Source organism: Streptomyces bambusae (genome assembly GCF_020532645.1).
GTDB lineage: Bacteria > Actinomycetota > Actinomycetes > Streptomycetales > Streptomycetaceae > Streptomyces > Streptomyces bambusae.
Map to the genome: position 1 here is coordinate 54,769 of NZ_JAJAUZ010000003.1, position 204,708 is coordinate 259,476.

General features: G+C 73.2%; 191 protein-coding genes and 5 pseudogenes (1 of these 196 only partly in view). 92 read left to right on the forward strand and 104 right to left on the reverse strand.

Translation table 11 applies throughout. From position 1 onward, the window contains the following. The 3 genes from LG634_RS02960 to LG634_RS02970 all read right to left on the reverse strand — a co-directional run. On the reverse strand, positions 1-129 hold the start of the coding sequence (locus tag LG634_RS02960; RefSeq protein ID WP_226731985.1) for a hypothetical protein. The gene continues 2,904 nt to the left of window position 1, outside the view; 129 of the gene's 3,033 nt are visible here — the first part of the coding sequence; its start codon is at positions 127-129; its stop codon lies off the left edge, out of view. Between the two features lie 2 nt (positions 130-131). After that, entirely contained in the window at positions 132-2,078 is a 1,947-nt protein-coding gene (locus LG634_RS02965; protein WP_226731986.1) for an HSP90 family protein, read from the reverse strand. A gap of 97 nt (positions 2,079-2,175) precedes the next feature. Continuing rightward, positions 2,176-3,150, reverse strand: a complete 975-nt coding sequence (locus LG634_RS02970; RefSeq protein ID WP_226731987.1) for a hypothetical protein — start codon at positions 3,148-3,150, stop codon at positions 2,176-2,178. 242 nt (positions 3,151-3,392) lie between these two features. On the opposite strand from LG634_RS02970, the gene LG634_RS02975 reads away from it, so the two are divergent. Beyond that, on the forward strand, positions 3,393-3,938 hold the full coding sequence (locus LG634_RS02975; protein ID WP_226731988.1) for a GNAT family N-acetyltransferase: 546 nt from the start codon (positions 3,393-3,395) through the stop codon (positions 3,936-3,938). A 144-nt stretch (positions 3,939-4,082) separates the two neighbouring features. After that, a complete protein-coding gene (locus tag LG634_RS02980) occupies positions 4,083-5,279 on the forward strand; it encodes a MalY/PatB family protein (RefSeq protein WP_226731989.1) in 1,197 nt (398 codons plus the stop codon). Between the two features lie 6 nt (positions 5,280-5,285). Here the strand turns inward: LG634_RS02980 and LG634_RS02985 are convergent, their stop codons facing one another. After that, positions 5,286-6,275, reverse strand: coding sequence for a helix-turn-helix transcriptional regulator (locus LG634_RS02985; protein WP_226731990.1), 990 nt, complete (start codon positions 6,273-6,275; stop codon positions 5,286-5,288). A 134-nt stretch (positions 6,276-6,409) separates the two neighbouring features. Here LG634_RS02985 and LG634_RS02990 point away from each other — a divergent pair, with 134 nt between their 5' ends. The 3 genes from LG634_RS02990 (at position 6,410) to LG634_RS03005 (ending at position 13,842) form a co-directional block, all read left to right on the forward strand. Further along, the gene (locus LG634_RS02990) at positions 6,410-6,811 is read left to right on the forward strand and encodes a RidA family protein (protein WP_226731991.1); all 402 of its coding nucleotides are present in this window, start codon (positions 6,410-6,412) and stop codon (positions 6,809-6,811) included. A gap of 323 nt (positions 6,812-7,134) precedes the next feature. Further along, a complete protein-coding gene (locus LG634_RS37710) occupies positions 7,135-13,323 on the forward strand; it encodes a DNRLRE domain-containing protein (protein ID WP_308072241.1) in 6,189 nt (2,062 codons plus the stop codon). Positions 13,324-13,500: 177 nt separating this feature from the next. Next, positions 13,501-13,842, forward strand: coding sequence for a hypothetical protein (locus tag LG634_RS03005; protein ID WP_226731992.1), 342 nt, complete (start codon positions 13,501-13,503; stop codon positions 13,840-13,842). A gap of 56 nt (positions 13,843-13,898) precedes the next feature. Here LG634_RS03005 and LG634_RS03010 read toward each other — a convergent pair whose 3' ends face one another. Further along, a complete protein-coding gene (locus LG634_RS03010; RefSeq protein ID WP_226731993.1) occupies positions 13,899-14,426 on the reverse strand; it encodes a MarR family winged helix-turn-helix transcriptional regulator in 528 nt (175 codons plus the stop codon). A gap of 643 nt (positions 14,427-15,069) precedes the next feature. Beyond that, on the reverse strand, positions 15,070-15,546 hold the full coding sequence (locus tag LG634_RS03020; protein ID WP_226731994.1) for a tRNA adenosine deaminase-associated protein: 477 nt from the start codon (positions 15,544-15,546) through the stop codon (positions 15,070-15,072). 454 nt (positions 15,547-16,000) lie between these two features. Between LG634_RS03020 and tsaD the strand changes: the two genes are divergently transcribed. Then, on the forward strand, positions 16,001-17,059 hold the full coding sequence (tsaD, locus tag LG634_RS03025; protein WP_226732156.1) for a tRNA (adenosine(37)-N6)-threonylcarbamoyltransferase complex transferase subunit TsaD: 1,059 nt from the start codon (positions 16,001-16,003) through the stop codon (positions 17,057-17,059). Positions 17,060-17,173: 114 nt separating this feature from the next. Beyond that, complete coding sequence (locus LG634_RS03030; RefSeq protein WP_226731995.1) at positions 17,174-17,509, forward strand: antibiotic biosynthesis monooxygenase family protein; 336 nt, start codon at positions 17,174-17,176, stop codon at positions 17,507-17,509. A 24-nt stretch (positions 17,510-17,533) separates the two neighbouring features. Here LG634_RS03030 and LG634_RS03035 read toward each other — a convergent pair whose 3' ends face one another. Together LG634_RS03035 and LG634_RS03040 are read right to left on the reverse strand one after the other, a co-directional pair. Then, positions 17,534-20,470, reverse strand: coding sequence for an ABC transporter permease (locus tag LG634_RS03035; RefSeq protein WP_226731996.1), 2,937 nt, complete (start codon positions 20,468-20,470; stop codon positions 17,534-17,536). A 4-nt stretch (positions 20,471-20,474) separates the two neighbouring features. Further along, positions 20,475-21,212: an ABC transporter ATP-binding protein gene (locus LG634_RS03040; protein WP_226731997.1), complete on the reverse strand. Its 738-nt coding sequence runs from the start codon at positions 21,210-21,212 to the stop codon at positions 20,475-20,477. A gap of 284 nt (positions 21,213-21,496) precedes the next feature. Here LG634_RS03040 and LG634_RS03045 point away from each other — a divergent pair, with 284 nt between their 5' ends. Further along, the gene (locus LG634_RS03045) at positions 21,497-21,790 is read left to right on the forward strand and encodes a hypothetical protein (RefSeq protein WP_226731998.1); all 294 of its coding nucleotides are present in this window, start codon (positions 21,497-21,499) and stop codon (positions 21,788-21,790) included. A 60-nt stretch (positions 21,791-21,850) separates the two neighbouring features. On the opposite strand, the pseudogene LG634_RS38395 reads toward LG634_RS03045, so the two are convergent. The 7 genes and pseudogenes from LG634_RS38395 to LG634_RS03075 form a co-directional block, all read right to left on the reverse strand. Beyond that, a pseudogene (locus LG634_RS38395) lies at positions 21,851-21,994 on the reverse strand (ATP-binding protein); the annotation flags it as partial. A 36-nt stretch (positions 21,995-22,030) separates the two neighbouring features. Further along, complete coding sequence (locus LG634_RS03050) at positions 22,031-22,717, reverse strand: response regulator (RefSeq protein ID WP_226731999.1); 687 nt, start codon at positions 22,715-22,717, stop codon at positions 22,031-22,033. A 133-nt stretch (positions 22,718-22,850) separates the two neighbouring features. Continuing rightward, complete coding sequence (locus LG634_RS03055) at positions 22,851-23,567, reverse strand: potassium-transporting ATPase subunit C (RefSeq protein ID WP_226732000.1); 717 nt, start codon at positions 23,565-23,567, stop codon at positions 22,851-22,853. A gap of 6 nt (positions 23,568-23,573) precedes the next feature. Next, positions 23,574-25,718, reverse strand: coding sequence for a potassium-transporting ATPase subunit KdpB (gene kdpB / locus LG634_RS03060; RefSeq protein WP_226732001.1), 2,145 nt, complete (start codon positions 25,716-25,718; stop codon positions 23,574-23,576). Next, a complete protein-coding gene (gene kdpA, locus LG634_RS03065; RefSeq protein WP_226732002.1) occupies positions 25,715-27,379 on the reverse strand; it encodes a potassium-transporting ATPase subunit KdpA in 1,665 nt (554 codons plus the stop codon). Before kdpA ends, kdpB (LG634_RS03060) begins: the two co-directional genes overlap by 4 nt. Before the next feature lie 8 nt (positions 27,380-27,387). Beyond that, positions 27,388-27,477, reverse strand: a complete 90-nt coding sequence (gene kdpF / locus LG634_RS03070; protein WP_226732003.1) for a K(+)-transporting ATPase subunit F — start codon at positions 27,475-27,477, stop codon at positions 27,388-27,390. Then, positions 27,474-27,617 carry a hypothetical protein gene (locus LG634_RS03075; protein ID WP_226732004.1) on the reverse strand — a complete coding sequence of 48 codons (144 nt, stop codon included), beginning with the start codon at positions 27,615-27,617 and terminating at the stop codon, positions 27,474-27,476. The genes kdpF and LG634_RS03075 overlap by 4 nt, the downstream gene beginning before the upstream one ends. A 223-nt stretch (positions 27,618-27,840) precedes the next feature. On the opposite strand from LG634_RS03075, the gene LG634_RS03080 reads away from it, so the two are divergent. From LG634_RS03080 to LG634_RS03095, 5 genes are all read left to right on the forward strand, one after another. Beyond that, the gene (locus LG634_RS03080) at positions 27,841-29,859 is read left to right on the forward strand and encodes an APC family permease (RefSeq protein ID WP_226732005.1); all 2,019 of its coding nucleotides are present in this window, start codon (positions 27,841-27,843) and stop codon (positions 29,857-29,859) included. 183 nt (positions 29,860-30,042) lie between these two features. After that, positions 30,043-32,193 (forward strand): potassium-transporting ATPase subunit KdpB, encoded by a 2,151-nt coding sequence (gene kdpB, locus LG634_RS03085; RefSeq protein ID WP_226732006.1) that lies wholly within the window; start codon positions 30,043-30,045, stop codon positions 32,191-32,193. 53 nt (positions 32,194-32,246) lie between these two features. Further along, positions 32,247-32,618 carry a hypothetical protein gene (locus LG634_RS38135; RefSeq protein WP_308072244.1) on the forward strand — a complete coding sequence of 124 codons (372 nt, stop codon included), beginning with the start codon at positions 32,247-32,249 and terminating at the stop codon, positions 32,616-32,618. Then, positions 32,549-33,034 carry a GNAT family N-acetyltransferase gene (locus tag LG634_RS38140; protein WP_308072246.1) on the forward strand — a complete coding sequence of 162 codons (486 nt, stop codon included), beginning with the start codon at positions 32,549-32,551 and terminating at the stop codon, positions 33,032-33,034. The genes LG634_RS38135 and LG634_RS38140 overlap by 70 nt, the downstream gene beginning before the upstream one ends. Before the next feature lie 87 nt (positions 33,035-33,121). Then, positions 33,122-35,056, forward strand: coding sequence for an APC family permease (locus tag LG634_RS03095; RefSeq protein ID WP_226732007.1), 1,935 nt, complete (start codon positions 33,122-33,124; stop codon positions 35,054-35,056). A gap of 42 nt (positions 35,057-35,098) precedes the next feature. Here the strand turns inward: LG634_RS03095 and LG634_RS03100 are convergent, their stop codons facing one another. Further along, a complete protein-coding gene (locus LG634_RS03100) occupies positions 35,099-35,854 on the reverse strand; it encodes a GbsR/MarR family transcriptional regulator (RefSeq protein WP_226732008.1) in 756 nt (251 codons plus the stop codon). A gap of 276 nt (positions 35,855-36,130) precedes the next feature. Between LG634_RS03100 and LG634_RS03105 the strand changes: the two genes are divergently transcribed. Both LG634_RS03105 and LG634_RS03110 read left to right on the forward strand, forming a co-directional pair. Further along, positions 36,131-37,360 (forward strand): serine hydrolase domain-containing protein, encoded by a 1,230-nt coding sequence (locus LG634_RS03105; protein ID WP_226732009.1) that lies wholly within the window; start codon positions 36,131-36,133, stop codon positions 37,358-37,360. Between the two features lie 145 nt (positions 37,361-37,505). Beyond that, positions 37,506-37,688 (forward strand): DUF397 domain-containing protein, encoded by a 183-nt coding sequence (locus LG634_RS03110; protein WP_226732010.1) that lies wholly within the window; start codon positions 37,506-37,508, stop codon positions 37,686-37,688. A 306-nt stretch (positions 37,689-37,994) separates the two neighbouring features. On the opposite strand, the gene lysA is transcribed toward LG634_RS03110, so the two are convergent. The 3 genes from lysA to LG634_RS03130 form a co-directional block, all read right to left on the reverse strand. Then, a complete protein-coding gene (lysA, locus tag LG634_RS03115; RefSeq protein WP_226732011.1) occupies positions 37,995-39,320 on the reverse strand; it encodes a diaminopimelate decarboxylase in 1,326 nt (441 codons plus the stop codon). 11 nt (positions 39,321-39,331) lie between these two features. After that, positions 39,332-39,688, reverse strand: coding sequence for an SAV_915 family protein (locus LG634_RS03120; protein ID WP_226732012.1), 357 nt, complete (start codon positions 39,686-39,688; stop codon positions 39,332-39,334). Positions 39,689-40,210: 522 nt separating this feature from the next. After that, a complete protein-coding gene (locus LG634_RS03130) occupies positions 40,211-41,287 on the reverse strand; it encodes an RNA ligase (ATP) (RefSeq protein ID WP_226732013.1) in 1,077 nt (358 codons plus the stop codon). A gap of 465 nt (positions 41,288-41,752) precedes the next feature. Here LG634_RS03130 and LG634_RS03135 point away from each other — a divergent pair, with 465 nt between their 5' ends. Continuing rightward, positions 41,753-42,352 (forward strand): Rv1733c family protein, encoded by a 600-nt coding sequence (locus tag LG634_RS03135; RefSeq protein WP_226732014.1) that lies wholly within the window; start codon positions 41,753-41,755, stop codon positions 42,350-42,352. Continuing rightward, positions 42,345-45,014, forward strand: a complete 2,670-nt coding sequence (locus LG634_RS03140) for a cation-translocating P-type ATPase (protein WP_226732015.1) — start codon at positions 42,345-42,347, stop codon at positions 45,012-45,014. The genes LG634_RS03135 and LG634_RS03140 overlap by 8 nt, the downstream gene beginning before the upstream one ends. Before the next feature lie 14 nt (positions 45,015-45,028). Here the strand turns inward: LG634_RS03140 and LG634_RS03145 are convergent, their stop codons facing one another. Then, positions 45,029-45,634 (reverse strand): CBS domain-containing protein, encoded by a 606-nt coding sequence (locus LG634_RS03145; protein ID WP_226732016.1) that lies wholly within the window; start codon positions 45,632-45,634, stop codon positions 45,029-45,031. Between the two features lie 13 nt (positions 45,635-45,647). Beyond that, positions 45,648-46,247, reverse strand: a complete 600-nt coding sequence (locus LG634_RS03150; protein WP_226732017.1) for a CBS domain-containing protein — start codon at positions 46,245-46,247, stop codon at positions 45,648-45,650. 310 nt (positions 46,248-46,557) lie between these two features. Here LG634_RS03150 and LG634_RS03155 point away from each other — a divergent pair, with 310 nt between their 5' ends. The 8 genes from LG634_RS03155 to LG634_RS03190 all read left to right on the forward strand — a co-directional run bounded on the left by LG634_RS03155 (position 46,558) and on the right by LG634_RS03190 (position 54,461). Further along, positions 46,558-47,466 carry a universal stress protein gene (locus tag LG634_RS03155; protein WP_226732018.1) on the forward strand — a complete coding sequence of 303 codons (909 nt, stop codon included), beginning with the start codon at positions 46,558-46,560 and terminating at the stop codon, positions 47,464-47,466. Continuing rightward, a complete protein-coding gene (locus LG634_RS03160) occupies positions 47,463-48,314 on the forward strand; it encodes a universal stress protein (RefSeq protein ID WP_226732019.1) in 852 nt (283 codons plus the stop codon). Before LG634_RS03155 ends, LG634_RS03160 begins: the two co-directional genes overlap by 4 nt. Positions 48,315-48,322: 8 nt before the next feature. Then, positions 48,323-50,929: a cation-translocating P-type ATPase gene (locus LG634_RS03165; protein WP_226732020.1), complete on the forward strand. Its 2,607-nt coding sequence runs from the start codon at positions 48,323-48,325 to the stop codon at positions 50,927-50,929. Between the two features lie 2 nt (positions 50,930-50,931). Further along, positions 50,932-51,198, forward strand: a complete 267-nt coding sequence (locus LG634_RS03170; RefSeq protein ID WP_308072249.1) for a DUF1918 domain-containing protein — start codon at positions 50,932-50,934, stop codon at positions 51,196-51,198. Positions 51,199-51,286: 88 nt separating this feature from the next. Beyond that, the gene (locus tag LG634_RS03175) at positions 51,287-53,026 is read left to right on the forward strand and encodes a sensor histidine kinase (RefSeq protein ID WP_226732021.1); all 1,740 of its coding nucleotides are present in this window, start codon (positions 51,287-51,289) and stop codon (positions 53,024-53,026) included. A 192-nt stretch (positions 53,027-53,218) separates the two neighbouring features. Next, complete coding sequence (locus LG634_RS03180; RefSeq protein ID WP_226732022.1) at positions 53,219-53,482, forward strand: SHOCT domain-containing protein; 264 nt, start codon at positions 53,219-53,221, stop codon at positions 53,480-53,482. Positions 53,483-53,505: 23 nt separating this feature from the next. Further along, positions 53,506-53,964: a pyridoxamine 5'-phosphate oxidase family protein gene (locus LG634_RS03185; protein WP_226732157.1), complete on the forward strand. Its 459-nt coding sequence runs from the start codon at positions 53,506-53,508 to the stop codon at positions 53,962-53,964. 50 nt (positions 53,965-54,014) lie between these two features. Beyond that, positions 54,015-54,461 (forward strand): pyridoxamine 5'-phosphate oxidase family protein, encoded by a 447-nt coding sequence (locus LG634_RS03190; RefSeq protein ID WP_226732023.1) that lies wholly within the window; start codon positions 54,015-54,017, stop codon positions 54,459-54,461. On the opposite strand, the gene LG634_RS03195 is transcribed toward LG634_RS03190, so the two are convergent. Continuing rightward, positions 54,430-55,410, reverse strand: coding sequence for a nicotinate phosphoribosyltransferase (locus LG634_RS03195; protein ID WP_264202650.1), 981 nt, complete (start codon positions 55,408-55,410; stop codon positions 54,430-54,432). The genes LG634_RS03190 and LG634_RS03195 overlap by 32 nt on opposite strands. Positions 55,411-55,668: 258 nt before the next feature. Between LG634_RS03195 and LG634_RS03200 the strand changes: the two genes are divergently transcribed. Continuing rightward, the gene (locus LG634_RS03200) at positions 55,669-56,172 is read left to right on the forward strand and encodes a flavodoxin domain-containing protein (protein WP_226732024.1); all 504 of its coding nucleotides are present in this window, start codon (positions 55,669-55,671) and stop codon (positions 56,170-56,172) included. A 117-nt stretch (positions 56,173-56,289) separates the two neighbouring features. Here the strand turns inward: LG634_RS03200 and fdhF are convergent, their stop codons facing one another. The 9 genes from fdhF to LG634_RS03245 all read right to left on the reverse strand — a co-directional run bounded on the left by fdhF (position 56,290) and on the right by LG634_RS03245 (position 66,524). Then, positions 56,290-59,070 carry a formate dehydrogenase subunit alpha gene (gene fdhF / locus LG634_RS03205; RefSeq protein WP_226732025.1) on the reverse strand — a complete coding sequence of 927 codons (2,781 nt, stop codon included), beginning with the start codon at positions 59,068-59,070 and terminating at the stop codon, positions 56,290-56,292. Beyond that, the gene (locus tag LG634_RS03210) at positions 59,067-60,761 is read right to left on the reverse strand and encodes an NAD(P)H-dependent oxidoreductase subunit E (protein ID WP_226732026.1); all 1,695 of its coding nucleotides are present in this window, start codon (positions 60,759-60,761) and stop codon (positions 59,067-59,069) included. Before LG634_RS03210 ends, fdhF begins: the two co-directional genes overlap by 4 nt. Positions 60,762-61,005: 244 nt before the next feature. Continuing rightward, the gene (locus LG634_RS03215) at positions 61,006-61,458 is read right to left on the reverse strand and encodes a CBS domain-containing protein (protein WP_226732027.1); all 453 of its coding nucleotides are present in this window, start codon (positions 61,456-61,458) and stop codon (positions 61,006-61,008) included. 78 nt (positions 61,459-61,536) lie between these two features. Next, positions 61,537-62,196 carry a CBS domain-containing protein gene (locus LG634_RS03220; RefSeq protein WP_226732028.1) on the reverse strand — a complete coding sequence of 220 codons (660 nt, stop codon included), beginning with the start codon at positions 62,194-62,196 and terminating at the stop codon, positions 61,537-61,539. 40 nt (positions 62,197-62,236) lie between these two features. Then, positions 62,237-62,839: a CBS domain-containing protein gene (locus LG634_RS03225; RefSeq protein WP_226732029.1), complete on the reverse strand. Its 603-nt coding sequence runs from the start codon at positions 62,837-62,839 to the stop codon at positions 62,237-62,239. A gap of 223 nt (positions 62,840-63,062) precedes the next feature. After that, positions 63,063-63,773 (reverse strand): response regulator, encoded by a 711-nt coding sequence (locus LG634_RS03230; protein ID WP_226732030.1) that lies wholly within the window; start codon positions 63,771-63,773, stop codon positions 63,063-63,065. Between the two features lie 121 nt (positions 63,774-63,894). Further along, entirely contained in the window at positions 63,895-64,539 is a 645-nt protein-coding gene (locus tag LG634_RS03235) for a CBS domain-containing protein (protein WP_226732031.1), read from the reverse strand. Between the two features lie 151 nt (positions 64,540-64,690). Beyond that, positions 64,691-65,563: an aldo/keto reductase gene (locus LG634_RS03240; protein WP_226732032.1), complete on the reverse strand. Its 873-nt coding sequence runs from the start codon at positions 65,561-65,563 to the stop codon at positions 64,691-64,693. Between the two features lie 28 nt (positions 65,564-65,591). Continuing rightward, positions 65,592-66,524: an NAD-dependent epimerase/dehydratase family protein gene (locus tag LG634_RS03245; RefSeq protein ID WP_226732033.1), complete on the reverse strand. Its 933-nt coding sequence runs from the start codon at positions 66,522-66,524 to the stop codon at positions 65,592-65,594. A gap of 70 nt (positions 66,525-66,594) precedes the next feature. Between LG634_RS03245 and LG634_RS03250 the strand changes: the two genes are divergently transcribed. Beyond that, on the forward strand, positions 66,595-67,503 hold the full coding sequence (locus LG634_RS03250) for a LysR family transcriptional regulator (RefSeq protein ID WP_226732034.1): 909 nt from the start codon (positions 66,595-66,597) through the stop codon (positions 67,501-67,503). Positions 67,504-67,510: 7 nt separating this feature from the next. Here LG634_RS03250 and LG634_RS03255 read toward each other — a convergent pair whose 3' ends face one another. Continuing rightward, complete coding sequence (locus LG634_RS03255) at positions 67,511-68,389, reverse strand: universal stress protein (RefSeq protein WP_226732035.1); 879 nt, start codon at positions 68,387-68,389, stop codon at positions 67,511-67,513. Between the two features lie 261 nt (positions 68,390-68,650). Between LG634_RS03255 and LG634_RS03260 the strand changes: the two genes are divergently transcribed. From LG634_RS03260 to LG634_RS03275, 4 genes are all read left to right on the forward strand, one after another. Then, a complete protein-coding gene (locus tag LG634_RS03260; RefSeq protein WP_226732036.1) occupies positions 68,651-70,057 on the forward strand; it encodes an MBL fold metallo-hydrolase in 1,407 nt (468 codons plus the stop codon). Positions 70,058-70,238: 181 nt separating this feature from the next. Further along, positions 70,239-70,823, forward strand: coding sequence for a rhodanese-like domain-containing protein (locus LG634_RS03265; RefSeq protein ID WP_226732037.1), 585 nt, complete (start codon positions 70,239-70,241; stop codon positions 70,821-70,823). Next, a complete protein-coding gene (locus LG634_RS03270) occupies positions 70,820-71,734 on the forward strand; it encodes a sulfite exporter TauE/SafE family protein (RefSeq protein ID WP_226732038.1) in 915 nt (304 codons plus the stop codon). The genes LG634_RS03265 and LG634_RS03270 overlap by 4 nt, the downstream gene beginning before the upstream one ends. A gap of 51 nt (positions 71,735-71,785) precedes the next feature. Next, positions 71,786-72,052, forward strand: coding sequence for a metal-sensitive transcriptional regulator (locus LG634_RS03275; protein WP_226732039.1), 267 nt, complete (start codon positions 71,786-71,788; stop codon positions 72,050-72,052). Between the two features lie 7 nt (positions 72,053-72,059). Here the strand turns inward: LG634_RS03275 and LG634_RS03280 are convergent, their stop codons facing one another. The 3 genes from LG634_RS03280 to LG634_RS03290 all read right to left on the reverse strand — a co-directional run bounded on the left by LG634_RS03280 (position 72,060) and on the right by LG634_RS03290 (position 74,712). After that, positions 72,060-72,713, reverse strand: coding sequence for a CBS domain-containing protein (locus tag LG634_RS03280; protein ID WP_226732040.1), 654 nt, complete (start codon positions 72,711-72,713; stop codon positions 72,060-72,062). Between the two features lie 9 nt (positions 72,714-72,722). Then, complete coding sequence (locus LG634_RS03285; RefSeq protein WP_226732041.1) at positions 72,723-73,193, reverse strand: cyclic nucleotide-binding domain-containing protein; 471 nt, start codon at positions 73,191-73,193, stop codon at positions 72,723-72,725. 94 nt (positions 73,194-73,287) lie between these two features. After that, positions 73,288-74,712: an MBL fold metallo-hydrolase RNA specificity domain-containing protein gene (locus LG634_RS03290; RefSeq protein ID WP_226732042.1), complete on the reverse strand. Its 1,425-nt coding sequence runs from the start codon at positions 74,710-74,712 to the stop codon at positions 73,288-73,290. 247 nt (positions 74,713-74,959) lie between these two features. On the opposite strand from LG634_RS03290, the gene LG634_RS03295 reads away from it, so the two are divergent. The 8 genes from LG634_RS03295 to LG634_RS03330 all read left to right on the forward strand — a co-directional run bounded on the left by LG634_RS03295 (position 74,960) and on the right by LG634_RS03330 (position 85,247). Next, the gene (locus tag LG634_RS03295; protein WP_226732043.1) at positions 74,960-76,036 is read left to right on the forward strand and encodes an alcohol dehydrogenase catalytic domain-containing protein; all 1,077 of its coding nucleotides are present in this window, start codon (positions 74,960-74,962) and stop codon (positions 76,034-76,036) included. 5 nt (positions 76,037-76,041) lie between these two features. Next, on the forward strand, positions 76,042-76,725 hold the full coding sequence (locus tag LG634_RS03300) for a helix-turn-helix domain-containing protein (protein WP_226732158.1): 684 nt from the start codon (positions 76,042-76,044) through the stop codon (positions 76,723-76,725). Between the two features lie 106 nt (positions 76,726-76,831). After that, positions 76,832-79,243 (forward strand): glycoside hydrolase family 65 protein, encoded by a 2,412-nt coding sequence (locus LG634_RS03305; RefSeq protein ID WP_226732159.1) that lies wholly within the window; start codon positions 76,832-76,834, stop codon positions 79,241-79,243. 80 nt (positions 79,244-79,323) lie between these two features. Beyond that, positions 79,324-79,776 (forward strand): universal stress protein, encoded by a 453-nt coding sequence (locus LG634_RS03310; protein WP_226732044.1) that lies wholly within the window; start codon positions 79,324-79,326, stop codon positions 79,774-79,776. Between the two features lie 736 nt (positions 79,777-80,512). Next, the gene (gene ppsA, locus LG634_RS03315) at positions 80,513-82,960 is read left to right on the forward strand and encodes a phosphoenolpyruvate synthase (protein ID WP_226732045.1); all 2,448 of its coding nucleotides are present in this window, start codon (positions 80,513-80,515) and stop codon (positions 82,958-82,960) included. A 40-nt stretch (positions 82,961-83,000) separates the two neighbouring features. Continuing rightward, complete coding sequence (locus LG634_RS03320) at positions 83,001-83,501, forward strand: flavodoxin domain-containing protein (protein ID WP_226732046.1); 501 nt, start codon at positions 83,001-83,003, stop codon at positions 83,499-83,501. 19 nt (positions 83,502-83,520) lie between these two features. Next, positions 83,521-84,429 (forward strand): ABC transporter ATP-binding protein, encoded by a 909-nt coding sequence (locus LG634_RS03325; RefSeq protein ID WP_226732047.1) that lies wholly within the window; start codon positions 83,521-83,523, stop codon positions 84,427-84,429. Then, positions 84,426-85,247 carry an ABC transporter permease subunit gene (locus LG634_RS03330; protein WP_226732048.1) on the forward strand — a complete coding sequence of 274 codons (822 nt, stop codon included), beginning with the start codon at positions 84,426-84,428 and terminating at the stop codon, positions 85,245-85,247. The genes LG634_RS03325 and LG634_RS03330 overlap by 4 nt, the downstream gene beginning before the upstream one ends. A gap of 63 nt (positions 85,248-85,310) precedes the next feature. Here LG634_RS03330 and LG634_RS03335 read toward each other — a convergent pair whose 3' ends face one another. The 5 genes from LG634_RS03335 to LG634_RS03355 form a co-directional block, all read right to left on the reverse strand. Then, a complete protein-coding gene (locus tag LG634_RS03335) occupies positions 85,311-86,186 on the reverse strand; it encodes a universal stress protein (protein WP_226732049.1) in 876 nt (291 codons plus the stop codon). A 59-nt stretch (positions 86,187-86,245) separates the two neighbouring features. Continuing rightward, complete coding sequence (locus LG634_RS03340; protein ID WP_226732050.1) at positions 86,246-86,890, reverse strand: CBS domain-containing protein; 645 nt, start codon at positions 86,888-86,890, stop codon at positions 86,246-86,248. Between the two features lie 148 nt (positions 86,891-87,038). Continuing rightward, the gene (locus tag LG634_RS03345; RefSeq protein ID WP_226732051.1) at positions 87,039-87,503 is read right to left on the reverse strand and encodes a cyclic nucleotide-binding domain-containing protein; all 465 of its coding nucleotides are present in this window, start codon (positions 87,501-87,503) and stop codon (positions 87,039-87,041) included. A gap of 137 nt (positions 87,504-87,640) precedes the next feature. Beyond that, positions 87,641-87,955, reverse strand: a complete 315-nt coding sequence (locus tag LG634_RS03350) for a 4a-hydroxytetrahydrobiopterin dehydratase (RefSeq protein WP_226732052.1) — start codon at positions 87,953-87,955, stop codon at positions 87,641-87,643. 1 nt (position 87,956) lies between these two features. Beyond that, positions 87,957-89,222 (reverse strand): NsdA family TPR-like regulatory protein, encoded by a 1,266-nt coding sequence (locus tag LG634_RS03355; RefSeq protein ID WP_226732053.1) that lies wholly within the window; start codon positions 89,220-89,222, stop codon positions 87,957-87,959. A 169-nt stretch (positions 89,223-89,391) separates the two neighbouring features. Here LG634_RS03355 and LG634_RS03360 point away from each other — a divergent pair, with 169 nt between their 5' ends. Then, the gene (locus LG634_RS03360; protein WP_226732054.1) at positions 89,392-89,766 is read left to right on the forward strand and encodes a DUF6415 family natural product biosynthesis protein; all 375 of its coding nucleotides are present in this window, start codon (positions 89,392-89,394) and stop codon (positions 89,764-89,766) included. Between the two features lie 89 nt (positions 89,767-89,855). On the opposite strand, the gene LG634_RS03365 is transcribed toward LG634_RS03360, so the two are convergent. Further along, positions 89,856-92,216, reverse strand: a complete 2,361-nt coding sequence (locus LG634_RS03365; protein ID WP_226732055.1) for a phosphoketolase family protein — start codon at positions 92,214-92,216, stop codon at positions 89,856-89,858. 206 nt (positions 92,217-92,422) lie between these two features. Between LG634_RS03365 and LG634_RS03370 the strand changes: the two genes are divergently transcribed. Together LG634_RS03370 and LG634_RS03375 are read left to right on the forward strand one after the other, a co-directional pair. Then, positions 92,423-93,310, forward strand: coding sequence for a universal stress protein (locus tag LG634_RS03370; RefSeq protein ID WP_264202651.1), 888 nt, complete (start codon positions 92,423-92,425; stop codon positions 93,308-93,310). Between the two features lie 104 nt (positions 93,311-93,414). Continuing rightward, on the forward strand, positions 93,415-95,067 hold the full coding sequence (locus tag LG634_RS03375; protein ID WP_226732057.1) for a SulP family inorganic anion transporter: 1,653 nt from the start codon (positions 93,415-93,417) through the stop codon (positions 95,065-95,067). A gap of 13 nt (positions 95,068-95,080) precedes the next feature. Here the strand turns inward: LG634_RS03375 and LG634_RS03380 are convergent, their stop codons facing one another. Both LG634_RS03380 and LG634_RS03385 read right to left on the reverse strand, forming a co-directional pair. Further along, positions 95,081-95,974: a universal stress protein gene (locus tag LG634_RS03380; RefSeq protein WP_372482362.1), complete on the reverse strand. Its 894-nt coding sequence runs from the start codon at positions 95,972-95,974 to the stop codon at positions 95,081-95,083. Positions 95,975-96,065: 91 nt separating this feature from the next. Beyond that, entirely contained in the window at positions 96,066-96,716 is a 651-nt protein-coding gene (locus tag LG634_RS03385; RefSeq protein ID WP_226732058.1) for a DUF4389 domain-containing protein, read from the reverse strand. A gap of 446 nt (positions 96,717-97,162) precedes the next feature. On the opposite strand from LG634_RS03385, the gene LG634_RS03390 reads away from it, so the two are divergent. From LG634_RS03390 to LG634_RS03400, 3 genes are read left to right on the forward strand one after another with little or no spacing between them, the layout of a single operon-like run. Then, the gene (locus LG634_RS03390; RefSeq protein ID WP_226732059.1) at positions 97,163-97,726 is read left to right on the forward strand and encodes a GNAT family N-acetyltransferase; all 564 of its coding nucleotides are present in this window, start codon (positions 97,163-97,165) and stop codon (positions 97,724-97,726) included. A gap of 29 nt (positions 97,727-97,755) precedes the next feature. Next, positions 97,756-98,553, forward strand: coding sequence for a hypothetical protein (locus LG634_RS03395; protein WP_226732060.1), 798 nt, complete (start codon positions 97,756-97,758; stop codon positions 98,551-98,553). Continuing rightward, on the forward strand, positions 98,538-99,089 hold the full coding sequence (locus tag LG634_RS03400) for a GNAT family N-acetyltransferase (RefSeq protein WP_226732061.1): 552 nt from the start codon (positions 98,538-98,540) through the stop codon (positions 99,087-99,089). Before LG634_RS03395 ends, LG634_RS03400 begins: the two co-directional genes overlap by 16 nt. Positions 99,090-99,150: 61 nt before the next feature. On the opposite strand, the gene LG634_RS03405 is transcribed toward LG634_RS03400, so the two are convergent. The 3 genes from LG634_RS03405 to LG634_RS03415 form a co-directional block, all read right to left on the reverse strand. Then, positions 99,151-100,086, reverse strand: a complete 936-nt coding sequence (locus tag LG634_RS03405; RefSeq protein WP_226732062.1) for a sigma-70 family RNA polymerase sigma factor — start codon at positions 100,084-100,086, stop codon at positions 99,151-99,153. 10 nt (positions 100,087-100,096) lie between these two features. Next, entirely contained in the window at positions 100,097-101,335 is a 1,239-nt protein-coding gene (locus LG634_RS03410; RefSeq protein WP_226732063.1) for an NAD(P)/FAD-dependent oxidoreductase, read from the reverse strand. A 114-nt stretch (positions 101,336-101,449) separates the two neighbouring features. Further along, entirely contained in the window at positions 101,450-101,809 is a 360-nt protein-coding gene (locus LG634_RS03415) for an ArsR/SmtB family transcription factor (protein ID WP_226732064.1), read from the reverse strand. A gap of 128 nt (positions 101,810-101,937) precedes the next feature. On the opposite strand from LG634_RS03415, the gene LG634_RS03420 reads away from it, so the two are divergent. Then, positions 101,938-103,293, forward strand: a complete 1,356-nt coding sequence (locus tag LG634_RS03420; RefSeq protein ID WP_226732065.1) for an MFS transporter — start codon at positions 101,938-101,940, stop codon at positions 103,291-103,293. Positions 103,294-103,382: 89 nt separating this feature from the next. On the opposite strand, the gene LG634_RS03425 is transcribed toward LG634_RS03420, so the two are convergent. The 5 genes and pseudogenes from LG634_RS03425 to LG634_RS38400 all read right to left on the reverse strand — a co-directional run. Continuing rightward, a complete protein-coding gene (locus tag LG634_RS03425; protein ID WP_226732066.1) occupies positions 103,383-104,822 on the reverse strand; it encodes a DUF1775 domain-containing protein in 1,440 nt (479 codons plus the stop codon). 44 nt (positions 104,823-104,866) lie between these two features. Continuing rightward, positions 104,867-105,145 (reverse strand): annotated as a pseudogene (locus LG634_RS03430) (DUF3093 family protein); the annotation flags it as partial. 16 nt (positions 105,146-105,161) lie between these two features. Next, complete coding sequence (locus tag LG634_RS03435) at positions 105,162-105,827, reverse strand: DsbA family protein (protein ID WP_226732161.1); 666 nt, start codon at positions 105,825-105,827, stop codon at positions 105,162-105,164. Continuing rightward, on the reverse strand, positions 105,824-106,141 hold the full coding sequence (locus LG634_RS03440) for a cytochrome c oxidase assembly protein (RefSeq protein ID WP_308072261.1): 318 nt from the start codon (positions 106,139-106,141) through the stop codon (positions 105,824-105,826). The genes LG634_RS03435 and LG634_RS03440 overlap by 4 nt, the downstream gene beginning before the upstream one ends. A gap of 136 nt (positions 106,142-106,277) precedes the next feature. After that, positions 106,278-106,463, reverse strand: a pseudogene (locus LG634_RS38400) (CopD family protein); the annotation flags it as partial. Here LG634_RS38400 and LG634_RS03450 point away from each other — a divergent pair. Next, entirely contained in the window at positions 106,402-106,884 is a 483-nt protein-coding gene (locus LG634_RS03450) for a hypothetical protein (RefSeq protein WP_226732171.1), read from the forward strand. The pseudogene LG634_RS38400 and the gene LG634_RS03450 sit on opposite strands and share 62 nt — an antisense overlap. Here LG634_RS03450 and LG634_RS03455 read toward each other — a convergent pair. The 3 genes and pseudogenes from LG634_RS03455 to LG634_RS03465 all read right to left on the reverse strand — a co-directional run bounded on the left by LG634_RS03455 (position 106,881) and on the right by LG634_RS03465 (position 108,583). After that, on the reverse strand, positions 106,881-107,141 hold the full coding sequence (locus LG634_RS03455) for a hypothetical protein (RefSeq protein ID WP_226732067.1): 261 nt from the start codon (positions 107,139-107,141) through the stop codon (positions 106,881-106,883). The two genes, LG634_RS03450 and LG634_RS03455, sit on opposite strands and share 4 nt — an antisense overlap. 337 nt (positions 107,142-107,478) lie before the next feature. Beyond that, a pseudogene (locus tag LG634_RS38405) lies at positions 107,479-107,802 on the reverse strand (copper resistance CopC family protein); the annotation flags it as partial. Between the two features lie 103 nt (positions 107,803-107,905). Then, the gene (locus LG634_RS03465; RefSeq protein ID WP_226732068.1) at positions 107,906-108,583 is read right to left on the reverse strand and encodes a hypothetical protein; all 678 of its coding nucleotides are present in this window, start codon (positions 108,581-108,583) and stop codon (positions 107,906-107,908) included. Positions 108,584-108,857: 274 nt separating this feature from the next. Here LG634_RS03465 and LG634_RS03470 point away from each other — a divergent pair, with 274 nt between their 5' ends. Next, positions 108,858-109,811 (forward strand): arsenic resistance protein, encoded by a 954-nt coding sequence (locus tag LG634_RS03470; RefSeq protein ID WP_226732163.1) that lies wholly within the window; start codon positions 108,858-108,860, stop codon positions 109,809-109,811. 40 nt (positions 109,812-109,851) lie between these two features. Here the strand turns inward: LG634_RS03470 and LG634_RS03475 are convergent, their stop codons facing one another. From LG634_RS03475 to LG634_RS03485, 3 genes are all read right to left on the reverse strand, one after another. Then, positions 109,852-111,090 (reverse strand): hypothetical protein, encoded by a 1,239-nt coding sequence (locus LG634_RS03475; protein ID WP_226732069.1) that lies wholly within the window; start codon positions 111,088-111,090, stop codon positions 109,852-109,854. Beyond that, a complete protein-coding gene (locus LG634_RS03480) occupies positions 111,087-113,318 on the reverse strand; it encodes a hypothetical protein (protein ID WP_226732070.1) in 2,232 nt (743 codons plus the stop codon). Before LG634_RS03480 ends, LG634_RS03475 begins: the two co-directional genes overlap by 4 nt. Before the next feature lie 113 nt (positions 113,319-113,431). Next, entirely contained in the window at positions 113,432-114,268 is an 837-nt protein-coding gene (locus LG634_RS03485) for an MBL fold metallo-hydrolase (protein WP_226732071.1), read from the reverse strand. Between the two features lie 58 nt (positions 114,269-114,326). On the opposite strand from LG634_RS03485, the gene LG634_RS03490 reads away from it, so the two are divergent. Next, complete coding sequence (locus LG634_RS03490) at positions 114,327-114,719, forward strand: winged helix-turn-helix transcriptional regulator (protein WP_226732072.1); 393 nt, start codon at positions 114,327-114,329, stop codon at positions 114,717-114,719. 681 nt (positions 114,720-115,400) lie between these two features. Here LG634_RS03490 and LG634_RS03495 read toward each other — a convergent pair. Both LG634_RS03495 and LG634_RS03500 read right to left on the reverse strand, forming a co-directional pair. Further along, positions 115,401-116,246: a CbtA family protein gene (locus LG634_RS03495; protein WP_226732073.1), complete on the reverse strand. Its 846-nt coding sequence runs from the start codon at positions 116,244-116,246 to the stop codon at positions 115,401-115,403. Positions 116,247-116,260: 14 nt separating this feature from the next. After that, positions 116,261-116,488, reverse strand: coding sequence for a CbtB domain-containing protein (locus tag LG634_RS03500; RefSeq protein ID WP_226732074.1), 228 nt, complete (start codon positions 116,486-116,488; stop codon positions 116,261-116,263). 298 nt (positions 116,489-116,786) lie between these two features. On the opposite strand from LG634_RS03500, the gene LG634_RS03505 reads away from it, so the two are divergent. Next, on the forward strand, positions 116,787-117,422 hold the full coding sequence (locus LG634_RS03505) for a GNAT family N-acetyltransferase (protein ID WP_372482363.1): 636 nt from the start codon (positions 116,787-116,789) through the stop codon (positions 117,420-117,422). A 58-nt stretch (positions 117,423-117,480) separates the two neighbouring features. Here the strand turns inward: LG634_RS03505 and LG634_RS03510 are convergent, their stop codons facing one another. The 3 genes from LG634_RS03510 to LG634_RS03520 all read right to left on the reverse strand — a co-directional run bounded on the left by LG634_RS03510 (position 117,481) and on the right by LG634_RS03520 (position 119,095). Continuing rightward, complete coding sequence (locus LG634_RS03510; protein ID WP_226732075.1) at positions 117,481-118,128, reverse strand: DUF305 domain-containing protein; 648 nt, start codon at positions 118,126-118,128, stop codon at positions 117,481-117,483. A gap of 129 nt (positions 118,129-118,257) precedes the next feature. Beyond that, positions 118,258-118,755 carry a DUF6153 family protein gene (locus LG634_RS03515; protein ID WP_226732076.1) on the reverse strand — a complete coding sequence of 166 codons (498 nt, stop codon included), beginning with the start codon at positions 118,753-118,755 and terminating at the stop codon, positions 118,258-118,260. Positions 118,756-118,858: 103 nt separating this feature from the next. Beyond that, positions 118,859-119,095: a hypothetical protein gene (locus LG634_RS03520; RefSeq protein WP_226732077.1), complete on the reverse strand. Its 237-nt coding sequence runs from the start codon at positions 119,093-119,095 to the stop codon at positions 118,859-118,861. Positions 119,096-119,153: 58 nt separating this feature from the next. On the opposite strand from LG634_RS03520, the gene LG634_RS03525 reads away from it, so the two are divergent. Further along, positions 119,154-119,789 (forward strand): SMI1/KNR4 family protein, encoded by a 636-nt coding sequence (locus LG634_RS03525; RefSeq protein ID WP_226732078.1) that lies wholly within the window; start codon positions 119,154-119,156, stop codon positions 119,787-119,789. Between the two features lie 19 nt (positions 119,790-119,808). Here LG634_RS03525 and LG634_RS03530 read toward each other — a convergent pair whose 3' ends face one another. The 5 genes from LG634_RS03530 to LG634_RS03550 all read right to left on the reverse strand — a co-directional run bounded on the left by LG634_RS03530 (position 119,809) and on the right by LG634_RS03550 (position 124,516). Beyond that, positions 119,809-120,453, reverse strand: a complete 645-nt coding sequence (locus LG634_RS03530) for a response regulator transcription factor (protein WP_226732079.1) — start codon at positions 120,451-120,453, stop codon at positions 119,809-119,811. Next, positions 120,405-121,640 carry a sensor histidine kinase gene (locus LG634_RS03535; RefSeq protein ID WP_226732080.1) on the reverse strand — a complete coding sequence of 412 codons (1,236 nt, stop codon included), beginning with the start codon at positions 121,638-121,640 and terminating at the stop codon, positions 120,405-120,407. Before LG634_RS03535 ends, LG634_RS03530 begins: the two co-directional genes overlap by 49 nt. 16 nt (positions 121,641-121,656) lie before the next feature. Further along, positions 121,657-122,211 (reverse strand): CPBP family glutamic-type intramembrane protease, encoded by a 555-nt coding sequence (locus LG634_RS03540; protein ID WP_226732081.1) that lies wholly within the window; start codon positions 122,209-122,211, stop codon positions 121,657-121,659. A gap of 560 nt (positions 122,212-122,771) precedes the next feature. Then, positions 122,772-124,040, reverse strand: coding sequence for a cation:proton antiporter (locus tag LG634_RS03545; RefSeq protein ID WP_226732082.1), 1,269 nt, complete (start codon positions 124,038-124,040; stop codon positions 122,772-122,774). 5 nt (positions 124,041-124,045) lie between these two features. Beyond that, entirely contained in the window at positions 124,046-124,516 is a 471-nt protein-coding gene (locus tag LG634_RS03550; RefSeq protein WP_226732083.1) for a cation:proton antiporter regulatory subunit, read from the reverse strand. Between the two features lie 335 nt (positions 124,517-124,851). On the opposite strand from LG634_RS03550, the gene LG634_RS03555 reads away from it, so the two are divergent. The 8 genes and pseudogenes from LG634_RS03555 (at position 124,852) to LG634_RS03580 (ending at position 129,805) form a co-directional block, all read left to right on the forward strand. Continuing rightward, the gene (locus tag LG634_RS03555) at positions 124,852-125,940 is read left to right on the forward strand and encodes a HAMP domain-containing sensor histidine kinase (RefSeq protein WP_226732084.1); all 1,089 of its coding nucleotides are present in this window, start codon (positions 124,852-124,854) and stop codon (positions 125,938-125,940) included. Then, positions 125,937-126,605, forward strand: a complete 669-nt coding sequence (locus LG634_RS03560; protein WP_226732085.1) for a response regulator transcription factor — start codon at positions 125,937-125,939, stop codon at positions 126,603-126,605. The genes LG634_RS03555 and LG634_RS03560 overlap by 4 nt, the downstream gene beginning before the upstream one ends. A gap of 25 nt (positions 126,606-126,630) precedes the next feature. Further along, entirely contained in the window at positions 126,631-126,759 is a 129-nt protein-coding gene (locus LG634_RS37715; RefSeq protein WP_264202653.1) for a hypothetical protein, read from the forward strand. Positions 126,760-127,345: 586 nt separating this feature from the next. After that, the gene (locus LG634_RS03565) at positions 127,346-127,549 is read left to right on the forward strand and encodes a hypothetical protein (RefSeq protein ID WP_226732086.1); all 204 of its coding nucleotides are present in this window, start codon (positions 127,346-127,348) and stop codon (positions 127,547-127,549) included. Between the two features lie 136 nt (positions 127,550-127,685). Further along, complete coding sequence (locus tag LG634_RS03570) at positions 127,686-128,318, forward strand: dihydrofolate reductase family protein (protein ID WP_226732087.1); 633 nt, start codon at positions 127,686-127,688, stop codon at positions 128,316-128,318. Positions 128,319-128,396: 78 nt separating this feature from the next. After that, a pseudogene (locus LG634_RS37720) lies at positions 128,397-128,732 on the forward strand (GOLPH3/VPS74 family protein); the annotation flags it as partial. Positions 128,733-128,757: 25 nt separating this feature from the next. Beyond that, complete coding sequence (locus LG634_RS38145) at positions 128,758-129,021, forward strand: GPP34 family phosphoprotein (protein WP_308072252.1); 264 nt, start codon at positions 128,758-128,760, stop codon at positions 129,019-129,021. A 145-nt stretch (positions 129,022-129,166) separates the two neighbouring features. Further along, the gene (locus tag LG634_RS03580) at positions 129,167-129,805 is read left to right on the forward strand and encodes a flavin reductase family protein (protein ID WP_226732088.1); all 639 of its coding nucleotides are present in this window, start codon (positions 129,167-129,169) and stop codon (positions 129,803-129,805) included. A gap of 27 nt (positions 129,806-129,832) precedes the next feature. Here LG634_RS03580 and LG634_RS03585 read toward each other — a convergent pair whose 3' ends face one another. From LG634_RS03585 to LG634_RS03605, 5 genes are all read right to left on the reverse strand, one after another. Further along, the gene (locus LG634_RS03585; RefSeq protein WP_226732089.1) at positions 129,833-130,225 is read right to left on the reverse strand and encodes a nuclear transport factor 2 family protein; all 393 of its coding nucleotides are present in this window, start codon (positions 130,223-130,225) and stop codon (positions 129,833-129,835) included. Between the two features lie 35 nt (positions 130,226-130,260). After that, positions 130,261-131,364 carry a right-handed parallel beta-helix repeat-containing protein gene (locus LG634_RS03590; protein WP_226732090.1) on the reverse strand — a complete coding sequence of 368 codons (1,104 nt, stop codon included), beginning with the start codon at positions 131,362-131,364 and terminating at the stop codon, positions 130,261-130,263. A 254-nt stretch (positions 131,365-131,618) separates the two neighbouring features. Beyond that, the gene (locus LG634_RS03595) at positions 131,619-132,434 is read right to left on the reverse strand and encodes a hypothetical protein (RefSeq protein WP_226732091.1); all 816 of its coding nucleotides are present in this window, start codon (positions 132,432-132,434) and stop codon (positions 131,619-131,621) included. A 134-nt stretch (positions 132,435-132,568) separates the two neighbouring features. Next, positions 132,569-133,807: an MFS transporter gene (locus LG634_RS03600; protein ID WP_264202684.1), complete on the reverse strand. Its 1,239-nt coding sequence runs from the start codon at positions 133,805-133,807 to the stop codon at positions 132,569-132,571. Between the two features lie 17 nt (positions 133,808-133,824). Beyond that, positions 133,825-134,364, reverse strand: a complete 540-nt coding sequence (locus tag LG634_RS03605; protein WP_226732093.1) for an ArsR/SmtB family transcription factor — start codon at positions 134,362-134,364, stop codon at positions 133,825-133,827. Between the two features lie 175 nt (positions 134,365-134,539). Here LG634_RS03605 and LG634_RS03610 point away from each other — a divergent pair, with 175 nt between their 5' ends. The 6 genes from LG634_RS03610 (at position 134,540) to LG634_RS03635 (ending at position 140,902) form a co-directional block, all read left to right on the forward strand. Next, positions 134,540-135,682, forward strand: a complete 1,143-nt coding sequence (locus tag LG634_RS03610) for a hypothetical protein (RefSeq protein WP_226732094.1) — start codon at positions 134,540-134,542, stop codon at positions 135,680-135,682. A gap of 71 nt (positions 135,683-135,753) precedes the next feature. After that, complete coding sequence (locus tag LG634_RS03615) at positions 135,754-137,550, forward strand: SMI1/KNR4 family protein (protein WP_226732095.1); 1,797 nt, start codon at positions 135,754-135,756, stop codon at positions 137,548-137,550. 136 nt (positions 137,551-137,686) lie between these two features. Continuing rightward, positions 137,687-139,453, forward strand: a complete 1,767-nt coding sequence (locus tag LG634_RS03620; protein ID WP_226732164.1) for a SulP family inorganic anion transporter — start codon at positions 137,687-137,689, stop codon at positions 139,451-139,453. Continuing rightward, positions 139,450-139,872 (forward strand): pyridoxamine 5'-phosphate oxidase family protein, encoded by a 423-nt coding sequence (locus LG634_RS03625; RefSeq protein ID WP_226732096.1) that lies wholly within the window; start codon positions 139,450-139,452, stop codon positions 139,870-139,872. The genes LG634_RS03620 and LG634_RS03625 overlap by 4 nt, the downstream gene beginning before the upstream one ends. A 112-nt stretch (positions 139,873-139,984) precedes the next feature. Next, the gene (locus tag LG634_RS03630) at positions 139,985-140,377 is read left to right on the forward strand and encodes an STAS domain-containing protein (protein WP_226732097.1); all 393 of its coding nucleotides are present in this window, start codon (positions 139,985-139,987) and stop codon (positions 140,375-140,377) included. A 192-nt stretch (positions 140,378-140,569) separates the two neighbouring features. Beyond that, positions 140,570-140,902, forward strand: coding sequence for an ArsR/SmtB family transcription factor (locus tag LG634_RS03635; RefSeq protein WP_226732165.1), 333 nt, complete (start codon positions 140,570-140,572; stop codon positions 140,900-140,902). Between the two features lie 16 nt (positions 140,903-140,918). Here LG634_RS03635 and LG634_RS03640 read toward each other — a convergent pair whose 3' ends face one another. After that, positions 140,919-141,062 (reverse strand): DUF6126 family protein, encoded by a 144-nt coding sequence (locus LG634_RS03640; RefSeq protein WP_226732098.1) that lies wholly within the window; start codon positions 141,060-141,062, stop codon positions 140,919-140,921. Positions 141,063-141,153: 91 nt separating this feature from the next. After that, positions 141,154-141,963, reverse strand: a complete 810-nt coding sequence (locus LG634_RS03645; RefSeq protein ID WP_226732099.1) for a hypothetical protein — start codon at positions 141,961-141,963, stop codon at positions 141,154-141,156. Between the two features lie 308 nt (positions 141,964-142,271). On the opposite strand from LG634_RS03645, the gene LG634_RS03650 reads away from it, so the two are divergent. The 3 genes from LG634_RS03650 (at position 142,272) to LG634_RS03660 (ending at position 144,662) form a co-directional block, all read left to right on the forward strand. Then, complete coding sequence (locus LG634_RS03650) at positions 142,272-142,883, forward strand: hypothetical protein (protein WP_226732100.1); 612 nt, start codon at positions 142,272-142,274, stop codon at positions 142,881-142,883. A gap of 47 nt (positions 142,884-142,930) precedes the next feature. Continuing rightward, complete coding sequence (locus LG634_RS03655; protein ID WP_226732101.1) at positions 142,931-143,608, forward strand: hypothetical protein; 678 nt, start codon at positions 142,931-142,933, stop codon at positions 143,606-143,608. 244 nt (positions 143,609-143,852) lie between these two features. Next, entirely contained in the window at positions 143,853-144,662 is an 810-nt protein-coding gene (locus LG634_RS03660) for an FAD-binding oxidoreductase (RefSeq protein WP_226732102.1), read from the forward strand. 14 nt (positions 144,663-144,676) lie between these two features. Here LG634_RS03660 and LG634_RS03665 read toward each other — a convergent pair whose 3' ends face one another. From LG634_RS03665 to LG634_RS03680, 4 genes are all read right to left on the reverse strand, one after another. Then, complete coding sequence (locus LG634_RS03665; RefSeq protein WP_443729001.1) at positions 144,677-145,198, reverse strand: bestrophin-like domain; 522 nt, start codon at positions 145,196-145,198, stop codon at positions 144,677-144,679. A 98-nt stretch (positions 145,199-145,296) separates the two neighbouring features. Next, positions 145,297-146,511 carry an oxygenase MpaB family protein gene (locus LG634_RS03670; protein WP_226732104.1) on the reverse strand — a complete coding sequence of 405 codons (1,215 nt, stop codon included), beginning with the start codon at positions 146,509-146,511 and terminating at the stop codon, positions 145,297-145,299. Between the two features lie 46 nt (positions 146,512-146,557). Beyond that, entirely contained in the window at positions 146,558-147,658 is a 1,101-nt protein-coding gene (locus tag LG634_RS03675) for a polyprenyl synthetase family protein (RefSeq protein ID WP_308072255.1), read from the reverse strand. Further along, positions 147,655-147,993: a hypothetical protein gene (locus LG634_RS03680; protein WP_226732105.1), complete on the reverse strand. Its 339-nt coding sequence runs from the start codon at positions 147,991-147,993 to the stop codon at positions 147,655-147,657. Before LG634_RS03680 ends, LG634_RS03675 begins: the two co-directional genes overlap by 4 nt. A gap of 274 nt (positions 147,994-148,267) precedes the next feature. Between LG634_RS03680 and LG634_RS03685 the strand changes: the two genes are divergently transcribed. Together LG634_RS03685 and LG634_RS03690 are read left to right on the forward strand one after the other, a co-directional pair. Then, positions 148,268-148,963, forward strand: a complete 696-nt coding sequence (locus LG634_RS03685; RefSeq protein ID WP_226732106.1) for a hypothetical protein — start codon at positions 148,268-148,270, stop codon at positions 148,961-148,963. Further along, positions 148,963-149,346 carry a peptidase inhibitor family I36 protein gene (locus LG634_RS03690; protein WP_226732107.1) on the forward strand — a complete coding sequence of 128 codons (384 nt, stop codon included), beginning with the start codon at positions 148,963-148,965 and terminating at the stop codon, positions 149,344-149,346. The genes LG634_RS03685 and LG634_RS03690 overlap by 1 nt, the downstream gene beginning before the upstream one ends. 78 nt (positions 149,347-149,424) lie before the next feature. Here LG634_RS03690 and LG634_RS03695 read toward each other — a convergent pair whose 3' ends face one another. The 3 genes from LG634_RS03695 to LG634_RS03705 form a co-directional block, all read right to left on the reverse strand. Then, entirely contained in the window at positions 149,425-150,471 is a 1,047-nt protein-coding gene (locus LG634_RS03695) for a terpene synthase family protein (RefSeq protein WP_226732108.1), read from the reverse strand. A gap of 114 nt (positions 150,472-150,585) precedes the next feature. Continuing rightward, entirely contained in the window at positions 150,586-151,329 is a 744-nt protein-coding gene (locus tag LG634_RS03700; RefSeq protein WP_226732109.1) for a hotdog family protein, read from the reverse strand. A 36-nt stretch (positions 151,330-151,365) separates the two neighbouring features. Further along, complete coding sequence (locus tag LG634_RS03705) at positions 151,366-152,325, reverse strand: SMP-30/gluconolactonase/LRE family protein (RefSeq protein WP_226732110.1); 960 nt, start codon at positions 152,323-152,325, stop codon at positions 151,366-151,368. Between the two features lie 107 nt (positions 152,326-152,432). Here LG634_RS03705 and LG634_RS03710 point away from each other — a divergent pair, with 107 nt between their 5' ends. Then, positions 152,433-152,894 (forward strand): Lrp/AsnC family transcriptional regulator, encoded by a 462-nt coding sequence (locus tag LG634_RS03710; protein WP_226732111.1) that lies wholly within the window; start codon positions 152,433-152,435, stop codon positions 152,892-152,894. Beyond that, positions 152,891-153,544, forward strand: coding sequence for an HAD family hydrolase (locus tag LG634_RS03715; RefSeq protein ID WP_226732112.1), 654 nt, complete (start codon positions 152,891-152,893; stop codon positions 153,542-153,544). The genes LG634_RS03710 and LG634_RS03715 overlap by 4 nt, the downstream gene beginning before the upstream one ends. Positions 153,545-153,559: 15 nt before the next feature. Here the strand turns inward: LG634_RS03715 and LG634_RS03720 are convergent, their stop codons facing one another. The 4 genes from LG634_RS03720 to LG634_RS03735 all read right to left on the reverse strand — a co-directional run bounded on the left by LG634_RS03720 (position 153,560) and on the right by LG634_RS03735 (position 158,118). Continuing rightward, the gene (locus LG634_RS03720) at positions 153,560-154,192 is read right to left on the reverse strand and encodes a Fic family protein (protein WP_226732113.1); all 633 of its coding nucleotides are present in this window, start codon (positions 154,190-154,192) and stop codon (positions 153,560-153,562) included. Further along, positions 154,179-154,901, reverse strand: coding sequence for a hypothetical protein (locus LG634_RS03725; protein ID WP_226732114.1), 723 nt, complete (start codon positions 154,899-154,901; stop codon positions 154,179-154,181). The genes LG634_RS03720 and LG634_RS03725 overlap by 14 nt, the downstream gene beginning before the upstream one ends. Positions 154,902-155,060: 159 nt before the next feature. Next, positions 155,061-155,906, reverse strand: a complete 846-nt coding sequence (locus LG634_RS03730; protein ID WP_226732115.1) for a tetratricopeptide repeat protein — start codon at positions 155,904-155,906, stop codon at positions 155,061-155,063. Positions 155,907-156,129: 223 nt separating this feature from the next. Next, positions 156,130-158,118 carry a DUF11 domain-containing protein gene (locus tag LG634_RS03735; protein ID WP_226732116.1) on the reverse strand — a complete coding sequence of 663 codons (1,989 nt, stop codon included), beginning with the start codon at positions 158,116-158,118 and terminating at the stop codon, positions 156,130-156,132. A 323-nt stretch (positions 158,119-158,441) separates the two neighbouring features. On the opposite strand from LG634_RS03735, the gene LG634_RS03745 reads away from it, so the two are divergent. Further along, the gene (locus tag LG634_RS03745) at positions 158,442-158,819 is read left to right on the forward strand and encodes a VOC family protein (protein WP_226732117.1); all 378 of its coding nucleotides are present in this window, start codon (positions 158,442-158,444) and stop codon (positions 158,817-158,819) included. 76 nt (positions 158,820-158,895) lie between these two features. On the opposite strand, the gene LG634_RS03750 is transcribed toward LG634_RS03745, so the two are convergent. After that, positions 158,896-159,591: a maleylpyruvate isomerase family mycothiol-dependent enzyme gene (locus tag LG634_RS03750; RefSeq protein WP_226732118.1), complete on the reverse strand. Its 696-nt coding sequence runs from the start codon at positions 159,589-159,591 to the stop codon at positions 158,896-158,898. Between the two features lie 80 nt (positions 159,592-159,671). Between LG634_RS03750 and LG634_RS03755 the strand changes: the two genes are divergently transcribed. The 3 genes from LG634_RS03755 to LG634_RS03765 are packed head-to-tail and all read left to right on the forward strand — an operon-like array spanning position 159,672 to position 161,430. Continuing rightward, positions 159,672-160,112 (forward strand): MarR family winged helix-turn-helix transcriptional regulator, encoded by a 441-nt coding sequence (locus LG634_RS03755; RefSeq protein ID WP_226732119.1) that lies wholly within the window; start codon positions 159,672-159,674, stop codon positions 160,110-160,112. A gap of 44 nt (positions 160,113-160,156) precedes the next feature. Next, complete coding sequence (locus LG634_RS03760; protein ID WP_226732120.1) at positions 160,157-160,660, forward strand: GNAT family N-acetyltransferase; 504 nt, start codon at positions 160,157-160,159, stop codon at positions 160,658-160,660. Further along, positions 160,657-161,430, forward strand: coding sequence for a hypothetical protein (locus LG634_RS03765; protein WP_226732121.1), 774 nt, complete (start codon positions 160,657-160,659; stop codon positions 161,428-161,430). Before LG634_RS03760 ends, LG634_RS03765 begins: the two co-directional genes overlap by 4 nt. A 63-nt stretch (positions 161,431-161,493) precedes the next feature. Here LG634_RS03765 and surE read toward each other — a convergent pair whose 3' ends face one another. After that, a complete protein-coding gene (gene surE / locus LG634_RS03770; RefSeq protein WP_226732167.1) occupies positions 161,494-162,288 on the reverse strand; it encodes a 5'/3'-nucleotidase SurE in 795 nt (264 codons plus the stop codon). Positions 162,289-162,333: 45 nt separating this feature from the next. Then, positions 162,334-163,587 carry an MFS transporter gene (locus LG634_RS03775; RefSeq protein ID WP_226732122.1) on the reverse strand — a complete coding sequence of 418 codons (1,254 nt, stop codon included), beginning with the start codon at positions 163,585-163,587 and terminating at the stop codon, positions 162,334-162,336. Between the two features lie 413 nt (positions 163,588-164,000). Between LG634_RS03775 and LG634_RS03780 the strand changes: the two genes are divergently transcribed. Further along, positions 164,001-165,008: a LacI family DNA-binding transcriptional regulator gene (locus LG634_RS03780; protein WP_226732123.1), complete on the forward strand. Its 1,008-nt coding sequence runs from the start codon at positions 164,001-164,003 to the stop codon at positions 165,006-165,008. 83 nt (positions 165,009-165,091) lie between these two features. Here the strand turns inward: LG634_RS03780 and LG634_RS03785 are convergent, their stop codons facing one another. From LG634_RS03785 to LG634_RS03795, 3 genes are all read right to left on the reverse strand, one after another. Then, a complete protein-coding gene (locus tag LG634_RS03785) occupies positions 165,092-166,051 on the reverse strand; it encodes an alpha/beta hydrolase (RefSeq protein ID WP_226732124.1) in 960 nt (319 codons plus the stop codon). Between the two features lie 132 nt (positions 166,052-166,183). Continuing rightward, positions 166,184-166,573 (reverse strand): alpha/beta fold hydrolase, encoded by a 390-nt coding sequence (locus tag LG634_RS03790; protein ID WP_226732125.1) that lies wholly within the window; start codon positions 166,571-166,573, stop codon positions 166,184-166,186. 234 nt (positions 166,574-166,807) lie between these two features. Beyond that, positions 166,808-168,046: an NAD(P)/FAD-dependent oxidoreductase gene (locus LG634_RS03795; RefSeq protein WP_226732126.1), complete on the reverse strand. Its 1,239-nt coding sequence runs from the start codon at positions 168,044-168,046 to the stop codon at positions 166,808-166,810. Between the two features lie 560 nt (positions 168,047-168,606). Here LG634_RS03795 and LG634_RS03800 point away from each other — a divergent pair. Together LG634_RS03800 and LG634_RS03805 are read left to right on the forward strand one after the other, a co-directional pair. Beyond that, positions 168,607-170,334, forward strand: coding sequence for a glycosyltransferase family 2 protein (locus LG634_RS03800; RefSeq protein ID WP_226732127.1), 1,728 nt, complete (start codon positions 168,607-168,609; stop codon positions 170,332-170,334). Positions 170,335-170,429: 95 nt separating this feature from the next. Next, on the forward strand, positions 170,430-173,459 hold the full coding sequence (locus tag LG634_RS03805) for an SGNH hydrolase domain-containing protein (protein WP_226732128.1): 3,030 nt from the start codon (positions 170,430-170,432) through the stop codon (positions 173,457-173,459). A 54-nt stretch (positions 173,460-173,513) separates the two neighbouring features. Here the strand turns inward: LG634_RS03805 and LG634_RS03810 are convergent, their stop codons facing one another. Further along, positions 173,514-174,071: a GNAT family N-acetyltransferase gene (locus LG634_RS03810; protein ID WP_226732129.1), complete on the reverse strand. Its 558-nt coding sequence runs from the start codon at positions 174,069-174,071 to the stop codon at positions 173,514-173,516. A gap of 47 nt (positions 174,072-174,118) precedes the next feature. Here LG634_RS03810 and LG634_RS03815 point away from each other — a divergent pair, with 47 nt between their 5' ends. Continuing rightward, complete coding sequence (locus LG634_RS03815; protein WP_226732130.1) at positions 174,119-174,706, forward strand: TetR/AcrR family transcriptional regulator; 588 nt, start codon at positions 174,119-174,121, stop codon at positions 174,704-174,706. A gap of 7 nt (positions 174,707-174,713) precedes the next feature. Here the strand turns inward: LG634_RS03815 and LG634_RS03820 are convergent, their stop codons facing one another. After that, the gene (locus LG634_RS03820; RefSeq protein WP_226732131.1) at positions 174,714-175,277 is read right to left on the reverse strand and encodes a DUF4291 domain-containing protein; all 564 of its coding nucleotides are present in this window, start codon (positions 175,275-175,277) and stop codon (positions 174,714-174,716) included. Positions 175,278-175,395: 118 nt separating this feature from the next. Further along, entirely contained in the window at positions 175,396-177,492 is a 2,097-nt protein-coding gene (locus tag LG634_RS03825) for a serine/threonine-protein kinase (RefSeq protein WP_226732132.1), read from the reverse strand. Between the two features lie 167 nt (positions 177,493-177,659). On the opposite strand from LG634_RS03825, the gene LG634_RS03830 reads away from it, so the two are divergent. Beyond that, positions 177,660-178,088, forward strand: coding sequence for an HflX-like GTP-binding protein (locus LG634_RS03830; RefSeq protein ID WP_226732133.1), 429 nt, complete (start codon positions 177,660-177,662; stop codon positions 178,086-178,088). Between the two features lie 197 nt (positions 178,089-178,285). Then, positions 178,286-179,476 (forward strand): serine hydrolase domain-containing protein, encoded by a 1,191-nt coding sequence (locus LG634_RS03835; RefSeq protein ID WP_226732134.1) that lies wholly within the window; start codon positions 178,286-178,288, stop codon positions 179,474-179,476. 22 nt (positions 179,477-179,498) lie between these two features. Here the strand turns inward: LG634_RS03835 and LG634_RS03840 are convergent, their stop codons facing one another. Continuing rightward, positions 179,499-180,524, reverse strand: coding sequence for a MerR family transcriptional regulator (locus LG634_RS03840; RefSeq protein ID WP_226732135.1), 1,026 nt, complete (start codon positions 180,522-180,524; stop codon positions 179,499-179,501). Between the two features lie 6 nt (positions 180,525-180,530). After that, positions 180,531-181,196 (reverse strand): HEAT repeat domain-containing protein, encoded by a 666-nt coding sequence (locus LG634_RS03845; protein WP_372482364.1) that lies wholly within the window; start codon positions 181,194-181,196, stop codon positions 180,531-180,533. 185 nt (positions 181,197-181,381) lie between these two features. Between LG634_RS03845 and LG634_RS38150 the strand changes: the two genes are divergently transcribed. After that, the gene (locus LG634_RS38150; RefSeq protein ID WP_308072258.1) at positions 181,382-183,886 is read left to right on the forward strand and encodes a bifunctional serine/threonine-protein kinase/ABC transporter substrate-binding protein; all 2,505 of its coding nucleotides are present in this window, start codon (positions 181,382-181,384) and stop codon (positions 183,884-183,886) included. Positions 183,887-184,042: 156 nt separating this feature from the next. Beyond that, positions 184,043-185,686, forward strand: coding sequence for an alpha/beta hydrolase (locus LG634_RS03865; RefSeq protein ID WP_226732136.1), 1,644 nt, complete (start codon positions 184,043-184,045; stop codon positions 185,684-185,686). A gap of 157 nt (positions 185,687-185,843) precedes the next feature. Here LG634_RS03865 and LG634_RS03870 read toward each other — a convergent pair whose 3' ends face one another. The 4 genes from LG634_RS03870 to LG634_RS03885 all read right to left on the reverse strand — a co-directional run bounded on the left by LG634_RS03870 (position 185,844) and on the right by LG634_RS03885 (position 192,860). Next, positions 185,844-188,237 (reverse strand): NPCBM/NEW2 domain-containing protein, encoded by a 2,394-nt coding sequence (locus LG634_RS03870; RefSeq protein WP_226732137.1) that lies wholly within the window; start codon positions 188,235-188,237, stop codon positions 185,844-185,846. Positions 188,238-188,642: 405 nt separating this feature from the next. Next, positions 188,643-189,647: a BtrH N-terminal domain-containing protein gene (locus LG634_RS03875; RefSeq protein WP_226732138.1), complete on the reverse strand. Its 1,005-nt coding sequence runs from the start codon at positions 189,645-189,647 to the stop codon at positions 188,643-188,645. 129 nt (positions 189,648-189,776) lie between these two features. Then, the gene (locus LG634_RS03880) at positions 189,777-190,112 is read right to left on the reverse strand and encodes a hypothetical protein (RefSeq protein ID WP_226732139.1); all 336 of its coding nucleotides are present in this window, start codon (positions 190,110-190,112) and stop codon (positions 189,777-189,779) included. A gap of 123 nt (positions 190,113-190,235) precedes the next feature. Next, on the reverse strand, positions 190,236-192,860 hold the full coding sequence (locus LG634_RS03885; protein ID WP_226732140.1) for an AMP-binding protein: 2,625 nt from the start codon (positions 192,858-192,860) through the stop codon (positions 190,236-190,238). A gap of 228 nt (positions 192,861-193,088) precedes the next feature. On the opposite strand from LG634_RS03885, the gene LG634_RS03890 reads away from it, so the two are divergent. From LG634_RS03890 to LG634_RS03900, 3 genes are read left to right on the forward strand one after another with little or no spacing between them, the layout of a single operon-like run. Continuing rightward, positions 193,089-194,108: an iron ABC transporter substrate-binding protein gene (locus LG634_RS03890; RefSeq protein ID WP_226732141.1), complete on the forward strand. Its 1,020-nt coding sequence runs from the start codon at positions 193,089-193,091 to the stop codon at positions 194,106-194,108. Positions 194,109-194,113: 5 nt separating this feature from the next. Continuing rightward, entirely contained in the window at positions 194,114-195,703 is a 1,590-nt protein-coding gene (locus LG634_RS03895; RefSeq protein ID WP_226732142.1) for an ABC transporter permease, read from the forward strand. Continuing rightward, positions 195,700-196,746, forward strand: coding sequence for an ABC transporter ATP-binding protein (locus tag LG634_RS03900; RefSeq protein ID WP_226732143.1), 1,047 nt, complete (start codon positions 195,700-195,702; stop codon positions 196,744-196,746). Before LG634_RS03895 ends, LG634_RS03900 begins: the two co-directional genes overlap by 4 nt. Positions 196,747-196,765: 19 nt before the next feature. Here the strand turns inward: LG634_RS03900 and LG634_RS03905 are convergent, their stop codons facing one another. Together LG634_RS03905 and LG634_RS03910 are read right to left on the reverse strand one after the other, a co-directional pair. Continuing rightward, positions 196,766-198,337, reverse strand: a complete 1,572-nt coding sequence (locus LG634_RS03905; RefSeq protein ID WP_226732144.1) for a glycerol-3-phosphate dehydrogenase/oxidase — start codon at positions 198,335-198,337, stop codon at positions 196,766-196,768. Positions 198,338-198,364: 27 nt separating this feature from the next. Continuing rightward, positions 198,365-198,970, reverse strand: coding sequence for a TetR/AcrR family transcriptional regulator (locus LG634_RS03910; protein ID WP_226732145.1), 606 nt, complete (start codon positions 198,968-198,970; stop codon positions 198,365-198,367). A gap of 53 nt (positions 198,971-199,023) precedes the next feature. On the opposite strand from LG634_RS03910, the gene LG634_RS03915 reads away from it, so the two are divergent. From LG634_RS03915 to LG634_RS03930, 4 genes are all read left to right on the forward strand, one after another. Further along, a complete protein-coding gene (locus tag LG634_RS03915; protein ID WP_226732146.1) occupies positions 199,024-200,652 on the forward strand; it encodes an FAD-binding oxidoreductase in 1,629 nt (542 codons plus the stop codon). Then, positions 200,649-201,602: a diacylglycerol kinase gene (locus LG634_RS03920; protein ID WP_226732147.1), complete on the forward strand. Its 954-nt coding sequence runs from the start codon at positions 200,649-200,651 to the stop codon at positions 201,600-201,602. Before LG634_RS03915 ends, LG634_RS03920 begins: the two co-directional genes overlap by 4 nt. 139 nt (positions 201,603-201,741) lie before the next feature. Beyond that, positions 201,742-202,104: a helix-turn-helix transcriptional regulator gene (locus LG634_RS03925; protein WP_226732148.1), complete on the forward strand. Its 363-nt coding sequence runs from the start codon at positions 201,742-201,744 to the stop codon at positions 202,102-202,104. Between the two features lie 90 nt (positions 202,105-202,194). Continuing rightward, complete coding sequence (locus tag LG634_RS03930) at positions 202,195-202,947, forward strand: STAS domain-containing protein (RefSeq protein ID WP_226732149.1); 753 nt, start codon at positions 202,195-202,197, stop codon at positions 202,945-202,947. A gap of 29 nt (positions 202,948-202,976) precedes the next feature. On the opposite strand, the gene LG634_RS03935 is transcribed toward LG634_RS03930, so the two are convergent. Continuing rightward, positions 202,977-203,354 carry a VOC family protein gene (locus LG634_RS03935; RefSeq protein ID WP_226732150.1) on the reverse strand — a complete coding sequence of 126 codons (378 nt, stop codon included), beginning with the start codon at positions 203,352-203,354 and terminating at the stop codon, positions 202,977-202,979. A gap of 91 nt (positions 203,355-203,445) precedes the next feature. After that, complete coding sequence (locus LG634_RS03940) at positions 203,446-203,901, reverse strand: MarR family winged helix-turn-helix transcriptional regulator (protein WP_226732151.1); 456 nt, start codon at positions 203,899-203,901, stop codon at positions 203,446-203,448. Positions 203,902-204,026: 125 nt separating this feature from the next. Between LG634_RS03940 and LG634_RS03945 the strand changes: the two genes are divergently transcribed. Continuing rightward, positions 204,027-204,476: a DUF1398 family protein gene (locus tag LG634_RS03945; RefSeq protein ID WP_226732170.1), complete on the forward strand. Its 450-nt coding sequence runs from the start codon at positions 204,027-204,029 to the stop codon at positions 204,474-204,476. Positions 204,477-204,708: the final 232 nt, after the last annotated feature.

Here is a 204,708-nt window from a genome sequence, read left to right on the forward strand (position 1 = left end):
GACGTCCGGCTGTTCGAACGGCTCGGCGGCCTCGGCGAGTTCTTCGGCGGTCACGGTGCGCGGCAGGCCGTGCGGCCGCTCGTTGTTCTCGCGGAGCGCCTCGAACACGGCCTCGGGGGTGTCCAGCATTTCTACAGTTCCTTCCGGGGCTCGGAGCCGGGGCCGGTGATGTCAGGGCCGGTGATGTCAGGGCCGGTGATGTCAGGGCCGGTGCCCCCGGGGCCCGAACCACCGCTCCCCGGCGTCCCGCTGTGGTGCATGGCGTGGGTGAGCAGACCCATGAAGGCCCGGTTGAGCAGCGCGCTCTCGCTCGCCCGCAGCGGGCGGCGGCTGAGCAGCAGGGCCTGCCCGTACAGCGCTTCGGCGGTGGTGACCGCCAGCCCGCGTTCGGTGACCGTGAGCGCCTGGCGGACCAGCGGGTTGAGGTGGTTGAGGACGAGCTGCGCCGGTGCGGTCTCCTGGCGCAGCGAGCCGAGGATGTCGGCCCACAGGCCGTCGCCGTCGGTGGCCAGCCCGGCCCGGGTCCGCTCGTGGCGGGCCTCGCGGTTGTCGAGCAGCAGCGCCGGGGCGGTGACGGGCTGGAAGTCACGCAGGACGACGTCGCAGTCGTGGGCGCCGATGGTCTCCCGGGCGACGGCGAGGAACGCGGCCGCGCGGAGTTCGGCGGTCGGGTCGACGGCGTCGAGGTGGGCGGTGACGGTCGCCGGGTCGAGATCGGTGACGGTGGTGCCCGGGCGGACCTCGGGCAGCCGGTGCACGAGGTCCCGGTCGTATGTGTACCCGCCGTTGACGACGCCCAGGCCGGCGGCCGACGCGATGGGGGAGACCTGCCGGAACTCCTCCACGCTGCGGGTGACCAGCACCGTGCGGTGCGTGCGGACGAACTCCTCCAGCGTGACGTTGCCGTCCGTGGTCTCGAACGGCAGCCACGGCAGCACGATCCGCAGCAGCTCGTCGTCGTACCGGGCGAGCGCCTTGACGGCCAGGTGGTGGATGCCGATGAACCGGTGCAGGAGCGCCGGGTCGCTGGCCGCCAGACCCGTCAGCCAGTCCCGGATCCGGTCGCCCAGCGCGTCGCGCACGGCCGACAGGGTGCCGTCCTCGTACAGCGCCTCGCGGGAGGCGGTGGGGCGCAGGCTGGTGGTGTCGACGACGCAGCGGACGAAGAACGCCCAGTCCGGCAGGAGTTCGGGCGCGCGGTCGGTGAGCAGCATGCCCTTGAGGTGGACGCGGTGACCGGCGCGCTGGGCGGGGCTGACCGCGGTCGGCAGCACGTACGCGACACCGCGCAGCCCGGCGGCCGGCAGGTCGAGCTCGATGGTGCCGAGCGGGGTGAAGTCGAACAGGTCCCGGCAGTACGCGGTGAGCGCCTCGCGGCGGGCCAGCGGCGAGCGGTGCTCCAGCTCCCACGGCGGCGCGGCGGTCACGAGTTCGCCGTCGCCGCGCGGGCCGACGACGGTGACCGGGTGGCGCAGCAGGCCGCCGTAGTGCCGGGCCAGCCCGGTGACGCGGTCGGGGGCGGTCCACTCGGCGTTGTCGGCGCGCGGGGTGAGCCGGACGGTGGTGCCGGGCTCGGGCACGGCGGACGCGGGCAGCGTATGGATGCTGTAGCGGCCGTCAGAGTGGCCGCGCCATTCGACGGCGGGCGCGGCCGGGTCTGCGGCGGACCGGCTGAGCACGGTGATCTCGTCGGCGACGACGAAGCAGGCGAGCAGGCCGATGCCGAACTGGCCGATGAAGTCGCCGCGGGCGGCGTCCAGCCCGGCGCCGTCCAGGGCGCCGTCCGCGGTCCGCTTGGAGCTGCGGCCGATGGTGGCGAGGAACTGGTGCACGTCGGCCTCGGTCAGGCCGATGCCGGTGTCCGTGACGGTCAGGGTCTCACCGGTGCGGACCGTGATCGCGCCGGGCGCACCCGGCTGGACGGCCTGGCGTGCGGTGATCGCGTCGACGGCGTTCTGCAGCAGCTCGCGCAGGTAGACGCGGGGGCTGGAGTACAGGTGGTGGGAGAGCAGGTCGACGAGTCCGCGGAGGTCGACCTGGAAGGTGTGCGTGCTCTCGGGGTTCTGGGGTGACGTCACCGGCGGCAGTCCTTCGGCGTGGCGAACGCCCGCGCCGGTCGGGCGGGGGCGGGGTGGGTGCGAGGGGGGCGGGTGCGAGGGCGCGGGTGCGCGCGGCTCAGCGGCCGGCGGCCGAGCGGTGCTTGCGGTAGGCGGCGACGGAGTCGTTGTCCAGGTAGTTCCACGGGGACTCCGTGACGCGGCCCTCCGTCGCCTCGAAGCACTCGCGGGCGGCGGCCCGGTCCCCGGCCAGGGAGAAGGCCATGGCGAAGGCGTTCAGCATCCCGATCCACGAGCGGCCGGGCACGCAGTCCGGGTGGCGGTACGAGTGGTCGGCCGCGGCGTGCAGCGACTCGCGTACCTCCGGGCGGCGCATGTACGCGGCGTCCTCACCCGAATCCAGCCGCAGCCACTGCTCGATGTGCGCGTCCGGGACCAGCCCGCCGAGCCGGGTGCCGGCCGGGGCGCCGAACACGGACGCGCGGGCGAAGGCGTGCATCTCCTCGTGGGAGCCGCCCCACTTCTCGCAGACCTGCTGGAGCTGCTGGTCGTGCGCGCCCACGTGCTGCGGGGAGCGGCGCACGGTCGCCTCGAAGCGGCGGCGGGCGATCTCCTGGCCGACCTGGAGGCCGCGACCGGTGGTCTGGAGGCCGTACCAGGGGTCCGACCATGTCGGTTCCAGCTCGGCGGCTTCGTACAGCCACTGCTCGCCGGTCCGGAGGCGTTCGTGGAACGTCTGGAACTGCTCGCGCGAGACGTGCTTGGCCAGGGCGCCGGTACGGGCCTCCCAGCCCCAGCAGATCTGCCGGAACCCGCCGATCAGGCGGAGCACGGCCGAGTCCGGCTCCGCCGCGATGGCCCCGGCGACCCACTGCTCGACGCCGGCGATGTCCGCGACCGCCCACAGCAGGGCCGTTCGGTTGCCGTCCTCGGTGCTCGCGTCGAGCATCGCGCGGACCGTCGCCCAGTCCGCCGCGGCGGCTGCGGCGCGGATGCGCGGGAGCTCCGCGTCGCCGGAATCCTTGTCCAAGTAGGCGACGGGTCGTCCCGTCAGCCGTCCCAGCGTGCGCCCCATGTCACGGAGCAACGCCATGTCCCCCACCCCTTGCCGTGTCCACACGGGGAAGCCGTCGGTCCGCCCCCCGTGGGGATAGTGAGTATCACGCGCGTCCGACATTCGCACACTCGTTTGTGCAGGCCAGGGGCGTTTCGGGATGCTTCCGGCATTACGTGTGGGCCCGGTCGTCCCGAACCGAGGTCCGGAAAACGGGATGCCCCGCTGCCCGCCCGCGGTTAGCCTGCCTCGTTGCGCACCCGCCATGGAGGTTCCCGAGTATGAGCAGCACCACCACGTCGTCGTTGCCCGAGCGGATCGAGCTCGAGGGCGAAGGGCTCGTCCTGCGTGACTGGCGGGAGGAGGACCTGGCCGGGATGCCGGCGATCTTCGACCATCCCGACATCGCATACTGGACGCCGATCGTCTCCCCCTTCGACGACGAGGCCGCCCGGACCCGCCTGGACACGGCCCGCCGGCTGCGGGCGGAGGGCAAGACGATCCTCCTCGCCGTCACGGTCGACGGCGGCGAGGCGCTCGGCGAGGTGATGCTGCGGCGTTCCCCCGAGGCCATCGAGATCGGGTACGCGATCGGGCCCGCGAACCGTGGACAGGGCCTGGCGGCGCGGGCGGTGAAGGTGATGGCGGCCTACGCGTTCGAGGAGTGGGGCGTGCAGCAGGTGGTGCTGGAAGTGGAGGCCGAGAACACCGCCAGCGTCTCGGTCGCGACCAGGGCGGGCTTCCGTCTGCTCGACGTACCGCCGATCCACGGCGCCGAGAAGGGCCGCCCCTTCGTCCTCCAGACCTGGGGCTTCGACCGCCCCTGACCCACCGGCCCCCCAGCCCCCCACCACGGCCGGCCCCGCAGCCGCCCACCACGGCGGGCCCCGCCGGCGCAGCCGCGGCCGGGGTGGGGCGGCTGCGCCCGAAATCCCGGGCCACCACGGCCGCTCCTGATTAGCCTGGGCCGCATGAGCGGCATGAGCAGCAGTTCTCCCGGCGTGACCAATCCCCTGGAGGGGCTTTCCCTCGGACGGCTCCGGCAGCGGACCAGCGAGAAGTGGCGCACCCACCCCGGCGACGTACTCCCGCTGTTCGTCGCGGAGATGGACGTCCTGCCGGCCGAGCCGGTGGTCCGTGCCGTCACGGAGGCGATGAGCCGCGGGGACACCGGATACCCGGCCGGCACCGCGTACGCCGAGGCGCTCGCGGAGTTCGCCGCCACGCGGTGGGGCTGGGACGGCGTGTGCGTGGAGCGCACCACGATGGTGCCCGACGTGATGCAGGGCATCGTCGAGGTCCTCCACGCGGTCTCCTCGCCTGCTGACGCCGTGGTCGTCAACTGCCCGGTCTATCCGCCCTTCTACGCCTTCGTGCGGCACACCGGGCGGACCGTCGTGGAGGCCCCGCTGGGCGCCGACCACCGGATCGACTTCGCCGCGCTGGAGGAGGCGTTCGGGCGGGCCGCCGCGCGGGGGCCGCGGCCGGTGTACCTGCTGTGCAGCCCGCACAACCCCACCGGGACGGTCCACACCGCCGCCGAACTCGCCGCCGTGGCCGCCCTCGCCGCCCGCCACGGGGTACGGGTCGTGGCCGACGAGATCCATGCGCCGCTGGTGATGCCGGAGGCGGTGTTCACGCCCTACCTGAGCGTGCCGGGTGCGGAGAACGGCTTCGCGGTGCTGTCGGCGTCGAAGGGCTGGAACCTCGCCGGGCTGAAGGCGGCCGTCGCCCTCGCCGGCCCCGCCGCGGCCGGCGACCTCGCGCGCATCCCCGCCTTCGTCCGGGAATCGCCCAGCCATGTCGGCGTACTCGCCCACACCGCGGCGCTGCGCGAGGGCACGCCCTGGCTGGACGCCCTGATCGAGGGCCTGGCCGCCAACCGGCGGCTCCTCGCCGACCTGCTGGCCGAGCACCTGCCCGCGGTCCGCTACCGCCCCGGCGAGGGCACGTACCTCGCCTGGCTGGACTGCCGGGCCCTGCCCCTGGGCGACGACCCGGCCGCCGTCTTCCTCGCGCACGGCCGGGTCGCCCTCAACTCCGGCCCCGCCTTCGGTACGGGTGGCACCGGCCACGCCCGCCTCAACCTGGCCACCACCCGCACCCTCCTCACCGAGGCCGTCCACCGCATGGCCACGGCGGTTTCGGCCGCTGCTGCCGCGGAGTAGCCCGCCTCACCCGGCGTCACCCCCGGCTTCCGCAGGTCCCCCGTAGCGGTCCGCCATCGTGGTGGCGCGGGTGTGCAGGGTGGTGCGCAGCCAGTCGGGGGAGAGGACTTCGGCGCTTGTGGACAGCTGCCAGAGGGACCATTCGGCGTGGCGGCGGTCCTGGAAGGTCGCTGTCAGGTGGCGGGGGAAGGCAGGGTCCTCGTGGAGGGTGAGGGCGGTTGCGGCGAGGTCGGGGCGGCGGCCGGGGTCCAGGAGGCGGAGGCGGACGGTGACCTGTTCGCCGCCGGTGCGGAAGCGGGCGCTGCGGTCCTGCCAGAGGCGGTCCAGGTCGACGCGGTCCGGCCGCTCGGCCGGTTCCGCCAGGGATTGCGCGGCCCGGATGCGGGACAGGCGGTACGTACGGTCCGTGCCGGCGCGGGTGGCCAGCAGGTAGCCCTGCTCCCGTACGGTGACGAGGCCGATCGGGTCGACCGTGCGCCACTGCGGGGCCTGGTCCACCGCCGCGTAGTGGATGCGCAGCTTCCGGCCGGCGAGCACCGCGCCGCGGACCTCCGTGAGCACTGCGTCGGGTACGTCGTCCGTGACCAGCCGGCGCGCGAGGAAGTCGGTCTCGGGGTCGACGAGCAGCCGCTCGGCCGCGTCGGCCGCGGTCGCCCGGTAGCTCTCGGGCAGTGCGTCGACCACCTTGAGCATGGCCGACGCGAGCGCCGAGCCGAGGCCGAACGCCTGCGCGCCGCGCCGCGATCCGGCGACCAGCAGGGCGAGCGCCTCGTCGTGGTTGAGTCCCGTCAGCTCGGTCTGGAACCCGGGCAGCAGGGCGAAACCGCCGTGCCGCCCGCGTTCCGCGTACACCGGGACCCCGGCCGCGGACAGCGCCTCGATGTCGCGCAGCACGGTGCGCGTGGACACCTCCAGCTCGCGCGCGAGCGCGGCGGCGGACAGCCGTCCGTGCTGCCGGAGCAGCAGCACCAGCGAGACCAGCCGGTCGGCGCGCATGGGAAGCCCCTCAGGAAGTTCGAGAAGTCGCGGAAATACACGACACAGGATGTCGTGATTCGTTGCGAGGCTTGACCTGCTCGGCCGAAAAGCCGCACACACACGACATTTCGCATGCATGAAAGGTGGCCGCCATGGCCCACGTCCTCGTCAACCCGGACGGCCTGCACGACCCGACCCCCTTCGGCTACAGCCACACCGCCGCCGTCCCCGCCGGTGCGGAACTGGTGCTGATCGCCGGTCAGTACGGTTCCGGCCCGGACGGCGCGGTCGTCTCGCCCGATTTCACCCAGCAGGTGAAGCAGGCGTTCCACAACGTCGGCGTCGCCCTCGCCGCCCACGGGCTCGACCTGAGCCACGTCGTCCGGCTGAGGACGTACGTGGTGGGGCACGAGCCGGCCAAGCTCGGTCCGCTCGCCGCCGCCCTGCAGGAGTGCTGGGGTGCGAAGCCGCCCACTCAGACCCTCGTCGGGGTCGCGAGCCTGGCCACCCCCGACATGCTGTTCGAGGTCGAAGCCGTCGCCGCCCGCCCCTGAACCGCACCGATGCCCGGGGCTCCGGCCGCCGTCCGCCGCGCGGACGGACCCCTCGTCCGCCGTGCGAACGGCGGCCGGAGCCCCGGGCGGTTCGCGGTGCCCGCCACCGCCTGACGCCGTTTCGGGCGTTTCGTGACGACCTGTCTGTGAGCTGCGCTACTCAGGGCGCTTTGTCGATTGTTGCCCTCGGCAAGAAATGAGAAGATCCGTTCCGTTTTTGCTCATACTTGAGAAAGCGCATAGTGAACCTTTTCTCCATACCGGTTGAAGGAGCGGGGAGTTCCGGTAGCCCGGGATCCCGCTCCCCCTGGCGGATCCGCACGGTGGCCGGCATCGCCGCCCTCGCGGTGGCCGCCAACACCGGCCTGATCGCCCAGGCCGCAGCCGCTTCGCCCCCTGTCGCCGCCGCCCCTTCCGCCAAGCCCGCCCAGGGCCCCGCCGAGGCGAAGGACGCCGCGACCGCGCACCTGCTGGCCCGGCTGCAGCAGCGCAGCATCGAGATCCTGGACGAGCGCACCGACTCGACCACCACCTACGCCCGTCCCGACGGCACCACGTCGGTGCAGACGTTCACCGGCCCGATCCGCGTCAAGGACGCCAAGGGCACCTGGCGTCCGGTCGACACCACCCTCGTCGACGCCGGCGACGCGATCCGCCCGAAGAACGCCGCCGCCGACGTCGAACTCTCCGACGGCGGCTCCGGCGAGGGCCTCGTGTCCGTCGGCCGCGGCAAGCACTCCCTCGGCATCGGCTGGCAGGGCAGGCTGCCCGCGCCGAAGCTCAAGGGCTCCACCGCGACGTACGAGAACGCCGTCGCGGGCGGCGGCGACCTGGTGGTCACCGCGCTCAAGGAGGGCTTCAGCCACTCCGTCGTCCTCCACGAGGCCCCCACCAAGCCCGTCGAGTACCGGATTCCGGTCGAGGCCACCGGCCTCAAGCTGACCGAGACCGCCGACAAGCGCCTCCGCTGGAACGATTCCGCAAACAAGGCGAAGGCCACCGCCCCCGCCCCCGTCATGTGGGACTCCTCCTACGACCGCGCCTCCGGCGACGCCGCGCACATCGCGCCCGTCGAGGTCGAGGTCGAGGCGGGCAAGGACGGCAAGGGCCAGGTCCTCGTCCTCAAGCCCAGCATGGCGTTCCTCGGCGACCCCAAGCTGACGTACCCGGTGACGATCGACCCCACCGACTCCCTCATGGGGCCGGTGACCGACACCTGGATCCAGTACGACGACTACCTCACGAGCCAGCGCGGCTCGACCGAACTGAAGGCCGGCACGTACAACGGAGCCGAGAAGGCCCGTTCCTTCCTCCAGTTCAACGTCGACAAGTACAAGGGCAAGCAGATCCTCGACACGGACCTGCGCCTGTACTCGTACTACTCCTCGACGTGCTCCACCACGAACTCCGGCAACCAGGTGCGCCGCATCACCGCCGCCTGGGACCCGTCCGCGATCACCTGGGCCAACCAGCCCGCCACGACCGCGACCGGCGCCGTCACCTCCACCGCGGCCAAGGGCTACAACTCCACCTGCCCCGCCGGCCACGTCTCGTGGGACGTCGACGCCATCGTCCAGGCCTGGGCCGACGGCCAGCCCAACCACGGCGTGCGCATCGCCGCCGTGGACGAGACCGACGTGCTCACCTGGCGCCGCTACCACTCGGCGAACCAGACCGACGGCTCCCACAACGCCACGTACGAGCCCTCGCTGACGGTCGACTACAACACCAAGCCCGGCCCGGCCACCCCGGTCTCGCCGCTGTCCGGAACCGCCGGCAACGACACGACGCCGACGCTCACCGGCAAGGCGACCGACCCGGACGGCAACACGGTCCAGCTCACCTACGAGATCTGGACCCCGACCGGGACCACCGCCCTGCAGACCGGCAAGTCCGCGTTCACCGCCTCCGGCGTGGCCGCCCCGTGGACCCCCACCACCGCGCTCGCCCCCGGCAGCTACAAGTGGCGGGCCGCCGTCCACGACGGCAAGACGTGGAACGGCACCTGGTCCGCCTGGCAGACCTTCACGGTCGACACCGCCAAGCCCGCCACCACCGCCGTCGGCTCGGGCGACTTCCCGGCCGGCCAGTGGTCCGGCACGGCCAACGCCAACGGCGACTTCTCCGGCTCGTTCACCTTCACCCCGCCCACCAGCGACGTGAAGGACATCCAGTACAAGCTGGACTCCGGCGCCTGGACGACCGTCGCCACCACCGGCGCCGCCGTCACGCGGACCCTCACCTTCAAGGCCGGCCCGCACACCGTCACCGCCCACACCCGCGACGCCGCCGGCAACGTGTCCGCCGACGTCACGTACGCGTTCTCCGCGGGCAAGGGCGCCGCCCTGGTCTCGCCCGCCGAGGGCGACCGGCCCGCGCGCCGCATGGTGCTGATGGCCGAGGGCATGAGCACCTACACCGGCGTGCGCTACCAGTACCGCCACGGTGAGGCCGACGCCTGGAAGGACGTGCCGGCCCCGGACGTCCGCCGCAGCTCCGACGGCTCCGCCCTGATGGCCTGGCCGGTCCCGGTCACCGGCGGCAAGCCCGCCTCGCTGTGGTGGAACGTCACCGACACGCTCGCCAACGACGGCGCCGTCGACGTCCGCGCCCTCTTCACCGACGGCACCCTCAGCGACGCCTCCCCCGAGGCCGCGGTCGTCGTCGACCGCAACGCGGGCGAGGCGCCCACCGCGCAGGTCGGCCCCGGTTCCCTGAACCTGCTGACCGGCGACTACAAGCTCGGCGCCAAGGACGTCCAGGCCTTCGAGGTCTCCGTCAACCGCACCGCGTCCTCGCGCGCCAACCCGGCCGACTCCGAGGGCCAGGCGGCCATCTTCGGCCCCGGCTGGGTCTCCTCCGTCAGCGCCGAGACCTCCGGCAGCGGCTACACCCAGCTGCGCCAGACCTCGCCGACCTCGGTGGAGATCCTCACCGCCGGCGGCGACTCGACCGCGTTCACGGCCACGGCCGGCGGCGGCTGGCAGCCCGAGGCGGGCGCCGGCACGCTGACCCTGACCGGTTCGCTCACCGGCAGCACCTTCACCCTGAAGGACACCGACGCCACCGTCACCGTCTTCGCGAAGGCCGGCGCCGGCGCCACCACCTGGACCATGGCCACCTCGGCCGCGGCCGCCGACGACTCGACGGTCACCGTCGTCTCCGAGACGGTCACCCAGGGCACCGAGACCGTCGCCCGGCCCAAGTACCTGATCTCGCCCACCGAGGCGGTCCCGGCAGCGACCTGCCAGGCCACCCCGGCCACCAAGGGCTGCCGGGTGGTGGAGTTCGTCTACGCGACCACCACCACCGCCACCGGCTGGTCCACCGCGGCCGACTTCGGCGACTTCGCCGGCCAGGTCAAGGAGATCAAGCTGTGGGCCACCGACCCCGGTGCGTCCGCCGCCCGTGACGAGGCCCTCTCGGTCTACCGCTACGACAAGGCGGGCCGGCTGCGCCAGCAGTGGAACCCCCACTACTCGCAGGGCACCCAGGTCCAGTACTCCTACGACGCCGGCAACCGGGTCTTCTGGCTGATGTCGGGCGCCGACCAGCCGATGAACTTCCACTACGGCAAGGCCGGCTCCTCCCTCACCGCCGGTGAGGGCATGCTCCTCAAGGTCACCCGCGCCGCCCTCAAGCAGGGCACGACGGACACCACCGAGGGCACCGCCACCACCAGCGTCGTCTACGACGTCCCGCTGACCGGCACCAAGGCCCCGCTCCAGATGGGCGCCACCGCGGTCGCCGGCTGGGCGCAGAACGAGGTCCCGGCCGACGCCACGGCGGTCTTCCCCGCCGACTCCGTGCCCGCCTCCGCCACCGGCGCCGACCTCGACGCCGCCGCGTACGCGCGGGCCACCGTCACGTACGTCGACGCCAACGGCCGCGAGACCAACACCGCCACCCCCGGCGGCGGTCTCACCACCACCGAGTTCGACGCGTACGGCAACACCGTCAGCACCCTCGGCGCCGCCAACCGCGAACTCGCCCTGGGCACCGGCCCGGACGCCGCGGGCAAGCTCGCCGCACTCGGCCTGACCGGCCTGAGCACCGCAGAGCGCGCCGAGCGCCTGGCCACCACCTCCGTCTACTCGGCGGACGGCCAGCGCATGACGCACGCCTACGGCCCGCTGCACCTGGTCACCCTGGGCAGCACGGTCGCCGCGTCCGGCGCCAACCCGGAGCTGCCCGCGGGCGCCCAGGTCGCCGCCCGGTCGCACACCGCCTACAAGCACGACGAGGGCCGGCCCGCCGGCGCCGCCGTGTCCGGCCAGGTCACCTCCTCCGCCACCGGCGCGGCGATCGAGGGCTACGCCCAGGACGCCGACGTCCGCACCACGGTCACCACGTACAACTGGGCGACCGGCGAGGAGATTGCGAACAAGGACCCGCAGGGCACCCAGCTCGGCGCGACCCGCTCCACCTACCGCGCGGACGGCAAGCTGGAGACCACCAGCCTCGCCGCCTCCAACGGCAGCGACGCGGGCACCCTGACGTACACGTACTACACCGCGGGCGGCACCGGCGCGTGCGCCGGACGTCCCGAGTGGGCCGGCAAGCTGTGCAGGACGGCCCCGGCCGGCGCCATCACCGGCGGCGGCTCCAACCCGGCCGAACTGCCGGTCACCGTGTACCAGTACAACCGCTGGGGCGGCGTCACCACCACCGCCAAGACCGTGGGCGGCGTCACCCGCACCAGCACCGTCACCTACGACGACGCCGGCCGCCGCGTGAAGTCCTCGGTCACCGGTGGCGTGGGCACCGCCACCCCCGACACCACGTTCACCTTCGACGGTGACACCGGCCGCACGCTCACCCAGTCCTCGGGCGGGCAGACGGTGACCTACGCGTACGACACGCTGGGCCGCCTGGTCTCGTACAAGGACGGCTCCGGCAACACCACGACGACCGAGTACGACCTGCTCGACCGTCCGGTGAAGACGTCCGACTCCACCTCGGCCACCACCACCTACGGCTACACCGCCGAAGGCGACCTGGGCTCGCTGACCGACTCGGTCGCGGGCACCTTCACCGCCGCGTACACCGCCGACGGCCGGCTCGCCTCGCAGACCCTGCCGGGCGGCCACAAGCTGAAGGTCACCACCGACCCGGTGGGCCGGGTGACCGCCCGCGAGTACACCGACGCGAGCGGCGCCACTGTCCTCGCGGACGTGGCCGAGTTCCGGATCAGCGGCCAGCAGGTCGGCCGGACCGAGACCGCCGGCACCACGGTGTCCAGCGACTACCGCTACGACGCCACCGACCGCCTGACGCAGGTCGTCGACACGACCGTCGCGGGCTGCACCGCCCGCGGCTACGGCTTCGACGCCAACCGCAACCGGACCTCGAAGTCGGTCACCACCGACGACTGCGACCCGGGCACCGCGGACGCGACCACGGCGAACACCTCGTACGCCTACGACAGCGCCGACCGCCTGGTCGACGCCGGCCGCACGTACGACGCCTTCGGCCGCACCACGGCCAACGGCACCGCGACGCTGGAGTACTTCACCGGCGACGTGCTGCGCACCGAGACGGTCGGCGACCGGCGCCGCACCTGGGACCTCGACGGCGTCGGCCGCATGGCCGTCGCCACCACCCAGTCCCGCGCGGCCGACGGCACCTGGTCGACGACCGGCACCGTCACCCAGCACTACGGCGACGAGTCGAACAGCCCCGACTGGGCCAAGCACAGCGACGGCACCGTCACCCGCTTCGTCAACGACATCGTCGGCTCGCTCGGCGCCGTCACCAACGGCACCGGCGTGGAGCTCCAGCTCTCCAACCTGCGCGGCGACGTCTCGGTCCGCCTCGACCTGGCGAACCCGGGCGCCTCCACCGTGCAGCGCTACGACGAGTACGGCGTGCCCGTCGACGGCACCGGGGCCACCCGCTACGGCTGGCAGGGCGGCGCCCAGGTCTCCAGCGAGAGCCTGAGCGGCCTGGTGCTGACCGGCGTCCGCGCCTACGAGCCGGGCACCGGCCGGTTCCTCCAGTCGGACCCGCAGTACGGCGGCGCCACCAACGCGTACGCGTACTGCAACGGCGACCCGGTGGGCTGCCGCGACATCAGCGGCACCGCCAGCTACTACGTGTACTACGACCTGGGCCGGACCGGCGCGTCCGACAAGCAGGTGTTCACGTACTGGAAGAACCACTTCAAGGCGGTCTTCCCGATCCCCGGACGCCCCAACAAGATCACGCACGAGGGCCAGAAGTTCACGCTGTGGCCGGTGATGTGGGGCATCGAGATGTACTTCCCGCTGAAGGTCAACAGCATCGGCAAGAGCTACCTCCAGCTCGGCGCCCGCTTCGGGCACCCGGACTGGCCGGGCGGCTGGATCGGCTTCGACCTCTACAAGTCGAAGGGCCGCATGAAGCTGGAGGTCCGCGGCAAGCTGGGCGGTCTCGCGGCCATCTGCAACCGGACCTGCAACGAGAAGGCCGGCCGGAAGTACTGGGACAAGCTGGGCGCGAACCTGAAGCGGGTGGTCCGCGACAAGTTCTAGGACCGGCTACAGCACCGGTTGCCGGAGCGGAATCTTCCGCTCCCCGGCATGGCGTTCTCCTTGAACATGTTCAATAATGTGTTCAACGAGGGCGTCCGGCGGCCCGTGACCCCGTTTCGCCGGGGCGCGGGCCGCCGTGCACCCGAGCCCCACCCGCTCCCAGAACGGCCCCGCCCCATGAGCGCCCCGCGCACCGCCCGCCCCGGCCGCAAGGCCACCGTCCTCGCCTGCTCCTACGTCGGGCTGATCACGGCGGTGTCCCTGGCCCGCGGCATCGCCGGAGCCCACGGTGACGCCACCCAGGCCGTGCTCTTCTTCCTCGCCTTCCCGGGCTCCCTCCTCGTCACCGCCTTCGTGGTCCTCCCGGTCGGCGCCCTCCTCGACGGCGGTGCTTCCGAGGCGGCCAACCCGTACGGCCCGATGGTCTACCTGGCCGGCGGCGCCGCCGTGAACGTCTTCCTCGTCCACACGGCCGCCAGGGTCCTCCGCCGCTTCCGCGCGGCCCGCCGCGCGGGCTGACCGGGTCGGGCCGGCCCGCCTCGTACACGAACACCGGGGCCTGGGCGAGCCCGGTCTCACACCAGCGCACTGCCGACGTTGCGCATCATGCGCCGCAGGACGCGGACGGTCGTGGCGTAGTCGGCGTCGTCGATGCCCGCATGGATCTCGGCGCGCCACTGCGGGGCATGGGACTTGAGCTCCGCGCGGGCCCGGTCGCCGGCCGCGGTGATCCGCAGCCGGCCGGCCGCATCCCGGGTGACCCACCCGCGCTCCAGCACGGCCTCGGCATCGCCCGCGATGTCGTCCTCGGGCCGCAGGTAACTCGTCATCGCCCCGGTCAGCTCGGGCACGGTCATCCCGCCGTCGTCCGCCGCGAGGTCCTCCGTCGAGAGGTGCCGCAGGATCCAGTACTGCGGCTGGGTGAAGCCGAGTTCGGCCTGCCGCTGCCGGATGAACCGGATGACGTCCTGGTAGGCGACCCCGGTCCAGTAGGCGACCGGCTCCGTGGCGAGCTCGGAGTCGGAGGGCTCGGAGTCGGTGGGCTCGGAGTCGGTGGGCCGGGTGGTGGCGAGCCGGGCGTCTGACTGCTGCGTGGTGTCCATCGGGTGCCTCCTCGTGGCGACGGGCCGTTGCCCGGACGCGCCCACCGTAGAACCTCAAGTCCACTTGAGATCAAGACGTCTGGCGGGCCGATCCGGACAGTCGATGGGCGAGCCGCGGCTGCGGTGGCACCGGGCGGTCGTCTCCCGGAGGGACGTCACCACCATCGCCCTCACCGCGGAGGTCGCCTGGGCCGCGGGCATCCCGACCGACCGGCTCGGCAGCGCGCAGCCGGGAGGCGATCACCGGTGGCGCCGCCCGTCACGGGTTCGTGGCCTACCTGGCGGTCACTATCGCCGACGTGCTCGCCAGCCCGGGGATTCTGCGCCCGCGCACCACTGTCCGCGCCACCGGGCGCCGGGCGTTCGCGATACCGGCCGCGTCCGGCATGCCCATCGGCGCCGCCGCCTCCCTCGGCGTCGGAGGGAGCGTCATGACCGTCCCGCTGCTGCGGCGTTCGGGACTCCCGATGGGCACCGCGGCTGCGCCGGCCAACCCGCTCACCGCCCTGCATCAGAGCCCCGGCCTGCGCGGTCTTCCTCGCCCACCGCTCTGGGCCGGACACCCGGGCGCTGGTGCTCGCCGCCATGCCGGTCCGCAGCCCGTGAGCCCGGCCTCTCGCACGGCTCCCGCTGCGCGGTCGCGTCACCGCTGCACGCGCAGGAACTCGTCGGCGAAGCCGCACTGCTCGGCGATCGTGCGCAGCTGGTCGTCGGGCAGGGCGCCCGGCCGGGCCAGGACGGCCGCCATCGCCTCGGCCGTGAGCCCGAGGTCGGCGGCGATGCCCAGGTCCCCGGCCGGGCGGGCGTCCGGGGCGTCCTCGCCTGGCGGTTGGGTGCCGAGGACGTCGAGGGCCTGGGCGGCGAGCGTGTGCCGGTGCGCGGCCCGTGCGTCCGACAGCAGCAGGCCGGTTCCCGCCGGTGTGGAACGCAGGATCAGGAAGAACGACTCGTCGGCGTTGAAGAACCCGAACACCGTGCCGTCCGGGGCCTCGACGTCGCGCACGGCGGCGATCGCCTCGTCCAGGCCCGTGAGTGCGGTGCGGTCCAGGCGGGTGCACTGCCTGCGGCCGTCCCGGCGGACCACGGCGACCGCGTACCGGTGGCTCTTGTGTTCTGTCACGGTCCCAGAGGTGCCCCGTCGGAGCACGGGGTAGCCGCCCGGAGACCGGGTGTGGCCCGCACGGAGCAAGAGTCCCTCCTGCCCGCGAGGAGTGCAGGCGTTAACAAAGCGTCAAAATCCGCTGCCCGAGCGCAAGAAGTCCGTCAAGAACGCGAACAAGCCAGTCCGTGGCAGTCACTCTGTTGCGGCGACGGAGGCGGGACCGCGGTCCTGCGGTGCTGCGGCTGCCGGGCACGGCCACTGGCCCTGTCTACGGCCTGCGCGATCCGGGCGGGAGTCCGGAGGCGGCGCGCAGCGGGCCGCACCCCCGTCGCACGCCACGTGAGTCGTCCGGCGGGCCGGTGGGGACCTCCCGGCGCCGGACGGCTCACGTGCGCACGCCGACCGGGTACCTTATTGCACATTACTTGCAAGAGCAGTTTCTGTGCGAAAGAAGGCGGGCGTGGGCGCTCCGGTGGTGCTGGGCATCGAGTCGTCGTGCGACGAGACGGGGGCCGGGATCGTCTCCGGCGGGCGGCTGCTCGCGCACGTCGTGGCGTCGAGCATGGACGAGCACGCCCGGTTCGGCGGCGTCGTGCCGGAAATCGCGGCCCGTGCGCACGTCCAGGCGTTCAGCCCCGTGGTCCGGGAGGCCTTGGACCAGGCGGGGCTGCGTCTGCGGGACCTCGACGCCGTCGCGGTCACCACCGGTCCGGGCCTGTCGGGCGCGCTCCAAGTCGGTCTGGCCGGGGCCAAGGCGCTGGCCTACGCGGCCGGGGTGCCGCTGTACGGCGTGCACCACCTCGCCGGGCACGTGGCGGCGGACACGCTGGAGCACGGGCCGCTGCCGAATCCGTGCATGGTGCTCATCGTCTCCGGCGGCCACACGTCGCTGCTGCTCGTGCGCGACCTCGTGCGCGACCCGATCCTGCACCTGGGAGACACCGTCGACGACGCGGCGGGGGAGTGCTTCGACAAGGTGGCCCGGGTGTTCGGTCTGCCGTACCCGGGCGGCCCGGCGATCGACCGTGCCGCGCGCGGCGGCAACCCGTGCGCGGTGGCCTTCCCGCGGCCGCTGACCGGCCCGCGCGACGATCCGTACGCCTTCTCCTTCTCCGGGCTGAAGACCGCCGCCGCCCGGTGGGCCGAGCGGCACCGGCAGTCCGGCGAGGAGATCCCGCTGGCCGACGGCGCCGCCTCCCTCCAGGAGGCCGTCGCCGACGTGCTGACCCGCAAGGCCCTCGCCGCGTGCCGCGCGTACGACGTGAAGACCCTGGTCGTGGTGGGCGGGGTCGCGGCCAACTCGCGGGTGCGGGCGCTGGCGGAGGAGCGCTGCGCAGCCGCGGGCGTCGAACTCCGGGTCCCGCCGCTGACCTTGTGCACCGACAACGGCGCGATGATCGCGGCCGTCGGAGACCTGCTGGTGCGCGCGGGATCCGACCCGGCGCAGCTCGACATGTCCATCGACCCCTCGGCTCCCCTCGAGTACGCCGCCCTGCACCCGGTCGCACGGCCGGCGGCAGCGGTCGCATGAGCGGAGCGGCCGGACGCCCGGCTCCGAGGTGTCCGGCCCGGCGGGGTGGTACCTGAACGGGTGAAAAATGCAGGATCCTGCATTATTTTTGCTGGTAATGGGAGAAATAGTGTCATGACCGTTACCGTGAATATCGACTCCAGCCGCCCGGTCGCGACGCTGATCAACGTCTTCACCGTCGCGCCCGAGCGCCAGCAGGAGCTGATCGCCCTGCTGGCGCACGCCACCGAGACGACGATGAAGCACCAGCCGGGCTTCATCTGCGCCAACTTCCACGCCAGTCAGGACGGCGAGCGCGTCATCAACTACGCGCAGTGGGAATCCGAGGAGCACTACTGGGCCATGCGCCGGGACCCCGGGGCGCAGGTCCACATGGACCAGGCGGCCATGATCGCCACCGACGTCCAGCCCCGCCTCTTCCGGGTCCGGTCCACTCACGCCAGGCCATGATCCCGGCGACGGACCCGTTCCGTTTCAGTCTGCGACGCGTACGGCCAGGGCAGGCCGGATGGCGGCTGCGTGGCGGGCCGGGCCGATCGTGGCCAGGAGCGAGGCGGCGAACGTGGCCGCGGCCAGCGCGCCGATGCTGGTCCATTCGACGGGGAAGCCGCCTTCGAGGCCCGTGAACGCGGCACTGTTGCTGTACATGAGCCAGGTGGTGAGCACGCCCAGCAGGGAGCCGAGCACGATGCCCTCCAGAGCGATGAAGCTGCTCTCCCACAGGAAGGAACGCCGCACGGTACGCGCGCGGAAGCCCAGTGCACGCAGTACGCCGATGGTGCGGCGGCGTTCTCGTACGGCCCGGACCATGACCACGCCGAGGCCGGTGATCCCCACCAGCAGCCCCAGGGCCAGGAAGCCTTGCATCAGGCGGAAGAAGGCGGTGCTGGCATCGAACTGGCGGCGGATGTCGGACTCGATCGGCGTGGCGACCAGGCTCGCGGACAGCTGCTCGCCCTGGAGTTGTGCCGCCAGGACGTCCGGAGACGTTCCGGGCCCTGTCCTCAGGAGCGCGGAGGCGTTCTGGGCCTGCGATCCGAACATCGCGCGGATGGCCCGATCGCCCATCACGACGGGGTACACCGTCGAACTCGCCCCCGTGCCCGGGTAGAAGACCATGCCGTTGCTGAGGACGGCGGCGATGGTCTTCTGCTCGCTGCGCCCACTGCGCGGATCTGTGAGAACCAGCGTGTCACCGGGCCCGAAGCGGTCCCCGGGGGGCCCGCCGGAGCTGCCGAAGAACGCGTCGATCACGACGTAGCGGGGATCGTCCGCGAGAGCCCTCCAGACAGCGGTGTCGTTCTCCAGGCCGGCCAGGCGCTCGCGGAAGGTGATCCCCGCGACCGCACCGTCCGGCACGCCCACGACGGCGGTGTCGAGGGGCTGCGTCGTGCGGTGGCCGGGGTCGCTGGACCGGCCGGGCGCGTTGAGCAAGGGCGTGACGGCCGTGATCTTGGCGGTGTGCGGGCCCTCGCGCAGTTCCCCGGGGAGCCGGCCCCCGGCCGCCTGTGGGTTGTAGTCGAGACGGAGGGTGTAACCGGCCGTCGCGTCCTTGACGACCCCGTCCACACCGGCGTTGAGGATGCCGGAGATCTCCGTCAGCAGGACGAGGACGAACACGATCAGCGTGTACATCACCAGCGTCGCGCCGGTGCGGAACGGCTTGGCCAGCGGGTACGCGACCGCCAGGCGCGCCGCCAGGCCCGACTCCGACGGACGGTCCAGGAACCGCCGCAGGGGCCGCACCAGGATCCTCTGGTTGTCGCTGACGAGCACCACCGCCGAGAAGGCGGCGAGCGCGCCCTGGATCACGTACACGGACATCGAGGGCGTGTCGAAGATCCGGGGACGCAGGACCGGCGCGAGCAGAGTCCAGGCAAGCACGCTCCCCGCGACCAGCGTGGTGACGGTGTGCCGCGGAAGAGCGCGCAGCAGCGCCGGGGTGGCGAAGGCCAGGGCGAGCGCAGGCATCAGGTACGTCGCATCGGGCTGGCTGCGCGCCACCGCGGGGACGGCCACGAGCGCACACGTGACCGCCAGCGCGGTGGATACGGCGAGCAGTGTGCGGCGCGGGCGCTGCCCGGGTGCCGGCGGAAGGTCCCGGATGGCGGCGATGATGTTGAACCGACTGATCCGCACGCTGGTCGCGAGGATCGCGGCGAACGCGACGAGCAGGCCCATGGCCGCCCCGTTGAGGATGCTGGTGGGCGTGACGTCGAAGGCGATGCGGAGGGTGCTGCCTCCGACGGACCAGCCCTCGAAGATCTCCGCGGCCACCACCGCGACGCCCCAGCCGACCCCGACCCCGATGGCCACCCCGGGCAGCACGGACAGCAGCGCGTACGCGGCCCCTTCCAGGGTGAACGACCCGACCAGGCGCGAGCGCTTCATTCCGACCGCTCGCACCATGCCCATCTGGGGTTTCCGCTCCTCGCCGAGCATCACGAATATGTTCACCAGCAGTAGGGCGCCGGCGATGATGCTGAAGCTTCCGATCATCAGGAACAGCGCGCCCAGTGAATCCCCGGCCTGCTTGGCGTCACGCAGGACGGCGTGCTTCGGTGTGTCGACCGAGGCCTGCTGTGCGTACGGTCCGAGCACCCGCCGGATGTCCGTGGAGACCTGGTCTGTGAGGGTTGCGCCGCCCTCCACACCACCCCGGTTCGAGACGAACACGACCGAACGCGGCTGTGCCCCGGCGGCCCGGGCGGCAGCGTCCAGGGTCCCTGGTGCGAGGAACACGTTGCGGTTCTGCCGGCCGCCCAGTCCCACGCCGGCGAGACCCTGCTCGGGCATCACGCGGTCCACCCGGTAGGTCCCCGGCTTCCCGAACAGGTACAGGGTGACCACGTCCCCGGTACCCAGGCGCAGGGACCGCGCCAGCGGCTCGTTGAGCACCACCTCGCCCGGCCGCGGGGCAGGTCCGCCCAGTCCGGGGTCCCCGCCCCGCACGCCGAAGCGCGCTGCCTCGGCGAAGTCCAGCTGCCAGGCCAGGACGCGCGGTTCGGCGACGGGCCGACCGCCGGGGCGGCCGATGGCCGAAGCCTGAGTCACCTCGGCGGCCAGTACGCCGTCCACGTCCGCATCGTCGGCCAGTGCGGACAGCCGCTCGGCCACGGCACGCCCGGCCGCGCCTGCCGGCGCGACGACGCGCTCGTCCACGGGGCCCAGGCTCCGGTACGCCTCCTGGCGCACCGAGAAGTTCAGCGTGTCGCCGACGACCAGGGCACCGATGATGATGGCCGTCCCGAGGACCGACCCTCCGATGACCAGCGCGGCTTCGGTGCGCCGCCGGGCCAGCTGGCGGAAGGCCAGCCGCCGGGAGACCGGCTGCCGGACGGCCACCACCACGAGGGCCGCGAGCGCCAGGGCGAGGACGGTGAGCAGGGGGGCCAGCATGTTCGGATACATGGTGTCAGCCCGAGGGAACGTCGGCGGGCGCACGGCGGGTGCGGGGGGTCCGGTGCAGGTCCTCGACCAGCCGGCCGTCACGCATGCGGATGAGCCGCGGCGCCCGGTCGCCGATCATGCTGTCGTGCGTGACGAGGACGATCGTCTGACCCTCGTCCCGGTTGAGCTCGCACAGCAGGTCCATGACCTGATCGGCCATGGCGCTGTCGAGGTTGCCCGTGGGTTCGTCCGCCCAGACGATCGCGGGCCGCCCCGCAAGGGCCCGGGCGATGGTCACCCGCTGCTGCTCACCGCCGGACATCTCGCTCGGCCGGTGTCCCACCCGGTGGCCGAGCCCGACCCGGTCGAGCATGTCGAGTGCCCGACGTCGCGCCTCGTGCGGCCGGACGCCCACGAGCAGCAGGGGGAGCTCGACGTTCTCCACCGCGGAGAAGACCGGGATGAGGTTGAAGGCCTGGAAGACGAAACCCATGGTGCGCGCCCGGTGCTCGGTGCGTGCGGCGTCCGTCATGGCGAAGAGGTCGTGCCCCGCGATCAGGACCCGGCCGCCGTCGATGTCGTCCAGTCCGGACAGACAGTTCAGCAGGGTCGTCTTGCCGGAGCCGGAGGGGCCCATCACCGCCACCAACTCCCCGTGGCGCACGACGAGGTCGATGTCGTGCAGAGCGGTGATCGCCACGGATCCGGTCCGGTATGTCTTGCGCACCCCGGCAGCGACCAGGAGCGGCTGATCGGTATCCATGGAGAGCACCCTCCCGCACCCGTGCGGGCTCCGGCAGTGCCGAACAGGCCCCGGACCGGGACTGATGGACCCCTTGTGGTGCCGTGGTGCGCAGCCACCCGGGCCGGGAGACGGTGCGACGGGGCGTGCCCCACGGGCGGTTCCGTCCCCCCGAGTGGGCCGGTCGGCCCCCCGCGAGGGGACCACCCGGCCCTGTCCCGGCCGGCCCGGTGCCGACACCATGGACGGCACCAGCCGGTGGACGTGCTGCCGCGATTCCTTCCGCACCGACGAGGCGAGCTGACATGGAACACACAGCGTGGACCACACCCGGGGTCTACACCGGCCCGGAAGGGGTGCTGACGGACCAGGGCGGGACGCTGTTCGGCGAGCTGACCGTGCACACCGTCTGGGAGGCCGGAGAGGCCCGTGTCGAGGTCCGTTACGAGGACGGCGGCGAGTGGTACGACCTGTCCGGGAGCCCCGTGGCCTGCCCGGATCCGCAGGCGGGCCGGTCCGTCCACCAGAGTGCCGTGGAGGCCGTGCGCGCGGGTGGCCCGGTGGGATTCACCCCGTGGGGGATCGTCAGGGCGGCCTGAAGCCCCCTGACGGCCCTCCGTACGGGGAGTGTCCCGTGCGTGACGGGGGCGTGGGCGGGGTCAGCGGTGGTGTGGGTCCGGTTCGGCGGCAGGGAACGAGACCACCATGGTCAGTCCGCCCCCGGGCGTGTCCTCGGGCGCGAGGGTGCCGCCCATGGCTTCGGTGAGTCCGCGGGCCAGGGCGAGGCCGAGCCCGAGTCCCGTGCGTGTGTGCGCGGGGCGGGCCGTGGCCGGCCCGGGTCAGGGTTCGAAGCGGTAGCCCATGCCCGGTTCCGTGATCAGGTAGCGGGGGTGGGAGGGGTCCGTTTCCAGTTTGCGCCGGAGCTGGGCCATGTAGACGCGCAGGTAGTTGCTGTTCTCGCGGTACGTCGGGCCCCAGACCTCCAGGAGGAGGTGGCTCTGCGAGACCAGGTGGCCGGGATGGGTCACCAGGATCTCCAGGAGGTGCCATTCGGTCGGGGTGAGGCGTACGGCGACACCGTCCCGGTGGACCTTCTTCGCGAGGAGGTCGATGGTGAACCCGTCGGTCGTGACGGAGGTCACGGCGTCGGTGCGGGCCGCCGGACCCGCCTGCCGGCGGAGGGCCGCGCGCAGCCGGGCCAGCAGCTCGTCCATGCTGAACGGTTTCGTCACGTAGTCGTCCGCGCCCGCGTCCAGCGCCCGGATCTTGTCCTCGGACGTGTGCCGGGCGGACAGGACGAGGATCGGCACCCGGCTCCAGCCGCGTACACCGTGGATCACCTCGACGCCGTCCATGTCGGGCAGCCCCAGGTCGAGGAGGACCAGGTCGGGTCTGCGGGCGGCCGCCAGGCGCAGTGCCGTACGGCCGTCGGACGCCTGCTCGACGTCGAACTTGCGCGCCTGGAGGTTGATCTTCAGCGCGCGGACGAGCTGGGGATCGTCCTCCACCACCAGCACCCGGGTCATCGGTGTGCAGCCTTCCATCGTCGTTGAGCGGTACGGAGCGGTACGGAGCGGTACGGAGCGGAGCAGTACGGCGCGGGCCGGCGGGGTACGAAGGTGCGCACCCCGCCGGCCCCGGTCCGTGCCGCGGGGAACATCAGGGGCCGGTCAGGGCCTTGAGCGCTGTGTTCAGCTCCAGCACGTTGACGCGCGGCTCGCCGATGAAGCCGAGGGTGCGGCCCTCGGTGTGGTCGGCGACCAGCTTCTCGACCGCCTTCACGTCGAGCCCGTTCTTCTCAGCCACGCGGTGGATCTGGAGCTTCGCGTACGCGGGGGAGATGTCGGGGTCGAGTCCGGAGCCGGAGGAGGTGACGGCGTCGGCGGGCACGTCGGCCGGCTTCACCGTGTACGTGGCCGTGGAGTTGTCGGCGATCACGGCCTCCTTGGCGGCGATCACCTGGGCGCACAGCGTGCCGTCCTCGGCGTTCTTGGTGCACTGGCCGCCGACGGCGCCGTTGTCGCCGGAGCGGTTGGTGGCACCGGACAGGATCAGCGAGTACTGCGTGTTGACGCTGTTGGTGCCGAGGCCGTTGGAGGGGCGGGGCTGGAACCACTTCAGGTCCGGGCGGGCCGCTTCCTCGGCGTCGTTCGGGTCCTTCTTCGGCAGGTGGTACGTCTGGCCGATGAGGGAGGAGCCGACGACCTGCCCGCTCTTGTCCTTGATCTCCGAGCCGTTGGCCTTGTCGTGGAAGAGGGCCTGGGCGATGCCCGTGACGGCGAGCGGGTAGAGGACGCCGCAGATCACGGTGAGGACGAGGAGCGCCCGCAGTCCGGCGCCGAGCAGGCGGGCGGTGGTGCTCACGGAAGTGTTCATGACGGGTCAGCCGATTCCGGGGATGAGGGAGATGAGGAGGTCGATGAGCTTGATGCCGATGAACGGGGCGATCAGGCCGCCGAGTCCGTAGAGGCCGAGGTTGCGGCGGAGCATCCTGTCGGCGCTGGTCGGCCGGTACTGCACGCCCTTGAGGGCGAGCGGCACGAGGGCCACGATGATCAGCGCATTGAAGATGACGGCGGACAGGATCGCGGACTCGGGGGAGGCCAGGCCCATGATGTTGAGCTTGTCGAGGCCCGGGTAGGCGACCGCGAACATCGCGGGGATGATCGCGAAGTACTTGGCGACGTCGTTGGCGATGGAGAAGGTCGTCAGCGCGCCCCGGGTGATGAGGAGCTGCTTGCCGATCTCGACGATCTCGATGAGCTTGGTCGGGTTGGAGTCGAGGTCGACCATGTTGCCGGCCTCCTTGGCGGCCGACGTGCCCGTGTTCATCGCCACGCCGACGTCCGCCTGGGCCAGCGCGGGCGCGTCGTTCGTGCCGTCACCGGTCATCGCGACCAGCTTCCCGCCCGCCTGCTCCCGCTTGATGAGGGCCATCTTGTCCTCGGGGGTGGCTTCGGCGAGGAAGTCGTCGACGCCCGCCTCCTCGGCGATGGCCTTCGCGGTGAGCGGGTTGTCACCGGTGATCATGACGGTCTTGATGCCCATGCGGCGCAGCTCGTCGAACCGCTCCCGCATGCCCTCCTTGACCACGTCCTTGAGGTGGATGACGCCCAGGACCCGGGCGCCGTCGGCGTCTTCGACGGCCACCAGCAGCGGGGTGCCACCGGCCTGCGAGATCGTGTCGGTGAGCGCCTGCGCGTCCTCGGCCACCCGGCCGCCCTGGCCTTCCACCCAGGCGACGACTGATCCGGTCGCGCCCTTGCGGACCTTGCGGCCGTCGACGTCGACTCCGGACATGCGGGTCTGGGCGGTGAACGCGATCCACTCGGCCTGGCCGAGTTCTCCCTGGTGGCGTTCGCGCAGCCCGTACTTCTCCTTCGCGAGGACCACGATCGAGCGGCCCTCGGGGGTCTCGTCGGCGAGGGAGGACAGCTGGGCGGCGTCGGCGAGTTCGGCGGCCGTGGTGCCCTTGACCGGGACGAACTCGGCGGCCTGCCGGTTGCCGAGGGTGATGGTTCCGGTCTTGTCGAGCAGCAGCGTGGACACGTCGCCGGCGGCCTCGACCGCCCGGCCCGACATCGCGAGTACGTTGCGCTGCACGAGCCGGTCCATGCCGGCGATGCCGATCGCGGACAGCAGCGCGCCGATGGTGGTCGGGATCAGGCAGACCAGGAGTGCGGTCAGCACGATCAGCGACTGCTTGGCTCCGGCGTAGACCGCGAAGGGCTGGAGGGTGACGACGGCGAGCAGGAAGACGATGGTGAGGGACGCCAGCAGGATGTTGAGGGCGATCTCGTTGGGGGTCTTCTGCCGGGCGGCGCCCTCGACCAGGTTGATCATCCGGTCGATGAACGTCTCGCCGGGCTTCGTCGTGATCTTGATGACGATCCGGTCGGAGAGGACCTTCGTACCGCCGGTCACGGCGCTGCGGTCGCCGCCGGACTCGCGGATGACGGGCGCGGACTCGCCGGTGATCGCGGACTCGTCCACGGAGGCGACACCTTCGACGACGTCCCCGTCGCCGGGGATGATGTCGCCGGCCTCGCAGACCACCAGGTCGCCGATGCGCAGCTCGGTGCCGGGTACGGACTCCTCGCTTTTGCCGTCCTGGGTGAGGCGGCGGGCGACGGTGTCGGTCTTGGCCTTGCGCAGGGTGTCGGCCTGGGCCTTGCCGCGGCCTTCCGCGACCGCCTCGGCGAGGTTGGCGAAGACGGTGGTCAGCCACAGCCAGACGGTGATCGCCCAGCCGAACCAGTCCGTCGGGTCCTTCAGCGCCAGCACCGTCGTGACGACGGAACCGACCAGGACCACGAACATGACCGGCGACTTCACCATCACGCGCGGGTCGAGCTTGCGGACCGCGTCCGGGAAGGACTTCAGCAGCTGCTTGGGGTCGAAGAGGCCGCCGCCCACGCGGCCCTCGGCCGGCTTGTGGCCGGTGGGCACGTCCTGGTGCGGAGCGCGGGTGGGCGCGGCTTCCTTGGTCGGGGGCATGGCGTCCTGCTTCTTTACGTCGGTGGTCATGACGCCAGCCCTTCGGCGAGCGGACCCAGCGCGAGTGCCGGGAAGTAGGTCAGACCGGTGATGATCATGATGGTGCCGACGAGCAGACCGGTGTAGAGCGGCTTGTCGGTGCGCAGGGTGCCGGCCGTCTCGGGGACGGGCTTCTGCTCGGCGAGCGAGCCGGCCAGCGCGAGGACGAACACCATCGGCAGGAAGCGGCCCAGCAGCATCGCGATGCCGATGGTCGAGTTGAACCACTGCGTGTCGGCGTTCAGGCCCGCGAACGCTGAGCCGTTGTTGTTGGCGCCGGAGGTGTAGGCGTACAGGATCTCGGAGAACCCGTGCGCGCCGGTGTTGGTCATCGAGTTCGCCGGGGTGGGCAGGGCCATCGCGGCGGCGGTGAAGCACAGGACGAGCGCGGGGGTGATGAGGATGTAGCAGGCCGCGAACTTGATCTCGCGGGTGCCGATCTTCTTGCCGAGGTACTCGGGCGTACGGCCGACCATCAGGCCGGCGATGAACACGGCGATGACCGCCATGATCAGCATGCCGTAGAGGCCGGAGCCGACGCCGCCGGGGGCGATCTCGCCGAGCTGCATGCCGAGCAGCTGGATGCCGCCGCCGAAGCCGGTGTACGAGGAGTGGAAGGAGTTCACCGCGCCGGTGGACGTCAGCGTCGTCGCGACGGAGAAGATGGCGGAGGCGCCGATGCCGAAACGCGTCTCCTTGCCCTCCATCGCACCGCCCGCGGCCTCGAACGCCGGCCCGTGGCCAGCGAATTCGGTCCACATCATGAGCGCGGTGAAACCGATCCAGATGACCGCCATCGTGGCGAGGATCGCGTAGCCCTGCCGCAGGTTTCCGACCATCCGGCCGAAGGTGCGGGTGAGGGAGAACGGGATGACGAGGATCAGGAAGATCTCGAAGAGGTTCGAGAAGGGCGTCGGGTTCTCGAAGGGGTGGGCCGAGTTGGCGTTGAAGTAGCCGCCGCCGTTCGTGCCCAGCTCCTTGATGACCTCCTGCGAGGCCACCGCGCCGCCGTTCCACTGCTGGCTGCCGCCCGTGAACTGGCCGACCTCGTGGATTCCGGCGAAGTTCTGGATCGCGCCGCACGCGACGAGCACGAGCGCGCCGATGACTGCCATGGGCAGCAGGATCCGTACGGTGCCTCGCACCAAGTCGGCCCAGAAGTTGCCGAGTTCACCGGTACGGGAACGGGCGAAGCCGCGTACGAGGGCGACGGCGACCGCCATGCCGACGGCCGCGGACACGAAGTTCTGCACCGCCAGGCCGCCGGTCTGCACGACGTGGCCCATGGCCTGCTCGCCGTAGTACGACTGCCAGTTGGTGTTGGCGACGAAGGACGCGGCGGTGTTGAAGGCCTGGTCCGGGTCGATGGACTGGAAGCCCAGCGAGCCGGGCAGCACACCCTGCAGCCGCTGCAGCGCGTAGAGGAACAGGACGCTCACGGCCGAGAAGGCCAGCACCCCGCGCAGGTACGCGGGCCAGCGCATCTCGGTGCCGGGGTTGGCGCCGATCGCCCGGTAGATCCACTTCTCCGGCTTGTAGTGCTTCTCGGAGGAGTAGACGCGGGCCATGTAATCGCCGAGCGGGCGGTAGGCCAGCGCGAGCGCGCCGATCAGGGCGAGCAGCTGGAGCACACCAGCGGTCTGGGGACTCATGTCGGAACTCAGAACCTCTCCGGCTTGACGAGGGCGAGGACGAGGTAACCGAGCAGGGCGACGGCCACGGCGAGGCCGACGATGTTCTCGACGTTCACAGCTTGGCCACCCCTCGGGCGATGAGGGCCACCAGCGCGAAGATCGCGACCGTGGTGACGACGAAGGCCAGATCGGCCATCGTGAGCTCCTGATGAAGTGATGAGACGGAAAATCGGCCGGACTGGCCGAGACCCAGCAAAGCGCGAGGTCACCGGCCGCATGCGGACCCTTGATGACCTCCATACGGGCGCAGCGGATCCCTTAACGCACCCCATACGCACGCCGCCGGTGCCCGCCGGGCCCGGCGTATGGAGGGCGTGAAGAGGGGCCGGAGCGGCGTATGGATCCCGGTAAGGCGGGTGGTGGGGAGGGGGCGGGGATTTGACGCTGTGCTCACTGCTCATCACGGAGGACACAGCGACATGGCCATTCACGCAGGACAAGCGACCGCCGCCGGTCAGGGGACGGGGCAGGAGGAGCCCCCTGATACCGGGGTCCGGAATGCCGCGGCGGGCACGGCGGGCACGGCGGGCGCGGCGGGCGCGGCGGGCGAGCCGGGCGAGCCCGGGGAGGCGGGAGAGGCGGGGGAGCGGCACAAGCTGACTGCGCTCCAAGGCCTGTCCGCGCTGTCGCTCGATGCGATGGCCTCCGTGGCGTACGGGCCCGAGTCGATCGTGCTCGTGCTCGCCGCGGCCGGGGCGTATGGGCTCGGGTTCACCCTGCCCGTGACGCTGGCCATCGCCGCACTGCTCGCCGTCCTGGTGGCCTCGTACCGGCAGGTCATCGCCGCCTTCCCGGACGGCGGCGGCTCCTACGCGGTGGCCAGGCGCCACCTCGGCCGCCGCACCGGGCTGGTCGCCGCGGCCTCCCTGATCCTCGACTACGTCCTGAACGTCGCCGTGTCGGTCACCGCCGGCGTCGCCGCGCTGACCTCGGCGTTCCCCGGGCTGTACGGGGACCGGGTGTGGCTCTGCCTGGGCGTGCTCGTGCTGGTCACGGCGGTGAACCTGCGCGGGGTCGTGGACTCCGCGAAGGCGTTCCTCGTCCCCACCGCCGTGTTCGTCGGCTCGATCCTCGCGATGATCGCGGTCGGGCTGTTCCGGGACGGGCCGGTGTCCACCGAGACCGCCGCCGGGCACGCGTCCGCCCTCGGCGACGGCGCCACCACCGTCGGCGCGCTGCTCCTGCTCAAGGCGTTCTCCGCCGGCTGCTCCGCCCTCACCGGCGTCGAGGCCGTCGCCAACGCCGTGCCGTCCTTCCGGGCGCCCGCCGCCCGCCGGGCGCAGCGGACCGAGGTCGCGCTCGGCGCGCTGCTCGGCGTGATGCTGATCGGGCTGTCGGTCCTCATCGGCCGCTTCCACCTCCAGCCGGTCGAGGGCGTCACCGTCCTCGCCCAGCTCGCGGACGCCTCGTTCGGCCACAACACGGCTTTCTACGTCGTCCAGTTCGCGACCGTCGTGCTGCTGGCACTCGCCGCCAACACCTCCTTCGGCGGACTGCCCGTCCTGATGGCCCTGCTCGCACGGGACAACCACCTGCCGCACGTGTTCGCGCTGAAGGCGGACCGGCAGGTCCACCGGCACGGCGTGGTCTGGCTGGCGCTCGTGTCCGCAGTCCTGCTGGTCTTCTCCGGCGGCGACGCCAACACCCTCGTGCCGCTGTTCGCGATCGGCGTGTTCGTCGGCTTCACCATCTGCCAGGTCGGCATGGTCCGCCACTGGGCGCTGGCCCGCCCCGCCGGCTGGCGGGCGAAGGCCGTCCTGAACGGCTTCGGTGCGCTGCTCACCGGGGTGTCCGCGGTCGTCGTGACCGCCACCAAGTTCACCGAGGGCGCCTGGCTGATCGTGGTGGCCCTGCCGCTGCTCGTCCTCGCCTTCGAGAAGGTGCACCGCGCGTACGGGCAGATCGGCGAACGCCTGGAGCTGGGCCGGGTCCCGCTGCCCCCGCAGCGCATCCGCTCGCTGGTCGTCGTACCCGTGTCCGGGCTGTCGCTGCTGACCTGCCGGGCACTGACCGCGGCCCGCTCCCTCGGCGACGAGGTCCTCGCCGTCACCGTCACCCACCCCGCCCCCGAGGACCGCCGGTCCGCCGACGCCCTGCGCCGCGACTGGGAACTGTGGAACCCGGGCGTCGGACTGGTCGAACTCGCCTCGCCCACCCGCGCGTTGGGACGCCCGGTCTCGGCGTACGTCCGGGAGCAGGCCCGGGAACACCCCGGTGCCCAGGTGACGGTCCTCATCCCGGAAACCGAACCCGAACACCTCTGGCAGCGCATCCTCCAGAACCAGCGCGGCGCGGTCCTCGCCCACGCGGTGCGCCGCGACACCGACGCGGCAATCTGCCGCCTGCGCTTCCGCATCACGGCGGACGCCGGCGGTGCCGCCGGTGCCGCCGGTGTCCGCACCGGGGGCGACGCGGACACCCGCCGGGACACCCTCTGACGTGCTCTTGACGGCTGTCTGATGCGTCCCGTACGCCGCCGTCAAGATGCCGCCAATTCCGGTCTCGGCAGGGCCGGATGGCTTTGAACGAGCCGTATTTTCCTGCCTGTTGCGCTGCCTCTGCCCGCCACCGCGCGGGCCGGGGGCGGCCCGGTCGAATCCGCTCCCTCAGAAGGTCAAGCAATGTCTTCCGCTGCCACGCGGCACGTTCCCCCGGGTCTCGGCTCGCCTCCCCGGTCACCGGTCACCCGGCCGCCCCGCCGGCGTCCGGGGCCGGCGGACCTGCTGGAGCCCGGCCGGCTGGCGGCCTCCACCCGCGAGGCCGTCGCCAAGCTGCACCCGCGCGAACTGGTGAGGAAACCCGTCCTGTTCGTCGTCGCGGCGGGCTCCGCGCTGACGACGCTCTCGGCACTGATCCACCCGTCCGTGTTCACCTGGGTCATCAGCGTCTGGCTGTGGCTGACCGTGCTCTTCGCGAACTTCGCGGAGGCGGTCGCCGAGGGCCGCGGCCGCGCCCAGGCGGCCTCGCTCCGCAAGGCCCACACCGACACGGTCGCGGTACGGCTCCGGCACTGGACGTACGGCGCGAACCTGCGCACCGCGGAGACCGAGGTGGTCACCCCTGTCGAACTCCAGCCGTTCGACTTCGTGCTCGTCGAGGCCGGCGAGCTGATCCCGGCCGACGGCGACGTCGTCGACGGCGCCGCGATGGTCGACGAGTCGGCCGTCACCGGCGAATCCGCCCCGGTCCTGAGGGAGTCGGGCGGCGACCGGTCGGGCGTCACCGGCGGCACGACCGTGCTGTCCGACGCGGTCGTCATCCGGGTGACCTCCCGGCCCGGCGAGAGCTTCATCGACCGGATGATCGCCCTGGTCGAAGGCGCCTCCCGGCAGAAGACCCCGAACGAGATCGCGCTGAACATCCTGCTGGCCGCGCTCACCTTCGTCTTCATCCTGATCGTCGTCAGCCTCGAACCGATGGCCGACTACGCGAACGCGGCCCAGTCCACCACCACGCTGGTGGCCCTGCTCGTCACCCTGATCCCCACCACCATCGGTACCCTGCTGTCCGCCATCGGCATCGCCGGCATGGACCGCCTGGTCCGGCGCAACGTGCTCGCCATGAGCGGCCGGGCGGTCGAGGCCGCGGGCGACGTGAACACCCTGCTCCTGGACAAGACCGGCACGATCACCCACGGCAACCGGGAGGCCGCCGCCTTCATCCCGCTGCCGGGCATCGACCACGCCGCCCTGGCGGACGCCGCGCAGCTGTCCTCCCTCGCCGACGACACCCCCGAGGGCCGGTCCGTGGTCGAGCTGGCCGCCCGCTACGGCTTCACCCCGCCGGCCGGGCACGAGCTGGCCAATCCGCGCTTCACCGAGTTCAGTGCCCGCACCCGCATGAGCGGGATCAACCTGAGCTGGGACAACGGCGCCGGACTCGCCATCCGCAAGGGGGCCTCCGCGCAGGTCATGGACTGGGTGACGATGCGCGGCGGCACCGTCCCGGCGGAGGCGGCCGCCTGGTCCGCCGAGGTGTCCGCATCGGGTGGCACCCCGCTGCTGGTCGCCGTCCACGACTGGGACGGACCGCGCGTCCTGGGCATCATCCACCTCAAGGACGTCGTCAAGGACGGCATCCGGGAGCGGTTCGCGGAACTGCGCCGCATGGGCATCCGCACGGTCATGGTGACCGGCGACAACGAGCTGACCGCCCGCGCCATCGCCGCCGAAGCGGGCGTCGACGAGTACCTCGCGGAGGCGACGCCCGAGGACAAGATGGCGTTGATCAAGCGGGAGCAGGCGGGCGGGAAGCTGGTCGCGATGACCGGTGACGGTACGAACGACGCGCCCGCGCTGGCCCAGGCGGACGTCGGCGTGGCGATGAACACGGGCACGTCGGCCGCCAAGGAGGCCGGCAACATGGTCGACCTCGACTCCAACCCGACCAAACTCATCGAGATCGTCGAGATCGGCAAGCAACTCCTCATCACCCGCGGCGCGTTGACGACGTTCTCCATCACGAACGACGTCGCCAAGTACTTCGCGATCATCCCGGCCATGTTCACCGCCGCCTACCCCGGCCTGGAAGCGCTGAACGTCATGGGCCTGCACAGCCCCCGCTCGGCCATCACGTCGGCGATCATCTTCAACGCGCTGATCATCATCGCGCTGATCCCCCTCGCCCTGCGCGGAGTCCGGTACAAGCCCGCCTCCGCGCACGACCTCCTGCGCCGCAACCTGACCGTCTACGGACTCGGCGGCCTCGTCCTGCCCTTCGCAGGCATCAAACTCATCGACTTCCTGGTCTCCCACATCCCCGGCATCGGCTGAGTCCTGCCGGCGCGCCCTGCCCCCACCCGTTCCTGCTCCCCGAAGTAGACCCCGTGATAGAGCTTCCCGCGGCGGCCGCCACCGCCTTCTCCCACTGGTTCCCCGCCGGAGCCCCCGGCATCGTCGGTCTCGCCGAACACGTCCGGGCCACCGGCAACGGCCGCTGGTGGGCCGACCGGCCCGTCGACGCCCGGACGCCGGCCGTCGAGTGCGGCGACCTCCTGCTGCTGCGCGGCGACCCGCGGGCCCTCGACCCCGAAGCCCTCGCGCCGTTCGCCCTCCACCGCGTCGAGGCCCCGGCCCGCTTCGTCCCCGTGCTGCGGGCCGCCTTCCCCTGCTCACCCCGTGGGAGCGCATGGTCTACGTCCACCATGCCCCCGCCCTGCCGGCCCGGCCGCCGCGCGGCACGACCGTCCGACGCCTGACCGCGGAAGACGCCGACGCCCTCGCGGACCTGGGGCCGCAGGCCGCCTGGATCCACGGCACCTGGGGAGGCCCGCACGCCCTGGCCGCCTCCGGGGCCGCGTGGGGGGCCTTCCACCGCGGCCGGCTTCGCGCCGTGGCCTGTACGTACGTCCTGGGCAGTCGCCACGAGGACCTCGCCGTGTTCGCCGACCCGGGCCACCGGCGGCAGCACCTGGCGCTGGCCTGCGTCAACGCCCTGTGTGCGGACATCGCGGCCCGCGGACGCACGCCCAGCTGGACCTGCTCCCGGGACAACAAGCCGAGCCGGCTGCTCGCCTGGCGCGCCGGCTTCCGGCTCCGGCACGAGTACGTCCACTACTGCACCGGCAGGAAGAGCGTTAAGACCGCGTCAGGGTTTCATCAGACGGGCGTATAGGCCGATTGGCGGAGGAATGGCTGCGTACGCTGACTCAGCCGTCGACGTCGATGGCCGAATCTGTGCCGTACGACAGGAGCCCGCACGATGGCCACCCCTGCCCGCGCCCCGCGTCTGCGGGCCTGGCTGCTGGAAGGTTTGACCGACCGCCGCCACAAACAGCAGCAGCACCCCGAGAGCGCGCACGAGGGCAAGCCCTGGTACCGCGTCATGTGCCTGACCGGTCTGGACTACTTCTCCACCCTCGGCTACCAGCCAGGCATCGCGGCCCTCGCGGCCGGGCTGCTGTCGCCCGTGGCGACCATCGTCCTGGTGCTGCTGACCCTGTTCGGGGCCCTGCCCGTCTACCGGCGGGTCGCCCAGGAGAGCCCGAACGGCGAAGGCTCGATCGCGATGCTGGAGCGGCTGCTGTCGTTCTGGAAGGGCAAGCTGTTCGTGCTGACCCTCCTCGGGTTCGCGGCGACCGACTTCCTCATCACGATCACGCTGTCGGCGGCGGACGCGACCGCGCACCTCGTGGAGAACCCGCACCTGACCAGCACCCTGCACGGCCACGAGGTGCTGATCACACTGATCCTGATCGCGCTGCTCGGCGCCGTGTTCCTCAAGGGGTTCAGCGAGGCCATCGGCCTGGCCGTGGCGCTGGTCGTGTCGTACCTGCTGCTCAACGCCGTGGTAGTCGCCGTCGGCCTGTGGCAGGTGGCCACCGAGCCGCACGTGGTCACGGACTGGAGCAGTGCTCTCACCACAGAGCACGGCAACCCTTTCATGATGATCGCCATAGCCCTCGTGGTCTTCCCCAAGCTGGCCCTCGGCCTCTCCGGATTCGAGACCGGCGTCGCCGTCATGCCGCACGTCCAGGGCGAGCCCGGCGAGGACCCGGACCGCCCCGCCGGCCGCATCAAGGGCACCAAGAAGCTCTTGACCACCGCCGCCGTGATCATGAGCGTCTTCCTGATCTGCTCCAGCTTCATCACCACCCTCCTCATCCCCGCCGACGAGTTCAAGCCGGGCGGCGAAGCGAACGGCCGCGCCCTCGCCTACCTCGCCCACGAGCACCTCGGCTCGGCCTTCGGCACCGTCTACGACATCTCCACCATCCTGATCCTCTGGTTCGCCGGCTCCTCCGCCATGGCCGGCCTGCTGAACCTGATGCCCCGCTACCTGCCCCGCTACGGCATGGCCCCGCACTGGGCCCGCGCCCTGCGCCCCATGGTCATCGTGTTCACCCTGATCGCGTTCCTCGTGACCTGGATCTTCAACGCCGACGTGGACGCGCAGGGCGGCGCGTACGCCACCGGTGTGCTCGTCCTCATCACCTCCGCGGCCGTCGCCGTGACCATCGCCGCCCGCCGGGCCCGCGAACGCGGCTGGACCATCGGCTTCGGCATCATCTCCGCCGTCTTCATCTACACGACCGCCGTCAACGTCGTCGAACGCCCCGACGGCGTGAAGATCGGTGCCTGCTTCATCGCCGGCATCATGGCCCTGTCGCTGCTCTCCCGCCTCGCCCGCGTCTTCGAACTCCGCGTCACGGACGTCGAGTTCGACGACATGGCGCAGCGGTTCATCCGCGACACCGCCACCCGCACGATCCGGTTCATCGCCAACGAGCCCGACAACCGCGACAAGGCCGAGTACCGCGAGAAGATCGACCAGATCCGCGCCGACAACGACACCCCGACCGGGGACGACTTCCTGTTCGTGGAGGTCACCGTCCTCGACCCGTCCGAGTTCGAGGCCGGGCTGAAGGTCCGCGGCGAGGTCATGCACGACCGCTACCGCGTCCTCACGCTGGAGTCCTCGTCCGTACCGAACGCACTCGCCGCGCTCCTGCTCCACGTACGCGACGAAACCGGCCAGCGACCGCACATCTACTTCGAGTGGACCGAGGGCAACCCGCTCGCCAACTTCCTGCGGTTCTTCCTCTTCGGACAGGGTGAAGTCGCCCCCGTCACCCGCGAGGTCATCCGCGAAGCGGAACCCGACCGGAACCGCCGCCCGCACGTCCACGCAGGGTAGGGAACCGGCCGGCCACGAGCCGCAGCGCGCGCGGCGGGACCGTCAGCGGGTCCCGCCGCGCCCCGCTGCCCCGCCGCGCTCCGCCCCCAACAGCCGCTCCCGCCAGTCCGCCATCCCCTGCCGCAGCGACGCGCTCACCACCCCGAGGAACTCCGCCGAGTCCCCGAACCGGGCACCGGCCGGGGTCTGCGCCCCCAGGATCTCGGCCCCGCGCTGCGCGGCCGCCATCAGCGCCTCGTTCATCTGCACCGCCGCGAGGGTGGAGCGGAACCAGATCTCGTCGTCCATGACGTACCGCTCGCGGCGCCCGCCGGGGGTCCGCTCCCGCTTGACCATCGCCTGCTGTTCGAGGAAACCGATGGCGTGGGACACCGACGCCGGACTGACCTGCAGCCGCTGGACCAGGTCGGAGGCGGTGAGCGTGCCGTCGTCCGTGACGTACAGGCACACCAGCACGCGGGCCGCCATCCGCGGCAGGCCCTGCCGTTCGAGCAGCGTGGTGAAGAACTCCGTGAACTCCTCGACTGCCCGCGGGTCCCGGCCGTGGCCGTCCGCCGCGGCCGGTGCCGGTGCCGCAGCCGCGGTCCGTGCCTGCCGGGGCCGGCGGGCGCGATCCCGCGTGGCCGCCTGCGCCCGGTCCGCCCGGTAGGCGTCCGGCCCGCCGTTCCGGGTCACCTCGCGCATCACGGTCGACGCCGGGCGCCCCATCCGCCGGCCGATCTCCGTGTACCCGAGCCCCTCGGCCAGCCCGACGGCGATCTCCCGGCGCTCCTCGGCGGTGAGCCTTCCTCCCGGCATCCGCGCTCCTCCCCTGTGACGTGTCCGTGGCATCTCCGTGCCACGTCCGTACAGTGTGCGTTCAATCAACAGTCATTGCAATTGATCCTCAGGGTTCCGATTGCGTTCGGTCTCAGGGTCATTGCAATTGCTCTGCCTAAAATCCGCCAAATGCCGTCAACTGACAGGGGTTGGTTGTTGATGGATCAGTAAACGCAATGTAGCTTCGAGAGTGTTCAGGAATTCCTGAACGTTCTCGGCGGCCGCTGGGCCGTCCTCGTACGCATGGAGGCCCCCATGGGACAGAACGCCAACGGCATCCCCGAGGCCGGTCTGCGCAGACTGCGCGGCGTCCTCACCCGGCACGTCGAATCCGGCAGGATCCCCGGCCTCGTCGCCCTCGTCAGCCGCGGCGACGAAACGCACGTCGAGGTGCACGGCACGATGCGCCACGACGGCGGCCCGCCGATGACCCGCGACACGATCTTCAGGATGGCGTCCACGTCCAAGCCGGTCTCCGTCTCGGCCGTCATGGTCCTGCTCGACGAGTGCCGGCTGCGGCTCGACGACCTGGTCGACCCCTGGCTCCCCGAACTCGCCGACCGCCAGGTCCTCAAGCGCGTCGACGGCCCCCTGGACGACACCGTCCCGGCCCGCCGGCCGATCACCGTACGGGACCTGCTGACCTCCACCTTCGGGCTCGGCATGGACTTCACCGCCATCGGCACCCCGATCATGAACGCGCTCTTCGAGAAAGGCCTCACGCCCAACCTCCCCGAGGAGATGCCCGAGCCCGACGAGTGGATGCGCCGCCTCGGCACCCTGCCCCTGATGCACCAGCCCGGCGAGCAGTGGCAGTACCACATCAGCCACGACGTGCTCAGCGTCCTGGTCGCCCGGGTCTCCGGCAAGCCGTACGAGGACTTCCTGCGCGAGCGGATCTTCGGGCCGCTCGGCATGAAGGACACCGGCTTCCACGTGCCCGCCGAGGACCTCCACCGGCTGCCCCCGCTGTACGCGCCCGACCCGCAGACCGGCGAGTTCCACGTCTGGGACGAGGCCGAGGGCGGCCGGCACAGCAAGCCGCCGGCGTTCCAGGGCGGCGGGGGCGGCCTGACCTCCACCGCCGACGACTACAACGCGTACTTCCGGATGCTGCTCAACGGCGGCATGCACGGCACCGAGCGGATCCTCTCCCGGGGCGCCGTCGAGCTGATGACCACCAACCGCCTCACCCCCGGACAGCTGGCCGCGCGCGACGCCCTCGCCCGCAACAACGTCCACATCTCCTTCGGCCAGGGCCAGCAGGGCGGCTGGGGCTTCGGCATGGCGGTGCGCACCTACCGCGGCGACTACGCGCCCATCGGTGAGTTCGGCTGGGACGGCGGCTGCGGCACCTCCACCTACGCCGACCCGCGCAGCGGCGTCACCGGCCTCGTCCTCACCCAGGTCGGCACCTCCGTCCCGGACCCGATGCGGCTCGCCCAGGACTTCTGGAGCACCCTCTACCAGGTCCTGGAGGACTGACCGCGCCCGCACGCCGGCCCGCCGGAATTGCCCGGCGGGCCGAAACCGGCTGACCGGGGTGCAGTAATGGACAAGTCCCCTGCGCGGGGGCGGTGTTCCGGGGCACGCTGGTCTCGTTGACGTCGAGCACGCCGAGGAGGCGCAGGTGGATCGGATCACGGGTTGGCACAAGAGCTCGTACAGCCTCAACCATGACGATTTCTGCGTGGAGACGGCCCGGTTCGACGGCGACCGGGTCGGGGTCAGGGACTCCAAGGTGACCGGCGGCCCGGTCGTGACCGTCCCGGCCGCGGGCTGGGCCGCGTTCATCGACCACGTCAAGCACTGACCGCCCACCACCCTGCCGGCCCCTGTCCGCTCCGCGGCGGGCCTGACTGCCCGTATGGAAAACGCAAGGAATCCCGCCGGGCCCTCGTCAAGGCGGGGGCGCGGCGGGATTCTGCTCTTGTGAGCAGCGAGTGGGGGCCCGACCGTGGGGTCCGGCGGGGTGTGGTGGCGGTGGGAGCGGCAGGGGTGGTGCTCATTGCCGCCGGGGCCGTCGTCGACGTGTTCTGGGTGGTCGGGATCGGGGTGTGGGCGATGATCGGGGCGATCGTGACGGAGCTCGTCTACCGGCCCGAGTAGGCGTGGCCGGCTACCCGCCGATGTCGCGGTGGCGCAGGTCCGCCAGGGTTTCGCGGCGCAGCAGGAGCCGGGCCGCGCCCTCGTGCACGGCGACCAGCGGCGGGCGGCCCACCAGGTTGTAGGCGGAGGCCATCGACAGGTGGTACGCACCCGCCACCGGCACGGCGATCAGGTCGCCGGGCCGGACGTCACCCGGGAGTTCCACCTCCGCGGCCAGCACGTCGCCCGCCTCGCAGTGCCGGCCGACGACCGTGGCCGTACGGGGCGCTGCCGTCGAGGACCGGCCGACCAGGCGCGGCGCGTACCGTACGCCGTACAGCGCGGGCCGGGGGTTGTCGCTCATGCCGCCGTCCACGGCGACGAACACCGCGCCTCCGGTGTGCTTCACGGCCAGCACCCGGTAGACGGCCACCCCCGCCGGCCCCACGACGGCCCGGCCCGGTTCGATCGCCAGCCGCGGCACCGGCAGCCCGGCGACCGCGCAGCTCGCCGCCAGCTCACCGCGCAGCGTCCGGGCGAGTGCCGGGACGTCGAGGGCGGGTTCACCGGGCCGGTACGCGATGCCGTGGCCGCCGCCGAGGTCCAGCTCGGGCAGGACGACGCCGTGCACGTCACGGATGCGGGCCATCAGGCCGACCATGCGGCGCAGCGCGGTGACGTACGGCTCCACATCGGTGATCTGGGAGCCGATGTGGCAGTGCAGCCCGGCCGGCACCAGCCGGGGCTGGCCCAGCACGGCGGCCACCGCCCGCAGGGCGGACCCGTCGGTGAGGGACAGGCCGAACTTCTGCCCGTCCGTGCCCGTGCGGACCTTGTCGTGCCCGCCGGCCGCCACCCCCGGCACCACCCGGACGAGCACCTTCTGCTGCCCGTCCGGGCCGACCGCGGCGGCGATCCGGGCGATCTCCGACGGGCTGTCGATGACGATCCGTCCGACCCCGAGCCGCAGCGCGGTGCCGAGGTCGTACGGAGACTTCGCGTTGCCGTGCAGCACGATCCGCGCGGGCGGGAAGCCGGCCAGCACGGCGAGTTCCAGCTCGCCCGCCGAGCAGACGTCCAGGCCCAGCCCTTCCTCCCGTACCCAGCGCACCATCGCGCGGGACAGGAACGCCTTCGCCGCGTACAGCACGTCCGCCTCCGGGAACGCGTCCCGGTACGCCCGGCACCGCTGCCGGACCTCGCCCTCGTCGAGGACGTACACCGGGGTGCCGAACCGTTCCGCGACCTCTGCGAGGTCCACCCCGCCGACGGCGAGACCGTTGTGCGGCAGCGGGGCCGCCGACGCGGGCCAGACGGCGAGGTCGTCGATGCGGGGGCCGGTCATCAGGTCCGTCATCGTGCCGCCCCTCAACTTGCCGAAGCCGGCGAGACGCGGCGGTCCGCCTGAGCCGGGACCGTGCCGGTGGTGCTGCCGGCGACCGGGGGAGCGGTGAGCGTCGGGTCGACGGTCAGCTGCCTGGCGCCGAGGGGCGCGGTCATCGTGCGCAGCGCGGCTTCGGAGAGCCGGATCCACGGGTGGCCGGCGCCGAGGGTGGCGGCCAGCAGCTCGGGGCGGGTGAAACCGACGGCGGTGCGGGTGCCGAGCGGGGTGCGGAACATGCGCACGACCGTGCGGAGGGTTCCCGGCCGGACCGGGACGTACAGCAGTCCGGCCGGGACGGGTTCCTCGGGCTCGGGGTCGTCGTCGTACTGGAACAGGCACATCAGGGCCTCCTGCGGAGCGTCTGCGCCCCTCCTGCGGGGCGACTCCCGCAAGCTTTCCCCGCCGGGCCGCACCTGCGACCACCCCCTGACGCCGCCTTGACGCCGACGGGTCGTCTCCATACGCGGTACTGACGACCGGTCCCGCCGCGGCCCGGTCCCGCCGCGCCCCGGCCTCCCCGCGGGGGCACATCCAGCCTCGCCTGCAACTCCCAACCCCTCCGGCGCTTGAGGAGCGGGTCCGGGCGGAGCCCGGTGCCCGGCGCCAGCCGGGTTGCCCGTGGGGGGGGGGCCCCCCCCCCCCCCCCGCCCCGCCGCCCGGGGGGGGGGGGGGCGGGCGCCGGGGGGGGGGGCGGGGCCCCCCCGGGGGGGGGGGGGCGGCCCCGGGGGCCCGGCCCCGGGCGGGTTGCCCGTGGGGGGGCCCCCCCCCGGCCCCCCGCCCCACACACGCCGGAGGGGCTGGATTTTCCCCCGCCGGGTGGGCAGCCGGCCCGAGCCGGGAGGGGCGGGTTCCGGCCGCCCGGGTCACTCGTACTCGGTGCCGTTCTTGCGGGTCAGGTACGCCGGGCTGACGGACTTGGCGATCGCGCGGCCGCCGGTGACCGGGCTGTAGCGCCCGGTCGACGCGCGGACGACGACGCCCTCGCGCAGGTGCAGGTCCCGCCCGGACACCGTCTCGCGCCCCTCGGCGAGCGCCACGACCGCGGCCTGGTCGTACGGCCCCTCGTACAGCGTCGGTACGAGCGGCAGGTCACCTCCCAGCACCTCGGCGACCTCGGCCGGCTCCAGCCACCGCACCTGCCCCCCGACCTCCGCGGACACGTCGAACACGGCGAACCCCGGCCCGGTGGTACGGGCGTCCGCCCCGTACGCCAGGTCCTGGACCCCCGCCCCGTACACCTCGCCGAAGACCCCGACGCGCGTGGCGCCGAGCCGGGCCGCGACCCGGGCGGCCACCTCGGGGACACCGTGGCCGCGGACCGCGCGCCAGTAGACGTTGTGCTCGGCCTCCACCAGCGCGAGCCCCTTGGCCCCGAAGCCCTTGGACGACACCAGGACACGGTCCTCGTCGGCGAGATACGTGACCAGGCAGGCGGTCCCGTGCAGCTTCTCGGTGAGGACGACCGGCTCGCCGGGCTCGAAGATGTCCGGGTGCCGGTGCAGGTTCTCGATGTCGGTCCACGGCAGCAGCCGCGGCGCGGCCTCGACGTCACCGCTCATGTGCGTGGGCACCTGAGGCACCCACTTGGTGATGCCGAGGCGCTCCGCGAAGTCGGTGCCCTCCTTGGCGGCGAGCTCCAGGTCGACGCCGTCCAGCGCGCGCGGATTGCACACCAGCCCCTGGGAGAGCTCGCCCCGCAGCCGGACCGCCTTGACCCGGTCGGCGGAGCTGCCCGCCAGCCGTCCGGTGAGCCCCAGCTCCTCGATCAAGCCGGCGGGCAGCACGGCCTGTTCGGGTATGTAGACGGCGAAGTCCCCGGTGCGGTAGCGGCCCTTGGCCACGACGGCGCGGTACAGGCCCACTTGGGCGAGTTCGAGCGCATCGGCGTCGGGATGCTCGTGGACGGTCAGGACTTCGGCGGTGACACGCAGTGTCGACATGGGGGCGGCTCCTCGGATCGCAGCAGCTCAGACGGGTTTCATCGCCGCCCACTCTCGCCCGGGCTAAATCGCTGGGCCAGCGATTTCCGCACTGGTAGAGGCGCCTGATCACGGCTGGTCCCGTCGGAGCGGTGCCCCGTGGGGCGTGCCCGGCGATCCGGGCCCCTGACGGTGCCTTGACGGCCATCGGTGCAGTCCATACGCCGTGCTGACGTCGCGGGGTTCCGGCCGGCCTCGGGCGGAGTGCCCGGCCTTGCCGACGCGACGCCCCGCATCCCGCTGCGCGGGAGGGCCGGACGGCCCCCACCGGGACCCGTCCGACCCACGCGGTGGCGCCCCGGGGCGCGTGACAGTGGCACGAGAACACCGGGCGGGTCGGCATCACACGCCCGCCGCTCACCGCCCGGGACCGACCGGGCGGCCGAGTGGCCCGGCCGGCAGGCAGTGCGGAGGCGGAGGCACGTCATGGACGATCAGACGACCGGACCGGCAGGCAACCCGTCGCGGCGGGACGGGCCCGGCCGCACGCGCGCCCGGCCCCTCGGTGCCCTCGTCGCAGCCTGCCTGCTCGCGGCCGTCGGCGGCATCACGGCGGGGCAGGCCACCTGGAACGGCGGCAGTCGCGCAGCAGAGGCCATGGCCCGGCACCGGCACACGGTCCTGGCCACCACGGTCGGCGGGACGGCCTACGTGGCCGGTGACCGGCCAGCCGCCAAGGCCTTCACCGCAGCCCGCGCCACCTGGGAGCACCCTCCCGGCCGTGTCCGCACCGAGACCGTCCCCGTCCCCCTCGGCACCCGCACCGGCGACACGGTCCGGGTATGGGTCGACGACCAGGGCAAGGCCGCCGCCGCGCCGCCCGGGAAGGCCGAGGCCTTCCTGAAGGCCCTCGGGGCGGGCACTGCCGCACTGGCGGGAGTCCTGCTGGTGGCGGGAGCCCTCGTCCGCGTCGCCTTCCGCATCGCCCAGGCACGCACGGCCCGGGCCTGGGAAGCGGAATGGGAGGCCGTCGAACCCCTCTGGAGCGGACGGCTGCGCCCCGACCAGGGAGCGAACGATGGCTGACCGCTCCCCGGGCCCCGAGCCGGCGACGGATGCCCCGCCCGATCCCCTGGAGCCCCTTTCCGCGCTCCGCCGGGAACTGCACACCGGCCCGCGCGGTCTGTCGGGCCGGGAAGCCGCACGCCGACTGGCGGTCCACGGACCGAACGAGGTGCGCCGCACCGCGCAGTCCGGCATCCTGCGGGAACTCCTGCGGCAGTTGGTCCACCCGCTGGCCCTGCTGCTGTGGGCGGCTGCCGGCCTCGCCTTCGTCGCCGCGATCGGCGTCCTCGGCTGGGCGATCATCGCCGTCGTCCTCGTCAACGCCGGCTTCGCCCTCGTCCAGGAACGGCAGGCCGAGAAGGCCGTCGAAACCCTCGCCCGGTACCTTCCTGCACAGGCCCAGGTGATCCGGGACGGGCAGCCGCAGCACGTTCCCGCCCGGGACCTCGTCCCCGGAGACCTCATCGTCCTGGAGGAGGGCGACCGCATCCCCGCAGATGCGCGCCTGACCGAGGGAGGCATCGAAGCCGACCTGTCCATGCTGACGGGCGAGTCGACGCCCGTCGAACGCCTGGCCGGCCCCGGGGTGCCGACCGTGCCCCTCCTCCAGGAGCCGAACCTCGTCTTCAGCGGTACCAGCGCCACCGAGGGGCGGGCCCAGGCGATCGTCTACGCCACCGGCGACCGCACAGAACTCGGCCGGATCGCCGCCCTCAGCCAGCGCACCCGACGCGAGCCGAGCCCGCTGGAGAAGCAGGTCAAGAAGGTGGCCTGGCTCATCGCCGGGGTCGCCGTCGCCATGGGCGCGGTCTTCCTGGTGACCGGCGTGGCCGTGGGGCTCCCCGTGACGGACTCGCTGATGTTCGCCATCGGCCTGCTCGTCGCCAACGTCCCCGAAGGGCTCCTTCCCACCATCACCCTCGCCCTCGCCGTGGGTGTACGGTCCCTGGCCCGGCAGGGAGCCGTCATCAAACGCCTCAGCGCCGTGGAGACCCTCGGCTCCACCAGCGTGATCTGCACCGACAAGACCGGCACGCTGACGCAGAACGAGATGCGGGTACACGGCTTGTGGACACCGGGACACGCCGCGCAGGCCGGACCCTGGAGCATCGACCTCGTCGGGGCTGCGGCCCTGTGCACCACCGTCACGCGGGAGACCGACGGGCGGCTGCACGGCGACCCGACCGAGATCGCGCTCGTGGAGGGAGCCGCCGAACGGGGCGTGCCCGCGGACCCGGCCGGCCGGGACGCAGCACGACTGGTCTGCTTCCGGTTCGACCCGCGGCTGCGCCTGATGTCGGTGGTCCGGGCCGCGGGCACCGCCCGGACGCAGGTCGTCGTCAAAGGCGCCCCGGAGGCCGTGCTGGCCCGGCTCGCCGCAGGGGAGCCGGCCCGGCAGGCGCAGGACGCCGCCGACGTGTTCGCCGCCGACGGGATGAGGGTGCTGGCCGTCGCCGTACGGGACCTGCCGGCCGGTGCCGCCGCCCCGGCCCACCGTCAGCAGGCCGAACGCGACCTGCACCTGCTCGGGCTGGTCGGCCTGTACGACCCGCCGCGCCCCGAGGTGGCCGCTGCGGTACGGCGCTGTCACGAGGCCGGCCTCACCGTGCACATCGTCACCGGCGACAGCGGCGCCACGGCCGCGTCGATCGCCCGCGCAGTCGGCATAGGCGTGCCGAGACTCCACGTGATCGACCAGTCCGAGGCGGTCGACGACCACCAGCTCGACCACCTCCTCCGGCAGAGCGGCACCGAGATCGTCTTCGCGCGCTCGTCACCCGAGACGAAGCTGAAGGTGGCCGACGCCCTGCGGATGCACGGGCAGATCGTCGCCATGACAGGCGACGGCGTGAACGACGCACCTGCCCTGCACCGCGCCCACATCGGCGTGGCCATGGGACGGTCGGGCACGGACGTGGCACGTGAGGCCTCGACCATGGTCCTGACCGACGACAACTTCGCCACCATCGTCACCGCGATCGAGTCCGGCCGCCGGGTCTACGACAACGTGCGCAAGTTCATCGTCTACATCTTCGCCCACCTCACGCCCGAGGTCGTCCCCTTCCTCGTGTTCGCCCTCTCCGGCGGGGCGGTCCCCCTGCCGCTGACCGTCCTCCAGATCCTCGCCATCGACCTCGGCACCGAGACCCTCCCTGCCCTCGCCCTCGGCCGTGAGCGCGCCGAGCCGGGCGTCATGAGCAGGCCGCCCCGCCCCGGCAGTCAGGGCGTGATCAACAAGGAGATGCTGATCCGCAGTTGGGGATGGCTCGGCACGATCTCCGCAGTCCTGGTGATGACCGGGTTCTTCTACGTCCTGTGGCGTGCGGGATGGCATCCGGGTGACCCGACCGGCCCCGGCACACCACTGCACCAGGCGTACCTCACCGCGACCACCGCCACGTTCGCCGGCATCGTCACCTGCCAGGTCGGCACCGCGGTCGCGGCGCGTACCGACCACGCAGCCCTGCGCGACATCGGCTTCTTCACCAACCCGTTGCTGCTGGCGGGCATCGCCTTCGAGCTGGCCTTCACTGCGGCCCTCGTGTATGCGCCCCCGCTCCAGCACATGTTCGGCACCGCGGCCCTGCCCCTCGACGTCGTCCTCCTCGTCGCGGCCTTCCCGCCCCTGGTCTGGGGCACCGACGAACTCCGCCGCAGCCTCCGCCGCCGCCACCGTCCGTGAGGACCCGAATTTCGTCAGTTCCCGCCGTCGCGGAGGGGCAGCGGAGCCGACAGCCTGCTGTCGACGCCCACGACCCCGTCGACGCTCCGGCAGAGCCGGACGACGACGCCGAGACCCTCGGGCCGGGACACCGTGCCGCTGAGCGTCACCAGCCCGTCTTCGACCGCGACGGTCACCGAGGAGGGCGGGATGTGCAGGGTCCGGGTGAGGACGTCCTCCACGATCTCCTCCTGGATGGCGTGGTCGCTGCGGAGGAACAGCCGGATCAGGTCGCTGCGGCTGAGCACCCCCGTCACCCGCCCGGCCGCGTCGACGACCGGCAGGCGCTTCACCCCGTGACGCTGCATCACCCGGGCCGCGCGGACCACGCTCCACTCGGGACGGGCCGTGACGGCAGGGCGTGTCATCAGACCCTCGGCGGTCGGTGCGGCTCCGGTGCCCTGCCCACGGATCAGGTCGGCTTCTGACACCACGCCGACCGGACGGTCCGCGCCGTCCACGACGGGCACGGCGGTGATGTCGAACTCGTGCAACAGCCGGGCGATCTCCTTGAACGCCGTTGCCGGGCGGACCGTGACGGCCGTCGGGCTCATGAGCTCCGCGACGCTGCGGTGACGCATGCCGGGACCTCCCTCAGGCGGATGCCGCAGTCGTGAAGTCCGCCGTGACGTCCACGACTCCCGGAACGGTTCCGGCGCTGCGCACCACCACGTCTTCCATGACCGGATCCGGCAGCGATCCGTACAGGTGGGCGATGCCGTCGGCCACGTGGACGTGGACCCCGGAGGAGCCGTACGGCAGGAGCCGGGACGAGATCATTTCGCGGATCTCGGCGCCGATGTCGGCATCCCGGCGCAGGTACACCTTCAGCAGGTCGCCGCGGCTGACGACGCCGGCCAGGCGGCCGTCGGCGTCGGTCACGGGCAGGCGCTTGAGGTGGCGGTGCGCCATCAGGCGTGCCGCGGTCTGGAGCGTGGCGTCCTGCGCCACGGTGACGGCCGGGCGCGTCATCAGCTGCTCCGCGGTGGTCCCGGCGGGCCGGGAGCCGTCCGGATCGGGAAGCAGGTCGGCCTCGGAGACGACGCCGGCCACCGTCCCGTCCCCGGCCAGGACGGGAAGGGCGCTGACGTGCCACATCCGCATCCTTTCGACGATCTCCTTGAAGGCGGTCCCGCAGTCGACGGAGACCGCGTCGTGTGTCATCACGTCGGCGACGGTGCGCAGGTGCTGCATGACATCCCTCCGTCCACGCGGCCGGTGCGGTTGCCGCCCCTCCGGGCCGCGTCAGGCGGTGTCCCTCCGGAAAGCGGCCCGTGGGGCGTCTCCACACGATCCAACGGGGGCCACCCGGGGTCGAGGGCCGATCGGTCCCGTCTCCGGACCGGACAGGGCACCGGGTCCGCCGGTCCCCCAGGCGGACCCCGCCGCTCCGGCCGCCGGGACCTTTGGCCCCGCCGGTGGTCCCGGGCGGCCCTCGTGCCGCGGCCCCGCAGGCAGCAGCGTGGGTGGTGTCCCCTCATCGGCTCCTCTCCAGGGAGTAACCGTGGAAAGCACCATCCGTACCCCGGACACCAGCTCGGTCACCGTCGGTGTGGACGGCTCGAAGCCGGCCCGCGAGGCAGCCCTGTGGGCCGCCGGGGAGGCCGTGCGCCGCGGCAGGCCCCTGCACATCGTCTACGGTGCCGACACCGACGGCCGGGCCCTCTACCTGTCGGCGGAGACCATCGAGAAGGTCCGCCACGCCGGCCGGGAGATCCTCGACGAGACGGCCGAGGCTGTGACCGCCGAGTACCCGGCGCTGCACGTGACCACCGAGTTCAGCCGCGCGGGCGCCGTCCCCACGCTGCACCGCGCGGGCGGCCTGCACGGCACCATCGTCGTGGGCAACCGCGGCGCGGGAGGCTTCAACTCCCTCATGCTCGGCTCGGTCGGCCTCGACACCGCGGCCGGCGCCCGGACCCCCGTCATCGTCGTCCGCGGCACCGACCACACCGAGCAGCGCGGCACGGTGCTGGCCGCCGTCCGCGACGGGAAGGACATCGCGTGCGCCCGCTACGCCGCCCGGGAAGCCGAACTGCGCAAGGCGTCCCTGCGACTGATCCACGTGTGGAACGTCTACCAGTCCGTCGGCCAGATGGTGAGCATGCTCGACGACGTCGGCGCCATCGCCCGTGAGCACGCCGCTCTCCTGGCGGCGGTTGCGGAAGTGGTCCACGACGAGTTCCCCGGGCTGACCGTGGAGAGCGAAGCGGAGAAGAGCATGTCCGTGGCCGGGGTTCTCGTCGAGGCCTCCCGCCACGCCGACCTCCTGGTGATGGGCGGCCGCCGGGCCCCCACCCCCCTCGGACTCGGCCGCAACCTCGGCCGCGCCACCCACAGCGTGCTGCACCACGCACACTGCCCGGTCCTCCTCATCCCCCGTGCGGGAACCGACCAGGGGAGCACGTCATGACCGGCACCGGCACCTGGGAAACGGCCCGTGACATCGTCGTGGGCATCGACCCCGTCCGGGAGTGGCACCTGCCGCTGGCCTGGGCCGCAGACGAGGCCCACCGACGGCACCTCCCACTGCACGTACTGCTCGCCGTACCGCCCTGGCACGGCGAACACCACGCGGCAGAGCCTGCCGAGACGCCGGCCGAACGGCTCGCGGCAGCCGTGGCCTGGGCCCGGGACCGGCATCCCGAGCTGGCCGTGACCGGAGACCTGCGCAGCGGCCCGCCGGCTCCCACCTTCGCCGGGGCCGCCCGGCACGCCCGCATGGCAGTGCTCGGCTCCCGGCACCTCGGCCGGACCGCGGAGGTGCTCAGCGCCGGCTCGGTCGTGGTCCCGGTGGCCGCACAGGCATCGTGCCCGGTGGTCGTCGTGGGCGACGCCGAACACCTCACCCAGCAGCCGCCGTACATCGTCGTCGGCATCGACGGCAGCCACGGCGCGGACGCCGCCCTGCGGTTCGCCCTCGACGACGCCGACCTGCGCGGCGCGACCGTACGAGCCGTCTCGGTCTGGCAGCCGCCGGTCTTCCTCCTGCACGACGAGGAGGTCGCGCTGCAGGCCCAGCGGGCGCTGCTGGCCGAGGCCACCGCGGGCCTGTCGGAGAAGTACCCCGACGTACGCCTCACCCACGAGGTGCTGATCGGCCACCCCGTCGAGGAACTGGCCGACGCCGCCGAGCACGCCCTGGCCGTCGTCGTGGGCCGCCGCGGCCGCGGCGGCTACACCGGAATGCGTCTGGGTTCCGTCGTCCACGGCCTGCTGCACCGGGCGCACTGCCCGGTGATCACGGTTCCGAGCGGGTGAAGGCCGACATGACCGGCCGCGCCGTCGACGAACTGCCGGGCCCCACGGCCACTCGGCCCGGGCTGACCCGGGCCGAGGCGGAACGCCGACTGGCCGCGAACGGTCCGAACGAGGTGGCGCCGCCGCGACCGGCACCGCTCCACCGCAGGATCGCCGCCCAGCTGCGCGATCCGCTGATCATGGTGCTGATCGGTGCCGCGGTCCTGACCATCGCCATCGGCGACCACGCCGACGCCGTCGTCATCGGCCTGGTGATCCTCGTCAACACCACGGTGGGCGTCACCCAGGAAGTGCGGGCGGACCGTGCGGTCGCCGCGCTCTCCGCCCTCTCCGCGCCCCGGGCCCGCGTGCTGCGCGGCGGCACGCCCTGCGAGGTCGCGGCGGCGTCCGTGGTTCCCGGCGACGTCCTGCTGCTCGGCGAAGGCGACATCGTCGCCGCCGACGCCGACCTCACCGAGGCGTCGGCGCTCCTGCTGGACGAATCCATGCTGACCGGCGAGTCGGAACCCGTAGACCGGGCGGCGGGCGAGCCGGTGAGCGCCGGCACCGTGGTCGTACGGGGCCGGGGCACCGCCACGGTCACCGCCACCGGCCCGGCAAGTGCCCTCGGCCGCATCGCCGCACTGCTGGAGGGGGGCCACGAACCCACCCCGCTGCAGCGGCGGCTCGCCTCCCTCGGCCGCGTCCTGGCAGTTGTCACCCTCACCCTGTGCCTCCTCGTCTTCGTGCTGGGCCTGCTGCGGGGCCTGGCGCCGAGCACCATGGCCGTCACCGCCATCAGCCTCGCGGTCGCCGCGGTGCCCGAATCCCTGCCCGCCGTGGTCACCCTCGCGCTCGCCCTCGGAGCCCGCCGCATGGCCGCGCGCGGAGCGCTCGTACGCCGCCTGCCGGCCGTCGAGACGCTCGGCTCGGTGAGCGTGCTCGCCACGGACAAGACCGGCACCCTCACCGAGGGCCGCATGGTCGTCCAGCGCCTGTGGACCCCGTCCGGAGCCGCGGACGTGTCCGGCAGCGGCTACGAGCCGCGCGGCGAGCTGACCCGTGCGGATTCCGGCCCGATGCCCGGATCCGGGGCGGGAGCCGCCCTGACCCCCCGGGAGCTGCGCCCGTTGCAGCAGCTGCTCACCACCGCCGCCCTGTGCAACGACGCGAGCCTCAACCCGCCCGGGCCCGGACGGGAAGCCTGGAGCGCGGTCGGCGACCCCATGGAGGCCGCGCTGCTGGCCGCCGCCGCCAAGGCCGGCTGCCCCGACCGGACCGAGCTGCAAGGGGCCTGCCCCCGGATCGCGGAGGCGCCGTTCGACAGCCTGCGCAAGCGGATGACCACGCTGCACCACCTGCCCGACGGCAACGTGCTGGTCTGCCTCAAGGGGGCTCCCGAAGCCGTTCTCACCCCTGGGGTGCTCGACGAGCCGCCCGAGCTGCTGCACCGCGCGCGAGAGCAGGCCGCCATGCTGGCGGCCGAAGGATTCCGCGTCCTCGCCGTGGCCGGCGCGGAGCGGCTGTGGCAGCCCCTGCCGGCCGCGGATGCGGAACGGGACCTGCGGCTCCTCGGCCTCGTCGCGATCAGCGACCCCCCGAAGGCGGCGGCGGCCGCCACCCTGGCGGCCTGCCGGGCAGCCGGCATCACCCCCGTCATGATCACCGGTGACCACCCGTCGACGGCGCACGCCATCGCCGTCCGCACCGGGCTGGTGGACGACGGTCCCGCCGGGGCGGTCCGCACCGGCCCCGAGCTGGCCGCGGCGCCGGACGCAGACCTGACCGGCGTGCGGGTCTTCGCCCGGACCGACCCGCAGCAGAAGCTGGACATCGTCCGCGCCTGGCGGGCCCGCGGCGCCGTCACCGCCATGACGGGCGACGGGGTCAACGACGGCCCCGCCCTGCACCAGGCGGACATCGGCGTCGCGATGGGCGCCCGGGGCACGGAGGTGGCCCGGCAGGCGGCCGACCTCGTCCTCACCGACGACGAGCTGGGCACCGTCGTGACCGCCGTCGAGGAGGGTCGCAGGGTCTACGACAACATCCGGCGCTTCCTCGTCTACGGCATGGCCGGAGGCGCAGCCGAGATCCTCGTCATGCTGGTCGGCCCGCTGCTCGGCCTGGCCCTGCCGCTGCGCGCCGGCCAGATCCTGTGGATCAACCTGCTCACGCACGGCCTGACCGGCGTGGCCATGGGCGCCGAACCCGGCTCGCCCGAGGCCATGCGGCGCCCGCCCCGCCCTCCGGGACAGCACATTCTCGCCGCGGGCGTGTGGCAGCGCCTCCTCGTCCTCGCATCGGCCGTGACGGCGGCCGCCCTGATCGCGGGCCTCACCGCCCGGGCCTGGGAGCTGCCCTGGCAGAGCGTCCTCTTCCTGGCCCTCCTCGCAGCTCAGCTGGGCGTGGCCCTCGGCCTGCGGGCCCGGCTGCTGACCCGGGAGAACCCCTTCCTGCCGGCTTCCGTCGCCGGCTCCGCACTGCTGGCCGTGGCGGCCCTGTACGTCCCGGCACTGCAATCACTGCTGGACACCGAACCGGTGGGATGGACCGGTGTCCTGATCGCTTCGGCCGCCGCCCTGGTGGCCTTCGTCGCCGCCCGGCTGCTGCGGGGCGCGTTCCGCAGGAAGGCATGACCATGAACACGCACGCACCGCACCGCGGACCCGGCGTCCACGCCGAGGTCGGTGACCAGATCGTCGTGGGCGGCCCCACCGTCGGGTCCCCCGGACGGGACGGGGAAGTCGTCGCCCTGCACCACCCCGACGGCACCCCACCGTACGACGTGCGCTGGTCCGACACCGGTCGCACGACCGTGTACTTCCCCGGCCCGGACGCCCACGTCCGGCACCTGCACGAACAGCCGCCGCAGCCGGCCGGCGGAAGGCGCCGTACGGAGCAGTAGCCCGGCGTGACGAGCGGCGGATCCTCTCCGGCCGGGACTACGGTGGAGACGTGCTTCACTCACCGTGGCCGTCGGCCGGAGGCGGGACATGAGCGAGGGTGGTCGGCCCGCCGTGGGCGGAGTCCCACGCCTGCGTCTCGACGAGCTGCTCGACGAGCTCCAGGCCCGGATCGACGAGGTCCGCGGGACCCGCGACCGGCTGAACGGCCTCCTGGAGGCCGTCATGTCGGTGGGCCGGGAGCTCGACCTTCCGCAGGTGCTGCACGGCATCGTCGAGGCCGCCGTGGTGCTCGTGGACGCCGAGTACGGTGCGCTCGGCGTCATCGGCGACGACCGGCGGCTCGCCGAGTTCCTCCCGGTCGGCATCAGCGACGAACTCCGCGGGCGGATTGGCGACCTGCCCTCCGGACACGGCCTCCTCGGCGAGCTGATCCGCAACCCGCAGCCGCTGCGCCTGTCCGAACTCTCCGAGCACCCCGCCTCGTACGGCTTCCCGGCACACCACCCGCCGATGCATTCGTTCCTCGGCGTGCCCGTCCGGGTCCGCGAGGAGGTCTTCGGCAACCTCTACCTCACCGAGAAGCGCGGCGGCGCCGAATTCGACGCCGAGGACGAGGCGGTGCTGTCCACCCTCGCCGTCGCGGCCGGCATCGCCATCGAGAACGCCCGGCTCTTCGAGGAGGTACGGCTGCGCGAGCGCTGGCTGGCGGCGAACTCCGACATCACCAGCGCCCTGCTCTCCGGCACCCCGCAGGAAGAGGTTCTCGAAGGCATGCTGGAGCGGACCAAGGACCTCACCGACGCCGACCTCGGCGTCTTCTACCTCCTCGGGCCGGCCGGCGAACTGCGCGGCTCCCTCGCCGTCGGCGAGGGCACCGGGGCGCACCGGGGCATCGTCCTGCCCAGTGTCCGCGGGACGCTGGCCGAAGCCGCGCTGGCCGAAGACGGACTGATCACCGTGCGGGACGTGGCGACCGACGGCCGCGTCACCACGCAGCCCGAACGCTGGGAGGGGTTCGGGCCGGCTGTCGCCGTCACGATCGGTACGAAGGAGAAGCTCAGCGGTGTGCTGATCCTCGCCCGGCGGAGCGGCAGGGCGGCGTTCGCCGCGGCGGACGTCACCGCGCTGCCCGGCTTCGCCGGACAGGCGGCCCTCGCCCTGGAACTCGCCGACCGCCGCCGCGACGCCGAGCAGATGAGCCTGCTGGAGGACCGCGACCGGATCGCCCGGGACCTCCACGACCTGGCCATCCAACGCCTCTTCGCCACCGGCATGACCCTCCAGAGCGCCCAGCGGTTCGTCGACCACCCGGAGGCGTCCGAGCGGCTCGCCCGCGCGGTCGACGACCTGGACGCCACCATCAAGATCATCCGCTCGACCATCTTCGGGCTCCGGGAGCACGACGCACCGGCCACGGGCTCGAAGCTGCGCTCCCGCGCGGCCCGGACCCTCGACGAGGCCGCCTCGGCCCTCGGCTTCACCCCCGTCCTGAGCATCGAGGGCCTGGTCGACACCGAGGTGCCCGCCGACGTGGCCGACGCGGCGCTCGCCGTACTCGTCGAGGCGCTCAGCAATGTCGCACGGCACGCCCGGGCTACGCGGGCGGAGGTGGCCGTCGTCGTGGCGGACGGCGCCCTGACCCTCACGGTCACCGACGACGGCGTCGGGTTCGCCGAGGGCGGCCGTTACAGCGGACTGCGCAACCTGGCCGAGCGGGCCGAGAGGCTCGGCGGCCGGATGGAGGTCGCAGCACTGGGGGAAGGGCGGCACGGCACCCGTCTGGAGTGGACCGTGCCCCTGGACCGGCCGGTCGGGACGGCCGTGTGACGGGATGCTCCTTGTACTGATCGGTGAGGTGCGACCGGCTTCGCCCGACACGGGGACCAGTGGTCCCTTCCCAGGCCCGAACGGCCCATGCCGCAGCCGCCCCCGCCGGGGATCCTGGAAGGCGGACGGCCTGCCCAAGGCCGCCGGAACCGTCGACCCGGCAGGTGTGAGATGTACTGGAACGGCCATGGCATGAACGGCTGGGGATGGTTCGCCGCGTCCCTCACCATGCTGATCGTCTCGGCGCTGATCGTCGCCGTCACCGTCCTCGTGGTCCGCGCCGTCCAGCGCGACGGTACGGACGGACGGCGCGTCGCCGTCCCGGACGCCCGCCGTGCCCCGGCGGCGGAGGGCCTGCTCGCCGAACGGTTCGCCCGCGGCGAGATCGACGACGACGAATACGAGCGCCGCCTTGCGGTGCTGCGCCGCCACGTCCACGGACCCGCGCTCTCGTGACCTCGGACCGCGGCGGCACGGCGATGAACGGCCGGGCGCACGGCGGCCCTCCGGCCCCGTCCACCCCTGCGGGGCCCGGACGCACGGTGGAGGAACTGACCTCCGGAGAAGCGCTGGCACTGCTCGGCAGCGTCGGGTTGGGACGGGTCGTCTTCACCCGGCACGCGCTGCCCGCCGTACGGCCGGTCAACCACCTGCTCGACGCGGGCGACATCATCATCCGCCCCCACGACGGCTCGACCCTCACGGCCCTGCTGGAAAGCCCGGAGGGCGCGGGCGTGGTCGTCGCGTACGAAGCCGACACGATCGACCCCGCCACGCGCCTCGGCTGGAGCGTGGTGGTCACCGGCTACGCCACCTCCGTCACCGACCCCGCCGAACTGGAGCGCTTCACGAGGCTCCTGCGTCCCTGGGTCGACGGCACCTTCACCGGTGCCATCCGCATCACGCCCGCCCTCGTCACCGGCTTCCGGCTGAACTGAGGGCCTGTTCCGCTCTGCCGCTGCCCGCTGCTGCCGAGGAGGGCCGACACGTGGCCACCATCAGGGGAACCGGACCGTCCGCCACCCACCGGCCGCTCGCCCGGTCCGTCGCTCTGGACGAGGCGGAGTGCCGTCGGCTGCTCGGCGTCCGGGGGATCGGCCGGGTGGCCGTCTTCACCGCCGACGGCCCCGCCGTCCACCCCGTGAACTATCTCGTCGTGGACGGAGCCTTCACGTTCCGTACGGGGGCCGGGACCGTGCTGTCGCGGGCCGCGGGAACCGAGGCGGCGTTCGAGGCGGACCGGATCGACAGCACCGCAGCCCGGGCCTGGAGCGTGCTGGCCGTCGGCGTGCTGGAGCCGGCGGCGAACCGCGCCGAACTCGACCGCAGGGCCGCCGCGGCGCACACCGAGCCGTGGGCGGGCGGCGCGCGCCCGCACTGGATGAAGCTCACCCCGGTCCGGGTCACCGGCCGGCGCGTGGTCTACCGCCCGTGACGCCACCGGACCGAGGGGTATCCGGCCGGGGGTCCCCGGTGTCCGTGTCCTCCGCGCCGCCCGCGATGCCGGCGAGGAGGCGTTCGCGGACCTCGTCCGTGAGCCGGGACAGCCGTTCCGAGGGATCGGGGTGCGGCGGGCGGGGGCCGCGGATCCGGAGGGCCTCGTGCGGCAGCATGCCGAGGTCGGCCTCGAAGCGCGTGCGCGCGGCCGCCAGGGTGTCGGCGGGTCCGGTCCTGCGGCCGCCCCGCATGACCGTGCACAGCAGCGGGTCCGCGTCCGGTGGCGGGGTCTCGTCACGGAGGGCGATCACGTCCGGCCGCCCGGCCCACCGGTACACCTGCTTGGGTGCCGGGGAGGTGACCTTTGCGGAGGAGAGTTTCATCACCGGCCGCCCGTCGTAGGCGACCAGCTTGTAAGCGGCGTCCAGGTACGGTGCGTCCGCGGCGACGCCCACCCGGGTGCCGACTGCGAACACGTCGATCGGTGCCCCACCGCTGAGCAGAGTGTCGATCGCGTACTCGTCCAGGCCGCCGCTGGCCACGATCTTCACGTCGGGGAGGCCGGCGGCGTCCAGCCGGGCGCGGGCGCGGTGCGCGAGCCGTCCGAGGTCGCCGCTGTCGAGGCGGACCGCACAGCCCGGACCTCTCCGCAGCCCGGCCAGGACGCGGGCGGCGGTGGCCACGCCGGCGTCCGTGTCGTACGTGTCGACGAGCAGCGTGACCGGTCCGGGGTGCGCGCGTGCGAACGCCCGGAAGGCTGCCTCCTCGGAGGCGAACGACTGGACGTACGAGTGCGCCATGGTGCCGGAGGCCGGAAGGCCCAGCCGGGCCGCGGCGTCGACGTTGCTGGTTCCCGAGAACCCGACGACCCCGCCGAGGCGGGCGGCCTGGAAACCGGCCTGCGGGCCGTGGTCGCGGCGCAGTGAGAAATCGACCACCGGCCGCATCGGCGCGCATGCCCTCCCGCAGGTACGACATCGCCATCGTGACCTCGTACAGGTCTGTTGTGGTCACCTCGGACATGCTCCCAGCGTGCGGCGTGAAGACGTCGTGCGGGCGGGACCACACGGGTCCTCGGTAGGGGCCGAACGGCCCGGTCGCCGACCCGACAGGCCCATGCGGAACGGCCTGCGGCGGACCCACAGTGGTGGCACAACCGCACATGGCAGCGCCCGAACGCGGCGCCGGAGAGTCTGGAGCACCTCATGTCAGCCAAGCGGGTACTGGTCGCCTACGGAAGCCGGCACGGCGCGACCGCCGGGATCGCCGCAGAGATCGGCAGGACCCTTCGGGAGGACGGCCTCGATGCTGTGGTCCTTCCCGCAGACGACGTGGACGACGTCAGGGCCTTCGACGCCGTCGTCCTGGGCGGGTCCCTGTACGCAGGCCACTGGAGCGGCAAGGCCCGGCACTGCGCGGAGCGCAACGAGCACTACCTCAGGCACCGTCCGGTCTGGCTGTTCAGCAGCGGCCCGGTGGACAGCTCCGCCGAGCAGCGCGAGATCGCGCCGGTGCCGGCCGTGGCCCGCCAGATGGAACGTCTCGGCGCCCGCGAGCACATCACCTTCGGAGGGAGCATCACGGCGAGCACGCCCGGATTCATCGCGAAGGCGCTGGTCCGGCACGGAAAGGGCGGCGACTTCCGCAACCCCGAGCGGATCCAGACCTGGGCCCACCACATCAGCAGCGAACTCGCCGAGGCCGCCTGAACGTGCGGCCCCGAGGACCGACGTCCGTTCCCAGCCCTGAGCCGACCCGCCGACCCGCCGACCCGCCGATCCGCCGACCGGCGGGTCGGCGCACGCCCGGGGACGGTCGTACGGCCGTCAGGTGCCGTCACCCCGCTGCGGCTGCCTCCCGCCGGTCAGCACACGGACGGCGGTGACCTTGTACTCCGGGCAGGACGTGACCGGGTCGGCGTGGCCGGAGGTGAGCCGGTTCACGCCGCTCGCGGGGAAGTGGAAGGCGCAGAACACCTGGCCGGGGGCGGTCTCCGTGGTGACCCGGGCGGTCAGGCGGGCCCGGCCGTGGCGGCTTTCCACCGTCACCCGCTCGCCGTTGCGGACCCCGTGCCGCGCCGCGTCGTCCGGGTGGACGTCCAGGCGGTCCACCGGGTCCAGGGCGCGGTTGCCGCTGCGCCGGGTCATGCTCCCGGAGTTGTAGTGGGCCCAGCGCCGGCCGGTGACCAGGATCAGCGGATAGGCGTCGTCCGGAGATTCCCCGGGCGGCAGGTACGGCACGACCGCCAGGTGGGCGAGCCCGTCCGCCGTGGCGAACCGTTCCTCGTACAGCTTCGGAGTGCCGGGACCGGCAGGGTCCGGACAGGGCCAGGCCACGGCCCCCTCGCGGTCGAGGCGTTCGTGTGTCAGACCCGCGAACACCGGTGCGGTGCGGGCGCACTCGGCGAGCGCTGCCGCGGGCGTCGGGCATCCGAGGTCACGCCCCATCGCCGCTGCGACCGCATGGAGGGCGTCGAAATCGGTGCGGGCCCGGCCGGGCGGCCGGATCGCGGGCCGGACCCGCTGGAAGCGCCGGTCGAAGTTGACGAAGGTGCCGTCCTTCTCCAGCCAGGACGCCGCCGGCAGGACGAGGTCGGCTCGACGGGTGGTCCGTGACGGGAACAGTTCGCTGCAGACGACGAACGGGCAGGCATCCAGAGCCCGTTCCACGCTTCCGGTGTCGGGGTCGGTGGCACAGACGTCCTCGCCGAGGATCCACAGCGCCCGCAGCGTGCCGGCGCGTGCGGCGGCGAACATCTCCGGGATCCGCAGGCCGGGCCGCGCCGGGACGGGCACGCCCCAGACCGCCTCGGCCCGGGCCCGGGCCGCCGCATCGGTCACCTTGCCGTATCCGGGCAGGACGTCGGGGAGGGCCCCCATGTCGGACGCCCCCTGGACGTTGTTCTGGCCGCGCAGCGGGTTCACGCCGTGGCCCCGGGCGGTGCCCACGGCTCCGCGCAGGACGGCGAGGTTGGCCAGCGTCCGCACCCCGTCGGTGCCGTGCAGGTGCTCGGTGACGCCGAGACCGTAGACGATGGCGGGACGTTCGGCCCGCCCGTACAGCCGGGCGGCGGCGACCAGATCCGCCGCCGGTACGCCCGTGAGGTCCGCGACGCGCTCGGGGGTGTAGGCGGAGACCAACTCGGCGAGTTCGGTCACGCCGCTCGCACGCTCCCGCAGGAACGCGTGGTCCACCAGGTCCTCGGCGAGCAGGACGTGCGCCAGCCCGTGGAAGAGCGCGACGTTGCTCCCGGGCCGCGGGCGCAGGTGGACGTCCGCGTGCCGGGCCAGGCCCACCTCGCGGGGGTCGGCGACCACGAGCCGGGCTCCGCGCAGTGCACTGTTCAACAGCCGTGCCCCGACGACCGGGTGGGCTTCGACGGGGTTGGCGCCTACCACCAGCAGGCAGTCGGACCGGACCACGTCGTCGAAGGGGTCGGTACCGCCGGAGAGGCCGAAGGAGGCCACCAGCCCGGCGGCCGAGGGTGCGTGGCACAGCCGCGAGCAGTTGTCGATGTTGTTGGTGCCGATCACGGTCCGCGTGAACTTCTGGAAGAGGTAGTTCTCCTCGTTGGTGGCACGGGCGGAGGAGATGGCCGCCACCGAGTCCGGACCGCCCGCGGCGACGGCCTCCGTCAGGCGTCTGGCGAGGTGGGCGACGGCGGTGTCCCAGTCGACGGGCACGAGCCGCCCGTCCTGACGCAGCAGCGGAGTGGTGAGACGCTCCGGCGAGACGGCGAACCCGTGCGCGAAGCGGCCCTTCGCGCAGGCGTGCCCGTGGTTGACGGGCCCGTCCGGCGCGGGCAGCACGGCCGCGACCGCTCCGTTGCGGACGGCCACGTCGAGTGTGCAGCCGACCCCGCAGAAGCCGCAGGTCGTACGGATGACGTCGGGCGCGGCAGGGTCGCCGGGACCCGGCCGCAGGAGTTCCCCGGACGTGAGGCCGCCGTCGGTTCCGGGACCGGTGATGGCTCCCGTGGGGCAGGTGTCGACGCAGCCTCCGCACGACACGCAGTCCGACTCCGCCCACGGCCCGCCCGTTCCGGGTGCGACCACGGTGTCCGGGCCGCGTCCGGTCAGGGTGATCGCGAAGGTTCCCTGGACCTCGGCGCACATGCGGACGCACCGTCCGCAGGCGATGCACAGGTCCCGGTCGAGCCGCACGTACGGGTGCGAGTCGTCCCGGCCCCGGCCGCCGGCTCCGCGCGCCTCGTCCGGTCCGAGCCCCAAGGTCCGGCAGACCCGGGCCAGTTCGGAGGGTGATCCGGGGCCGAGGGCGTGCGGAGGAAGGGCCGAGACGATCGTCCGTACGGCGTCCCGGCGCAGCTCCGCGAGTCCGGCGGCGTCGGTCGACACCCGCGCCCCGGCTGTGGCCGGTGTGACGCATGCGGCGACCAGCCGCCCGTTCTCCCGCACCAGGCAGGTGCGGCACGAACCGGCCGGGGTCAGACGGGAGTCGGAGCAGAGGGCGGGAAGGTCCACGCCGGCAGCGGTGGCGGCGTCGAGGAGTGATGCTCCCTCGGAGACCTCGACGGTCAGGTCGTCGACGTCGAGAGCCACCGGGCGCCCGGCCCCGGTCACTGCCCCCGCCCGGCTGGGTCCGGTCATGACAGCCAGCCTTCCGGGAACCGGGGGCCGTAGGCCCGGGCGAGGCTCCGCACGGCTGCCGGCAGCCGCTTCCCGAACGCACACAGGCTCGCCTCTTCCAGCACGTGCGCGAGCCGGGTCCAGTCCTCGCCGGGGTCGCCCCCCGCTGCCGCCAGCTCCAGCCCCGCGCGGGTGCCGACGCGGCAGGGCGAGCAGGCGCCGCAGCTCTCCGCGGCTGCGAACTGCCAGATGTGGCACAGGACATCGGCCGGATCGAGGGAGTCGTCGAAGGCGACGAGCCCGCCGTGACCGAGGGCGGCTCCCCGGCCGGACAGGTCCGCGTCGGTCAGCGCCACGTCCAGGCGGTCCCCGGGCAGGAACCCGCCCAGCGGGCCGCCGATCTGCACGACGGCCGGCCGTGCGCCGTCCTTCAGCCCGCCGCCCAGACCCGACACGATGTGCTCGACGCGGGTGCCGAGTTCGACCTCGTACACGCCCGGCCGGGCGAAGCGCTCCGAGAGGCTGACGAGCTTGGTGCCGGGTTCGGAGGGCGTCCCGCGCCGGGCGTACGCGGCACCGCCCCGGCTGACGATCCAGGGCAGTGCGGCCAGCGTCTCCACGTTGCCCACCACCGTCGGGGCGTTCCACAGTCCCTGCTCGGTCGGGTACGGAGGCCGCGGGCGGGCGCATCCCCGACCGCCTTCGAGGCTTGCGATCAGTGCTGTCTCCTCGCCGGCGACGTAGGACCCGTGGCCGGCGCACACCACGATGTCCAGAGCACGGCCCGTGCCGTGCACGTCGGACCCGAAATGCCCCTGCAAGTAAGCCTCTTCACAGGCACTGCGCAGCGCGGAGAGCGCCGCCGGGTACTCGGAGCGGACCAGGACCCGGCCGCTGGCGGCCCCGCAGGCGAAGCAGGCCAGTGCCAGGCCGGCGAGGACGCGTTGCGGGTGCTGCTCCATCAGGAGCCGGTCGGCGTACGAACCGGGGTCCCCCTCGTCGCCGTTGGCCACGACCACGGGGGCGGCCGACCGGGGGACCGCCCGCCATTTCGAGGCCACGCGGTATCCGGCACCGCCGCGGCCCCGCAGGCCGGACGCGTCCACCTGGGTGTGGACCTCGGCCGGCGACGAAGCCGTGACGGTGCGCCGCCAGACCTCCCACGGGTCTTCCGTCTCCGGGCCGCTCCCCAGGAGCACCGGGTCGCCGGTGGTGTCGGCACCGGGAATCGGCGGCGCCGCGGGCGGCACCCGCCCCGCAAACTGGCCGGTCAGCGTGGGGCCCGTGCAGGCCGTGTCCCCGTCGAGCGCTGCGGGGGCCGCATAGCAGTGCCCCAGGCAGCGCACGGCCTGGACCGAGACCGCCCCGTCGGGGGAGACTTCGCCGACGCGGACGCCCAGCTGCCGTTCCACGGCGTCGAGCGGTCGCCCGCCGGTCGCCGCGAAGCATGCCGCGCCGGTGCAGGCACGGACGTGGCGCCGGCCGTGCGGGGCTGCCAGGTCGGCGTAGAACGTGGCGGGTCCGAGCGCCGAGGCGGCGGGCAGGCCCAGCCGGTCCGCGACGGGCCGGGACCACTGCGTGCCGTCGCTCGGGTTCCCGAGCCGGGCCCGCGCCAGGTCGTCCAGCAGCCGGTCGCCCGGCCGCCCCCTGCGTGCCGCGAGCGCGCGGAGCGCGTCGAACCGGGCCCCGTCGGACCCCTGCCGCTCGTCCATGCCTCCTCCACCGAGAGAAGAGCCTGCTCACCACCACCCTGACCCGTCCCGCCGCGGAGCGCGAGTGCCGTCCGGGGTCCTGAGGGGACCGTTCGGCCCTGGCGGACCGCAGCGACCCGTGGTGTCATGAAAGTGACGGAAGGAGCCCCTGAGAGGATGCGGAGGAGCGGCTGACGGCCGTGCACCGCACGATCAGGATCCGCGAGAAGCGGGTGGGCTCCTTCCGCCGACGCGTCCGCGCACGTCAGGTGCGTGGACCGATTTCGTCCTGCGGGCCGGGAGGCTCGTCGAGGATGCTCCAGGCGACCGGACCGAGCAGGTCCGCGAGCCGGCGGAAGACATCCATCAGGAGGTCGTCCAGGGACAGCATCCCCACGACGTGCTCCCCGTCGAGGACGGGGAGGCGCCGGACGCCGCTGCGGCGGAACGTCCGGTAGGCGCTCTCGACGTCGTCGGCAGCGCCCACGGTCACGGCCGGACTGCTCATGATCTTCCCGACCGGCTCGCCGTGGCCGAGCGCGACCGTCACGGCACGCAGCGCGACGTCACGATCGGTGACGACACCGCGCGGCTCTCCATCTTCCACGACGACCAGGCATCCGACGCCGTGGACCTCCATCAGCCTGGCCGCCTCACGGATGGTCGTCGTGGGAGTGACGGAGACAGCGGGCACGGACATCGCGGCGGACACTTTCATGTCGGACTCCTTTCCGCGGACGCGGGTCTTCGGGGGCCATGGAAGGTCCGGCCGCCGGGGGAGGGGCCGGCCCCTGGGTCAGCCGCCCGTACCGGTGTCGTCCGTCTCCCAGGCGAGCTTCTCCGTCACGCGGACGACGCCGTCGACGGTGCGGCACAGCCGTTCGATCACGGGGATGAGGCTCCGGAAGCCCACCGCCCCGCGCAGGGTCACCTGTCCGTCCACCACGTCGACCGACACGGCGGCGGGATCGAGGTGCAGGGTGCGGTCGAGCACGTCCCCGGTGATCTCGTGGCGGATGGCGTCGTCGTCGCGGAGGAAGACGCGCAGCAGGTCCCCCCGGGTGACGATGCCGACGAGGACGTCGCCCTCGTCGACGACGAGCAGCCGCTTGACGCGCTGGCTCTCCATGAGCCGGGCGGCTTCCGCGACGGTCCAGTCCGGCCGCGCGCAGACCGCCGGTCCCGACATCAGCTCCTCGGCCCGAGTGCCGGCGGCCTTGCCGCTCTCCCACGGCTCGGGCTTCGGCAACGACCGGAACCAGTCGCCCTGGTCGGCGGGTTTCGGGAGCAGGTCGCCCTCGGAGATCACCCCGAGCGGATGCCCGGCGGGGTCGGTGACCGCCACGGCCGACACGTCGTGCTCGGCGAGCGTGCGGACGACGTCCTTGAACGTCGCGTGCCGGGGGACGGTGACGACCTCGCGGGTCATCAGTTCGCGCACTTCTCGGTGCCTCACGGTGTCTTCCTTCCCGTCGTGTCAGTGGCCTGGTGCTCCGTCAGGCCGGTACGCGCGCGTGCAGCCGGGCCGTGACGTCGACGACGCCGGGGACGGCTCGCGCGATGTGGACGAGCACGTCCGTCAGCGCCGGGTCGGGGACCTCGCCCTCCAGCCGTACGACTCCGTGGTCGACGTGGATGTGCAGGAGGGCCGATCCGGCGGGGACCAGCCGTGCCGTGAGCAGTTCCCGCAGTTCCTCGGCGACGTCCGCGTCGGGGCGGAGGTAGATCTTCAGCAGGTCGCCGCGGCTGACGACGCCGACGAGCCGGTCCTCGTCGTCGACGACCGGCAGCCGCTTGAAGGGGCCCTTCGCCATCAGCCGCGCGGCGCCGGCGATCGTGGTGCCCACCGGTACGGTGACCGGTGGTGCCGTCATCAGCTGCTCGGCCGTGGCGTGGTGCGACTCGTCCGTGCCCGCCGCCATGGCCAGGAGGTCGGCCTCGGAGACGACGCCGATGAGCCGGCCTCCGGCCGACACGACGGGCAGGGAGCCGAAGCCCCACCGCTGCATGGTCGAGACGACGTCGTGGACCGGTGCTCCGGGGCCCACGGAGACGACGGCGTGCGTCATGACGTCGTCCACGGTGCGCAAGTGCTTCATGGTTCCTCCAGGGGCTGAGGTCCGTGCCCTCCCAGCGTGGAGTCGGCCGTGCGGCGGGAGTAGGGCCGACCGGACCCCGCTCCTGGGCTGACCGGTCCGGATTCCGCACGAGCTGCCGCTGTCCCTCCGGCGGGCGTCCGGGTCGCCGTGCGCGACGGCGCCCCTCCCCGGCGGCAGTGCGGCGGGTACGAGGCGTTCCGAGCCCAAGAGCGCGCGCGGCCCGTCAGTGCCCGGGGTGCCGGTCCGGGCCCTCGTGCCGCTGACTGTGGACCTGGGCCGCGATGACCGCGGCCTGGACGCGGCGCTCGACTCCCAGCTTGCCGAGCAGCCGGGAGATGTGGTTCTTGACGGTCTTCTCGGAGAGGTAGAGCCGCTTGGCGATCTGCTGGTTGGTGAGTCCTTCGCCGATCAGGTCCAGGACGGACCGCTCCCGTTCCGAGAGGTCGGCCAGCCGGGTGCCTTCGGGCTCCTGCACCGGCTCGGGGTCCCGCAGGGAGTGCATCAGGCGGGCGGTGGTGGCCGGGTCGAGCATGGACTGGCCGGTGGCGACCGTCCGCACGGCGGAGACCAGGTCGGAGCCCTTGATCTGCTTCAGCACGTATCCGGCGGCCCCGGCCATGATCGCGTCCAGCAGGGCGTCCTCGTCGTCGAACGAGGTCAGCATCAGGCAGGCCACGTCCGGCATCCGGGAGCGCAGCTCACGGCAGACGGCGATGCCGTTGCCGTCCGGCAGCCGGACGTCGAGCACGGCGACGTCCGGCCGCAGCGCCGGTCCGCGGGCCAGCGCCTGTTCCGCGGTGGCCGCTTCGCCCACGACGGTGATGTCCGGTTCGGCATCGAGGAGGTCGTGCAGCCCGCGCCGCACCACTTCGTGGTCGTCCACGAGGAACACCCTGATCGGCACCCCTGGTGAGGTGCCCTCTGCGTCGGCCATGGTCGCCGCCTCTTCGGGACTGCGCTGCGCGGGTCGTCTACCGCATTGTCTCAGCCCCGGGGCCATCCGCATCCGAGAACCGGCTCTCCGCGGCGCGGCCCGCGCGGGGCCGCTGGCGACCCTACGCGGCCGAGGCGACCACCCCGTCGAGCTCCATCCGGACGTCCACGACACCCTCGACGGCGCGGACGGCGCGTGCGAGCAGGGGGACCAGCGCCCGGTCGCGAAGCGGGCCCCGGAGGGTGACGACGCCGTCCCGCACCGAGAAGTCCAGGGAGACGCCGGGTGCGAGTTCGGCCAGGACGACCTGGCGGATCTCCTCCTCCAGCTCCTCGTCCGGACGGAGGAACACCTTCAGGAGGTCGCTGCGGCTGACGACGCCCTCCAGCATGCCGAGGGCGTTCACCACCGGCAGGCGTTTGACCTGCTTGCGCGCCATGATCCGGGCGGCTTCGGCGACGGTGGCGTCCGGGTGGACGGTGACGGCCGGGCTCGACATCAGCTCCTCGGCGAGGACGGCTCCGGCCTTGGACGCCTCGTCCAACTGCTCCGGCAGCCGGGGGTGCTCGCGGCGGAACTCCTCCTTCGGCAGGAGGTCGGCCTCGGAGACGACTCCCACGACGCGGCCCTCTCCTTCGAGCACGGGGACCGCGCTCACCTTCCACTCGTGCATGAGCTCGACGATCTCCTTGTACGACGCCTCGCGGCCGATGGCGACGGCGGTGTGCGTCATCACGTCACTGACGGTGTAGCGAGCTGCGGGCATGACCTGCTCCTTCGCCGTGTTTGCCGGTGGGCCCGGCCGCCGGTCCCTGGGCGCGGGCAGTGCCGGGCGGAACCCTCGTTCCATTCGAGCACCCGGGCGGCCGGGAGAGCAGGGGCCTTGTGGGCCGGGGCGGGGGCCGACCGGCCCATGGTTACCCGTCCAGCTGAGCCAGTTCCGCCGCGTCCAGCTCGATGTCCGCGGCCCGGGCCGAGTCCTCGATCGATGCCGGGCGGCTGGCTCCCGGTACCGGGATGACCGCGGGGGAGCAGGCGAGGAGCCAGGCCAGGGCGATCTGCTGCGGGCTGGTTCCCCGTTCGGCCGCGATGCGGTGGAAGGCGGTGGCCTCGGAGGTCGGGCCGGACGGGCCGTCCAGGGAGCTGCGGGAGATGCCGCCCAGCGGGCTCCACGGCAGGAAGGCGAGGCCGAGGCGGGTGCTCAGCTCCAGTTCGGGCCGGGCGTCGCGGACCGCGGGGGAGTAGCGGTTCTGCACGGAGACGAGCGCGTCGCCGAGGATCGCGCGGGCTTCCAGGATCTGGCCGGTGGTGACGTTGGAGATCCCGGCGGCACGGATGGTGCCGGCGTCGACCAGGTCGCGCAGGGCGCCGACCGATTCGGCCCAGGGGACCGCCGGGTCGGGCTTGTGCAGCTGGTAGAGGCCGATGGCGTCCACGCCCAGCCGCCTGAGGGAGGCTTCGGCGGCGCGCTTGAGGTGGCCGGGCGTGCCCGTGACGGTCCAGCTGCCGTCGCCGGGTCGGCCCCGGCCGCCCTTGGTGGCGACGAGGACGCCGGAGGTGTCGCCGCCGTAGGAGGCGAGGGCGCGGGCGACGAGGAGTTCGTTGTGGCCGCGCTCGCCGGCGTGCCAGTGGTAGCTGTCGGCCGTGTCGATGAGGGTGACCCCGGCGTCGAGGGCGGCGTGGACGGTCGCGACGGCCCGCCGCTCGTCCGGCCGGCCCTCGATGGACAGCGGCATGGCGCCCAGACCGATCGCGCTGACGGTGGTGCGGCCCAGGGGGCGGTACTTCATCGTGATTCCTTTTCCGGTCCGGAGAGGGTCAGTGCGCGGACGCGACGAGGGTTTCGGCCACCGCGCCCGGCAGCCAGTCGGCCGTACGGGAGAACACGAAACCCAGGCGCTTCGCGCGGGCGTTGCTCATCGCGTAGTGCCGGTCGACGGAGAACGGTGACGCTTCCTCGCCCGCGGCGACGACCCGGTACGCCGGTTCCCGCCCGGTCCCGGCCGCGACCACCGCGCCCAGGTCGCGTACGTCGAGCAGCCCGTCCGAGCAGGCGTTGACGCCGCCGGTGAAGTCCGTGCCGGTGGCCGCCCACAGCAGCACGGCGGCCAGCTCCTCCCAGTGGACGAACACGGTCGGCAGCACGGCGGGGTGCACGGCGACCGGCTCGCCGCGGCCGATGCGGTCGGCGTAGTGCGCCAGCCGGCCGGTGAACTCCTGTGCCCCGCCGCCGAGTACGTGCGCACTGCGGACGGCGGCGAACGCGAAGTCCCCGTGACGCGTGAGCACGGCCTCCGCCTGGCGCTTCCCCTCCGCGTAGTGCGCGTCCCGGTAGGAGTCGTCGTGCCAGGGCAGGCCCTCGTCCACCGGCCACGCGGCCGCGTCCACCGCCTCCTCCGGCACGGGCGTGCCCGGCGGTACGGCGTGCCGGGCGCCGGTCGCCGGGTCGTACACCTCGATGGTGGAGGTCATGACGTACCGCCGGGTGCGGCCCCGGAACGCGCGGGCGGCGATGGCGGCCTGCACCGGCGTGTAGCAGACCTGGTCGACGACCACGTCGAAGGTGCGGGAGGCGAGGGCGGCGGTGAGGGCGGTCTCGTCGTCGCGGTCGGCGACGAGGTGTTCGACCCCGGCCGGCGGGGCGGCCGAGCCGCGGTTGATCACGGTGACGTGGTGTCCGGCGGCCTGGAGCCGCTGTACGAGGAGCGTGCCGAAGTAGCGGTTCCCGCCGATGACGCAGATCTTTTGCATGGCCCCATCCTGGGCGCCTACCGTCACCAGCAGAAGTGCCCACCTACTGGATGCGTATAAAGGAAAACTGTTGATCGACGTACAGCGGCTCCGGGTCCTGCGGGCGGTCGCGGAGCACCACAGCTTCAACCGGGCGGCCGCCGCCCTGCACCTGACCCCGTCGGCCGTCTCCCAGCAGGTCGCGGCCCTGGAACGCAGCCTCGGCGCGCAGGTCGTCGTACGCAGCACCCGCGGCGTGACGCTCACCCGGGCCGGCCGGATCATGGTCGGGGCTGCGGAGTCGGTCGCCGCCGAACTCGCCCACGCGCAACGGCAGGTGGACCGGCTGGGCAGCGGCCGCAGCCAGTTCACCCTGGCCACGTTCACCAGCGGCGGCCGCCTCCTGCTGCCGGGCGCGCTGCCGCGTCTGACGGCCGCCCATCCAGGCACCGTCGTCCACGTGAAGGAGGCCGAGCCGGAGGACAGCCTGCCGCTGGTCCGGCGGGGTGCCGCGGATGCCGCCCTCGCCTATCACTTCGACGGCCCGCTCCCCGGCGGTCCGGGCGGGGCCGCGGGCGTGGAGTGGATCCCGCTGATGGCGGACCCGCTGCACGCCGTCCTGCCCGACGGCCACCCGCTGGCCGGCCGCGCGGCCCTGGACATCGCCGAACTGGCCGACGAGCCCTGGGTGTTCGGCTGCCTCAAGACGGAGGCGTACCTGCACCGGTACGCCGAACGGGCCGGCTTCACCGCGGAAGTGCGCGGCACGACGACGGACTACTTCTTCGCGTGCTCGCTGGTCGCGTCCGGTGTCGGGGTCTCGCTGATCCCCTCCATCGCCCTGCCGCCCGCCCTGCCGGGGCTGTGCGTCGTGCCGGTCGGCCCGCCGGCCCCCGCCCGCCACCTCGGCATCGCCGTGCCGCGGCGGGGCGGTCATCCTGCGACGGAGACGCTGGTCGAGGCGCTGCGAGAGCAGGCGGCGGCGGTCGCGGACGGCTGACCCGGATTCAGGCGTGTGCCACCACGGCCACCGGCGCGTCGGCGTGGTGCATCACCGCGTGGGTGATGGCGCCGATGTGGGTGCCGACTCCCGAGTGGCGGATGCGGCGGCCGACCACGACCAGGGCCGCATCCGAGGCCGCGTCCAGGATCTGGATGGCCGGTTGGCCGATGGCGGTGCGCGCGTCGACGGTGAGCTGCGGGTACTTCTGCCGCCAGGGGGCCAGCAGCTCCCGCAGGGTGGTCTCCAGCCCGTGCCCCATCTCCGCCTGGACGCCGGGGTCGAGGGCCGGTGCGTACGACAGGATGGGCGGCGGGGACCAGCCGTGGACCACGACGAGCGGGCAGGCGTGCCGGTCCGCTTCCTCGCAGGCGAAGCCGAGCAGCCGCTCGCAGTCGCTGTGCAGGTCCACGCCGAGCACGACGGGCCCGCCCTGCCGGGACCGGCCGGAGCCGGAGGTCCGGGCGCCGGCCGCGCGGACGAGCACGACGGGGGTCTCGGTCAGCGGGATGGTGTCCGACCCGGTGGAACCGACGAAGAAGCCGGCGACCGGACCGAGACCGCGCGAGCCGAGCACCAGCAGATCCGCGTCCTCCGCAGCCGACGCGAGGGCGGTGGCAGCCGCGAGGCCGTCGATCCGCCGGATGCGGACGTCCAGGCCGGGATGCCCGGCCGACACTCGGTCCCAGGCCTGCGCCAGGAGGTCGTCGGCCCAGCGGTGGCGTGACACGGGGAGCGGCGCCGCGAACGGCGCGTTCTGCGGCCAGTCGTCGGCGTGGACGAGTTCCAGCACGGCGCCGCGCAGCTCGGCTTCGCGGGCGGCCCAGTCGGCGGCGGCGAGGCCGGCCTTCGACCCGTCCAGACCTGCCGTGATCCGGTTCGACATGGTGTGCCTCCTGTGCGGGTGAGTGGGTGGTTCCAGGTTCCGCCGCTCGCGATCGCCGCCGGGAGGGCCGAGCGGTCCCATCGGGGACCGTTCGGCCCGGTGGCGACGCACCAATACCCCTGGGGGTATTTGACAGGCCGGGTGATGTGCTCCTACCTTCTAGTAATACCCCAGGGGGTATCGGACGATCCTCGGCGCATCGCCGATGCTGCCCCGTTCCATACCTCCGGGGGTATATCGGCTTCGGATCTGGAGGGTTCCGTGTTCTTCGCCCAGTACTACCTCGACTGCCTCTCCCAGGCGTCGTACATGATCGCCGACGAGACCACCGGGAAGGCCGTGGTCGTCGACCCCCGCCGGGACGTCTCGGAGTACCTGGCGGAGGCCGAGGCCCGCGGGTTCGCCATCGTCGGCGTCATCAACACCCACTTCCACGCCGACTTCGTGGCCGGACACCTTGAGGTGGCCGCCCGTACCGGCGCGTGGATCGGCTACGGCCGGCAGGCCGAGACCGAGTACCCGATCCGCAGGCTGGCCGACGGCGAGAGGATCAGCCTCGGCGAGGTCACCCTGGAGATCATGGAGACGCCGGGCCACACCCCGGAGTCGATCAGCGTGCTGTTCCACGAGCGCGGCGGGGACGGCCTCCCGTACGGCGTGCTGACCGGGGACGCCCTGTTCGTCGGGGATGTGGGCCGCCCCGACCTGCTTGCTTCCGTCGGTGTGACCGCGGAGGAACTCGGCGCCATGCTCTACGACAGCGTCCACCGCAAGCTGATGGGCCTGCCGGACGACGTCCGGGTGTTCCCCGCGCACGGTGCCGGTTCCGCCTGCGGGAAGAACCTGTCCACCGAGAAGCAGTCCACCATCGGCGAGCAGCGCGCCACGAACTACGCGTGCGCGCCGATGACCGAGGGTGAGTTCGTGGCCCTCGTCACCGCCGGACAGCCCGCCGCCCCCGGCTACTTCGCCTACGACGCCGAACTCAACCGCAGGGACCGCCCCCTGTTCGACCCGGCCGCTGCACCGGGCCCGCTCGCCGCCCGGGAGTTCGCCACCCGCCGTGCCGCCGGTGCCGTGGTCGTCGACGCGCGGGATCCGCAGGAGTTCGCCGCCGGGCACCTGCGCGGCTCGGTGAACGTCCCGGCCGACGGCCGGTTCGCCGAGCAGGCCGGAACCGTCCTGCCCGCCGACGCGGAACTGCTGGTGATCGCGCCGCAGGACCGCGAGGAGGAGATCGTCACGCGCCTGGCCCGGATCGGCTTCGACCGCGTGGCCGGCCACCTCCGCTCGCCGGGCGACGACCTGACCGACCTGACCGCCATGACCGCCCTGGCCGACGAGGTCACTCCGGCCGCCCGCCTCACCCCCGCCCAGGTCCGTGCCGCCCTGGCGGGCGACAACCCGCCGGTCGTCATCGATGTCCGCAACTGCGGTGAGCGGAGCGAGCACGGCTCCATCGGAGGAGCGCTGCACATCGCCCTCGGCGAGCTGCCGCGACGCCTGGACGAGATCCCGCGCGACCGGCCCCTGGTCCTGCACTGCGCGGGCGGCCACCGCTCCTCGATCGCCGCGAGCCTGCTGCGCCACCACGGCTTCACCGACGTCTCCGACATCCTCGGCGGGTACGCCGCCTGGGCCCTGGCGAACGCTGCCGCCGCAGTCTGAGCTGCTGCCCCGGACGCGGGGGAGAGCCCCCGTGGTCCCGTTCCGCCACTGCCGGCGCCCCGCGCGGGTCCCGTACGCCCTGACCCTCCGCGCGCGGGAGCGCCGGCCGCCTTCCCCTGCCCCCGCATATACCCCACCCCGTATTTTCGTGCGGGGTCACCCCACCACGACGGAGATTCCCATGACGACCGACGCCTCCCGTATCGCCGGCCTCACCCCCACCGCACTCCGGCAGCTGATCAAGGACGGTCGCGCCCCGCGTCTGCTGGACGTGCGCACCCCGGGCGAGTTCCGGACGGTCCACATCCCCGGTGCCTACAACGTCCCGCTGGACACCCTGCGCGAGCACCGCGGCGAACTCCTGGCCCACCTCGACGAGGACGTCGTCCTCGTATGTCGCTCGGGCGCCCGCGCCTCCCAGGCCGAGCAGGCGCTCGCCGAGGCCGGTCTGCCGAACCTGCGTGTCCTGGACGGCGGCATGATGGCCTGGGAGGCTGTCGGTGCTCCCGTCAACCGGGGCGAGGCGCGCTGGGAGCTGGAGCGCCAGGTGCGCCTGATCGCCGGCTCGATCGTGCTCGTCACCGGCGTCGTGGGCGTGTTCGTGCCCGGAGTGCACCTGATCGGCGCCGCGATCGGCGCCGGGCTGACGTTCGCCGCGCTCAGCAACACCTGTGCCATGGGCATGATGCTGTCCAAGCTGCCCTACAACCGTGGCCCGCGCACCGACATCCGCACCGTCATCGCCTCCCTGCGGGACCCCTCGTGATCGCGCTCGTCCTCGCGGCATCCGTACTGATCGGCATCAGCCTGGGCGTCCTGGGCGGCGGCGGTTCCATCCTCACCGTGCCGATCCTCGTCTACCTGGCCGGGATGGACACCAAGGAGGCCATCGCCACCTCCCTGTTCGTCGTCGGTGCCACCAGCCTGGTCGGGCTCGTCCCGCACGCCCGGGCCGGCCGGGTGCGCTGGCGCACGGGTCTGGTCTTCGGCGCGGTCAGCATGGTCGGCGCCTACGGCGGCGGACGCCTCGCCGAGTACGTCCCCGGAACCGTCCTGCTCGTCGTGTTCGCCCTGATGATGCTCGCGACCGCCGTCGCCATGCTCCGCAAGTCCCGCAAGGCGAAGCGGGCCAAGCCCGCACATGCGGAACTGCCCGTCAAGCACGTGATCGTGGAGGGCCTCGTCGTCGGCGCGGTCACCGGTCTGGTCGGCTCCGGCGGCGGATTCCTCGTCGTTCCCGCCCTCGCCCTGCTCGGCGGACTGCCCATGAGTGTCGCGGTCGGCACCTCGCTCCTGGTCATCGCGATGAAGTCGTTCTCCGGGCTGGCCGGCCACCTCTCGGGCGTCACGATCGACTGGAACCTCGCCCTGATGGTCACCGCCGCGGCCGTCGTCGGCAGCCTGATCGGCAGCCGCTTCGCCGGACGCATACCCCAGGACGTCCTGCGCAAGGCGTTCGGATGGTTCGTCGTCGTCATGGGCGTCTTCGTCCTGGGGCAGCAGCTGCCCGCCGTGGTGTGGACGGGCCCCCTGCCGTGGGCCGCCACCGGCCTCGCCGCGACGGCCTGGGCGGCGTGGCGTGCCGTACGGATCCGGCGTACGGCACGGTCACGGCGGCGGCCGACTGTCGTGCCCATGCCTCCGGTAGGCTCGCCCGGGTCGAACCCGTCCCCGTAGCGGATACCCCTCGGGGTATCCTGGCGGGAGGGTCGACGACGGGAGGAACCGATGAAGGTGGAAGAAGAGGCCGCGACCGCGATCCTCAATCGGCTGCGGCGCGCCCAGGGCCAGCTGGCGGGCGTCATCGCCATGATCGAGGCCGGCCGCGACTGCAAGGACGTCGTCACCCAGCTCGCCGCCGTCTCCCGCGCCCTCGACCGGGCCGGATTCAAGATCGTGGCCAGCGGCATGCGCCAGTGCCTCGCCGAGAGCGAGGAAGGCGCGCCCCCGATGAGCGAACAGGAACTGGAGAAGCTGTTCCTCACCCTCGCCTGACGCGCGCTCACGCCACAGCCGGCGCCTCCAGCCGGCAGCGGACGTCGACGACGCCCTCGACGGCCCGGGCCAGGCGCTCGGCCAGGGGAATCAGGCCACCGTCCTGCACCGTGCCGGTCAACGTGGCGACGCCGTGGGACACGGCCACCCGGACGGACGCGTGGGAGAGCGGGAACAGGTGCTCGACGACGTGGCGGCGGATGTCGGCGGCCAGTTCCTCGTCGCTGCGCAGGAAGACCTTGAGCAGGTCGCTGCGGCTGACGATGCCCCGGAGGGTGCCGTTCCCGTCGACCACGGGAAGGCGCTTGACGTGGCGTTCGGCCATGAGCCGGGCGGCCTGGGGGAGCGTGGCGTCGGGCCGGATGGTGAGGGCGGGGGCACTCATGAGGTCCTCGGCGCGGGTGGAACCGGCCTTGGCGGTCTCGTCGAGGCGGCGCATCTGCTCGATGAGTCCCGGGCGGTGCTCGTGGAACTCCTCCTTGGGCAGGAGGTCGGCCTCGGAGACCACCCCCACCACCCGGCCTTCGCCTTCGACGACGGGGAGGGCGGTCACCTTCCACCGCCGCATCGCCGCGGCGATGTCCTTGAAGCCGGTGGTCGGGGTGACGGCGATGACCTTGGCGCTCATCACGTCGGACACGGTGTACGGGGTGGAGGTCATGTCGGGTCCTCAGCGTGCGTGGGCGAGCGGGACTCCGCTGCCGTGGGGTGCGAACAGGTCAAGGAGCCGGGTACGGGTCGAGTCCAGCCGGTCGGCGATGACGGCGGCCACGGCGAGGGACACGGCCCGCCCCACGGCCGAGTCCTCGTGGCACAGCTCGCGCACGGCGGCGGCGTCGAACTCCAGCGCGCGCACCTCACGGGAGGCGGTCGCGCCCAGGTGCCAGCAGTACGGGCGGAACATCCATGACCAGCCGAGCAGCTCGCCGTAGCCGAGGGTGTCTATGACGGCGTCCTTGTGGCCGGCCACGTGGGTGTGCAGATCGACGGTGCCACACTGGATGACCCAGAACCTGTCCGCCCGGCGGCCCTCGTTGAAGATCCGGGCACCGGCCGGGAAGGTGACCGGGCGGGAGTGGGCCAGCAGGGCCACGCGGGCCTCCGGGGCCATCTCTTCGAGGATGCCGTGCATGGTGCTCATGGTGTGCCTCCAACCCTTCCCCCTCACCCTGCGCCCGGCGCCGCCGTGGCCGGGAGGGCCGCGCGGTGCATTCCGCGGGGCCTTCCGGCCCACCTCAGCGGACCAGGACGGCCTCCCCGGACCTGGGCACAACGGCCGTCCAGCCGAGCTCGTGCTCGATCCGGTCCCGCAGGGTCGCGGCGGCGGTCTCTTCACCGTGGACGAGGTAGGTCGTGTGCGGGGCCGGAGCGCCGCGCAGCCAGTCGAGGATCTGGTCGGCGTCGGCGTGCGCCGAGAAGTGCGGCACGTCCGCGATCTCGGCGCGCACGGGAACGTACTCGCCGAACATCTTCAGCACCCGCGCCCCGTCCACCAGGTCGCGGGCGCGAGTGCCCTCGGCGGCGAAACCGACGATCACGACGGCATTGCGGGGGTCCGGCAGGATCCGGTGCAGGTGGTGCAGGACGCGGCCGCCCGTGGCCATGCCGGCGGAGGAGACGATGACGGCCGGCCCGGTGGTGTTGTTGATGTCGATCGACTCCTGGACGGTACGGGCGGCCAGGAACGGCTCCGGGCTCATGGCACTCTCCCCGGCGGCGATGATCTCGGGCCGCAGCTCGGGCGACCGCGACCGTACGGCGGCGCGGTACACGTCGAGGGCTGCCAGGGCCATCGGGCTGTCCACGTAGACGGGCACGTGCCGGGGCAGCGTGCCGTCCCGGCGCAGCGCGGCCAGCTCGTGCAGGACCACCTCGGTCCGGTCGATCGCGAACGCGGGGATGACGACCGTGCCGCCCCGGGACAGAGCGCGCTTGATCACGGAGGCGAACTCGCGCTGCGCGGTCTCCTGGTCGTGGCGCCGGTTGCCGTACGTGGACTCCATGAGCAGGACGTCGGCGCCGGTGAACGGTTCGGGCGGCAGCAGCAGCGGGTGGCCCGGACGGCCGAGGTCGCCGCTGACCGCGAGGGTGTGGCCGTCCTCCAGGGTCAGGTGCGCCCACGCGGAGCCCAGGATGTGGCCGCCGTGGTGCAGCCTGAGCTTCGTGCCCGCCGTGATCTCCACCTCGCTGCCCACAGTCACCGGGTCGAAGAACTTCACCGTCTGCTCGACATCGGCGTCGTCGTAGAGAGGCTTCGCGGGTCGGTGCTTGGACCAGCCGTGCCGGTTGGCGTGCTCGGCGGCCTCCATCTGGAGACGGGCGCTGTCGCGGAGCACGATCTCGGCGAGCCGGGCGGTGGCCGCGCTGGTCAGGATCGGGCCGCGGAACCCGTGCCGGACCAGGCGCGGCAGGTAGCCGCAGTGGTCCAGGTGGGCGTGGGTGACGACGACGGCCCGGATGTCGGCCGCGTCGCACGGCAGCTTGTCCCAGTTGCGGCGCCGCAGGTCCGCGACACCCTGGAAGAGGCCGCAGTCGACGAGGATCCGGCCGAGGTCGGTCTCGACCAGGAACTTGCTGCCGGTGACCGTCCGCACACCGCCCAGGAAGCTCAGCAGGGCGGGGCGAGCGGCGGGTGCGGGGGACGGAGCTGGCTGTGACATGACAGCGCCCTTTCGTTCCGGCTCGGAATCGGATGCCGGATATCACCGTCACACCGGCAGCGGCCCGCCGGGAGGGGGCCGACCGGTCCTACTCCGGGGCCGTCCGGCCCAAGCGGCGCCCGGGTCCCGGGGCACAGCCTGGCGGTGACCGCCCGAAGCCCGCGCGGAGAAGCGGTACCGAGAGCCCGTACGGAGGGCTCGCGCGCGGAGCCCGTTCGGGGAGCCCGCTCAGAGAGAAGGCCCCGCCATGAAGGCACTCGTCTTCCACGGACCCGGACAGACCTCCTGGCAGGACGTTCCCGACCCCTCGGTCAAGGACGCCGCCGACGCGATCGTCCGGGTCGACGCCGTCACCATCTGCGGCACCGACCTGCACATCGTCAAGGGCGACGTGCCCGAGGTGGCCCCTGGCCGGATCCTGGGCCACGAAGCCGTCGGCACCGTGGTCGAGACCGGCGGCGACGTCCGCACCGTCCGCCCCGGCGACCGCGTCCTGATCTCCTGCATCTCCGCCTGCGGCCGCTGCCGGTTCTGCCGCGAGGCCCGCTACGGCCAGTGCCGCGGGGGCGGCGGCTGGGTCCTGGGACACACCATCGACGGCACGCAGGCCGAGTACGTGCGCGTCCCGTTCGCCGACCTCTCCGTCCACCCGCTGCCCGCCGCGCTGCCCGACCACGAGGCCGTCCTGCTCGCGGACATCTTCCCGACCTCCTACGAGGTGGGCGTCCTCAACGGCGGCGTCCGCCCCGGCGACACCGTGGTCGTGGTCGGCGCCGGCCCCATCGGCCTGGCCGCCATCGCCACCGCGCAGCTCTACAGCCCGTTCCGGATCATCGCCGTCGACCTCGCCGCCTCGCGTCTGGCGGCGGCCCGCGAGCTCGGTGCCGACGCCACGGCCGGGGCGCGGGAGGAACCCGAGCGGCTGGTGCAGGACCTCACCGACGGCCTCGGCGCCGACGTGGTCATCGAGGCGGTGGGCGTACCCGAGGCGTTCGAGATGTGCACCCGCATGGTCCGGCCGGGCGGGCGGGTCGCCAACATAGGCGTCCACGGCAAGCCCGCCGTCCTCCACCTGGAAGACCTGTGGATCAAGGACGTCACCCTCACCACCGGCCTCGTCGACACCCACTCCACCCCCCTGCTGCTGCGCATGATGGCGGCGGGACGGCTGCCCGGCGCCGACATGGTCACCCACCGCTTCGCGCTCGACCAGATGGCGGAGGCGTACGACGTCTTCACCCGCGCCGCCGACACCGGCGCCCTCAAGGTCGTCCTCGGCGGGGCGCAGCACGACGCTGTCGCCGTCCCCGCCGGAAGGGCGTGACTGCCATGACGGGCACCCCGCGCATCCCGTCGCGGCTCCCCTCCGGGGCGAGCGGACGCACCGACCTGGGCCGCCGTCTGGCCGCCCGCCGCGAGGCACTCGGCCTCACCCCGGAGGAACTGGGACGGCGGTGCGCCATGGACGCCCACTACGTGACCTACCTGGAAGAGCACGAAGCCGCGCCGTCCGCCGGCACGCTCGTCCGGATCGCCGACGCCCTCGGCACCACCGTGGGGGCGCTCACCGGAGCGAGCGCGGACCGGGCACCCGGACGGGCGACCGCCCGCCGCGACCCGGAGCTCGTCGCACTGGACGAGCCCGAATGCCGGAGGCTGCTCGGCACGCACGGCGTGGGGCGGCTCGCCGTCTTCACCTCGGAGGGCCCGTCCGTGGTGCCCGTCAACTACCTCGTCGTGGGGGCCGCCATCGCCTTCCGCACCGCCGAGGAGACGGTGGCCGCCCGGGCACGGGGAACGGAGGCCGCCTTCGAGATCGACCACATCGACGAAGTGACCGCCGAGGGCTGGAGCGTGCTCGCGGTGGGCGCCCTCGAAGCCGTCACGGACGGGGACGAACAACGGCACCTCGCCGCCACGGCCCGCTCGCGGCCGTGGCCCGGAGGCTCCCACGTCCACTGGATGAAGCTGACCCCGGTCCGGCTCACCGGCCGCCGGGTGGTGCACGACTGATGGCGGCGACGGGACCGGCCGCCTCCGCCGCACGCGCCGCCGTACCGGCGGAGGGAACCCGGGGACAGCCGGGACCGCCGGGAGGGTGCCGGCCGTGAACACGCCGATGCGGTGGGAGTACCACCACTACGACCCCAAGACCGAGCGCCTGGTCGAGGCCCTGTGCACGCTCGGCAACGGCCGGTTCGCCACCCGGGCGGCGGCCCCCGAGTGCACGGCCGACGCCGTCCACTACCCCGCCACCTACCTGGCCGGCTGCCACAACCGCCTGGCCTCCGCCGTCGGCGCACGTACCGTCGACAACGAGGACCTGGTCCGGCTGCCCGACTGGACGGCCCTGAGGTACCGCTGCCTGCCCGACGGGGCACCGCCAGGCGACTGGCTCACCCCGGACCACCCGACGCTGCGCCACTACCTGGTCTCCCTCGACCTGCGCGCCGGCACGCTCACCCGGCGCATGCTCTTCCACGACGCCGACGGCCGCCGGCTGGCCGTGACCCACACCCGCCTCGTCCACATGGGCGACCCGCACCTGGCCGCCCAGCGAACCGTATTCCGCGCCTACGGCTGGACGGGGAGGATCGATGTCGCGGCAGTGCTCGACGGGGACGTCACGAACCTCGGGGTGGACCGCTACCGCGCCCTCGCCGGAAACCACCTCGTAGGGCACCGGGCAGGGGTGGAAGGGGAGGGCACCGCCTGGCTCGCCTGCACCACCTCGGACTCCCGCATACGCATCGGGCTCGCGGTCCGGACCTCCGCCCGCCCTCTCGCGACGGTCGACGGATCGTGCACCGAGGCCACCGCCACCCAGCGGTCCGCCCTGCCGATCGGGCCGGCGCGGCCGGCCGTGGTCGTGAAGACGGCCGCCCTGTTCAGCTCGCTCGACCGCCCCCTCGCCGACCCCGCACACAGCAGCACCGCGTACGCCGGCCGCGCCCCGGACTTCCCTACCCTGCTGGCGTCGCACCGGGCCGCCTGGCAACGCATCTGGTCCGAAGGGGAGTTGCAGGTACCCGGCGAGACCGGACGGATCCTGCGCCTGCACGCCTTCCACGTCCTGCAGACCCTCTCCCCGCACACCGCGGAACTCGACGTCGGGGTGCCCGCCCGCGGGCTCCACGGCGAGGCCTACCGCGGCCACGTCTTCTGGGACGAGCTGTTCGTCCTGCCCTACCTCACCCTCCACTTCCCCGAGACCGCACGCGCCCTGCTGATGTACCGCCACCGGCGGCTGCCCGCAGCCCGGCGGGCGGCCCGCCGCGCCGGGGCCAGGGGGGCGATGTTCCCCTGGCAGAGCGGGAGTTCGGGCGAGGAGGAGACCCAGCTCCTGCACCTCAACCCGCGCTCCGGCCGCTGGCTGCCCGACCACTCCCACCTCCAGCGGCACGTGAACTCGGCCGTGGCCTGGAACGTCTGGCAGTACGGCCTCGCCACCGGGGACACCGGCTTCATGCACGGTCCCGGAGCCGAACTGCTCCTGAACACAGCCCACTTCTGGGCCACGACGGCCACCTGGGACACCGGCCTGGGCCATTACCGGATCCGGGGCGTCGTAGGCCCCGACGAATACCACGACGCCTACCCGGACGCCGCCGGGCCGGGCATCGACGACAACGCGTACACCAACATCACCGCGGCCTGGACGCTCACCCGCGCTCTGGAACTCCACGCGGCGCTGCCGGCGGCCCGCCGCGCCGAACTCCGCGCCCGGCTCGGTCTCGGGGCGGATGACCTCGGCGGCTGGGAGGACGTCTCGCGCCTGATGCACGTCCCCTTCCACCGGGGAGTGATCAGCCAGTTCCACGGCTACGGCGATCTCGCCGAACTCGACTGGGACGCCTACCGGTCCCGCTACCACGACATCCGCCGCCTGGACCGCATCCTGGAGGCCGAAGGCGACACGCCCAACCGCTACCAGGCGTCCAAGCAGGCCGACACCCTCATGCTCGGCCACCTCTTCCGTCCCGCGGAACTCGCCGGACTGTTCGCCCGGCTCGGCTACGCCTTCGACGACGCGCTCTGGGAGCGGACAGTCGCGTACTACCTGCGCCGGACCTGCCACGGCTCCACGCTCAGCAGCGTCGTCCACGGCCGCGTGCTCGCCCTCCGGCAGGGCCCGGACGCCTGGCGCTACTGCCGTGAGGCGCTGCTCGGCGACGTCACCGATGTCCAGGGCGGCACCACCGGCGAAGGGATCCACCTCGGAGCCATGGCCGGCACGCTCGACCTCGTCGAGCGCGGAGTCGTCGGGCTTCAGCCGGGTACCGACGGCCTCCACGTCGATCCGGTGCCGCTCTCGGAGGTCCCCGGCTCCGCGCTGTCCCTGTGCTACCTCGGCCACCGAGGCATCCGGATCCTGTTCCGGCCCGGCCGGCTCGGGGTCCGCGTCCCGCCGTCGCTCCTCGGCCCCGTACCGCTGATCCTCCCTGGTGACCGGCGGGAGCAGGTGCCCGCCGGGGGCGAGCGCTGGTTCCGCCTGCCGGGCCCGGGCCTGGGCCCGTCCGCAGCCGCGTGACCGCCGCACGGTCGCCCCGCCTGGCGGCGCGTACGTGCCTCGCACACGCTGGACGTAGAGAGTCGAAAGAGGTGAGGGTCATGGACACGATGAGTGAGGCGCCGCGGATCGTGGTGGGCGTAGACGGCTCCCCCTCCTCGCAGGCCGCCCTCCGGTGGGCCGTACGCTACGCGGGCCTCGTCGGCGGGAGGGTGGAGGCCGTCACCGCGTGGGAGGTCCCCGGCGCGGCATCGTGGTCGGCCCCCGCGGTGGACGCCACGTTCGACGCCGAGGAGGCCGAGCGGAAGCTGGTGGAGGAGGTGCGGTCCGTTCTCGGCGAGGACGGCGCCTCCCGGGTGCACGAACGTCTGGTCCAAGGCCATCCGGCCGAGGTCCTGGCCGACGCGGCCGAGGGCGCGGAGCTGCTGGTCGTGGGCAGCCGCGGCCGCGGCGGCTTCCGGCGTGCCCTGCTCGGCTCGGTGAGCCAGCAGGTGGCCCTGCACGCCCCCTGCCCGGTGACCATCGTCCGCCCGGACGCGACCGACGACCGGTAGCGGTCTCGCGCCGGGCGGCTCCGAGGGCAGTACCCCGCGGGTGCGGCCCCGCACGCCCGCATCCCGTACCCGCGGATCCCTGTGTCCGCGGTTCCGTGCGTCGGCGTTGTGTGCCTGTGGTTCCGTGCGTTCGCATGGTGTGCCCGCGGTTTCCCGAGCCCGCATTGTGCGCCCGCGGATCCCTGTCCCTGCGGATGCCCGTTCCGGTGGACGCCCGTCCCTGCGGATCCCCGCAGGCCCCGCGGTGGTACGCGCCACCGCGTACCGCCGGCGCGCCGCGCCACCGCGCACCACCACGGCGCGCCGGAGGGCCGCCCGCCCGCCTGTCGACAGCTCCGCAGAGCCCCCTGCCCGCGCCCGCGCCCCCTGCCCGCGCCCGCCCTGCGAGCCGCGAACGGCGTCCCCTGCCCACCCCTCCGCCGTGCCCGCCGTCCCCGACGCGGCGGAGGCCCCCGAGGGCACTCCTGCGGGCCGACCGGCCCAGATCCGGACCGGCCCACTCGGCCCCGCGCGAAGGACCCGCTCAGCCCTGCCGGCACCGCAGGCCGCGGCGTGATCGTGGAATCCGGACGCCGCTCCAGGCGCCGCTTCCCCGAGAGGGTGACAGACGATGCAGCGCATACGGATCCAGACCCGGCCGAAGCAGCCCCACAAGCCCGCCCCGCTGGACCTGCGCACGCCGTCCGGCCGCCCCCTCCCGTACTGAGCCCTGCTCCGCGCAGGCCCGGAGGACGTCATGGCATCCACCCCGCGCGTCATTCCGTTCACCCTCCTCGGCCGCGGCGACGTCGGCCGCGTGGGCGGGAAGAACGCCTCCCTGGGCGAGCTGACCGTACACCTGGCGGCGTCCGGCGTACCCGTACCGCCCGGCTTCGCCACCACCGCGGACGCCTACGAGGAACTTCTCGGCGGACACGGTCTCCGCAACCGCATCCAGGAGCAGCTCGACCGCTACCACGAAGGCGCCCCGCTGGAGGAGGTGGGAGCCGGCATCCGCTCGCTGATCACGGCTGAGCCCCTGCCGGACGCCCTGCGGGACGCGATCGCCTCGGCGTACGAGGCCCTCGGCCGCGAACTGGGCCGCTCCGACCCGGACGTCGCGGTGCGCAGCAGTGCGACCGCCGAGGACCTGCCCGAGGCCAGCTTCGCGGGCCAGCAGGACACCTACCTCAACGTCCGCGGCACCGGCCGGCTGCTGACGGCCGTCCACCGCTGCTTCGCCTCGCTCTACACCGACCGGGCCATCGACTACCGCGAGCGGATGGGCTTCGACCACCTGCGCGTCGCCCTGTCCGTCGGCGTCCAGGCCATGGTCCGCTCGGACCTGGCGGGCGCCGGGGTGATCTTCACCCTGGATCCGGAGACCGGCTTCCCGGAGGCCGTCGTGGTCAGCGCCGCCTGGGGCCTCGGCGAGACCGTGGTCAGTGGCACGACCGACCCCGACGAGTACACCGTCTTCAAGCCGTCCCTGAAGGACCCGGCCCTGAACCCCGTCATCGACGTGCGGGTCGGGGCCAAGCGCCGCAAGGCCGTCTACGCGGACGACGGGTTCACCGAGACGGTCGACACCTCCGCCGGAGAACGTGCCCGGCGCGTGCTGACGGACGCCGAAGTGCGCCGGCTCGCCGCATGGGCGGTTGCCGTCGAGGAGCACTACGGCTGCCCGATGGACCTGGAATGGGCCAAGGACGGGAACACGGGCGAGCTGGCGATCGTCCAGGCCCGGCCCGAGACCGTGCAGTCCCGCCGCCACTCCACCACGCTGCGCCGCTGCCGTCTCACCGGCATGCCCGGCCGGGTGCTGACCGAAGGGACCGCGGTCGGCGAGGCGATCGGAGCCGGACCCGTGTGCCGCCTGGACACACCCGTCGAACTCGACCGCTTCCCCGCCGGTGCCGTCCTCGTCACGTCCCTCACGGACCCCGACTGGGAGCCGATCATGAAGCGGGCCGCGGCGATCGTCACCGACCACGGCGGCCGGACCTCCCATGCGGCGATCGTGAGCCGGGAACTCGGCGTCCCCGCGGTCGTCGGCACCGGGAACGCCACCGACGTCCTGCACGACCGGGACCCCGTCACCGTCTCGTGCACGGAAGGCATCCGGGGCAGGGTGTACGCGGGCCTGGTGCCGTACGAGGAGACCGAAACGGACCTCGCCGCCCTCCCCGCCACCCGGACCCGGGTGATGCTCAACCTCGCCGATCCGGCGGCCGCGTTCCGCTGGTGGCGGCTGCCCGCCGACGGCGTGGGACTCGCCCGCCTGGAGTTCATCGTCGCCCACCAGGTGAAGGTCCACCCGATGGCCCTGCTGCACCCCGAGCGCCTGGACCCGGCCGACCGGAGCGCGATCGCGCAGCTCACCGAAGGCCACCTCGACCGCACCGGCTACTTCACGGACCGTCTCGCGTACGGAATCGCCCGGATCGCGGCCTCCCGCTGGCCGGACCCGGTCATCGTGCGCACCAGCGACTTCAAGACCAACGAGTACGCCAAGCTCCTGGGCGGCCGGCCCTTCGAACCGGTCGAGGCCAACCCGATGATCGGCTGGCGGGGTGCCAGCCGCTACTACGGCGACGGCTACCGCGAGGGCTTCGCCCTCGAATGCCGGGCCCTGCGACGGGTCCGCGACGAGATGGGCCTGACCAACGTCATCGTCATGATCCCCTTCTGCCGCACGCTCCGGGAAGCCGACAAGGTCCTCGACGTCATGGCCGCCGAGGGGTTGCGCCGCGGTGAGAACGGGCTCAAGGTCTACGTGATGGCCGAGATCCCCGCCAACATCCTCCTCGCCCAGGACTTCGCCGAACGCTTCGACGGCTTCTCCATCGGCAGCAACGACCTCACCCAGCTCACCCTCGGCGTCGACCGCGACTCCGAAGCACTCGCCGACGTCTTCGACGAGAACGACCCCGCGGTCACCCGGCTGATCCGCATCCTCGTCCCCCGGGCCCACGCGGCCGGACGCCCCGTCGGCCTGTGCGGCCAGCGGCCGAGCGACGACCCCGCCTTCGCCGCCTTCCTGGTCGGCGCCGGCATCGACTCGCTCTCCGTCGCGCCCGACAGCTTCCCGGCCGTCAAGCAGCACGTGGCAGCCGCAGAGGAACGCCGGTCCGAGGAGGGCCGAACGGCCCCGGCCGGTACCCGCCCGACCTCTGCCCACGGCCGGCCGGTCGCGCCACAGTGAGGACGTTCCCTTCCCGCGGCACCGGACAAGGAGACCCGCCATGACCACCAAGCGCATCCTCGTCGCGTACGGCACCAAGCACGGCGCCACCGCCGGCATCGCCGAACAGATCGGCGAGACCCTCCGCGAGGACGGCCTCGACGCCGTCGTCCTGCCAGCCGCCGACGTCGACGACGTCCGCCCGTACGACGGGGTCGTCCTCGGCGGATCCCTCTACGCCGGCCACTGGAGCGGTGAGGCCAAGCGCTGCGCCGAGCGCAACGCCGACTCCCTGCGCCGCCGCCCCGTCTGGTTCTTCAGCAGCGGCCCCCTCGACAGCTCCGCCGAGGAACACGACATCCCGCCGGTGCCCGCCGTCGCCCGGCAGATGCAGATCGTCGGCGCCCGCGAGCACATGACCTTCGGCGGCAGCATCACGGCCCGCACGCCGGGGTTCCTCGCCAAGGCCCTCCTCCACGAGGGCAAGGGCGGCGACTACCGCAACCCCGAGCGGATCCGCACCTGGGCCCACCACATCGGCGCCGAACTCACCGCGGCCTGAGCGGCACGGGGACACCGGCATGGAGGCGATCGAGCTGACCGCCCTGACGAAGACGTACGGGGCGGTCACCGGGATCGACGCGCTGGACCTGACGGTGCGGCCGGGCGAGGTGTTCGGCTTCCTCGGACCCAACGGCGCCGGGAAGACGACCACGTTGCGGTGCCTCGTCGGGCTCGTCCGGCCGACCGCGGGCCGGGCAAGGGTCTTCGGGATGGACCCCGTCGCGGACCACCGCCGCCTCGCACCGCTCCTCGGGTACCTGCCCGGGGAACTGCGCCTGTACCCCGAACTCACCGGGGCGCAGACGCTCGACCTGCTGTCCGCCCTCCAGGGCGCCCCCGTCCCGCGCCGCAGCGAACTCTGCGACCGGCTGGGGCTGACGGCCGGAATCCTGGCACGCCCGGTGGGCACGTACTCGCGCGGCATGAAACAGAAACTGGGCCTGGTGCAGGCGCTCCAGCACGATCCGCAGCTGGTGGTGCTCGACGAACCGACCGAAGGGCTGGACCCGCTGGTGCAGGAGACGTTCTACGGGCTCCTCCGGGAGGCGGCGGACGCCGGACGGACCGTGCTGCTGTCCAGCCACGTACTGCCCGAAATGCAGCGTACCTGCGGCCGGGTGGCGATCGTCCGGGACGGGCGGCTGGTGACGGTCGAGAGCGTGGCGGGCCTGCGCGAGGCGCGGGCCCGGCGGATCCGGCTGTCCTACGCGGACGGGCGCGGTGCCCGCACGCTGGGCGCCGCGGACCGCTGGGAACCCCGCTGGCAGGGGGACGACGTCGAGCTGCTCGTGCCGCCGGCCGAGGTCGTGGACGCCCTGCGCGGGCTGCTCGGACCGGGAGTCGCGGACGTCACGGTCGAGGAGGCCGGCTTGGACGAGGCGTTCCTGGACCTCTACCGCAACGGCGGCCCGGAGGAGGCGCGATGAGGCAGCGATGGCCCCTGCTGTGGCTCGCCCTCTACCGTCGGCGCAGGATGCTGATCGCGCTGACGGTCGGGATGATCGCCTTCGAGGCACTCATCGTGGTGGTCGCCCACACGCTCAGCCCGGACGAACTGTTCTCGGCAGGCGGCAAGGGACCCCCCTCGGCCTACCGGGCGTTCAGCGGGTCCAGCGGCGAGGTGTCCATCGCCAGCTACCCGGGACTCCTGGGCGCCGGCCTCGTCCACCCGTTCTGGATCGCCCTGCAGCTGACGGCGATCGGCTCGCTCGCGGCCGCAGCCGTGGCCGCCGACGTGGAGGCGGGCACGGTGGAGCTGGTGATGGTACGGCCGGTCAGCCGGACCCGGCTGCTGGCGGAACGGACGGCCGCGCTGCTCGCCGCGGCACTCGCCCTGAACGCGGCGGCGACGCTCACGGTCCTGGTCGGCGTGGCGCTCACCCCCGACATCCACCGGGCGGTCCCCCTGACCGGCGTACTCGCCGCAGGCGTCCTGGGCTTCGGTTTCGCGCTGTGCATGATCGGGCCGGCGCTGGCCGTCTCGGCGGCGGGGCGGCGGCGCGCCCAGGTGATCGGGGCGACCATCGCGATCGGCGCCGTGGGCTTCGCGGTCAACTTCATCGCCCTGGCCTGGGCACCGGCGGAGCCGCTGAAGTACGCGAGCCCGTTCCACTACTACACCCCCGGCGACGCCCTGGCCGAAGGCACGGTGCCCTGGCCCGGCTTCCTCGTCCTGACGGGCGCGGGCCTGGCCGGAATCCTCGCGGCCCACGCCCTGCTCCGCCGCCGGGACCTCGCGCCCTGAGACCCGCCTGCCGCCCTTTGCGGGCGGGCCGGCGGGCACGTCGACGGGCACCCCGAGGTGCTGTCAGTCGTGGGTGATCACGGCGACCGGCGCGGCGGAGTGGTGCAGGACGGCGTGGGCGGCCGGGCCGATGTGCGTGCCGAGGGGCGAGTGGTGCCGGTGCCGTCCCACGACGACGAGCCGGGCGGCGCGGGAGGCCTCGACGAGGTGCTCGCCCGCCGAGCCGCGGAAGACGGTGCGGCGGACCTCCACCCCGGGGAACTTCCGCTGCCACGGCAGCAGCGCGTCGTCCACCAGATGGGTCACGCTCCGCGTGATGTCCCGTTCGTTCTCCGGGTCGAAGAACGGCACGTACCCGTAGGCGGCCGGCATCTTCCAGCCGTGCAGGGCGTGCAGCGGGCATCCGTGCCGTTCGGCCTCCTCGAAGGCGAAGGCGAGGACCCGGTCGCACGCCTCGTGGACGTCCAGACCGACCAGGATCTCCCCGGACGGGGCGGCGGTGTCCGGACCGTCCGGGTCGTCGCCGGGGCGTACCAGGACGACGGGCGTGTCGGTGGCCGCCACCGTGGACAGGGCGACGGAGCCGATGAGGAAGCCCAGCAGGCCGCCCAGGCCGCGCGAGCCGAGCACGAGCAGTGCGGCGTCGGCCGCTTCGGCCGCGAGTGCGGCCGTCGGGCGGGCGGACAGGCAGCGGGTGTCGATGTCGAGGTCCGGATGGTGCTGTGCGAGCTCCTGCGCCGCCTCGGTCAGTGCCTGGTCGGCCCAGCGGTCGACGTCCTGCCGGCCGATTCCGGGCAGTACGGGGTCCAGGGGCCAGTCGACGGCGTGCACCAGCCGCAGCGGAACGTGCCGCAGGGCGGCCTCTCGCGCGGCCCAGCGGGCTGCCGCCCGGCTCTCGGCGGAACCGTCCACTCCGACGGTCACGTGGGTCTTCAACACCGGGGTCCCCTTTCACGGGCTCGGGTGGGTGGCTGCCGCGGTCATGACCATCGGCCCGGTCACCACGGCATGGCGTGGCGGGCGTGGCCGACGGCGGTGTCGTCGGTGTCGGCCGTGACGTGGCAGAGCACGGCGACGACGCCGTCGATCCGTTCGACGAGGCCGACGAGCACCGGCAGCCGGCTCCGGCGGTCGACCCGGCCGGTCAGCGTCACCACGCCGTCCACCACGTGGAAGTCGATGTTGCCGGCCGGCCCGCGGAGCACGTCGCCCAGGACCTCGTCCGCGATCCGCCGGCGGATCTCGGCGTCCGGGCGCAGGAACACCCGGAGCAGGTCCCGCCGGGTCACGATGCCGACCAGCCGGTCCTCCTCGTCCACCACGGGCAGCCGTTCCACGCCGCGGCGGGTCATGAGCCGGGCGGCGTCGGCGGCCGAGTCCTCGGGGTGCGAGGTGACGGCCGGCGCGGACATGACGTCGGCCGCCGTCGGCGGCGCCCCGTCCGACCGGTCGGCCGCCGCCACCCTCCGCGCGAGCAGGTCGGTCTGGGAGACGACGCCCACCACCCGGTCCTCCGGGTCCAGCACGGGCACGCCGGTGATGTCGTGCTGCGTCAGGAGCTTGGCGATGTCCTTGAAGGGCGCCGCGGGGGTCACCGACACGACCTCGTCGGTCATCAGATCCGCCACCCGTGTGTGCCTCATGAGGGTCTCCCGTGTCGAAGCGCGGCGCACGGCGCCGGGCTGCTGTGGTCCGTGCCCTCCCACTGTCCCGCCCCGGCCCGCCGGTGATCGAGGGCCGTACGGCCCCGTGCCGGGACCGTACGGCCCCGGCACGGCGAGAGCACCGCTCTCAGACGCGACTGCCGCTCCCGTGCGGTGCGTACAGGTCGAGCAGTCGTACGCGCGCGGCCTGCAGCCGGTGCACGAGGACCTGCCCGACCCAGTGCCCGAGCGCCGACCCGAACGCCGTGTCGGCGTCCATGGCCATCCGCACCGCCGCCGCGTCGAACTCGTACGCCCGAACCGGCGTCATCGCCTCCGCGGTCAGCCGCCAGGTGTACGGCTTGAACAGCCACGAGCAACCGACCAGCTCGCCGGGGCCGAGACTCTCGATCACCGCGGCCTGCCGCCCGGGCACGTGCACGTCGAGCGTCACGGTCCCGGACCGGACGATCCAGAACCTGTCGGCGTGCCCGCCTTCCCGGAAGATCCGGGTGCCCTCGGCGAAGTTGACCTCACGGGCCATCGCCATCAGCCGGTCCCGGCAGTCGGCGGGCAGCGCGGCGGTCAACCGGGTGGGAGAAGGAATGCTCATCGTGGCCTCCTCGAACGTATCCGCCTCCAGTCTGTGCCCCCGCCCCGCCCGGGTCGTGGGCCGAGCGGCCCCAACACGGTCCCGACCGGCCCCCTCGTCCCCATTCGGCCCCACCTTCCGGGGCTGTGTGAACGGGCTCAGTCGAGCGGGATGGCCTGGTGGGCGGCGACGATTTCGTCGATCCGCCGGGCGAGGTCGAAGTCTGCGTCGGTCAGACGGTGGCCGGCGTCGTGGGTCGTGATGGCTGCGCGCAGGTGGTCCATGCGGAGGTCGAGGTCGGCGTGGTGCTGGATCCGGCGCGAGCGGTCCGCGATCGTCACGATGGCCGCCACCGCGGCGTGGTAGCGGATCGGATAGGTCCGGGTGATCTCGTGCCCATCCCGGCTCCAACCCGACAGCCCCGCCAGCCGGACCTCGATCTCCTCGTCGGACAACGGTACGGGCACACCCATGTCAGCTCCCCTCGGTCACGGGTGCCAGGAGCCCTGCGAGCTCCTGGCCTACGGGCGCATCGTGCCACGGCTGCATGGCCCGCTCCAGCGCAACCAGTTCCCGGCACATGCGCGCAGAGCGGGTCTCTGCCGCGATCGTCACAGCCTCGCGCGCGATCTCCACCGCATGATCGGGCTCACGAGCAGCTGCGGCCGCGGTGGCGTGCCGGGCCAGATAGACGCCGCGGTCCCGTCGTGCGGTCGAAGGCACTGCTGCAAGCACCTGCTCCCACAGCACGACGGTTTCACGGCCGAGCCTCAAGCGCCCGTAACAGGTGGCACGCTGGACTTCGAGATACCCCGGAGTCCTCCGGCAAGCGTTGCCCCAGGGCAGGTCGTCATCGACGCGGCCCAGCAGCCCGTCGGCCGTATCAATGAGTCTGTCGACGGCGCTCCGGTCGCCTGTGAGACTGGCACCGTGTGCTTGCTGCTGCAAGGCCATGATCCTGACCTTGGGGACGAGCCGGTCCGCGTCATCCAGCGCGGCTTCGCACAAGTCGATGACTCCGTGGCCGTCGCCGAGATCCGTCCGCACCTGAGCCGTGTTGACGAGGGCGTACCCGATGAGGTGCGCATCGCGGGACCTTGTGGCGATTTCTTGAGTGATACCGCGCCAGAAGCAAGCCGCGCCCAGGTCACCGGCATCCTGGTAGAGCCAGCCGACGAGAGCGGCGTACGCGGCGCCCACGCGGAGCAGGCCGCGACGGGTGTCACCTCGGGCTGATCGAACCAGCTTGTCGATCAGCTGGTACTGGGCCGAGACTGTGCCGATCAGATCGTGCGGGCCAAGGAACATGTCGGCCCGGTAGTGCCCCTCCAACTGCTCCTGGAAATAGCCGATCAAGGCGGGGTCTACATGCTGCGGGGCGGTGGGACCGGGTACCAGTGCAGCAGTCGTGACCGACGCGAACTCCCTTTTCCCATAGTCCTCTTGATGGTGCTCGGGGCGGATCCACCCGGGTGGCACGCTGAACCCCAGGTCCTCCGGCCATAGGCCTAGAGCGTCGTGCAGAACGATCGACGTTTCTTGCGAAGGCCAGCCGGGGCGGGACCCTTCCCAGCGGCGCCAGGTTCGCGCCGAGACCGTGAAGTGCGGGTCGGCGAGCAGCCGTACCCCGTGGCGGGTGAGGTGGTCTGCGGCGGCGTCTGCGGAACGCCAGCCGACGCGAAGTCGGGCGGCCCTTAGTGCATCGTTGCGGTGGCTCACGGGCTCAGTTTGAGGGGTCATCGCGTCTACCTCTTGCCGTGGCCGGGACGTGGCCACGAGTGGCCGCGCGATGGCCTGTCTGCCGGTCTGCGTGCCCGGCCATCATCCTCCCATGGCAGCAGCGACCGCACCGAGTCGGTTGTGCTCATCGCTGCCCAGCCACAGACGACTATGACGACAGGGAGTACCCATGTGCACGCAGAACGACCCGCACTCCGCGGAGGAGTTGATCGAGCGGGCGCTCGTTTCCTACGAGTTGATGCCCTCGGCGGAGGTGATTGCCGGGATCACGGACGGGCTGATCACGCAGGGGCGGGGGCTGGTCCCGGTGGTGGAGGGGATGCGGAAGGAGGACCGGCGGATCGAAGGGGCGGTGCGGGACTGGGAGCGGCTGGTCGTGGGCGGGCCGGCGGACCATCCGCTGGGGAACTGGAGCCACTGCCGCGGGCTGGCCCGGGTCGTACGGACGATGCTGCGGGCCACACGCGGCGAGCTGCCGCCGTACGTGCCGACAGCGGTGTCGGACCTGCCGATGATGTCGTTCAGCCGCTGGCCCACCCCATGAGCCCCTGGCCCCGCGAAGCCGTCTACTGCGTCACCCTCCTCGCCGCCACCGGGACCCTCGTACTCGCCCTCGCCATCGGCCGGTGACCCTCAGAACGGCCACGACCAGTCCGCCACCTCCGGCAGGTCCGTCCCGTGCTCCCGGATCCACGTCTGGTGCCGCTCCCTTTGCAGGGTCATCAGGCGCCGCAGGTCCGCAGCGGCGTCACCCAGGGCGGTCCCCGCCACCCGGTCCAGCACGTCCAGGACCAGCCGGTACCGGTCCATGTCGTTGCGGACGACCATGTCGAACGGGGTCGTCGTGCTGCCCGACTCCTTGTAGCCACGCACGTGCAGCCGGTCGTGGTTCGGGCGGCGGTAGGCGAGGCGGTGGATGAGCCACGGGTAGCCGTGGTACGCGAAGACCACCGGCCGGTCCCTGGTGAACAGCTCCTCGTACGCCGCGTCCGTCATCCCGTGCGGGTGCTCCTCGCGGGGCATGAGCCGGGTCAGGTCGACGACGTTCACGACCCGGACCGACAGCGCGGGCAGGTGCTCGCGCAGCAGCGCCGCCGCGGCCATCACCTCCAGCGTCGGCACGTCCCCGGCACAGGCGAGGACCACGTCCGGCTCCCGCCCGGCGGTCTCCGTACCGGCCCACGGCCAGACTCCCGCCCCCCGCGCGCAGTGGGCGCGCGCCTCCGCCACCGGCAGCCAGTCGAAGCACGGCTGCTTGCCCGCCACGACCACGTTGACCCGGTCCCGGCTGCGCAGTACGTGCCCGGCGACCGCGAGCAGCGTGTTCGCGTCCGGCGGGAAGTACACGCGGACGACCTCCGGGCTCTTGTTGAGCACGTGGTCGACGAACCCGGGGTCCTGGTGGGAGAACCCGTTGTGGTCCTGCCGCCACACGTGCGAGGTCAGCAGGTAGTTGAGCGAGGCGACCGGCTCCCGCCAGGGCAGGGTGCGGGCGGTGCGCAGCCACTTGACGTGCTGGCCGACCATCGAGTCGACGATGTGGGCGAACGCCTCGTACGTGGAGAACAACCCGTGCCGGCCGGTGAGGAGGTACCCCTCCAGCCAGCCCTGGCAGGTGTGCTCGGACAGGATCTCCAGCACCCGGCCGTCCCGTGCCAGGTGTTCGTCGGTGGGTTCCACGGCTGCCTGCCACGCCTTGCCGGTGACCTCGTACAGGTCGTCGAGGCGGTTGGAGGCGGTCTCGTCGGGGCCGACGACCCGGAAGTTCCGCCGTTCGGCGGTGTCCGCCATGACCTGGGCGAGGTAGCGGCCGAGCACCCGGGTCGGCTCGTGCGTCTCGGCGCCGGGCTTCGCGACGGGTACGCCGTACGCGTCCAGGGGCGGCAGCGGGAGCGGGCGCAGCAGGCGGCCGCCGTTGGCGTGCGGGTTCGCGCCGAGCCGGCGGTCGCCTTCCGGTACGCAGGCCAGGACGTGGGGGAGCGGGCGTCCGTCGGCGTCGAACAGCTCCTGCGGGCGGTACGAGCGCATCCATGCCTCCAGCGCCGCGAGCCGTGCGGGGTTCTCCCGTACGCCGGACAGCGGGACCTGGTGGGCGCGCCAGGTGCCCTCGACGGGCCGGCCGTCCACCTCGCGCGGTCCGGTCCAGCCCTTCGGGGTGCGCAGCACGATCACCGGCCAGGCGGGCAGGCCGCGCCGGGGCGCACCCGCACGGGCGGCGCGCTGGATGTCCTCGATGCGGTCCACGGCGGTGTCCAGGGCGGCGGCGAGGGCGCGGTGGACGTGGTACGGGTCGCTGCCGGACACGAACAGCGGTGCGTGGCCGTATCCGCGCAGCAACGCGTCGAGCCGTGACTCCGGGAGCCGGGCGAGCACCGACGGATTGGCGATCTTGTAGCCGTTGAGGTGCAGGACCGGCAGCACAGCGCCGTCGTGGACCGGGTCGAGGAACGTGTTCGAGTGCCAGGACGCCGCCAGCGGCCCCGTTTCCGCTTCCCCGTCGCCGATCACGCAGGCCACGACGAGCCCCGGGTTGTCGAAGGCCGCCCCGTAGGCGTGGGAGAGCGAGTAGCCCAGCTCGCCGCCCTCGTGGATCGACCCGGGCGTCTCGGGCGCCACGTGGCTGGGCACCCCGCCGGGGAAGGAGAACTGCCGGAACAGCGTCCGCATGCCATCGGCGTCCCGCGGGACGCCCGGATACGTCTGGCTGTACGTGCCGTCCAGCCATGCGTTGGCGAGGACGGCCGGGGCGCCGTGTCCCGGCCCCCATACGCACAGCAGGTCGAGGGCGCGGTCCCGGACCAGCCGGTTGAGGTGGGTGTGGACGAGGTTGAGGCCGGGGGAGGTGCCCCAGTGGCCGAGCGGGCGCGGTTTGACGTGCTCCGGCCGGAGGGGTTCGCGGAGCAGGGGGTTGTCCATCAGGTACAGCTGGCCGGCGGCGAGGTAGTCGGCCGCGCGCCAGTGGGCGTCGAGTTCGGGGATGGGGTACGTCGCCATGTCCGCTCGCTCCTCGGGTCCGTTCCCGCCGACTCGTCGGGTACCCCGGCGGGGTGTCGTACCAGGACTCTCCCCCCACGCGCGGCTACTGCATCAGGGGCAGCTGGTCCCGGCGTGAGGGCCGGTCGGCCCTGTCGGGGCGCCGGTTCGCCGACGATGGTGGAAGGCGGAAGGCGGCAACACGACCGCATTGCCGTACGGGCTGTATGGAGGGAAGAGCCGTGACACCTGTCATCGCTGTCGGACTGGACGGTTCCGCCGAGAGCCGGGCCGCGGCCCGGTGGGCGGCGAACGAGGCGGTCCGCCGCGGGCTCGGCGTCCACCTCGTCCACGCCTGGCTCTGGCAGCCGCTCGACGTGCCGATCGTCCAGAACCGCGACACCGAGGCCCAGCGCGCCGAGGACGTCCTCCGCGAGGCCGCGGACGAGCTGACCGCGCTCCACCCCGACCTGACCGTGACCTCCGAGGTCGTCCCGGACGCGACCCTTCCGGCGCTGCTGCACGCCGCCGAACGGGCGGAACTGCTGGCGCTCGGCACGAAGGGCTACGGCGCCGTGCTCGGCTTCCTGCTCGGCTCGTACGGCCAGCAGGTGATTGCCGAGGCGACCCGCCCCGTGGTGTCGGTACGGGCCGCCGCCGGGCAGGAGGCGGGCAACGAGTCCGGCCCGGTCGTCGTCGGTCAGCAGGGCGGAGCGGAGGACAGCCACGACGTCCTCGGGTTCGCGTTCGCGGCGGCGTCGGCGCGCGGCGTCGGCGTACGGGCCGTCCGCGCCTGGTCGCTGCCGCCGCTGTACGCGTACAGCCCCGGCTCGCTCTACCTCGCGGACCAGGCGGGCGGTCTGGAACCGTTCGAGAAGGCGGCGCTGCACGAGGCGCTGGAGCCGTGGATCGCCAAGTACCCGGACGTCCCCGTGGAGGAGCACGTCGAGATGGGGACCGGCGGCCAGGTCCTCCTCTCCACCGCCTCGGACGCCGGCCTGGTCGTGGTCGGCCGGCGCGCCCGCAAGTCCGCGATCGGCACCCGCATCGGCTCGGTCGCCCACGCGGTCCTCCACCACGCGCCGTGCCCGGTGGCGGTGGTCCCGCACGCGTGACCCGAACGCCGGACGGGCTGGAACTGCCGGCCCGTCCGGCGTGTGAGGACCGGGGCCCGGGGCGGAGCCCCGCGTCCTTGAAAACCCACGGCCCCGGAGGCGGCATGGCACGGCATCGCCCCACCACCCTCCGCGCCGACGCCCTCGCCGGCATCACCGTCGCCGCCTACCTGGTCCCCCAGGTCATGGCCTACGCGGTGGTGGCCGGCCTGCCGCCGGTCGCCGGACTGTGGGCCGTCCTCCCCGCCATGGTCCTGTACACGGCGGCCGGCACCTCCCGCCTCCTGTCCGTGGGCCCGGAATCCACCACGGCCCTGATGACCGCCGCGGCCGTCGCCCCCCTCGCCGCCGGTGCTCCCGCCCGGTACGCGGCGCTCGCCGCCGCCCTGGCCGTCGTGGTCGGCCTGCTCTGCCTCGCCGCCTGGGCCGTGCGGCTCGGGTTCCTGGCCGACCTCCTGTCCCGCCCGGTACTCGTCGGCTACCTCGCCGGCATCGCCCTGATCATGATCGTGGACCAGCTGCCCCGCCTGACCGGCGTCCCCGCCGACGGCTCCGGCTTCTTCCCGCAGCTCGCCGCGTTCGTCCGGCATCTCGACGAGGTCCACTGGCCGACCGCCGCCCTTGCCGCCGGCTGCCTCCTGATCCTCTTCACGCTGCCGCTGCTGTGGCGCCCGCTGCCCGCCCCCCTCGTCGTCCTCGTGCTCGGCACGGCCGCCGTGGCCGCCTTCGCGCTCGACGAGGGCCCCGGCATCGACGTCAGCGGGCCGGTGCCCACCGGTCTGCCCGGCTTCGACCTGCCCGCCCCGGCGGACCTGCCCGACCTGGTCCTCCCCGCCGTCGGCGTCCTCCTCGTCGGCTACTCGGACGTCATCCTGACCGCCCGCGCCTTCGCCCGCCGCGACGACCCGCAGCCCCTCGACGCCAACCGGGAACTGCTCGCCCTCGGCACGGCCAACCTCGGCGCCGGCGTCCTGCACGGCTTCCCCGTCAGCAGCAGCGCCAGCCGGACCGCCCTCGCGGACTCCGCAGGCGCTCGCAGCCAGGTGTACTCCCTCGCGGCCGCCGCCTGCGTGGCCGCCGTCCTGCTGTTCCTCGGACCGCTGCTCACCCACACGCCGCGGGCCGCGCTCGGCGCGATCGTGGTCTACGCGGCGGTACGCCTGGTGGAGGCGGGCGAGTTCAGGCGGCTCGCCGCGTTCCGGCGCCGCGAACTGCTCCTCGCCCTCGGCTGCACCCTCGGTGTCCTCACCCTCGGCATCCTGTACGGCGTACTCGTCGCCATCGCCCTGTCCGTCGCCGAACTCCTGGCCAGGGTCGCCCGCCCGCACGACGCCGTACTCGGCATGGTGCCGGGGCTCGCCGGCATGCACGACATCGACGACTACCCGGCCGCCCACACCATCCCGGGCCTGCTGCTCTACCGCTACGACTCGCCGCTGTTCTTCGCCAACGCCGAGGACTTCCACCGGCGCGCCCTGGCCGCCGTCCGCGCCCAGCCCGACCCGGTGCACTGGTTCGTCCTGAACACCGAGGCCAACGTCGAGGTCGACATCACCGCCCTGGACGCCGTCGAAGCCCTCCGCGCCGAACTCACGGAGCAGGGCGTCGTGTTCGCCCTCGCCCGCGTCAAACAGGACCTCCGCACGGCCCTCGACGCGTACGGCCTGACGGCGTCGGTCGGCGAAGACCGCATCTTCCCGACCCTCCCCACCGCCATCGCCGCCTACCGGAACCGGCCGCCGGAAGGCAGACCCTAGGCCCCGGGCGTCGTCAGTGGCGGCCACGGACCAGGGCGACGGGGCAGGGGGCGTGGTGGAGGAGGGCCTGGCTGACCGAGCCCAGGAGGAGGCCGGTGAACCCGCCGCGGCCCCGGGCTCCGGTCACCAGGAGCTGGGCGGACCGGCCGGCGTCGATCAGGGCCGGGCGGATGCGGCTGTGCACCAGGCGCAGTTCGACGGCCACCTGCGCAAACGCCTCCCGGTGCGGGGCCACCGTCTCCTCCAGCAGGTGCTGCTCCGCCGCACGCAGGTGCTCCCGGTCCGCCACCACCGCGTTCAGCGGGTCGCCCGGGCCTTCGTACGCGCGCTCGCTCCAGGTGTTCCACACGTGCAGCGCCACCAGGGGTGCCCGGCGCAGCGCGGCTTCGGCGAAGGCGAAGTCCACGGCCGCCGCGCCGGCCTCGGAGCCGTCCACGGCCAGCACCACCGCCCCCGCCGGATCGGACCGGCCGCGCACCACGATCAGGGGGCAGGGGCCGTGGGCCGCCAGTCCCACCGCCGTGGAACCGAGCAGCAGCCCGGAGAAGCCGGAATGGCCACGGCTCCCCACCACGGCCAGCGCCGCCTCGCGCAACTCGATCTCCAGCACTTCGAGGGCGTTGCCGACCACCACGGAACGGGTGACGTCCACACCCGGCGCCGCGGCGTGCGCGCGTTCCTCGGCGAGTGCCAGCACTCCGTGCGCCATCGGCTCCAGACCGTGGTCGCCCGGGCTCCACGGGGACGCGGCCGACGGCCGGTGGTGCCCACCCGGCCGGCCGAACGCGTGCACCATGCGCAGGGGTACCCCGCGCAGCCGCGCTTCACGGGCCGCGACCTCGACCGCGTCGAGGCTGGAGGCCGAGCCGTCCACGCCGACGACCACCGGACCGGTCTCGGTTGCCACGTTGCCTCCCGATGCGAGCACCGCACCCCCTCCCAGCTTGGTCCCGTCCACCGGGCTCCGCCACGGGACCCCCGCCCCGCGGCGGGACCGGTCAGGCCGGGCCCTCGCTCGGGTCCGGGCCGCCGAGGTCGAGGCGGAAGGGCGGGTAGTCGTCCGTCATCAGCGCCGCGTACGCGCTGACCCGCAGGACCCACCGGTTGAGGCCCATGACCAGGGCGAACAGGTCGCGCGGGTAGGCGGCGGTGAAGGCCAGCGCGACGGCGGCGAAGAGCACCAGCAGGCCGATGAGCCCGGCGCACGCAGCGCCTGCGTTCCCGCCGCCGGCCAGGATGGCGACGACCAGGTAGTGCGGGATGGCGAGCAGCCACCACTTCACCAGGACCAGACCCCGGGAGAGCCGCTCGGGGTAGGCGATGTCGAGCCGGGCGGGATACGCGGGTTCCTCGCCCAGGCTGAACGGCGGATAGCGGTCGGTCCCCAGGGCGCCGTACGCGTAGTACGACACGCGCCAGCTCCAGCGGAGCACCCCCAGGTTGAAGTCGAACAGGGGGCGCGGATAGCGCTCGGTGAACAGGATCGCGAAGAACGCGACCACGCTCACCACGAGGAACCCGAGCCACAGGAAGGCCAGCACGATGAGGTGGGGGATCACCAGCAGCCACTTCACCAGCCAGAGCCAGCGCGACAGCGGCTCGTCCAGGCTGCCCGACACCCGTACCGGGCGGTAGACCGGAGTAGTCACGGCCCCTCCTTCCACGCCGAGCCGGCAGCGCACCCGGGACCCGCCGGGGCACGGGGCACGCTACGCACACGTACGTCCAGCGTCCCGCTGTACGGCCGGGGCGGCGAGTCCAGGCTGTCACGGCGGGCCGCGGGGACTGCCGTGCAGTACGACTGCCGGGGTCGCGGGGCGACGGGCCGCGCGATCGCCGTGCCGGCCGCCGGCCGCGATGTGGTGACTACCGGCTACCGGCTACCGGCTACCGGCGATCGCAAGGGCGAGCGTCCCGGCCGCGGCCAGGAGCGTCACGCAGTAGACGGCCTCGCGCGACCAGGGGCTCACGGGGTGGGCCATTGGCTGAACGACATCATCGGCAGGTCCGAGACGGGCCCCGGGTGACTCGTTGGCTGCGGCTGTGTGCCGAAATACGGGTGTCTGGCGTGGGAGAGGCACCGTACCGTCGGGGCATGACCACCACGCGCGAACCGGACTACACCGTCCGTCCCGCCCGCCCCGAGGACGCCGACGGGATCGATGCGCTCGACACCTCGTTCAGCACCGGCACCGTCTTCGAAGTCGCCGCGTCCGGCATCGGGTTCACGCTCCGGGAGGTCCCGGTGGACCCGCCGCTGGTCAAGGTGTTCCCCGACGACGACGATGACGACGACGGGGACGACTCCGGTGGGCCGTACGACCGTACCCTCGTCGCCATCGCGCCCGGCGGCGAACTGGCGGGCTACGTCACCGTCTCCCACGCGCCGTGGAACCGCCGCCTCACCATCGAGGACATCGGCATCGCCCCCGCGCACCGGCGCCGCGGCATCGGCCGCCTGCTCGTCGAACGGGCCGCGGACCTGGCCCGTTCGTACGGCGCCGCGCACCTCTGGCTGGAGGTCACGAACGTCAACGCACCCGCGATCCACGCCTACCTGCGGCTGGGCTTCACCTTCTGCGGCCTGGACACCACCCTCTACGACGGCACGGCCTCCGCCGGCGAGCAGGCCCTCTTCATGAGCCGGCCCTGCACCTGACCCCCGGCCCTTTTCGCCATACTCCGTACATGGACACACAAGACGCCGAAGCGGCCCGCCGCTGGCTCGCGGACCAGGGCGTCCGCCCGGTTCCCGGCGGATGGGCCGACGACCGCAGGCCCGGTGTGCTGCTCACCGCCAACGACGTGGCCCACGCGTGGACCGGCGACGTGTTCGCGGAGGACACGGACGCCGCCGCACAGGTACGACTGGCCTTCGGGCTGCTCGACCTGCTCGACGAGTACTGGGTCGCCTGCGAGATCCGCCTCGCGCACGGCGGCCCGGACGGCCCCCTGCCCGCCGATGCCCTCTGGGACGGCTATCGGCGGCGGCTGGAGGCGGACGAGGAGGCCGAGGCCGTGACGTACTCGCTGTGGGTGGACTGGTTCGAGGACCGCGCCACGTCCGCCACGGCGTTCGCCGAAGTCCTCGGCAACGACATCGGACGCATCGTCGCCGAACCGTCCGAACCCCGGCTGCGCCGCGCCCGCCTGGTCCTCGAATCCTCCGGCCCGGTTCCCTGGCCGGCCAAGGCGCCGGCCTACCGCACCGCCGCCCGCCTCCCCGCCCTGCACCCGTCGCTCTTCCACGCCCTCCGCGCGGGCTACCACGACGCCTACGGCGACCTGGACCCCGCCGCCGCCCTCACCCTCCTCACCACCCTCTCCCTCCCCCCGGACACCCGCCACCTGGCACAACTGCGCCACGTACTCACGACGGGCCACCGCAACCACCGCGACAGCCCGCAGGCGTGGGACGCGGCGGGGGATATTCGGTTGCCCGGGGACAGGGGCGCGGATAGGAAAGGGGGATGCTCAAAGGGGTGAAGGTCGGGCTTCGGGCTCGGCACGAGAGTGACATCGACGTGCTGCGGACCGAGCTTTTCGACGACGTCGTCAACGCGTCGCGGGCCGAAGGCGCGCCGTGGCGGCCGGTGGTGCCGGGGTCGCAGGATCCGCGGCTCGTGGTGGACCACACGAACGAAAAGGTCGTGCACTTCTCGGTGGTCGAGCTGGAGGGCAACTCCCTGGTCGGCGCCGCAACACTGTGGGGCATCGACACCCACAACCGGACCGCGCACATCGGCCTGGGCCTGTTCCCGTCGTCCCGCGGCAAGGGCTACGGCACGGACGTGGTCGCCGTGCTCTGCCACTACGGCTTCGTCGTCCGCAGCCTGCAGCGGCTCCAGATCGAAACCCTCGCGGACAACACCGCGATGCTGCGCTCCGCCGAACGCAACGGCTTCGTCCGCGAGGGCGTCCTGCGTTCGTCGGCATGGGTGATGGGCGAGTTCCTGGACCAGGTACTCCTCGGCCTGCTGCTCGAGGAGTGGAAGGAGGGGAAGGAGCGGAAGGAGGGGTAGCCGGCGCCCGGGCCGGCCTGACCGGGCTCTGCCGACCCCACCCGTACGACCACCGCCCCGCTCACCACCCGCTGACGACCGGCTCCCCGTCCGTACGCCCGCCCCACGCCGCGTCCAGCCGCGCCAGCCGGGCCGTCGCGGCGATGCCGACCAGCGAGGAGACCCGGCCGTCGCGCACCTCGAACGCGACGGTGCCCACGACCCGTCCGTCGACGACGGCGACGAGTGCCGGAGTGCCGTTCACCGACGCGACGTACATCGACAGCGGGCCGCCCGCCAGCCGCCGCTTCGCCTCCGTCGGCCGGAATCCGGCCCGTACGAACGACGCGACGCGGTCGCGCGTCGTGTACCGCAGGAGCCGGCGTGCCAGGCCCGCGCCGTCCGACAGGGCGGCCACGTCGTCGGTGAGCAGCGCCACCAGCCGCTCGGTGCGCCCCGACACGGCGGCGGCGAGGAACTCCTCCACGACCCGGCGGGCCGACGCGGGATCCACCTCGCCGACCCGGCGCTCGGCGACGATCCGGCGCCGCGCCCGGTGCACGTGCTGCTGGCTCGCGGCCTCCGAGATGTCGAGGATTGCGGCGATCTCCGCGTGCGGGTACGCGAAGACCTCCCGCAGGACGTACGCGGCCCGCTCGACGGGCGACAGACGCTCCATCAGGGTCAGTACGGCCAAGGACACCGACTCGCGCTGCTCGAAGGTGTCCGCGGGGCCGAGCATCGGATCGCCGTCGAGCAGCGGCTCGGGCAGCCAGGCGCCGGCCGTCCGCTCGTGGCGGGCCTGCGCCGAACGGAGCCGGTCGAGACAGAGGTTGGTGACGACCTTGGTCAGCCACGCCTCCGGCACCTCGATCCGGTCCCGGTCCGCCGCCTGCCAGCGCAGGAACGCGTCCTGTACGGCGTCCTCGGCATCGGCGGCCGAGCCGAGCAGGCGGTACGCCAGCGAGGCCAGCCGGCCGCGGCCGGCCTCGAAGCGGTCGACGGCTGCGAGGTCCATGCGGTGCAGCCTATGCGGTGGCCTGCACGCGGTCCCCACCGCCGTCCGCCGCAACAACACCGGCCGGCTTCGCTCCGGCCGCCGCCGCGCCGGCCGGAGCCACCCGCCGCCGGGCCGTCGGCATGCCGAACGTCGGATGGGCGATGCTCCACCCGGCCACCTGCAGCACGCCCGACTTGAGCCGGGCGGCCGTCCGTCCGCCCAGGTACCAGGACTTCGGGCGGGCCTGGCCGTCCACCATCTGGAAGACGGCGTCCCGCTGCCCGAGGCTGATGTGGTTGCCGTGGTACGCCAGCGCGGTGGTCGGGACCTCGCCGCCGGTGAGGCGCGCGATGATCGCGGCGGTGGCCTGCTGGGCGGTGGCGCCGGCCGAGGCGCACGACATCGGCAGCGGCCGGCCGTTGTCGCCGATCGCGTGCGCGCAGTCCCCGACGGCGTAGACGTCGGGATGCGAGACCGACCGCATGCTGCGGTCGACGAGGATCCGGCCGGTCTCGGCGACCGCCAGCCCGCTCGTCCGTGCGAGCGTCGGGACGGCGAACCCGGCGGCCCAGACCGTGACCTGGGCCGGAATCTGCGTCCCGTCGGCGGCGATCACCCGGTCCGCCTCGACCGCGGCGACGGCGGTGTGCTCGTGCACGGTGATGCCGAGCCGGTCGAACGCCCGCCGCAGGTGGCGGCGGGACTTCGGGGCCAGCCAGGCGCCCGGCTCGCCGCGGGCGGCGAGGGCGACCGACAGGTCGGGCCTGCGCTCGGCGATCTCGGTGGCCGTCTCGATGCCGGTCAGTCCCTCGCCGACGACCAGCACGCTGCCGCCCCGGCCCAGCCCGGCCAGCCGCTCGCGGAGCCGCCGTGCCGAGTCGAGCCCGGCCACGTCGAAGGCGTGCTCCGCGACCCCGGGGACGCCGTGGCCGGCCGCGGAGCTGCCGAGCGCGTAGAGGAGGGTGTCGTACGCGAGCTCGCCCTCGCCGTCCGAGCCGGTCACGGAGACCCGCCGCCGCACGGGGTCGATGCCGGTGACGCGCGCCACCCGCACCCGTACGCCGGTGCCCGCGAACACCTCGGCCAGCGGACGGAACCGCAGGTCGCGGCCGGTCGCCAGCTGGTGCAGCCGCATCCGCTCGGTGAATTCCGGCGCGGCGTTGACCACGGTGATCTCGGTGTCGGCGGGGGAGAGCCGGCGGGCCAGGTTCCCGGCGGCGAAGGCTCCGGCGTATCCGGCGCCCAGTACGAGGATGCGGTGCTCCATGACGTGACTCCTGCTCTCGTTCGGTTGCACCCTGAACGAGACGGCGCCCCGATCCCTGACAGGCGCACGATGTGACGTGGGTCACGCCCGGGAGGGCGCTCGCCGCCGCCGGTGTCAGTCGTGCGGGGCCTCGCCGGTCACCCGGTGGTCCGCGTGGCTGAGGGCTTCGGTGACCAGGCGGCGGAGGTGGCCGTCGCCCAGGCGGTAGAAGACGTGGCGGCCCTCGCGGCGGGTCTCGACCAGGCCCGCCAGCCGCAGCTTGGCGAGGTGCTGGCTGACCGCGGTGCGGGAGGCCGAGCACTGTTCGGCGAGCGAGCCGACGTCCGACTCGTCCCGGGACAGCAGCCACAGCAGGTGGAGCCGCGTGGGGTCGGCGAGCAGCGCGAAGACCGCGGCCGCCTCGGCGAGCCGGGCGTCGTCCGGCGCACGCAGGTGCGGAGTGGTGGCAGCGGGGAGTGGATCGCTCGCGGGCATGCGACCAGGGTATGTCGGCCGTTTCTCGCTGCTTGCCGTGGTGGCGCGACTTGCGCAGACGTCATGTGCGCATCTGCGCACATGACGCTATGGTGGAGGAGTCCGTTCCCCCTGCGAAGGACATCCGCATGCTCACCGTGCTGCGCAACCGCACCTACCGGCACCTGTTCGCCGCCCAGGTGATCGCCCTGGTCGGCACCGGACTGGCCACCGTCGCCCTGGGCCTGCTCGCCTACGACATCGCCGGCGCCCGCGCCGGATCCGTCCTCGGCACCGCCCTCGCGATCAAGATGGCGGCGTACGTGGCCATCGCCCCGGCGATCGCCGCCGTCGCCCACCGCATCCCGCGCCGGGCCCTCATGGTCGGCTCCGACCTGACCCGGGCGGCGGTCGCCCTGACGCTGCCGTTCGTGGACCAGGTCTGGCAGGTCTACGTCCTGATCTTCGCCCTGCAGGCCGCATCGGCCGCGTTCACCCCGACCTTCCAGGCCGTGATCCCCGACGTGCTGCCCGAGGAGCGCGACTACACCCGGGCGCTGTCCCTGTCCCGGCTCGCCTACGACCTGGAGAGCCTCTTCAGCCCCGCCCTGGCCGCCGCGCTGCTCGCCTTCACGACGTACAACTGGCTGTTCCTCGGCACTGTCGGGGGCTTCCTCGCCTCCGCGGCCCTGGTCGTCTCCGCCGTCCTGCCCAAGCCCGCCCCGGTCCGCGAGCAGCCGGGCGGCGCGTACGCACGGGCCACCGCGGGCAGCCGGCTGTTCTTCCGGGTCCCGCGGCTGCGCGCCCTGCTGTTCCTGAACCTGGCCGTGGCCGCCGCGAGCGCCCTGGTCACCGTCAACACCGTCGTCTACGTACGCGACCACTTCGGCCGGTCCACCGGCGACGTCGCGCTCGCCCTCGGCGCGTACGGTGCCGGCTCGATGCTCGTCGCGCTGCTGCTGCCACGGATCCTCGACCGGGTCGCCGACCGCACCGTCATGCTCGCCGGCGCCACCCTCCTGACCTGCGTGTTCGTCGCCGTCGCCGTGATCACCGGAGCCTCGGCCGGCGGCTGGCGCTGGCCCGCGCTGCTCGGCGGCTGGGCGGCCTTCGGCGCCGCCGCCTCGATGATCCTCACCCCGACCGGCCGCCTCATCCGGCGCTCGGCCCCGCCCGAGGAGCGCACACCCGCCTTCGCCGCCCAGTTCTCGCTCTCGCACGCCGCATGGCTGATCACGTACCCGGTGGCCGGGTGGGTCGGGGCCTCGGCCGGGCTGCTCGCCGCCGTCCTCGTGCTCGGCGCGATCGGGCTGGCCGCGGGCGCGGCCGCGACGTGGCTGTGGCCGGCACGGGACACCGACGAGGCCGCGCACGTACACGCCGGCCTGGCGCCGGGGCACCCGCACCTCGAAGACGCCGTCGAGGTGCCGGGCGGCTGGCGGCACAGCCACACGCGGGTGTCCGACGGGCTGCACCTGTGCGCGGCGGGGGCCGGGACGCGGTGAAGTGACGGGCGGTGGCGGGGGCGGGGGCGGGGGCGGGTGCGGTGGCGGGGCGGGCCGGGGCCGGTGGACGGTCCCGGCCCGCCGCCGGCTCAGCCCCGGCTGCGCCGCCACCAGACGGCGCCGCCGACACCCAGCAGCGCGACGACGGCGACGACGCCGATGACCACGCCGGTGTTCGAGTCCCCCTCGCCGGCGCTGTCAGGACTCGCGGACGGGGCAGGGGCGGCCGTCGGCGGCTGTGTGGTCGCGGCGGCGGTCGGAGCCTCCGGGGTCGGGGTCGGGCTCGGGCTCGGGGCGATCGGCTTCGCGCCCGGCGCCGCAGGCTTCAACTCCAGTACCGGGGCCGGGTTTTCGACCTTCTCCCCGTTGGTGGGAACCTCGATCCAGCGCGAGACCTTGCCGTCGCCGTAGGTCTCGATCGTCTTGAACACCAGCGACTTCGCCTCGGGCAACTGGCGCACCACGATGCTGAATTCGGCATCGGTGCCTGTGGCCAGCGCGGTGCCGCCGATGGTGAACCCGTCCGCGGTGGACTTCAGTTGCCACGCCTTGGGTGCCGCCTTCAGCGTCACGGCGTCCGGCGCGATGCCCTCCGGGAGCACGACGCGCAGCTGCGCGATGCCGGACGTGTCGGACTCGGCCTCGGAGGTGAAGGAGAGCGTCACGTTCTCGGCGAGCGCCCGCGGGTCGGACGCGGTGACCTCGGCATGGGCGGCGGCCGGCCCGGCGGCCAGCCCCAGCAGCACGAGCGAGGCGGCCGCGGCCAGTCCCAGGCGGCGGCGGGAGCGGGAGTGATGTGCGTTCACGGTGGGAGAGCCCTTCGGCAGCGGGGCGGGCCGCACCGCACAGGTGCCGGGCCCGCCGGGATCGGGGAACACGTCTTTGGCCCGGCCCCCGGGCGGCCCCCGCCGCGCCACCGCGTACCCGAGCAGCACCGTCGCCCGTACGGCGGCCACCCCGGCGGCGCGCGGCATCCGCACGGCCCGCGGGCGCGGTGCGGGCCGGGACCGGCGCCGCAGGCCGAAGGCCCGCGCGGCACCGGCCGCAGCCGCCTGCGCCCACCGGCCGACCGTCTCCGGCAGGAGGCTGAGCGCCCGGTCCGCGCGGTGCATCAGCAGCGCCAGCGCGGCCGCCGCCACGGCATGGGCCAGGACCATCACCCCGGTGCTGTGGTGCGCGGTCCGTACGACCGCCTCCGACACCGCGCCATGACCCCCGCCCGGCGCCCCGTGCCCGTGCGCGGCACGACCGCCCGACAGGGCCCGGTGCACGACGAGTTGGGCGACACCCGTGGCCGCGGCCACCTGCCACCAGGGCCGGGACACCCGTGCCACCGGCCACGACAGGGCGAACACGACGGCCGCCCCGCGCCAGAACACCCCTGCACCCGAGGCCACATGATGACCCACCACGGCGAGCACCGACCCGGCCAGCGTGAACACGGCAGCCCGCAGCGCCCGCCCGCCCCGCCCCTGCGGCTGCGGACACGGGCGGGCACAGCGCAGGGGTGCAAGGGCTCCGGTCGTCATGTCGGGTTCATCATGCATGGATCCAGGTCGTCATCAGGCCCCAACTACCCATCCCGCAACACCTTTTCCACCCTCGGCTGACCCCGAACCAGCCACCCGCGCGCGCCGGCGATGGCACCGGCCGGCGCCTGCGGCGTCCGCGTCGACAGGTACACGTGCGGAGTCGGGTCGTCCGGATCAGTGTTCTCGATGCGGACCGCCGATCCGATACAGCTCCGCATCAGGCAGGGGGCCCGCAGATCGGCCTTGTACGTCCGCCAGGCCCGCGCCTCCTCCCCGTCCAGTACGTCGACCCTGCCGAGCGCACCCAACGGGATCCGCGCCCGTTCTCCATGGCCGTCATCGCGCCAGCCGCTCCTCGATCAGGGCCTTGAACGCCTCGTACGTACGCGGAGTCCCGATGCGCTCGCCGTCGACGAAGAACGTCGGCGTCCCCGGCACGTTCAGCCCCATCCCGTCGCGCTGGTCCGCAGCCACCCGCTCCTCGGTGGCCGGGTCCGCGACCGCCGCGTCGAACCTCTTCATGTCGAGGCCGAGCTGTTCGGCGTACGAACGGAACGTCCCTGCCTGCGAGTTGCGCAGCTCACCCCATTCCTTCTGGGTGGCGAACATCTTGCGGTACATGTCCTCGAACCGTCCCTGCCGCGCCGCCGCCTCCACCGCCACTGCGGCGGTACGGCTGTTGCGGTGCCCGGGCATGGGGAAGTAGCGGACGACGAACGTGACGCGGTCGCCGTACTCCTCGCGCAGCTTCTCCACCGCCGGGTGCACCGCATGGCAGGCCTCGCACTCGAAGTCGAGGAACTCGACGAGCGTCAGCTCGCTCCGCTGCGGGCTGGTCAGCCGGCGGCTGTCCGGGCGCACCGCCTGCGCCTCGCCCGCGGCGGGTATCGCCGCCGCCCCGGTGTCCTCGTCCGGCTTCACCAGCAGGAAGGTGCCGAAGGCGGCCGCGAACGCCATCAGGATGACGGCGACGACCAGCAGGCTCTTCTTCAGTTTCGTCATGATTCCTCCGTGTGGGTCTTCTGAAGGCGGCGGTCCCGGGCGTGCAGACCCGCCAGGTACGCGTTGTAGGCGGCGAGCGGGTCGCCCGCGTCGCCCCGGTCGATCTGCCGGTCGATCCGGCGGGCTTCCCGGCGGTCTGTGCGGATCCACTGCGCGGCCAGGATGACCGTCGTGATGAGGACGGGGACGTCGCCGGTGGCCCAGGCGATCGCCCCGCCGCTGTACTGGTCCTGCGCGAGATCGGGCCCCCACGTCCGGCCGACCGCCTGCCACCAGCCCGCGCCGATGATGTCGGTCGAGCTCATCACGGAGATGCTGAACCAGGAACCCGAGCAACTCCTCGGCGGGCGAGGGCGGACCGCTCCCGGCGGCGGGCGGCGCGGTCCGCGACAGCGCGACGGCCAGTCCCGCCGCGGCGGCCATCACCAGCGCCTCACCCGCCGCGAAACGCAGGAACGGCCGGCGGGTGCCGGCGGCCAGGGCCGGCAGCGTCCGCCGCCGATGCCACCACCCGACGCCTCCCAGGACCAGCAGGGCGCCCGCCTTCAGCAGCACCATCCGCCCGTAGGCGGACGTGACCCACACCGCCGGCACCGGTAGCCGGACCAGGGCGCCGACCAGCCCGCTCGCGGCCACCGCCAGGAACGCACCGCCGGCGAGCGGGCTGAACCGGCGGGCGGCGACCGCAGCCCCCTCGGTGCGGCGCCACACGGCGACGAGCACGAACACCAGCCCGCCCACCCAGACGGCGGCGCCCGCCACGTGCAGCGCAAGGCTCGTGACGGCCGCGTCGTGGTTCGCGGCGGCCGCCGCATGCCCCGTGAACGCAGGCGGCAGCACGGCCGCGACGGCGAGGACCAGCGCGGCCCGCGTCCACCGGACGGTGGTGACGCCCGCGCAGACCGTGGCCAGCACCAGCCCGGCCACCGCCGCCGCCGCGTACGACCGGCCCTGCGGCGCGGTCAGCGCGAAGTCCACGACCATCGCCGGGTCCAGGACCGCGGACACCGGCCGGGCGAACAGGTCCGACAGGCCGAAGACCAGCACGGCCACCTAGGACACCGACCACACCCCGGCGGCCGCCGCGGCCCCCGAGACGTACGGCAGCCGGGCCGGGCCGAGGCCCCGGCCGCCGGGCAGCAGCACCCCGGCGAGCAGCAGCGCGCCGACCGTCGCCACCGCCGACACGTCGGCGGCCAGACGCGCCACCGGCAGGCCCCAGGCGGTCAGCGGGCCGGGGCCCTCGATGCCGGGAACCCGCCGGGCGACGGGACCGGCCGCCCGGAGCCCGGCCGCGGCGGCGCCGAGGGCCACGGCGGCGGCCGCGAGGAGGAGGAGGGGGAGGCGCGGCCGGCCCGGACGAAGTCAGCCGGCACGGCGGGACCTCCGGCGGCGGGCGACGAAGACGGCGGCTCCGGCTCCCGCGGCCCCCGCCGCTCCCGCGAGGGCGAATCCGGCGGGCCCGGCGGTGCCGGACCCGCCGGAAGCGGCTGCGCCTTCGGGACCCGGCCCGGGCGGGCGGGGGGCTCGTAAAAGAAGGGCTGCGCGTGCTGCTCGGCGGCGCCTTCGAGGCCTTCGAGGCCGGCGTACGCACCCTGAACGTCAGGGCCCCGCTCATCGGCTGCCCGTCGGCCGACACCACCCGGTAGCCGACCGTGTACGTGCCCGGTGGCAGGCCCGGCCGGACCGCCAGTGACGCGGTCCGGCCGCCGACCGCCGGCGCGCCGGCACCCGCCGGACTGCCGTCCGGCGCCGTCAGCGCGACCTTCGCGTACTGCTGCGCCATCGCGTCGCCGAACGTCAGACGGATCGCAGGGGGCAACGCGTCCAGGGTCGCGCCGTCGGCCGGCGAACTGGACGTCAGACCGGTGTGCGCGGAAGCCGTGGGCGACCCCGCCCACAGCAGGGCGCAGCCAAGAGGTACGACGAGGAGGCGGGCCGCCACGCGGACGGCACGCCGGGAAGGGCGAGGCATGAAAAGAGGGGGTCTCTCTGTGCGCTCCGGACCAGCCGGAGGGTGCCCCGGACCAGCCGGGGCAGGGGGCGCCGACGTCCGCGGACGCGCCCCCACCCCGTCGTCAGGACGGGCAGAGGCCGCCGCCGGGCGCCGGCCCGGTCAGCAGGAGACGGGCGGCCCACCACGGGGCCCGCCCGGACCGGGGCGGCGCCCGGCCCTCGTTCGACCTCGCCACCAGCGCGGACGGCGGCAGCGCCACGCTCTCCCGCGCCCGCAGGTCCACCTGCGGGCCGGTGCCGGCGGCGGGCCGCGGCCACACGAACAGCAGCAGCGCGCCCAGCGCCTCCAGGACCGGCCGACCGCGCCACAACAGCCGCTCGGTCAACCCGAACAGCCGGGCCGCGACGACCAGCATCACCAGGTGCCCGGCGAGGAACACCTCGGGCGGAACACCGGCGGCGGAAGCGTGCTCCACCAGACCGGCGGGCCCGGTACCCGCCGCGGCCGCGGCCGCGCACGCACCCGGCAGCGCGTACGCCGCGTGGTACGCGAGCTGCGCGCCCACGAGCGCCGCGACGACCTGCGTGTCGGACAGTCTGGCCCGCGTCAGCAGCACCGCACCCGGCACCGCGACCGCCGCCATCCCCGACAGCACCGCCCACCGGGGCGTGTGCCCCTGCGCGAGCAGGTGCCCCGCGAACGGCAGCAGCACGCACAGGCCGGCCAGTACGCCGGCCCGCAGCGCCCGCACCACACCGCGCGCCGGCGCGGCCGGCCGGGACGGGGCGATGGCGGACATGGCGGCTGCTGCTCTCTCGGGGAGGGACCGGCCCATGGCCGGTGCGGCCGGAGCTTTCGGGCAGGACCGGCGCATCTCGCAGCGTATCCCGCCGCCTCCCAGGCCCTCACGGCAGGACCCTCCGCCGCCACGACGTCCGCCCGATGCCGGTTGCGGAGCCGTGACCTGTGAGGATGGGCGGACGGCGGCCGCCCCGGAGCGAGCCGCAGGTACGACGGGCACGTGAGGAGCAGCCGCGGTGGCGGAGCAGGGACCGCAGGGCCTGGCCGAGCGCATGGAGCACCACCAGGTCGCGATCTACCTCGCGGCCCTGGCCGTCGGCGGCCTGGCCGGCGCCCTGGCCCCGTCGCTCGGCCCGGGTCTGGAACACGCCATCAACCCGGTCCTCGGCGCGCTGCTGTTCGTCACCTTCCTCCAGGTGCCGGCCGCGGACCTGGGCCGCGCACTGCGCGACGGCCGGTTCCTCACCGCCGCGCTCGTCGTCAACTTCGCCGTGGTCCCGCTCGTGGTGGCCGCGATGTTCGCGTTCCTGCCCGCGGACCAGGCGGTCCGGGCCGGCGCCCTGCTGGTGCTGCTGTGCCCCTGCGTGGACTACGTCATCGTCTTCTCCGGCCTCGCCGGCGGGTCCGGCCGCCGCCTGCTGGCCGCCACCCCGCTGCTGCTGCTCGCGCAGATGCTGCTGCTCCCCGCCTTCCTCCACCTCTTCCTGGGCGCCGGCCTGGCCGACGTGGTGGAGCCGGGACCGTTCGTGGCCGCGTTCCTCGTCCTGATCGTCATCCCGCTGGCGCTGGCCTGGCTCCTCCAGGCCTGGGCGGCCCGCCGCCCCGCCGGCCGGCAGGTGGCCGACGCCGCCACCACGACGATGGTGCCGCTGATGGCCGCGACCCTGCTGACCGTGGTCGCCTCCCAGATCCCGCGACTCGGCGACGCCCGCACCGACGTGGCCGCGCTGATCCCGTTCTACGCCGCTTTCCTCGTCGTCATGGCCTTCGCCGGCAAGGCCGTGGCCCGCCTCTTCCGTCTCGACACCGGAGCCGCCCGGGCCATCGTCTTCACCGGCGCCACCCGCAACTCCCTGGTCGTCCTCCCGCTCGCCCTCTCGCTCCCCGAAGCCCTCGCCCCGGCCGCCGCCGCGGTCGTCACCCAGACCCTCGTCGAAGTCCTCGGCATGCCGGCGTACGTCCGCCTCGTCCCCCGCCTGGTCCCCGACCGCACGGCAGCCGGGTGAGCCGACGCCCGGAACCCGGCGCGCCCGGGCCCGGACGCGGTCACCAGCCTGCGTCCGCCGCGTGGGAGCGGAGGGTCCGGGCGAGTTCGGCGGAGCGGGACGGCGTCGTGATGCCTGCGTACGAGATGGACTCCGAGGTGCGCCAGTAGACGACGCCCTGGCCCTCGGGGTCCCCGGCGGCCTCCACCAGCAGCCGGGGGATGTCGGGGTGGCTGATCGTGCAGCTCCCGGAGGCCGACGCGCCGGGGGCGGTGACCGGCAGGGACACGGTGCACTCGCCCGTCTCCGCTTCGCGGCCGAGCAGGGTCAGCCGCCCGAACATGCCGATGGTGAACCGCGCCGAGGCGCTGAGCCGTTCGGACACGTTGCGGACCGCCACCCGGACCACGACCGAGTCGGGGCAGTTTGCCGAGCAGCGGTGCGGGGGTTTGCCCTCCATGTCGTAGAGGAGGATCTCCGAGTCGGAATGGAGGACCCGCAGCCGGGCCGGCAGGCCCTCGGCCGTGGCGACCATCGTCGCGTACGTGTCCGACGCCGTCTGCGGATCCTCGGCGGCGCGGACCGTCAGCTCGATGTGGGAGGCCCGGCTGTCGGGGTCGCCGGGCGCCCCGGTGCCGGTGAAGCCGAGCAGCCGGTGCGGGGGCTCGGGGTCGACCCAGAAGTTGCCGAACCCGCGGCCGGGCGGGATCGCGTACCGCACCGCGTCCCGGTCGACACCCTCCGGCGGACGCGCGTACGACTCGCCGGTCGCGGCGGTCCACGGCTGCACCGCCGGCGCGCTGCTCACGCCGCCGTCCGGTTCCCCGCCCGGAAACGCGTCCTGCAGGCGCGGCCCGAGGACGCCGGGTGCGAGGTCGTCCAGGTTCACGCCCCAGAAGTGCTCGTCCTCGTACTCGGTCCAGTGCCCCGCGTACGCCGGCACGTCCGGATCGGGGCTCGCCGGGTCGAGGGACAGGGCGGCCTGCCAGTAGTCCTTGCCGCCCTTCAGCAGGGTCGCGCCGCCCGCGACGTGCAGGACCTGCGCGCCGTGCCCGTCGATGGCGACCGTCCCGAAGGTGTCCCCGGTGCCGAGCGTGTGGAGGTCCACCGTCACTTCGCGGTGCGTCGTCCACGAGCCGCGCCAGTGCAGGAGCCCCGCGGAGGCGATCCTGCCGCCGATCGTCGCCATGGGCGGTGGCGGCTTCGCGTCGTCGGCGCCGCCGGGGAGGGCCGAGCAGCCGGCGAGCGCAGCGAGTACGAGGGCGGCGGTGACGGTACGGGCGAGGCGGCCGGACTTCACGGAGCTCCTTGGGGGCTGCTGCTGCTCGGGGCGGGGTCATCGGGCTCGCGCCGACGCCGTCTGCGGCGGACGGCGACGGCGTACCCGGCCGCGGCGGCGACGCCCGACAGCGCCGCGGCGTACCCGAGGACGGTCAGCACCGCCCCGACGACGCCCCGGCCCGCGGCCCGCTCCCCGGCGGCGCTCTGCAGCGGCGTCGGGGAGCCCAGCCAGAGGGAGCCGGTCGCCTCGGACTTGGCGGGAGCGGCGAGCGATCGCCCTACTCCGGCCGCCAGTTCGGGGTGCTCGGAGGCGAACGCGTCGGCGCTCAGGCGGCGGAACGGGACCCGGCTCAGGTCCACCCCGCCGTACACGATCGCCATCGCCATGCCGCCCGGCAGACGGCGGTCGGCGTGGTACTCGCCGTCGCGGTACGAGCGCACGAACGCGCGGAAGGTGTCCCGGGGCTGCCAGCCCGTCACGGTCAGCCGGTCGTCGACCGCGCCACTGCCGATGAGCGCTCCGTATGCGGTTCTCTGACGGATGCTCAGGTCCCGGTACCACTCTGCAGCCACCCGCGCGAAGTGGATCCGGCGCAGATCGGCGTACGCACGGGCGTTGTTGACGAGGTGCTCCAGGCGGGGCAGGACGATCCGGCGGCCCAGGAGCTCGTCGTGCGCACGCTCGGCGGCGTCGCCCTGACGGCAGCCGGCCGCACCGGCGGCGGGCACCTGGTCCCGCGAACTCCCCGCGGATTCCCTGGCGTCGACGGATTCCAGCTCGACCTTCAGTGGCGCGTCGAGGATGTGCAGCTCGTCTCCGTCCGCGTACACCTCGGCGGGCGCCGGCGTGATCCACACGCGGACGGAGGCGCACTTCCCCTCCAGCCCGTCCCAGTAGGCCCGGCCCGAGACGGTGTCCGGGTGGATGATCGCGCCGACGTCCTTCTTCAACCGCAGGTCCGCTTCGAGCATGATGCGGCCCGCGTCGGTCCGCCCCAGCCGCTCGTCGATGATCACGTCCGGCTGGTCGGGGTGGAGGTTGACCCAGAAATCGGCTGGATCGAGGGCCAGCCAGACGAAGAACGCGTCGGACGACTGCCGGGCGGCCGTCAGGGCGGTGGCCCGGTGCGGGTCCCCGGAGCGCGGCGCCCGGTCCGCCGCGAAGGAGTACCGTACGCCGCTGCCGTCGCCGGGGTCGGACAGGTAGCGCAGCTCCAGGCTGGTGAAGTCGATGCCGCCGGGGAGGAGAGCCGGCTCGGAGACGGCCCGGGAGAAACCGGTGGGTGCCCTGCCCGGCTCGCAGCCGGGGGACCGTGCCGCCCGGCGCCGGGGCAGGAAGGCCTGGCGGGCGGCGCCGCCCGGCCGAGGGGGCAGGCACTTCTGCAGCGGGGTGCTCAGCTTCGCGTGGGCCGCCCGGAGGAGGCCGTCGGGGTCCTTGGCGACAATGGGGAGGACCTGGGCGTAGATCGCCATGAGCTGCTTGTGGGCGATGGCGTTGCGTTCCCTGGCGACCGCCCGCCACCGCTTGTCCACCTTGTTGTACGCAGCGGACCGCTTCGTCTTGCTCCCGATGCCCTTCACGGCCGCCTCGCGCTCGCGCTCCAGCCGGACGACCTCGTCGGGGGTGAGGTCGTAGTCCACGCCGTGGAAGAGCGGGACCCCGGGCAGGTACAGCCCCGAGCACGTCCAGCACTGCCGCCGGTCGGACGACCCCAGCAGTACGGGACGCCCCAGTGGTTTGACGAAATTGCGCAGCCGGACCTCGGAGTGCGCCTTCTCCGGCTGGTTGAACGCACTCACCGCGAGCAGCGTCTGGACGCGCTCTGCCCGCAGCCCGGCCAGAGCCTCGTCTTCCAGGTACGCCGCAAGGAAGTCGAGCGGAACCTCCCGCACCCGTGCCAGACGTTTCCGCACCGATCCGGGCTGGACCAGTGCACTCTCGTACTCGGCCTTCAGCCGCTCGATGTGCCCCTGCTCCTTGGCCCCCAACCGGTTGTGGTCGACGAACACGGTCGCCGCATTCCACCCGGCCTGCGGCACCCGCCCGTCAACTTCCCACCGCAGCAAGGCGTTCAACAGCATCGGCACGTGCTCGTACCCCAGCCGCACCCCCTCCGCTGCCCCCGGCGGCCGCTCCTCCGCCTCCGCCACCCCCGCCGGGCAGGCCGACGTGGACAGCAGAGCCACCACCAGCAGCAGTACCGAGCGGACCAACCCCCGTCGTGCCGCCCCACCCGTCGCCCTCACGCGCCCCAGTCAACCGCAGCACGCACCCCCGGCCGCCGCCCCGCCGCCGCATCCCCCTGAAAGGGTGACCACGTCACTCCCGACCCGCCACCGCTGCCGGGCCCGGCCGCCCCTCAGCCGGCCAGGGCGGCGAACTCCCACGGATCGTGCGCGCTGAACACGCTCACCTCGTCCGCGTGGTCGCGGCGCAGGGTCCGTAGCCGGTCGAGGGCCGTGGTGGCGGCCTCGCCATCGGTCTGGGCGCCCTGCTGGACCGGGACGAAGGCGGGGTGCGGCACGGGCGGGGTGGCGTCGATTTCGCCGTGGTACATGTACGCGTCGCCCGCGTGCAGCAGCCAGCGGCCGCTGCCTCCGTCCCGTACGGCCACTCCGGCGTGCCCCGCCGAATGACCCGGCAGCGGCACCAACAGCACCTCGGACGCCAGCCCTCGAGGCCGCGCCACCCCGCCGAAGCCGAACCACTGCGCGCCGCCGTCCCCGCACACGGCCGGTGTCAGCAGCGGCTGGTGGGCCCGGTGCGCGTGCATGAAGCCGCCGAGGGTGTGCCGGTGGTGCGGAGCGGTCCTGTCGGTGGCGGCGCGCAGCTCGTCGGGGTGTACGTGAACCCGGGCGTGCGGGAAGTCCGGCAGGCCACCGGTGTGGTCGCGGTGCAGGTGGGTGAGGACGATGTGCCGCACGTCCTGGGGCGCGTACCCGAGCCGGACGATCTGGTGCAGCGCGCTCTCCCCGGGGTCGAGCGCGGGCCTGGCGTACGCAACCCAGTCCGGGCCGAGGGACCGTTCGGCGTCCCGTACGTCGGCGGTGCCGAGCCCGGTGTCGACGAGGATCAGCCCGTCGGTGTCGGTCTCGACGAGCAGGCAGTGGCAGACGGCCGCCAGTTCGCCCTGCGCGCCGGAGCCGAGCAGCGGAATCCGCCGGAGTGAGCCGCAGTTGAGATGATGGATGCGCACGAGTCCCCCTGGAGCGTACGGGTGGGCTGTTTCGCAACGGACGCTAGGAGGGCTCCTCGTGACTCACCAAACGGTTGGCCACGGCCCACTCGCCGACTGCCCGGACACCGCGCTCGTCCCACCGGGGCGCGATGCACCGCAGTGCCCCGTCGACATCACCCTCGCCGCCTTGAGCGGCCGGTGGACACCGCTGGTCCTGCGCGAGTTCCTGCGCCGCGGCGAAGCCACGTACTCCGAGCTGTCGGCCGCCCTGCCCACCCTCTCCGACAAGGTCCTCTCGGACCGGCTCGCCCACCTGACGGCCGCGGGCGTCGTCGAACGCCACCGCACCCCCGGCTGGCCCCCACGGGTCCGCTACGCACTGACCGCCACCGGACGCCGGCTGGAGCCGGTGATCCACACCATGTGGGAGTGGGGCACGGCCCACCAGCCGGAATCCGGGCGCGGCTAGGACCTGTCCGTGCATAACCTCAAACACGAGATCACCGAGTCGCCGTCGATACACCACTCCAGCGGACATGACCCGGCGGACAAGGGTTGACGAATCCGTGGGAGACACGGGTGCGGTCAGCATCTGCGATGCCACCACGCCAACTCCGGGTCCGCCGCCGGCTCGTGATGAGTTCGCCCGAGGAGCACCAGGTCCAGGCGCTCCACTTGCAACCGCAGTTCACGGGCGGCCCTTGGCGGAAGCATGTACAGAGCGTCTCGCAGTTTGTCCCGGGCCCACCCCGAACCGCAGCACGGGCAGGTGAACTCAGCCTCCCACGGACGCCACCGGCGCTTGGTGCCGTGGACGCGCACGGACCACACGCTCAGCGCCACTGACACGAGGCCCGGAGACAATCGCTCCCGTTCGAGCACACGCACGGCGGCATTCGCCGCTCCCGACAGACCTGGGACGTCGCGATACCGCACCCAGGCTCTTCCCCAGCCGCGTTCCCGCGACCGAAGCGACGCTGGTGTTCTACGCGGCACGGCCCCTTCGGATGCAAGTCATGGACGGCATCCTCCCATACTCCAAGATCGGCCGGACGGAGCCGGGAACGCCGAACGGCCCTGCCGCCTCGGGAAGACGGGGAGGCAGGGCCGTTCGATGTGGTGTGGCGTGGTGTGGCGTGGTGCCCGCCGGTCAGCCGACGGCCGAAGCCGGACGCGGAGTGACCGCCTCCGCCCCCGCCGGATCCGTCCGCTGCACCAGCAGCCGCTGCGCGAGCGCGCCGAACGCGACGGCGAACACGGTCCACAGCACCAGCTGGACCGCCAGCGACGCGACCCGGAACTCCCACAGCAGCGCGGCCGGGAAGTCCGGCTTCACGGCGTCCGTGTTGTCCGGGAGGACCAGGAAGGCCAGCCCGGTGGCGACGACGAAGCCCGCACCGGCGGCGAGCGTCGCGTTCCAGTTGCCCAGACGCGGCGCCAGCCGACGTCCCAGGATGATCGCGCCGACGCCCAGCAGGACGCTGAGCAGGATCATCAGGAAGAACAGCGTGGTGCGCTGCCCGATGGTGTCCGGGTTGCCGACCGCCGGCGGGGTGGCCGGGTACTTGAGGAACGGCACCAGGTAGACGGTGGTGAAGGCACCCGCCGCGGTCAGCGCCGCAGTCGCCCGCGGGCTGAAACCGCCGACCCGGCCCAGCACGAAGGAGAACGCCAGGGAGGCGATGCCGCCGAGCGCCACCCCGTAGACCAGCACACCGGTGGCGAGACCCACGGTGGACTGTACGGGCCGGGAGACGAGCTCCTCCTCTTCCTCGGCGGAAGCGGAGGCGGAGTCGGGGGCACCGGCACCGGCACCGTGTCCGGCATGACCGCCCGCGGCTCCGGCATCCTTGGCGGCCGCGGCCTCCTCGACGGCGATGGAGCTCCGGACCGGCGGCTCACCGACCACATAGGCGACGGCGAAAGCGAACAGACCGGCGATCAGGCCCGCGAGCATGCCGCGGACCAGCAGACCTCTGACAGTGGAGGCGTACATGGTGTGCGCGCCCCTCAGTGGCAGGGGAAGCCGAGCAGGTGACGGCCGTCGTGCACCCACTCGTGCACGCCCTCGCCGGCGAACAGGGCGGTCGCACCCTGCTCGGCGCCGACGAAGTACAGGGCCACGAGCATCAGCAGGCCGACGAACAGCGCCCAGGGCAGAACGGCCTTGACGGGCAGCGGCGCCGACGGCGCGACGGCGGGGGTGGGAATGGCAGCGGAAGCGACAGCCTCGGCCATGGTGGAACCTCCTCGGGGAACAACGCGTCCCATGCGGTGGTGCGGTACGACGGTCCTCGGGTCTGACTCGCCGCGCCGCCACCCGTGGTGGATGCCGTCGCAGCACACAGTGGCGCGACCATGCCGGATTCACACCGGACTTCCGTCTCGCCGTCGTCGCTATGTCTTTATGTCGCCGCGACGCTACAGCCCTGCACTGCCCCTGTCCAAGCGGATGAGTCTCTGATCACATAGTGGTCAGGCGCGCTCCGGCGATATTCCTTCGACACCCCAGTCCTGTTCGCGTTGCATGCCTCACATGACCGAGCTGCGAACCGACCGTCTGCTGCTGCGCCGGTGGCGCGCATCCGACAGTGAGCCCTGGGCGGCCATGAACGCCGATCCCGAAGTCCGCGAACACCTGGGCGCGCTCCTCACCCGGGAGCAGAGCGACGCGGACATGGCCCGTATGCAAGCCGAGTTCGACGCCCGCGGCTTCGGCTGGTGGGCGCTCGAGTCGCGGGACACGGGCGCGTTCCTGGGGCGGGCCGGACTGGACGAGGTGGACGGGGAGCTGCCGTTCGCGGGGGTGGACGTCGGCTGGCGCCTCACACGTTCGGCATGGGGTCACGGATACGCCACCGAAGCCGCCCGGGCCTGCCTCGCCTTCGGCTTCGGGACCCTGGGCCTGACGGAGGTGGTGGCGTCGACGACCGCAACCAATCTCCGCTCCCGGGCCGTGATGCGCCGCCTCGGCATGACCCGCGACCCGGCCGACGACTTCGAGGACCCGACCGTACCGGACGGCCCGCTCCGCCGGTGCGTGCTGTACCGGACTGCCGCTGCGACGGTGCCCCACGCTGCGCCCGTTCCCCACGCTGCGCCCGTGTCCGACGCTGCGCCCGTGTCCGACGGCGCGACCGTGCCCGCCGCCGGGGCGACGCCCGCCGGCTGAACGCGCCGGGCCCGGGGCGGCGTACCGGTGTGCCGCCCCGGGCCCGACGATCAAGGGGTCAGCCCCGGCCGAGGAGCGCGTTCATCCGGGCGATCTCGGCGGACTGGGAGGTGATGATCGCGTCGGCCATGGTCTTCGCCTCCGGGAAGGAGCCCTGGGCCTTCTCCGTCTTGGCCATGGCGACCGCACCCTCGTGGTGCTTGATCATCAGCTCCATGAACGCGGTGTCGAACGCCTTGCCCGAGGCCGCCTTCAGCTGGTCCATCTCCGCCTTGGACATCATCCCGGCCAGGCCGTGCGCCGAGTGGTCCATGGCGCCCTCGGCCGGAACCTGCTCGCCCCAGGAGGTGAGCCAGCCCGAGAGGGTCCTGATCTCCGGGTCCTGCGCCTTCTTGATCTCCGCGGCGAGCGCCTTCACCTCGGCGGACGCGGCCCGCGACGGCGCGAGGTCGGCCATCTCGACGGCCTGCCGGTGGTGCGGGATCATGCCCTTCGCGAAGGCGACGTCGGCCGCGTTGTGCTGCCCCTGCCCCTGCCCCTGCTTGGCGGGCGCGGAGGTCGTCGCGGACGGCGAGGTGCTGCCGTGGCCGTTGTGACCGGCCGAGGAGTCGTCGTCGCTGCTGCCGCATGCGGCGAGGAGGACGGCGGCCGCCCCGGCGGCGGCGACGGCGGCGGTACGGCGTACGAGGGAACGCTTGATCATCATGTTGGTGCAACTCCTTGTTGCGCATGCCGGCAGTGCCCGGGCATGCGAGTGGAACGGATGAGAGAGGCCGTGGCCGCGGGCTCTTCCAGACGCGGATGCGTGTATGGAGAGGGGCCCGGGGCGGGCGCTCTAAATCCGAAGGAGTTGCAGTTCGGCCAGATCAGGCGGTGCGCGGCTGCCGGCGGCACCTTGCGGCACGGCCGAGGCGAGCGAGGTCCCGGCCTCCGGTACGACGAGTGCCGGCAGCAGTGCCGGCGGCACGTATGTGGTCGACACCCCGGCGGCGGCGCAGGTCGCATCGGCATGGTCGACGTGGCCCGACCCGCCGGCGGTGTGTGAGCAGTCCTCGACGGCTCGGCCGGCCGCCCGGCCCGTGCCTGAGTCGTGTCCGTCGGCCGCCGACCCGTGGCCCGCGGCCGCGCCGGCCCGGTGGTCGTCGGTCGCCGCGTGCCCGCCAGTGGTGGCCGCCGCCTGCGCCGCCGCCTGCGCCGCCGCCACGGCCGGCGGGGCGGCCGCAGGCCCGGGCGTCAGGGCGTGCATGCCCAGGATCCCGGCGAGTACGACGAGCACGAGCAGCACGAACCGGCGCCCCGCGGGGCGCGTCCTCGGCTGCTCGGCAATGACCACGGCCTCATCGTACGAGGCCACCGGAGGTGGCGTGCACGCGGCCGCCCCGGCGGGCTGGTGGGCTGGCGACGAGCGAGAACGCTTCCGACCGGCAGGCCGTCGGTCAGCGGGAGTGGTCGATGACGTTGCCGTTGCTGCAGTTGTTGGCGTGGTCGGCGACGTAATCGCCCAGGACCGGGACGAGAGCGACCTCCTGCAGGCAGACGGCGGCGGCCGTGAAGTTCCAGTTGTTCGCGGCGTTGACGCCCCCACCGAAGTTGCTGTCGTTGTCGGCATGCGCCGGCCCGGCCAGGGCGGCAACGGTCAGGGCGAGGACGGCAGTCGTGATGATCTTTCGCATGCCCGGCCCAACGACGGGCCCGACCACAGGTCACGTGGGCGGGTGGGAGAATCCGGCCATGTCCGAAGAACTGTCGCGCTGGTACCGGGGACGTCTGGTCATCGGCCCGTTCATGCCGTTCGACGGCGGCGAGGTCGACCGGCTCGAACGGGAGATCGGGCTGCCCCTGCCCACTTCCTACCGGGCCTTCCTCGAGGCCGCGGCCGGGGAGAGCCTGCCGTACGCCGTGCGGCTGCCGGCGTGCGAGCCCGAGCCGTGGCAGAGCTTCGACGCCCTCTACCAGCCGGGGCGCAACGCGGACGGTGAGTACGGCTGGGGCACGCTGCTCGGCGAGTACCGTCGCAGCCGGACCTGGCAGCTCCCGGACGAGGTCCCGCTCGCGGGCCTGCTCCCGGTCGCCCGCAACGGGGGCGGCGACACCCTGTTCCTCGACCTGAACCCCGCCACCCCCGGCCGGCTCCACGCCTTCGTGCACGGCATCCCGCACGCCGGATACCTCCCGACGGGCGTCTTCACCCACGTCGCCGACGACTTCGACGCCTACCTCGACAGCCTCACCGTCGACCCGGACCTCGCGGAGGACACCTGGGTCGACGTCGCGGACAGCGCCCCCGACGACACATGGCGTCAGACCGTCGCGGCATGGCTCGACAAGGAACTACCGGGCTGGCGCACCGAGCCCTGGGCGGGTTGAGAACTGGCGGCCGGGCTCGTCAACGGCGCAGGTAGGCCAGGACGGCCAGTACGCGGCGGTTGGCGTCGGGGGACGGGTCGATGCGGAGCTTCGCGAAGATGCTCGCCGTGTGCTTCGCGACCGCGCTTTCGCTGATGTGCAGGGCCTGGGTGATCGCCGCGTTCGAGCGGCCCTCCGCCATCAGCTTCAGCACGTCATGTTCGCGCGGAGTCAGCGCGGACGTGGTCCCCCGGGCGTCGCTACGGGCCAGCAGACGGGCCACGACCTGGGGATCGAGCACCGTGCCGCCCCCGGCGACCGTCCGGACCGCATCCACGAATTGGGCCGTGTGCGTCACCCGGTCCTTCAACAGATAGCCCACGGCACCCTCCCCGCCGGCCAGCAACTCCTGCGCGTACAACTGCTCCACGTACTGGGACAGGATCAGCACCGGCAGGCCCGGTTGCTCCCGCCGCGCCTGGAGCGCGGCCCGCAGGCCCTCGTCGGTGAAGTCCGGCGGGAGCCGGATGTCGACGACGGCGACGTCCGGCCGCTCTTCGTGCAGGGCCCGCAGCAGCTCCGGGGCGTTGTCGACGGCCGCGACGACGTCGAATCCGTGCTCCTCCAGAGTCCGGGTCAGACCGTCCCGGAGGAGGAAGAGGTCTTCGGCGAGGACGACGCGCACGGTATCTCCAAGGTCGCGAGGGTGGGTCCGCCCGGCGGGCTGTCCAGGGCGAGGGTTCCGTCGAAGGTGCCGAGCCTGCGCCGCACGCCGAGCAGCCCGCCGCCGCCCCGGGAGGGGTCCGCCCCGCCGCGGCCGTCGTCGGCGACGCGCACCCGGAGCACAGCACCGTCGTGGTCCAGCGCGATGCGCACCTCGCCGGCCCCGGAGTGCTTGGCAGCGTTGGCCAGCAGCTCCGCCACCGCGAAGTAGGCAGCCGACTCCACCCCGGCCGGAAACCGCCCGGCCGGCAACCGCACCTCCACCTCGACGTCGAGAAAGCTGTCGAGCGCCAGCGACCGTACGGCGTCACCGAGCCCCCGGTCCGCGAGGACCGGCGGCAGCACCCCGTGCACCAGCTCCCGCAGGTCCTGGAGCGCCCGCTCCGAGACGGCCCGCACCTCGGAGAGCAGCGCCCGGGCCGCCTCCGGATCACTGTCCAGGAGCAGGGTGGCCTTCTCCAGCGTCATCCCGAGCGCGACCAGGCGGGCCTGCGCCCCATCGTGCAGGTCACGCTCGATCCGCCGCAGTTCGGCCGCCTGTATGTCGTGCGCATCGGCCCGGGTCCCAGTCAGCCGCTCGATCCTGAGATTGAGCTCCTGCTCGTACGGAACCGACAGCGCCCGCCGACTCCACCGCGCGTGCCCGGCCAGCACCCGCGGCGCCAGCGCCAGCCCGCCGGCCATGAACCCCAGCCCGAGCAGAGCCGCGTCCAGAGCGCTCCCGATGGACTCGACGAGCACGAAGCCGTACCAGTTGCCGTCCCCCAACTCCCGCCAGACGAAGGGCTGCACCAGCGCGCCGAACACCCCGTACCAGAACAGGCACAGCGGCACCCCTACGAGCAGCCCGCCCGTCAGCGGCTCCAGCCACGCCCAGCGCAGGTCGCGCCAGAACCCCTCGTCGCCGAGGACCTCACGGGCCCGCCGCGGGAGCGGCCCGGGCGGGCTGACGGTGCCCCCGGACCAGCCGACCGCCCGTGTCCGCCCGCGGTCCGAGCGTCGGCGCAGCGCCGCTGCTGCGCGCGGCAGGAGCAGGGAACCGAGCCCTACCGGCAGCAGGAGCAGCGCACCCACCACCAGCGCACCCGTCAGCGGCAGTACCAGTGCGGCCAGCGAGAGCAGCTGGCACCGCCACAGTGCCTTGACCAACCGCCGTTCCCCCATGTCAGCACGTACCTCGCCGTGTTGCCCCGATCGTAACGGCAGCCACGGGACGCACCGCCGACACCAGCCACGGCACCGCGGCGAGCACGCACGCGACCCCGAACAGGACCATCGGGGCCACCGCGCCGGACTCCTCGTCCATGCACAGGAGCATCCCGAGGTTGACCAGAGCGTGGAAACTACCCGTGAACAGCAGCTGGCTGGAGCGGATCCGCTCGACCCCCAGCCCGAGGACCACCGACATCGCGACCGTCGCCACCAGGAACCCCGCCGCGTACGCCGGGTCCTGTGCGAACACCGACACGTGCCATACGCCCCACACCACGCCCACCAGGACGGACGCGGCGAGCGCACCGAACCGGTCCCGCAGCAGCGGCTGAAGCCAGCACCGCCACCCGACCTCCTCCGCACAGGCCCCCGCCAGCTGAGCCACCACGACCAGCACGAACGGATGGGCGAGCTCACGCGGATCGGTGACGACGGGGTCCCCGTGCAGGGCCGCATACCCACCGACCGAGATCAGCATGATCAACGGTGCGGTGAGCAGCAGCCACATCCCCGGCAACCCACTGCCCGACGCCCAAGCCCCCGCCCTCACGAGGCCAGACATCCCGGGACCCCGCCCCGCGAGGCCCGACATCCCCGCGCTCATGCCCGAGCCCGTGCTCGTTCCTGTACCCGCTCCCGCGCCCCAGCCAGTCCCCGTCCCCGTCGTCCCCGCGCCCCTCGACCTCCCGACCCCAACACCCCACCCCGGCAGAGCCCCCGCCAGCCGCGCCCGTATCCGTGTCGGCCACAGCAGCGCCACTGTCAGCACGCCCGCCGCCGGCCCGAGCTGGGTCAGCTGCACGACCTCGGTGGGTATGCCCGTCCTGGGTTGTGCAGCTCCCAACATCCCTGCCGCCACGAACGCGACGCACAGGAACACTCCCGTCTCTGCCTTCCACCCGCTCATGCCGCCCGCCTCCCAGTCGTAGGTTCCGGTGCCGATCACCGTTTCCCTCGACTGTGCCGTGCGGCGACGAGCGAGCCATTGAGCCCAGCTGCCCGATCAAGGTGTACCCAGGTGCACCTTGACGCGGCGACGGGATCTGCCTCACGCTCGGACGTGCCGGGTCAGGCCCGCCCAGCCGGATCCTGCGCCTGTTCCTTCACGTCCTCCGGCAGTTCCTCCGTAACATCCCCCGCCGCGGAGGAAACACCGTCGTCCCCGACCCGACGCGTCTTACTGAGGCGCCCCGTGGCCCACCCGGCCAGCGGCTCGGTGTAACGCGCCGTCAGCGGTCCGATCACCACCAGGATCAGCACGTACGCAGTCGCCAGCGGACCCATCGCCGGCTCGATCCCGGCCGTGACGGCGAGGCCGGCGATGACGATGGAGAACTCGCCGCGCGCCACGAGCGTGCCGCCGGCCCGCCAGCGGCCCTTGACCCCGACACCGGCGCGCTTCGCCGCCCAGTACCCGGTCGCGATCTTCGTGCCGGCCGTGACCAGGGCGAGGGCGAGTGCGGGCAGCAGCACCGGCGGAATGCTCGCCGGATCCGTGTGCAGACCGAAGAACACGAAGAACACGGCGGCGAAAAGGTCCCGCAGAGGACTCAGCAGGCTGTGCGTTCCCTCGGCGACTTCGCCGGAGAGCGCAATGCCGACGAGGAAAGCGCCGACGGCAGCGGACACCTGGAGCTGCTGGGCGATACCCGCCACCAACAGCGTCAGACCGAGCACCACGAGGAGGAGCTTCTCCGGATCGTCGCTGGAGACGAACCGGGATATGTGACGACCGAACCGGACCGCGACGAACAGCACCGCCCCCGCCACACCCAGGGCGATGGCCAGCGTCGCGCTCCCCGCGGCCAGGCTCACGCCGGCCAGCAGGGCGGTGATGATCGGCAGGTAGACCGCCATCGCCAGGTCTTCGAGCACCAGGATGCTGAGGATCACCGGGGTCTCGCGGTTGCCGACCCGGCCCAGGTCACCCATCACCTTGGCAATCACACCAGAGGAGGAAATCCATGTCACTCCGGCCAGCACGACCGCAGCCACCGGGCTCCAGCCCATCAGCAGGGCGGCGGCCGCCCCCGGCACTGCGTTCAGGGCGAAGTCGACGATCCCGGCCGGGTACTGCGTCTTCAGGTTGGAGACGAGATCCGAGGCCGTGTACTCCAGCCCCAGCATCAGCAGCAGCAGGATCACGCCGATCTCGGCACCGATCGCCACGAACTCCTCGCTCGCCCCCATGGGCAGTAGCCCGCCCGTGCCGAACGCGAGCCCGGCCAGGAGATACAGCGGAATGGGGGAGAACTTCAGGCGGCCGGCGACCCGGCCGAGCAGACCCAGGCCGAGCAGGATCGCACCGAACTCGATGAGGAAGAGAGCGGAGTGCACAGGCGTCACTCCCGTCCGAGTATCGCCGCGGCGGCGTCGACGCCCTCGCGGGTGCCGATGACGATGAGTGTGTCCCCGCCGGCCAGCCGGAAGTCCGGCGCGGGAGACGGGCGGGCCTCGGCGCGGCGCAGGACGGCCACGATCGACACACCGGTGTCGGTCCGCATCCGGGTCTCGCCGAGCAACCGGCCGTTCCAGTGGGAGTGCGCGGACAGTTCGATGCGCTCGGCCACCAGGCCCAGATCGGTGGTGTGCAGCAGGTTCGGGCTGTGGTGCGCGGGCATCAGCGCGTCGATCAGGGAGGTGGTCTCCGAGCCCGTCAGGTGCAACGACTGGGCGCAGGCGTCGGGGTCGTCGGCTCGGTACACGTTTACGGTCCGCGTACCGTCGCGGTGCGCGATCACGGACAGATGCCGGCGTTCGCGGGTGGTGAGGTCGTACTGGACCCCGATTCCGGGCAGTGGTGTGGTGCTCATCCGTGGAGCAGGCACAGCTGTCCCCCCTCGTGTTCGTTCGTACGTGATGCCGTGGCAGCCGACGCGGCACCGCCGTGCGTGCCGCCTCGCGGTACGTGCTCGGTCTCGGGCAGGAGACGGTCGCTCGGCGTGGCCATCGTGCCACTTTCCGCGTGACCGGAATATGGGTGTCGGCACGGATGGACAGAGCCTTCCGCGCCAACCAGGATGGGGGTGGGGAACTAGGCTTCACCGCAGGTCAGCACGGGTTGATGGACTGTCTTCCACTGCGGTCGCCGCGGTGGAAAACGGGCCCGGTAGGACGCCGGGGGACCGGCCGGAAAGGGTATGTGGGCGTGTCGTTGTACTGGCGGATCTTCCTTCTCAACGCGGGAGTTCTGGCCGTTGCCACGGCCCTGCTGCTCGGTCCGGTCACCGTCTCCACGCCCGTCCGCTTCGGCGAGGCGGTCATCGTGCTCGGCGGGCTCGCCGCCATGCTCGTCATCAACGCCGTACTCCTCAAGGTCGGACTCGCGCCGCTCGCCCGGCTCAACCGGGCCATGGACGCCGCGGACCTGCTCAAGCCCGGAGCGCGCCCCGCCGCGGACGGAAACGGTGAGATCGCCGCTCTCACCCGGACCTTCAACGCGATGCTCGACCGCCTCGAAGCCGAACGGGCCACCAGCAGCGGCCGTGTCCTCACCGCGCTGGAAGCGGAACGCAAACGCATCGCCCAGGAACTCCACGACGAGATCGGCCAGACCCTCACCGCCGTCCTCCTCCAGCTCAAACACGTTGCCGACCACGCCCCCGAACCCGTCCGCACCGACCTCCACCAGGTGCAGGAGACCACCCGCGCCAGCCTGGACGAGATCCGCCGCATCGCCCGCCGGCTGCGCCCCGGCGTGCTGGAGGAACTCGGCCTGCACAGCGCACTGCGTTCCCTGGCCACCGAGTTCACCACCCGGCGCCTGGGTGTCACCGCGCACCTCACGTCCGGCCTGCCGCAGCTGGACCCGGCCACCGAACTCGTCCTCTACCGCGTCGCCCAGGAAGGCCTCACCAACGCCGCCCGCCACTCCGGCGCCACGCGCGTCGAAGTCCACCTCCGGCCCCGCCCCGGCCACGGCGTCGTCCTTTTGGTGACCGACAACGGCCGCGGCCCCGGCGACGCACCCGAGGGCGCCGGCATCCGCGGCATGCGCGAACGCGCCCTGCTGATCGGCGCGGAACTCGTCGTCGGCGCAGGCCGGCACGGCGGGACACAGGTCCGACTCACCGTTACCGACACCGCAGGCACCGCGGCCGCCAACATCACCGACACCATGGGCACATCCCTCACCGAGGCCAAGGGCAGTGTCAATGCCGAGGTCAGGGCCGACACCGGCAGTGGCACCGACACCAAAACCGAACCCGACACCGACCCCCCGGGACCCCCACGATGACCCAGTCGGCCCCCCGGCCGCCCGCCCGCATCCTGCTTGCCGACGACCACACCCTCGTGCGCCGCGGCGTACGCCTGATCCTCGACGCCGAGCCCGACCTCACCGTGGTCGCCGAGGCCGCCGACGGCGCCGAAGCCGTCGCACAGGCCCGCGCCACCGACATCGACCTCGCCGTCCTCGACATCGCCATGCCCCGCAGCACCGGCCTCCAGGCCGCCCGCGAACTCGCCCGCATCCGCCCCGGCCTGCCGATCCTCATGCTCACGATGTACGACAACGAGCAGTACTTCTTCGAAGCGCTGCGCGCCGGCGCCTCCGGATACGTCCTCAAGTCCGTCGCCGACCGCGACCTCGTCGAAGCCTGCCGGGCCGCGCTCCGCGACGAACCGTTCATCTACCCCGGTGCCGAAACCACGCTCATCCGCACCTACCTCGACCACGCCCGCACCGGCGGCCCGCTCCCCGAGCGGCCCATCACCGAACGCGAGGAGGAAATCCTCAAACTCGTCGCCGAAGGCCACAGCTCCAGGGAGATCGGCGACCTCCTCGTCATCAGCCCGAAGACGGTGGAACGCCACCGCGCCAACCTGCTCCAGAAACTCGGCCTCCGCGACCGCCTCGAACTCACCCGCTACGCGATCCGCACCGGACTCATCGAACCCTGATCCGCCCACCCGGCGTTCCCTGCGGGTGTCCGGGACCGCGTTCGGCGTGGTCCTCGCCCGCGTCCTGCAGACCGGCGACCCCGGCGGTCACGCCCGGCGCGCCCTGGCAGCCTTCCCACAGCCCGAAGTCGTGCAGGCCGCACTGGACCGCTGATACGTCCCCGGTGGCGTCGGCGACGACACGCCGATGCGCACCACGCCGAGGCTGCGCGTCACCGAGGGCCCCGCGGCCGGGACACTCACCGTGCTCGGCAACTTCGTCGAGGTCTGGATCGCCAAGGAGGGACACGATGGTCTCGTCGGCATCAACCACCTGGAGAAAGTCCGACTGGCCACCGCACCCGCGATGTTCGGCGCGGTCCTGGCAGGTGTCGACCACGTCCTGGTCCGCGCCGGCTTACCCGGCCGGATCCCTGCCCTCGCCGACCGGCTGGCGTGCTGCGAACCCGTCGTCACGCAGATCGACGTAGCCTGCGGCGGCGGGGAACCCCTCGCCCACCGCTTCGATCCCGCGGCGCTGCCGACCGGGCACCGGCCCGGCCCGCTGCGCCGCCCGGACGTCCTCGCCATCGTCTCGCTCCCGGTCCTCGCCGCGTGCCTGGCACGGGACGGGGCCAACCGCCCCGACGGGTTCGTCGTCGAGACCAGCGCGGCGGGCGGCCACAGCGCGCCGCCGCGCGGGCGGCTGACCCTCGAAGAGCGGCGAGCCGGTCGCGGCGTACGTGCGCGAGGGCGGAGCGGTGGCCGACACCGAGGGCAAGCGCTGCCTGTGCAACGGTCTGCCGGCCACGATCGGCCTGGCCCGGCGCCGCCCGGACGGCCGCGTAGAACCGCCGCCGGCCACGATCGGCAAGGACCTCTCCTTCCTGCCCCGGCTGTCCCCGGACGCCGGCCCGTACACGGCGGCGGACGTGGGGGCATGGCCGGCGAGGGGCGTGGCGTGACCCCGGTACGTCGGGAGCGGCTGTACGCGGCGTCGCATGCCGCGGCGCGGCGCGGCGGGGGTCCTGGGAGGCGGCTGCCGGTCTATCTCTTGACGGAGAGCACGAGAGCTGAGCCGGCCGACGTTACGGAGCACCCATGGGCCTCGTCCACATCGCGATGTTCGCGACCCTCGACCTCGTCGGGCAGGCGCCCGGCGGCCCCGACGAGGATCCGGAGGGGTTCCCTTTCGGCGGCTGGCAGGCGCCGCTGCTGGACGAGGTCGCGGGGGCGCAGATCGGGGCCGCGTACGAGGGCACCGACGCGCTGCTGCTCGGGCGGCGTACGTACGACATCTTCGCCGGGTACTGGCCGCACCAGGAGGGCGGCCAGGACGACGAGTTCGCCGCGCTCTTCAACCGCATCCCGAAGTACGTCGCCTCCCGCGGCAATCCGGACCTGTCGTGGGCCGGTTCCACGCAGCTCGGTCCGGACCTGCCGGCCGCGGTGCGGGAGATCCGGGACCGGCACGAGCACGTGAAGGTGGTCGGCAGCCTGAACCTCGTCCAGACGCTCCTGCGGGAGAAGCTCTTCGACCGCCTCGACCTCTGGGTCCACCCGATCGTCCTCGGCGTCGGCAAGAAGGTCTTCGACGACGGCGCCGTCCCCACGAACCTCACCCTCCGGACCCCGCCGGCCGCCACCCCCGCCGGCACCGTCCACCTCCACTACGCCCTCGCCCCCGGCACCCCGGCCACGGGCGACATGAGCGCCCCGGACCGCGGGGTGTGATGAGAGACTCGTACTTTCATCAGGCAAAAGGGGAACCGGATGGCCGTCACGCTGGCCGAGGAAGTCGTACTGCTCGCAATGGACGACGAATCCGGAACAGGGAGGCAGCAGGAGGCCGTCCGCTGGGCAGCGGCCTGCGGCATCCTGGTCGAACTGGCCTTGGCCGGGCGCATCTCCGTCCCCCGCAGCCACCTTCACCTGACGGACCCCACCCTGACCGGTGATCCTCTCCTCGACGGCCGGCTCGTGCTCATCGGGCAGTGGCTGCGGGGGCGGAGCGTCGGCCGGGTGTCGGAGTGGCTGGTCAAGGACGAGCCCAGGGCTGCAGAGGCGGCCGTCGACCGTCTCTGCGAGCGGGGCGTGCTCGTGGCGGAGAAGCGCCGGGCGTTGGGGGTGTTCCCGGTGCGCCGCTACCCGCAGGCGGACGGTGCCGCCGAGCGTGACGTACGGGACCGCCTTCGCGCCGCCGCCCCTGGGCGGTGCCCGGCCCGACGCGCGGACGGCGGCCCTGATCGCCCTGATCCACGCCGTGAAGCTGCACGCCCTGGCCTTCCCCGACGATCTGTCCCCGCAGCTCAAGATCCGTACCGCGTCGATAGCCTCCGGCCAGTGGGCCTCCGACGCCGTCCGCACCGCCGTCCACGAGGTGCTGTTGGCGGTGCTGGGCATGAAGACCACGCCCCGCATCACGACGGCGAGCTAGGAGCGTACGCGCCGTTCCGCTGTCCGGTCGGAACGCGAGGTCGGATTTTCGCCAGCAGGGTGGGGCGGTTCGGGAGAGGGTCGGGGGCGGGGCGCGGTCGTGGCCGCGGCCCGTCACTCCGGTACTTCGCGAAAAGGGGCAGCGCATGCATGTCGTTCCCGGACTCAAGGTCCTGTACTTCGGGACTCCGGTGGTGCTGATCGGCACACGGAACGAGGACGGTACGGCGAACCTCGCGCCGATGTCCTCGGCGTGGTGGCTGGGTCAGTCGTGCATGCTCGGGCTCGGCAACAACGCGCAGACCACCGTGAACCTGCTGCGGGAGGGCGAGTGCGTGCTCAACCTGCCCTCGTCGGCGATGGTCGATGCCGTCGACCGGATCGCGCTGACCACCGGGAAGCCGGCCGTACCCGACTACAAGAGGAAGCAGGGCTACCGGCACGAGCCCGACAAGTTCTCCACCGCGGGTCTGACGGAGCAGGCGTCGGACCTGGTCCGGGCGCCCAGGGTGGCGGAGTGTCCGGTCCAGCTGGAGTGCCGGGTCGTCTCGGCGCATCCGTTCGGCGGTCCCGAACGGCACGCCACCGCCTTCGAAGTCGAGGTCCTCCGCGCCCACGTCGAGGAAAACCTGGTCATCCCGGGGACGCACTACGTCGACCCGCTCGGCTGGGACCCGTTGATCATGAAGTTCTGCGAGTTCTTCGGCGGCGGACACAACGTCCACCCGTCGAGACTCGCCGAGGGCTGGAACATGCCGCACGCGCTGCCGGTTCCGACCGCCTGAGCAGGCGGACCGGCAGCCCCGCCGGCATCAGGCCGCCTGGACCGCCATCGGCTCGACCAGCCCCGCCCGCCACTCCGGGCGGGGATCGGCGCAGAGGCCCGTCCAGTACTCCGTGCCGCGGACGATGCGTCCGTCGCGGACGGTCCAGAAGGAGGCCGCGCGGAACACTCCGGCGCCTTCGTGCGGAACCTCGACCTCGGAGACGACCTCGTCGCCGTCGGCGACGATGCGCAGGACGCGGATCGACCAGCCCTCCGGGTACTCGCGGTTCACGGCGACGTAGTTGTCGCGGCCCACGATGCGTTCCCCGCTGACCGGCCACTCGACGACGGCGTCCGCCGCGACCAGCGCGGCGACACCGTCCCAGTCCCGCGCCTCGATCCGCTCCCACAGCGCCGCTACGACCTTCGAAGACTCCATGGGTCACACCCTGCCAGACGTGCCCCCGAATGGCTCTACTTCCGGTCGGTCACCGTCGCCGTGAAGCCGCAGCACTCGAACGTACGGGTCCGGTCGCCGGAGAGTCCGGTGGTCTTCAAACGGTCCAGCCGGGCGGTGGTGTCGACGGAGGAGGCGATGACCGCGACACCGCCGGCGCCGCCGCGGATCGTGTCCTTGACCGAGGTGAACGTGCCGTCCTGGAAGGCGATGCCGTAGTACGTGCTGTCGACGAAGGTGTTGTGGCTGGTCTCCACATTGCCGAAGGCGTAGACGCCGAGCTGGTTGCCGACGAGGCGGTTCCGGGTGACCGTCACCCCCGTGTTGGCGAGGACGCCGGCGTGCTGGATGTCGGAGAAGAAGTCGGTGCCGCAGCCCGGGTCGGGCTCGCGGCAGGCGTTGTCGCTCACCCGGTTCCGCTCGACCCGTCCCGTCGCCTCGACGAACTCGATCCCGTCGGTCGAGATGCTCTTCTGGCCGGTGACGACGTTGCGCAGCACCGTGGCCTTCGAGTCCGCGCTGAGCACGACGATGCCGGCGCCCTGGTAGTCCGTGATCTTCGAATCCCGGATGGACGCCGACCCCGCGCCGGCGGGGAAGTCGCCGATGAGCACGGCGTTGGCACTCCGGAAGCACGGTGCCATCGGGGTGTCCTTGATGTGGGACACCGCCGCGTGGCTCAGGTCCAGGTGCGCTCCGCCCAGCACCCGGATGCCGGCTCCGAGGGCGCCCGCGTCGCACGTACCGGAACCCGGTCCGCTCACTGCCAGCCGGGACATCTTCACGGACGCCGCGCTGTCGATCGTGACGATCGAGTTGAGGCCGTCCGAGCCCGTCACCAGCGTCTCGGGGGCGAGGATGGTGCTCTTCCCGGCGCCCGCCCCGGTGAGGGTGAGGTCCTTGCGGATGGTCACCTGCTCGCGGTACACGCCGGGGCGCAGGACGATACGGCTGCCGGGCTGGGCGGCGTCGACCGCGGACTGGACGGTCGGGTAGGCCGTCGAGGGAACCTTCAGGTCACGCGGCTGCGATGCGGCGGACGGGGATGCGAGGGGGCCGAGAGCCGCGGAGGCGAGCAGCGTGCCGAGCGCGGCGGCGCAGCGGGTGCGGAGGGGGGTCATGTGCGTTTCCTCCCGGAGGAAGGGCCGGCTGCGCGGGGCCGCTCGGCGCCGTGGGACACGGGGCGGCCCGGCGGAACGGCCGGTTCGCCCGTGTCACCCGAGCACAGCGCGAGCGGATCCGGCCGGGACCGTGCCGAGGGGTGGGCCGTCCGGACCAGAGGTTCCACACGGCAAGACGGGCGCGCGCCCGGCGCGGGGGAGGCCGTGCCATGCCCGGCACGTGCACCCTGACGGGACTCCGGGAGACCCCGGTGTCAGATCGTGGTGGGCATGTGGGGCGCTGCTGCGACCCGGGCCATCGTCCGCAGTTTCGTGAAGTAGGAGGTGCAGTACTCCTCGTTGATCAGAGGAATGATCTTGTCGAGGTCGGCTATGCAGCTCCAGAGGCAGGCGATGCCGCTGTCGTCGAGTCCGCCCTTCAGCTCCTTCTGCACGAGGCCGGCGACGTCGGCGTCCAGGAGCACGAGGTCGACGCCGTCGAAGCCCACGCCGCGGAAGCCGTCGGGGAACAGCGCGCGCAGGTGGTCCTCCCACAGCCGGGCGAGTCCGCGTCCGGGCTGTGCTCCGTCCACATCGGCGGCCGTCGCCTCTGCCGTCGCAGGCGGGTGAAGGAGCAGGGAGACGGCATCGAAGACGGCCCGCAGCATGGTGACGGCACGGATCGGGCGGAGGGCGGCGCTTGACTCGCAGCCCTGCGTGAGTTTGTCGCGCAGCAGTCGGCTGCGGTCGAGTTCGGCGGCGAGCCCGGCCGTGATGAGCCCTGCGTCGCAGGCCCGCTCGATGAGGAGGTGGAGCGGTTCGGTCGTGGCCAGACGCTCGGCGAGGACGTGCTCCAGGGCGAACAGGGAATGCGCAACGGCGACGGTGGCGAACTCGTAGCGGTAGTAGGAGTGCCGGATGAGCTCGCGAGAGGTCTCCATCGCGCTCATGACGTACATCGACGCGTCGGCGGGCAGAACCAGGTCGGCAACCAGGGCGTGCATGCCCGCGTAGTCGAGGACGACGTCGCCGGCGCGCGGGTCCCGTACGGGCAGGAGGGACCGGCCGGGCGGCGGTGTTGGGGTGTTCACCAGCGCAGTTTCGTTGCCGGAACCCGTCGGTGCCATCGGATTTGCTCGGAGCGGTGGGCGTTCCGCTGCTGCCTGTGCCTGTGCCTGTGCCTGTGCCTGTGCCTGCCGCCTGCTGCCACCGGTGCGGTCCGACCTCAGAGAACGGCCTTCGGCTCCGCCCGGAGCTCGTCCGCGGTGCGCAGGGCCGCTTCGACGCGGCGGTTGCTCGTCATGGTCGAGGTGACGGCGGTCATGGTCAGGAGGAGGCCGGCGGCGGTGTAGAGCGGGGTGCGCACGTCGTACGCGGTGGCCAGCCAGCCGCCGAGGAAGGCTCCGAACGGGGCGGCGCACATGGCGAGCATGCGGGAGGTGGCGGCGACCCGGCCCATCAGGTGGGCGGGGACGATCGTCTGGCGGAGGGAGGGGGCGAGCACCATCGTGGCGCCGATGCCCGCTCCGCAGACGGCGAGCGCGAGGCCGGCGACGTACGGGTCCGGGGCGGCGGCGAGGCCCAGGACGGCGACCCCCTCGACGGCGGCCGTGCAGGTGAGCGCGGTGCCGGTGCCGAGTCGCCGGCCGAGGAAGGAGGCGATGCCCGCGCCGAGCAGACCGCCGGTGGCCTCCGCCGTGAGGAGCAGGCCGAAGCCGAAGGCGCCGATGCCGAGGCGTTCGTGAGCGAAGAGGGCGAGTACGGTCTCCACGGCGACGAACGCCACGTTCCCCACCGCCGGACGCAGCGCGAGCCCGAGCAGCAACCGGTCCCGGAAGACGTACGAGGCGCCGGCCCGGGCCTGCCGCAGCAGCGACTCGCGGGCCTCCGGTACGGGCCGGGGCGCGGCGGGCAGCGACCGTACGAGGATCGCGGAGAGCGCGAACGACAGCGCGTCGGCGAGCAGCGGGACCGACCGCCCGAGTGCGAGCAGGGCACTGCCGGCAGGCGGACCCGCGAAGCCGGACATGGCGGTCTGGGCGCCGCGCAGACGGGAGTTGGCGCGTTCCAGCAGTGCGGGACCGCGGCCGAGGAGATCCGGCAGGTAGGCCGTGGCGGCCGTGTCGAAGAAGAGCCCGCCGAGGCCGAGCAGGAAGGCGGTGGCCGCCAGGAGCGGAATGCTCAACAGGTCGAGCGCGGCCGCTGCCGCCGGTACCGCGAGCAGGGCTGCGCGCAGTGCATCCGTGATCCACATCGTGCGCCGGCGGTCCCAGCGGTCCACCAGGGCGCCGCCGAGCACCCCGAAGAGCAGCCACGGCAGGGTTCCGGCGGCGGTGACGACGGCGAGCGCCAGCGGGTCCCGCGTCAGCGTCAACGCGAGCAGCGGCAGCGCGGCATGGATCACCCCGTCGCCGAACGAGGACACCGTCTGCGCGGTCCACAGCCGACCGAATCCGGCCGGCAGTTTCTTTGCCTCCTGGGTCACTTGGCCTCCGCTTCGGTCTGCTTGCCGGTGGCCGGGTGGAAGAGGGCGAAGACGAGCGAGGTGTCCGGCAGGGACGGATCGGACAGCTTGCGGTACTCGTCCGCCAGGGCGTCGAGCCGTGCTCCGAGCTCTGCGAACTGCTCGTCGGTGAGCCGCAGATGCGCCATCCGCACGTGGCGCTCGGCGTCCGCCGGTGCGGCCTCCAGGTCCGCCACCGCGTGCCGCATCAGCATGTCCGGCCCGCCCTCGCCCGGATCCGGCAGCACGATCGACCGTGCGGCCATCGCGTAGTACCGCTCGTGGACTCCCCGCACCTTCCGCGTGCGGACGACCTTCACCAGGCCGGCCCGCTCCAGGAGCCGTACGTGGTAGCTGGAACTCCCCTTCGCGAGGCCCACCCGTTCGGCGATCTGCGTGATCGTCGCGGGCTCGAAGCGGAGCACGGCCATGATCCGGTGGCGCGTGAGGTTGGAGACGGCTCTGAGCTGCTCGTCCGTGGTGACGTGGAAGGTCTCGGGAAGATCATCGGTAGGCATGTGCACAATGGTCAACGCTTCTTGACCATTACGCAAGGGGGTGCATGCGGACTCCAGGAATCCGCGAGTGGCGGCTATGTGTCCCGGCCGCCGGGGTGTGAGAGGAGGCGGAAAACCGTTGGGCCGCCGCCGCGGCGCCGTGGGAGCATGCCTGCCGTTTCCGGGTGGAGGGCGTTTGTTCGTTTTCGTGTGTACGGGGTGTGGCGCCGAGCTGACGGCGCCGCTGGACCGGGTGGAGCTGCCGGTCCACGCGCGGCAGAAGTACGGGAACGGGCTCCAGCTCCCGGTGCTCATGGCACCGGGCACGTTCGCCGTGGAGCCGGAGGGCTGGGGCGCGCCCTGGCGGGGATGGCACGAGGTCGGGCCGGACGAGGCGGCGGAGCGCGGTGTTTTCGCGCCGGTGCCCCGCCTTTCCGACGCCCCGCCCGGCGCGGTCGTCATCGCGCCGGGCGAGGCCCACGGCACCGTGCTGGTGCCGGAGAACCGGGGGAGCGGCTACTGCTGCGGGCTCGACGGGGCCGGCGGACCCAACATGGCCTGCGCGGCGTGCGGCGTACCGGTGGCGACCCGCATCGACGACTGCTCGCTCTGGCAGGCGGTGTGGCTCGAACCGACCGCCGTACGGGGCCTGCCCGTCGAGGGGGCGGAGGCCGCCCCGCTGACCTGGGCCGAGGTGCTGGCGGCGGGCGAGCGCGTGCCGCCGTACGGGCCGGTCGTCAGCTGGGGGGACCGGCCGAGACCGGCGACCTGGTGGTCGGCGTGGAGCCCGCAGTGGGAGGCGGCCGCGGGCCGGGCGCTCGCGCACCTCCTCGTCGCTTCGGGCGGGCAGCCGGTGGCCGTCCCGGACGGACTGGCCGCCGAAGTGTTCCAACCCGCCCTCGACGCCCTGCTGCCCACGGGTCCGGCCACCCGGCACGCCGTCCTGGCGGGCCCCGACCTGCCCGTGCCCGGGGCCGGCGCGGACGTCCTGCTCGTACCGACCCACCCGCAGACCGGGGAGACGTGGGCGCCGGCAGCCGCGCACACCTGCGCGTACCGGGTCCCGCTGCCGTTCGGCGTGTGGTTCGCGCTGGCCTTCCCCCAGGCCGACCTGCCCGACCTGCCCGCGGGGCGGCTGCCGGCCGGGGTCAGCCGCGACGAGGACCAACCGCTCGCGCCGCCACGGCCCCACCACCCCTTCCAGGTCGACTTCGGCATCCTCCAGCAGACCCTCGTCCGCCTGCCCGCCGTCCGCCGCCCCTGGCTCCGCGACATCCTCGACGACACGCGGCGGCACACGTCGGCCGGCATGATCCAGCGGGGAACGGTCCTTCGGTGAACGGCTCCTCGGGGAACGGACCTGTGGACAACCGCGGGGGTTCTGTCAGTGCCGCCGCCTACCGTGCACACATGACCACGCTCACTGTCGAACAGTCATGGAACCGTATCGAGACGTGGCTTGAGCGGCATGCTGCCGTCAGCCACGGGCTGCTGCGACCGCCCGCGCTCCCGCAGGACATCGCGGCGGCCGAACGACGCCTCGGGCTGACGTTCCCCGCCGACCTGAAGGAGTCGCTGCTGCGACACGACGGCGTACAACTCCAGGACGGGACCTTGACGCTCGGCTACTACGGGCCGCTGTCCGGCATAGAGGACCTGGTCCGGAGCACCGAGTTCCTGCGGGACGTCGCCGAGGACCTCACCGATGACGAGGCCGAATTCGACGAGGAGGAGCGCGACCAGCACGCCTACTGGCCGCACGAACGCCTCCTGATCACCCTCGGCATCGGCTGGCAGTCCTCCGACGGACTCTTCCTCGCCACCCGACCCGGCCCGCACCGAGGCCGGGTCGGCCGGTACTTCGACGAGGACGCACCGTCCTTCACCCCGTGGCGGGAACTGCGCGAAGTCCTCGCCGACTTCGCCACTGCCCTGGAGAACGGCACGCCCTTCGACGGGCGTACACCCCTCGCGTACGAAGGCCGGCTGATCTGGGATGACGGGACGACGGTCATATCCGACCCCGTCTCGCCGCTCGGGCTGGCCGCCGAGGCCGCCGAGCCGGTGGTCGCGCCGGTCCCCGCGCCGGCATCCGGAGCGGCTCCGACCGTCGAGTTTGCCGACGGACAGTACGCCGTCCTCTCCTTCGGTGCGTTCGGAACGTTCGGAGCCCCGGCCGCCGCTGAGGAACCGCCCCCGCAGCCGGACGTGGTGTTCGTGGCGGGCCTCACGCCCGGGGAACTGCTCGACCGGCTGGGCGCGGTGCCCGCGACCGCCGGACTGCGCAGCAGGGAGCAGGCCCGGCTGGCCGCCGCCGCGCCCTGGGCGGCGTACCGGCCGCTGGTCCGGGCCGGGGTGTGCGGTGACGGGTGGTCGTACGCCATTCAGGAGGGCGGTGACGCCCAGTTCGGCCGCCCGGAGGTGCTGCGCAGGCTGTCCCGGGGGACCCGGGCGGTGCGGCTGACGAAGGAGGGGCCCGAGGTGCACGTCACCGTCGTCGACGACGGTGTGGCGCGGCCCGAGGCGGCCCGCCGGGTCGAGTCGCCCCGCGAGGACTACGTGACCGGACCCGACGGACAGGAGTGGCAGCAGGTGGGCGCCGATCCCTGGCCCGGTTCGACCGCGGCCTACGCCCGGCTGCTGGCGGCTCTGGCGGAGGAGTACGGAATCCACTGGGACCCGGCCGGCGACGGTGACGAGCCGCTGGCGAGCGCGCTGCTGCTGCCGGTCCTCGACGACATACGGCCGACGGGACACCCGGTCTCCGAGGTGCGCGAGGTGGACCTCGCCGGGCTCGTCGACCGCACACCGCCGGAGCGGCTGCGGTCCGCGATGGCGGCGCAGCTCGCCCGGCTGGCCGCCGAGACCGGCATCGGCACCTACCCGGAGATGGCGCACGCGCTCGAGCGGACGGCCCGGAACGAACCCGTGGACCTCGGCGCCGACGGCGCGCTCGACCTCCGGATACGCAGGCTCTCGGCGGAGGCCCGGGCGGCACGGGGGCTGCTGTACGAAGCCCGGCACGATGCGGAGCCGGCGCCCGTGACCGCGGCCGACGTGTCCGCGTGGGGGATACGGGACTCGGCGGCGGGGGCGCTGCGCGCGTTCGCGCTGCTGCCCCTCCCGGAGGCGGCGGAGCTGATCCTCAGCCGGCGCCTGTCCCTGCGCTGGCGCGACGAGCTCGCGGCGGACCTGGCGGGGCGGTAGGCCGGCCAGGACGTTCATTCGCCCTTCGAACTCACCCATCACCTTATGTCGCTGAGTTTCCGTGACAGGAGAGTGGAGGAGCGTGGTGCTGAAGCTGCTGCGGTCGGTGCTGCCCGTCCGCGCCGATTTCGCGGTGATGGCCCGCGCCCCGCGCCGGGACCTGCTGGCCGGGCTGACCGTGGCGATCGTCGCGCTGCCGCTCGCGCTCGGCTTCGGGGTCTCCTCCGGACTGGGTGCGGAGGCCGGGCTCGCGACCGCGGTGGTGGCCGGCGCGCTCGCCGCGCTGCTGGGCGGGTCGAACCTCCAGGTGTCGGGCCCCACCGGCGCGATGACCGTCGTCCTGGTCCCCATCGTCGCCCGGTACGGACCCGGCGGCGTGCTCACCGTCGGGCTGCTCGCCGGTGTGCTGCTCATCGCGCTCGCCCTGCTGAAGGCCGGCCGGTACATGGCCTACGTGCCCGCTCCGGTCGTCGAGGGCTTCACCCTCGGCATCGCGTGCGTGATCGGCCTCCAGCAGGTCCCGAACGCCCTCGGCGTGGACAGACCGGAAGGCGAGAAGGTCCTGACGGTGGCCTGGCGGGCGACCGCCGACTTCGTCGCCGCGCCGAACTGGACCGCGCTCGGCCTCTCCGCCGGCGTGGCGGCGGTGATGCTCGCCGGCGCGCGCCGACTGCCGACCGTGCCGTTCTCGATCGTCGCCGTGATCGCCGCGACGCTCGTGGTCCAGCTCTTCCCCCTCCACGGCGCCGCGCTCATCGGCACGTTGCCGGCCGGGCTTCCGGCCCCCTCGCTGGCCTTCCTCGACCTGTCGACGGTGGGCTCGCTGCTGGCCCCCGCGGTCGCGGTGGCCGCCCTCGCCGCCCTGGAGTCGCTGCTGTCGGCGACCGTCGCCGACGGCATGACGGTCGGGCAGAAGCACGACCCGGACCGGGAGCTGTTCGGGCAGGGCGTGGCGAACCTGGCCGCCCCGCTGTTCGGCGGGGTCCCCGCGACCGCGGCGATAGCCCGTACCGCCGTGAACGTGCGCACCGGCGCGACCTCCCGGCTCGCGGCGCTCACCCATGCGGTGGTGCTGGGCGTGATCGTGTTCGCCGCCGCGCCGCTGGTCTCCCGGATCCCGCTGGCGGCGCTGGCCGGAGTCCTCCTGGCGACCGCGGTCCGGATGGTGGAAGTCGGCTCCCTCAGGGCCATGGCCCGGGCGACCCGCGCCGACGCACTGGTCCTCGTCCTGACCGCCGCCGCGACCCTCGTCCTGGACCTCGTCTACGCGGTGATCATCGGCCTGGCGGTGGCCGGGGCACTCGCGCTGCGCGCGGTCGCCCGGCAGGCCCGCCTCGACCAGGTCGACTTCCGCCCCGACCTGCCAGGGGAGCACAGCGCCGAGGAGCACGCCCTGCTCGCCGAGCACATCGTCGCCTACCGCATCGACGGCCCGGTGTTCTTCGCCGGCGCCCACCGCTTCCTGCTGGAACTCGCCGAGGTGGCCGACGTACGGGTGGTGATCCTGCGGATGTCGAGGATCACGACCATGGACGCCACCGGGGCCCTCGTCCTCAAGGACGTCGTGGAGAAGCTGCACAGGCGGGGCATCACCGTACTGGCCTCGGGGATCCGACCCGGCCAGCGTCAGGTCCTCACTTCGGTCGGAGCACTGCAGCCGCTGCCCGTGGGGGAGGGGCCCGCCGGGCAGCCGGCACACCGCGGACACCCGGACCGCCAGGATGTCCACGAGGTCCACGCGTTCCGTGAGCCTCACGAGTTCCAGGCCTACGCCACCACCCCCGAGGCGATCGAGGCCGCGCGCAGCCTCCTGGAGCAGGACGGACTCGTTCCGGCCCGCCGCGCGCTGCACCACCCGCACCACTCGCACCACCCGCACCATTCCCGGAAGGCCGGCCGATGACTGTTCCCGCCGAGCGGATGATGCTGGAGATGTCCGGCACCGAAGCGCTGTGGCTCCTCGAAGGGGCCGGCGCCGGCCACCTCGTGTACGTCCAGCGCGAGCAGGCCGTGGTACGGCCGGCCTGCCACGTCCTGGAACACGGCCGGCTGATCGTCCGCGCGCCCGTGCAGCCGCTGGTCGTGCTCTCCCGCACCGTCCTGACGTACCACTGCGAGGACGTCCGGCACCCGGACGGCATCGGCTGGACGGTCACCGCGCACGGCCCCGCCGACCCCGTCACCGACCGCGACGAGGCCGCCCACTACCGGCGCACGCTGCCCGGCTGGGCCCACGGCCCGCACGACACCCTGCTGCGCATGACCCCGCAGTCCGTCACCGGGTTCCGGCTGGCCCGGCCCCGCGTCCCGGAGGGCCGGTGACGGCCGTCGCACCGACGCAGGACGCGGACGGCCCGCCCCGGGACCGCCGTATCGCCCTGTCACTGCCCTTGCCCTTGGCCCTGCCCCTGTCGCGACCAGGAAGACGAAGACGTTGACGATCGAGTGGAAGTACACCGACCACGGACACGTGGGCGTGCTCACGCTGACCGGCCACCTCGGCATGGAGGCCATCGACCGGTTCGTCGGCGCGGTCGGCTGGACCCTGGCCCGCGGCTCCGGCCCGGTCATCGTGGACCTGACCGGCCTGCTGGGCTGGTCACCCGGCGGGCAGCTCGCCGTCGCGGACGCGGCCCGCCGGCTGGCGGGCGCGGGACGGCGCCTGGAACTCGCGGCGATCCCCGCCGACGGCTCCCTCGTCCCCAGCGGCACCGGACCCGAGATCCCCGTCCACCCGGACCTGGCCGCCGCGCTGGCCGCTCACGGCCCGGCGGTCCTCCCCGGCCCGCGGCAGGACGGTCCGGTGGCGCGCCGACCCGTCGGCTGAACCCGGCGCCGGCGGCGAGAAGCGGCCCGATCGGGACCGCGGGTGTCCACCACTTGCAGGAATCTGCAATTGTGGAGGTCAACGACAGGTGGAACGGGCGTCGCGAGCCGCTCTTCGAAGAGGAAGCCACGGGTGGATCAGGTGCCGAGGACGCGTGCAGACAAGACGGCCAAGGCGTCCGGTACCGCCCCGCTGGATCCGCCGCTGTACCAGCTGAAGGCGGAGTTCTTCAAAACCCTCGGCCACCCCGTGCGCATCCGCGTGCTCGAACTGCTCAGCATCCGCGAGCACGCGGTCGCCGAGATGCTCCCTGAGGTCGGCGTCGAGCCGGCGGCCCTGTCCCAGCAGCTCGCCGTCCTGCGCAAGGCGAACCTGGTGGTCACCCGCCGCGAGGGATCCACCGTCTACTACCGGCTGACCAGCGACGACATCGCCGAACTCATGCGCGTCGCCCGCGGCATCCTCACCGGCGTCCTCCAGGGCCAGGCGGAACTCCTGGCGGGGCTGCGCGCGGCCTCCCGGTAGGGAGCCGCCGGGCCGGCTACTTGTGAGCGTGCTCGCCGATGTAGAACAGCAGCCAGATGAAGCCGGCGAACAGGTGCGTGCCGAAGATGTAGAAGAACGCGCGCAGCGCGACGCCCTTCTCCTTCCAGCCCTCGTCCGCGTCCCGGTTGCTGCCGCTCACGAAGCCTCCCTCTGCCGCCCGACCCGACCTTACGAATTGCATAACTCTGCAAGTCTAGCCGGGTCGCTTCCTCCGCTCCTGCGCCCCCGGGTCACGGGCCGCCGGCGATCTTGTTCAGTGCCTTGCTGTACTCCTTCAGCTCGGGGGCGACGAGCCTGGCACTCCCGGCCAGCTCACGGGCCTTGCGCGCTTGCTCCCGCACGCACTTCGGCGTGGTGGGGCCCGTGCCGTGCTGCACGGCGTTCGCCGCGGCTTCGAGGACCGCCTCCGTGTGCTGCGGGTTCATGAAGACCACGCGGTCGGTGGTCAGGCGGGACCCGTCGTCCCCGGCGAGGGTGACCGTGAAGGTGTAGACCGTCGGCAGGGCTCCCGCCGGCTGGACCTCGGGGCCGATGGTGAAGCCGATGCGCTCGGTGCCGTGCGCCGGTACCTCGTGCGGTACGCGGCGGGTGAGGGTGTCCGGCGGCGTGAAGCCGGGCGGAACCTTGATGTCGTACCGGGCCGTGACGATCGATGCGCCCGCCCCGTAGGGGCAGCCGAGCTGCGTGACCGACTCGATCGCGAAATCCGCGTCCGTCAGCATCACCTCGTCGTCGGAGCGGTTGCGCAGGGCGATCGACAGCACCGACGACGACCAGTCCTTCATGGCCGGCTGCGGCTCGTCGTCCACGGTCCAGTCGGCGACGATGTCCTTCTCCCGGGCGACGTCCACGACGGAAAGCTCGAGCTTCGGCTGCGGCGGCCGGGGCTCGCACCCCGGGAACAGGTCGAAGACCATGGCCAGGACCGCGGCCACGATCGCGACCACCCCTCCGACGACGGAAACCACACCCTGCGGCTTCTGCAGGAACGGCCTCTCCCGCCCGCCCGGCACCCCCTCACCCTCCCGGCGCGGCATCATGCCTCCTCCTCCGGCCCTCGACCGGACCGGCACGGACAGCGGGTCGCGGCGCGCAGACCCCTCGGCGTCCGGGTCTCCGCCGACCCCGTCGGGCCCCGGCGGCCGGCCCGGCAGCGCCACCGCGCATCGCGGCCTTCACCCTGCCACCCGGCCGGACGACGCGCACTCGACGCCACGCCGGACGCCGCTCGGCAGAGCCTGGCCCGGCTACCCCGAACGGGTCGTCTCGCGTGAAGGTTCCCCGGCTGAGCGGCGCCCGCCTGGTTGGCTCTGCGTACTCGTATCGTCCTCACCGAAGGGCCGGCCCCATGCGCCTGACGACGTTGTCGCTCGCATTGCTCCCCGCCGCCGCCGCCGCTGCCGTCGCCGTACTCGGTACGGGAGGCGGTGTGCAGGCGGTCGAGGCCCGTGCCGGCGGAGGGGGGATTCCGGCGGACGTCGAGGTCATGTCCAACGACGCGTACGTGGCGCGCTACGGCACCGAGCAGGCGATCGCCCAGCAGGTACCGCTTCCGTCCGGTGGCGGCACCACCGCCGCCAGGCGCTCCGCCTCGGACCCCAGCATCCCCTGGCACCACATCTACTGGTCCGCCCTGGACTGGGACCACAACGACATCCCCACGCGCCGGGGCACCGACGACTTCGGTTTCGCGCACACGTGCACGAAGCACAACATGTGCACGCAGAAAGCGATCAACGCGCCGTACAACGGCAATGCCGACCGCGTGACGGGAGACCGGGCCGAGTACGACGGCGTCATCACGAGCGGCGGGTCCGTCCGCATGACCATCACGAGTGTCGCCGAGCGCGGCGGCCGCGGTCCGAACGGCCGGAACACGCCGGACGGGCGGCCCATCGGGACCGTCACCGCATTCTGCCGCGGGCAGACCCTCTGCCCCGACTGGGTCAACCAGCTCTGATCCATACGGCACCCACGACACCCGGCCGGGAAAGGAAGCACGACGCAATGGAACGAAAGGCGGTGGAGGTCCTGCTGGCGTTGCGACGGTTCGTCGGCGTGCCGCTTCCCGGGACGGGGTGGCGGGTTCGCGGATTTCTGCCGGGGGCGGGCGTCGTGCGGGTGCGGCTGGGGGACGGTGCGGGCCGGAAGGTGGAGGTCGAGCTGCCGTACCGGCCGGGGGTCGCACCGGCCTCGCTGGGGAGCTGGTGGTACGTGGGGGCGCTGCGGGGGGCGGCGCAGTGGGTGGCCGAAGGCGGCGCGGCGGGAGTGGTGGGGGCCGACGAGCTGGCGGCCGCCGGGGTGCTGCCCGAAGCGGTGGAGGTGACCGCGGACGACGGGCTGGACTACGTCGTGGCCGACCTCGTCGGGGACCCGTACTGGCACGCTCCCGCCGGCACCGTGGCCCCGGACCTCTACCGGCTCACCGGCTTCGACCTGCGCGAGCGCGGTGTGGTCCGGCTGTACCTCGACCTGCCGGACCGGGGAACCGTGGGGATCGACGTGGCGACGGCCGAGCCGGCCGGCGCGGACGGTGCCGAGCCGGGGGCCTTGCGCCCGGTGGGCTGGTGGGCCTCCACCAAGATCATTGCGCTGCTGAACGCACCCGAGAGCCTTGAGGCGCTCCGGGTGGCGGCGACCGATCCGCACTGCGACGCGGTGTACGACGCGACCGCGTGGGCGTAGCGTTCCTGGGCGCTGGGCGCTGGGCGCTGGGCGCTGGGCGCTGGGCGCTGGGCGCTGCGCTCACCCGGCGTGCCGGTCAAGTCGTCGGGAGAGTGCGGGACATCGGCGTGACATGGGCGAAGTCGAAGCGGATCACCACCCGCCGGTCCGGCAGTCGGTCCTTGCGCAGCACGTTGCACATCGACCACAGCGCCACTAACGGGACCTGTTCTGGGCGCTCCGGGGCGGCGGCGGCAACTTCGGCGTGGTCACCCTGTTCCGGTTCGCGCTGCACCCGGTCGGTCCGACCGTCCTGGCCGGCCCCGTCTTCTGGCCGGCCGAGGACACCGCCGACGTGCTCCGCTTCTACCGGGAGTTCGCCGCCGCGGCCCCCGACGAGCTGGGCACCGTGGTCCGGCTCGGTACCGTCCCACCGCTTCCGGTCGTGCCTGCGGAACTGCACTGGCGGCCCGCCGTCGCGATCGCCTGCTGCCACGCGGGTCCCGTCGCGGACGGCGAGCGCGCGGTACGCGCCCTGCGCCGGTTCCGGGCGCCGCTGCTGGATCTGCTCGGCCCCACCCCGTACGCCGCCTTCCAGGCCGGTCTCGACGACACCACCCCGCACGGCTGGCACTACTACTGGAAGGCCACCGACCTGACCGGCCTCTCCGACGACGCGATCGCCGTCATCGCCGACCACGCGTACCGGGCCCGCTCGCCCCGCTCGTACGTGGCCATGTTCCACCTCGGCGGCGCCGTGGCCCGGGTCCCGCACGACGCCACCGCCTTCGCCGGCCGGGCCACCGTGCACAACATCGTCATCGACGCCGCGTGGCTCCCCGGCGAGTCCGCTGCCCGGGCCGCGCCCGAGACGGCGTGGGCACGCCGCTTCCTCCAGTCCCTCCGGCCGCACCGGGCGCCCGGCGTCTACGTCAACTTCCTCGACGCCGACGACGGCCCCGGGCGGGTCCACGCGGCCTACGGCGAGCAGCACCACCGACGGCTCGCCGAGACCAAGGCCAAGTACGACCCCGACAACACCTTCCACCACAACAGGAACATCCCGCCGGGCTGAGCCGCCGGTGCCCTTCACGTCCGGAGGCGCAGGCCCGTCGCGTCGCAGGGCAGGGAGCGGCCCGGGTGGTCTTCGGTGAAGTCTTCGGCGATGTCGGCTGCGGTGGCGGCCATGTCGCTGTTCGTGATGCGGATCTGGCCGGAGAACGGTTTGTCGATGTCCTCGATGAGGAGGAGGGAGCCGGTGAACAGGCCGGCCAGGACGAAGAGCGGGACGAAGTGGGAGGCGCCGCGTCTGCGGGGGAGGCCGAAGGCGAAGCCGCCGATGGTGGCCGCCGGGGAGGCGACCATGAACCAGTACACGATGCGCGGGATCGTCGGCGTCGCCTCGGCGAGCCTCGCCTGGCGGGCCACGGACCGTTCGTCGTCCGCCTCGACCAGCAGGGCGGACGTGCCGTCGTCCTTGCGGGACAGCTCCTTGAAGTGGCGGCGGAAGTCACCGGACCACACCGACGCCTCGCGCGCCTTCTCGCCGGTCTCGCTCATGGCCGGCCACTCGTACGTGAGGATCGCCCGCGCGTAGCAGCGGCCCCGGATCGGCGGTCGTGGTGGGTGGCTCCGCCGACCGTTCTACTGCGGCGGCCCCGCCCGCCGGGGCGGGCGGCACGGCCGGTCACCCGCACGCTGCGGAGGGGTCAGCCGCCCGTGGCCCGTTCAGGGGTGACCGGCGGTGGGGTCCACCGGTCCAGCCGGGCCTTGGCCGAGGTCACGCCGTACTCGCCTTTCAGCTCCTCCGGGATCGCGTACTGCATCACGCGGCCGCGGGTCAGCGCGCTCAGTTCGAAGACGGTGGTGTAGTGGCCGAGGCGGTCCAGGGCCCACGCCCCGAACGGTGAGCGGTCCTCGATGGTCTCCAGTACGCCCAGCACTGCGGGCGCCATCCGGACGGCGGTGTCCCAGGTCCGCGAGCGCGGCACGTCGAGCCAGTCGGCCGCGGTGTTGCCGACCAGGAAGCGGATCATGGCGGGGACCACCGGGTCGAACAGCGTGCCCGGCACGACCTCTTCGTACAGGTCGACGAGCTGCCGGGTCAGCCGTACGCCCTCGGGGGAGGGGCCCATGTGGCGGGCCATGTAGAGGTCGGAGAAGGCGCGTGCTTGTGCCAGGTCGGCGGGCATGTGCGCCAGGTCGATGCCGAGCATGGCGCCCACCACCCGCCAGGCGTAGAAGTAGGCGTCGGCGCCCTCGTTCGACATGTGGATGCCCAGGCGGTGCAGGGCGTCCAGCACCTGGATCGAGAACATCATCTGACCGCCGATCATGTCCTCCTGACAGATCGGCACGCCCAGCGCCGGTACGTCCCAGCGGTCATCGCGCCCCAGGTGGTGGCGGATCGCGGCGTGCAGCAGCCGGACCTTCTGCGCCGCCGGGATGAAGCGGCTGCCTGCCTCGAAGGCCCCAGGCTGCATCAGGTAGACCGTGAACTGCCCGGTCTCCGCCATGCGCCGGGACGGGTAGTCGAGGGAGTGGGTGGCGCTGAGGAGTTTCGCCACGTGCGGGACGACGTAGCAGGCGGGCATGGAGGCGAAGGACAGGGCGGTGGAGATGTGGACGTTGTTGTCGATGAAGAACAGCCGGGCCCGCTCCATCTCGCCCCAGTCCACCCAGGACGGCGGCATCGCGGTCGCCTCCAGGTAGTCGCGGGCCACGTCCGGCAGGCCCTCCGGCAGGTCCTGGCCGGCAGTGGCGAACCAGCGCATCAGCGTGTTGAAGCGGCCCGCCTCACCGCGGGCGAACAGTTCCGCGACGGTGGCGTCGGCGAGCTCGTCGCCCAGCAGGCGCAGCGCGTCGAGCCGGTCCTCGGTGTAGCGCGGCGCGGGTGCGGGACCGGTCGCCTCGGTGGTGGTCATGCGCGGCTTTCCTCACTCGGAGCAGGAAGACGGGTGGGTACGGCGGTCAGGCGGTGCGGGTGAGGCACCGGGCGGCCAGTGCGTGCAGGGCCTCGGCCGCGTCCGTGGTCAGCAGGCGGTCAGCGTGGGCGGCGGTGACGGCGGCGGTGGCACGGGCGGCGCGTGCCGCGATCAGTTCCTCGACTCCGCGGCGGGCGCCGGTCGCGTCGGCGAGCTTGCGGAAGTACTCCAACTCGGCTGCGCCGGGCTCTGGTCGGTCGAGCGCGGCGTGCAGTTCGGCGCGTTCGGAGCCGGTGGCGGCGGCGAGGGTGAGGGCGAGCAGGACGGTGGGTCTGGCGCCGGTGAGGTCGTCCAGGTTCGACTTGCCGGTCGTCTCCGGGGTGCCGTACACGCCCAGCAGGTCGTCGCGCAGCTGGAAGGCCTCGCCGAGGGGTACGCCGTACGCGCTGAAAGCGGTCAGGAGCGCGGGTGGTGCCCCGGCGAGCAGGCCGCCGATCTGCAACGGGTGCTCCACCGTGTACTTGGCGGTCTTGTAGCGGATCACCTGGAGCGACCGTGCGGGGTCCGGAGGCAGCGCGTCCCGCCGGCGGGTGCGCAGTACTTCCAGGCACTCGCCGGCCACCAACTCCCGTGCCAGCGTGGCCCACAGCGGCCGGGCCCGGTTGAGGTAGGCGGCCGGCAGCCCGCACTCGGTGAACAGCTGCCCGGACCAGGAGATGAGCAGGTCGCCGACGAGCAGCGCCAGTGCGCGGCCGGTGCCGGGCCGGTTGTCGGCCAGCGAGCGGTGCGCGGTGTCCCGGCCGTGCCGCAGGGCGCTGCGGTCGATCAGGTCGTCGTGGACGCAGGCTGCGGCGTGTACGAGTTCCAGTGCGGCGGCGGCACGCACGATGTCCTCGCCGTCGTCCCGGCCTGCGCCGCGCCAGCCCCAGTAGCAGAACGCGGCCCGCAGGCGTTTCCCGGTGCCGGTGGTACGGCGGAGCTGTGCCGCCACGACGGACAGGTCGGGGTCGATGTCCTCCAGCAGCGCGCTCTCCCGCTCGACGAAATCCGCCAGGGCCCGGTCGATGCGGTGGCGGAGGGCCGGCGGGCCGGGGTCACCGGGGTGCGGGGGCGCCGATTCCGGTGCGGCGGCGGCCGGGGCGGTCACCCGGCACCGTGTCCCGACCCGGCCGGGCCCTGCGCCGTACCGCCGGCCGCGGCCTGTTCGGCCCGTCGGCGGGCGCGCCGGGCCAGTTCCTCCAGGTGCGGGTCGGCGCCGGCGAAGCGGGGGGTGTGCAGGCCGCTGTTGCGGCCCCGTGCGATCAGGTCGTCCCGGGCGTCCATGGCCAGGTCCAGCAGGTCCGAACGGCCCAGCAGCGCGCGGGCTCGCCGCAGTGCCCCTTCGGCCTGCTCCAGCACCAGGTCCACCGCTCCCGCCACCAGCAGGACCGCGTCCTCCGCCCCGATGGCGGCACCCTGGCCGCCCTTTTCACGCTCGGTCACGCCCACCCCTTGGATCTTCACGACATCCAGGCCTGTCTGCCCAACGGGCGTTGCTGTATGCGGTAGTTCACCCGTCCGAGTGGTTGATCGTGTGGAGGCGGGCGTGCTGGGCCGGGACGTGCCGAGGTGCGTCACGCCATCTCGGCCCGGTCCGGTCCCTGGTCCGGTACCCGGTCCGGCACGGCGGTGATCACCCGGATGGTGGCTGCGCAGGGGCCACGCCAAGTGGTGGGGTGAGTGCGCTAGTTGATCACCCCCCACGAGAGCGGACGGCATGGGGCATCCGGGACACCGCAGCACCCGCGGGCACGCGCCGGGATCGCGGCTGCTCCCCGGCGCGGCCATCCTGTGCGGCGCGCTCGTGCTGGCCGGGTGCGCCCCGGGTCACCGGCCGGACGGCGCTGCTCGGGACGACCTCATCAAGGCCGCCACCCTGCGGCTGACCGACGAATGCCTCGCGGCCCGGGACCTCACCCCGCCGGAGCCCGGGCGGAAGCTCCCGCCCGGGCAGGAGCGGCGGGTGACCGCCGCACTCTTCGGCACCGGACCGGCCGAACTGTCGCTCACCCTGCCCACCGGGTACACGGTCCGCGCGCACACCGACGGCTGCCTCGCCCGGGCCCAGCAGCAGTTGTACGGGGACCAGGCCGCCTGGTTCGAAGCCTCGGTCACGGTCAACAACCTCCGCCCCCTGACCGAGCAGCGGCTCGGCGAGGACCCCGCGTACGCTGCCGCCCTCGCCCGGGGGCGGGCGTGCGCCGAGGGTGACGCCGGCTGCATCCGCGCGAGCGGACTCCCGCAGGTGCGGGCCCGCCGGGAGGGCGTCCTCGCGGCCGAGGTCCGGGCCGCGCACGGCGAGCAGATCGCCGCCCACGAACGGCTGCGCGCCCGCGCAGCACAGCGCGCGACCGCCGTACTGGCGGCCGTGCGCACCAGCACCACTGCCGCCGACCGCGCGAAAGGAACCTGATGATCCAGGCCAAGAAGAAGACCCTGCTCACGTACGCCGCAGCGGCGCTCCTGGCCCTCGCCACCGCCGCCGCAGCCGCCCCGGCGGGTGCGGCGGAGTGCCCCAGCGGCCACTTCTGCGTGTGGACGGACGCCAACTTCGCCGGGCAGCGCGCCAATTGGTCGGGTGACGACGGCTGGTGGGAGAGCTGGATCGCCGACGAGGACTCCTCCTGGGCCAACCACGGCATCTCCGGCCCCGGCATCAAGGACCACGTGCAGGTCTACCGCAGCTCGGGCCAGTCCGGCGGCATGTCCATCTGCCTCGCACCCGGTCAGGAGGTCGGCCACAACGCCGCGGCCAACGACGTCGGCGACTCCCACACGTGGTCGATGGGCTGCTAAACGGCCTCCCCTGGCAGCCGGGTTGAACGGTCTCTTCGTGCGGGCTGTTCGCGCGGGCTCCGCCCCGGAGCCCGGTCCTCAGGCGCCGGAGGGACCGGATGCGGCCCCGCCGAGGTCGTCCGGGTAGCGGTACGGGCCGGTCGGGCCGGCGACGTCGTCGGTGTCGTAGCGCATGACGAGGTAGTGCCAGTCGTGATTGCCGCGGATCATCGTGGCGACGTTGTGCACGAACGCCTCGGCCGCCGCCCGTACCTCGCCGCTCGCACCCCGTACGGCGAGGTCGTCCAGCAGATCCTGGCGGGCCGCGTGGAACTGCGCGATCCGCTCGACGAGGATGCCCGCGACCGCGTCCACGGCCTCCTGCGCGCTGCAGTTCCGGTCCCGCCGGATGAGGGCGATGCTGTTGAAACGGCGCTCCTGGAAGCTCTCGCGCGGCACGGAGAAGACGTCGTTGAGCATGCCCATGTGGAGTGACGCCGCGCGCCGCAGCCGCAGCATCGACGGCAGCCGGCGGACCTCCTGAGGGAGGAACGTGCCGAGCGCGGCTTCCATGTGGTCGTAGCACCAGTCCATGCCGAAGCTGATCTCGCGCCAGTCCTCCCAGTCGGCCATGCCCAGCTCGTCGCGGCGGCCGGGGACGTACTCGTAGCGGGACTGGTCCGCGTACGACAGCAGCAGCTCGCAGTAGTGGCCGCAGAACGTGTCCAGCCAGTCCTGCGGACGGTTCTGCCGGCGAGTGAACTCCCAGGTGCGGCCAAGGGCTTGGGCGAGCGCGCTGCCGCCGGGGCGGCGCTCTCCCCGCAGGATCCCCACCAGCTCGTCCACCGCCCGGCGGACCCCGTCCGGATCGCCGCGGAGCGCGCCCTCCTCCAGCTGGTCGTCGAAGCGGAAGAACAGGAACATCCACCGAACGCCCTCGAAGAAGGTCTCCGGGTCCGCCCGCGGCCAGGTGAAGGAGCAGGCCAGGTCGATGCCCGAACGCCGGGCCCGTTCCCGGGCCGCTGCGGTGGGCGCCAGGCCCTCCCGCTCGATCCACCGCCACATCCGGCCGGCGACCCGGCCCGTGTACGGGTTGATCTCCAGGGGGAACGGGCAGCAGAAGCCGTCCGGGATCACGATGCTCATGGCGCTCCCAGCGCGGGGACGGCAGCCGCCCCCGTCACACCCGGTCTGCCCGGTTCGCGGGGGCGGTCACACGGCGCGCGGCGGGCGGTCGGCGGCACCGCGGGGGTGAACCGTTCAGTGCGCGGTACGCGGTACCACCCACAACGCTTCGGCCGTGGCGCAGAGTTCGCCGTCGGCGGTGGTGACGGCCGTGCCCACCCCGTACTTGCGTTCCGCCGAAGTCAGCATCCAGGAAAAGGAGATCAGGCGTTCGCCCGCGTGGACCGGGCGCAGCAGGCGGGCGGCGAGGGCGGCCGTGACCGCGCCGGCCGGGCGTCCGTCGAGCAGGCGCCCGGCGGCGTTGCCGGGGCAGTCCAGGGCGCCCCAGACCAGCTCCGGCGGCAACAGGCCCTCCGGACCGGCGAGTTCGGTGCCCGGCGTCCAGGCGGTGGCGACCAGCGCCCGCCCGGGCACCGCACCGCAGTGCTGACGCAGGCCGGTCGCGGGCGTGCGGTCGAGACCGCAGCCGAAGCAGTCGGTCTGCCCGTCCGGGGGCGCCGCCCGGTAGGCTGCGGCGGCCGCTTCGGCCTCCGCCCAGGACGGCGCCCGCGGGATCTCCACCGCGCCCGCGGCGGAGCCGACGGGCACGGCGGCCGCCAGCAGCTCCTGCGCGCCGCCGGTCAGGGAGCACCCGCCGTCGGCCGTCACCGCGAGCCGGACCGGCTGTCCGGTCGGGACCGGCCGCCGGAAGTCCACGCGTACGTCCTTCGCCGCGGCCCGCCCGGCCAGCACGCCCGCCACGTAGCCGCCGAAGGCCACCCCGCTGTAGCCGTGCAGGTGCTCGGGGATCGTGATCGTCTCGATCTCGGAATCGGTCATGCCGCCCACCTCATCACACGGGCCCCGGGCGGGGTCTCACCGGGCGGCGGGCACCGGCCAGGGCCGTCGGCCCGGTCCCGTCGGGTGGGTGCCGGTGACGCCCATGACCACCGAGTACAGGCTGGTCTCCGCGGTGATGAAGAGACGGTTGCGCTTGGCGCCGCCCCAGGAGATGTTGGCGACGGTCTCGGGGATGTCGAGGCGGCCGATGAGCGTGCCGTCGGGGTCGTAGCAGTGCACGCCGTCGTCCATCGCGGCGACCCAGAGCCGGCCGCCGTCGTCGAAGCGGAGGTTGTCGAACCGGGCCTTCCCGCGGGCCCCGGCCTCGGCGAAGACCGTGCCCTCGGACAGGGTGTCCCCGTCGATCACGTCGAAGACCCGCAGGACGCCCGCGCGGGTGTCGGAGACGAACAGCTGCCGCTCGTCGGGCGAGAAGACCAGCCCGTTCGGCGCGCCGAAGCAGTCCGCGACCAGCCGCACCTCGCCCGTCGCCGGGTCGATGCGGTAGACGTTGTTGGAGCCGATCTCGCTCTCGGCGCGGTAGCCCTCGTAGTCGCTGGTGATGCCGAAGTCCGGGTCGGAGAACCAGATGGAGCCGTCGGACTTCACGGTCGCGTCGTTCGGGCTGTTCAGGCGCTTGCCCTGCCAGCGGTCGGCGAGCACGGTCACGGTGCCGTCGTGCTCGGTCCGGGTCACCCGCCGGTTGCCCTGTTCGCAGGTGACCAGCCGGCCCTCGCGGTCGAGGGTGTTGCCGTTCGTGTGGCCGGCGGACCGGCGGAAGACGCCGACCGCCCCGGTCTCCTCGTCCCAGCGGAGCATCCGGTCGTTGGGGATGTCGCTCCAGACCACCTGGCGCCAGGCCGGCACGTAGACCGGCCCCTCGGCCCAGCGGCAGCCGGTGTAGAGGACCTCCAGGGCCTCGTCACCGTTCATGCACCGCCCGGTGCGGAACCGGTCGTCGAGCATCTCGTACAGCCCGGTGCGCTCGCTGCTCATAGGATCCACTCCTCGCAGAAACCCTCAACTGCCGAACCAGAATCGGCTTGAGGTGAACACTGCAAGATGAGATATGGTCATCGCAAGAAGATCTCGAATGGAGAGTTGTGGATCACATCGATCGGGCGCTGCTGGCCCAGCTCCAGGAGGACGCCACCCGGCCCTACGCCGCGCTGGGGCAGGCAGTCGGCCTGTCCGCCGGCGCCGCGCACGAGCGGGTGCGGAAGCTCCGCGACCGCGGCGTCATCCGCCGCACCACCGCCGAAGTGGACCCGTCGGCCGTGGGCGGCGCCGTCCTCGCCTACGTGATGGTCGACTCGACGTCCTGGATGGGCGACTCGGCACCGGAGTTCGCAGCCCTCCCCGAAATCCTGGAGGCGCACGTCATCGCCGGCAGCGCCTCGGTGCTGGTGAAGGTCAGGACCGGGACCACCGAGCAGCTCCAGGACGTGCTGCGCCGCATCTACGCCATCGACGGCGTCAGCGGCACCCAGGCCACGGTGGTCCTCGAAACCTTCTTCGAGCGACAGATCTCCCCGCTGAGCACGACCACGGAGCAGGAACGATGACCACCCGGCCGATCGAACTCGTCATATTCGACTGCGACGGCGTCCTGGTCGACACCGAACGCCTCGCCGTACGCCTCCAGGTCGCGCTCGGAGCGGAGCTGGGCTGGCCCCTCACCGCCGAAGAGGCCGTCGAACGCTTCATCGGGCGCGCCAAGGAGTCGATCCTCGACCAGATCACCGAGCGGCTCGGCGCCGAGACGGCCGCGCTCTGGTGGCGCCTGCTCAAACAGCGCCACCGGGAGGCGGTCGACACCGGCATCGACGCGGTCGACGGACTGCCCGAGGCACTCGCCGCCCTCACCCTGCCGAGCTGCGTCGCCTCCAGCGGTTCCCACGAGAAGATGCGCCACACCCTGGGCCGCACCGGGCTGTACGACTACTTCGCGGGCCGCATCTACAGCGCGAGCGAGGTGTCCCGAGGCAAACCCGCGCCCGATCTCTTCCTGCACGCCGCCCGCCGGATGGGCGTCGACCCGGCGGCGTGCGCGGTGGTCGAGGACAGCGGCCCCGGCGTCGCCGCCGCCCGTGCCGCAGGCATGCGCGCCTTCGCCTACGCGGGCGGCCCCACCCCGGCCGCCCGTCTCGTGGGCCCCGGCACCACCGTCTTCCACGACATGCGCGAACTGCCGGGGCTGCTCGCCGGACGGTGAGACCGCAGCAGACGGTCAGCCCGCCCGGCTCCCCGGCGCGGACCCCGTTCCGGAACGGTGGAGCACCCCGATGAGCACGGCGAGGTCGGCGGCGCCGGCCGGATCGTCCGCGTAGCGGGTGGTCTGGAGGGGGCCGACCTCGGGAAGGACGATGTCCTCCCGGGCCAGGACGTGGACCAGTGCCAGCAGCGCGGCACGGGCATTGCCGTCGGCGAACGGGTGGAAGAACGCCACATCGAGGTACGCGCGGGCCGCGCGGGCCGCGAGCGGGAGGCCCGGGCCGGTCGCACCGCGCAGGCAGGCATCGAAATCGGCCCGCGTGTGAGCGGTCAGGCCGTAGCGCTCGCGGCCCGCCTTCGCATGGGCGTCGCCCGCCCGGAACGGCGCCTCCGCCGCGAGGACTTCGCGCTGCCAGCCGGCCAGCACGGCGAAGTCCAGCGGGGCCCGGCGGGCGGCGTCCTCGCAGGCCAGGGCGTGCGCGGCGAGCAGCCGCGCGGCACGCACCGGGTCGCGCCGGCGGACCGGCCCCTCGCACCAGGACCGGAACCCGTCGCGGCCGGGCGGGAGTTGCCGCAGGGCGGGTGCGCGGTGCCAGTCGACCTCGCCGCGTACGCGCAGCCAGACCGCGAGGCTGTCAGCGGCGGTCATGGAGATCCTCCAGCGCCGCCCGCTCGGGGTGGTCCCGGTACGGGGCGTGGCCGGTGAGGCCGACGGCCAGGTCCTCGCCGACGGATTCGATCAGGGTCCGCTCCGGCGTGACCCAGCTCTCGAACCGGCCGCCGATCGCGTGCTGCACCGCGCGTGCGGCTTCGGACGGGTCCATGCCGGTGCTCGTGAGGTACCAGCCCAGGACGATCGACGCCTGGCCGTACCAGCCGCCCTCCGCGCCCGAGTCGAGCGCATGGGTCACGAGCCGGACGCAGGCCCGCTCCACGTGCCGGCTGCGGTCCTCGGGCGTCGCGTCCGGTGGCGGTGCCAGGTCGGCGAACCGCTGCGCCGTCCGCTCCAGCCAGTCCCGCCACTCCAGCAGCGCGGCCACGACGCGTGCCGCGGTCTCGTCGGGGGTCGTCACCGAACGCGGCCCGTCGACCCAGCTGCCGACGGGGCCGCCGTCGCGGTGGCACCAGCTCCAACCCCAGGCCCAGGTGCCGTACCGTTCCTGCAGGGCCGCGTCCACCTGGCTCTGGCACCAGTGCTCGATCTGCCACCAGCCGGCCGCACCGGAGAGCACGGGCGGCACCCACGCGCGGACCAGCGCGCGGAGCCGGGCGTCTTCGTCCTCGTCCCAGGCGAACGCGTGCCGGTCCGGGGCGAATTCGTCCCAGTTGCGGATCTCCTCGGCGGTGAGTCGGATCACCCGGTCGTCGGGCAGGGGCAGGGTGTCTCGGTTGTACCTCAGCGCGGGCCACTCCTTCTGTCCGACCGTTCGGTGTGATCGACCCGCCAGTCTCGGGGTCCGGCCCGTGGGGGCGCGAACGGTTTTCCGTTGGTCCGTTGCGTCGGTCCGTTGCGTCGGTCAGTTGCGGGGCCAGGAGTCGTACAGGTGCCGGGCGGTGGAGGTGTACGCGTGGTCCGCGCCGAGGACGCGCACGAAGTCGGCCACGACCCCGGAGAGGAGGGGGCGCGCCGTCGTGTAGTCGCCGGCCCGGGCGGTCTGGTGCGCGTGGTGGTAGCGGTTGACGAGCGTGTCGGGATGGTCGGGGCCGAGGACGCGGGCGTGGTCGTCGGCGAGGTCCCTGAAGAGGTCCCGGGCCGTGACGTGATCGCCCTCCTCGCCGGTCTCGTACGCGTGGCTGTGGCGGCTGGCGAGGGTGTCGGGGTGGTCCGGTCCCAGGACGCGGGCGCGGTCGTCCGCGACGGCCCGGTGCAGGTCGCGGGCGGTGGCGTGGTCGCCGCCCTCGCCGGTCTCGTTGGCGTGGTTGTGGCGGGTGTCGAGCGTGCGGGGGTGGTCGGGCCCGAACTCGTCGGCGGCGACCACGCCGGCTTGCGGGAGCAGCAACATGCCGCCGGTGCCGCCCAGTTGGCGGAGCAAGGCGGGCAGGACGGTGCGGGCGGCCTCGGCGGCGGCCGGGATCGTGAGGGCCGCCTGCGTGAGGATCAGCGCGGTCATCGCGGTGTCCAGGCCGGGAGGGGCCTCCCGGGCGGTGGCCCAGTCGATCACGACAGGGCCCTGGGGGGTGAGGAAGACGTTCTCCGGGTGCAGGTCCAGGTGCACGATGCGGTGGACGGGGTCGGCCCCGACCCGGGGCGGGACGGCGTGCAGTCGGAGCAGCAGATCGGCCGGCAACTCGCCCGCCTGCTCGCCGCCGAGCACGCCCGCGCCCGGCGCCTCGCGCATCGTCGGTCCCGACAGCCGCTGCATCACCAGCTCCCCGGGCGTCTCTCGTGACCGGATGGGGGGCGGTCGGCGGCACACGTGACATGGCCGTCGCCTGCCTGGCCGTAGCGGTTCCGGGGTGCCTGCTCGCCCTGTGGGTCGCGCGGCGCGGGCGCGACTGAGCGGGCAGCAGGGCGCGGGCAGCAGGGCGCGGGCAGCAGGGCGCGGCGTACGCGGTGATGTGCGTACGCCGCGCCGTCCGGCCCGGTTACGGGCAGCTGATGCGGGTGTCGCCCGGGTCGGTGGTGCAGGTGTCGGTGCCGCTGCCGCCGTTGGCGGTGTCGTTGGCGGTGACGCCGTCGGTGGTGGTCAGGCGGTCGTTGCCGTAGTAGCCGGTGAGGATGTCGTTGCCCGGTCCGCCGTCCAGGGTGTCGTCGCCGAAGCCGCCGTCGAGGTTGTCGTTGCCGGGGCCGCCGTGGACGGTGTCGCGGCCGTAACCGGCGCGTACGGTGTCGTTCCCGCTCAGGCCGCAGACGACGTCGTTGCCGAAGCCGCCCGTCAGCGTGTCCGCGTTGCTCGTGCCGATGATGGTGCACCCTCGGGCGTTGTTGACGGACGTCGACGCGGACACGGTGTTGTTGCCCGGGGCCGGGTCCTGCGGCGAGCCGGTGACGGTGGAGGTGTCCGTCAGCGTGCCGACGGAGCGCGGTTCGGCGGTGAGCGTCACCGTGGTGCTCGCGCCGACGGCCAGGTTGCCGAGGTTGCAGGTCGCGCTCGTCGCGGTGACCGTGCAGCTGCCCTGGCCGGCCGAGGCCGAGAGCAGGGTGCCACCCGCGCCGGAGAGGGTGTCCGTGAGCGTCACGCCCGTCGCGGTGGCCGTCGAGGAGGCCGAGTTGGTGACCGTCACCGTGTACGTCGCCCGGTCGCCGATGCTGACCGCCGCCGTGCCCGTCTTCGTCACCGACAGGTCGGCCACCGGCGGGGCGGTGCCGGCGCCGCCGAGGTAGCGGGCCAGGGCGCGGTCGTTGTCGAGGATGTTGCCGTCGCCGGCGACACCGCCGGCGAGGATCCTGCCGTCGGCGTCCAGGGCCACGCTGGTCGCCCCGTCCTCGGGGCCCTTGAAGTCGGTGGTCACCCGGCCGTCGCCGCCGAAGCCGGTGTCGAGACTGCCGGTGGCGTTGTACCGGGCGACCGCGAAGTCGCCCTCGTACGAGCCGGCCGCAACGATCCGCCCGTCGGCCTGCAGGTCCAGGTCCGCGGCCGCCGCCGTACCCGGGCCGAAGGAGGTGGTCACCCGGCCGTCGCCGTCGAACGTCGGGTCCAGCGCGCCGGCGGCGGTGAAGCGGGCCAGCCCGAACGCCGTGCCGTCGTGGCCGGCCGTGACGATCCGGCCGACGTTGTCCAGGGCCACGCCGCGGGCGATGCTGCCGAAGCCGGGGGTGGCCTTGCCGTCGGTGTCGAAGCCGGTGTCGAGGCTGCCGTTGGTGTTGTAGCGGGCCAGGGTGATGCCCGCCGGGCTGTGGCCGGCGGCGACGATCCTGCCGTCGCTCTGGATGACGAGGTCGGACACCGCGTTGCAGCAGCCGCCGCCGAAGTCGGTGGTGACCTTGCCGTCGCCGTCGAACGTCGGGTCCGGTGTGCCGTCCTGCGTGTACGCCGCGACCGACCAGATCCCGAAGTGCTCGCCGCCGACGACGATCCGGCCGTCCGAGTGCACCGCCACCGCGTCGGCGGTCTGGATCACGTCGGGGTCGAACGCGGTGAACACCTTGCCGCCGTCGCCGAAGTCCGTGTCCACGCTGCCGTCATGGTTGTAACGGACCATCGCCCAGGTGCCGTTGCCGGCGATCGAGGTGGAGCCGCCGACCGCGATGATCTTGCCGTCGGGCTGCAGCGCCAGTGCCCGGCCCTCTTCGTTGTTGGTGTCGAAGTCGGTGGTGACGATGCCGTCGCCGCCGCCGAAGGTGGTGTCGAGGGTGCCGTCGGGATTGTGGCGCACCAGCACGAAGTCGCCACTCGTCTCGTCGAAGTAGCCGTCACCGATGGTGATGATCTTGCCGTCGGGTTGGACGGCCAGGTCCGAGACGTTCTCGTAGCCCGTCACGCTCGTGAGGACCTTCCCGTCGCCGTCGAAGCCGGGGTCCAGATCCCCCGGCGCGGCCGCCGCCGCTCCCGGCAGTCCGAGTACGAGCGCCAGGGATGCGGCACTCAGGGCACAGGCACGTCCGGCCCGGCGCCGTGGGGAGTACGGGGGCATGCGCGACCACCTTCGTCGTCCATCGGGTCCGGTCGCGCACCAGCCTGGTGCGCGACCGGACCCGGCCGGCCCCCGGCGGGCCCGCTCTGGGCCCACTGGACCGCCCCGTTCCACCCGCAGGGGTGACGGCGAGGTCCCCTTCAGCCGAGGCAGAACTCGTTGGCCTCGATGTCCTGCCTGGGGATGCAGGCATCGTTGCCGTCATAAAGCGTCTGCACGTGGACCGTACCGGGCGACCGGGGACGCTCCACCGATTTCCCGGACGGAAGCGCACCAACCCCGGCGACGGCCGCCCGGTGCCGTGGCCGCACTAGGATCCGGGCATGATCGCTGATCTTCAATGCGTGGTGCTGGACTGTCCGGATCCGGCCGGGCTCGCCGAGTTCTACCGGTCGGTGCTCGGCGGGACCGTCAATCAGCAGGACCGGCGGTGGTCGGTCGACGAAGACTGGGCGACGCTGCACACGCCGTCCGGTCTGGTGCTCGCCTTCCAGCGGTCGGCGGACTACCGGCCGCCCCGGTGGCCTGACCCGGCCCATCCGCAGCAGTTCCACCTGGACTTCGGTGTCGCGGATCTGGAGCGGGCGCAGGAACAGGTGCTGGCCCTGGGGGCGACCGTACTGGACGACGGTTCCGAGGGGCGGGGCTGGCGCGTCTACGCCGATCCCGCGGGGCATCCGCTCTGTCTGGTCCGCCGCTGACGGCCTGGGGGCACGGGGGCCTGAGGACATGACCTGAGGGCCAGGTCTTCGGGCCGGGGTCCTCGCAGCGCGAGCGTTAGGCGGTCTGACCCGCAGGTATCTCGTCCGGGGGTTCCGCTTCCGGTTCCGGTCCGGGCTCCGCCCGCCGGGGACCGCGTTCCAGCCGGCCCGCCACGGCGTCCGGGCGGCCGGTCAGGAAGAGGAGGAGGGCCGCGATCGGGCCGCGGATCTCCTCGCCCTCGCCGCGGGTCCAGTCGAGGTCCGTGGCCACCAGGCGCGCCTTCGGCAGCGGCCACGGGCGGGGCGGGAAGCGCATCGTCCAGACCCGGTCGGCCGCGTCGCGTGCGGCGTACGCGGGGACCGGGCGGTCCCGCCCGACGGCGAGGGCGATGTCCTGGCCGTGGACGAGGATGTCCAGCAGGGACTCGCGGGGCGTGGTGCCCAGGGCCATGCGCCGGGAACCGGCGATCCCGCGGAGGTTCGCCACGATCTCGGCGGTGGGCCGCTGCGCCTCGTGGACCGCGGTGTCGTGGATCATGCGGTCCGAGTTGCCGCGGGCGCGGACGAACTCGCGCAGCGCCCAGCCGACGGTGGCGCGCGCGCCCAGCGTGACGTGCGCGGCCACGTCCCGTACCCGCCAGTCACCGCACTGGGTGGGCGCCTCCCACTCCTGCGGACTCAGGCTTTCCAGCAGCTCCGCCAGGCTGGTCCGCTCACGTGCGACGACCGTCCACAGCTCGTCGGTCCCCAGGGCATAGGTCACGGGAATCACCCACTCAAGTGGTAAGCTTCTCTGACCAAATTAGTCAGAGTCTCTGACTTGAGTCAAGGTGCCGGAAGGGTGAGCCGACGATGGCGGCGGAGAACGGACTCAACACGGGCCTGCTGCTGTTCATCCCGTACCGCGCACTGGAGGACCGGGTCTTCGCGGCACTCGCGGAGGCGGGCTACGACGACTTCACCCCGGCCCAGGCGCGCGTCATGCAGCGCATCGGCCCCCACGGCACCCGCCTGACGGACCTCGCCGCCCAGGCCCAGATCACCAAGCAGACGGCCGGCTTCCTGGTCGACCAACTGGAGAAGACCGGCTACGTCCGCCGCCTCCCGGACCCCACCGACAAACGCGCCCGCCTGGTCTGCGTCGCGGAAAAGGCCTGGGCCGCCAAACGCGTGGCGGACGCGGTCGTCGCCGAAGTGGAACAGGAATGGCAGTCCCACCTCGGCGCCCGCCGCATGAAGCACCTCCGCGAGGCCCTCACGATGCTCCGCGAGATCACGGATCCGTGGGCGTAGGGCCTGGCCGCCGTGCATGATCATGCATGAGGCAGAGTGGGGCCATGACTACCTACGCGACGATGGCGTTCCATCTGGAGACCGAGCGGCTGATCATGCGGCCGTGGGACGAGGCGGATGCGGACGAGTTCTGTGAGCTGTTGGCCGAGCGGGGGAAGGGGAAGCCGCCCGTCGAGCGGATTCGGGCGGCCATTGCGGGGTTTCTGACCGCCACCGAGGAGACGGGGATCGCCCTGCTGCCCATCCAGCGGCGGGAGGAGGGTGATTTCATCGGGTACTGCGGGCTGATCATCGGGCGCACCACGCTGGAGGAGCCCGAGATCGCGTACGAGCTGTTCGAGCGGGTGCACGGGAACGGGTACGCCACCGAGGCGGCCGCGGCGGTGCTCGAAGCGGCCGCCGCCACCGGACGGGAACGGCTCTGGTCGACGGTCGGCACCTGGAACGGGCCGTCACTGCGCGTGCTGGAGAAGCTCGGCTTCCACCGGGACCGCGTCTCCATGGAGGAGAACGGCGAAGTCGCTTGGCTGACCAGGAAGTTGCCGTGAGCGCGGAGGTTCGCGCAGCCGGCCGGTGGCCACTGGCCGACCACCGGGAGGCCGACTGGCTACGGGAGTTGACCGCCGACGACGGGCTCACCGGATTCATGCCGCCCGGGCTGCCCGACGCCGCCTGGGTGCTCCACGCCATGTACGAGCACGAACTCGGGCCGGCAGACGTGTCTTACCGGGAATACCGGCGAGCCGTGCTCAACGGCCGAGGGGCGGAGCTCGCGCCGGACCTCGACCCGGCAGAGGTGCTCGGGCACCCGACCGGCGAGCATCCGGGCCCCCGCTGGCACCGGCGGAGGTGGGCCGAACTCGCACGCCGGTTCGGCGACCCGACGGTGCCCGAAGGGCTCTTCCCCTGCCGCACCTCCTTCCCTTCGATTCCCTCCGGGGCCTGGCCGGCGGGCCTCCAGGCCCCGGCCGAAGGCCACCTGGAACGCGCCGACTGGAACCGCCTGGTCGACCTCCTCACCGCACACAGCCCCCGCGGCGCCGACACGCCGTGCCTCGCCTACTACAGCCCGTTGCTGCGGCTCGCCGAATTCGAGGTGCACATCAGGGCCGGCGTGCTCGGGGATGCCAAGGACCTGTACGACCACCCGGACGAAGACCGCTGGACCCCGTCCAACCTCTGGGCACGGGACCGCACTTGGGTGACGTGCACGGACTACGACCTCTGGGCCACCAAGGTCGCCGGCCCCGCAGCACTCGTCGAGTCACTGCTCGGCGATGCGGAGGTCGAGGCCGTACGCCTGCCCTGGGCTGCGTGACCACGCCCGTACCCGCCCCGTCGGTGTCAGGGGGCGGGTACGGGCGCCGACCCGTGGCCGGCGCTACGGGCGGAGACCGCCGAGCAGCGCTGCCGCGGTGGTGAAGGCCCGGCGGCCCGTGTTCCAGTCCGGGGCGATGGGGGTCAGGGAGATCCGGTCCGCGGCGACCGCCGCCACGTCGCCGCCCCGCCGGGCCGGTGCCGGGACCACGGAGACGTCCACCTTCCACGTCCCGTTCCCGTCACCGGTGTCCGTGTAGTCCGCCGCCAGGCCCGGCTGCGGGTCCTGGGCCGTGACGTCGACTCCGCGGGCCGTGCCCGTACCGTCCGCGCCGACCACCGGGTGGTTGAGGTTCAGGCCCACGCCGGGCGGCAGCAGCGGGCCGTTCTTCGCGCGCATGCGGAGCCGGTCGATGAGCTTGACGGTGAACTCGCCGGTCGGACGCATGGCGTTGAGGATCTGCTCCGGCACCGGGACCGCCAACTCGCCGGTACTCACGGCGATTGCGGGCACACCGCGCTCCAGGGCGGCGACCGCGCCGCCGACCGTACCGGAGTGGGTGGCCAGCGCGGCTACGTTCGGGCCGAAGTTGGTGCCGGAGACGACGAGGTCCGGGGCGCGATCGGCGAACACCTCCGCCAGGCCGAAGGACACCGAGTCACCCGGCGTACCGTCCACCGCCCACACCTTCGCCTCCGGGTGCCGGACCTTGATGGTGCTGCCGCTCGACAGCCGCGTACCGGCACCGCTCTGGTTGGTGAGCGGCGCGACGATCGTGACGTCGTGGCCCGCGGCGGTCAGGCGCCGGCCCAGCATGCGGATGCCGGGGGCGTCGTAACCGTCGTCGTTGGTCAGCAGGGGTCTGGGTGGGAATGCGGGGCTTCGGGGCGGCGCTTACGGCCGTCAGCGGACGCCGCGGATCGGGATGACGGCCAGCGCACCCAGCAGGGACAGCGCGCCGCCGATGAGGAACAGCGGGGTGTAACCGCCGAGCGCGGTCACGATCGCGGAGGCGACGACCGGGGCGACGATCTGCGGTCCGGCATTGGCGATGTTCAGGACGCCCATGTCGCGGGCGGCGTCCTCCGCACGCGGCAGGACCAGGGTGACCACCGCGGTGTCCACCGCCATGAAGCAGCCGAATCCCAAGCCGTTGAGGGCGTTGAAGACGAGCATGCCGGTCCAGGTCGGACTGATCACCGGGACCACCATCACCGTGCCGGCCAGCGCGGCGGACGCCCCGACGAAGACCTTCCGCCGGTTCCAGCGGTCCGACAGCAGCCCGCCGACCACCGTGGACAGCGCCATCGCCGCCATCGACAGCGGCGTCAGCACCGCCATCGCCTCGGCCGGTGTCAGCCCGGCGGGCAGCGCGATGTGGTCGTCGAGGATGTACAGCTGGTAGCCCATGACCGAGAAGTGGCCGAGCACCATCAGCGCCCGGCCGATGAACGCCCACCGGAAGTCGTGGACGGCCAGTGCGGACAGGAACGAGCCCACCCGCTCGCGCCGGGAGACCCGCGGGGCCGCCACCGGACCGCCCGTCCGCGGCAGGTCGCGGCAGCACGCGGCGAGCAGCAGCGCGCCGGCGGCCGCCACCGCGCCGAGCACCGGATAACCGGTCGACAACCGGTCCTCGGTCTGCGAGGCGATCGTCACGCCGAGGGTGCCGCCGACCGGCAGGGCCAGCCCGACGAGGGCGGACGCGGTGCCGCGGCGGGCGGCCGGGATGCGGTCGGGGACGATCGCGGTGACGGCGGCCTGGTAGACGTTCATGGTCGCCTGCACCAGGCACCAGCCGATGCCGACCATCAGGACGGTACGGGCGCTGCCGAGGAGGGCGAGCGCGGCGAGCGTGGCGAGGGCCCCGCCGAGGATCCACGGGTTGCGGCGGCCGGAGCGGTCGGACAGCGCTCCGGCGAGCGGGTTGAAGACGGTGCCGAATACGGCGCTCACGCCGCCGACGACGCCGAGGACCGCCACCTTGTCGGCCGCGTCCAGCTCGGCGATGTGCGTCGGCAGGAGGACCGATCCGACGCCCATGTACACCGCGAACATGGAGGAGTTGGCGACCAGGAGAAGCAGCAGGAGACCGCGGTGCCGCGGTGCGGGCGCGGCCGGCGCAGCCTGCGGCCGGAGCAGTTCGTCAGCTGTCACGGTGACCACCGGGGTGTACGGGCGCGGGGTTCGCGCGGTGGGGGAACGGGACGTGCACGGGGACTCCTCGGGAACGGAGCTGAGCGCGGACCTGCGCGCTGAAGCCGTGGGAGGGAGGGAGGGAGGGGGGAGGGGAGGGGAGGGGTACGGGGCGCCGGAGCGGGGCGCGTGTCCATGCCGGGACGCCGCAAGGGTGGGGCGGCGTGGTTGGCCGGAACCATGTGGTTACACGTGTAATTCCGGGCTTGCTGCATTGTGTAGCACCCACGAGGCGCCGTTGGATAGGGATGGAACACATCGAATCTCGCGATGGACCCGATCGGGCCGCAGCCCGGTGGTGACGCGAGTAACCTTGGGGTTGGCCGTCAGCCCGCCGGGCGGACGCCGAGCAGCGGCGAGGAGCAGCGAACACCATGGCCAAGGAGCCGAAAGCGCCGGCAGCCGTCACCAGCGCGGACGTCGCGCGCCTGGCGGGGGTCTCCCGGGCGACGGTGTCCTTCGTCCTCAACAACACGCAGGCGCACCGGGTCAGCGACGCCACGCGCGCCCGCGTCCTGGACGCGGCCCGGCAACTGGACTACGTACCGCACGCGGCCGCCCGGTCGCTGCGGGCCGGCCGCAGCAACCTCGTCCTCGTCCCGGCGTCCGTCTCCGCCGCCGGGCGGCTGGTCAGCGCCTGGGTCGACGACCTGGAGAGCGAGCTGGAGCGGCACGGGTACGTGCTCGTCCTGCACGCCGGACGCTTCCCCGACCCGGTGCGCGCCGCCCGGGCCTGGGCCGAGCTGCGCCCGGCCGCCGTGGTGGCCCTGGACGGGGACGGCCTGACCGGCCAGGCGGTGGAGGTGCTGGGCCGGGCCGGGGTGCGCGGTGTCATCGCGTTCGGCTCGCGGGAGGTGGCCGGTGCGCACCTGGTCGGCCTCGACCAGACGCGCGTCGGTGCGCTCGCAGCCGAGCACCTGGTCGCCCGCGGCCGGCGCACCCTCGGGGTGGTCATGCCGCAGGAGCGCGGCCTGGCCACCTTCGCCCGGCCGAGGCTGGCCGGAGCCCAGGGCGTCGCCGCCCGCAGCACCGCCACGGTCACCCCGGTGGAGCTGTCGTACAGCCTTGAGTCGGCCGCCGAACTGGCCGGGCGGTGGCGGGAGTCGGGGCTGGACGGAGTGTTCGCCTACAACGACGAGTACGCGGCGCTGCTCATGCACGCCCTGCGCGGCGCGGGCCTCGCGGTCCCGGAGGACGTCGCCGTCGTGGGGTGTGACGACCTGGTCCTGTCGGGCATGCAGCAGCCGCCGTTGACGTCCGTACGGCTGGACCTGCCGACGCCGGCGGAGGTGGCGGATGCCCTGCACGAGCTGGTGGACGGCGGTACGGCACCGCAAGTGCGCGGTGTGACGCCGGTTCTGGTGCAGCGTCAGTCCTCCTGAACCGACGGGTGGTTGACCTCCGGGGCCACTCGGTGGAGCGGGGCGCCGCCGGTGCGCGGTGCCCCGCTGCCGTGCTTCCGCCGTCAGGCCCCCAGGTGGCGGGCGAGGAACGCGACGCTCCCGGTGACGATCGGCGTCACGTCGGGGGCGCCGAGGAAGATGTGGTCGGCACCGTCCACCGGCTGGAGGGTGACGTCGCCGCCGGCCTTCCGGAGGGCCGCGGCGAGCACCTCGCTCTGGCGGTACGGGAGCAGCCGGTCGGCCGTCCCGTGGACCAGCAGGAACGGGGGCGGGGTCGGGCCGTCGGCGTAGGTGACGGGACTGGCGGCGCGGGCCAGCTCCGTCCGCTGCTCCGGGGTGCCGCCGAGCAGGGCGTCGTACGGGTCGGGGAACGGGGTGCCGTCCGGGGCGGGCGGCATCGGCAGCGGCCGGGCGAGGAGGGCGCAGAGGTCCGTGGCCGGGTACCAGGCGACGACCGCCTGTACGGAGCTGTCCTCGCCGCGGACGCCCACCGCGCCTTCGAGCGGTGCGGAGTCCCGGACCAGCCCGGCCAGTGAGACCAGGTGTCCGCCCGCGGACTCGCCCATGACACCGATCCGGTCCGGGTCGATGCCGAGTTCGCCGGCGAACCGGCGGACGTACCGGATGGCGGCCTTCACGTCGTGCAGCTGCGCCGGGAACGGTGCTTCGAGGCTGTGCCGGTAGTCGACGGTGACGAGCGCGAGCCCGGCGTCCAGGACGGCGCCGTGCAGCAGCTCGACGGGTACGGTCGGCGGCGGGAACCGCCGGTCCCCCTCCAGCCAGCCGCCCCCGTGGATCCACACCACGGCGGGCACCGGCTCCGCGGCCGCCGGGACCTGTGCGTCGAGCAGGCACGGCCGGTACCCGAGCGTGCTCGCGTACGTCAGCCCGTCGAAGCGCCGCACGCCGTCCTGCCCGATCCGCGGTGCGCCCGGAACCCGGAACGGCGGCGGGGGCCAGGCCGCCGGGTCGGGGGCGCCGGCCGGCCTGCCGACGGGGGCCGTGGGGGTCGCATGCGTCATGTCCGCCTCTTCTCGTGGTGGAGCGCACCGGGTCGGGCTGCCGCCCGGTGGCGGCCCGGAACTGTGCTGTTACACGTGTAACACGTCCGGGTGGGCGCAGTAAATCCCTCGTGCCCCCACCGACGCGGCGTGTCAGGGCAGGTGGGACAGGAGGAGGGTGGTGACGGCGGCGGGGGTGCGGAGGGGCAGGTAGTGGTCGGCGTGCGGGATCGTGTGGCCGCAGGCGCCGGGGATGGCGCCGGTCAGGCGGTGGGCGATCGCCGAGATTTCCGGGCGGTCGTGGGTGCCGTGGAGGACCAGGGTGGGGGCGGTGATCTCGGCGAGATGGGGTTCGGCGTCGCGGGGCGGGGGCAGCACGCAGTGCCGTTCGTTGGCGAGGCGCTGCTCGGCGTTCTCCGTGACCATCGTTTCGATGAGGTCGCCGCCGGGGGCGGTGCGTCCCAGGGCGGCCCAGACGGTCAGTTCCAGTTCGGCCAGGGTGGCCGTGTCGCGCTGCCGGCGGGCGGTGGCGTCGGCCGTCAACTCGGAGCTGTCCGGCCAGACATGACAGCTGACAGGACTTCGCGCGCGGGCGTGCCGGATAGGTCGCGGGTGTCGGCTGTCATGCGGTGATCATTCCAGAGCATTCGGCCGGGAAACCGTCACCCCTCGGGCCCGACGAGCCGGCGCAGGAGCGCGGCGTTCGGGGCCGGCCGGTACGCGGCGCGGCAGCGGTCGGCGGCGCCGTCCGGGATGGGCGGATGAAGCGGCCTGGCCTCAACTCCGCTGTGCGAGGCGGTGCTTGAGGTTGACCGTCGAGGCTCTGGTGACGGCTGCCGGGTTCAGGAAGCGGAGGGGGCCTATGAAGCGGCCGGCGAAGCGGTGCATGTGGCGGGCCAGGGCGGCGTCGCGGGTGGCCGCGGAGAACATCAGCTGTTCCATGCGGTTGAACGGGCGGGCACGCGCGAAGTCGACCGCGATGTGCTGGTGGGGGAGAAGGGTGCGCTGGTGCCGGCGGGCGTACGCCTTGAGGGCCTTGTCGAGGTCGCCCCGGCCGGTCGCGGCCGGGGCGACCGCCTCGGCCAGCCACTGCGCGGTCTGCAGGGCCCAGCCGCAGCCGACGCCCCACAGCGGGTCTCCGGTGAGGGCGAGGCCCGGCGCGGTCGGCTTGCGGCTGTGGAACGGGTAGTCGACGAACCCGGTGATCTTCGTGACCTGTTCGGCGGAGTCGATGTCCGGTGCCTCGGGCAGGGCGCGGACGAAGGAGAAGAAGCTGCCCTCCAGGTCCTCCCGGAAGGCGGGCAGCCGCTCCTTGCCCGGGACGACGCCGATGACCGTCACCCCGTCGTCGTTCGGGAACGCGTACCCCATGTCCGGCTCCAGGAACCAGGTGTGGGTGAGGTCGCCGGGCAGCGGCAGCCCGCGGAAGTGCGCGAGGTACGCGAACCGGCTGTTCTCGTGCGTCCGGCCGGGCACCCCGGCGTACTTCGCCACCGGCGAGTCCCGCCCGTCGGCGCCCACCACCAGGCGGGCCCGGATCTCCCGTTCCCCCTGTGGGGTCGACGCGCGCACCCCCACCGTACGGCCGGCTTCGCGGAGCAGCCCGGTCACCCGGTGCCCGAGGAGCAGGTCGACGCCGGCGGTCTCCGCCGCCCGGGACCGGATCATCGGGTCGAGGACGCTGCGGCGGATGTTGAGCGCCCAAGGGAGTTCGGGTCCCGTGGGCTCGGCCTTCGGCTCGATCCAGCCCCAACGGGTGTACCAGCGGGATCCGTTGCGGACCACCCCGGCCGCCTCGAGGGCCGGGCCGAGCCCGAGTTCGACGAGCACCGGGTAGGCGCTGGGCTGGACGGAGTGGGTGCACAGCACCTTGTACGCGTCGGGGTCCGAGCGGCGTTCCAGCAGTGCGACGCGGACGCCCCGCCGGGCCAGCAGCGTGGCCGCGGCACTCCCGGCGAGACTGGCTCCGCTGATGACGACGTCGTAGTCGTATCCCGCGCTCTGAGGGCCGGTCATGCGCTCAGCGCTCCCTTCGGGGTCGGGTGCCGTTCGGGGACTGGTGCGGTTCGGTGCCGTTACCGGCAGGTACATGATCAGTGGTCGAGGGGCGTCGGTCCAGAGGAGGCGCAGCCTCCGGGAAAGTGGAACTTACGCTTCGACGAGGTTCCAGCCAGTGTCCTCCCCTTCGCCGGAGACTCCGTTCGCGACGCCAACTCCCTGTGCAATCTGCTTGGTTGCCATGCGTCGATCACACCGCAACACCCCATCCGTCCGCCAATCGTTTTCCGGGCCGGGCGCCGCCGCGCCCCCGGTGGGCACCTGTGTGTCACCAGGAATGACGTCCTTTTCGTGCGCCGTTCACACGGCCGTGACCTGCGTATTTCATACAGAGATATGGACCAATCAGGTCTCGCCATTCCCGTGTCCGATTCCGTCCGTTGGCCGCTTCTTCGGCGAGTGGTCTATACCTGTGGCGGTACCGTGGAGACGTCTGCACAGGCACGCACAGACCGGCGTGCACAGGCACGCACGCACCGGCGTGCACAGGCACGCACACACAGCTCGTGGGGGGCTTCATGACCGTGCACCACCTTCCGCAACCTCCGTCCGACGAAGAGCTCTACTGGTACTTCGGCCCGCAACGACGCTGGGTCCTCGTCGGTACCTCGCTCGCCTTCGTGTTCACGGCGGCCACCATGTTCACCTTCGCCCTGCGCACACCCGCGCTCTGGGCCTTCCTCGCCGTCCTCGGGCTCAACGTCGTCGCCCTCGTCCTGTCCTCCGTCAACAGCCTGCGCCAGCGCCGCCTGACCCGGCAGTCCCACGAGGTCCTCGTCCACGCCTGGCAGCCCGCCGAGGCGCCGAGCGTCGACCTCTACCTGCCGACCTGCGGCGAACCCCTCCCGGTCCTCGCCAACGCCTACCGCGCCGCCGCCGCCGTCGTCTGGCCCGGTGAACTGACCGTGTGGGTCCTCGACGACGCCGACCGGCCCGAAGTCGCCGCACTGGCACGCTCGTTCGGCTACGAGTACGTCGTACGGCCGGACCGCGGCCACCTGAAGAAGGCCGGCAACCTCAACCACGCGCTCACCCTCAGCAGCGCCGAACTCATCGCCATCCTGGACGCCGACTTCGCGCCCAGGCCGGACTTCCTGCACCACCTCGTGCCCTACCTCGCCGACCCCGGCGTCGGCATCGTGCAGAGCCCGCAGTGCTTCGACACCGACGAGACCATGGGCTGGATCCAACGCGCCGCGGGCGCCGCCCAGGAGTGGTTCTTCCGCTGGATCCAGCCGTCCCGCGACGCCAGCGACGCGGCCATCTGCTGCGGCAGCAACGCCGTCTACCGGCGCAGCGCCATCGACGCCGCCGGCGGCTTCGCCCGGCTCGACCACAGCGAGGACCTGTACACCGGACTCGCCCTGCACGCCCAGGGGTTCCGCACCCTCTACGTCCCCGTCCTCGTCGCCAAGGGCACCTCGCCCGACGAGGTCACAGCCTTCGTCAACCAGCAGTACCGGTGGGCCATGGGCAACCTCCACCTCATCGGCACCCCCGTGCTCCGGCAGATGAGGGCACCCTGGCGGATGCGCCTGTGCTTCTACGAGGGCATCGTCGGCTACCTCACCACCGCCGTGAACACCTTCGCCGCCCCGCTGCCGCCGCTCGTGATGATGTTCTGGTACCCGGACGACATCCGCCCCTGGCACGTCCTGCCGCTCCTCGCCCCGCTGTGGCTGTGGCACGTGCTGCTGCCCCGGATCAGCCGGACCCGCTGGCGGGTCGAGGTGATCCGCGCCAACGTCCTGACCAGCGTCGCCGCCGCGACCGCATTCCTGCACACCCTCCGCGGCCACAGCGCCGCCTGGGTGCCCACCGGTGTCCGCGGCAAGAACGCCCGGGGCGGCATGGCCCGCCGCGTCGTCGGCGCCTCCCTGCTGTGGCTCGTCGTCTCCAACGGCGCCGCGGCCGCGGGCCTCGCCCTCGCCGTCGCACGCAACGGCTGGGAACCCAACTGGGGTCTGCTGCTCTACCTCCTGGTGCAGTGCCAGATCAACGTCCCGCTCATCCGGGACCTGGCCGCCGAGCTGCGCCCGGCCGGCGCGGCACCCACCGGGCGGACCGCCCGGCTGGCACGGACCCTCGCACGGGCCTGGACCGCCCGGATGCCCGCGGTCCTGCGCACCCGTACGGGGATGCTGCCGCGCCGCTGGCCCGAGACCGTCGCCGCGTCCGCCGTCCTCCTGCTCACCGGGCTCCTGGCCTCCGGATGGGTCAACCCGATGCTCCCGTGGCGGAGTTGACGCCGCACCGCGCCACCGCCACAGCAGGCGAGCCAGGCGACCCTGCCGACTCTGCCGACCCCGTCACCCCAGCCTCACCGAAAGGCCCGACCACCATGGCTTCCCCCGTGGCACCCGGCGCCCGCGGCCCCGCGTCCGCGCCACCCGACACCTCCGCGCCGCCCGTACCCGCCGGCCCCACCTCCGCCGCCGCCGAGTCCGGCCCCAGCCCGCACCGCTCCGCCTTCCGCCCCGACATCGAGGGCCTGCGCGCCGCCGCGGTCCTCGCCGTGCTCGCCTTCCACGCCGAACTCCCGGGCTTCACCGGCGGGTTCGTCGGAGTCGACGTCTTCTTCGTCATCTCCGGCTATCTCATCACCGGTCTCCTCGTCCGCGAGGCCATCACCACCGGCCGGATCCGGCTCGGCGACTTCTTCTCCCGCCGGGCCCGGCGCCTGCTCCCCTCCGCCGCGGTGGTGCTCGCCGTGGTCGCCGCCGCCGGTGCCTGGCTGACCGTCCCGCTCCAGCGCACCGATCTGGAACGCGACGTCCTGGCCGCGGCCGTCTCCGCCGCCAACTGGCGGTTCGTCGCCCAGCAGACCGACTACCTCGCCGCCGGACACGCCCAGAGCCCGCTGCTGCACTTCTGGTCCCTGGCGGTCGAGGAGCAGTTCTACCTGTTCTGGGGCCCGCTCCTGGCCCTCCTGGTCCTCGTCTTCGGCACCGCGCGGGCCGCCCGCCGCGGCCGCGCCGTCCGGCTGCTCGTCGCCCCGGCCGCCGCCCTCCTGGTGGCCGCCTCCTTCGTGCTCTCCCTGCACTGGACCGACAGCTCCGCCTCGCTCGCCTACCTCGGAACCCCGTCCCGCGTCTGGCAGTTCGGCATCGGCGCCCTCCTGGCCCTGCTGCCCTGGCACCTGATGCGCGGCCCGCGCCCACTGCGGCTGCTGTGCGGCTGGGCCGGCGCAGCCGCGATCGCCTGGTGCGTGACCACGTACGACTCGGGCACCCCGTACCCGGGCTGGGCGGCTCTCGTGCCCACCCTCGGGGCCGCCGCCGTGATCCTCGCGGCCATCCCCGGGCGCGGCGAGCGCTACACCGAGGAGCCGTTCGGCGTCGGCCGGATCCTGGCCCGCCGGGCGCCGCGCGCGCTCGGCCGGCTGTCGTACAACCTCTACCTGTGGCACTGGCCCGTCCTGGTGCTGGCCGGGGCCCGGCTCGGCGGCAGCCTAGGCTGGCCCGCCAAGACCGCGCTGACGCTGGCCGCCGTACTGCCCGCGTACGCCACCATGCGCTGGGTCGAGCGGCCGCTGCGCCGCAGCCGGACCGTGTCCGTGCACCCGCGGCGCGGGCTGGCGGTCGGCGTCTCCGCCATCGTGTTCCCGGTCGTGCTGGCGCTGGTCGTGGGCAGTACGACGGTCCGCCTGCTCGGTCCGGCCGACCCGGTCGACCCCGCCGGGCTGCCGCCGGGCGCCGCCGCCGGGCCCGCGCTGCTCGCCCGTACCCCCGGCGTGCCGGTCGCGGACGGGCCGGTCGTGCCCGGGCCCGCGCAGGCCCGCAAGGACTTCCCGCCGGACGCCGGCTGCCAGGTCGCGCCGGCCGTCACCCGCAGCCCGGAGTGCCTCTTCGGCGCCACGGACAGCCCCGACCGGATCGTGCTGCTCGGCGACTCGCACGCCGGCCAGTGGTTCTCGCCGATGCTCGCGCTGGCCGCCCGCCGCGGCTGGGCGCTCCAGGAACTCGTCAAGCAGGGCTGCCCGTTGCCGCAGGTCGCGGTGCACAACCCGCAGCTCGGCCGCGGCTACCGGGAGTGCGACACCTGGCGCGCCGACACCCTGGAGCGGCTGCGCCGCCAGCCCCGCCCCAAGCTGATCGTCATCGGCTCGCTCAACCGCTACACCGCCGATCCGCAGCGCCTGCTGGCCGGCTGGGAGAAGACGCTGGCGCCGCTGCGCGCCCTCGGAGCCCCGATCGTCTACATCGAGGACACCCCCGTCCCCGGCACCGACATCCCGGCGTGCGTCTCCGGCAGCCCGGACTCCCCGGCCGACTGCGCCTTCAGCCGTACGGACTCCCGCCAGCCCGACCCGCTGGCCCGCCGGATCGCGGCCGGCGCACTGCCCGGCGTACGCAGCATCAGCGTCAACCCGGTGCTCTGCCCGGGCACCGGACCCACCTGCCCGGCCGTCGTGGACCGCATCCTGCTCTACCGCGACGACGCCCACCTCACCAACGCGGCGGCCGTCGTCCTCACCCCGCGGCTGGAACGCCTCCTGACCGAATCGGGCGCGCTGCCGCCGACGGGAGGCGCCACGACCCGCCCCGGCCCCGACGGCTGGACCCGGCTGCTGCGCGACGACTTCGACGGCCCCGCCGGCAGCCCGCCGTCGCCCGCGAACTGGATACACGACACCGGCACCTGCTACCCCGGCTGCCCGGCACCGCAGTGGGGCACCGGCGAGATCGAGACGATGACCGACTCCACGGACAACGTCCGCCTCGACGGCAAGGGCGTCCTGGAGATCGTCCCCACCCGCACCGGCGGCCGCTGGAGCTCGGGCCGCATCGAGACCCGGCGCGCGGACTTCGCGGCGCCGCCCGGCGGCGTGCTGCGCATCGAGGCCTCGCTCGCCCTGCCGGACGTCACCGGGGCGAAGGCGGCCGGCTACTGGCCGGCGTTCTGGACCCTCGGCGCCCCGCTCCGCGACGGCTACACCGGCTGGCCCGCCATCGGCGAGCTGGACGTCATGGAATCCGTCAACGGCCGCGACACCGTCTTCGCCACCATGCACTGCGGCACCCCCGACGGCGGCCCCTGCCGCGAACCCGCCGGCCTCAGCTCCGGCCCCCGGCCCTGCCCGGACTGCCGCACGTCGTTCCACACGTACGCCGTCGAAGTCGACCGCACGCCCGGCGCCGAGGAGGTCCGCTGGTACCTGGACGGCCGGGTCCACCACCGGGTGCGCGCCGGGCAGATGCCCGCCGAGACCTGGCGGCAGGCCGTCGACCACGGCCTCTTCCTCATCCTGAACGTCGCCATCGGCGGCAACCTGCCCCGCGCCGACGGCATGGCGCCGGGACCTGCCACCGAACCGGGGCACCCGCTGCGGGTCGACCACGTGACGGTGTCCGTACGGGGCAAGCGCTAGCAGTCCGTCATGCGGCGGCCGGGGCCCTCCGAGCGGGGCTCCGGCCGCTCCGCGCTACCGCTTCCGGTGCGCCCGCCACTCCGGCGCCAGCACCGCCCACACCTGGGAGTCGTACCGGACCCCGTCGTACGGCCAGGTCTCGCGGTGTACGCCCTCCAGCGTCATGCCGAGCCGGGCGGCCACGGCGGCGCTGCGCCCGTTGTCGGCGCGGCAGTGCCACTCGGCGCGGTGCAGACCGCGTTCGGCGAGCGCCCAGTCCACCAGGAGCGTGCAGGAATCGGTGACCCAGCCGTGGCCCTCCGCGGCCGGCTCCAGCCAGCAGCCGACCTCGCAGGAGCCGCCGGCCGCGTCGAAGGCGGTGAACATGACACCGCCCACGAGCAGCCCGTCCGCATCCCGGATGCCGAACAGCCGGGCGCCGTCCGCGGCCTGCCGCTCCGCGTACCGCAGCAGCGTGCCCCGGGCGCCGACCACCCCCTCGGTGACGAAGGAGGCCCCCACCCACGGCCGGATGTGCTCGCGCGCCCGGTCCAGGTGGGCGGCGAACTCCTCCGCGTGGTGGAGCTCCAACGGGCTGAGACGGGCGCCGTCCCGCAACGGGAGGGAGAACATGCGGACCCCATTCACACAACAACTGTTATGACTATTACGGTAGCAGCATGGCACGCACCAAGGGAGACCACGAAGCCCGCCGCCGGGACGTCTCGGAGGCCGTCTGGCGCGTGCTCTCGGCCCACGGGTTCGGCGGCCTGACCATGCGCGCCGTCGCCGCCGAGCTGGGCGCCACGACCGGCCTGCTCACCCACTACTTCGCCACCAAGCGCGACCTCGTCGCGTACGCCCTCGACCTGCTCGACCGGCGCACCGCCGAAGGCCGCCGGCCGTACGAGGGCGAGGGCCTGGCCGCGCTGCGGGCCGCCCTGCGCGACGCCCTCCCGCTGACCGCCGAGGCCACCACGAGCAACCGGATCTGGGTCTCCTCCTGGGACACGGCCCTCGCCGACCCGGCCCTCGGCGCCGACCACGCCGCCCGCTACGCCACGGGCCGCGACCGCCTCACCACCCTCGTCGCCGCCGCCCAGCTGCACGGCGACCTCCCACCCGGTGACCCCGCCGACATCGCCACCGCCGCCCAGTCCTTCACCCTGGGCCTCACCATCCAAGCCCTCCTCGCCCCCACGGCCTTCCCCCCGTCCCGCCAGACCCGGCTCCTGGACGACTACGTGGCCTCCCTGACGACGGGCTGACTGCCGGTCAGTGGCCAGGGCGTGTGAGCCGCTCCGTCAAAGCCCGGGGGAGTGGGTACGGGCGTTCTCTGGGGAGGAGGCGGTGGGCGGGGCGGCCGGACTGGAGGAGGGCTGCGGCCTTGCGGGTCTGGGGGGTGAGGTCGGTGAGGGAGACGATCCAGTCGTCGGTGAAGGTGCGGATCAGGGTGCGGCCGATGCCGACCTGGATGCTGTAGTGGTTGAGGGCCGCGCCGCGCGGGGAGCGCTCCGGGTCCCACTGGACGTGTACGGGCGCGGCGGCGACGGCCGCCGGGTCGGAGGTGGTCAGCACCGCCCGGCCCAGCGCCTCCTCCCAGCCCGCGCGGGTGATGCGTACGGCAAGGATCCGCTGCTGGCCCGGCTTGCGAGCCCAATTGCTGCGGTGCATCAGCCAGTTGAACGACGGCTTGATCCACGTCATCCGGTGGAACGAGAACGGCGCCACGAACCGCCCCGCCCGCAGCGCCGCATCGGCGATCGCGGGCGGGTACGCCTGGTAGACCACGATCGTGTGGGCATCGAAGTCGGCACGGATCTCGTACGGGGGCGTCATGCGGCGACCCTCGCATCCGTCCCGGCGCCGGTGCGAACCGTTTTCCGTGCCGGCCCGCCCCCGCCGGCTCGCCGGAGGCGACGGGTGGGCCCGGATTGCCCGGCCCGAGCCGTCCCTCTCAGCCCCGTGCCGCGGCCTCCGCAGGGCGCACGGCTTCCAGGCGCCCTCCCGTGAGAAGGTAGACGGTGCCGCCGTGGACGTCGAAGCCGGGGCGCGAGAGCTGCGGCCCCCGGTCGCCTGCCGGTCTCGGCGCGGACTTCCACAGGAGCGCGCCGTCGCCCGCCGCGAAACAGTGGACGCTGCCGTCCGGGTTCGGGACGTACACGCGTCCGCCCGCCACGTGCAGCGACCCGCCCAGCGCAGGGTCCCAGACGCTGGTGGCCTGGGTCCGGGCCACCCAGCGCCGCCTGCCGGTAGGGCCGTCGGCCGCGATCACGGTGCCGTCCGGGTCCAGCCCGAAGAAGTGTCCGCCGGACTCCGTGTAGACCATCGTGTCGGGCAGGGACGTGGAGACCGGCTCCTCGTCCCAGGCGGCGAGGGCGATCGAACCGTCGGGCCGGCGGAACAGTGCCGTGTCGGCGCCGAAGGCCACGGGGCGCAGGGAGCCGGGTCGGCGGCTCTTCACGACCCGGCCGTTGTCCACGGCGAGTTTGCGCAGGAGCTGTTCCGCGGCGTCAGGGGCGTCCCCGAGGTGGTGGATGTGGCCGCGGGCGGCGTAGAGGCGGGAGGTGCCCCCGAGAATCGGCAGCTCCCACAGACGTTTCCCGGTTTCCGCGTGCCAGGCCGTCAGCCCGGAAATCCCGCCGACGGCCGCGATCACGCCGGACGTCATGACGGCATTGGCGATCATCTCCACGGACTCGGGCGGGGTCGACCACACCTGGCGGCCGTCCGCGGCCCGAACAGCGATGATGCGGCCCAGCGCTGCGGGCGAGTCGTCCGACTCGCGGTAGCACACCAGCCGCCCGGAGGCCGACAGGCCCAGCAGCTCCAGGGCCCCCCGGGCGTCCCGGCCCCACAGGCGTCGGCCGGTCTTCGTGTCGAAGGCGGCCAACTGGCCCGTGGCCGCCGAGGAGGCGCAGATGAGGACGGAGGCCGACGCCCGGCAGGTCTGGACGTGCCGGTCCTGTTCGCCGACCTGCTTGCGCCAGAGCGACCAGCCGGCCGGCTGCAGACCGGCGGTACCCTCCGACACCGTCAGCGGCCGCACCGGGTGCCCGCCGCCGCGCGACGCGGAGCCGGCCGTGCGGGCGCCCGTGTCCCACCAGCCGGCCCGCCAGGATCCGAGGGCACCGGCCCCGGCCAGCGCCGCCGAGCCTGCGAGGAGGAGGCCACGCCGAGTCGGGCGGCTGTGCGGCGGCTCCGGTGCGACGGCCGCCTCCGCCGCCACCCGCGCCCCCCAGTCCCCCTCCGGCGCACTCCGGAACGCTCCCAGCAGTTCGTCCGGCGTGGGGCGGTCCACCGGATCCTTCGCCAGGCACCACTGGACGATCTCGCGCACCGTCCCCGACAGCTCGGCCACCGCGGCCGGCTCGTGGACCACGTTGTACGCCGTCAGGTAGTGCGAGGCGGCGTCGAACGGCCCGTGCCCGGTGGTCGCGTACACGAGCACGGCGCCGAGGGAGAACACGTCCGAGGCCGCCTTGACCCGGTGCGGAGCGGACAGCTGCTCGGGCGACATGTACGGAGGGGTGCCCAGGATCCGGCCGGTGACGGTCAGGGTCTGCTGATCGGCGGCCCGGGAGATCCCGAAGTCGATGACGCGCGGCCCCTCCTCGGTGAGCAGGACGTTCTCCGGCTTGAGGTCCCGGTGTACGACGCCCACCCGGTGCATGTCCCGCAGCGCCTCGACCAGTCCGACGGCCAGCTGCCGCAGCGCGGGACCGGCCAGCGGCCCGTCCTCGCGCACCACCGCCCCCAACGTACGGCCGGGCGTGTACAGCGTGGCCATCCACGGCCGCTCGGCATCGGGGTCGGCGTCGACGACCGGCGTGGTGAACGCCCCGGACACCCGGCGTGCGGCGGCCACCTCCTGGCGGAACCGGATCCGGAACTCCCGGTCGTCGGCGAACTGCTGGTGGACCACCTTCACGGCGACCAGCCGCCCGGACTCGGTTCCCCGGCCGAGGTAGACCGTCCCCATGCCGCCGGCGCCCAGCCGGTCCAGCAGCCGGTACCCGCCCACCGTCTGCGGGTCGCCCCCGTGCAGCCCCACCCCACGCACCCCCGTCGTCCCCTGCCGCCCGGCGCGGCCACCGCAGGAGGGTAACGCTCCCTCCCGGAGCGGCCGTCGCGGGTCCCGACGCACGGCCGGAAACCATCGGTGGGCGGCACGGCGATATGCGGTGGCGGCCCCGGCCCGGTCGCTCGTACGGTGTGATCATGTACCGGTACCGTCGGCGCGGCCGCCACGCCGCCAAGCGTCCGGACCCGCGTCCGCAAGCCCTGCCCTCCGGGGAGTCCGTGCTGGTCGCGGGGGCGGGCGTGGTGCTCGTCGGCTTCTTCTCCGTCAAGCAGAAGGACCACGCCGCGCTCATGACGGCAGCGGAGGCGGACCTGGCCTCACGGGGCGTACGGGTCCTCGCCCGGGCGGTGCAGCGGCGGGGGGCGTCGGACGGCGGGGTGCGGAACATGTCCCGGCCGTTCTCCCCCCGCACCCTGATCCGCATGGGGAAGGCCCGCGAGGTGGCCGCGGCCCGCGAGGAGGCCGGCGCGGACGCCGTCGTGTTCGTCAACCCGCTGACGGAGCACCAGCGGGGCGTCCTCTCGGACCTGTTCGGCTGCCCGGCGATCAGCCTCGCACAGCCGTAGACCCGCCCCCGCGCCCCACCGGCCACAGCCGGGCCCGTTCACCCGACACGCCCCCTCCCGGGGACCCCGCATGTCCGCCGACCGGCCCCGCCCGCGCGCGCCGCGGCCACGGAGCACCCGCCCCGCTGCTAGTGCTGTGGCCGGAACCGGCGCGTCCGCACCGGAACCGCCCCCTCACCGCACCCCGGGAGACACACGTGCCCAGCAGCGCCCCCGTACGCCGCTACCGCGCCGGACTGTCCGCCGCCGCCCTCGCCGCCGTGCTCGGCGGGCTCCTCGCGCCCGCGCAGGCCGTCGGCGCCGGACCCGGCGGCACGGGCCCGGCGCACGACGAGCGGCTGCAGAAGCAGCTCGAACAGCTCGTCGACCTGGAAGACGGTCCGCCCGGGGTGATCGCCGTCCTCACCAAGGGCAAGAAGGCCCAGGTGTACACGGCCGGCGTCGGCGACCTCGCCACCGGCCGCAAGCCGCACGTCGACGACCACATGCGGATCGCCAGCATCGCCAAGGCGTTCAGCGGGGCCGTCGCACTGAAGCTCGTCGACAAGAAGCTCCTGTCCCTCGACGACACCATCGGCGAGGTGCTGCCCGAACAGCCCGAAGACTGGCACGGCGTGACGCTGCGGCAGCTTCTCCAGCACACCAGCGGGCTGCCCGACTACTCGCACTCCGAAGCGTTCCTGGACATCCTCCGGGCCGACCCCCGCCACGTCTTCGACTCCCGGAAGCTGCTGGACTTCGTCGCCGAGGAGCCCCTGCTCTTCCAGCCGGGCCGCCTGTACGAGTACTCCAACTCCGACAACATCGCCGTCGCCCTGATGGCCGAAGCCGTCACCGGCAAGCGGTACGAGGACCTCCTCAAGGAACTCGTGTACCGCCCCCTCGGCCTGCGCCGCACCAGCCTGCCCCAGGGCTACCGCCTCCCGCGCCCCTTCCTGCACGGATACGACGTGTCCCCGCCCGCCGCGCCCGAGGACATCAGCGAGGCCATCGGCGCCTCCGGCGTCTGGGCCTCCGGCGGCATCGTCTCCACACCGGCCGACCTCGGCGCCTTCATCCGCGCGTACGGCGGCCCCGCCTTCCTGTCGAAGAAGACCCGCAAGGAGCAGCACGCCTTCCGCCCCGGCGACTCCTCCGAACCGGCCGGCCCCGGTACGAACGCCGCCGGGCTCGCGCTCTTCCAGTACACGACCCGCTGCGGCGTGCTCTACGGCCACACCGGCAACACCCCCGGCTACACGCAGCTCGCCGCCGCCACCCCCGACGGCACCCGCTCCCTCACCTTCACCCTCAACACCCAGACCAGCAAGAGCGTCAAGCCGGCCCTGCTGGCCCGACTCCGCACCGTCCAGGAGAACTTCGCCTGCGCTCTCCTCAAAGACCACTGAACCGAGATGAAGTGACCGTACGTCAGGTCCGGCCCTCGCGGAGTTCCAGCACGTAGGACGCCGTGAGGGCCACGGTCCGGTCGGCATCCCGGGACAGGGCGGCGAGCGCACCGTACGCGGCGCCGCCCGGGATGTCCGCGAGGGCCTGGACCAGCCGCAGCCGGGCCGACGGGGCGACCGCATCGTGGCCCAGGCGGGCGACGAGCCCGCCGACGATGCGGTCCGCCTCCCCGGGCCCGCCCGCCAGCCCGGCCAGCGCATCCGCCGCATCGACGTCGTTCACCGCCTCGACGACCATGTCGATGAGCACCGGTACGGCATCCCGCACGCCCCGTGCGCCCAGCGCCAGCGCCGCCCGGCGGCGGACCACGACGTCGGCGTCGTCCAGCACGTCCCGCAGCAGGCCGGTCGCCTCCGGGCCCGGCAACTCGGCCACGGCCAGCACCGCCCGCCGGCGCACCTCGGCCTCCGCCGCCCCCAGGCCGTCCGCGAGCGGACCGAGCGCGGCAGCGCCCGACTGGGCCAGCGCCCAGTGGAGCGCCCCGGCCACGCTCGGATCGGACTCGCCCAACGCCGCCTCGACCAGCGCCTCCACCGGCATGCCGCCGCCCTCGCCGCCGCCCCGGCCCGTCCCCGCCGACAGTGCCGCCAGCTGCCGGCGCTCGGCGCTCTCCGACCCCAGCGCGTGCAGCAGCGCCACCGTGCCCAGGACGTCGTCCCAGTCACCCGGCTCCGCCGCGTCGATCCGCTGCAGCCGCGTGAGCAACTCCATCTCGGCGGCGACACGTTCCCGCGTCTCCCGCACCAGCTCCTCGATCAGCGCGGCCGGCGCGAAGCCCGGGTCGTCCAGCGCCCGCCCCACGTCCCGCAGCGACAACCCCAGCGACCGCAGGCTCTCGATGTGGAAGATGCGCCGGATGTCCTCACCGGAGTACTCCCGGTAGCCCGACCCGCTGCGCCCCGTCGGCTCCAGCAGGCCCAGCGACTCGTAGTGCCGGAGCATCCGGGCGCTCACCCCGGACCGCCGCGCCACCTCGCCGATCAGCACCGTCCGTCACTCCTCCCGGGGGCCCAGCGCCACGATCCGCTTCGCCTCCTCGATCGCGAACCCGAACCCGATGTCCGGGTCGTCCATCATCCGTTCCGTGGCGATCGCATGCGCACGCACCTCGGGTGACGGATCCACCGCGGCGGACCCCAGCAGCGGCGCGACCGCCGCCTCGCCGAGCGCCACCAGCGCCCGGCTCAGACTCAGCCGGGTCTCGTACCCGCCGTGCCCGAGCCGGGTCGCCAGCACCCGGGCCAGCTCCGCCTCGCCGCCCTCGGGCACGAGGGCGACCGCCGCCCGCCAGGCGGTCCGCGCCACCTCCTCGTCGGCATCGAGCAGCAGCTCCCGGGTGATCGCCGGCCAGGCCCGCCGGTCCCCGACCTTCGACAGCGTGTGCAGCGCCTGGCTGCGGGCTTGCGCCCGTTCCGACCCGAGCGCGGCCACCAGCAGCGGAACGGTCTCGTCGGGGGAGTGCCGGGTCAGTGCCCACGTCAGCATCTCCCGCACCTGGAAATCGGCCTCCACCGCGCACCGCTCCACCAGCGTGCCGACCCATCCCGGATCCGGCGCCGACCCGATCTCCAGTGCCGCCCGCAGCCGCACCGACGCCGCACCGCTCTCCAGTCCGCGCAGCACCCGCTCCGCCGACGTCCCACCCGTCTGCATGGTCATCCCGACCACCTCCCTGCCGGCAGTGAAGGGCTTGTCACTGTGTCAAGGTCAAGCGGAACGAGAGCAACCGCGGGCGGGGTGGGGAAGCCGAGGGGATCGGTCGAAAGCGGAACGAAGCGTACCTGTGGCGTGATCAAGCCACCGATCCGTCACCTGAACGGCTCAGCAGGACCTAGAGTGTGCGCGTGACCGAGCAGAATTCCGAACTCATCGCCGGCCGGTACCAGCTGGTCGAACGCATCGGCCAAGGCGGCATGGGCCGGGTCTGGCGAGGCCTGGACCAGCAGGTGTTCGGGCGCGAGGTCGCCATCAAGGAAATCCTCTTCCCGCCGGGAATGGAGGAGAGCGACCGCGCCACCCTGCTCCGGCGGTTCACCGGCGAGGCGCGCGCGGCGGTCACTCTCAGCCACCCGGGCATCATCACGATCCACGACGTCGCCGAGCACCACGGCGCCCCCGTCATCGTCATGGAGCTCATCCGCGGCGAGTCCCTGGCGGCCGCCATCCGCCGCCGCGGCCGGCTCCCCGTGCGCCGCGTGGCCGAGATCGGCGCCGCCATGCTCGACGCACTCGCCGAGGCGCACGGGGCCCGCATCGTCCACCGCGACATCAAGCCGGACAACGTGCTCCTCACCAGGGACCGGGTCGTCCTCACCGACTTCGGCATCGCCCACCTCGCCGACGCGACCACCAAGCTCAGCCACAGCGGCATCGTCATCGGCACGCCCCAGTACATGGCGCCCGAGCAGCTGGAGGGCAAGCGGCCGACCGCCGCCAACGACCTGTGGGCGCTCGGCGCCACGCTCTACCACGCCGTCGAGGGGCAGCCGCCGTTCGAGGCCGAAGGGCTGCACGCCCTGGCCGTGGCCGTCTTCACCCGCCCGCACCGGCCGCCGGTGCACGCCGGACCGCTCGCACCCGTGCTGGAGGCACTGCTCACCAAGGACCCCGATCGGCGGGTGGGCGCGACCGAGGCCGCGGGGATGCTGGCGGCCGTGCTGCGGGCCCTCCCGGCGGGGGACGACGAGGCTGCCGAAGCGGAGTCCGAGGCAGAAACGGAATCGGAAGCGGAGGGTGCATCGGAGGAGGCAGAGGCGGAGGCGGGAGCATCCCCGGAGCCTGCTGCCGCAGGCGGACCGACCCCGTCCGCCGAGCCCTCCGTACCCGCGACCCGGCAGACGCCCACCGTCCCGGACTCCGCGGCGCCCCCGGCCGCCGACCCCCGACGCCCCCTCCCGGACCGGCCGGCCACCCCGCCGCGGATCCCGGCGCCCGAGCCCGCACAGCCCGAGCGGCCCCCGGTCGAGCCGCCCGCACCCCAGCCGCCCGCACCCCAGCCCCCGACCGACGCCCTCGTCCACCTCGGCGCCACCGCCCGGCTCGGCACCGCCCCCGGCCGGCCTCCCGTACGCTCCGGCGCCGCCGCCCTCACCCGCCGGTCCGTGATCCTCGGCACCGCCCTCGCCACGCTCACCGCCGGCTCCGTCCTGACCTGGACCCTCTCCCACGGCGGCGACGAAGGCGGCGGCCGGAACACCGGCAAGGCCGCCGGCGGCGCGGCCTCCGCCGTCACCGTGGTGCTCGGCGTGGACGCACCGCTCACGGGCGGCCTCGCCGCCGGCATGGGCCTCGGCATGCGGAACTCTGCCGAACTGGCCGTCCGGACGGCGAACGAGAAGCGTCACGTGCCCGGCGTCAGGTTCGAGATCAAGGCCCTGGACGACGCGACCGACCCCGCCAAGGGCCCCGCGAACGCCGCCGCCTTCGTCGCCGACCCCAAGGTCCTCGGCGTCGTCGGCCCCCTCACCTCAGGCATGACCCGCGTCATGGCCGACACCCTGTCCCGGGCGGACCTGGTCAACATCTCCCCGGGCAACACCGACCCCACCCTGTCGCTCGGCCCCGACTGGGCCGCCGGCACCAAGTCCCGCCCGCACGACACGTACTTCCGCACCGTGGCCAGCGACGTGGACCAGGGCCCGTTCGCCGCCCGCCACCTCCACGCCGAGGCCGGCAAGCGCAAGGTGTACGTCATCGACGACCGCAGCGCCTACGGCACCGGCCTCGCCGCCGGCTTCACCACCGAGTTCGAGAAGCTCGGCGGGACCGTGGTCGGCACCGAGCAGGTCGACTCCGGACAGAGCGCGTTCCCCGGCCTGGCCGCCAAGGTCCGGGCCGCCGGCGCCGACGCCGTCTTCTTCGGCGGCTACTACGACACCGCCGCCCCGCTCTCCGCCCAGCTCAAGAAGGACGGCGCCGCCGTCCCCCTGATGGGCGGCGACGGCATCTACGACCAGCAATTCCTCGCCGACGCCCCGAAGTCCGACGGCGACCTCGCCCTCAACATCGGCACCCCCGCCGAACACCAGGCGGGCGGAGCGGACTTCCTCGCCCGGTACGCGAAGGCGGGGTACGCGGAGGAAGCCGGCTGGTACGGCCCGTACGCGTACGACGCCACCTGGAGCCTCATCGAAGCAGTGAAGTCCGTGGTCACGGCCAACGGCGGCACCCTCCCCGCGGACGCCCGCACCAGGATGTCCAAGGCCGTCTCCGGACTCGCCTTCGACGGGGTCACCGGCCATGTCGCCTTCGATGCGTACGGCGACATCCGCAACCGCCAGCTCACCGTCTTCACCGTGAAGTCCGGCAGCTGGCACACCGTCACCAGCGGCCCGGCCGTCACCCCCTGACACCGGCCCTGACACCGGCCCACGACACCCGCCCGGACCGGCACCGACCAGCGCCGACCGGCCACCCGGCACCCCCGGAGTGGCCGGTTAGGCGATCTTTACGGCCTCCCCGACCGCTGCGATGCTGACCGCGTTCGCGCAGCCGAAGGAGGTTCCTTGTCCCGCTTATCCACGATGGTGATCGCGCTCACCAGCGCGTTGGCCCTGACGTCCGGTGCTGCCGTCACGGCGTCCGCGGCGCCCACGACGCCCGCCGCAGCAGCGACCGCAGGCTCGACCGTTCCGGCCACCGCCGACGCCCGGGTCGAGCCGGTGCAATGGACGCCCTGCAACCCGGACCCGTCCAAGCCCGACCCCAAGATCTACGACTGCGCCGTCTACCCCGTGCCCCTCGACTACGCGAAGCCGTACGGCGAGACGATCGGCATCGCCATGTTACGGCGGCGGGCCGGCGACCCCGCCAAGCGCATCGGCTCGCTCTTCATGAACCCCGGCGGCCCCGGCGGCAGCGGCTACCTCTGGGCCACCACCGCCCGGTTCCAGCCCAAGGTCACCGAACGCTTCGACATGATCGGCTTCGACCCGCGCGGCGTCGCCCGCAGCAAGCCGCTGCGCTGCTTCACCACCAACGAGGAAGCCACCTCGGTCTTCCAGCGGATGATCATGGTGCCCGTCACCCGCACCGAAGTGAACGGCACGCTCGCGGCCACCCGCGACTTCACCGCCTCCTGTACGCGCAACGCCGGCGACCTCATCCGCCACATGTCCACCATGAACGTGGTCCGCGACCTCGACCGGATGCGCCGGGCCGTCGGCGACAAGAAGCTGACCTTCGCCGGATTCTCGTACGGCACCCTGATCGGCGCCACCTACGCCAACATGTACCCGGACAAGGTGCGCGCGGTCATCATCGACGGCAACGTCGACCCGAACCTGCGCCTCCACGACGGCCTGGAGTACGACCGCCAGCGCGCCACCGGCGGCTTCGAACCGGCCCTCGCCGAATACCTCAAGCGCTGCAAGGCCGTCGGAGTCCCGCGCTGCGCCTTTGCCGAGGGCGACACCCGCGCCAAGTTCGACGCGATCCGCGACCACCTGCGCACCACCCCGGTGACCCTGCCGGACGGCCAGGAGGTCAACCTCAGCACCTTCACCAACAACGTGGCCAACGCCCTGTACTCACAGACCCGGTTGGCTCCCCTGGCGGTCTCGCTGCAGGCCGTCCACCAGGTGATCAGCCGGCAGCAGGGGCTGGCCACGGGCGGGCGGATCGACACGGAGGCCGCGGCCCGGCTGGCCCAGACCTACCCGGGCGGGCTGCGCGAGGCCCCGGCGGACACCCCGTACACGTCGGACGACTCGTACTTCGGCGTCAACTGCCAGGACAAGCCCTACCCGTCGAACCCGCGGGTGTTCGCGCACCTGGCCCGCGCCTGGGAGCGCAACGCCCCCACCTTCGGCCGCTACCAGGCCTTCGACTCGCCGACCTGCGCCACCTGGCCGGCGCCCGCCCGCAGCTCCGAGCGGTACGCGGGGCCGTGGAACCGGCGCACCGCCAACAAGATCATGGTCATCGGCAACACCTTCGACCCGGCCACCCAGTACCGCTTCTCGCAGCGGATGCAGCGCCAGCTCGGCAACGCCGTCCTGGTGACGGTCGACGTGATCGAGCACTGCGCGATCGGGCGCAGCAAGGCCCTGGACGCGCAGGTCACCTCGTACCTCGTCGACGGCACCCCGCCGAAGCCGGGGCAGGTGCTGAAGCCGGACCTGGATCCGTTCCCGATGCTGACCGGCTGACCGGCTGACCGGCTGACCGGCTGACCGGCTGACCGGCCGACCGGCCGACCGGATGACGGGCTGACCGGCCGAGCGGCTGTTCGCCGGATGTGGCGCAGCGGGCCGGCGGGAGACCTGGAGGCTCCCGCCGGCCCGCCGGGCCTGCCGGTGTGCCGGGTCAGCGGAGCAGCCTGGCTCCGGCCCAGTCGGCGTGGTCGCTGTTGATGCCGTCGCCGGTGTCGGTGACCTTGAGTTCGAGTCGGTTGATGCCGGTGACATCGATGTCAATGGTCTGGGTGGGGCTGGTGGGGGTGAGGGTGGTGGGGCTGGTGTAGAGCTTGGTGCCGTCGCCCCAGACTTCGAACTTCACGGTGGCGTTGGCGGTGACCTCGTCGTCGACGCCGATGTCGGACCGGAACCGCGTGTAGCCGCCGTTCAGGTGGTAGGTGATGCTGCCGTTGGCGTGCGTGCCGAGACCCTTCGCGTACGCGGTGCCGTTCAGCCGGATCGGGTTGCCGTCGACGCTCCTGTCCTTGCGCACGGTGCCGAAGTCGGCGCGGGCGTCGGCCCAGTCGAGGTCGCTGAGGTCGACCGTCCGACCGGTGCCGCCGTCGTCGCCGCTGCCGGCGGTCGCGGCCACGGACTGGCCGGCGGCGACCGGGACGGTCACGTACGACACGGTCTTGCCGTACAGCGTCTTGGTCTGCGGGGTGTACGCCGTGCCGTTCACGGTGATCTTGTCGAAGGACCCGTAGAACTGGGCCTCCCAACTGACCGTGCCACCCGAGTTGTTCGTCAGGGTGGAGCCGGTGGTGCCCGTGTGCTTCAGCTTCAGGTCGTTGTCACCGACCTTCAGGTGGTCGATCTCCACCCACGGCGTCTCCGACGTCAGTCGCGAGACGGTGGCGACCTTGTCGCGCGGAGCGTCCGGCTGGACGCCCATCATGCCGTCGATGACGCTGCTGACCGCCAGGAACGAGATCTCCGGGTACGTGTTCTTGTCGGTCATCAGCTTCTTCAGCCACGACCAGCCCTCGCGCGAGCGGTTGTACTGGTAGTACATCTCCGGCAGGTAGGAGGTCGCCTCGACGTTCAGGTCGTCGTCGTTGGCCGCGATGAAGTCCAGGTAGGCGTTCGTCCGGGGACCGTGGTCGCCGAGCCCGGTCAGCATCATCAGGAAGCTGGCCTCGTGGCCCCAACTGCTGTAGCCGGTACCGGCCGCGTCCTTGCCGCGCACGTAGCGGTTGTTCGCCGCGTCCCACCAGTTGGACTCGAAGTGGCTGCGCACCCGCTTCGCGCGCTCGGTCCACTTCGTGCTGCCGGCGGTGTCGCCCCTGGCCTTCAGGATCTCGGCGTACGCGAGCATCGACTGGTACTGGTAGCCGAGCGAGTCGGCCGCGGAGACCAGGTTCTCGTTCGGGAACTCGAAGAAGGTGGCGGTGTACTCGCCCTGCTGCTTCTTCGAGACCGGCTGCTCCTGCGACGGGTCGGTGTCGTTCCACCGCACCTCGTGGCCGGTGAGGAAGGAGCCCATCGTCGAGTCGTAGAACGCGGCGAGGTCCGGATCGTTGAGCCAGGCGGAGTCGCCCGTCCACTGGTACTGCTTGTACGCCTTGGTCATCAGGTTGAACGGCGACGGCAGTTCACGGAATCCGGTGCCGTCGATGTAGTACATGGCGCCGTACGAGCTGTGCGCCCACAGCGGCCAGCCGTTCTGGCCGGGGTCGTCGGCGTCTGCGGCGAATGTCTTCATCATGTGGAACGTCTCGGCGTCCAGACCGAGGGCGTGCGCACCGTCCGACTGGTGGGAGATGTCGCGGTTGTAGTAGGACTCCCGGTTCGTGTACGCGCCCCAGTAGCCGGGCTCCACCTTCGGGTGCGCGGCGTTCTTCAGGCGCCACCACTCGGGCTCGTGGCCCATCATCGGGTTGCCCGGATAGAACGTCATCGCCAGGGCGCGGTCCTTGCCCCACTTGAAGCCCTCGTTGAGGGTGGCGTTGGGGGAGTTGAGCGTCAGCGTGCTGGTCGGCGGGCCCACGTGCGCCTGGATCGTGATCCGGTCGACGCGCGGGACCTCGCCGGCGGACGTGGCCGTCAGCTCGATGACGTCCCCGGCCCTGAGGGCCACCTTGCCCGACGTACGGGTGTCGATGCTCACCGGGTCGGTGTGGTCACGGCCGTAACGCCGGGACGTGCCCCAGGAGTCGACGGTGGCCGCGTTGACGGTGAGCTTGTACGTGACGCCGTTCTGGGTGTTGCCGTTGTAGCGCGTGATGAGGTCGTAGGTGCCGGCGTCGCCGTTGAACGTCGTGCGGGCGGTGCTGGTCTGGCCCGAACTTCCCTTTGCGTAGGTGACGTTGTCGACCGGGTTGTTGTTCCAGGTGTGGTTGACCGTCTCCGTCGCGAAGTTGGTCAGCGACATGTTCTCGACTTCGATCACGTACGGGCCGGGGGCCGCTGCGGAGGCGGTCGCGGCCTCGGCCGCCGCGGGTGCGCCGGGGAAGGCGAGCGCGGTGCCGACGGTCGTGGCGAGGAGGGCGGTCAGTGCGCAGGCGGAACGTCTGCTGGGCATGTGAGGGCGGTCCTTTCGGGGTGGGGGGCCTCACGTGGACACACTTCGGGTGTTGGAAGTTGTTGAAGTGTGTTGCCTATTGATGCTTTGAGTTGAAGTGCTGTCAATACTTTGCGCGGACATCAACTGCATGTTTCCAGTGGATGATTGACGCGTCTTCAGAAAAATTTCACCGCCGGTTGCGTCGCATGCCGGGCGTCAGTAGTGTCCTCGCGGACGACGACGTAGGGGGCGAACCACAACCGGGCACCTGGACGGCGGCCATCAGGGCAACGCGTACGCCCAGGGCAAGAAGAAGCGGCTGATGGTGCCGTCGGACCCCGGCGTCTGAAGCGGGAGCGGGAGACGGGGACCTGGAAGGGCCGGTGAGCCACCGCCTCCGCCGATGTCACCCCTCCACCGATGTCACCCCTCCAGCAGTGCCACCGCCCGGCGCTCGAGCGCCAGGGACTCGTCCACGTGCTGCGCGCACGCGTCGAAGAGCGTGCGCCGCTCGTCGGCATCGGCCTTCGGATCCGCGTCACGGGCGAGGGCGGCCAGCGCCGACCAGTGGCCGGCCGACTCGCGGAACAGCGCCGCCGGCTCGCCGCGGCCGACGAGGTCGAGGAAGTCCGCGTACAGCGGGCGGGTGGCGCCCGGCGCGGTCCACTCCTCCTCCAGGCAGGCGTACAGCCGGCCCGTGCCGGTCGCGAACGCTTCGGGAGAGCCGCCGAACCGCCGCTCCCAGCCGCTCTTCGTCGTACGGTCGCGCAGCTGCGTGGCGAACTTCTCCATGCCGCTGAAGCCGAAGTTCACGTCGAACTTGTTGCCCAGCACCGGCCCGGTCAGATGCCGGACGGTCGAGGCGATCGCCCCCGCCACGTCCGGTTCCCCCTCGGCCGGACCGGTCGGCACGATCAGCTGGTGCCGGCCCTTGCGGTGCGCGGTCCACGCCGCACCGAACTCCTCGCGGTCGATCCGGTACGGAGTCTCCGCACCGTCCTCGATCAGCAGGTCGTCCCCGTCGTAGCCGGCGATCACCACGGTGTACGCGTCGGCGCCCGTCATCTCGGCATCCGCATCGGCCGCGTGCCAGGGCAGCGAGGACCGGTCGACCACGCAGAACACGGGCTGCCCGCCGTCGAGCGCGGCCCTGACCCGCCCCCACCGCGGATTCATCGCACGCGTCGCCTCGTACGGGACGCCCAGCCGGCCCAGCGCGACCTGCACCCACGGCTCGGGGTGCGACTGTGCCACGATCGTCGCCATCGGCAGCCGGCCCGCGTACTCGAACACGAAGTACATGAACCCGATCCCACCGGCCAGCCCCGCCACGAGCTCTTCCTCGTGCACGCTGCCCAGCGCATGCCGGATCAGCGAGGCCTCCCGGTGGCGTCCGGTCCCGAAGTCTTCGTACACGAGCACAGTCATGCGATCACCCTAGCTGCGCCGGGCGCGGGGCAGCGCACGGGGACTCGGGGCCGGCACTGCACGGGGACACGGGACCGGCAGCGGCCGCGCCGGCGAGGTCGGCGTCCCGGGCGAAGGCGTCCGGCGCGTTCAGTCGTCCTCGAAGGGTTCGTCGCTCCAGCGGAACCAGGCGCGGTCGTCGCGGATGTGGAGGAGGAACTCGGCGACGGGGGTCCGGCCGGTGGGGGAGGGGGACAAGAGGGTGAGGGTCTGCTCGATGCGGTCGTACGCGGCTTCGAAGCGCTCGTATTCCTTGGCCCGCAAGAGGCTGAGCGACTCGTCGAACCAGGGTTTGAACGGGGCGAAGGCCGGGGTCGGGGTGAAGCGGCCGTGGAGCCAGGGGAAGTCGGAATCGTCGATCGTGATGTCGCCCAGCAGCTCGTCCTGGTGCCTCAGCTGCCAGCTCTCGTCGGTGGAACCGCTCATCCGTTGCCTCCCGTGGTGTCGGGGCCGCCGCCGCCTTCGATCGGGTGTGCGGGACCGGGCCGTGATCGCCAGTGTGCCGGTCGGTCGTGCGGAGGGCGGCGGGACCCCCCTCGGCGGGTGACGTCAGGAGACGGTGCGGCTGCGGGGGTGCAGGAGGCGGTGCAGGGTCGGGCGGGGGTGGCGGAGGCGGCGGGACATGGACGCGGCCAGGGGCGGGAGGGCCCTGAGGAGGCGGTTGAGTGCGAGGGCGTAGCCGATGCCGAAGACGAGGGCGGTGAGGAAGGCGAGGTGGCGGGAGAATCCGTCCAGGAGGGGGAAGATCTGCCAGTGGGTCAGGTAGATGGAGAGCGAACTGGTCGCGAGGAGCCCCGCCAGCCGGTTGAGGCGGTCGCGGCTGGGGAGGGTGGGGACCCACACCAACAGGGTGAAGCCGGCCATGATGATCGCTTCGCGGCCGGGGTCACCGGGGAAGAAGCCGGGCACCGTGGCCAGGGCCGCGGCCGTGACCAGCAGGCGTTGGCGGGTGGTGGACGCCTTCGCGGCGGCCCAGCCCAGGGCGAACAGCCAGAAGACGGTGACGGCTTCGGCGTCGCGTACGTGCAGATCCCCCGGGAGGTCGACGAGGTCGTAACGGGTGATGAGCCCGAGGGCGGCGAGGCCCATGGGGAGCGCGTAGGGGTAGCGGCGCTCGGCCCGGTCCACGGCGGGCAGGGCGAGGAGGGCGAGGGCCGCGATCAGGATGTAGACGAGCGCTTCGATGAACCAGAAGTGCATGCCGGTCGTGAGGTCTTCCGGCCCGATGATGCTGTCGAGCAGGAAGAGGTTGGCAAGCGAGTAGTCGTCGTTCAGGAGCAGGATGAAGCCGATCCAGGCCACGCTGGGCAGGGCGACGCGGGCGATGCCGGCCCGGATGCGGCGTACCCGGACCCGACGTTCGGCGGTGGTGAGGTGGAAGCGGGCGAAGTTGTAGCCGGCCACGGCGAGCAGGATGTGCGCCCCGCCCTTGATGCCGAACACGTGGATGTGCGAGCCGACGATGCAGAAGATCGCCAGGGCGCGGAGCGCGACGCTGGTCTCCAGGGTCCGCTTGCGGGCGGGGCGGTCCGCCTCCCCGGACGGCCTGAGGTCGCGGATCGGGGTGAGGTGCCAGTCGGCCGGCAGGTGGCCGAGTCGTTCTTCCAGCTGGAGGGAGACCTCGACGTACGAGAGGGAGTCCCCGCCGAGGCCGACGAAGGAGCTGTCCTCCGTCACGTCGGTGCGGTCCAGCACGGTGGCGTACAGTCGGCAGAGGTCCTCCGGCCGGTGGCCCGGCGGGAGGGTGCGCTTCCGGTCGACGGGCCGGCCGAGGGCGCGTACGGCCTGGTAGTCGGGCTTTCCGGTGGGCAGGCGGGGCAGGTCCGGCACCATGTGGACGCGGACCGCGTGGACCGGCAGCCCGCAGTCGTCGGCGACGCGGCGGCGGATCCGGCGGGCGGCGGACTCGCCGGTGCCGGTGCCGGTGCCGACGACGGCGATCGAGAGGGACTCGTCGTCGCCTGCGCACAGCGCAGTGATGCCGTCGCGCGCGAGCGTCGCCTCGATCTGCCGGGGGTCGATGCGCAGGCCGAGGATCTTGGTGAAGCGGCCCAGTCTGCCGGTGATCTCGTACAGCCCGTCCGGGGCGCGGCGCGCGGTGTCGCCGGTGTGGAGCTCGTGCACGGTGCGGCCGAGGCGCAGGTCGTCGGGGGTGTCGGCGTAGCCCAGCATGACGTTGGGGCCGGTGTAGACCAACTCGCCCGTGTCGGGGGCTGGTTGGTCCGGGAGCGGCCGGAGGCGGAACGAGCCGCCGGGTATGGGGATGCCGGCCGCTTCGGGGCGGGTTTCGGCGAGGTGCGGGGGCAGGTAGGCCATGCGCGCCGTCGCCTCGGTCTGGCCGTACATGACGAACAGCTCCCAGCCGGCGGTGCGGCCGAGTGCGGCGTACTGCCGGACCCTGTCGGGGGCGAGGCGTCCGCCGGCCTGGGTCACGTACCGAAGGTCGGGCAGGTCCATCGAGGCGAAGCCGACCCGGTCGAGCAGGTCGAAGGTGTACGGGACGCCGGCGAAGGTCGTGCCGCGGGCGGTGCGGAAGAGGTCCCAGAAGCAGCTGTCGGCGACGGACAGGCCGGTGAGGATCAGGGCCGCGCCGCGCAGCAGGTGGCTGTGGACGACCGAGAGGCCGTAGCAGTAGTGCAGGGGGAGGGTGGTGGCGGCGCGGTCGGTGGGCCGGATGTCGAGGTAGGCGGCGATCGACTCGGCGTTGGCCTGGAGGTTTTCGTGCGAGAGCCGGACGAGCTTGGGGGATCCGGTGGAGCCGGAAGTGCTGAGCAGCAGGGCGAGGTCGGGGTGCAGGGTGTGCGCGGAGCCGGGGCGCCGCTCGTCGAGCACCCACTCCGCGCCGTCCTGGCGGGCGACGAGGTCGGGGTCGTAGGTGTCGATCAGGGACTGTACGGCCTCGGGGTGGTCTCCGGGTGCGAGCAGCAGGGGGTGTCCCGCGGTCAGGGCCGCGAGGTGGACCACGAGCGAGTCGAGGGAGTTGGTGGCGCACAGCAGGACCAGGCGGCGTCCCGTGCCGAGGCGGCGGGCCGTGGCGTCGACGCGGGCGGCGAGCTCGCGGTACGTCACGGGGCCGTCGGAGGTGATGACGGCGGTGCGTTCGCCGTGGGCCGCGAGGGCGCGGGCGAAGGGGACGGTCCGGGTGTCGGGAAGGAGGTCGGGAAAGGCGCTCACCGGGTGCATCTTAGGAAAGGCTTACTTTGCTGGATAGTCACAGGAAAGTCACGGGAGTCGCACGGGGAGCCCGGGGAAGATCCACAGAAAATCGAACGCTAGTATCGGCTCCGCCGATGGGGCGCCGGGGGTCGCATTGTTGCGTGCATCACCCTTGACCTTTAGGTTAGCTTTACCTTAGTTATGGAGGCGTTCACGTTCTCTGCTGCATCCGCAGGAAGGCCTCCCATGCGACGCCCCTTGGTCCAACGCCTCACCGCGATCTTCGCGGCGGCTTTCCTCCTCCCCGCCGCCGCCGGCTGCGGCGTCGACGAGGACGATGCGGGGCTCGTGATCTATTCGGGGCGCAACGAGAAGCTCGTCAAGCCGCTGCTGGACGAACTGGAGAAGGCGGTCGGCACCACGATCGCCGTCCGGTACGGCGAGAGTGCCGAACTCGCCGCCCAGATCCAGGAAGAGGGCGGTAAGACCAAGGCCGGCCTGTTCTTCTCGCAGGATGCCGGAGCCCTCGGCGCCCTCTCCACCAAGGGCCTGCTGGCGAAGCTGCCCCAGCCGTCGCTCGACAAGGTCGACCCGGCCTTCCGCGGCGGCGCGGGCGACTGGGTGGGCACGTCCGGACGCGCGCGGGTCATCGCGTACAACCCGGACAAGGTATCCAAAGCCCCCGACAGTGTGCACGATCTGGTGAAGCCGGAATGGAAGGGAAAGATCGGCTACGTCCCGACCAATGCCTCCTTCCAGGCATTCGTCACCGGAATGCGCGTACTGGAAGGCGACGCCGCCACCCGCACCTGGCTCAAGGGCCTCAAAGCCAATGATCCGAAGGTCTACGACAACAACCTGAAGGTGCTCGAAGGTGTCGGCGAGGGCGAGGTCTCGCTCGGCCTCGTCAACCACTACTACTGGTACGAGCAGGTCGCCGAAAAGGGCGCGGAAAAGATCAAATCGAAGATCCATTTCCTGCCGGGCGGTGACCCGGGCGCCCTCGTCAACGTCGCCGGAGTCGGCATCGTCAAGGGCAGCGACCAGGCGCCCGTGGCGCAGAAGGCCGTCGATTTCCTCCTCTCCGAGAAGGCGCAGAAGTACTTCGCCGACGACACCAAGGAATACCCGCTGGCCGCCGGCGTCACCAGCTCCGTCGAGGGCCTGCCGCCGCTGGCCTCGCTCGACGCGCCGAAGATCGACCTCGGGAAGCTCGAATCCCTTCAGGAGACCCTGAAGATGCTTCAGGACGCCGGGATGGTCTGAGCGACATGACCCCCGCGGATCCCGTCCCGCAGACGGATCCCGCCGCCCGCCCGACCGGTGCACCCGCGCCGGCCGGGCGGCTGCGCGCCGGAACCCGTCCGCCCGCCGTCCTCCTGGTCCCCGCCGCCGTCGCCGCGGCTTTCGCCCTGCTGCCCCTCGGCTACCTCGTGGTCCGCTCCCTGGAACGCGGCCCCGCCTTCGCCCGGGACGTCATCCTCGACGAACGCACGGCCCAACTCCTCGGCCGCAGCCTCGCGCTGGCTGCCGTCGTCGTCGCCGCCTGCCTGCTCCTGGGCATCTCGCTGGCCTGGCTCACCGTACGCACCGACCTGCCCGGCGCCCGCGCCTGGTCCGTGCTGGTCACCCTGCCGCTGGCCGTGCCCAGCTACGTCGCCGCGTTCGCCTGGCTCTCCGCGTTCCCCGGCATCGAGGGGTTCACCGGGGCGGCCGTCGCCCTGACCCTGGTCAGCTTCCCGTACGTCTACCTGCCCGTCACCGCCGCCCTGCGCGGCACCGATCCGGCCCAGGAAGAGGTCTCCCGCTCGCTCGGCCACGGACCCCTCGGCACCTTCCGGCGCGTCACCCTGCCCCAGCTGCGCCCCGCCGCGACCGGAGGAGCCGTACTCGTCGCGCTGTACGTGCTGTCCGACTTCGGCGCCGTCTCGCTGATGCGCTACGACACCTTCACCCGCGGCATCTACACCTCGTACCGCGCCAGCTTCGACCGCACCCCCGCCGCCGCCCTCAGCGTGGTCCTCGTCGTCATGACGATCGCGCTGGTCGCGGCCGAGGCGCGGACCCGCGGCCGCGCAGGCCACGCCCGGACCGGCACCGGCACCGCCCGCCCCGCCGTCCCCGCGCAGCTCGGCCCGTGGCGGGCCGCCGCCCTGGCCTGGTGCGCCGCGGTGACCGCCGTCGCCGTCCTCACCCCGCTGGCCACCCTCGGCTACTGGCTCGCCGTAGGGAACTCCGCGACGTGGGATCCGGGCCGGCTCCTCGACACCGCCGGCACCACCCTCGGCGTCGCCGCCGGGGGAGCCGCCCTCACCACCCTCCTCGCGCTGCCCGTCGGAGTGATCGCCGCCCGCCACCGCGGCCGCACCGCGGCCCTCCTGGAACAGTCCGCCTACGCCGGCCACGCACTCCCCGGCATCACCGTCGCCCTGTCCCTGGTCTTCTTCGCCGTCCGCTACGCGGAGCCCGTCTACCAGGAACTGCCGCTGCTGGTCTGCGCGTACGCGGTGCTGTTCCTGCCGGTCGCCGTGGCCGGCACCCGCGCCGCCGTGCTCCAGTCCCCGCCGGTGCTGGAGGACGTCGCCCGCTCGCTCGGCCGCAGCCCGCTGCGGGTGCTGCGCGAAGTGACCGTACCGCTGGCCGCCCCCGGGGTGGCCGCCGGCGCCGCCCTCACCTTCGTCGTCTGCATGAAGGAACTGCCCGCCACCCTGCTGCTGCGCCCCACCGGCATGGACACGCTGGCCACCCGCCTGTGGACCGAGACCGGCACCGGCTCGTTCGCCGCCGCCGCGCCCTACGCGGCGGCCCTGATCCTCCTGGCCGCGATCCCGTCCTACCTCCTCGGAAGGCACCGCACATGACCGACCTGCAGATCACCGGCCTGACCAAGGCGTACGGCCCCGGTGCGCCGGTCCTCGACGGTCTCGGCCTCACCGTGCCCGCCGGCTCCCTGACCGCCGTACTCGGACCCTCCGGCTGCGGCAAGACCACCCTGCTGCGGATCATCGCCGGGTTCCTGCGCGCGGACGCGGGCACCGTCGCCCTCGGCGACCGCACGCTCAGCGGCCCCGGACTGCACCTGAAGCCCGAGCGGCGCCGCATCGGCATCGTCCCCCAGGAAGGCGCGCTGTTCCCGCACCTGAGCGTGGCCCGCAACGTCGCGTTCGGGCTCACCGGCCCCGGCCGGACCGCTCGCCGGCGGCGTACCGAGGAGATGCTCGACCTCGTCGGTCTGGCCGGTTACGGCGACCGCATGCCGCACGAACTCTCCGGCGGACAGCAGCAGCGCATCGCGCTGGCCAGGGCGCTGGCCCCGGAGCCGGCGCTGGTCCTGCTCGACGAGCCGTTCAACGCCCTCGACAGCGCGCTGCGGACCGGCGTGCGCGCCGACGTGCGGGCGGCGCTGCGGGCGACCGGCGCCACCGCCCTGCTCGTCACCCACGACCAGCAGGAAGCCCTGTCGACCGCCGACCTGGTCGCCGTCGTCCGCGGTGGCCGGGTCGCCCAGTGCGACACCCCGCACGAGGTGTACCGGCGGCCCGCCGACCCGTGGGTGGCCGCCTTCGTCGGCGACGCCGTGCTGGTGCCCGGCACCGCGGACCGGGGGGCGGCGGACACCGTGCTGGGCCGGATCCCGCTGATGGACCCGCCCGGTGTGCTCCGGCAGGGCATGGTGCTGCTGCGCCCCGAGCAGCTGCGGCTGACGGCTGCTGACGCGGCCGGAGCCAGCGGCACCGTGACCAGCGTGCGCTTCTACGGCCCCGATGCCGTGGTCACCGTCGAGGTCGACGGCATCGACCGGGCCGTCCGGGTCCGCGTCCCGGGCTCGACGTCCGCACGGCCCGGCGAGCGCACGGGCATCGCGGCGACGGGGGAGGCGACGCTGCACGCCGCCTCCGTGTGATCCCGGGCCGTACGGGCGGTCAGTGGCCGGCCACGATCTCCTCGACGGCCGCCCGCGCCGCGTCCGCGTCCGCGTCGACGAAGCCGATGCGGGTGCGGCGGTGCAGGACGTCGTCGGCGTCGAGGGCGCCTTCGTGGGTGACCGCGAACTCGATCTCGGCGCGGGTGATGTTGATCGTGTCGGCGATGCGGCGCTGCGGGTCCGCGACGGTGGCCGCTGCCAGCAGGGCCCGCGCTTCGCCGCCGTATCGCGAGATCAGCGGGGCGGGGGCGTCGGCCCGGCCGGCGGGGCGGCTGCCGGGGTGGCCGGGCGCGCCGACGAGCGGCAGGTCGCGGGTGCGGCACGGACGTGCGGTCAGGCCGCGGAGCCGGCAGGCGGTGTCGACGGCCTCCTCCGACATGGCCCGGTACGTGGTGAGCTTGCCGCCCACCACCGTGATCACACCGGACGGGGACTCCCGTACGGCATGGCGGCGGGACAGGTCGGCGGTGGCGCCGTCGCCGCTGTCGAGCAGGGGCCGCAGACCCGCGTACGCACCGCGGACGTCGGCCCGGGTGAGGCTGCGGCCCAGGGCGGTGTTCACGGTGTCGAGGAGGAAGTCCACCTCGGCGTCGGTCGGCACGGGCCTGTCGGGCACCGGGCCCGGTGCCTCCTCGTCCGTCAGGCCGACGAACACGCGGCCCAGCTGCTGAGGCAGTGCGAAGACGAACCGGCTGGTGGAGCCGGGGACGGGCACGGTGAGCGCGCCCTTGGGGTGGCCGAAGTCCGCCGAGTCGAAGACGAGGTGGGAGCCGCGGCTGGGGCGCAGCCGGATCGAGTCGTCGAGCTGGTCGGCCCACACGCCGGCCGCGTTGACCACGGCGCGGGCGCCGATGTGCAGGGTCTGGCCGGTGAGGGTGTCGGTGACGTCGGCGCCGGTGCCGGTGACGTTCGAGGCCCGGGCGCGGGTGAGGACGCGGGCGCCGTACTCGGCGGCGGTGCGGGCGATCGCGACGACCAGGCGCGCGTCGTCGACGAGCTGGCCGTCGTGGGCGACGAGCGCGCCGCGCAGTCCCTCCGTACGGACGGCCGGCACGAGCCGGGCGGCTTCGCGGGCGTCGACGCGGCGGGCGCGGGGGAGCAGGGCGGCGGGGGTACGGGCGGCCCGGCGCAGCATGTCGCCGGCGAGGAACCCGGTGTGCACGAGGGCCTGGGTGGAGCGGGACACCGACGGCAGCAGCGGCACCACCTGCGGCAGCGGGCGGATCAGGTGGGGGGCGGTCCGGGTCATGAGGATGCCGCGTTCGACGGCGCTCTCGTGGGCGACGCCGACCTGCGCGGAGGCGAGGTAGCGCAGCCCGCCGTGGACCAGCTTCGAACTCCAGCGGCTGGTCCCGAAGGCGAGGTCGTGCGCCTCGATCAGTACGGTGCGCAGCCCGCGCGCGGCGGCGTCGAGGGCGACCCCGGCCCCGGTCACCCCGCCGCCGATGACCAGCAGGTCGACGGTCGCGCCGTCGGCGAGCACGTCGAGGTCGGCGGTGCGGCGGGCGGCGTTGAGGGCGGAGCGGGGGGCGGCGGGGCGGCGCGCGGAGGGGGCGTCGGATGCGGTCATCAGGGTCCTTTCGTGGAATCCCCGGCTTCAGGGGCTCAGGTATCCGTTCAGGGCGAGGGCCAGTTCGCTCCGCCACGCCGGTTCCGGCAGCAGGTCGGCGACCATGCGGTGCGACTGGACCGTGGACTGGGTGATGAGCAGGACCATGGCGGCCAGCTGGACCGGTTCGCCCGGCCGGACGGTGCCGCCGATCTGGGCGGCCGCCACGGCCTCCCGCAGCAGGGTGAGGAGGGTCTGCTGGCTGGTGCCGAGGCGCTGGAGGACGTACTCGGCGATCAGGTCGCCGTCCTCCAGCAGCCCGCCGAGCACGGGGTGGTCGCGCAGCTGGACGGCGACGTCGACGATCCACTCGACGAGGGCGGCGCGGTCGTCTCCGGTCTTGGGGGTCCGCTCGACCGTGCGCATGACCTCGCGGGTGAGGAGGGAGCCGATGACGGCGCGCACGTCGGGCCAGCGCCGGTAGACGGTGGGCCGGCTGACGCCGGCGCGGCGGGCGATCTCGGCGAGCTGGACGCGCTTGCCGAGGACGACGACCAGCTCGGCGGCCGCGTCGAGGATCTTGTCGTCGATGCTCTGGGACTCGCTCGGGGACTCGCTCTGCGACCCGGTCGGGGACTCGTCGCTCGGGGACACTTCGCCGCTCCCAGCGCTGTTACTGATTGACATGATGTGGAAAACTGTAACGCATGCCTACCGACCTGCCCCCGTCCGACACCGCTGCCCTGCCCACCCCGCCCATGGCGTGGAACGCCTGGGGGGACCCGCAGCTCGCCAAGCCCCTCTCCGACGACATCAAGGCGCTGCTCGACAGCCTCCTGGAGCTCGACCCGCAGCAGCCGGCGCCGGCCCGCGAGCAGGTACGGCTGCGCCCCTCGACCCTCAGCGGCGTGCACCTCAAGGCGCTCACCGAGATCGTCGGCGACGCCCACGTCAGCGTCCGCGACGCCGACCGGCTGCCCCGCGCCGGCGGCAAGTCCACCCCCGACCTGCTGCGCCGCCGCAGCGGCGCACCGCAGGACGCCCCCGACGCCGTCGTCCTCCCCGGCACCGAGGACGAACTCCAGGCCGTCCTCGCCCTCTGCGCACAGCAGCGCATCGCGGTCGTCCCCTTCGGCGGCGGCACCAGCGTCGTCGGCGGCCTCGACCCGGTCCGGGGGCAGTTCGGCGCCGTGGTCTCCCTCGACCTCCGCCGCTTCGACGCCCTCCTCTTCCTCGACGAGGTCTCCGGCGAAGCCGTCCTCGGCGCCGGCGTCACCGGCCCCCGTGCCGAAGAACTCCTCGGCGCCCACGGCTTCGAACTCGGCCACTTCCCGCAGAGCTTCCGCTTCGCCACCATCGGCGGATTCGCCGCCACCCGCTCCTCCGGCCAGGACTCCGCCGGACACGGCCGCTTCGACGAGATGGTCCGCGGCCTGCGCGTCGTCACCCCCACCGGCATCCTCGACCTCGGCCGCGGCCCCGCCTCGGCCGCCGGTCCCGACCTCCGCCAGCTGTTCCTCGGCTCCGAAGGCACCCTCGGCGTCATCACGGCCGTCCGGGTACGCGTCCACGCCGCGCCCGCCGCCCGCCGCCACGAGGCCTGGAGCTTCCCCGACTTCGCCACCGGCACCGCCGCCCTGCGCGCCGTCGAGCAGCAGGGCACCGGCCCCACCGTCATCCGCCTGTCCGACGAGACCGAGACCGGCATCAACCTCGCGATGACCGCGAAGATCGGCGCCCCGCAGACCGTCACCGGCTGCCTCGCCGTCACCGTCTTCGAGGGCACCGAGGAGCAGGTCGAAGCCCGCCACGAGGCGACCCGCCGCACCCTCCTCGCCCACGGCGCCACCTCCCTCGGCGAGGCCCCGGCCCAGGCCTGGGAACACGGCCGCTTCGACGCCCCGTACCTGCGTGACTCCCTCCTCACCCAGGGCGCCCTGTGCGAAACCCTGGAGACCGCCGCGAACTGGTCGGACCTGCCGCAGCTGCGCACCGCCGTCACCGGCGCCCTGCAGGAAGCCCTCCAGGCCACCGGCAGCACCTCGCTCGTGATGTGCCACATCTCGCACGTCTACCCGACCGGCGCCTCCCTCTACTTCACCGTCGTCGCCGCCCAGCGCGGTGACGCGATCGCCCAGTGGCAGCAGGCGAAGACGGCCGCCGGCGACGCGATCATGGCGGCGGGCGGCACCATCACCCACCACCACGCGGTCGGCACCGACCACCGGGCCTGGATGGAGCAGGAGATCGGCGAACTCGGCGTCGCTGTCCTGCGCGCCGTCAAGGGCGTCGTCGACCCGGTCGGCATCCTCAACCCCGGAAAGCTCATCCCGTGACGACCGGTCCGGCTGGTCCGGGGGAGGGGGCGGACGGGACCGAGGTCCGCAGCGTCCGCAACGTACTGGTTCTGACCAACCCGGCAGCGGCCTCCGGGCACGCCGCCAAGTCGGCCGTCCCGGCCGTCGCCCGGCTCCGCGAACACGGCCTCGACGTGACCACCGCGACCGGATCCGACGCCGCCGACACCCTGCGCCTGGCGCGGGAGGCGGTGGGCTCCGGCGTGGACGCCCTCGTGGTCGTCGGCGGCGACGGGATGATCTCACTCGCCCTCCAGGCGGTCGCGGAAACCCCGCTGCCCCTGGGGGTCATCCCCGCCGGCACCGGCAACGACCTCGCCCGCGAGTACGGCCTGCCGCTACGGGACCCCCGGGCCGCCGCCGACGTCATCGCCGCAGGCCATGTGCGGCGCGTGGACACCGGCCGCATCGACACGGCCGACGGAGCGAGCCGCCTCTTCGGCTCGGTCCTCGCCATCGGCTTCGACTCCCTGGTCAGCGACCGCGCCAACCGGCTGAAACGGCCGCGCGGCCGCCTCAAGTACCACTTCGCGATGATCGCCGAACTGGCCGGCCTGCGCCCCCTCCCGTTCCGCATCGTCCTCGACGACGGCGAGGAGATCCGGCGCGACCTCACCATGGCCTCGGTGGGCAACACCCGCAGCTACGGCGGCGGCATGCTGATCTGCCCGGACGCGGACCCCCGGGACGGCCTCCTCGACCTCACCCTCGTGGCCGCCCTGCCCCGCACCAGACTGATCCGCTTCTTCCCGACGGTCTTCAGCGGCACCCACGTCCGCCACACCGCCGTCTCCACCCACCGCGCCACCACGGTCCGCATCGAATCCCCCGGCATCAACGCCTACGCCGACGGCGACCTGGCCGGACCCCTCCCCGCGGTGGTACGGGTCGTGCCGCGCTCGGTGTCCCTGCTCGTACCCGGCTCCTGACGCGTACGGCACCCCGGCCCCCGCAGCCCGCCACCCCCGGGCTGCGGGGGCCGTGCGCCCGACACGCGCCAGGCGGTCCGCTCCGGATCCCGGATTCAGGACTGGCGAAACCGGAATCGCAAATCGTATGATTTCAGACATGGAGCCGATGGAGCCCCGAACCGGCTGGACGTTCGTCACGAACCACGCCCGGATCCTCGCCCTGATCCTCGGAGATCCGGAGACGAGGCTGCGGGACATGGCCGACACCTGCCGGATCACCGAACGAGCGGCCCAGGCCATCGTCACCGACCTGGAGAACGCCGGCTACCTCACCAGGGAGCGCAACGGCCGCCGCAACCACTACGAGGTCACGCCCGGAACCCGCTTCCGCCACCCGGCCGAGGGGCACCGCACGATCGCCGACCTCCTGCGCCTCCTGGCCGACCTGGAACCGGCACCCGGAACCATCGGATCCGCACCCCGAAGCGGTGCCCGCCATGAGCGCGCCCCGCACGGCTGAACCGGGAACCGCGCCGGCGGCCCGCACACCGCTCCGTCCACCTCGGGAGTGTCCTCCCCCGTCTGTCGGTACAGCGAAAGGAGCGAGGCCATGAGCACTCGTGCCGGACGCGTCGCTGTGGTCTTCGAGCCCGGGCCGCAGCGGGTGCGGGCCCGGGTGAGCGGCGAAATCGACATGGACGACGCCGCCGACCTCTACGAGGACCTGCACGCGGCCCTCGACGCCGGCCGCCGGGGACTCGACATCGACCTGGCCGACGTCCGCTTCTGCGACAGCTCGGGACTGCACGCCCTGCTGGACCTGAACCGAACCGCCCTGGAAGCAGGGAAGACCATCGCCCTCACCGCCGTCAGCCGCCCGGTCGCCCGCCTGCTGCGCATCACCGGGGCCGACAGCGTGCTCACCCTCCACGGCCGTACCCCGCCCGCCGCCCCGGAGTTCCGGACGGGGATCAGGCGCTACGGACCCACCGCGCACCTCACTCCCGCCGGTGAACTCGGCACGGACCCCGGATCCGTCCTCGCCGAGGTGTCGGCCGCCCTCGACGGCGTCGACGTGGTGGCCTGCGACATGCGCGACCTCACCTCCCTCGACCTGATGGGCCTACACCGCCTGCTCGACTTCGTCCGCGGCCTCGACGCGCGCGGCATCACGGTCTTCGCCTACAACTGGCAGCCGCAGCCGCGGCGGCTCCTGAGTCTCGTCGAGGAGCTGTACCCGCCCGCCGACCCCCGCACCACGCTGCTGCGCAGCCTGCGGGAATCCGCCGCGGCCGCCGGCGGGGCCGGAGCAGCGCAGACCGGGGAGGACACCGCCCGGTCCGCGTTCCCCGACCCGGCCTGACCTGAGAGGCGGGACATTCGCAACACCCCCTAGATCACCGCTCGATCCGACGCGCTGCGCAGCACGCAGAACTCGTTGCCCTCCGGGTCGGCCAGGACCGCCCACCCGGAGCCGTCGGGCTCACGGTGGTCGCCGACCAGGGTCGCGCCGAGACCGAGCAGCCGTGCCACCTCCTGCTCGCGCGACGTTTCCGGGCGCAGGCACAGATGGACCCGGTTCTTGACCGTCTTGGGCTCGGGCACCTGGTTGAAGTACAGCACCGGCCCCTCCGCGAGCAGGACCTGGGTCTCCCGGTCCCCGGGCCTGCAGTCCGGATCCACCGGACATCCCGTCACACCACTCCAGAACCGCGCCAGCCCATAGGCATCCGCGCAGTCGATCGCCACGTTCTGCACCACTGAAACCATGCGCGCGAGCCTGCCCTACTTCCCCTTCGCACGCCACTGAGCTGCGCTTCGGCCCCGCCGCGCCCGGCGCGGTCGCACGGCGGCGGCGCTTTCAGCCCCGCCCTCGCCCGGTCGCCCACTCCGTCCACGCATCCGTCTGCCGCGTCAGCCGGCGGAGCAGCTCGCGTACGGCCGCGAGGTCGGCATCGGCCAGCCCCGCCCCGATGACCCGGTGCGCAGCCTCCGCCCGCGCGGTGATGGCCGCGAGGGCCTCCTGCCCGGCCGGGGTGAGGGCGAGCAGCGCCGACGTGCGGTGATCGGGGTTCTCCCGGAACTCCGCGAGCCCCTCGCCCACCAGCTCGTTGGCGATGCGCTGCACCCCCTGCCGGGCCACGCCCAGCCGCCGCGCGGCCCGCGCCACCGGCAGTGCCTCCTCGCTCACCACGCTCAGCAGCTGCCAGCGCGCCTGCGTCTGCCCTTCCGCCGCGGCCAGCGCCTCCCCCGAGCGCCGCAGCGCTCCCGCCGCCTCGTAGACATCGGCCACCAGCAGAGCCAGCTCATCCGCCATCCGTCGGTCCCGCCCTTCCGTCCCCACTCGACAACATGTTGTCCATTTGTCATCATGATGTCATATCCGGCGTGCTGTCACCCCTCAGGCGCACGCACCCCCCACCCGGAAGCCGCGTGAGACCCATGACCGCCATGAACACCGTGACCAGCACCGACGCGATCGCCACCCTCCAGGCCGCACTGGAACGCGGCGCGGCGCTCCGCCCCAAGGTGGGCGGCTTCCCCTACCTGGCCGAGAGCCTCCGCCAGGCCGGCGTCACCCACTGCCGCATGACCGTCCCGGCCAACGCCTTCCTCTACCGGACCACCCAGGGCAACGTCGTACTCCAGGGCGAACCCCTGATCACCGGCTTCGCCCCCGCCCCGCCCTTCAACCGCGACGCCGTGATCGCGGCCCTGCGCGCCGACCAGGCGGGCGAGACCACGTTCCCCGAGTTCGTCCGGTCCTGCTGGTCGGCCGGCATCACCTGGTACGAGGTCGACACCACCACCCGCACCTGCACCTACCACGGCTCCGACGACGAGACCTACACCGAGCCCTACCCGGCAGCAGTCCTCCCCGACGCGCACTGACGGCCTCGTGGGGACCGGTCCGATCGGCCACCTCACCCCGCGGCAGGCCCAGGACGTCCTGCACGAGCACCGGCCGGGACCGGATTCGCACCCGGTCGTGAGCGGATGACGGAGCCGGCTCAGGCCGTGCTCGGTGCGGGAGCCGCCGGACACCGGGCGAGCGTGCCGGTGGACCCGTACGAGTCACCACGGGCCTGGCGGGACGTCCTCCGCCGAGAGGTGACCGGCGGCT

Excerpts from the sequence above, each read along its gene's own strand:
- LG634_RS02970 (WP_226731987.1), bottom strand. The coding sequence starts at position 3,150 with ATGGCGTTGCTCCGTGACATGGGGCGCACGCTGGGACGGCTGACGGGA.
- LG634_RS02975 (WP_226731988.1), top strand. The coding sequence starts at position 3,393 with ATGAGCAGCACCACCACGTCGTCGTTGCCCGAGCGGATCGAGCTCGAG.
- LG634_RS02980 (WP_226731989.1), top strand. The coding sequence starts at position 4,083 with ATGAGCGGCATGAGCAGCAGTTCTCCCGGCGTGACCAATCCCCTGGAG.
- LG634_RS02985 (WP_226731990.1), bottom strand. The coding sequence starts at position 6,275 with ATGCGCGCCGACCGGCTGGTCTCGCTGGTGCTGCTGCTCCGGCAGCAC.
- LG634_RS02990 (WP_226731991.1), top strand. The coding sequence starts at position 6,410 with ATGGCCCACGTCCTCGTCAACCCGGACGGCCTGCACGACCCGACCCCC.
- LG634_RS03005 (WP_226731992.1), top strand. The coding sequence starts at position 13,501 with ATGAGCGCCCCGCGCACCGCCCGCCCCGGCCGCAAGGCCACCGTCCTC.
- LG634_RS03010 (WP_226731993.1), bottom strand. The coding sequence starts at position 14,426 with ATGGACACCACGCAGCAGTCAGACGCCCGGCTCGCCACCACCCGGCCC.
- LG634_RS03030 (WP_226731995.1), top strand. The coding sequence starts at position 17,174 with ATGACCGTTACCGTGAATATCGACTCCAGCCGCCCGGTCGCGACGCTG.
- LG634_RS03035 (WP_226731996.1), bottom strand. The coding sequence starts at position 20,470 with ATGTATCCGAACATGCTGGCCCCCCTGCTCACCGTCCTCGCCCTGGCG.
- LG634_RS03040 (WP_226731997.1), bottom strand. The coding sequence starts at position 21,212 with ATGGATACCGATCAGCCGCTCCTGGTCGCTGCCGGGGTGCGCAAGACA.
- LG634_RS03045 (WP_226731998.1), top strand. The coding sequence starts at position 21,497 with ATGGAACACACAGCGTGGACCACACCCGGGGTCTACACCGGCCCGGAA.
- LG634_RS03050 (WP_226731999.1), bottom strand. The coding sequence starts at position 22,717 with ATGACCCGGGTGCTGGTGGTGGAGGACGATCCCCAGCTCGTCCGCGCG.
- LG634_RS03055 (WP_226732000.1), bottom strand. The coding sequence starts at position 23,567 with ATGAACACTTCCGTGAGCACCACCGCCCGCCTGCTCGGCGCCGGACTG.
- kdpB (WP_226732001.1), bottom strand. The coding sequence starts at position 25,718 with ATGACCACCGACGTAAAGAAGCAGGACGCCATGCCCCCGACCAAGGAA.
- kdpA (WP_226732002.1), bottom strand. The coding sequence starts at position 27,379 with ATGAGTCCCCAGACCGCTGGTGTGCTCCAGCTGCTCGCCCTGATCGGC.
- LG634_RS03080 (WP_226732005.1), top strand. The coding sequence starts at position 27,841 with ATGGCCATTCACGCAGGACAAGCGACCGCCGCCGGTCAGGGGACGGGG.
- kdpB (WP_226732006.1), top strand. The coding sequence starts at position 30,043 with ATGTCTTCCGCTGCCACGCGGCACGTTCCCCCGGGTCTCGGCTCGCCT.
- LG634_RS38140 (WP_308072246.1), top strand. The coding sequence starts at position 32,549 with ATGGTCTACGTCCACCATGCCCCCGCCCTGCCGGCCCGGCCGCCGCGC.
- LG634_RS03095 (WP_226732007.1), top strand. The coding sequence starts at position 33,122 with ATGGCCACCCCTGCCCGCGCCCCGCGTCTGCGGGCCTGGCTGCTGGAA.
- LG634_RS03100 (WP_226732008.1), bottom strand. The coding sequence starts at position 35,854 with ATGCCGGGAGGAAGGCTCACCGCCGAGGAGCGCCGGGAGATCGCCGTC.
- LG634_RS03105 (WP_226732009.1), top strand. The coding sequence starts at position 36,131 with ATGGGACAGAACGCCAACGGCATCCCCGAGGCCGGTCTGCGCAGACTG.
- lysA (WP_226732011.1), bottom strand. The coding sequence starts at position 39,320 with ATGACGGACCTGATGACCGGCCCCCGCATCGACGACCTCGCCGTCTGG.
- LG634_RS03120 (WP_226732012.1), bottom strand. The coding sequence starts at position 39,688 with ATGTGCCTGTTCCAGTACGACGACGACCCCGAGCCCGAGGAACCCGTC.
- LG634_RS03130 (WP_226732013.1), bottom strand. The coding sequence starts at position 41,287 with ATGTCGACACTGCGTGTCACCGCCGAAGTCCTGACCGTCCACGAGCAT.
- LG634_RS03135 (WP_226732014.1), top strand. The coding sequence starts at position 41,753 with ATGGACGATCAGACGACCGGACCGGCAGGCAACCCGTCGCGGCGGGAC.
- LG634_RS03140 (WP_226732015.1), top strand. The coding sequence starts at position 42,345 with ATGGCTGACCGCTCCCCGGGCCCCGAGCCGGCGACGGATGCCCCGCCC.
- LG634_RS03145 (WP_226732016.1), bottom strand. The coding sequence starts at position 45,634 with ATGCGTCACCGCAGCGTCGCGGAGCTCATGAGCCCGACGGCCGTCACG.
- LG634_RS03150 (WP_226732017.1), bottom strand. The coding sequence starts at position 46,247 with ATGCAGCACCTGCGCACCGTCGCCGACGTGATGACACACGACGCGGTC.
- LG634_RS03160 (WP_226732019.1), top strand. The coding sequence starts at position 47,463 with ATGACCGGCACCGGCACCTGGGAAACGGCCCGTGACATCGTCGTGGGC.
- LG634_RS03165 (WP_226732020.1), top strand. The coding sequence starts at position 48,323 with ATGACCGGCCGCGCCGTCGACGAACTGCCGGGCCCCACGGCCACTCGG.
- LG634_RS03170 (WP_308072249.1), top strand. The coding sequence starts at position 50,932 with ATGAACACGCACGCACCGCACCGCGGACCCGGCGTCCACGCCGAGGTC.
- LG634_RS03175 (WP_226732021.1), top strand. The coding sequence starts at position 51,287 with ATGAGCGAGGGTGGTCGGCCCGCCGTGGGCGGAGTCCCACGCCTGCGT.
- LG634_RS03180 (WP_226732022.1), top strand. The coding sequence starts at position 53,219 with ATGAACGGCTGGGGATGGTTCGCCGCGTCCCTCACCATGCTGATCGTC.
- LG634_RS03185 (WP_226732157.1), top strand. The coding sequence starts at position 53,506 with ATGAACGGCCGGGCGCACGGCGGCCCTCCGGCCCCGTCCACCCCTGCG.
- LG634_RS03195 (WP_264202650.1), bottom strand. The coding sequence starts at position 55,410 with ATGCGGCCGGTGGTCGATTTCTCACTGCGCCGCGACCACGGCCCGCAG.
- LG634_RS03200 (WP_226732024.1), top strand. The coding sequence starts at position 55,669 with ATGTCAGCCAAGCGGGTACTGGTCGCCTACGGAAGCCGGCACGGCGCG.
- fdhF (WP_226732025.1), bottom strand. The coding sequence starts at position 59,070 with ATGACCGGACCCAGCCGGGCGGGGGCAGTGACCGGGGCCGGGCGCCCG.
- LG634_RS03210 (WP_226732026.1), bottom strand. The coding sequence starts at position 60,761 with ATGGACGAGCGGCAGGGGTCCGACGGGGCCCGGTTCGACGCGCTCCGC.
- LG634_RS03215 (WP_226732027.1), bottom strand. The coding sequence starts at position 61,458 with ATGAAAGTGTCCGCCGCGATGTCCGTGCCCGCTGTCTCCGTCACTCCC.
- LG634_RS03225 (WP_226732029.1), bottom strand. The coding sequence starts at position 62,839 with ATGAAGCACTTGCGCACCGTGGACGACGTCATGACGCACGCCGTCGTC.
- LG634_RS03230 (WP_226732030.1), bottom strand. The coding sequence starts at position 63,773 with ATGGCCGACGCAGAGGGCACCTCACCAGGGGTGCCGATCAGGGTGTTC.
- LG634_RS03235 (WP_226732031.1), bottom strand. The coding sequence starts at position 64,539 with ATGCCCGCAGCTCGCTACACCGTCAGTGACGTGATGACGCACACCGCC.
- LG634_RS03240 (WP_226732032.1), bottom strand. The coding sequence starts at position 65,563 with ATGAAGTACCGCCCCCTGGGCCGCACCACCGTCAGCGCGATCGGTCTG.
- LG634_RS03245 (WP_226732033.1), bottom strand. The coding sequence starts at position 66,524 with ATGCAAAAGATCTGCGTCATCGGCGGGAACCGCTACTTCGGCACGCTC.
- LG634_RS03255 (WP_226732035.1), bottom strand. The coding sequence starts at position 68,389 with ATGTCGAACCGGATCACGGCAGGTCTGGACGGGTCGAAGGCCGGCCTC.
- LG634_RS03265 (WP_226732037.1), top strand. The coding sequence starts at position 70,239 with ATGACGACCGACGCCTCCCGTATCGCCGGCCTCACCCCCACCGCACTC.
- LG634_RS03275 (WP_226732039.1), top strand. The coding sequence starts at position 71,786 with ATGAAGGTGGAAGAAGAGGCCGCGACCGCGATCCTCAATCGGCTGCGG.
- LG634_RS03280 (WP_226732040.1), bottom strand. The coding sequence starts at position 72,713 with ATGACCTCCACCCCGTACACCGTGTCCGACGTGATGAGCGCCAAGGTC.
- LG634_RS03285 (WP_226732041.1), bottom strand. The coding sequence starts at position 73,193 with ATGAGCACCATGCACGGCATCCTCGAAGAGATGGCCCCGGAGGCCCGC.
- LG634_RS03290 (WP_226732042.1), bottom strand. The coding sequence starts at position 74,712 with ATGTCACAGCCAGCTCCGTCCCCCGCACCCGCCGCTCGCCCCGCCCTG.
- LG634_RS03295 (WP_226732043.1), top strand. The coding sequence starts at position 74,960 with ATGAAGGCACTCGTCTTCCACGGACCCGGACAGACCTCCTGGCAGGAC.
- LG634_RS03300 (WP_226732158.1), top strand. The coding sequence starts at position 76,042 with ATGACGGGCACCCCGCGCATCCCGTCGCGGCTCCCCTCCGGGGCGAGC.
- LG634_RS03305 (WP_226732159.1), top strand. The coding sequence starts at position 76,832 with ATGCGGTGGGAGTACCACCACTACGACCCCAAGACCGAGCGCCTGGTC.
- LG634_RS03310 (WP_226732044.1), top strand. The coding sequence starts at position 79,324 with ATGGACACGATGAGTGAGGCGCCGCGGATCGTGGTGGGCGTAGACGGC.
- ppsA (WP_226732045.1), top strand. The coding sequence starts at position 80,513 with ATGGCATCCACCCCGCGCGTCATTCCGTTCACCCTCCTCGGCCGCGGC.
- LG634_RS03320 (WP_226732046.1), top strand. The coding sequence starts at position 83,001 with ATGACCACCAAGCGCATCCTCGTCGCGTACGGCACCAAGCACGGCGCC.
- LG634_RS03325 (WP_226732047.1), top strand. The coding sequence starts at position 83,521 with ATGGAGGCGATCGAGCTGACCGCCCTGACGAAGACGTACGGGGCGGTC.
- LG634_RS03330 (WP_226732048.1), top strand. The coding sequence starts at position 84,426 with ATGAGGCAGCGATGGCCCCTGCTGTGGCTCGCCCTCTACCGTCGGCGC.
- LG634_RS03340 (WP_226732050.1), bottom strand. The coding sequence starts at position 86,890 with ATGAGGCACACACGGGTGGCGGATCTGATGACCGACGAGGTCGTGTCG.
- LG634_RS03345 (WP_226732051.1), bottom strand. The coding sequence starts at position 87,503 with ATGAGCATTCCTTCTCCCACCCGGTTGACCGCCGCGCTGCCCGCCGAC.
- LG634_RS03350 (WP_226732052.1), bottom strand. The coding sequence starts at position 87,955 with ATGGGTGTGCCCGTACCGTTGTCCGACGAGGAGATCGAGGTCCGGCTG.
- LG634_RS03355 (WP_226732053.1), bottom strand. The coding sequence starts at position 89,222 with ATGACCCCTCAAACTGAGCCCGTGAGCCACCGCAACGATGCACTAAGG.
- LG634_RS03360 (WP_226732054.1), top strand. The coding sequence starts at position 89,392 with ATGTGCACGCAGAACGACCCGCACTCCGCGGAGGAGTTGATCGAGCGG.
- LG634_RS03365 (WP_226732055.1), bottom strand. The coding sequence starts at position 92,216 with ATGGCGACGTACCCCATCCCCGAACTCGACGCCCACTGGCGCGCGGCC.
- LG634_RS03370 (WP_264202651.1), top strand. The coding sequence starts at position 92,423 with ATGGAGGGAAGAGCCGTGACACCTGTCATCGCTGTCGGACTGGACGGT.
- LG634_RS03375 (WP_226732057.1), top strand. The coding sequence starts at position 93,415 with ATGGCACGGCATCGCCCCACCACCCTCCGCGCCGACGCCCTCGCCGGC.
- LG634_RS03390 (WP_226732059.1), top strand. The coding sequence starts at position 97,163 with ATGACCACCACGCGCGAACCGGACTACACCGTCCGTCCCGCCCGCCCC.
- LG634_RS03395 (WP_226732060.1), top strand. The coding sequence starts at position 97,756 with ATGGACACACAAGACGCCGAAGCGGCCCGCCGCTGGCTCGCGGACCAG.
- LG634_RS03400 (WP_226732061.1), top strand. The coding sequence starts at position 98,538 with ATGCTCAAAGGGGTGAAGGTCGGGCTTCGGGCTCGGCACGAGAGTGAC.
- LG634_RS03405 (WP_226732062.1), bottom strand. The coding sequence starts at position 100,086 with ATGGACCTCGCAGCCGTCGACCGCTTCGAGGCCGGCCGCGGCCGGCTG.
- LG634_RS03410 (WP_226732063.1), bottom strand. The coding sequence starts at position 101,335 with ATGGAGCACCGCATCCTCGTACTGGGCGCCGGATACGCCGGAGCCTTC.
- LG634_RS03415 (WP_226732064.1), bottom strand. The coding sequence starts at position 101,809 with ATGCCCGCGAGCGATCCACTCCCCGCTGCCACCACTCCGCACCTGCGT.
- LG634_RS03420 (WP_226732065.1), top strand. The coding sequence starts at position 101,938 with ATGCTCACCGTGCTGCGCAACCGCACCTACCGGCACCTGTTCGCCGCC.
- LG634_RS03425 (WP_226732066.1), bottom strand. The coding sequence starts at position 104,822 with ATGACGACCGGAGCCCTTGCACCCCTGCGCTGTGCCCGCCCGTGTCCG.
- LG634_RS03435 (WP_226732161.1), bottom strand. The coding sequence starts at position 105,827 with ATGACGAAACTGAAGAAGAGCCTGCTGGTCGTCGCCGTCATCCTGATG.
- LG634_RS03465 (WP_226732068.1), bottom strand. The coding sequence starts at position 108,583 with ATGTCCGCCATCGCCCCGTCCCGGCCGGCCGCGCCGGCGCGCGGTGTG.
- LG634_RS03470 (WP_226732163.1), top strand. The coding sequence starts at position 108,858 with ATGGAGCACCACCAGGTCGCGATCTACCTCGCGGCCCTGGCCGTCGGC.
- LG634_RS03495 (WP_226732073.1), bottom strand. The coding sequence starts at position 116,246 with ATGTACGCCTCCACTGTCAGAGGTCTGCTGGTCCGCGGCATGCTCGCG.
- LG634_RS03500 (WP_226732074.1), bottom strand. The coding sequence starts at position 116,488 with ATGGCCGAGGCTGTCGCTTCCGCTGCCATTCCCACCCCCGCCGTCGCG.
- LG634_RS03505 (WP_372482363.1), top strand. The coding sequence starts at position 116,787 with ATGACCGAGCTGCGAACCGACCGTCTGCTGCTGCGCCGGTGGCGCGCA.
- LG634_RS03510 (WP_226732075.1), bottom strand. The coding sequence starts at position 118,128 with ATGATGATCAAGCGTTCCCTCGTACGCCGTACCGCCGCCGTCGCCGCC.
- LG634_RS03520 (WP_226732077.1), bottom strand. The coding sequence starts at position 119,095 with ATGCGAAAGATCATCACGACTGCCGTCCTCGCCCTGACCGTTGCCGCC.
- LG634_RS03525 (WP_226732078.1), top strand. The coding sequence starts at position 119,154 with ATGTCCGAAGAACTGTCGCGCTGGTACCGGGGACGTCTGGTCATCGGC.
- LG634_RS03540 (WP_226732081.1), bottom strand. The coding sequence starts at position 122,211 with ATGTGGCTGCTGCTCACCGCACCGTTGATCATGCTGATCTCGGTCGGT.
- LG634_RS03550 (WP_226732083.1), bottom strand. The coding sequence starts at position 124,516 with ATGAGCACCACACCACTGCCCGGAATCGGGGTCCAGTACGACCTCACC.
- LG634_RS03560 (WP_226732085.1), top strand. The coding sequence starts at position 125,937 with ATGACCCAGTCGGCCCCCCGGCCGCCCGCCCGCATCCTGCTTGCCGAC.
- LG634_RS03570 (WP_226732087.1), top strand. The coding sequence starts at position 127,686 with ATGGGCCTCGTCCACATCGCGATGTTCGCGACCCTCGACCTCGTCGGG.
- LG634_RS03580 (WP_226732088.1), top strand. The coding sequence starts at position 129,167 with ATGCATGTCGTTCCCGGACTCAAGGTCCTGTACTTCGGGACTCCGGTG.
- LG634_RS03585 (WP_226732089.1), bottom strand. The coding sequence starts at position 130,225 with ATGGAGTCTTCGAAGGTCGTAGCGGCGCTGTGGGAGCGGATCGAGGCG.
- LG634_RS03590 (WP_226732090.1), bottom strand. The coding sequence starts at position 131,364 with ATGACCCCCCTCCGCACCCGCTGCGCCGCCGCGCTCGGCACGCTGCTC.
- LG634_RS03605 (WP_226732093.1), bottom strand. The coding sequence starts at position 134,364 with ATGCCTACCGATGATCTTCCCGAGACCTTCCACGTCACCACGGACGAG.
- LG634_RS03615 (WP_226732095.1), top strand. The coding sequence starts at position 135,754 with ATGACCACGCTCACTGTCGAACAGTCATGGAACCGTATCGAGACGTGG.
- LG634_RS03620 (WP_226732164.1), top strand. The coding sequence starts at position 137,687 with ATGGCCCGCGCCCCGCGCCGGGACCTGCTGGCCGGGCTGACCGTGGCG.
- LG634_RS03625 (WP_226732096.1), top strand. The coding sequence starts at position 139,450 with ATGACTGTTCCCGCCGAGCGGATGATGCTGGAGATGTCCGGCACCGAA.
- LG634_RS03645 (WP_226732099.1), bottom strand. The coding sequence starts at position 141,963 with ATGATGCCGCGCCGGGAGGGTGAGGGGGTGCCGGGCGGGCGGGAGAGG.
- LG634_RS03650 (WP_226732100.1), top strand. The coding sequence starts at position 142,272 with ATGCGCCTGACGACGTTGTCGCTCGCATTGCTCCCCGCCGCCGCCGCC.
- LG634_RS03655 (WP_226732101.1), top strand. The coding sequence starts at position 142,931 with ATGGAACGAAAGGCGGTGGAGGTCCTGCTGGCGTTGCGACGGTTCGTC.
- LG634_RS03670 (WP_226732104.1), bottom strand. The coding sequence starts at position 146,511 with ATGACCACCACCGAGGCGACCGGTCCCGCACCCGCGCCGCGCTACACC.
- LG634_RS03685 (WP_226732106.1), top strand. The coding sequence starts at position 148,268 with ATGGGGCATCCGGGACACCGCAGCACCCGCGGGCACGCGCCGGGATCG.
- LG634_RS03690 (WP_226732107.1), top strand. The coding sequence starts at position 148,963 with ATGATCCAGGCCAAGAAGAAGACCCTGCTCACGTACGCCGCAGCGGCG.
- LG634_RS03695 (WP_226732108.1), bottom strand. The coding sequence starts at position 150,471 with ATGAGCATCGTGATCCCGGACGGCTTCTGCTGCCCGTTCCCCCTGGAG.
- LG634_RS03700 (WP_226732109.1), bottom strand. The coding sequence starts at position 151,329 with ATGACCGATTCCGAGATCGAGACGATCACGATCCCCGAGCACCTGCAC.
- LG634_RS03705 (WP_226732110.1), bottom strand. The coding sequence starts at position 152,325 with ATGAGCAGCGAGCGCACCGGGCTGTACGAGATGCTCGACGACCGGTTC.
- LG634_RS03715 (WP_226732112.1), top strand. The coding sequence starts at position 152,891 with ATGACCACCCGGCCGATCGAACTCGTCATATTCGACTGCGACGGCGTC.
- LG634_RS03720 (WP_226732113.1), bottom strand. The coding sequence starts at position 154,192 with ATGACCGCCGCTGACAGCCTCGCGGTCTGGCTGCGCGTACGCGGCGAG.
- LG634_RS03730 (WP_226732115.1), bottom strand. The coding sequence starts at position 155,906 with ATGCAGCGGCTGTCGGGACCGACGATGCGCGAGGCGCCGGGCGCGGGC.
- LG634_RS03735 (WP_226732116.1), bottom strand. The coding sequence starts at position 158,118 with ATGCCCCCGTACTCCCCACGGCGCCGGGCCGGACGTGCCTGTGCCCTG.
- LG634_RS03745 (WP_226732117.1), top strand. The coding sequence starts at position 158,442 with ATGATCGCTGATCTTCAATGCGTGGTGCTGGACTGTCCGGATCCGGCC.
- LG634_RS03755 (WP_226732119.1), top strand. The coding sequence starts at position 159,672 with ATGGCGGCGGAGAACGGACTCAACACGGGCCTGCTGCTGTTCATCCCG.
- LG634_RS03760 (WP_226732120.1), top strand. The coding sequence starts at position 160,157 with ATGACTACCTACGCGACGATGGCGTTCCATCTGGAGACCGAGCGGCTG.
- LG634_RS03780 (WP_226732123.1), top strand. The coding sequence starts at position 164,001 with ATGGCCAAGGAGCCGAAAGCGCCGGCAGCCGTCACCAGCGCGGACGTC.
- LG634_RS03785 (WP_226732124.1), bottom strand. The coding sequence starts at position 166,051 with ATGACGCATGCGACCCCCACGGCCCCCGTCGGCAGGCCGGCCGGCGCC.
- LG634_RS03795 (WP_226732126.1), bottom strand. The coding sequence starts at position 168,046 with ATGACCGGCCCTCAGAGCGCGGGATACGACTACGACGTCGTCATCAGC.
- LG634_RS03800 (WP_226732127.1), top strand. The coding sequence starts at position 168,607 with ATGACCGTGCACCACCTTCCGCAACCTCCGTCCGACGAAGAGCTCTAC.
- LG634_RS03805 (WP_226732128.1), top strand. The coding sequence starts at position 170,430 with ATGGCTTCCCCCGTGGCACCCGGCGCCCGCGGCCCCGCGTCCGCGCCA.
- LG634_RS03810 (WP_226732129.1), bottom strand. The coding sequence starts at position 174,071 with ATGTTCTCCCTCCCGTTGCGGGACGGCGCCCGTCTCAGCCCGTTGGAG.
- LG634_RS03815 (WP_226732130.1), top strand. The coding sequence starts at position 174,119 with ATGGCACGCACCAAGGGAGACCACGAAGCCCGCCGCCGGGACGTCTCG.
- LG634_RS03820 (WP_226732131.1), bottom strand. The coding sequence starts at position 175,277 with ATGACGCCCCCGTACGAGATCCGTGCCGACTTCGATGCCCACACGATC.
- LG634_RS03830 (WP_226732133.1), top strand. The coding sequence starts at position 177,660 with ATGTACCGGTACCGTCGGCGCGGCCGCCACGCCGCCAAGCGTCCGGAC.
- LG634_RS03845 (WP_372482364.1), bottom strand. The coding sequence starts at position 181,196 with ATGACCATGCAGACGGGTGGGACGTCGGCGGAGCGGGTGCTGCGCGGA.
- LG634_RS03870 (WP_226732137.1), bottom strand. The coding sequence starts at position 188,237 with ATGCCCAGCAGACGTTCCGCCTGCGCACTGACCGCCCTCCTCGCCACG.
- LG634_RS03875 (WP_226732138.1), bottom strand. The coding sequence starts at position 189,647 with ATGACTGTGCTCGTGTACGAAGACTTCGGGACCGGACGCCACCGGGAG.
- LG634_RS03880 (WP_226732139.1), bottom strand. The coding sequence starts at position 190,112 with ATGAGCGGTTCCACCGACGAGAGCTGGCAGCTGAGGCACCAGGACGAG.
- LG634_RS03890 (WP_226732141.1), top strand. The coding sequence starts at position 193,089 with ATGCGACGCCCCTTGGTCCAACGCCTCACCGCGATCTTCGCGGCGGCT.
- LG634_RS03895 (WP_226732142.1), top strand. The coding sequence starts at position 194,114 with ATGACCCCCGCGGATCCCGTCCCGCAGACGGATCCCGCCGCCCGCCCG.
- LG634_RS03900 (WP_226732143.1), top strand. The coding sequence starts at position 195,700 with ATGACCGACCTGCAGATCACCGGCCTGACCAAGGCGTACGGCCCCGGT.
- LG634_RS03905 (WP_226732144.1), bottom strand. The coding sequence starts at position 198,337 with ATGACCGCATCCGACGCCCCCTCCGCGCGCCGCCCCGCCGCCCCCCGC.
- LG634_RS03915 (WP_226732146.1), top strand. The coding sequence starts at position 199,024 with ATGCCTACCGACCTGCCCCCGTCCGACACCGCTGCCCTGCCCACCCCG.
- LG634_RS03925 (WP_226732148.1), top strand. The coding sequence starts at position 201,742 with ATGGAGCCGATGGAGCCCCGAACCGGCTGGACGTTCGTCACGAACCAC.
- LG634_RS03930 (WP_226732149.1), top strand. The coding sequence starts at position 202,195 with ATGAGCACTCGTGCCGGACGCGTCGCTGTGGTCTTCGAGCCCGGGCCG.
- LG634_RS03935 (WP_226732150.1), bottom strand. The coding sequence starts at position 203,354 with ATGGTTTCAGTGGTGCAGAACGTGGCGATCGACTGCGCGGATGCCTAT.
- LG634_RS03940 (WP_226732151.1), bottom strand. The coding sequence starts at position 203,901 with ATGGCGGATGAGCTGGCTCTGCTGGTGGCCGATGTCTACGAGGCGGCG.
- LG634_RS03945 (WP_226732170.1), top strand. The coding sequence starts at position 204,027 with ATGACCGCCATGAACACCGTGACCAGCACCGACGCGATCGCCACCCTC.